Annotated in this window: 179 protein-coding genes, 5 tRNA genes and 6 pseudogenes (2 of these 190 only partly in view); 122 read left to right on the forward strand and 68 right to left on the reverse strand. The window is 71.7% G+C overall.

All coding sequences use genetic code 11. The features are described from left to right. From ACFY2B_RS08965 to ACFY2B_RS08975, 3 genes are all read right to left on the reverse strand, one after another. On the reverse strand, positions 1 to 1,096 hold the 5' portion of the coding sequence (locus tag ACFY2B_RS08965) for a phytoene desaturase family protein (protein WP_390762471.1). Its footprint begins 569 nt before the window's first position; only the first 1,096 of its 1,665 coding nucleotides appear in the window; the start codon lies at positions 1,094 to 1,096; its stop codon lies beyond the left edge, outside the window. Next, on the reverse strand, positions 1,086 to 11,111 hold the full coding sequence (locus ACFY2B_RS08970) for an amino acid adenylation domain-containing protein (RefSeq protein WP_390762472.1): 10,026 nt from the start codon (positions 11,109 to 11,111) through the stop codon (positions 1,086 to 1,088). The genes ACFY2B_RS08965 and ACFY2B_RS08970 overlap by 11 nt, the downstream gene beginning before the upstream one ends. Positions 11,112 to 11,228: 117 nt before the next feature. Beyond that, positions 11,229 to 12,062 (reverse strand): sterol desaturase family protein, encoded by an 834-nt coding sequence (locus ACFY2B_RS08975; RefSeq protein ID WP_390762473.1) that lies wholly within the window; start codon positions 12,060 to 12,062, stop codon positions 11,229 to 11,231. Between the two features lie 520 nt (positions 12,063 to 12,582). Here ACFY2B_RS08975 and ACFY2B_RS08980 point away from each other — a divergent pair. Further along, positions 12,583 to 13,461, forward strand: coding sequence for an aldo/keto reductase (locus ACFY2B_RS08980; RefSeq protein WP_390762474.1), 879 nt, complete (start codon positions 12,583 to 12,585; stop codon positions 13,459 to 13,461). A 189-nt stretch (positions 13,462 to 13,650) separates the two neighbouring features. Here the strand turns inward: ACFY2B_RS08980 and ACFY2B_RS08985 are convergent, their stop codons facing one another. The 5 genes from ACFY2B_RS08985 to ACFY2B_RS09005 form a co-directional block, all read right to left on the reverse strand. Then, complete coding sequence (locus tag ACFY2B_RS08985) at positions 13,651 to 14,316, reverse strand: hypothetical protein (protein ID WP_390762475.1); 666 nt, start codon at positions 14,314 to 14,316, stop codon at positions 13,651 to 13,653. Positions 14,317 to 14,618: 302 nt separating this feature from the next. Continuing rightward, positions 14,619 to 15,047 carry a VOC family protein gene (locus tag ACFY2B_RS08990; protein WP_390762476.1) on the reverse strand — a complete coding sequence of 143 codons (429 nt, stop codon included), beginning with the start codon at positions 15,045 to 15,047 and terminating at the stop codon, positions 14,619 to 14,621. Positions 15,048 to 15,204: 157 nt separating this feature from the next. Further along, positions 15,205 to 15,660 carry a type II toxin-antitoxin system VapC family toxin gene (locus tag ACFY2B_RS08995; protein WP_390762477.1) on the reverse strand — a complete coding sequence of 152 codons (456 nt, stop codon included), beginning with the start codon at positions 15,658 to 15,660 and terminating at the stop codon, positions 15,205 to 15,207. Beyond that, on the reverse strand, positions 15,650 to 15,862 hold the full coding sequence (locus ACFY2B_RS09000) for a prevent-host-death protein (RefSeq protein WP_390762478.1): 213 nt from the start codon (positions 15,860 to 15,862) through the stop codon (positions 15,650 to 15,652). The genes ACFY2B_RS08995 and ACFY2B_RS09000 overlap by 11 nt, the downstream gene beginning before the upstream one ends. A gap of 91 nt (positions 15,863 to 15,953) precedes the next feature. Next, positions 15,954 to 16,448 (reverse strand): hypothetical protein, encoded by a 495-nt coding sequence (locus ACFY2B_RS09005; protein ID WP_390762479.1) that lies wholly within the window; start codon positions 16,446 to 16,448, stop codon positions 15,954 to 15,956. A 208-nt stretch (positions 16,449 to 16,656) separates the two neighbouring features. Between ACFY2B_RS09005 and ACFY2B_RS09010 the strand changes: the two genes are divergently transcribed. Together ACFY2B_RS09010 and ACFY2B_RS09015 are read left to right on the forward strand one after the other, a co-directional pair. Then, positions 16,657 to 16,923, forward strand: coding sequence for a hypothetical protein (locus ACFY2B_RS09010; protein WP_390762480.1), 267 nt, complete (start codon positions 16,657 to 16,659; stop codon positions 16,921 to 16,923). 167 nt (positions 16,924 to 17,090) lie between these two features. Further along, a pseudogene (locus ACFY2B_RS09015) lies at positions 17,091 to 17,243 on the forward strand (IS701 family transposase); the annotation flags it as partial. Positions 17,244 to 17,415: 172 nt separating this feature from the next. Here the strand turns inward: ACFY2B_RS09015 and ACFY2B_RS09020 are convergent. The 4 genes from ACFY2B_RS09020 to ACFY2B_RS09035 form a co-directional block, all read right to left on the reverse strand. Further along, entirely contained in the window at positions 17,416 to 18,633 is a 1,218-nt protein-coding gene (locus ACFY2B_RS09020; RefSeq protein WP_390762481.1) for a hypothetical protein, read from the reverse strand. After that, positions 18,630 to 18,854, reverse strand: a complete 225-nt coding sequence (locus tag ACFY2B_RS09025) for a hypothetical protein (protein ID WP_390762482.1) — start codon at positions 18,852 to 18,854, stop codon at positions 18,630 to 18,632. The genes ACFY2B_RS09020 and ACFY2B_RS09025 overlap by 4 nt, the downstream gene beginning before the upstream one ends. 94 nt (positions 18,855 to 18,948) lie before the next feature. Further along, entirely contained in the window at positions 18,949 to 19,275 is a 327-nt protein-coding gene (locus ACFY2B_RS09030; RefSeq protein ID WP_390762483.1) for a hypothetical protein, read from the reverse strand. Positions 19,276 to 19,817: 542 nt separating this feature from the next. Beyond that, a complete protein-coding gene (locus tag ACFY2B_RS09035) occupies positions 19,818 to 19,967 on the reverse strand; it encodes a hypothetical protein (protein ID WP_390762484.1) in 150 nt (49 codons plus the stop codon). Positions 19,968 to 20,357: 390 nt separating this feature from the next. On the opposite strand from ACFY2B_RS09035, the gene ACFY2B_RS09040 reads away from it, so the two are divergent. Beyond that, on the forward strand, positions 20,358 to 20,741 hold the full coding sequence (locus ACFY2B_RS09040) for a hypothetical protein (RefSeq protein ID WP_390762485.1): 384 nt from the start codon (positions 20,358 to 20,360) through the stop codon (positions 20,739 to 20,741). A 163-nt stretch (positions 20,742 to 20,904) separates the two neighbouring features. Beyond that, complete coding sequence (locus ACFY2B_RS09045; RefSeq protein ID WP_390762486.1) at positions 20,905 to 21,093, forward strand: hypothetical protein; 189 nt, start codon at positions 20,905 to 20,907, stop codon at positions 21,091 to 21,093. A gap of 72 nt (positions 21,094 to 21,165) precedes the next feature. Here the strand turns inward: ACFY2B_RS09045 and ACFY2B_RS09050 are convergent, their stop codons facing one another. Together ACFY2B_RS09050 and ACFY2B_RS09055 are read right to left on the reverse strand one after the other, a co-directional pair. After that, a complete protein-coding gene (locus ACFY2B_RS09050) occupies positions 21,166 to 22,095 on the reverse strand; it encodes a tyrosine-type recombinase/integrase (RefSeq protein WP_390762487.1) in 930 nt (309 codons plus the stop codon). Between the two features lie 154 nt (positions 22,096 to 22,249). Further along, positions 22,250 to 22,322 (reverse strand) — tRNA-Arg (locus ACFY2B_RS09055). A 321-nt stretch (positions 22,323 to 22,643) separates the two neighbouring features. Here ACFY2B_RS09055 and ACFY2B_RS09060 point away from each other — a divergent pair. From ACFY2B_RS09060 to ACFY2B_RS09075, 4 genes are all read left to right on the forward strand, one after another. Then, positions 22,644 to 24,251: a dynamin family protein gene (locus ACFY2B_RS09060; protein ID WP_390762488.1), complete on the forward strand. Its 1,608-nt coding sequence runs from the start codon at positions 22,644 to 22,646 to the stop codon at positions 24,249 to 24,251. A 276-nt stretch (positions 24,252 to 24,527) separates the two neighbouring features. Then, the gene (locus ACFY2B_RS09065; protein WP_390762489.1) at positions 24,528 to 26,432 is read left to right on the forward strand and encodes a GTPase; all 1,905 of its coding nucleotides are present in this window, start codon (positions 24,528 to 24,530) and stop codon (positions 26,430 to 26,432) included. A 397-nt stretch (positions 26,433 to 26,829) separates the two neighbouring features. Next, on the forward strand, positions 26,830 to 27,297 hold the full coding sequence (locus tag ACFY2B_RS09070; protein ID WP_390762490.1) for a single-stranded DNA-binding protein: 468 nt from the start codon (positions 26,830 to 26,832) through the stop codon (positions 27,295 to 27,297). A gap of 436 nt (positions 27,298 to 27,733) precedes the next feature. Further along, positions 27,734 to 29,146, forward strand: a complete 1,413-nt coding sequence (locus ACFY2B_RS09075; RefSeq protein ID WP_390762491.1) for a Cys-Gln thioester bond-forming surface protein — start codon at positions 27,734 to 27,736, stop codon at positions 29,144 to 29,146. 593 nt (positions 29,147 to 29,739) lie between these two features. On the opposite strand, the gene ACFY2B_RS09080 is transcribed toward ACFY2B_RS09075, so the two are convergent. Beyond that, positions 29,740 to 29,991 carry a hypothetical protein gene (locus tag ACFY2B_RS09080; protein ID WP_390762492.1) on the reverse strand — a complete coding sequence of 84 codons (252 nt, stop codon included), beginning with the start codon at positions 29,989 to 29,991 and terminating at the stop codon, positions 29,740 to 29,742. A 458-nt stretch (positions 29,992 to 30,449) separates the two neighbouring features. On the opposite strand from ACFY2B_RS09080, the gene ettA reads away from it, so the two are divergent. The 3 genes from ettA to ACFY2B_RS09095 are packed head-to-tail and all read left to right on the forward strand — an operon-like array spanning position 30,450 to position 33,237. Beyond that, positions 30,450 to 32,114: an energy-dependent translational throttle protein EttA gene (gene ettA, locus ACFY2B_RS09085; RefSeq protein ID WP_390762493.1), complete on the forward strand. Its 1,665-nt coding sequence runs from the start codon at positions 30,450 to 30,452 to the stop codon at positions 32,112 to 32,114. Between the two features lie 2 nt (positions 32,115 to 32,116). Further along, entirely contained in the window at positions 32,117 to 32,566 is a 450-nt protein-coding gene (locus tag ACFY2B_RS09090) for an acyl-CoA thioesterase (RefSeq protein ID WP_390762494.1), read from the forward strand. Then, entirely contained in the window at positions 32,563 to 33,237 is a 675-nt protein-coding gene (locus ACFY2B_RS09095; RefSeq protein WP_390762495.1) for a hypothetical protein, read from the forward strand. The genes ACFY2B_RS09090 and ACFY2B_RS09095 overlap by 4 nt, the downstream gene beginning before the upstream one ends. Positions 33,238 to 33,334: 97 nt before the next feature. On the opposite strand, the gene ACFY2B_RS09100 is transcribed toward ACFY2B_RS09095, so the two are convergent. The 4 genes from ACFY2B_RS09100 to ACFY2B_RS09115 form a co-directional block, all read right to left on the reverse strand. Continuing rightward, positions 33,335 to 34,291 (reverse strand): ABC transporter ATP-binding protein, encoded by a 957-nt coding sequence (locus ACFY2B_RS09100; protein WP_390762496.1) that lies wholly within the window; start codon positions 34,289 to 34,291, stop codon positions 33,335 to 33,337. A 34-nt stretch (positions 34,292 to 34,325) separates the two neighbouring features. After that, positions 34,326 to 37,319 (reverse strand): FtsX-like permease family protein, encoded by a 2,994-nt coding sequence (locus ACFY2B_RS09105; protein ID WP_390762497.1) that lies wholly within the window; start codon positions 37,317 to 37,319, stop codon positions 34,326 to 34,328. 16 nt (positions 37,320 to 37,335) lie between these two features. Next, positions 37,336 to 40,626 (reverse strand): FtsX-like permease family protein, encoded by a 3,291-nt coding sequence (locus ACFY2B_RS09110; protein ID WP_390762498.1) that lies wholly within the window; start codon positions 40,624 to 40,626, stop codon positions 37,336 to 37,338. Between the two features lie 194 nt (positions 40,627 to 40,820). Continuing rightward, a complete protein-coding gene (locus ACFY2B_RS09115; RefSeq protein WP_376525792.1) occupies positions 40,821 to 41,234 on the reverse strand; it encodes a globin in 414 nt (137 codons plus the stop codon). Positions 41,235 to 41,366: 132 nt separating this feature from the next. On the opposite strand from ACFY2B_RS09115, the gene ACFY2B_RS09120 reads away from it, so the two are divergent. Further along, positions 41,367 to 42,362, forward strand: coding sequence for a methyltransferase domain-containing protein (locus ACFY2B_RS09120; RefSeq protein ID WP_390762499.1), 996 nt, complete (start codon positions 41,367 to 41,369; stop codon positions 42,360 to 42,362). A 3-nt stretch (positions 42,363 to 42,365) separates the two neighbouring features. Here ACFY2B_RS09120 and ACFY2B_RS09125 read toward each other — a convergent pair whose 3' ends face one another. The 13 genes from ACFY2B_RS09125 to ACFY2B_RS09185 all read right to left on the reverse strand — a co-directional run bounded on the left by ACFY2B_RS09125 (position 42,366) and on the right by ACFY2B_RS09185 (position 60,469). Further along, positions 42,366 to 43,772 (reverse strand): FHA domain-containing protein, encoded by a 1,407-nt coding sequence (locus ACFY2B_RS09125; protein WP_390762500.1) that lies wholly within the window; start codon positions 43,770 to 43,772, stop codon positions 42,366 to 42,368. A 47-nt stretch (positions 43,773 to 43,819) separates the two neighbouring features. Beyond that, the gene (locus tag ACFY2B_RS09130) at positions 43,820 to 45,166 is read right to left on the reverse strand and encodes a VWA domain-containing protein (protein WP_390762501.1); all 1,347 of its coding nucleotides are present in this window, start codon (positions 45,164 to 45,166) and stop codon (positions 43,820 to 43,822) included. A 115-nt stretch (positions 45,167 to 45,281) separates the two neighbouring features. Next, on the reverse strand, positions 45,282 to 46,652 hold the full coding sequence (locus ACFY2B_RS09135; protein ID WP_390762502.1) for a PP2C family serine/threonine-protein phosphatase: 1,371 nt from the start codon (positions 46,650 to 46,652) through the stop codon (positions 45,282 to 45,284). 3 nt (positions 46,653 to 46,655) lie between these two features. Continuing rightward, entirely contained in the window at positions 46,656 to 49,373 is a 2,718-nt protein-coding gene (locus ACFY2B_RS09140) for a tetratricopeptide repeat protein (protein ID WP_390762503.1), read from the reverse strand. Further along, complete coding sequence (locus tag ACFY2B_RS09145; RefSeq protein ID WP_390762504.1) at positions 49,370 to 50,701, reverse strand: hypothetical protein; 1,332 nt, start codon at positions 50,699 to 50,701, stop codon at positions 49,370 to 49,372. Before ACFY2B_RS09145 ends, ACFY2B_RS09140 begins: the two co-directional genes overlap by 4 nt. A gap of 94 nt (positions 50,702 to 50,795) precedes the next feature. Beyond that, complete coding sequence (locus tag ACFY2B_RS09150; protein ID WP_390762505.1) at positions 50,796 to 51,839, reverse strand: glutamate ABC transporter substrate-binding protein; 1,044 nt, start codon at positions 51,837 to 51,839, stop codon at positions 50,796 to 50,798. Positions 51,840 to 51,853: 14 nt separating this feature from the next. Then, positions 51,854 to 53,296, reverse strand: coding sequence for a hypothetical protein (locus ACFY2B_RS09155; RefSeq protein ID WP_390762506.1), 1,443 nt, complete (start codon positions 53,294 to 53,296; stop codon positions 51,854 to 51,856). 320 nt (positions 53,297 to 53,616) lie between these two features. Beyond that, positions 53,617 to 54,612, reverse strand: a complete 996-nt coding sequence (locus ACFY2B_RS09160) for an N-acetylglucosamine kinase (protein WP_390762507.1) — start codon at positions 54,610 to 54,612, stop codon at positions 53,617 to 53,619. Next, positions 54,603 to 55,922 carry a 6-phospho-beta-glucosidase gene (locus tag ACFY2B_RS09165; RefSeq protein WP_390762508.1) on the reverse strand — a complete coding sequence of 440 codons (1,320 nt, stop codon included), beginning with the start codon at positions 55,920 to 55,922 and terminating at the stop codon, positions 54,603 to 54,605. Before ACFY2B_RS09165 ends, ACFY2B_RS09160 begins: the two co-directional genes overlap by 10 nt. Before the next feature lie 4 nt (positions 55,923 to 55,926). Continuing rightward, positions 55,927 to 56,823, reverse strand: a complete 897-nt coding sequence (locus tag ACFY2B_RS09170; RefSeq protein ID WP_390762509.1) for a carbohydrate ABC transporter permease — start codon at positions 56,821 to 56,823, stop codon at positions 55,927 to 55,929. Between the two features lies 1 nt (position 56,824). Then, entirely contained in the window at positions 56,825 to 57,766 is a 942-nt protein-coding gene (locus ACFY2B_RS09175; protein ID WP_390762510.1) for a carbohydrate ABC transporter permease, read from the reverse strand. Positions 57,767 to 57,781: 15 nt separating this feature from the next. Next, a complete protein-coding gene (locus tag ACFY2B_RS09180; RefSeq protein WP_390762511.1) occupies positions 57,782 to 59,152 on the reverse strand; it encodes an ABC transporter substrate-binding protein in 1,371 nt (456 codons plus the stop codon). Between the two features lie 105 nt (positions 59,153 to 59,257). Then, entirely contained in the window at positions 59,258 to 60,469 is a 1,212-nt protein-coding gene (locus ACFY2B_RS09185; RefSeq protein ID WP_390762512.1) for an ROK family transcriptional regulator, read from the reverse strand. 201 nt (positions 60,470 to 60,670) lie between these two features. On the opposite strand from ACFY2B_RS09185, the gene ACFY2B_RS09190 reads away from it, so the two are divergent. Further along, positions 60,671 to 61,261, forward strand: a complete 591-nt coding sequence (locus ACFY2B_RS09190) for a hypothetical protein (RefSeq protein WP_390762513.1) — start codon at positions 60,671 to 60,673, stop codon at positions 61,259 to 61,261. Here ACFY2B_RS09190 and ACFY2B_RS09195 read toward each other — a convergent pair. Both ACFY2B_RS09195 and ACFY2B_RS09200 read right to left on the reverse strand, forming a co-directional pair. Continuing rightward, a complete protein-coding gene (locus ACFY2B_RS09195) occupies positions 61,251 to 61,871 on the reverse strand; it encodes a Uma2 family endonuclease (RefSeq protein WP_390762514.1) in 621 nt (206 codons plus the stop codon). The genes ACFY2B_RS09190 and ACFY2B_RS09195 overlap by 11 nt on opposite strands. A 157-nt stretch (positions 61,872 to 62,028) precedes the next feature. Beyond that, complete coding sequence (locus ACFY2B_RS09200; protein ID WP_390762515.1) at positions 62,029 to 63,135, reverse strand: mechanosensitive ion channel family protein; 1,107 nt, start codon at positions 63,133 to 63,135, stop codon at positions 62,029 to 62,031. A 365-nt stretch (positions 63,136 to 63,500) separates the two neighbouring features. On the opposite strand from ACFY2B_RS09200, the gene ACFY2B_RS09205 reads away from it, so the two are divergent. From ACFY2B_RS09205 to ACFY2B_RS09220, 4 genes are all read left to right on the forward strand, one after another. Further along, positions 63,501 to 64,037 (forward strand): HNH endonuclease, encoded by a 537-nt coding sequence (locus ACFY2B_RS09205; protein WP_390762516.1) that lies wholly within the window; start codon positions 63,501 to 63,503, stop codon positions 64,035 to 64,037. A gap of 578 nt (positions 64,038 to 64,615) precedes the next feature. After that, positions 64,616 to 64,936 (forward strand): hypothetical protein, encoded by a 321-nt coding sequence (locus tag ACFY2B_RS09210; RefSeq protein ID WP_390762517.1) that lies wholly within the window; start codon positions 64,616 to 64,618, stop codon positions 64,934 to 64,936. Continuing rightward, positions 64,937 to 67,111, forward strand: a complete 2,175-nt coding sequence (gene malQ / locus ACFY2B_RS09215) for a 4-alpha-glucanotransferase (RefSeq protein ID WP_390762518.1) — start codon at positions 64,937 to 64,939, stop codon at positions 67,109 to 67,111. It abuts the gene before it with no gap. A gap of 91 nt (positions 67,112 to 67,202) precedes the next feature. Further along, on the forward strand, positions 67,203 to 67,454 hold the full coding sequence (locus ACFY2B_RS09220; RefSeq protein WP_390762519.1) for a hypothetical protein: 252 nt from the start codon (positions 67,203 to 67,205) through the stop codon (positions 67,452 to 67,454). Positions 67,455 to 67,577: 123 nt separating this feature from the next. On the opposite strand, the gene pepN (ACFY2B_RS09225) is transcribed toward ACFY2B_RS09220, so the two are convergent. Next, the gene (pepN, locus tag ACFY2B_RS09225; RefSeq protein WP_390762520.1) at positions 67,578 to 70,157 is read right to left on the reverse strand and encodes an aminopeptidase N; all 2,580 of its coding nucleotides are present in this window, start codon (positions 70,155 to 70,157) and stop codon (positions 67,578 to 67,580) included. Between the two features lie 112 nt (positions 70,158 to 70,269). On the opposite strand from pepN (ACFY2B_RS09225), the gene ACFY2B_RS09230 reads away from it, so the two are divergent. Genes ACFY2B_RS09230 through ACFY2B_RS09240 form a run of 3 tightly spaced genes read left to right on the forward strand, consistent with a single transcriptional unit; the run spans position 70,270 to position 71,372 of the window. Beyond that, on the forward strand, positions 70,270 to 70,749 hold the full coding sequence (locus ACFY2B_RS09230; RefSeq protein WP_390762521.1) for a DUF1203 domain-containing protein: 480 nt from the start codon (positions 70,270 to 70,272) through the stop codon (positions 70,747 to 70,749). Positions 70,750 to 70,807: 58 nt separating this feature from the next. Next, positions 70,808 to 71,038, forward strand: coding sequence for a ribbon-helix-helix domain-containing protein (locus ACFY2B_RS09235; RefSeq protein ID WP_390762522.1), 231 nt, complete (start codon positions 70,808 to 70,810; stop codon positions 71,036 to 71,038). Next, positions 71,025 to 71,372, forward strand: a complete 348-nt coding sequence (locus ACFY2B_RS09240; protein WP_390762523.1) for a type II toxin-antitoxin system PemK/MazF family toxin — start codon at positions 71,025 to 71,027, stop codon at positions 71,370 to 71,372. The genes ACFY2B_RS09235 and ACFY2B_RS09240 overlap by 14 nt, the downstream gene beginning before the upstream one ends. Before the next feature lie 52 nt (positions 71,373 to 71,424). Here the strand turns inward: ACFY2B_RS09240 and ACFY2B_RS09245 are convergent, their stop codons facing one another. Next, positions 71,425 to 72,441, reverse strand: a complete 1,017-nt coding sequence (locus ACFY2B_RS09245; RefSeq protein WP_390762524.1) for an aspartate-semialdehyde dehydrogenase — start codon at positions 72,439 to 72,441, stop codon at positions 71,425 to 71,427. Positions 72,442 to 72,640: 199 nt separating this feature from the next. On the opposite strand from ACFY2B_RS09245, the gene ACFY2B_RS09250 reads away from it, so the two are divergent. Together ACFY2B_RS09250 and ACFY2B_RS09255 are read left to right on the forward strand one after the other, a co-directional pair. After that, on the forward strand, positions 72,641 to 73,174 hold the full coding sequence (locus tag ACFY2B_RS09250) for an RNA polymerase sigma factor (RefSeq protein ID WP_390762525.1): 534 nt from the start codon (positions 72,641 to 72,643) through the stop codon (positions 73,172 to 73,174). Between the two features lies 1 nt (position 73,175). Next, positions 73,176 to 74,192 carry a hypothetical protein gene (locus ACFY2B_RS09255; RefSeq protein ID WP_390762526.1) on the forward strand — a complete coding sequence of 339 codons (1,017 nt, stop codon included), beginning with the start codon at positions 73,176 to 73,178 and terminating at the stop codon, positions 74,190 to 74,192. 116 nt (positions 74,193 to 74,308) lie between these two features. Here the strand turns inward: ACFY2B_RS09255 and ACFY2B_RS09260 are convergent, their stop codons facing one another. Further along, positions 74,309 to 77,611, reverse strand: coding sequence for a S8 family serine peptidase (locus tag ACFY2B_RS09260; protein ID WP_390762527.1), 3,303 nt, complete (start codon positions 77,609 to 77,611; stop codon positions 74,309 to 74,311). Positions 77,612 to 77,899: 288 nt separating this feature from the next. Between ACFY2B_RS09260 and ACFY2B_RS09265 the strand changes: the two genes are divergently transcribed. From ACFY2B_RS09265 to ACFY2B_RS09280, 4 genes are all read left to right on the forward strand, one after another. Beyond that, positions 77,900 to 78,418, forward strand: coding sequence for an NUDIX hydrolase (locus tag ACFY2B_RS09265; protein WP_390762528.1), 519 nt, complete (start codon positions 77,900 to 77,902; stop codon positions 78,416 to 78,418). Between the two features lie 200 nt (positions 78,419 to 78,618). Next, positions 78,619 to 80,367 carry a TIGR03767 family metallophosphoesterase gene (locus ACFY2B_RS09270; RefSeq protein ID WP_390762529.1) on the forward strand — a complete coding sequence of 583 codons (1,749 nt, stop codon included), beginning with the start codon at positions 78,619 to 78,621 and terminating at the stop codon, positions 80,365 to 80,367. Positions 80,368 to 80,481: 114 nt separating this feature from the next. Beyond that, the gene (locus ACFY2B_RS09275; protein WP_390762530.1) at positions 80,482 to 81,624 is read left to right on the forward strand and encodes a serine hydrolase domain-containing protein; all 1,143 of its coding nucleotides are present in this window, start codon (positions 80,482 to 80,484) and stop codon (positions 81,622 to 81,624) included. A 141-nt stretch (positions 81,625 to 81,765) separates the two neighbouring features. Then, positions 81,766 to 82,962, forward strand: coding sequence for a glycosyltransferase (locus tag ACFY2B_RS09280; protein WP_390762653.1), 1,197 nt, complete (start codon positions 81,766 to 81,768; stop codon positions 82,960 to 82,962). Positions 82,963 to 83,093: 131 nt separating this feature from the next. On the opposite strand, the gene ACFY2B_RS09285 is transcribed toward ACFY2B_RS09280, so the two are convergent. Further along, a complete protein-coding gene (locus ACFY2B_RS09285) occupies positions 83,094 to 84,134 on the reverse strand; it encodes a hypothetical protein (RefSeq protein WP_390762531.1) in 1,041 nt (346 codons plus the stop codon). Positions 84,135 to 84,312: 178 nt separating this feature from the next. Continuing rightward, on the reverse strand, positions 84,313 to 86,907 hold the full coding sequence (gene pepN, locus ACFY2B_RS09290) for an aminopeptidase N (RefSeq protein WP_390762532.1): 2,595 nt from the start codon (positions 86,905 to 86,907) through the stop codon (positions 84,313 to 84,315). Between the two features lie 151 nt (positions 86,908 to 87,058). Here pepN (ACFY2B_RS09290) and ACFY2B_RS09295 point away from each other — a divergent pair, with 151 nt between their 5' ends. Continuing rightward, positions 87,059 to 87,703 (forward strand): DsbA family protein, encoded by a 645-nt coding sequence (locus tag ACFY2B_RS09295; RefSeq protein WP_390762533.1) that lies wholly within the window; start codon positions 87,059 to 87,061, stop codon positions 87,701 to 87,703. 183 nt (positions 87,704 to 87,886) lie between these two features. Here ACFY2B_RS09295 and ACFY2B_RS09300 read toward each other — a convergent pair whose 3' ends face one another. Then, on the reverse strand, positions 87,887 to 88,528 hold the full coding sequence (locus tag ACFY2B_RS09300) for a superoxide dismutase (RefSeq protein ID WP_390762534.1): 642 nt from the start codon (positions 88,526 to 88,528) through the stop codon (positions 87,887 to 87,889). Positions 88,529 to 88,820: 292 nt separating this feature from the next. Between ACFY2B_RS09300 and ACFY2B_RS09305 the strand changes: the two genes are divergently transcribed. Then, complete coding sequence (locus tag ACFY2B_RS09305; RefSeq protein ID WP_390762535.1) at positions 88,821 to 89,402, forward strand: biotin transporter BioY; 582 nt, start codon at positions 88,821 to 88,823, stop codon at positions 89,400 to 89,402. A gap of 281 nt (positions 89,403 to 89,683) precedes the next feature. Here the strand turns inward: ACFY2B_RS09305 and ACFY2B_RS09310 are convergent, their stop codons facing one another. Further along, on the reverse strand, positions 89,684 to 91,153 hold the full coding sequence (locus ACFY2B_RS09310; RefSeq protein ID WP_390762536.1) for an amino acid permease: 1,470 nt from the start codon (positions 91,151 to 91,153) through the stop codon (positions 89,684 to 89,686). Positions 91,154 to 91,356: 203 nt separating this feature from the next. On the opposite strand from ACFY2B_RS09310, the gene ACFY2B_RS09315 reads away from it, so the two are divergent. Both ACFY2B_RS09315 and ACFY2B_RS09320 read left to right on the forward strand, forming a co-directional pair. Beyond that, positions 91,357 to 91,845 (forward strand): ribose-5-phosphate isomerase, encoded by a 489-nt coding sequence (locus ACFY2B_RS09315; protein WP_390762537.1) that lies wholly within the window; start codon positions 91,357 to 91,359, stop codon positions 91,843 to 91,845. A 65-nt stretch (positions 91,846 to 91,910) separates the two neighbouring features. Continuing rightward, positions 91,911 to 92,885, forward strand: a complete 975-nt coding sequence (locus ACFY2B_RS09320) for an Fpg/Nei family DNA glycosylase (protein WP_390762538.1) — start codon at positions 91,911 to 91,913, stop codon at positions 92,883 to 92,885. Positions 92,886 to 93,016: 131 nt separating this feature from the next. Here the strand turns inward: ACFY2B_RS09320 and ACFY2B_RS09325 are convergent, their stop codons facing one another. Further along, the gene (locus ACFY2B_RS09325; protein ID WP_390762539.1) at positions 93,017 to 94,273 is read right to left on the reverse strand and encodes a GNAT family N-acetyltransferase; all 1,257 of its coding nucleotides are present in this window, start codon (positions 94,271 to 94,273) and stop codon (positions 93,017 to 93,019) included. Between the two features lie 163 nt (positions 94,274 to 94,436). Here ACFY2B_RS09325 and ACFY2B_RS09330 point away from each other — a divergent pair, with 163 nt between their 5' ends. After that, a complete protein-coding gene (locus ACFY2B_RS09330; protein ID WP_390762540.1) occupies positions 94,437 to 95,615 on the forward strand; it encodes a PP2C family protein-serine/threonine phosphatase in 1,179 nt (392 codons plus the stop codon). Between the two features lie 22 nt (positions 95,616 to 95,637). Next, on the forward strand, positions 95,638 to 96,102 hold the full coding sequence (locus tag ACFY2B_RS09335; RefSeq protein WP_390762541.1) for an HD domain-containing protein: 465 nt from the start codon (positions 95,638 to 95,640) through the stop codon (positions 96,100 to 96,102). Between the two features lie 421 nt (positions 96,103 to 96,523). Here the strand turns inward: ACFY2B_RS09335 and ACFY2B_RS09340 are convergent, their stop codons facing one another. Continuing rightward, positions 96,524 to 97,633 (reverse strand): acyltransferase family protein, encoded by a 1,110-nt coding sequence (locus tag ACFY2B_RS09340; protein WP_390762542.1) that lies wholly within the window; start codon positions 97,631 to 97,633, stop codon positions 96,524 to 96,526. 484 nt (positions 97,634 to 98,117) lie between these two features. Here ACFY2B_RS09340 and ACFY2B_RS09345 point away from each other — a divergent pair, with 484 nt between their 5' ends. Further along, a complete protein-coding gene (locus tag ACFY2B_RS09345) occupies positions 98,118 to 98,312 on the forward strand; it encodes a hypothetical protein (RefSeq protein ID WP_376525879.1) in 195 nt (64 codons plus the stop codon). A 262-nt stretch (positions 98,313 to 98,574) separates the two neighbouring features. On the opposite strand, the gene ACFY2B_RS09350 is transcribed toward ACFY2B_RS09345, so the two are convergent. Beyond that, positions 98,575 to 98,645: transfer RNA gene (locus ACFY2B_RS09350), tRNA-Gly, on the reverse strand. A gap of 164 nt (positions 98,646 to 98,809) precedes the next feature. Between ACFY2B_RS09350 and ACFY2B_RS09355 the strand changes: the two genes are divergently transcribed. From ACFY2B_RS09355 to clpX, 5 genes are all read left to right on the forward strand, one after another. Next, a tRNA-Pro gene (locus ACFY2B_RS09355) sits at positions 98,810 to 98,886 on the forward strand. Between the two features lie 179 nt (positions 98,887 to 99,065). Then, positions 99,066 to 100,457: a trigger factor gene (tig, locus tag ACFY2B_RS09360; RefSeq protein WP_390762543.1), complete on the forward strand. Its 1,392-nt coding sequence runs from the start codon at positions 99,066 to 99,068 to the stop codon at positions 100,455 to 100,457. A gap of 755 nt (positions 100,458 to 101,212) precedes the next feature. After that, positions 101,213 to 101,818, forward strand: coding sequence for an ATP-dependent Clp protease proteolytic subunit (locus ACFY2B_RS09365; RefSeq protein ID WP_390762654.1), 606 nt, complete (start codon positions 101,213 to 101,215; stop codon positions 101,816 to 101,818). 67 nt (positions 101,819 to 101,885) lie between these two features. Continuing rightward, the gene (locus ACFY2B_RS09370) at positions 101,886 to 102,551 is read left to right on the forward strand and encodes an ATP-dependent Clp protease proteolytic subunit (protein ID WP_390762544.1); all 666 of its coding nucleotides are present in this window, start codon (positions 101,886 to 101,888) and stop codon (positions 102,549 to 102,551) included. 200 nt (positions 102,552 to 102,751) lie between these two features. Next, positions 102,752 to 104,038 (forward strand): ATP-dependent Clp protease ATP-binding subunit ClpX, encoded by a 1,287-nt coding sequence (clpX, locus tag ACFY2B_RS09375; RefSeq protein ID WP_390762545.1) that lies wholly within the window; start codon positions 102,752 to 102,754, stop codon positions 104,036 to 104,038. A gap of 238 nt (positions 104,039 to 104,276) precedes the next feature. Here the strand turns inward: clpX and ACFY2B_RS09380 are convergent, their stop codons facing one another. Continuing rightward, complete coding sequence (locus ACFY2B_RS09380) at positions 104,277 to 104,474, reverse strand: hypothetical protein (protein ID WP_390762546.1); 198 nt, start codon at positions 104,472 to 104,474, stop codon at positions 104,277 to 104,279. 137 nt (positions 104,475 to 104,611) lie between these two features. Here ACFY2B_RS09380 and ACFY2B_RS09385 point away from each other — a divergent pair, with 137 nt between their 5' ends. The 11 genes from ACFY2B_RS09385 (at position 104,612) to ACFY2B_RS09435 (ending at position 120,579) form a co-directional block, all read left to right on the forward strand. Then, entirely contained in the window at positions 104,612 to 107,263 is a 2,652-nt protein-coding gene (locus ACFY2B_RS09385) for a valine--tRNA ligase (protein WP_390762547.1), read from the forward strand. Positions 107,264 to 107,452: 189 nt separating this feature from the next. After that, the gene (locus ACFY2B_RS09390; protein ID WP_390762548.1) at positions 107,453 to 108,937 is read left to right on the forward strand and encodes a bifunctional folylpolyglutamate synthase/dihydrofolate synthase; all 1,485 of its coding nucleotides are present in this window, start codon (positions 107,453 to 107,455) and stop codon (positions 108,935 to 108,937) included. Positions 108,938 to 108,944: 7 nt separating this feature from the next. Further along, positions 108,945 to 109,310: a DUF4233 domain-containing protein gene (locus ACFY2B_RS09395; protein ID WP_390762549.1), complete on the forward strand. Its 366-nt coding sequence runs from the start codon at positions 108,945 to 108,947 to the stop codon at positions 109,308 to 109,310. 82 nt (positions 109,311 to 109,392) lie between these two features. Continuing rightward, on the forward strand, positions 109,393 to 109,806 hold the full coding sequence (gene ndk, locus ACFY2B_RS09400) for a nucleoside-diphosphate kinase (protein WP_376525895.1): 414 nt from the start codon (positions 109,393 to 109,395) through the stop codon (positions 109,804 to 109,806). 493 nt (positions 109,807 to 110,299) lie between these two features. Next, entirely contained in the window at positions 110,300 to 111,319 is a 1,020-nt protein-coding gene (locus ACFY2B_RS09405) for a rod shape-determining protein (protein WP_004931372.1), read from the forward strand. A gap of 163 nt (positions 111,320 to 111,482) precedes the next feature. Further along, complete coding sequence (mreC, locus tag ACFY2B_RS09410; protein ID WP_390762550.1) at positions 111,483 to 112,550, forward strand: rod shape-determining protein MreC; 1,068 nt, start codon at positions 111,483 to 111,485, stop codon at positions 112,548 to 112,550. Positions 112,551 to 112,564: 14 nt separating this feature from the next. Next, positions 112,565 to 113,242, forward strand: a complete 678-nt coding sequence (gene mreD, locus ACFY2B_RS09415) for a rod shape-determining protein MreD (RefSeq protein WP_390762551.1) — start codon at positions 112,565 to 112,567, stop codon at positions 113,240 to 113,242. 185 nt (positions 113,243 to 113,427) lie between these two features. Then, positions 113,428 to 115,701 (forward strand): penicillin-binding protein 2, encoded by a 2,274-nt coding sequence (gene mrdA / locus ACFY2B_RS09420; RefSeq protein WP_390762552.1) that lies wholly within the window; start codon positions 113,428 to 113,430, stop codon positions 115,699 to 115,701. Next, positions 115,698 to 116,897: a rod shape-determining protein RodA gene (rodA, locus tag ACFY2B_RS09425; RefSeq protein ID WP_390762553.1), complete on the forward strand. Its 1,200-nt coding sequence runs from the start codon at positions 115,698 to 115,700 to the stop codon at positions 116,895 to 116,897. Before mrdA ends, rodA begins: the two co-directional genes overlap by 4 nt. 109 nt (positions 116,898 to 117,006) lie before the next feature. Further along, complete coding sequence (locus tag ACFY2B_RS09430; protein ID WP_390762554.1) at positions 117,007 to 118,521, forward strand: CHAD domain-containing protein; 1,515 nt, start codon at positions 117,007 to 117,009, stop codon at positions 118,519 to 118,521. 99 nt (positions 118,522 to 118,620) lie between these two features. Then, complete coding sequence (locus tag ACFY2B_RS09435; RefSeq protein WP_390762555.1) at positions 118,621 to 120,579, forward strand: TIGR03960 family B12-binding radical SAM protein; 1,959 nt, start codon at positions 118,621 to 118,623, stop codon at positions 120,577 to 120,579. A gap of 237 nt (positions 120,580 to 120,816) precedes the next feature. On the opposite strand, the gene ACFY2B_RS09440 is transcribed toward ACFY2B_RS09435, so the two are convergent. From ACFY2B_RS09440 to ACFY2B_RS09465, 6 genes are all read right to left on the reverse strand, one after another. Next, positions 120,817 to 121,437, reverse strand: a complete 621-nt coding sequence (locus ACFY2B_RS09440) for a cysteine hydrolase (protein WP_390762556.1) — start codon at positions 121,435 to 121,437, stop codon at positions 120,817 to 120,819. Positions 121,438 to 121,856: 419 nt separating this feature from the next. Further along, positions 121,857 to 122,435: a MarR family winged helix-turn-helix transcriptional regulator gene (locus ACFY2B_RS09445; RefSeq protein ID WP_390762557.1), complete on the reverse strand. Its 579-nt coding sequence runs from the start codon at positions 122,433 to 122,435 to the stop codon at positions 121,857 to 121,859. A 519-nt stretch (positions 122,436 to 122,954) separates the two neighbouring features. After that, positions 122,955 to 127,238, reverse strand: coding sequence for a discoidin domain-containing protein (locus tag ACFY2B_RS09450; protein ID WP_390762558.1), 4,284 nt, complete (start codon positions 127,236 to 127,238; stop codon positions 122,955 to 122,957). 298 nt (positions 127,239 to 127,536) lie between these two features. Beyond that, positions 127,537 to 128,787 carry a formamidase gene (gene fmdA / locus ACFY2B_RS09455; RefSeq protein WP_390762559.1) on the reverse strand — a complete coding sequence of 417 codons (1,251 nt, stop codon included), beginning with the start codon at positions 128,785 to 128,787 and terminating at the stop codon, positions 127,537 to 127,539. A gap of 39 nt (positions 128,788 to 128,826) precedes the next feature. Continuing rightward, positions 128,827 to 129,462, reverse strand: a complete 636-nt coding sequence (locus tag ACFY2B_RS09460; protein WP_390762560.1) for an AmiS/UreI family transporter — start codon at positions 129,460 to 129,462, stop codon at positions 128,827 to 128,829. Positions 129,463 to 129,594: 132 nt separating this feature from the next. After that, a complete protein-coding gene (locus ACFY2B_RS09465) occupies positions 129,595 to 129,876 on the reverse strand; it encodes an FmdB family zinc ribbon protein (protein WP_390762561.1) in 282 nt (93 codons plus the stop codon). Between the two features lie 167 nt (positions 129,877 to 130,043). Between ACFY2B_RS09465 and crcB (ACFY2B_RS09470) the strand changes: the two genes are divergently transcribed. The 17 genes and pseudogenes from crcB (ACFY2B_RS09470) to ACFY2B_RS09550 all read left to right on the forward strand — a co-directional run bounded on the left by crcB (ACFY2B_RS09470) (position 130,044) and on the right by ACFY2B_RS09550 (position 150,933). Next, entirely contained in the window at positions 130,044 to 130,472 is a 429-nt protein-coding gene (gene crcB / locus ACFY2B_RS09470; protein WP_390762562.1) for a fluoride efflux transporter CrcB, read from the forward strand. Positions 130,473 to 130,480: 8 nt separating this feature from the next. Beyond that, on the forward strand, positions 130,481 to 130,855 hold the full coding sequence (gene crcB, locus ACFY2B_RS09475; RefSeq protein ID WP_390762655.1) for a fluoride efflux transporter CrcB: 375 nt from the start codon (positions 130,481 to 130,483) through the stop codon (positions 130,853 to 130,855). A gap of 453 nt (positions 130,856 to 131,308) precedes the next feature. Continuing rightward, entirely contained in the window at positions 131,309 to 131,731 is a 423-nt protein-coding gene (locus tag ACFY2B_RS09480) for a hypothetical protein (protein ID WP_390762656.1), read from the forward strand. A gap of 253 nt (positions 131,732 to 131,984) precedes the next feature. Continuing rightward, positions 131,985 to 132,539: a hypothetical protein gene (locus tag ACFY2B_RS09485; protein WP_390762563.1), complete on the forward strand. Its 555-nt coding sequence runs from the start codon at positions 131,985 to 131,987 to the stop codon at positions 132,537 to 132,539. 24 nt (positions 132,540 to 132,563) lie between these two features. Next, a complete protein-coding gene (locus tag ACFY2B_RS09490; RefSeq protein WP_390762564.1) occupies positions 132,564 to 133,133 on the forward strand; it encodes a hypothetical protein in 570 nt (189 codons plus the stop codon). Positions 133,134 to 133,340: 207 nt separating this feature from the next. Then, positions 133,341 to 133,520, forward strand: coding sequence for a hypothetical protein (locus tag ACFY2B_RS09495; protein ID WP_390762565.1), 180 nt, complete (start codon positions 133,341 to 133,343; stop codon positions 133,518 to 133,520). Between the two features lie 24 nt (positions 133,521 to 133,544). Next, on the forward strand, positions 133,545 to 134,267 hold the full coding sequence (locus tag ACFY2B_RS09500) for a DUF2637 domain-containing protein (protein ID WP_390762566.1): 723 nt from the start codon (positions 133,545 to 133,547) through the stop codon (positions 134,265 to 134,267). A gap of 144 nt (positions 134,268 to 134,411) precedes the next feature. Next, positions 134,412 to 135,596: pseudogene (locus ACFY2B_RS09505) on the forward strand (hypothetical protein). A gap of 48 nt (positions 135,597 to 135,644) precedes the next feature. Further along, entirely contained in the window at positions 135,645 to 136,445 is an 801-nt protein-coding gene (locus ACFY2B_RS09510) for a TIGR03936 family radical SAM-associated protein (protein WP_376525957.1), read from the forward strand. 262 nt (positions 136,446 to 136,707) lie between these two features. After that, positions 136,708 to 141,069, forward strand: a complete 4,362-nt coding sequence (locus ACFY2B_RS09515) for a ribonuclease E/G (protein WP_390762567.1) — start codon at positions 136,708 to 136,710, stop codon at positions 141,067 to 141,069. A 290-nt stretch (positions 141,070 to 141,359) separates the two neighbouring features. Continuing rightward, a complete protein-coding gene (rplU, locus tag ACFY2B_RS09520) occupies positions 141,360 to 141,680 on the forward strand; it encodes a 50S ribosomal protein L21 (protein WP_376534340.1) in 321 nt (106 codons plus the stop codon). Positions 141,681 to 141,693: 13 nt separating this feature from the next. Next, the gene (rpmA, locus tag ACFY2B_RS09525) at positions 141,694 to 141,948 is read left to right on the forward strand and encodes a 50S ribosomal protein L27 (RefSeq protein ID WP_023550764.1); all 255 of its coding nucleotides are present in this window, start codon (positions 141,694 to 141,696) and stop codon (positions 141,946 to 141,948) included. Between the two features lie 172 nt (positions 141,949 to 142,120). Further along, the gene (obgE, locus tag ACFY2B_RS09530) at positions 142,121 to 143,560 is read left to right on the forward strand and encodes a GTPase ObgE (protein WP_390762568.1); all 1,440 of its coding nucleotides are present in this window, start codon (positions 142,121 to 142,123) and stop codon (positions 143,558 to 143,560) included. Between the two features lie 376 nt (positions 143,561 to 143,936). Continuing rightward, positions 143,937 to 145,487: an alkaline phosphatase D family protein gene (locus ACFY2B_RS09535; protein WP_390762569.1), complete on the forward strand. Its 1,551-nt coding sequence runs from the start codon at positions 143,937 to 143,939 to the stop codon at positions 145,485 to 145,487. A gap of 190 nt (positions 145,488 to 145,677) precedes the next feature. Further along, entirely contained in the window at positions 145,678 to 146,961 is a 1,284-nt protein-coding gene (locus ACFY2B_RS09540; RefSeq protein WP_390762570.1) for a hypothetical protein, read from the forward strand. Between the two features lie 224 nt (positions 146,962 to 147,185). Beyond that, a complete protein-coding gene (locus ACFY2B_RS09545) occupies positions 147,186 to 148,685 on the forward strand; it encodes an SDR family NAD(P)-dependent oxidoreductase (RefSeq protein ID WP_390762571.1) in 1,500 nt (499 codons plus the stop codon). 166 nt (positions 148,686 to 148,851) lie between these two features. Beyond that, positions 148,852 to 150,933: a hypothetical protein gene (locus ACFY2B_RS09550; RefSeq protein ID WP_390762657.1), complete on the forward strand. Its 2,082-nt coding sequence runs from the start codon at positions 148,852 to 148,854 to the stop codon at positions 150,931 to 150,933. A gap of 55 nt (positions 150,934 to 150,988) precedes the next feature. Here ACFY2B_RS09550 and ACFY2B_RS09555 read toward each other — a convergent pair whose 3' ends face one another. After that, positions 150,989 to 154,066 carry an FG-GAP repeat domain-containing protein gene (locus ACFY2B_RS09555; protein ID WP_390762572.1) on the reverse strand — a complete coding sequence of 1,026 codons (3,078 nt, stop codon included), beginning with the start codon at positions 154,064 to 154,066 and terminating at the stop codon, positions 150,989 to 150,991. 486 nt (positions 154,067 to 154,552) lie between these two features. On the opposite strand from ACFY2B_RS09555, the gene ACFY2B_RS09560 reads away from it, so the two are divergent. The 6 genes from ACFY2B_RS09560 (at position 154,553) to ACFY2B_RS09585 (ending at position 161,097) form a co-directional block, all read left to right on the forward strand. Further along, positions 154,553 to 155,710: a glycosyltransferase family 2 protein gene (locus ACFY2B_RS09560; protein ID WP_390762658.1), complete on the forward strand. Its 1,158-nt coding sequence runs from the start codon at positions 154,553 to 154,555 to the stop codon at positions 155,708 to 155,710. Positions 155,711 to 155,995: 285 nt separating this feature from the next. Then, the gene (gene proB / locus ACFY2B_RS09565) at positions 155,996 to 157,102 is read left to right on the forward strand and encodes a glutamate 5-kinase (protein ID WP_390762659.1); all 1,107 of its coding nucleotides are present in this window, start codon (positions 155,996 to 155,998) and stop codon (positions 157,100 to 157,102) included. Between the two features lie 146 nt (positions 157,103 to 157,248). Continuing rightward, on the forward strand, positions 157,249 to 157,677 hold the full coding sequence (locus tag ACFY2B_RS09570) for a hypothetical protein (RefSeq protein ID WP_376534351.1): 429 nt from the start codon (positions 157,249 to 157,251) through the stop codon (positions 157,675 to 157,677). Positions 157,678 to 157,738: 61 nt separating this feature from the next. Then, a complete protein-coding gene (locus tag ACFY2B_RS09575; RefSeq protein WP_390762573.1) occupies positions 157,739 to 159,025 on the forward strand; it encodes a glutamate-5-semialdehyde dehydrogenase in 1,287 nt (428 codons plus the stop codon). A 312-nt stretch (positions 159,026 to 159,337) separates the two neighbouring features. Further along, positions 159,338 to 159,937, forward strand: coding sequence for a hypothetical protein (locus ACFY2B_RS09580; protein ID WP_390762574.1), 600 nt, complete (start codon positions 159,338 to 159,340; stop codon positions 159,935 to 159,937). An 89-nt stretch (positions 159,938 to 160,026) separates the two neighbouring features. Further along, positions 160,027 to 161,097, forward strand: a complete 1,071-nt coding sequence (locus tag ACFY2B_RS09585; RefSeq protein WP_390762575.1) for a hypothetical protein — start codon at positions 160,027 to 160,029, stop codon at positions 161,095 to 161,097. 207 nt (positions 161,098 to 161,304) lie between these two features. Here the strand turns inward: ACFY2B_RS09585 and ACFY2B_RS09590 are convergent, their stop codons facing one another. Beyond that, on the reverse strand, positions 161,305 to 162,420 hold the full coding sequence (locus ACFY2B_RS09590; protein WP_390762660.1) for a M48 family metallopeptidase: 1,116 nt from the start codon (positions 162,418 to 162,420) through the stop codon (positions 161,305 to 161,307). Positions 162,421 to 162,521: 101 nt separating this feature from the next. Here ACFY2B_RS09590 and ACFY2B_RS09595 point away from each other — a divergent pair, with 101 nt between their 5' ends. The 7 genes from ACFY2B_RS09595 (at position 162,522) to ACFY2B_RS09625 (ending at position 166,956) form a co-directional block, all read left to right on the forward strand. After that, positions 162,522 to 162,683, forward strand: coding sequence for a hypothetical protein (locus tag ACFY2B_RS09595; RefSeq protein WP_390762576.1), 162 nt, complete (start codon positions 162,522 to 162,524; stop codon positions 162,681 to 162,683). A gap of 154 nt (positions 162,684 to 162,837) precedes the next feature. Beyond that, positions 162,838 to 163,002 (forward strand): hypothetical protein, encoded by a 165-nt coding sequence (locus tag ACFY2B_RS09600; protein ID WP_376534361.1) that lies wholly within the window; start codon positions 162,838 to 162,840, stop codon positions 163,000 to 163,002. A gap of 79 nt (positions 163,003 to 163,081) precedes the next feature. Beyond that, positions 163,082 to 163,768: a nicotinate-nucleotide adenylyltransferase gene (nadD, locus tag ACFY2B_RS09605; protein ID WP_390762577.1), complete on the forward strand. Its 687-nt coding sequence runs from the start codon at positions 163,082 to 163,084 to the stop codon at positions 163,766 to 163,768. A 16-nt stretch (positions 163,769 to 163,784) separates the two neighbouring features. Further along, on the forward strand, positions 163,785 to 165,491 hold the full coding sequence (locus tag ACFY2B_RS09610) for a LytR C-terminal domain-containing protein (protein WP_390762578.1): 1,707 nt from the start codon (positions 163,785 to 163,787) through the stop codon (positions 165,489 to 165,491). A gap of 167 nt (positions 165,492 to 165,658) precedes the next feature. Further along, on the forward strand, positions 165,659 to 166,105 hold the full coding sequence (gene rsfS / locus ACFY2B_RS09615; RefSeq protein WP_376534367.1) for a ribosome silencing factor: 447 nt from the start codon (positions 165,659 to 165,661) through the stop codon (positions 166,103 to 166,105). Then, positions 166,096 to 166,770, forward strand: a complete 675-nt coding sequence (locus ACFY2B_RS09620; RefSeq protein WP_390762579.1) for a histidine phosphatase family protein — start codon at positions 166,096 to 166,098, stop codon at positions 166,768 to 166,770. The genes rsfS and ACFY2B_RS09620 overlap by 10 nt, the downstream gene beginning before the upstream one ends. Before the next feature lie 113 nt (positions 166,771 to 166,883). After that, positions 166,884 to 166,956 (forward strand) — tRNA-Ala (locus tag ACFY2B_RS09625). 253 nt (positions 166,957 to 167,209) lie between these two features. Here ACFY2B_RS09625 and ACFY2B_RS09630 read toward each other — a convergent pair. Beyond that, positions 167,210 to 167,308 (reverse strand): annotated as a pseudogene (locus tag ACFY2B_RS09630) (transcriptional regulator); the annotation flags it as partial. Between the two features lie 517 nt (positions 167,309 to 167,825). Here ACFY2B_RS09630 and ACFY2B_RS09635 point away from each other — a divergent pair. Together ACFY2B_RS09635 and ACFY2B_RS09640 are read left to right on the forward strand one after the other, a co-directional pair. Further along, entirely contained in the window at positions 167,826 to 168,002 is a 177-nt protein-coding gene (locus tag ACFY2B_RS09635; protein WP_390762580.1) for a hypothetical protein, read from the forward strand. 3 nt (positions 168,003 to 168,005) lie between these two features. Continuing rightward, complete coding sequence (locus ACFY2B_RS09640; RefSeq protein WP_376534373.1) at positions 168,006 to 168,239, forward strand: hypothetical protein; 234 nt, start codon at positions 168,006 to 168,008, stop codon at positions 168,237 to 168,239. On the opposite strand, the gene ACFY2B_RS09645 is transcribed toward ACFY2B_RS09640, so the two are convergent. Then, positions 168,218 to 169,444 (reverse strand): glycosyltransferase 87 family protein, encoded by a 1,227-nt coding sequence (locus ACFY2B_RS09645; RefSeq protein WP_390762581.1) that lies wholly within the window; start codon positions 169,442 to 169,444, stop codon positions 168,218 to 168,220. The two genes, ACFY2B_RS09640 and ACFY2B_RS09645, sit on opposite strands and share 22 nt — an antisense overlap. 138 nt (positions 169,445 to 169,582) lie before the next feature. Here ACFY2B_RS09645 and ACFY2B_RS09650 point away from each other — a divergent pair. The 6 genes from ACFY2B_RS09650 (at position 169,583) to ACFY2B_RS09675 (ending at position 179,552) form a co-directional block, all read left to right on the forward strand. Then, positions 169,583 to 169,655 (forward strand) — tRNA-Ala (locus ACFY2B_RS09650). A gap of 594 nt (positions 169,656 to 170,249) precedes the next feature. Then, positions 170,250 to 173,180: a leucine--tRNA ligase gene (gene leuS / locus ACFY2B_RS09655; protein WP_390762582.1), complete on the forward strand. Its 2,931-nt coding sequence runs from the start codon at positions 170,250 to 170,252 to the stop codon at positions 173,178 to 173,180. 154 nt (positions 173,181 to 173,334) lie between these two features. Beyond that, the gene (locus tag ACFY2B_RS09660; RefSeq protein ID WP_390762583.1) at positions 173,335 to 174,117 is read left to right on the forward strand and encodes a hypothetical protein; all 783 of its coding nucleotides are present in this window, start codon (positions 173,335 to 173,337) and stop codon (positions 174,115 to 174,117) included. Positions 174,118 to 174,189: 72 nt separating this feature from the next. Beyond that, positions 174,190 to 175,035, forward strand: coding sequence for a DegV family protein (locus tag ACFY2B_RS09665; RefSeq protein ID WP_390762584.1), 846 nt, complete (start codon positions 174,190 to 174,192; stop codon positions 175,033 to 175,035). A 711-nt stretch (positions 175,036 to 175,746) separates the two neighbouring features. Beyond that, positions 175,747 to 176,652, forward strand: coding sequence for a helix-hairpin-helix domain-containing protein (locus tag ACFY2B_RS09670; protein WP_390762585.1), 906 nt, complete (start codon positions 175,747 to 175,749; stop codon positions 176,650 to 176,652). 281 nt (positions 176,653 to 176,933) lie between these two features. Further along, positions 176,934 to 179,552 (forward strand): ComEC/Rec2 family competence protein, encoded by a 2,619-nt coding sequence (locus ACFY2B_RS09675; protein ID WP_390762661.1) that lies wholly within the window; start codon positions 176,934 to 176,936, stop codon positions 179,550 to 179,552. A gap of 45 nt (positions 179,553 to 179,597) precedes the next feature. Here ACFY2B_RS09675 and ACFY2B_RS09680 read toward each other — a convergent pair whose 3' ends face one another. Beyond that, positions 179,598 to 179,948, reverse strand: a complete 351-nt coding sequence (locus tag ACFY2B_RS09680; RefSeq protein ID WP_390762586.1) for a DoxX family protein — start codon at positions 179,946 to 179,948, stop codon at positions 179,598 to 179,600. Positions 179,949 to 180,067: 119 nt separating this feature from the next. On the opposite strand from ACFY2B_RS09680, the pseudogene ACFY2B_RS09685 reads away from it, so the two are divergent. The 5 genes and pseudogenes from ACFY2B_RS09685 to holA all read left to right on the forward strand — a co-directional run. Then, positions 180,068 to 180,949, forward strand: a pseudogene (locus ACFY2B_RS09685) (LysR family transcriptional regulator); the annotation flags it as partial. A gap of 182 nt (positions 180,950 to 181,131) precedes the next feature. Then, a complete protein-coding gene (locus ACFY2B_RS09690) occupies positions 181,132 to 181,284 on the forward strand; it encodes a hypothetical protein (RefSeq protein WP_390762587.1) in 153 nt (50 codons plus the stop codon). Between the two features lie 239 nt (positions 181,285 to 181,523). Further along, a complete protein-coding gene (locus ACFY2B_RS09695; RefSeq protein WP_390762588.1) occupies positions 181,524 to 182,405 on the forward strand; it encodes a YceI family protein in 882 nt (293 codons plus the stop codon). 48 nt (positions 182,406 to 182,453) lie between these two features. Next, positions 182,454 to 182,699 carry a hypothetical protein gene (locus tag ACFY2B_RS09700; RefSeq protein WP_390762589.1) on the forward strand — a complete coding sequence of 82 codons (246 nt, stop codon included), beginning with the start codon at positions 182,454 to 182,456 and terminating at the stop codon, positions 182,697 to 182,699. A 57-nt stretch (positions 182,700 to 182,756) separates the two neighbouring features. After that, positions 182,757 to 183,746 carry a DNA polymerase III subunit delta gene (gene holA / locus ACFY2B_RS09705; protein WP_390762590.1) on the forward strand — a complete coding sequence of 330 codons (990 nt, stop codon included), beginning with the start codon at positions 182,757 to 182,759 and terminating at the stop codon, positions 183,744 to 183,746. 472 nt (positions 183,747 to 184,218) lie between these two features. On the opposite strand, the gene rpsT is transcribed toward holA, so the two are convergent. Beyond that, positions 184,219 to 184,485: a 30S ribosomal protein S20 gene (rpsT, locus tag ACFY2B_RS09710; RefSeq protein WP_015660447.1), complete on the reverse strand. Its 267-nt coding sequence runs from the start codon at positions 184,483 to 184,485 to the stop codon at positions 184,219 to 184,221. Between the two features lie 219 nt (positions 184,486 to 184,704). On the opposite strand from rpsT, the gene lepA reads away from it, so the two are divergent. The 5 genes from lepA to ACFY2B_RS09735 all read left to right on the forward strand — a co-directional run bounded on the left by lepA (position 184,705) and on the right by ACFY2B_RS09735 (position 193,040). Continuing rightward, positions 184,705 to 186,573, forward strand: coding sequence for a translation elongation factor 4 (gene lepA / locus ACFY2B_RS09715; protein WP_390762591.1), 1,869 nt, complete (start codon positions 184,705 to 184,707; stop codon positions 186,571 to 186,573). A gap of 294 nt (positions 186,574 to 186,867) precedes the next feature. Further along, positions 186,868 to 188,742, forward strand: a complete 1,875-nt coding sequence (locus ACFY2B_RS09720; RefSeq protein ID WP_390762592.1) for an AMP-dependent synthetase/ligase — start codon at positions 186,868 to 186,870, stop codon at positions 188,740 to 188,742. Positions 188,743 to 188,972: 230 nt separating this feature from the next. Further along, complete coding sequence (locus ACFY2B_RS09725) at positions 188,973 to 190,958, forward strand: SpoIIE family protein phosphatase (protein WP_390762593.1); 1,986 nt, start codon at positions 188,973 to 188,975, stop codon at positions 190,956 to 190,958. A 161-nt stretch (positions 190,959 to 191,119) separates the two neighbouring features. Then, entirely contained in the window at positions 191,120 to 192,352 is a 1,233-nt protein-coding gene (gene hemW, locus ACFY2B_RS09730) for a radical SAM family heme chaperone HemW (protein ID WP_390762594.1), read from the forward strand. A 100-nt stretch (positions 192,353 to 192,452) separates the two neighbouring features. Continuing rightward, a complete protein-coding gene (locus ACFY2B_RS09735; protein WP_390762595.1) occupies positions 192,453 to 193,040 on the forward strand; it encodes a Uma2 family endonuclease in 588 nt (195 codons plus the stop codon). On the opposite strand, the pseudogene ACFY2B_RS09740 reads toward ACFY2B_RS09735, so the two are convergent. Continuing rightward, positions 193,018 to 193,167 (reverse strand): annotated as a pseudogene (locus tag ACFY2B_RS09740) (DUF3097 family protein); the annotation flags it as partial. The gene ACFY2B_RS09735 and the pseudogene ACFY2B_RS09740 overlap by 23 nt on opposite strands. Positions 193,168 to 193,319: 152 nt before the next feature. Here ACFY2B_RS09740 and ACFY2B_RS09745 point away from each other — a divergent pair. Continuing rightward, a complete protein-coding gene (locus tag ACFY2B_RS09745; RefSeq protein WP_390762596.1) occupies positions 193,320 to 193,898 on the forward strand; it encodes a Uma2 family endonuclease in 579 nt (192 codons plus the stop codon). Here ACFY2B_RS09745 and ACFY2B_RS09750 read toward each other — a convergent pair. Both ACFY2B_RS09750 and ACFY2B_RS09755 read right to left on the reverse strand, forming a co-directional pair. After that, positions 193,876 to 194,685, reverse strand: a pseudogene (locus tag ACFY2B_RS09750) (DUF3097 domain-containing protein); the annotation flags it as partial. The gene ACFY2B_RS09745 and the pseudogene ACFY2B_RS09750 overlap by 23 nt on opposite strands. Before the next feature lie 225 nt (positions 194,686 to 194,910). Continuing rightward, positions 194,911 to 195,636, reverse strand: coding sequence for an MBL fold metallo-hydrolase (locus tag ACFY2B_RS09755; RefSeq protein WP_390762597.1), 726 nt, complete (start codon positions 195,634 to 195,636; stop codon positions 194,911 to 194,913). Between the two features lie 173 nt (positions 195,637 to 195,809). Here ACFY2B_RS09755 and hrcA point away from each other — a divergent pair, with 173 nt between their 5' ends. The 19 genes from hrcA to era all read left to right on the forward strand — a co-directional run bounded on the left by hrcA (position 195,810) and on the right by era (position 217,545). Further along, complete coding sequence (gene hrcA, locus ACFY2B_RS09760) at positions 195,810 to 196,826, forward strand: heat-inducible transcriptional repressor HrcA (protein ID WP_390762598.1); 1,017 nt, start codon at positions 195,810 to 195,812, stop codon at positions 196,824 to 196,826. After that, a complete protein-coding gene (gene dnaJ, locus ACFY2B_RS09765) occupies positions 196,826 to 197,962 on the forward strand; it encodes a molecular chaperone DnaJ (protein WP_390762599.1) in 1,137 nt (378 codons plus the stop codon). Before hrcA ends, dnaJ begins: the two co-directional genes overlap by 1 nt. A gap of 269 nt (positions 197,963 to 198,231) precedes the next feature. Next, complete coding sequence (locus tag ACFY2B_RS09770; protein WP_390762600.1) at positions 198,232 to 199,350, forward strand: nitronate monooxygenase; 1,119 nt, start codon at positions 198,232 to 198,234, stop codon at positions 199,348 to 199,350. Then, positions 199,347 to 200,084, forward strand: a complete 738-nt coding sequence (locus tag ACFY2B_RS09775; protein ID WP_390762601.1) for a 16S rRNA (uracil(1498)-N(3))-methyltransferase — start codon at positions 199,347 to 199,349, stop codon at positions 200,082 to 200,084. Before ACFY2B_RS09770 ends, ACFY2B_RS09775 begins: the two co-directional genes overlap by 4 nt. 150 nt (positions 200,085 to 200,234) lie before the next feature. Further along, positions 200,235 to 200,792, forward strand: a complete 558-nt coding sequence (locus ACFY2B_RS09780) for a hypothetical protein (RefSeq protein ID WP_390762602.1) — start codon at positions 200,235 to 200,237, stop codon at positions 200,790 to 200,792. Positions 200,793 to 200,936: 144 nt separating this feature from the next. Further along, complete coding sequence (locus ACFY2B_RS09785) at positions 200,937 to 204,092, forward strand: S41 family peptidase (RefSeq protein WP_390762662.1); 3,156 nt, start codon at positions 200,937 to 200,939, stop codon at positions 204,090 to 204,092. A 186-nt stretch (positions 204,093 to 204,278) separates the two neighbouring features. Then, entirely contained in the window at positions 204,279 to 204,647 is a 369-nt protein-coding gene (locus tag ACFY2B_RS09790; RefSeq protein ID WP_390762603.1) for a histidine triad nucleotide-binding protein, read from the forward strand. 6 nt (positions 204,648 to 204,653) lie between these two features. Then, positions 204,654 to 205,559, forward strand: a complete 906-nt coding sequence (locus tag ACFY2B_RS09795) for a ribonuclease Z (protein WP_390762604.1) — start codon at positions 204,654 to 204,656, stop codon at positions 205,557 to 205,559. A gap of 332 nt (positions 205,560 to 205,891) precedes the next feature. Then, complete coding sequence (locus tag ACFY2B_RS09800) at positions 205,892 to 207,352, forward strand: enolase C-terminal domain-like protein (protein WP_390762605.1); 1,461 nt, start codon at positions 205,892 to 205,894, stop codon at positions 207,350 to 207,352. Between the two features lie 487 nt (positions 207,353 to 207,839). After that, positions 207,840 to 208,964, forward strand: a complete 1,125-nt coding sequence (locus tag ACFY2B_RS09805) for a carbohydrate kinase family protein (RefSeq protein ID WP_390762663.1) — start codon at positions 207,840 to 207,842, stop codon at positions 208,962 to 208,964. Between the two features lie 262 nt (positions 208,965 to 209,226). Then, positions 209,227 to 210,297: a PhoH family protein gene (locus ACFY2B_RS09810; RefSeq protein WP_390762606.1), complete on the forward strand. Its 1,071-nt coding sequence runs from the start codon at positions 209,227 to 209,229 to the stop codon at positions 210,295 to 210,297. Positions 210,298 to 210,311: 14 nt separating this feature from the next. Next, positions 210,312 to 210,809, forward strand: a complete 498-nt coding sequence (ybeY, locus tag ACFY2B_RS09815) for an rRNA maturation RNase YbeY (RefSeq protein WP_376534434.1) — start codon at positions 210,312 to 210,314, stop codon at positions 210,807 to 210,809. Between the two features lie 12 nt (positions 210,810 to 210,821). Continuing rightward, positions 210,822 to 212,126, forward strand: coding sequence for a hemolysin family protein (locus ACFY2B_RS09820; protein ID WP_376534436.1), 1,305 nt, complete (start codon positions 210,822 to 210,824; stop codon positions 212,124 to 212,126). Beyond that, entirely contained in the window at positions 212,123 to 212,482 is a 360-nt protein-coding gene (locus ACFY2B_RS09825) for an MmcQ/YjbR family DNA-binding protein (protein ID WP_376534438.1), read from the forward strand. The genes ACFY2B_RS09820 and ACFY2B_RS09825 overlap by 4 nt, the downstream gene beginning before the upstream one ends. 144 nt (positions 212,483 to 212,626) lie before the next feature. Continuing rightward, positions 212,627 to 212,980 carry a cytidine deaminase gene (locus ACFY2B_RS09830; RefSeq protein WP_390762607.1) on the forward strand — a complete coding sequence of 118 codons (354 nt, stop codon included), beginning with the start codon at positions 212,627 to 212,629 and terminating at the stop codon, positions 212,978 to 212,980. Between the two features lie 331 nt (positions 212,981 to 213,311). After that, on the forward strand, positions 213,312 to 213,788 hold the full coding sequence (locus tag ACFY2B_RS09835; RefSeq protein ID WP_390762608.1) for a hypothetical protein: 477 nt from the start codon (positions 213,312 to 213,314) through the stop codon (positions 213,786 to 213,788). A gap of 158 nt (positions 213,789 to 213,946) precedes the next feature. Continuing rightward, positions 213,947 to 215,275, forward strand: a complete 1,329-nt coding sequence (locus ACFY2B_RS09840) for a beta-xylosidase (RefSeq protein WP_390762609.1) — start codon at positions 213,947 to 213,949, stop codon at positions 215,273 to 215,275. 105 nt (positions 215,276 to 215,380) lie between these two features. After that, the gene (locus tag ACFY2B_RS09845) at positions 215,381 to 216,391 is read left to right on the forward strand and encodes a WxL protein peptidoglycan domain-containing protein (protein ID WP_390762610.1); all 1,011 of its coding nucleotides are present in this window, start codon (positions 215,381 to 215,383) and stop codon (positions 216,389 to 216,391) included. A 200-nt stretch (positions 216,392 to 216,591) separates the two neighbouring features. Further along, on the forward strand, positions 216,592 to 217,545 hold the full coding sequence (gene era, locus ACFY2B_RS09850) for a GTPase Era (protein WP_390762611.1): 954 nt from the start codon (positions 216,592 to 216,594) through the stop codon (positions 217,543 to 217,545). Between the two features lie 66 nt (positions 217,546 to 217,611). Here era and ACFY2B_RS09855 read toward each other — a convergent pair whose 3' ends face one another. Further along, a complete protein-coding gene (locus tag ACFY2B_RS09855; protein ID WP_390762612.1) occupies positions 217,612 to 218,460 on the reverse strand; it encodes a helix-turn-helix transcriptional regulator in 849 nt (282 codons plus the stop codon). A gap of 122 nt (positions 218,461 to 218,582) precedes the next feature. Between ACFY2B_RS09855 and ACFY2B_RS09860 the strand changes: the two genes are divergently transcribed. Next, positions 218,583 to 219,446, forward strand: coding sequence for an NAD-dependent epimerase/dehydratase family protein (locus ACFY2B_RS09860; protein ID WP_390762613.1), 864 nt, complete (start codon positions 218,583 to 218,585; stop codon positions 219,444 to 219,446). A 125-nt stretch (positions 219,447 to 219,571) separates the two neighbouring features. On the opposite strand, the gene ACFY2B_RS09865 is transcribed toward ACFY2B_RS09860, so the two are convergent. The 4 genes from ACFY2B_RS09865 to ACFY2B_RS09880 form a co-directional block, all read right to left on the reverse strand. Then, positions 219,572 to 220,828 carry an MFS transporter gene (locus ACFY2B_RS09865; RefSeq protein ID WP_390762614.1) on the reverse strand — a complete coding sequence of 419 codons (1,257 nt, stop codon included), beginning with the start codon at positions 220,826 to 220,828 and terminating at the stop codon, positions 219,572 to 219,574. Then, positions 220,825 to 222,138, reverse strand: a complete 1,314-nt coding sequence (locus ACFY2B_RS09870) for a GH1 family beta-glucosidase (protein ID WP_390762615.1) — start codon at positions 222,136 to 222,138, stop codon at positions 220,825 to 220,827. The genes ACFY2B_RS09865 and ACFY2B_RS09870 overlap by 4 nt, the downstream gene beginning before the upstream one ends. A gap of 273 nt (positions 222,139 to 222,411) precedes the next feature. Then, positions 222,412 to 222,678, reverse strand: coding sequence for a protealysin inhibitor emfourin (locus ACFY2B_RS09875; protein ID WP_390762616.1), 267 nt, complete (start codon positions 222,676 to 222,678; stop codon positions 222,412 to 222,414). Positions 222,679 to 222,700: 22 nt separating this feature from the next. Continuing rightward, the gene (locus tag ACFY2B_RS09880) at positions 222,701 to 223,762 is read right to left on the reverse strand and encodes a M4 family metallopeptidase (protein WP_390762617.1); all 1,062 of its coding nucleotides are present in this window, start codon (positions 223,760 to 223,762) and stop codon (positions 222,701 to 222,703) included. Positions 223,763 to 224,099: 337 nt separating this feature from the next. Here ACFY2B_RS09880 and leuA point away from each other — a divergent pair, with 337 nt between their 5' ends. The 3 genes from leuA (at position 224,100) to ACFY2B_RS09895 (ending at position 228,075) form a co-directional block, all read left to right on the forward strand. After that, positions 224,100 to 225,821, forward strand: a complete 1,722-nt coding sequence (leuA, locus tag ACFY2B_RS09885; protein ID WP_390762618.1) for a 2-isopropylmalate synthase — start codon at positions 224,100 to 224,102, stop codon at positions 225,819 to 225,821. 218 nt (positions 225,822 to 226,039) lie between these two features. Next, positions 226,040 to 226,735 carry a TerB family tellurite resistance protein gene (locus ACFY2B_RS09890; protein WP_390762619.1) on the forward strand — a complete coding sequence of 232 codons (696 nt, stop codon included), beginning with the start codon at positions 226,040 to 226,042 and terminating at the stop codon, positions 226,733 to 226,735. 152 nt (positions 226,736 to 226,887) lie between these two features. Further along, entirely contained in the window at positions 226,888 to 228,075 is a 1,188-nt protein-coding gene (locus tag ACFY2B_RS09895) for an exo-alpha-sialidase (RefSeq protein WP_390762620.1), read from the forward strand. Positions 228,076 to 228,235: 160 nt separating this feature from the next. On the opposite strand, the gene ACFY2B_RS09900 is transcribed toward ACFY2B_RS09895, so the two are convergent. The 3 genes in view from ACFY2B_RS09900 to ACFY2B_RS09910 are tightly spaced (at most 11 nt apart) and all read right to left on the reverse strand, a layout consistent with a single transcriptional unit that may run on beyond the window. Further along, positions 228,236 to 229,171: a dihydrodipicolinate synthase family protein gene (locus tag ACFY2B_RS09900; protein WP_390762621.1), complete on the reverse strand. Its 936-nt coding sequence runs from the start codon at positions 229,169 to 229,171 to the stop codon at positions 228,236 to 228,238. Beyond that, positions 229,168 to 230,232, reverse strand: a complete 1,065-nt coding sequence (locus ACFY2B_RS09905; RefSeq protein WP_390762664.1) for an oligopeptide/dipeptide ABC transporter ATP-binding protein — start codon at positions 230,230 to 230,232, stop codon at positions 229,168 to 229,170. Before ACFY2B_RS09905 ends, ACFY2B_RS09900 begins: the two co-directional genes overlap by 4 nt. A gap of 11 nt (positions 230,233 to 230,243) precedes the next feature. Continuing rightward, positions 230,244 to 230,686, reverse strand: partial view of a dipeptide/oligopeptide/nickel ABC transporter permease/ATP-binding protein gene (locus ACFY2B_RS09910; RefSeq protein ID WP_390762622.1) — the end only. It continues 1,537 nt past the right edge of the window; 443 of the gene's 1,980 nt are visible here — the last part of the coding sequence; its start codon lies off the right edge, out of view; its stop codon occupies positions 230,244 to 230,246.

Raw genomic sequence — 230,686 nt, forward strand, 5'->3', positions numbered from 1 at the left:
GCAGCCGGGCGCTGTCGGCGGCGGAGAGCAGATAGGTCGCGCTGTGCGGGGCGTCCGGCGCCACGTCCCCGGCGAACCCGACGAACACCGACACCACCCCCGGGTAGACCAGCTTCGGGGTGCCGAGGACCGACTGGAACAGCCGGTCGGTCCGCGGGCTGGAGTAGCGTCCCTTCAGCAACCGGTCCAGGGTGGTGGCGCCGTCGCAGGCCGCCACCACGTGGTCCGCGTAGTGCCGCTCGCCGCCGCGCAGTTCCACGCCGATCGCCCGGCCGTCCTCGACCAGGATCTGCTCCACCCGGGCGCGGTAGTCGATCCGGCCGCCGAGCGAGGTGTAGCGCTCCTCGATCGACCGGGCCAGCCCCAGCGAACCGCCCTGCGGGAAGCCCGCGTTGGACTGGTGGGCCCCCGCCATGTTGAACAGGTACGGCAGCAGCGGGAAGACCTCGTGGTCCTGGAAGAAGACGAACGGCAGCGCCCGGCGCAGCAGCGGATCCTCGAAGCGCGCGGCGAAGGACTCCATGGAGGTCCCGGCGGTGCGCCGGAACAGGTTCAGCAGCGGCAGGATCTTCCGCAGCGCCCTGGCCTTCTCCCGCAGCGTCAGCAGCGGGGCCGGCTTCAGGAACGGGAAGATGTCGATGTCGGTGAACCGCCGCAGGTCACGGCAGAACGACCGGATCAGCGGCGCGTCCGCCGGCGAGAGCCGCAGCAGGTGCCGCTCCAGCCGGTCGGGGTCGTTGTAGAAGACCACCGACCGGCCGTCGTCGTCGACGACCGTGTTGAACACCTCGAAGTTGCGGATGGTCTTCCCGTCCAGGGCCCCCAGCTCGCGCCAGACCTGATGGGCCTCGTTGCCCGGGGCGGTGCCGGTCAGCCATTCGATGCAGTAGTCGAAGACGTAGCCGTCCCGGGACCAGGCCGTGCAGCAGCCGCCCGGCAGCACGTGCTTCTCGAAGACACGGGTCTCCATGCCGCTCATCTGCCCGTAGCAGCCGGCGGAGAGCCCGCCCAGGCCCGCTCCGACGATGATGACGCGCGGCTTGGCCCCGGGGGCACGCTCGCGTTCGCTCCACTGCACCCTGCTACTACGCCGCATGCGGGGCCGCCCCTTCGATCACGGCGGTGTGCGTGAGGACGCCGCGCACCAGCCGGGCGTTGTGCTCGATGCACCCCGGGTCGAGCATGTCCGCGTGGACGCCGGCGCCGCGCAGCACCTCGGTGCGCACGGTCGAGGTGCCGTGCCAGGTCCCGCGCTCGCCCGCGGCGTAGAAGGCCACCTTCTGCTCGTCGGAGACGACGGTGACGGCCGCGCCGACCGTGCCGAGGTTGGGAGTACGGCCGCAGAAGGCGATGTAGTCCCTGGCCTGGTCGAGGGTCTCCTGCGCGAGGGTCTCGGAGCCGGTGTGCTTGTGCAGGTGCTCGCGCAGCTCCCGCTCGAACGCCTCGATGTGCTCGGCGCCCGGGGTGAAGGCGGCGTCGATGCGGTACGAGTCGACGATGACGACGTCGGCGACCTCACGGCCGCGCCGTTCGAGTTCCTTGGCCACCTCGAAGGCGAGGTTCCCGCCGAGGGAGTAGCCGAGCAGCGCGCAGGGCCCCTCGGGCTGGTGCGCGGCGATCAGATCGGCGTACCGGGCGACCTTGTCGTCCTCGGCGACGTAGTTGAACGCCACGAGTTCGTACTCCGGCAGCTGCTCGGCGAACCGCCGGTAGACCAGGCCGTGCCCGCCCGCGGGCGGGAAGCAGAACACGGCGGGACCCGCTCCCCGGTTGAAGCGGAGGAACGGCTGGGCGCCCGGCAGCCGGCCGGTGATGATGTGCTCGACCGTCCGGGCCATCCCGTGCAGCGTCGTGACCTTGAACAGCTGGCTGACCGGGATGCTGATCTCGAACTCGTCCTGCAACCCGTGGATCAGCTCGATCAGCTTGATGGAGCTGCCGCCGACCTCGAAGAAGTCGTGCTGGAGACCGACCTCCCCGAGACCGAGCAGCGCCGCCCAGTGGTCGGCCATCCGCGTCTCGTAGAGCGTCACGGGCGGCTCGTGGGCGTCCTCGCCGGTCTCGAACCGGGGCTCGGGCAGCGCGTTGACGTCGACCTTGCCGTTCGGGGTGAGCGGCAGCGCGGGCAGCTCGGTGAAAGCCGCCGGGACCAGATACGTCGGCAGGTGCTCGCCGAGGTGCCGGCGCAGCTCCCGCCAGTCGAGCTTCGCGCCGGGTGCGGCGACGCCGTACGCGCACAGCGTGTTCTCGCCGTTGCGGTCCGGCCGGACGACGACGACCGCCTGGGCCAGCGCGGGCCATTCCGCGAGCTGGAACTCGATCTCGCCGATCTCCACCCGGTGGCCGCCGACCTTGACCTGTGAGTCGGCCCGGCCGAGCAGGTGGACTCCGCCGCCGGTGTCCCAGCGGGCCAGGTCGCCGGTCCGGTACAGCCGTACCGGTGCCGCGCCGCTGCCGTGGTCCAGGGTGCGGCTGACGAAACGCTCGGCGGTGTGCCCGGGATCGGCGAGATAACCGAGGGCGACCCCGGCGCCGCCGATCCACAGCTCGCCCGCGACGCCCGGCGGCACCGGTGCGCCGTGCCCGTCCAGGATGTACACCTCGGCACCGGGGAACGGCCGGCCGATCGGCACCATCTGGCTCGGTTCCAGGCCGTCGGTCGGGCCCTCGAAGTAGGTGCTGTCCACGGTGGCCTCGGTGAGGCCGTAGGAGTTGACCACGCGGGTGTCCGGTCCGGTCAGGCCGCGCAGCCGGTCGTACTCCTCCACCTTCCAGGTGTCCGAGCCGACGATCAGCAGGCGCATGAAGTCCAGCCGGGCGCCGTCGCGTTCGCAGTGGGCCATCAGGCCGCGCACGACGGAGGGCACGAACTCGGCGCAGTCGACCCGCTCGGCGCGCATGGTCGCGTACAGCCGGGCCGTGTTGAACAGCAGCTCACGGCCGACCAGCACCAGGGTCCCGCCGGAGCACAGGGCGCGGACCAGGTCACCGGTGAACACGTCGAACGCCGGGCCGGCCATCTGGAGATGGACCCGGGCGTCCGTGTCGAGGCGGTACTCCGCTCGCCAGGCGGCGTAGGCGGACGCCAGGTTGCGATGGCTGACCTGCACCGCCTTGGGACGGCCCGTGGAGCCGGAGGTGTAGATGACGTAGGCCGGGCCGTCCATGCCGACGAGTGGGTCGGTCGGGTCGGTCGGATCGGCTGCGTCGGCCGCGGCAGCCGCAGTACCGGCCGCGACCGGCCTGGCCTGCCCGGTGGGCTCGATCTGGTCCGTCGGCCCGGCCGGTTCCGCCTGCCCCGCCGGTTTTGGCGGGGCGGCCGCCGTGCCGGGCGCGCCCGCCGCGTCGGACAGCTCCGCCAGGGTGAGCACGCCGGAATGCCCGGCGAAGCGCGCACCGCCCGCCCCGTCCACGACGACGCGCGCGGCCCCGGCGTGCTCGGCCATGTAGGCCAGCCGGTCGGCCGGGTTGCCGGGGTCGAGCGGCAGATAGGCGCCGCCCGCCCGGAGGACCGCCAGCAGGGTGACCACCAGCTCGGCCGACTTCTCCATGCAGACGGCGACCACCGCGCCGTCGCGGACGCCCAGTTCGCGCAGCCGTCGCGCGCGGTCGCGGCTGCGGCGGTCGAGTGCGGCGTAGGTCATGCGCTCGGTCGTGCCGTCCTCGGCGGGCACGCAGACGGCGGTCGCCCCGGGGTGCTCGGCGGCGGCCCGGGCGATCAGCTCGTGCACCGGCACACCGGGCTCGGCGGCCCGGCGTCCGGCCCCGCTCCAGTCGCCGAGGATCTGCCGGCGCTCACGGGCGCCCAGCAGTTCCAGCCGGCCGGCCGGCTGCGCGGCGGGGGCGCGGGTCAGGGCGTCGAGGACGTTGACGTAGTGCCCGGACAGCCGCCGCATCGTCTCGGCCAGGAACAGGTCGGTGTTGTACTTGAAGACGCAGTGGAAACGCCGGTCCGCCTCGTCCTCGTACACCGACAGCGTCAGGTCGAACTGGCCCTCCTCCTCGGGCAGTTCGATGTACTCCAGGCGGTAGCCGTACTTCTCGGTGGCCACCTTGTGGGTGAGCAGGATGAACATGGCCTGGAAGACCGCGGACCGGCTCGGGTCGTGCTGGAGGCCCAGCTCCTCCACCAGCAGCACGAACGGGTACTCCTGGTTGTCCAGGCCGCCGAGCACGACATCCCGGACCCGGGCGAGCAACTGCTCCACCGACGGGCCGTCCCCCAGATCGACGTGCAGCGGCAGCGGATTGACGAAGTAGCCGTAGACCGAGGAGAACTCCTCCTGGGTACGGCCCGTCACCGGGCTGCCGACGATGATGTCGTCCTGCCCGGAGTAGTGGTGGAGCAGCAGGTAGTAGGCGCTGAGCAGCACCATGAACACGGTGACGTTGTGCTCGCGGGCCACGTCGTGGACGCGGGCGCTGAGGTCGGCGTCGAGCACGAAGAACTCGGACGCGCCGTTGTGGGTCTGCACCGCGGGACGGGGCTTGTCGGTGGGCAGGCCGAGCGCCGGGACGTCGGCCGGCAGCCGGCCCTTCCAGTGGTCGAGCATCCGGCGCGCCTCGGGTCCGGCGAGGAACTGGTTCTGCCAGTTCAGGAAGTCGAGGTAGCGCGCCGAGACCGGCGGCAGCTCGGGGGCGCGGCCCCGGCGCAGCGCCTCGTAGACCGCGAGCAGTTCCTCGATGAAGGTGAAGGTAGAGATCGCGTCGGAGATGATGTGGTGGACGGCCTTCATCAGCACCCAGCGGTCGGGACCGCGCCGGAACAGGCGCAACCGGATCAGCGGGTCGCGTTCGAGGTCGTACGGCTTGCGGTACTCGCGCACGATCATCGCGTGGACGTCGTCCCACGCCACGCCCTCCACGTCGAAGAGGGCGACGTCCCGGCGCAGCGCGGCCTCGGCGGCGGGGGCGACCTTCTGCACCGGCTGCCCCTGCTCGTGCGTGAAGTTGGCGCGCAGGCTGGGATGGCGCTCGATCAGCACCCGGAACGCGTCGAACATCAGCTCCGGTTCGAGTTCCACGCGCACCTCGACCGCGCCGCCGATGTTGTAGGCGAAACCGTCGGGGTTGAGCTGCTTGAGGAACCACAGCGCCTTCTGGTTCTGGGTCAGCGGGTGCCGTCCCTCGTCGCGGAACAGCTCGACCGCGGCACCGCCGGCGGCCTCGTCCGCACCGGCCGCCACCAGCTCGGCCAGGCCCTCGTGGAGCCGGTCGATCAGTTCGCCCACCGGGGCGCTGCTGAGCAGGGTGACGACCGGGAGCGCGAGGCCGAGTTCCGCGTGCACGCGGGAGCGCAGCTCCATCGCGAGCAGCGAGTCCAGGCCCAGTCCGCCCAGTGCGTGGTCGAGCTCGACCTGGTCGGTCGCCACCCGCAGCACACCCGCGACCACCGCCGTGAAGCGCTCGGCCACCAGGGTCCGACGGGCCGCGTCATCGGCGCCCCGGAACGCGTCGAGGAAGCTGCTCTGTTCCCCCTGTGCGGCGGACGGACCGCCCAGGGCCGCGGCCAGCTCGCTCACCAGCGGCGGCGGGGAGGCGTACCAGGCGAGGAAGACCGGCCAGTCGACGACGGTGGCGACGAGCAGCTGGGCCCGGTCCTGCCCGATGACGCGTTCCAGCACGGCCGTCCCCGCCTCGGGCGACAGGGAACTCATGCCGCGGTTCCTGCGGTAGTGCTCGATGAGCCCCAGCTCCTCGATCATGCCGGTCGCCCAGGGACCCCAGTCCAGGCTGAGACCGGGCAGGCCGCGGGCCCGGCGGTGGTGCGCCAGCGCGTCGAGGAACGCGTTGCCCGCCGCGTAGTTGGTCTGCCCGGCGGTCGTCAGCACGGAGGCGATCGAGGAGAAGAGCACGAAGTGGTCGAGCGGTTCCGCGCCGAGATGCCGGTGCAGGAGGTACGCGCCGAGGACCTTGGGATCGTGGACCGCGTCGAAGGTCTCCCGGTCCATGTCGGGCAGCAGGGTGTCGCGGACCTGGCCCGCGAGGTGGAAGACACCGCGGATCGGCGCGGACGCGAGCCGCCGGTACTCCGCCAGCCAGGCCGTCAGGCTCGCCTCGTCGCTGATGTCGAGGGGCGCGAGGACGGGCTGGGCGCCCAGCGCCTCCAGCTCCCGCACGAACCGGACGGCGCGGCCGGCCGCGGAGCCGGGGTCGGTCTCGCGCCAGTGCTCCCGGCCGGGCAGCCGGGTCCGGCCCACCAGGATCAGCCGCCGTGCGCCCCAGGCGACCAGGGCGCGGCAGAGCACCCGGCCCAGCGCGCCGAAGGCACCGGTCACCAGGTAGGCGCCGTCGGCGCGCAGCCGCAGCGGCAGCGGACGGGTCAGCCGGCCGGCGACCGGGGTGAGGCGGCTGGTGTAGCGGTGGCCGGCGCGCAGCGCGATCTCGTCGTCGGCGGTCCCACCGGCGGCCGTCACCTCCCGCAGCAGTGCCTCGGCGTCGGCCTCGCACGAGGCGGACGCGGGATCGAGATCGATCAGCTTCCCGCGGTGGGCGGTGAGTTCCTGCTGCCACAGCACGCGCCCGATGCCCCAGGCCGGAGCGGACAGCGGCTCGACCGGATCACCCGGTACGACGGCCTGGGCGCCGCGGGTGACGATGTGCAGCCTGCCGCCCGGCAGCGCGGACGGCAGCGTCTGGGCGAGCGCGATCAGCGAGTAGCCGCCGACACCGGAGAGTCCACGCAGCTCGTCGGCGGCGGCCGTCGCGTCGAACGTGGGCAGGTCGAGGTTCCACAGGTGCACGACGTGGTCGTACGGCCGGCCGCCCGCGGCGCGCAGGTCGGCGAGGAGACGGTCCAGGTCGGCGGCGGAGTCCGGCCGGACCGTCGACTCCCGCAGGTCGTCGGCGACGCGGTAGGCGGCTCCTGGGCGTACCAGGTGGCAGTGCCCGCCGCGCCCGGCGATCAGCGCCGCGAGCGCGTCGCCGACGCCCCGGCCGTCGGCGAGGACGAGCCAGCGGGGCGCGGCCGTCCCGCCCGCGGCTACGGCCTCTGCCGGGAACGGGGTGACGGTCTCTCCCGGGTACGGCGCGACGGCTTCCGCCCCGTACGGAGCGACCGGGTCCGCCGTACGCGATGTGCCGGCGTCCGCTGCGTGGAGGGCGTCGGTGCGTGCCGCGGACGCGGTGTCGCCGCCCGGTGTGTCCGGGGCGTCGACGTGTGCCGCGTACGGGGTGTCGACGTCCGCCGCGTACGGCGTGTGGACCCAGGTGACGTCGGCCAGCCAGGAGTCCACGGTGCTCAGGCTGACGGCGGCGGAGGCTTGCTCGATGTCGGCGGCGCGGAAGCCGCTGATCCGGCCGAGCGGCGCACCGTCGTCGTCGTGGACGGCGATGTCACCGACGAGTTCACCGTCCGCCCGGCGGGTGACGACGGCGTGCGCCCACAGCGCACGGTCGCCCACGGCGGCCATGCGCACCTCGTCGATCGACAACGGCAGCCGGATGCCGCCCGCGGTGTCCCCGGCGTCGTCACCGGTCTCGACGATCTGCGGGGTCAGCAGGGTCTGGAAGCAGGCGTCGAGGAGGACCGGGTGCATGTGGTGGCGGGTGGCGTCGTCACCGATCGGCTCCGTCGGACGGATCCGGGCCAGCGCCTCGTCCCGGCCGATCCACACCTCCTCGATGCCCTGGAACGCCGGGCCGTAGTGGTAGCCCAGCGTCCTGAGGGCGGCATAGCAGTCGGCGCCGTCGAGGCGGCGCAGGCTGCGCGCCTTAACCGGGCCGGCGTCGAGCCGGGCCGTACCGGCGGCGCGTTGCCCGGTACGGACGACTCCGCGTGCGTGCACGGTCCGCTCCCGGGAGTCGTCGGCGTGCACCGTGGCGACGGTGAACGCGGCGTTCTCCGCGGAGAAGGAGAGCTGCACGGTGGCGGTGTCGCCGCCCAAGGCGGCCGGGGCCGGGTCACCGCCGGACTCCTCCGGGGCGTTCCCGCCGTCCGAACCGGCCGACAGGAACAGCGCCTTGCGCAGCTCGATGTCGGCGATCACGGCCTCCCCGCCGCCGGTCATCGCGCGCACCGCCTGCGTCGCCATCTCCACGTAGCCCGCCGCCGGGAACAGCGCACTGCCCTGGATGCGGTGGTCGAGCAGATAGGGCAGGGCCTCGACGTCGAGTCGGGCCTCCCAGGCCGGTTCCGCCGTGGCCAGCCGACGGCCCAGCAGCGGGTGTTCGCGCCTGCCGAGCCGGATCTGCTCGACCGCCTTCGGCTCCGTCCAGTGCCGGTCCCGCTTCCAGGGGTAGCGGGGCAGCGTCACCGGCCTGCCCCGCGGGTGCAGCACCTCCCAGGCGATGTCGACGCCCGCGTTGTGGAGAGCCGCGAGGGAGAGGGTGAACCGCGCGCGCTCGTCCTCCTGGCGCCGGATCGAGGGCAGGCTGCGCCCCTCGGCGCCCTTGGCGGTCAGGCATTCGGCGATCGAGTGACCCAGCACGGGATGCGGGCCGATCTCCAGGAAGAGGCCGTGGCCGTCCTCGACGAGGCGGTCGACGGCGTCCCGGAAGCGCACGCTGTCGCGGACGTTGCGCCACCAGTAGTCCGCGTCCAGCTCGGGCCCTTCCGCCCGGCCGCGGGCCGCGGCCTGCGGCCCTCCCGTCAGATACAGCGGCACCCGCGCGGCGCGCGGCTCCAGCGCGGCGAGCGAGGACAGCAACTCGTCCTTGATCGGATCCATACGGGGGCTGTGGTAAGGCACTCGTACGGTGAGGAACTTGGCGAAGACGTCCTCCGCCTGGAGTTGCAGGGCCAGCTCCGCGAGCGCGTCCTTGTCCCCGGCGAGGGTGATCGCCGTCGGGCTGTTGACGGCGGCCACCGACACGCGGTCCGCGTACGGCGCCACCCGCCGCTCGGCCTCCTCCTCGGACAGACTCACGGCCAGCATCGCGCCGGTGTCCACGAGCTTCTGCTGGAGGCGGCTGCGGTGCACGACGACCGTGACCGCGTCCCGCAGGGTGTAGACGCCCGCTTCGTAGAACGCCGCGACCTCGCCGGTGCTGTGGCCGACGACGGCGTCCGGACGGACGCCGCGGCTGCGCCACAGGGCCGCGAGCCCGACCTGGACGGCGAAGTTGGCGGGCTGGGCCAGCCAGGTCTCGCTCATCTTCGAGTCCGCCTCGTCGGCGGACAACTCCTCCACCAGCGACCAGCCGGTGAGGTCACGGATCTCGCGGTCGCAGCGTTCGACCGCAGCGCGGTAGACCGGCTCGGTCTCGAACAGCTGCCGGCCCATGGCCCACCACTGCGGCCCCATCCCGGTGAAGACCCAGACCAGCCGCCGCTGCTCGCCCTCGCGCCGCTGGTCGACCAGCACATGGGGGTGCTGGTCGCCGCGCAGATAGGCGTCGAGGGCCGCTTCGAGCGACGTACGCGAGTCGTAGACGACCGACAGCCGCGATTCGAGGTGCTGCCGGCGGCGGGCCAGGGTGTAGCCGATGTCGGTCAGCGAGGCGGCCGGAGCGTGGCCGGACCCGGCCAGCTCCTTGCGGATGCCGGCCGCCGCCTCGGGGAGCAGCGCCGGGTCACGCGTGGTCAGCGGAAGGATGGAGTACGAAGGCGGAACCGCTGCCGCCGAGCCCCCGGCCCCCACGCCCACCTCGGCCCCCGCGCCCACAACGGCCGCCGCCGCACTGCCCGAAGTCCCTGCCGTGCTCGTCGCGCCCTCTGCCGAACTGCCCTTTGAAGCCGCTGCCGCGCCTTCAGCGCCCTCCGTGGCCGCCGCCGTACCCGCTGCCGCGCTCGCCGTACCCGCTGCCGCGCTCGTCGTGGCCGCTGCCGTGTTCCTCGCGGCCTCCGCACGGGCCGGTGCCGCTTCGAGCAGCACGTGGGCGTTGGTGCCGCCGAAACCGAAGGAGTTGACCCCGGCGCGGGCGGGTCCGTCGTGCTCCGGCCAGTCGACCGTGCTGGTCGGGATCCGGTAGGGCAGCGCGTCCAGGTCGATCGCGGGATTGAGCTGGTCGAGATTGATGTGGGGTGGGATCTTCCGGTGCTTCAGGCAGAGTGCTGTCTTGATCAACCCGGCGATGCCGGCGGCCGATTCGGTGTGCCCGATGTTGGTCTTGACCGAGCCCACGTAGCAGGCGGCGCCGGGTTCTCTCCCGATCGACAGCGCCCGGCCTAACGCGCCCGCCTCGATCGGGTCGCCGACCGGGGTCGACGTGCCGTGGGCCTCGACGTACTGCAGGCTGCCGGGCGCGATGCCCGCCTCGGTGCAGACCCGTTCGATCAGGGCGACCTGGGCGTCGGCGTTCGGCACGGTGATGCCGGTGGTACGGCCGTCCTGGTTGACGCCGCTGCCGATGACCACCGCGTGGATCGGATCGCCGTCGCGCAGGGCGTCGTCCAGGCGCTTGAGGGCGACCACGCCGACGCCTTCGGCACGCACGTAACCGTCGGCCGACGCGTCGAAGGTGCGGGAGCGGCCCTCGGGGGAGAGGAAGCCGCCCTTGGTCTCGGCGATGGTGTACTGCGGCGCCATGTGCAGCAGCGTGCCGCCGGCGAGCGCGAGGCTGCTCTCGCCACGGCTCAGGCTCTGGCAGGCCAGGTGGACCGCCACCAGCGAGGAACTGCACGCCGTGTCGAGGGAGACGCTGGGGCCGCGGAAGTCGAAGCAGTACGAGATGCGGTTCGACACCATCGTCATCATCGTGCCGGTCGCGGTGTGGGCGGCCAGCGTCTCGAACCCCAGGTCGGCGAATTGCAGGATCTTGTAGTCCAGCGTGAACGCGCCGACGAAGACGCCGACGTCCTGCCCGGCCAGCTCGGCCGGCTTCTGCCCGCCGTCCTCCAGCGCCTCCCAGGCCACCTCCAGCAACTTGCGCTGCTGCGGGTCCATGTGCGCGGCCTCGCGGGGGCTGATGCCGAAGAACGCCGGGTCGAATTCGTCAAAACCGTCGATGTAACCCCCGCGCCCGCCGACCAGTCGGCCGGGCTTGGTCTTGTCCCGGCTGGCGAGGGTCGCGATGTCATACCGGCTTCCGGGCGTCGCGGTGATGCAGTCCCTGCCGTCGATCAGGTTCTGCCAGAACGTCCGGTGGTCCGAGGCGCCGCCGGGCAGGCGGCAGCCGATTCCGATGATCGCGATCTTGTCGCGGGTGGCGACCTTGCATAGGTCCGACATGGCCGAATCCTTGAGTTGTCGTGGCACGGCGGCGCGTGTGGCAAAGGCAGGACGATGGCCCGACCGCGGCCGGCTCCGGCCGCGGTCAGGCAGAGGTTCGTACAGGGAGGTGCGTCGTCAGTTCACGGGACGTCGCCACGACCGGAGCTGGCTGGCGAAGACGGCCTCGGTCCTCGGGAAGGACGCGGGGTCCTTGAGACCCACGGCGAGTGGCTTCCGGTCGGGATACCAGGTGTAACTGCCGAATATTCGGTCCCAGACAGCCAGTTCCGAGCCGTAGTGACCGGCCTCGGAGAGATCCGTGCTGTGGTGCAGACGATGCTGTTCCGGGCTGGCGAACACGTAGTTGAGCCAGCCGATACGGACGTCGATGTTCGCATGGATGAAATAGCCCTGGGTGATGACGAAGAGGCCGGTCGCGAACACGGATTCCTGGGAGAACCCGAACAGGCTCAGCGACAACTGCACGCTGCTCTGCGCCAGTAGGACGTCCAGGACGTGGTTGACGCCGTTGTTGGCGACGTTGACCTTCTCCGGCACATGGTGGATGCCGTGCAGCCGCCACAGCCAGCGGTTGGTGTGACCCAACCGGTGCACCAGATAGCTGGCCAGCGACCCCACCAGCAGCGCCAGTGGGATCTCGGCTGCCAGGGGCAGCTTCGGCTTGGCCGGGGACAGGACGGCGACGAGTGCGGCGACCAGCATCTGCGCGATGACGCTGCCCGAGGTGGTCAGCACGAAGTAGACGCCGTACCAGCCCCATTCGCGGCGGTCCGGGTGCCAGGTGCGGTCGTAGGGGATCACTCGCTCCATGATCATCAGATAGGCGATGACTCCGAACTGGAAGGCGGAGGTCGCCAGTCCGGGATTCAGGTGGAAGCGCAGTACCACGACGGCCACGACGACCATCAGCACCAGCAGCACGGGATAGGCCGTGCGACGAATCCACATGGGTGCCCCTCCCCTCCCTGAGACCCCGTGTCCCTCGCTTCGTACCTGCCCCCCGTGGCAGTGTGTAATCATGCGACAACTAAGAGTGATTGTATGACATTTGCAGAGTCCAGGGTTACCCAGGGGTGAAAGGTTGAACGGAAGATCGAACTCCGGATGGGTGGCCGCTCTGAGTGACCGGCTCGGGCGACCGGCCTGGGCGACGGGTCCGGGCGACCGGCCCGGGCGGGCCCCACGGACCACCGTGACGCTCGCCTCGCCGCCACCGGCACGGAACGGCCGTCCGGGCCCAGCGGCCGACGGAGGCGCCGGTCCGGCCCGGCCGCCAGGACCGCCGCGGGGTGCGCCGCGGGTGCCGACGGATCAGGATGGTGGGAGAGAAGCCGTACGGCAGCAGTACCGTCGTGCCTCCGGCAGGGCCGCGGTGGGCGCCGGGCGGGCCGTGGGCCGCCCACGCGCACCGGGCCGCGTACCCGGTGGAACCTCGCCGCTGTCGCCGTCCCCGACCGAAGGACATTCCATGACCGCATCCGCCGCCTCCCGCCCCGCCGAGGCTTCCGGCACCTTCTCCCTCGGCGGTGACCTGCCCGTCCGTCGCATCGGATACGGAGCCATGCAGCTGACCGGCCCCGGCGTATGGGGACCGCCCGCGGATCCCGACGAAGCCGTGCGCGTGTTGCGGCGTGCCGTCGAGTTGGGTGTGAACCTCATCGACACCGCGGACTCCTACGGCCCCTTCGTCAGCGAGCAGTTGATCCACAAGGCGCTCCATCCGTATCCGGACGATCTCGTCATCGCCACCAAGGCCGGCCTGAGCCGCGCCGGTCCGGACGACTGGCGCCCGCTCGGCCGCCCCGAATACCTGCGCCAGCAGTGCGAGCTGAGCCTGCGCCATCTCGGTCTGGACCGCATTGACCTCTTCCAACTGCACCGCATCGACCCCAAGGTGCCGCCGGCCGACCAACTCGGCGAACTGGTCCTCCTCCAGCGGGAGGGCAAGATCCGGCACATCGGCGTGTCCGAGGTCACCGTCGAGCAGATCGGTCAGGCACGTCGGATCGCGGACATCGTGTCCGTGCAGAACCTGTACAACCTCGCCAACCGCGCTGCCGAGGACGTACTGGACCACTGCGAGCAGGAGAACCTGGCCTTCATCCCATGGTTCCCCATGGCCACGGGCGAACTCGCCCGCCTGGGCGGTCCGCTGGACGACGCGGCCAGAAAACACCACGCGAGTCCGTCGCAGCTCGCGCTCGCCTGGTTGCTGCGCCGTTCCCCGGTGATGCTCCCCATCCCCGGCACGTCGAGCGTCGCCCATCTCGAACAGAACGTCGCGGCCGCCGAAGTCACCCTCACCGACGAGGAGTTCTCCGCGCTGGCCGACAGCATCAACGCCTGACCGGTCCGCAGCTGCCCTCGCCCGACCCGTGCACCCGTGCCTCGCACCCAACGCGAACCCGGCCGCGCCCCGTTGAGGACCGGGTCACGGTCGCGAACGCCGCGCGTCCTCAGGTGGGACCACACCACAAGAAGGGGTGGTCGCACTGGTGACGCGCGGCGACGGTGAGACGGCCGACCCTCGGTCAGGTCAGTTGGCGGGCAGGACCTTCCAGGAGCCGGTGTCCGTCCCGCGGTCCGTGTAGTGGCTGGTGGACACGTCGTACTTGGCGCCCTGCCGGCTGGAGTGGCCGTTGGTGTCGAGGAAGCCGCCGTTGGCGGATCCGTAGTCGTTCAGCAGGTGCACGATGTCGTCCGTGCGGATGTTGCCGTCCGTGGGTGAGGACGTCCTGCCGAAGATGTGCCACTTCCCCGTGCCGGGGCCGCGGTCCTTGGTGACGGTCGTGGACACCTCGTACTTGGCACCCTGACGGGTGGAGTGTCCGTTGGTGTCCAGGTAGGTGCCGCTGCCGTACTGGTTGATGAGGTAGATGACGTCGCCGCTGGTGACGCGGGTGCCGTCGGCCTTGCCGGTGGCGGAGACGATCTTCCAGACCGAGGTCGCGGGGCCGCGGCTGTTGGGGGTCTGGTTGGTGCTCACATCGTAGGTGGCGCCCTGCTGGCTGGAGTGTCCGTTGGTGTCCAGGTAGCCGCCGTCGCCTCCGTACTGGTTCTGCAGCAGGATGTCGCTGCCGTAGGTCAGTTCGCCGACGGCGGCGGCACCGGCGGCCGTCGACGGAGCGGCCAACGAGGCCGCCGCGGCAAAGGCCGCTGCCGCGGCGCACGCCGCCAGACGCTGCTTCATGGTGTGGAACACGCACCCTCCATGTCGCTCTGTGTACGCGATCGGTTGCACAGCGGTGAGTGTGTCGCGGCGCTGGAGCGGCTGCGTCCGGCTTGCGCTTTCTGTCGCGCCAAACCCTCCTATGTGGGGAAGTTCCCCGGCTCTCGTGTGATCAGGTCGTCGCGGAGGACGTCGAACACGGGCAGGTCGGCTGCGCGGCGACCGTCGGCGCGGTGACCGGTGGCGCGGTGACTGGTGGTGCGGCGACCAGCGGGGTTCCGGCTCACGGGTAACGCCGGAGTGCGCACGTGGCGGAGGATGTCGAGAAGGGCCTCTCAGTCGATACAGAACTCGTTGCCCTCGATGTCCAGCATCGGGATACACGAATCATTGCCGTCATACAGCGTGCGCACGTGCACCGCACCGAGCGGGACCAGTCGTGCGCATTCGGCCTCAAGTGCGGCGAGGCGCTCTTCACCCACGAGTCCGGTGCCGACCCGCACATCAAGATGCACCCGGTTCTTGGCGGCCTTCCCCTCGGGGACCCGCTGGAAGTACAGCCGCGGGCCCACATCTGAGGGATCGACGCAGGCGAACCAGGAATCCCGCTGCTCAGGTGGCTGCGAGCGCTTGAAATCGTCCCAAGTGGCAAACCCCGCCGGTGGCGGCGGTGTCACGTACCCCAGCACCTCGCACCAGAAACGAGCGAGCCGCTCAGGTTCTGCGCAGTCGAAGGTGACTTGGAACTTCTTGATCGGCGTCATCGGGTAACTGTACGGGCGTGTGCCGGCACTGAGACTCCGGACGCCATTTTCGTGCGGATCGAGGTCTGGCGTGGCGTGAGTTGGTGACGGGCGGTGGGTGTCCGCGACCGGGAGCGGAACCACCCTGCCTCCGGCGCGGGGCAGGGCGGACGGGGCACTACCGGTCGTGCAGGATCTCGGGCCGGGCGACGGGCACGATGGTGATCAAGTCGTCGAGGCCCTTGAAGTCGTCGGGGCTGGTGGTGAAGAGGGGGAGTCCCTCGGCGGCCGCGACGGCGGCGATCATCAGGTCGGCCGCACGGTGACGGGGCCTGCGGCCTGCGGAGACGACGGCGGCGCAGATTCTGCCGTAGCTGCGGGCCGCCTCCACGTCGAAGGGGATGGGGTCGAATTCGTTTTCGGCGCGCTGGAGGACGTCCGTGCGGCGGGCCCGCTCGGCGTGTTCGTCGTAGTCGCGCAGCTCGCCGCCGCGCACCTGGTGGGGGCCCGCGGAGAGTTCCGCGAGGGTGATGGCGCTGATGGCCATCTCGGCAGGCAGCTCGCCGGCGTCGATCCACTTGCGCAGGATCATGATGTTGGTGTCGAGCAGTCCTTGCTCGTGCTCAACGGGCACACGGGTCGTCCAACTCCTGCTCGACGACGGCGTCCTGGTCGTCGCGGAAGGCGTCCAGCGAGATGTCGGGGGCCGTACGGGACATGGCTGCGAACTCGGCACGAGGAACGAAGCGGCGACGGCGGCGGAGCGGGATCAGCTCGCCGATGCGATGCCCGTCGCGGGTGACGGTGAACGCCTGTCCTCCCTGGACGGCGTCCATGATCTCTTTGGAGCGGGTGCGCAGATCGCGCTGAGTGATCTCCGGCTGCGCTGTCCTGCTGTCCGCGATAGCGAAGGTGTGCTACTCGGTGCTACACCGTTACCCGCGATGGTGGACAGGTGAAGGCGCCTGCTCGTAGAGCGATGTGCGTCTGGACATGAAAGAACCCCTCACCCGTTTCCGCAGGTAAGAGGCTATGTGCGCCCCCGGCAGGCTCCTCGCCCTCCGCCAAGCCGGCCAGTACGGTCAGCAGCGCCACGCGGTAGGTGACGCTTGCAGCGGTGCCGGCCACGGTGGACGTGACGCGGACGAGGCTCTTTGTGACAGCGGCTGCGGCCACCCGGTTGCCGACCGCGGTGAGCTGCGTGATCCCGCTGCCGGGGATCGCGGTCCAGGTGACGCCGTCCGCGGACTCCTCCAGCGAGGCATCCAGCGTCGGGCCCGTGCCGGATGCTGCGGTGCAGTGCACGGTGAGCAGTACGTCCGTGGCCTGGCCGGCGTTGGCGAGCTGGCCGGAGGTGTAGGTGCCCGCGCTGCGGGCGGCAGACGGCAGTACGCCGTCGCCGTGAACGGGCCGAAGTCCCATGCCGGGTCTCCTTCAGGGCGCCAAGGGTGTGGTCTAACCAGGCGCGACGGGCAACGAGGCATCTCGCCCGCTCGGTTCGTCCAGCAGCTTCGTGATTCGTACGGCCGTAGGAGTGATCAAAGTTTGAATGACGTTACGGTCTGATCCTTTTTGTGCATCGTTCTCCAGGTGTCTGCCCGATCTGGGGCGGAGCAGCGGAGGAGAACATATGAGGAACTTTCAGAAGATTGCGGCGGTGGCCGCAGCCACCTGCGGAATCCTCTTCGCCGGCATCGGCGAGGCCAGCGCTGACACCGGTAACGGGGGGGACAACATCCCCGTGCTCAGCAACATCAACACGCTCAACTGGGACGATTCGCCCTTCTGCGGAATTCAGGTCAAGACCGAGGACAGCGAGCAGGAGACGTCCTGTCCGGTAGTGCACAACGAGGGCAGCTCTAACAGCCCGGTCTACATCGTCACCTTCGGAGATTGATCTTTCATAGCGGTCCGGCGGTTCGCCCGCCGGACCGCTTTGCCTGTCGGGGCGTTGGCAGGCAGGTCAGTGATCCGGCTGTCGTGCCGGGTGGGCACCGAGGGCCTGTACGGAGTCGTGATCAGCGACTTGGCTGAAGGCTGCGTGACCAGGCTGCGAACCGGAAGAAGAACGAGTGCGGCCTGGACCACTACCAGGTCCGCCGCTATGACGCCTGGTACCGGCACATCACCCTGTCCATGGCCGCACTCGCCGCACTGACCACCATCCGCGCCCAGGAACGGTCAAAAGGAGCAGCAATCTTGGACAAACCCACCTGATACCCGTGTCCGTCGCGGAGATCCGCCGCCTGATCGGACTGCTCCTGCACCCACAACACCTCACCCCGACCCACCATCTGCGCTGGTCATGCTGGAGGCGGCCAAGTCAGACCCGAGCCCGCCACAGCCACTACAAACGCCGAGGTCATACCCCATAACTGTGATTGCAGTACTAAGCGAACGTCGGGGTGGCCAGGCCGGTCCCGGAGACCTTCTGCATGCCGCCGGCGTAGCGGCCGAAGGTGTAGGCGAAGTAGCTGTAGGCGACCAGCAGCACGCCCAGCGAGGCCACGGCGGGCTGCTCGGCGCGGATGAACAGCGGCGCGTCCGGGTCCTCCCACAGGTGGCACTCGGAGGCCGGGACGACGTACAGCTCGTCCTCGTTGGTTCCCGTGCCCAGGTTGGTGGCGATGGTGTTGTCGACGATGACTTCCAGGCCGCAAGGCAGCACACCACGCGGGCCGGAGTTGTAGCTGCTGCCCGCGTTCGCGACACCGGCGATGCCCCCCTCGGCCGGCAGGTTCGTCCAGTTGATCATCGGCCAGGTCGCGGACATCTGGCTGGACAGCCAGTACCAGCGCCGCGAGTGCATCACCGCGTGCGTCGGCCGTCCCATCGCGAGCAGGTTGGACTTCACGCCCGAAGCGCCGGCCAGGATCCGCGGGTACAGCTTGGCGCCGCTCGGCGCGGTGTCGGTGTTCGCCTGCGCCACGTTGGTCAGGCCGGTGGTCGCCTGGGTGAGCAGGGTGGAGTCCGGCACGGTGGCGACCCGCGCTCGCCCTGTACGCGCTCGGCTGCTGGGCCGTCGTCTGGGGGTGTGAGCGATGAGCGCCCGTCGCACCGGCACGATCCGCCGCGTGATCCCGTCCGCCGACGGGGCGGGCTCCTCGTCGGCCTCCGGCCGATCCGTCTCGCAGATCACGCAGACGTCCCGGGTGTTCTCCTTGCTGCACACCGGGCACTTCCACGGCGCCCCGATCCGCAGCTCGGCCTCCAACTCCGCGACCCGGGCCCGCAGCGCGTCGGCCTCGCGCCTCACAGAGCGCGTCTCGTTCTCCGCCAGGAGCCGCGCCTGATCCGACGCCTGCAGCTCCGCAAGCAGCCGTTCGTTCGTCTGGAACACCGCGTTGCGCTGGTCGCGGAAGGCGTCACGGGACTTGCGCAGCCGCTTGTGCTCGGCCGCAGTCCGCCGGAGCCACGACACCAGCGGCACGATCGAGCTGCTGTCCCAACCGGCCTGCCAGGCCACGATCCGCCGGTCATACGCGCCCAGTTCCACCCCGGCCGCGGTCAACGCGTCGGTGATCAGCTGCTGAGCGGTGTCCTTGTTGATGTACCGCGCGCGGGGTTCGGTCTCGAACGGGCCCTTGGGGATCACGATGTCGCTCATGCCGCACCACCGACCGGGCGCAGATCCGTGCCGAAGATGTCTTGCAGCTCCGCACGGGTCGACATCACCAGCCGCGGGCACGCCGCCACCTCAACGCCGTCGATCACGTACAGCGCGGCCCCGCCCCGGGTGTGCTCGGTGACGCGCCACACAGTGCCGTCCGGGGACACCAAGTCACCCGGGGTGCTGGGCTGTTTCTGTTCTGCGATGATCGGAGCCACGGGGCTCCTCCTTTCAACGGTTGGTAGGGGCGCCGAGTCGTGGGGTCGCCGGCCGGGAAGTCGGACGGCCCTTCGGCGCGTTCAGGGGGCTGGCTCAGGCGACGGCCGAGTTGGCGTCGGAGTCGCCCAGCAGCTGGGCGACGCGCGCGGCCTTGTCCTGCTTGGCCAGCTCGCTGCGGATGCGGCGGGCCTGCGCCGAGCGGCGGGCCATCTCCGTGTAGTGCGCCTTCTTCAGGGCCTCAGCGGCGGCGGCGATCTGCTTGTCCGTGCCGTTGGGGTGCAGCGTGCGGGCCTGCTCCACGAACCGGTCGTGGTGCGACCGTCGGCGGGCGGGCGCGGTCCGCGCTGACCGGTCCGCCGTGCTCGCCCAGCTCCTGTACGAGGCGATGCGGTTCTGCATCGAGCGCTCGTTGGTGTTCAACGGGTCCTCCTTTGTCATCCACATCTACATCCACATCCACGGACGTGGATGGAGCGGCCATGAAAAGAGCCTCGCGGTGGACGCCGACTGCCCGTGCGATCAGGGTCGCCGTTTGCTCGGCGGCGGATGGATATCGACCGTGCAGCAGGTTGTCCACGCGGCTCTTGGGAATGCCGGAGATCTCGGCCAGGTGTCGGACGCTGAGCGGCCCTCCGGGTGCGCGCTTCATGAGCTTGCGCGGTAGGTCGCTGTCGGTCAGGTGCAGGCGTTCGTCTCTCACGGGCTTCTCCGTTCATCCACGTCCGTGGATATGGATACATGAGCACACCGTTCGAACGTTGTCCATGGGTGGGTGTCCGGTCCCGCCGCAGGCGAGGCGGTCCCGCTCAACCCGAGGCATCTGCTCGAACCGCCTCAGCCTGAGCGAGACGCCACAGGTCGGCGGTGGTATACGGCCGACGATCCGCGGCCGGGCCCTCGTGGCTGGACAGCACTCCGTTCCAGCACGGGCAAAGATCAGCCCGCACCGAAGCGTGGGCGTATCACTCGCCGTCGGTGACTACCGGGACCTCATCCTCCCGAATGATGAGGTGCTCCTCGCCTTCGATCGTGATTTCCGTGCCTGCGTACCGGCCAGACGGAGTCTCCTCCCTTGCGGACTCCGTCTCGTCGCCGCCGTCGTCCTCAGCCATGCCTCCTCCTTCCGATCGACACGGTGTCGACCTGCGTCAATCCTGCCATGACTCACCGTCATCGAACCGTTGCTCTCGGTGGATCGGGGAGACGGGGCCAGATCGACCGAGACGGGACGCGTGCGCCTCACTTTGAACGGGACGGGCGCCCCCAGGACGCCCCGCGCAGAGTGAGGCACCGCAGGTCGGAGCGTCGCCGCGCCTCGGATATAGCGGGACCGGACAGCGGGGGTCGCCAAGATTCGGCCAAGGGGGACGAGCGGCGTACCATCCACATCCGTATTCGTGGACAATGTTGCGCGTCACTCGGAGGGATGTACGGGCTGACCTGCGACTTCGGTACTCCATGCGGCGGGTGTTCTGGGACGCCTGTGCGGAAAGAGGCGCCTGATGGCTCAGCGGCGGGATGCATTGACCGAGTTGGTGCAGCAGCATGTCGGCACTCATACGGGCCCGAACAAGATGAGCGTGGCGGCGTTCGTCAAAGTTGCCGTCGATCCTGACAGTGGTTATCGGCCAAGCAACGGCCTCGTCGGAAAGATCGTCCGCGGTCAGAGTTATGGCGTCGACCCCCGTCTGATCGGTGCCCTCGCGGCCGGCCTCCGTCTGCCGAGGGAGATCGTGGCCGCCGCCGCCCATCTTCAGCTCATTGGTTACGAGGATTCCGAGCTTCAAGCTGGCGCCCCAGCCAGGCTCCTGCGTCGTCTGGACGCCGAGCCGGGGGCCCCTGAGCGGGCAGTGGCTGAGAAGTGGCAGTCCGAAACCGGCCAGTAACCTTAGTTTAATCGTCACATTTCCTCCATGGTCCCCACACCCTTCACCTACTTGCTGCGTGAATATGACTACGCGGCGTAGCGTGGTCATCGCCTAGCGCAGATCGAACGCGTGTGCGAACGGGTGTGTTCCTGGGGCCCAGGCACGCGGGATAGGGGGTCATGTGACAGTGCATCTCGAACGCCGAACGCTGACCAGCGGCGTACCCGTCATGCACCTCGTTCAGGGGGACCAGGTCAGAGCTGCCTACGACCCCGACCGGATAGAAGAAGCCGCCGCGCTCGCCTGGTTGTGCATCAGCATCCCCAGACTCGTACGCGACAGCTTCGAGGTGGCGTACGCCACCGTGTGACGACTACGGGCGGTGAACAGGAGGTAGTGCCCGGACGGCCGCCGAGACTTTGCCCGGACCCTCCTCCACTCCCTACAGTCGGTCCCCCGGAGACAGGTTCCGGTGTGCCGGCCGGGCGCGCTCGATGCCGGCGGAGGCGGCGTAACGAGACAGCAGCTGCCGTGAGCGCCACCCAGTGATGCGCATCAGGTCGTCCTCATTGCCGCCGTTCGCCTTCCATAGGTGCGCGAACGTGTGACGGAACTGATGCGGGTGGATCGGGTCGATCCCGGCCTCGGAGCATCGCCGCTTGAGCATCGTCCCGACTCCCCTGATGGTGAGCCGGTGACCCTTCTGCCCGCGGTCGCCCCACCACAGCCGCATGTCCTCTTCCAGTGGCCGACCCTTGTGCTTTGCCGCGGCCCGCAGGTAGCGGTCCAGGGCGGTCGCACACGTCCGGCTGAACGGCACCGACCTCCACTTGTCGCCCTTGCCGAGGACGTGCAGCACCATCATGTCGAGGTCCAGATCCCCGATTTTGCGTTCGGTCACCTCTGACAGGCGTACGCCCGTATCCAGGAACAGCATCAGGATTGCCGTGTCGCGCCGGTCGGCGTACGTCTTCCCCTTGCACGTCTTGAACAGGCTCACAAGGCTGTCCTCGGGGATGACGGGTACCTCCTTCTCGGTGACCGTGGGCGGCTTCATGGTCCGCATGGGGGAGCGGTCGATCTCCTCCTCGTCGAGCAGCCAGTTGCAGAACGTCTTCAGTGCTCGGAAGTGCTGGTGCGCGTTCGCCGGGCTCGTCCGTCTGATGGTGTCCGCGATGTACGCCTGGACGTGCTCCCGGTGGATCTCGTCCAGGTCGGCCGGCGCGGGGCGGCCGGGGGTCCCGTCCTCGTCGGCGGTCGGCTGGTAGCCGCCCTCCTTGTCAAGTAGGAACCGTCCGGACGAGTTGACAGCGTGTCCGTAGATTCGGATGGTGTTGTCGGATTTGTTCTCAGACCTGAGGGCGGCGGCCATGAGGCAGCTATGGGCCCGGTGTTGTACCGCTCATCTGCCATGGACTCACGATGTTATACACGATCGTGGATGGTCGCGGCGCTTGGCCCGGGAGCGATGTGCATTGCGCCAGAAACGAAAATGACCAGCGTTTCCGCTGGTCATCGGGTGTGTGCGCCCCCGGCAGGACTCGAACCTGCGGCCAAGCGCTTAGAAGGCGCCTGCTCTATCCACTGAGCTACGGGGGCCGGGTGTGGTGGCCTCGTTCGTGGTGCCCGGGTGTGGGCTGATCCGTGACGTTGCCGGGGACAAGGATAGGGCTCCCGGATCCGTGTCCCTGTTGCTTCGCCTCCGTGGCTCGATGTGGAGGTTCGGTGAAGCGGTCCTGATAATCGCAGGCAGGTACGAATCGTGCATCGCTTTTGGTGCGTCACGGCCCGGGTGTTGTGTACTCGTTATGCCTGGACTGCGCCCGCGTCCCAGTCGTCCCTTCCGCCCGATGTGCTCCGTCGGCACGCAGACAACTCCATATGCTTCAGAATTACCCCAGAATTGGGCATTCTTCGCATGTGGTGACCTTGGACGTACGGCCTCAGCTGCTCGACACACTTTCCGCCCTGCGCGACCGTGTCGCCGCCGCACGCTTTCCGCTGCCCCTGGCGGGGGCCCCACGCGCGCGTGCCAACCGCGACGAACTGCTCGCCCAGCTGGACGACTACCTGGTGCCCCGCCTCAGAAGCCCCGAAGCGCCGCTGCTGGCCGTCGTGGGCGGCTCCACCGGGGCGGGCAAGTCGACGCTGGTCAACTCTCTCGTCGGTCGGCGGGTCAGCGAGGCGGGCGTGCTGCGGCCGACCACCAGGACTCCGGTGCTGGTGTGCCATCCGGAGGATCATCACTGGTTCAGTGGGATGAGGGTGCTGCCCGATCTCACGCGCGTATGGGTGCCCCAGCAGGACCCGGCGGACGATCTGCTGCTCCCCGGTGAGGACCCCGCGCGCGTGCTGCGGATCGAGACCGCGGACAGCCTCCCGCGCGGGCTCACCCTGCTCGACGCGCCCGACGTCGACTCCCTGGTCGCGGACAACCGTGTCCTCGCCGCCGCGCTGATCTGTGCGGCCGACGTCTGGATCATGGTCACCACGGCCGCCCGGTACGCCGATGCCGTGCCCTGGCACCTGCTGCGCACCGCCAAGGAGTACGACGCGACCCTGGTGACCGTCCTCGACCGGGTGCCCCACCAGGTCGTCTCCGAGGTCTCCCGGCAGTACGGCGCCCTGCTCACCAAGGCCGGCCTCGGTCAGGTGCCCCGCTTCACGGTCCCCGAGCTGCCCGAGTCCGCCTGGGGCGGCGGTCTGCTGCCCGCCACCGCGGTGGCCCCGCTGCGGAACTGGCTCGTGCACCAGGCACAGGACCCCGGAGCCCGGCAGCACATCATGGCGCGTACGGCGTACGGCATCCTCGACTCGCTCAAGACACGGATGCCCGAGCTGGCCGGCGCCGCCGCCGCCCAGCACGCGGCGGCGCTGCGGCTGATCGCCGCGGTCGACGGGGCGTACGACAGCGAGCACACGCGCGTGCGTGGCCGGCTGAACTCCGGGGCCGTACTGGCCGGGGACGCGCTGAAGCGCTGGCGCGCCTTCCCCCTCGACTGCACCGCCGGTGAACTGCTCGATGCGCTGGTGGGCAGCCTGGCCGCGCTGTTGCTGTGCGCCGTCACCGCCGCCGACGAGCGCGTCGATGCGGCCTGGCGGCGGGAGCCGGCCGCGGGCGCTCCGGGGCTCGCGGAACGCGATCCCTCGCTGGAGAGCGCCGAACACCGGATCGGCCTCGCCGCGCGGCGATGGCGGCGGGAGATCGAGGAATACGCCGAGGAGGCGGTGCGCGAGCTGGACCGGAGCATCGCGCCCGACGCGGAGACCGTCGCCGCCCTGACCGCCACCGTCGTACTCGGCGGCCGCCGGGCCCGGTCCGCGGGTGAGGGCCTGGGCGAACGCCTCGGCGCGCACCGCGCGGCACGGCTGCGCGAACGCGCCGGACTCCTGCTCGTCGAGCATCTGGACCGGGTCATGCACAGCGAACGCGAGCGCCGCCTCGCGCCGCTCGACGCCCTCGACGTCCAGCCCGAGCCCCAGGCCGAACTCATCGCCGCCCTGTCCGTACTGCAGAAGGAGAGGTGACCGGTGACCGCCGTCACTGACCAGGACCACACGGAGCACGCCGATCACACCGGGGACATGGTTTCCCGGGAGGCCGCTTCGCGTACCGAGCAGCGCGAGAGCGCCCTTCCCGCAGAGCCCGGGAACGCTCTCCGCGGAGGGGACGGTCGCGAGAACGGCCTCCCCGGAGAGGGGAAGGGGAACGAGACGCGGCGCGAACAGGTGCAGGAGCGTGAAGCGGTGCCGGAGCCGGAGCCGACTCAGAGGCAGGGGCAGGGACAGCCGGTGTCGGCGGACATGCGGCAATCGGGGGAAGAACCCGTACCCGTACCCGTACGCGGGCCAGGGCAGCAGCAGGAGCACATTCGGGGACGGGACGGCGGCGCCGATGCCCCGCACGCGCGCGTGCGGGGCGAGAACGCGGAGCAGGCGCGGCTGCGGGACGAGCAGGCGGGCCACGCGCGCGTGAAGGACGACAAGGCCGCCGCGGACTCCGCGGAGACCTGGGACGACGGGCTCATCGCCCGGCGCGTGGCCGTGACCGCCGACGGCGAGCAGCCCTCCCTGGTCGAACCCCGCGCATCGGCCGCACAGGTCCCGGTCCCGCTGGCGTACGACGGCCCGCTGCGGTCGCGCCTGGACGCCCTGCGGGAACTGGTCGGGCTCTCCCGTACCCGGCTCGACAGCTCCACGCTCGCCGAGGCGGGCCGGGTCCTCGACGAGGCGGCGGCGCGGCGCAAACTCTCCGGTCAGCACACCGTCGTCGCCATCGCGGGTGCCACCGGCAGCGGCAAGTCCCAGCTGTTCAACACCCTCGCCGGGGTGGCCATCTCGGAGACCGGGGTACGGCGGCCGACCACCGCCGCGCCCATCGCGTGCAGCTGGAGCGACGGCGCGGCGAGCCTCATCGACCGGCTGGGCATCCCCGGACGGCTGCGCCGACGGCCGCTGCAGAGCCCGGAGGCCGAGGCACAACTGCGCGGGCTCGTCCTGATCGACCTGCCCGACCACGACTCGGCGGCCGTGCAGCACCGCCGGCAGGTGGACCGGATCCTCAAGCTCGTCGATGCCGTGATCTGGGTCGTCGATCCGGAGAAGTACGCCGATGCCGTCCTGCACGAGCGGTACCTGCGGCCCATGGCGGGACACGCGGAGGTGATGTTCGTCGTCCTCAACCAGGTCGACCGGCTCCCCGGAGAGGCCGCCGACCAGGTCCTCGACGATCTGCGGCGGCTGCTGGACGAGGACGGGATCGCCCTGGGCGAGCACGGCGAGCCGGGTGCGGCCGTACTGAGCCTGTCCGCGCTCACCGGGGACGGCGTCGCCGAACTGCGCGAGGTGCTCGGCCAGTTCGTCACCGAACGCGGAGCGGCGGGCCGCCGCATCTCGGCCGACGTGGACGCCGCCGCGGCCCAACTGGGGTCCGTGTACGCCCCGGGGCGGCGCTCCGGGCTGACCGAGGAGGCGCGGGAGGAGTTCTCCGCCCGGCTCGCGGACGCCGTGGGCGCCACCGCGGCGGGGGAGGCCGCCGAACGCGCCTGGCTGCGCAATGCCAACCGGGCCTGCGGAACGCCCTGGCTGAGGCTGTGGCGCTGGTATCAGAAGCGGTGCGATCCGGCCACCGGACGGCTCCTCCTGCGCACGCAGGCGGACGAGGAGGCCACGGCTCGCCAGCGGGTCGAGCAGGCGGTGCGCACGGTCTCCGACCGGGCGGCGGCCGGGCTGCCCGTGCCCTGGGCGCAGGCGGTGCGGGAGGCGGCCGTACGGGGCTCCCAGGGCCTGCCCGAGGCGCTGGACGACCTGGCGGCCCGGGCCGGTCTTTCGCCGGGCAGGCCACCGCGGCCGGGCTGGTGGCCGCTGGCCGTACTCGTCCAGGCCGCCATGACGCTGCTTCAGGTCGTCGGCGGGCTGTGGCTGGTGGGGCAGATCGCCGGGGTCATGGCGCCGAACCTGGGCGTACCGGTGCTGTTGATGGTGGCCGGCATCGTGGGCGGCCCGATCATCGAGTGGAGCTGCCGGATGGCGGCGCGCGGACCCGCACGACGGTACGGGCAGGAGGCGGAACGCCGCTTGTGCGAGGCCGCCGCGGGGTGCGGCCGGGCGAGGGTGCTCGATCCGCTGGCTGCGGAGTTGCTGCGGTACCAGGAGGTTCGGGAGCAGTACGGGAGGGTCACACGGGCCGCGGCGGGGGTGGTGGGGTAGGGCCCGAGCGGCGGCCCCGAGCGGCGGCCCCGAGCGGCGGCCGGGCCGGGGAAGGGCGGGGAAGGGAGCCGGGCCGCGGCGGACGGAGGCTGTGGGGAGGCGGGACAGCAGCCTGTGGGTGGAGGGGGTGCGATCACCCGTCCGGGTGAGGGAGTTTTCCACAGGCGTCCGGCGGTCCACAGCGCTCAGCGGGATCGGCCCGGTGGAGGCAGTCTGGTTCCGCGGCGATCGCCACGCATGCCGAACGTCGGCGTCGATGCCGGCGCGACGGGTGGGGGCACCCCCTGCTCGGAGAGCTTGTTGGAGCGTGGCGGACGCGGCGACCGCAGCCGTACGGGACGGACCCGTACACATATCCGCCCGGCGTGAGCGACCGGGCCGGGGAGGGGTGTTCACGATGAACGAGACGATGGTGCACGTGGTGGGCAACGTGGCGACGCAGCCGGTGTACCGGGAGGCGGCCGCGGGCCCGTCGGCGCGTTTCCGGCTGGCGGTGACCTCACGCTACTGGGACCGGGAGAAGAACGCCTGGGCGGACGGGCACACCAACTTCTTCACTGTGTGGGCCAACCGCCAGCTCGCCACCAACACGGCGGCCTCGCTGAACGTGGGGGACCCGGTCCTCGTGCAGGGCAGGCTGAAGGTGCGCACGGACGCGCGCGACGGACAGCAGAGCAGGGTCTCCGCGGACGTCGACGCGGTGGCGATCGGCCACGACCTGGCTCGTGGTACCTCCGCCTTCCGGCGCGTGGGCAAACCGGAGGGGGCGGCGCCGCAACGGCCGGAACCCCACTGGGAGACCCCGGAGGGCGACTCCCCGGCCGCACCCGCCCAACGGCCACCGGAGCCCGCAACAGTGACATGACGTCAGCCGGACTCCGCGGCGCGGTCGAACGCCTCGTCAGCGCTGTGCAAGAGCTGTGCAAGCGCTGCGTGAGCGCCGCGCCCGTGGTGCATCAGCGATGCCTCACCGCCGCCTCAGTGGTGCGTCACCGCTGCCTCAGTGGTGCGTCAGCGAAGGAGAATCCCCGAACAACTCAGTGGATTTGTCGATAAGCCCTGCTCGCGCCGGGGCCTGGCGATAACGATTCCGAGTCGGATCCGCCATCCGACGATCTGACCGGCGAGCCGGGTTGCGACTGATCCCTAGGATGCCGGGCGTAGCCCCCGGGGGGGCTGCTGATTTTGTCGGTGGGACCACACACCCCCACGTCAACGGGTCCTGCTGGAAAGGGAATTCTGTGCTTGTTGCGTTCTCTCGGTTCTGTGGTACTTCCGCGCCGTCGGTGCGGCGGAGAGGCGTGTCCCGCCTCGCCGCCGCGACGTGGGTGACCGGACTCGTGGCCGTCGGCCTGCTCTCGGCCGCCGGGGTGGCCGCCGCCGACACGGAAGCGCAGGCCCAGGGCGGGGCGATCGCCACGCTGGGTGGTCTGAAGACGTACGGAGATGCCGTCATCCACGGGGACGGCGGTGACCTGAAGGTGGCCGCGGGCCTGTTCGAGATGTCCGTCGACGGCGGCGGCATGCTGCAGACCTACTGCATAGACATGCACAACCCCACCCAGAAGGACGCCAGGTACCAGGAGACGTCCTGGAGCGGCACCTCGCTCGGCGCCAACAGGGACGCCGGCAAGATCCGTTGGATCCTGCAGAACTCCTACCCGCAGGTCAACGACCTCGCCGCGCTCGCTGAGCGGGCGGGCGTCAGCGGCCTCACCGAGCAGGACGCGGCGGCCGGCACGCAGGTGGCCATCTGGCGCCACTCGGACGGCGCGGACGTCGACGCGGTCGGCTCGCGGGCCGAGAAGCTCGCCGACTACCTGGAGAAGAACGCCCGGGACGTGGCGGAGCCCCAGGCATCGCTGACGCTGGACCCGCCCGCGGTCTCCGGGCACACCGGTGACCGGCTCGGACCGGTGACGGTGCACACCAACGCGCGTGGTGTCACCGTGATTCCCCCGGCGGACGCCGCCACCAGCGGGGTCCGGATCGTCGACGAGAAGGGCAGGACCGTCACGTCGGCGAAGGACGGCAGCCGGCTGTATGTCGACGTCCCCGAGGACACCGGGGCGGGCACCGGAGACGGCGCGGCCACCCCCGCGCCGGGCGGCGCGGCCGGGACGGCCACCTTCACCGTCCAGGCGTCGACCAGTGTGCCGGTCGGCCGTGCCTTCGTCTCCGAGAGCCGCAGCCAGACCCAGATCCTGGCCGGCTCCAGCGAGTCGACGGTCTCCGCGACCGCGAGCGCGGCCTGGGCGGAGGAGGGCCCGATTCCGGCGCTGTCGGCCCACAAGAACTGCGCCGAGGGAAGCCTGGACATCAGCGCGGCGAACACCGGTGACAAGCCCTTCACCTTCGAACTGATGGGAGACGAGCACACCATCCCCGCGGGCACGTCGCGCACCGTGACCATCCCGCTCCAGGAGGACCAGGCATACGACTTCACGATCACCGGGCCGCACGGCTTCTCGCAGCGCTTCACCGGCGTACTCGACTGCCGGACCGAGGGCAGTGAGAGCGGTCCGTCGGCCCAGACCGTGGGCGAGCCCAGCCCGGCCACGGCGGGCGGCACCTCCGGCGGTACGACGAATCTGGCCGCGACCGGCGGCTCCAGCGCGACCCCGGTGATCACGAGCGTGGCCATCGGCCTGGTGGTGATCGGCGGCGCGGTCCTGGTGCTGCTCCGCAAGAAGGAAACGCCGGCGTCCGAATGAGCAACGCCCCCGGTCTTCGTCGTCGGTGAACGGCTCGGCGAGCGGATCGGTGCGCGGCTCGCTGCACGGCTCGGCGAGCTGATCGGCGGACGGCTCCTCGCCGTGGAGCATGGCTACGGTAATTGCAGCGGAGCACGGCTACGGGAAGTGCAGCGTGCCGGCAGGAAGCCGGGCTTGTCCCGGGTCTTGTACGTGCTGGGGCCCTGTACGTGCTGACGCAACGTGCTTCAGCACGCGCAGGCTCCAGCTCTTCGACGAAGTCCCGTGCCCAGCCCGTGTCTGTGTCCGTGTCCGTGATGACTCGGCCCGGTCTGGGTCCGTGACGGCTCGGCCCGGTCCTGACGGCTCGGCCGAGCCCGGCCGCCGGCACGCCCGGGTGCTCACCGGCCTCGGGACACGTCGGTGATCGAGCTTCGGCTCAGGCCCGGCAGTCCGTCAGCCGGCACCGCCGCCGTACCGGATGACGAAACGGTCAAGCCCCCACTGGCGGTCTCTCCGCCAGTAGGGGGCTTGAGCGGCTGGATCGCAGGCCGACTCACTGTCCGTTGAGAGCGGGTCGGCTCACTGTCGGGCCGCGTTGGGGCAGGACAGGATCACGCCCAGGGCTGCTGCCCCCCGTCCTCGTTCGGATCGACCCACCAGCCGTTCTGGCAGACGCGGCCCTCGGGGTCCCTGTCGCCCTCCGCGTACTCCCCGGAGCCGGTCGTCTCACCGTGCGGGCCTCGGCCCCAGCTCGTGTAGTAGTAGCGGCAGCCTGTCTGGGCGGCTTGTGCCGCCGGTACGACGGACAGGGCCACAGCGGTCGTACAGACCGCGAGCAGCGCCGCTCTCACCACTGTGCGCATGACGTCTCTCCTACGCCCGTGAGGCACGCTGGTCCGTGCCTCTGCGATCACCACGATGCCGGGCCGCGCAGGAGGAACCCCCGCGGTCACCGCCCAAACCGCTTGAAGGTGTCGGCCGTCGTACCCCTCCGCTGACGATTGCCGATCCCGGCGCACCCGCGAGGCCCCCCGAGGCCCCCCGAGGCCGATCCGAGGGCGCCCCGAGGCCAACCCGAGGCCGGGACCGTTCGAACGGCGGTCGACGGCGACCGGACGGCGATCGACAGTGACCGGACGGCGTTCGACAGCGACCGGCGGGGACCGGCGGTGGTCGGTGCTGACGGACAAGCCACCGCCGTCAGTCGTGAAAGCGCAGGTCAGAAGGGTTGGGCCAGACGGGTTTCCGCGCAGGGGTGGCGGTACGGCAAGATGGGATGTATCTGCCCACTGCCAGATTTCAAGCTGCCGGACGGTTTCTCTTGGCTGAGTTCATTTACACCATGCGCAAGGCGCGCAAGGCGCACGGCGACAAGGTGATCCTCGACGACGTCACCCAGAGCTTCCTGCCGGGTGCGAAGATCGGCGTCGTCGGCCCGAACGGTGCCGGTAAGTCGACCGTGCTGAAGATCATGGCGGGGTTGGAGCAGCCGTCCAACGGCGACGCGTTCCTCTCGCCCGGCTACACCGTGGGCATCCTGCTCCAGGAGCCCCCGCTGGACGAGACGAAGACGGTCCTGGAGAACGTGCAGGACGGCGTCGCCGAGATCAAGGGCAAGCTCGACCGGTTCAACGAGATCGCCGAGCAGATGGCGACCGACTACTCGGACGCGCTGCTGGAGGAGATGGGCAAGCTCCAGGAGGAGCTGGACCATGCCAACGCCTGGGACCTCGACGCCCAGCTGGAGCAGGCCATGGACGCGCTGGGCTGCCCGCCCGGGGACTGGCCGGTCACCACCCTCTCCGGTGGTGAGAAGCGCCGCGTCGCGCTCTGCAAGCTCCTCCTGGAGGCCCCCGACCTGCTCCTCCTCGACGAGCCCACCAACCACCTCGACGCCGAGTCGGTGAACTGGCTGGAGCAGCACCTGGCCAAGTACGCGGGCACCATCGTGGCCGTCACCCACGACCGGTACTTCCTTGACAACGTGGCCGGCTGGATCTGCGAGGTCGACCGCGGCCGGCTGCACGGCTACGAGGGCAACTACTCCAAGTACCTGGAGACCAAGGCCGCCCGCCTCAAGGTCGAGGGCCAGAAGGACGCCAAGCGGCAGAAGCGCCTCAAGGAGGAGTTGGAGTGGGTCCGCTCCAACGCCAAGGGCCGTCAGGCCAAGTCGAAGGCGCGCCTTGCCCGCTACGAGGAGATGGCCGCCGAGGCCGACAAGATGCGGAAGCTGGACTTCGAGGAGATCCAGATCCCGCCGGGCCCCCGCCTGGGCAACGTGGTCGTCGAGGTCAGCAACCTCGGCAAGGGCTTCGATGAGAAGATCCTCATCGACGACCTCTCCTTCACCCTCCCGCGCAACGGCATCGTCGGCGTCATCGGCCCCAACGGCGCCGGCAAGACCACCCTGTTCAAGATGATCCAGGGTCTGGAGACGCCGGACGCCGGTGACATCAAGGTCGGCGACACCGTCAAGATCTCGTACGTCGACCAGGGCCGCGCCAACATCGACCCGAAGAAGACGCTCTGGGAGGTCGTGTCCGACGGGCTCGACTACATCAACGTCGGGCAGGTCGAGATGCCGTCCCGCGCCTATGTCTCCGCGTTCGGCTTCAAGGGCCCGGACCAGCAGAAGCCGGCCGGGGTCCTCTCCGGCGGCGAGCGCAACCGGCTCAACCTGGCGCTGACCCTCAAGCAGGGCGGCAACCTGCTGCTCCTCGACGAGCCGACCAACGACCTCGACGTCGAGACGCTCTCCAGCCTGGAGAACGCCCTGCTGGAGTTCCCGGGCTGCGCCGTGGTCGTCTCCCACGACCGGTGGTTCCTGGACCGGGTCGCCACGCACATCCTCGCCTACGAGGGTGAGTCGAAGTGGTTCTGGTTCGAGGGCAACTTCGAGTCGTACGAGAAGAACAAGATCGAGCGGCTCGGTGCGGACGCCGCGCGTCCGCACCGTGCCACCTACAAGAAGCTGACCCGGGGCTGATCTTGCGCCACATCTACCGCTGCCCGTTGCGCTGGGCGGACATGGACGCGTACGGCCACGTCAACAACGTGGTCTTCCTCCGCTACCTGGAAGAAGCCCGTATCGACTTCCTGTTCCGCCCGGACAAGGATTTCCGGCAGGGGTCCGTGGTGGCGCGCCACGAGATCGACTACAAGCGGCAGCTCGTCCACCGGCACGAACCGGTGGACATCGAGCTGTGGATCACGGAGGTCAGGGCGGCGTCCTTCACCCTCGCCTACGAGGTGAAGGACGGCGACCGGATCTACGTCCGTGCCTCGACCGTGGTCGTGCCGTACGACTTCGAGACACAGCGCCCGCGCCGGATCACCGCCGAGGAGCGGGAGTTCCTGCGCGGGTACATGGACGACGGCGGCCCGGGGGACGAGGGCGGGACCCGGGACCGGGACGAGGAGGAGGCCGTCGCCGTATGACGGTGCTCCACTTGGCGGACGACGGGGAGGCGGCGGACCTCGCGGCCTTCCTGGCCCGGCTGCTCCACTACGACCGCGGCGCCGTGGTGCGGTTGCAGGCGGCGGGAACGGCCCTCGCGGTGTTCGGCCGGCCGCCGTCCTTCGAGGTGCTGGCGGTGCGTACGGTGCGGCTGGCCAAGCCGTACGAGGACGGGCTGGAGGCCGTCCTCGACGTGACCGTGTCCGCCGGTGAGCTGCTGGAGTCCGTGGACGAGTCGGCGGCTACCGCCGTCGTCCCGGACGCGGTGACCGGGCCGCCCTGGGCGGGTGTGCTGCCGCCGCGCGGCGGCTGGCGCCCGGAGCCGGGCCTGCCGGCGCCGGACGCACTGCGCGCGCTGGTCGCGGGGGCCGTCGCCGAATTCCGTTCCCGTACGCGGGAACTGGCGCCGGAGCGCCGTACCCGGACCGAACTCGACCGGATCGGGCGGGACATCTGGTCCCGGCTGGTCGGCGGGACCAGCCTCCCGGTACGGGCCGTGCACGCGGCGCAGTCCCTCGGCTTCCTGCGGCGCCGGGACGCCGTGGAGGCGGGGCTGTTCTCGTCCGGGGCCTGGCTGCGGCTGCGCACACCGTACGGGTCGGTGGCCGTGCGGCGGGCGGGACTCGGGGCGCTGGACGTCAGCGTGCGCTGACCCGGCCGGGACTTCAGCAGACCTGGCTGGGACCTCAGCCGACTTGGCCGGGACCTCAGCCGACCTCGCCGGGACCCCGGCGGGCCCGGCCCGGACCTCAGCGGTGCTGGCTGTCGTCCGGCCACACGCCGATGTGGTCCGGTTCCAGCTCCAGGGCGACCCGGTCGCGCATGCCCAGGGCCTCCGTGTACTCGGCGGGCAGTTGCAGGCGGCCGGCCCGGTCCAGCATGGCGTACTCGCGGGCCACCACCGTCTCGTGGCCGGTGGTCGCGTCGATCTCGCTGCGGCGCAGGACCTCCGTGGAGGTGCGGCCGTCCCGGATGGCGACCGTGCGGCGGACCTCGGCGGCCACCGCCTGGTCGTGGGTGACGATGACGATGGTGGTGCCGAGGCGTTCGTTCGCGGTGCGGAACGCCTCGAAGACCTGCGCCGCGGTGTGGGAGTCGAGTTCGCCGGTGGGTTCGTCGGCGAGCAGGACCGCGGGTGAGTTGGCGAGGGCCACCGCGATGGCGACGCGCTGCTGCTGGCCGCCGGACATCTGCTGCGGCCGGCGGTCGCGGCAGTCGGCGACCTCCAGCAACTCCAGGAGTTCCAGGGCGCGTTCGGCGCGGACCCGGCGGCGCGAGCGGGTGCCGGACAGGCCCAGCGGGAGAGCGACGTTCTGGGCGGCGGTCAGATAGGGCAGCAGATTGCGGGAGGTCTGCTGCCAGACAAAACCGACGACCTCACGGCGGTAGGCGAGACGGTCCTTGGCGGTCATCGTGAGCAGGTCACGGCCGGCGACCCTGGCCGCTCCCGCGGTGGGGGTGTCCAGACCGGCGAGGATGTTCATCAGCGTGGACTTGCCGCTGCCGGAGGCGCCGACCAGCGCCATCAGCTCTCCCTCGCGGACCAGGAGGTCCAGGCCCTGCAACGCCTGGACCTCGACGCCGTCCGCGGAGAAGATCCGGACCAGACGGTCGCAGGTGATCAGGGCGTCATGGCCGTAGGCCGGGCGGTTGCGGGCCTCGGTGACCCGGTTCGCCAGTTCGCCGAGGGTGGGGTTGGTGGTCATCGGTCCTCCCGCACGGTTGACAGGCCGGTCTGGCTCATCGCGCATCCCCTGCCCGGAGTTCTCGCACCGACCCCCGCCTGCCGGTCCACCACGCCTGCACACCGGCCACCCCGACCGCCGTCACCAGTACGGCGATCGCCGGGACCGCCAGCGACAGCGGGTCCGTGTGCAGCCCGGCCCCGCCGCCCGGTGCCGCGGCCGAGGGGAGGGCGACGGCGGTCAGATCGATGCCGGGGGACAGGAGCCGGATCGCCGCCCAGCCGGTCAGCGCGCCGCCGGCCGCGGCGAGAAGGGCCTGGGGGAGCGATTCGAGGACGAGGAGGCGGCGGGCCTGGGACCGGGTCAGCCCCATGGTGCGCAGGCGCGCGAGGAGCGCGGCGCGTTCGGGCGCGGCGCGCAACAGGGCGAGGAGCAGGGCCAGTACGGCGTACCCGCCGCCGGCCGCCACCGCCGCCGTGTAGACGTGCTCGGCACCCGACTGGAGGGGCGAGTCGGCGTACCGGGCGCGTTCCTGGGCGCGGACGCGCACGCCCGCCGAGGGACCGGCCACCCGGCTCAGCGCCGCCGCGTCCACGTGGTCGCCCGTCACCAGCAGGGCCGTCGGACGGGCCGCCTCGGCGGTGAGCCCCGCGCGGTCCACGACGAGGAAGGAGTCGCTGGTCAGGGCCGGAGTACGGTCCCGTACGACGGTGATCCGGACGCTGACCGTGCTGCCGTCCGCCAGTTGTACCGGGAAGGGCCGCCGAGTGCCGTACGCCTGCGCCACGGACGGCGAGGCCAGGGCGGGCAGCGGGCCGCCGGACGCGGGCCGCCGCACCTGCCCGGCCTCGAAGGCGCCGAGACCCGTACGGGCCGCCAACGCGCCGTACCCGGCGGGGTCCACGCCCACCAGCGGCACCGGGGTCTGCTCCTGCCGTGGTTTCGCGCCGTAGCCGATGCTCAGCGCGGTGACCGAACGCACCCCGGGCAGGTCCAGGACCCGGCCGGCGAGGCCGGAGGGCAGCGGGCCCTCGGCGTCCACGCGGGCGTCCGCGCCGATGGACCGCAGGGCGGCCTGGTCGCGGGCCTCGGCCACCCCGGCCAGCACGGAACCGCCGAACGCCGCCGTGGTGAGCGCGGTCAGCAGCGCCAGCAGCGGCAGCACGGCCGAGACCGAGGTACGGCCCGCGCGGGCCAGGGACAGGAAGCCCACCGCGCCGCGCAGCAGCCCGGCCGGACGGGCCAGCCGGCGCAGCAGGAACGGGAGGACCCGGACCAGCACCAGCGCCGCGATCACACCGATCAGCACCGGTGCGACCGACACCAGCTGATCGCCCGAGGGACCGTCCGCGGACGGGCTCGACGTCCCCCGTCTGCGCAGGGACTCCACCGCTGCCGCGGCCAGGACGAGCAGGGTCAGCTCGGCGACCGTACGCCGCCGGGAGGGACGTGCCGTCACCACGTCCGCGCGCGGGCCGGTGACGCGTACGGACCGGTGGGCGAGCGCGGCCCGCACCGGGAGCGCGGCGCAGGCGGTGACGGTGACCGCGAGAGCGGCGGCGACGGCGTACCGGGTGCGGCCCTCGGGGACCACGAGGAGCGCCACGGCGAGGCCGAGCGCGCCCGCCGGTACGGCGACCGTCGCCGTCTCGGCGCACAGCCGCCCGGCGAGACCGGCCAGGGAGGCGCCGCGCGCCCGCAGCAGGGCGGCCTCGGCCCGGCGCCGGTCCGCGGCGAGCGCCCCCGCCATGAGGAGGACGACGGCGACGACCGTCGCGGTGCCGAAGACGGCGACGGCGACCAGCGGCGCGATGCCCGCGCGCAACTGGGAGAAGGAGAGCAGGACGTCGTCGAGGCCGGTGCTGGTCTCCGTGCCGGGGTCGGTCAGGGCGCGGGCCTGCTGGAGGCCGGGGCCGGACTCCAGGGCGGCGACGGCGGACCGCAGCCGGTCGAGGTCGCTCGCGTGGAGGTCGCTCCGGTCGGGGGCCAGGTACCAGTAGCGCACCGGGTTCCCGTTGGTGGCCAGGAGGGCGGGGGCGGCTTCGGGGGCCAGCAGCAGGGCGCCGAGCCAGTACCTCTCGCGGTCGGGACCCGGGTTGGGCACGGTGACCAGGTCCGGGGTGCGCAGCAGGGTCCGGGTCGACCAGTAGGCGTCCGCGGGCGCGCGCGGGGTGAGAATGCCGGTGACCCGGACCGCGAGCGGACCCCGGGCCACCGCGGGGACGTGGATGACGGAACCCACCTCGATGTGCAGGCTCTCGGCCGTCTCGGCGGTGACGGCGGCCTCCACCTCGGGGGTCGTCTCGTCCACGGCGGCGGAGGTGCGCGGCAGCCGGCCCTCGCGCACCGCCGCGTGGTCGGCGACGCCGCCCTGCGCGACCAGGACCAGCTGGGCGGGCAGGCCGCTCGGGCGCGGTATCCAGGGGTCGGGCACTTCGAGGCTCTTGGCGAAGGCCACGCCGTACGACGACTGCGCGGGGTCGACGGCCAGCGGCCGGGGGACGGTGGCGAGCAGCTTGTCCCGCTGACCGCGCAGCGCCTCGGGCAGCAGGGCCGCGGCCTGGTCCTCCGGGGACCGTCCGAGGTCGGTCTGCGGCGCGGTGATCTGGACGGTGGTGCGGTCGGGGTGGGCCTGCCGTACGGCGTGCAGCAGGCCCGCGTCCTCGTACCGGTCGACCGCGCGGGGGAGCGCGGCGGCCAGGCACGCGGTCAGGGCGACCAGCAGCGCGAGCGCGAGCGCGGCGAACGGCGCGGTCCGCAACCGGGTACGCACCCAGGGGGCGACCACGGACGGGCCGCCCCGCCGGGACGCGACCTCCGGCCGGGATGCGGCGTCCGGCGCGTGCCCAGGGCCGGGTTTCCGCCCAGGGCCGGGGTGGGGCGCGTGCTCGGCGTGCTCGGTGTGCTCGGTGTGCGCGGCGTGCGCGGCGTGCGCAGCGTCGCCCTCCTGCCCGGAATCCTTCCCCGGTCCCGGCTCCGGCTGCCGTACCGGATCCGTCTGCCGTCCCGAATCCGACGCGTCCGAACCCGGCTCCCTTTCGGAGTTCATCTCTTCGGAGTCCATCTCACTCACCCCCCTGGTCCCGCAGCGAGGTCGCCGGGTCCGTGCGGCGCAGGGCCAGGGCCGCCGTCACGAGCAGCGGCAGCGCGGCGACCGCGGCCAGCAGCGCCGCCACCCGTTCCGGCGGCAGCTCGACCAGCAGGGCCGGCACCGGCCGGGTGGCCTCGGCGGTCAGCACGATCAGCGGCAGGACGGCCCGGGTCAGTACGGTGCCCAGGGCGACGCCCACCACCAGGGCCAGGGCCACCAGGACGGCCTGCTCGGCGGCGATCGTCCGGGCCAGTTGCCGGCGCGGCGCGCCCAGCGCGCGCAGCACCGCGAACTCGGCGCCCCGCTCCCGCAGGGAACCGGCGGCGCTCACCGCGAAGCCGACCGCGGCGAGCGCCGCCGCGACCACGGCGGCCGCCGCGAACGCGGCCTCCGGTCCGGCACCGAACGGATCGTCGCGCAGCTCGGCGGCGATCTCGTCGCGCACCACGACCTGCCCCGGATCGACGTCCGGCAGCGCACGCACCGCGGCGGCCACCGAGGCCGCGTCGCCCGGCGCGGTCCGCAGCCACCACTCGGTGGGCGTGACGCTCTCGCCGTACCGCTCCTGCAACGCCCGGTTCACGGACCGCAGATCGACCAGGAGCGCACCGCCGTCCTGCTCGCCGGAGCCGGCCGGGTCGGCGGTGGTGGGCAGCGCCCGCACGGACCGTACGATCCGCACCGGCAGGCTCTGGCCGCCGAACGTCACCTCCACGCGCTGTCCCGCCGCCGCCCCCGCCGACGTCAGGAACCGGTCGGTCGCGAGGGCGGTGACCTCGGGGGCCGCGGGCTGCCTCACCTGGATCCGGATGGTGGCGGTGGCGATCGTCCAGATGTCCTTGTCGGGGGTGTAGCCGGTGCCGTAGTCGACGGTCAGCGGTGTGGCGGAGGTCACCCGCGGGCGGGACGGGACGGCCGCACCGCTGGTGGCGGCGGTCCCTCCGGTGCTCACCGCGGCTCCCCAGCCGGCCGGCAGGGACACCTGCCGGGACCGCCCGTCGGTGCCGACGGCGGTCAGTCCGGAGACGGTGAGGTGGTGCTGTTCGGCGTGTTCGGCGGGCTGGACCAGGTCGAGCTGGAGCCCGGTGAGCGTGATCGGGCCGGGGACCGCGGCGAGGCCGACGGCCAGGGTGTGCGGGCGTCCGTCAGCGGGCAACTGGCCGAACGGGACGGGGTAGGGGACGCCGTACTGGTCGACGAGGGTGCCCGTCACGTCCATCGTGATGCCGGGCCCCGAGGAGCTGCGGACGGTGGCGCGCAGGCGCAGCCCAGTGGTGTCCGCGGGTATCCGGGCGCCGGCGGGGGAGCCCCCGGGGGCCAGCCCGGACAGCAGCGGGCGAACCGGCTCGGCGGCGAGGTCTCCGCGCATCAGCGCCGTGTCCGCCGCGCGCGCCGTGTCCAGGGCCAGCACGGTCGCCGTCCGGTTCCCGGACAGCGGCTGCTCGGCGCGTACGGCGGGGGCGGCCTCCTGGACGTGCGGGAGGCGCGCGTAGGTCTCGGTGCGGCCGAGCGCGCCGTCCCCGGCGCCGAGGACGCGCACCGGCGCTCCGGCCCGGAAGTCGGCCTGGTCGTCCTGCGAACGGTTCCAGGAGGCGCCCTGCCCGATCGCCAGCATGCCCAGCGCGATGGCGAGGACCAGCAGCAGCACCGGGCCGGCGCCGCGCATCGGCCGGCGGCTGAACTGCCAGCCCGCCAGCGCCGTCGGCAGTCCCCGCCCGGCCACCGCGCGGCGCTCCGCGAGCCGCGCCACCGGTGGCAGCAGCCGCAGCGTCAGCACCGTACCGGCCAGCAGCGCCAGCGCGGGCGCCGCGACCAGCAGCGGGTCGATGCCGAGGCCGCCGGAGGTGTCGGTGCCGACCGCACCGGAGGTGTGCCGGCTCAACTGCCAGTACGCCACTGCGGCGACCGCCAGCAGCCCGATGTCCGCACCGGCCCGTACGGGGCCGGGCAGCGTTCCGCGGCGGGTCGTGCCCGTGCCCCGCCCGGGGGACTGCGCGCCGGTCCGGGGGCCGTCGCCGCCGTCCGTCAGCGCGGGCACGGTCACCGCGAGCGCGCAGCCGAGGGCCACGCCCGCCGCCACCACCCACACGTCGGCGCTGCCGCCGGCCGGTACGTCCAGGTGCAGCCCGATCCTGGCCAGCGCGCCCTGCCCGGCGAGCAGCCGGGTGAGCGGGCCGGCCAGCAGCGGCGCACCGACCGCCGCGGGCAGCGCGAGCAGCAGGGCCTCCGCGGCGGCGAGGCCCGCGAGCCGGGCGCGGGAGCCGCCGCGCGCCCGCAGCAGCCGGGTCTCGCCCGCGCGTTCCGTGCTCAGCAGCCGGGCCACGAGCAGCAGTGCGTAACCGGCGAGCAGCACCAGCTGGAGGGCGACGATCAGCAGGGTGGACCGGGAGACGAGCAGTGAGCGGTCGATGCGGTCGAGGGTGGCGGGCAGCGAGGTGCTGGCGACCGTCACCCCGGTCAGCCCGTCCGGACCGCGCAGCGCCGCGCTGCCGCCGCGGGCCGCCGTGCGCAGCGCGTCGGTCCGGCCCGTCGTCAGCGTGGCGAAGTCGGCCGTGGCCAGCCAGGCGGACGGTCCGGCGCTCACCGTGGGGCCGGCGAGGACGGAGGGGTCGGCGAGCAGCGGTCCGTACGTCGTGAAGCCGGCCTTCTTGACGCCGCGGCCGAGCAGGTCGTCCAGCTGCCAGTAGGGCGCCGTGGCCGTGACGGGCTGGTAGAGCCCGGTGACGCGGACGTGCGCCGCGGGGCCGCCGAGCCGGTCGGTGAGGGCGAGCCGGTCGCCCGCGTGCAGATCGAGGAGCCGGGCCGCGGTGCGGGGCAGGGCCACCTCGGTCTCGGCGGAGGACCGCCGCGGGAGCCGCCCGGAGACCAGGCGGACCTGCGTGCGGTCCAGCGCCGCGACATAGGTGAGGTCCGGGTCGCCGGAGCGCTCGGCCGGGGGTTGCAGGGACCGGGGCAGGGCGTACGGGCCCGAGCGGACCAGAGTCCGTACCGTGACCGGCAGCCCGTCGAAGATCCTGCGGGCCGCCTGCCGTACGGTCGCGTCGGCGGCCGTCCGCTGCCGCGCCGGGACGTCGGCCTTGACGACCAGCGCGCTGTCGGCCGCGTTGCGGGGGTCGTTCAGGGAGTGGCGCAGGGCGGCGTCGCCGATCGCGCCGGAGTAGGCGGTGAGGGTCGCCAGCACCGCCGTGGTGAGCAGCACGGTGAGCAGCGCGGCGGCGAGCAGCAGACGGTGTGCCCGCGCGCGCAGAACGACGAACCCCGTCACCGGCCCCCGCCCCCCGTGTTGTCCGGACGTACAGAACTCCGGCGATGCTGTCAGAGGGTTCCGGCCGGGGTAAGCGTTTGTGAACGGGGCTTGACCGGATTGTGATCGGATTCTGGTGTCAGGTGACCGGAATCCGTGCGTCCCCCCGTCCGGCCGTCTCCCCGTCTCCCCGTCTCCCTGTCCTCCCGGGGTGATCAGCCCGGGGCGTTCACCATCGACGCCGCCGCGTACGTCAGGTACTTCCACAGCGTCCGCTCGTGCTCCTCGGAGAGCCCCAGCTCGTCGACGGCCGTCCGCATGTGCTTCAGCCAGGCGTCGTGCGCCGCCCGGTCCACGGTGAAGGGGACGTGCCGCATCCGCAGCCGGGGATGGCCGCGGTGCTGGCTGTAGGTGGTCGGGCCACCCCAGTACTGGATGAGGAACAGGGTCAGCCGCTCCTCGGCGGGGCCCAGGTCTTCCTCCGGGTACATCGGCCGCAGGAGCGGGTCCTCGGCGACTCCCTCGTAGAAACGGTGCACCAGCCGGCGGAAGGTCTCCTCCCCGCCGACCTGCTCGTAGAAGGTCTGCTCCTGAAGCGTGCCGCGCCGAATCTCTGTCACGCCCTCCATGCTCTCAGACCCCGCGACCCAGGACTTCGGACCTAGGACCCGCCGTCCGGAACCGCCGCCATGCCTCGCCTCCCGCCCCGGAACTTGCCGCCGGGCCTCGCCTCCCGCCGTCCGGCGCCGCACAGTGGACATATGGGCGTGCACGCACCGGGGCGGGGTGACCGGGACCTCGCCGAGCAGGCCGACTCGGCGCTGGCGGCCCTGGTGCGCGAGATCGACGCCTGCGGGGTCTGGGCCGGCGAGCCGGTGTGGCGGGAGGCGTTCACGGCGGTGCCCCGGCACCTGTTCGTGCCGTACTACTTCGTCGCTGTCCGGGGCGGCTACGAGCGCCGCTGGGGCGGGAGCCCGGACCCGCGGGCCCGCGAGCGCTGGCTGTACGGCGTCTACGAGGACGTACCCCTGGCCACCCGGGTGCGCGGCGGGCAGTTGATCTCCTCCAGCAGCCAGCCCTCGCTGATGGCGGCGATGCTGGTCGCCCTGCGGGTGGCGGACGGCCACCGGGTGCTGGAGATCGGGGCGGGCACCGGGTACAACGCGGGGCTGCTCGCCCACCGGCTCGGCGACGACGACCTGGTCACCACCATCGATCTGGAACCGGAGATCACCGAGTCGGCCCGGCGGCAACTGGCCGCCGCCGGACACCACCCGGTCGTGGTCACCGGCGACGGAGCGTGCGGCGTGCCCGGCCGCGCCCCCTTCGACCGGATCATCGCGACCTGCGCACTGCCCTCGGTGCCGCGTGCCTGGCTCGCCCAGTGCCGCCCCGGCGGGCGGATCCTCACGCCCTTCGCGGACGGCCTGATCGCGTTGACGGTGGGCGACGCCCTGCACGCCGAGGGCCGCTTCCTGGCCACGCCCGCCTACTTCGTACCGCTGCGCGGCGCGGGCCGGCCCGCGCCGGAACCGGTGCCGCTGAGCGGGGTCCCGCACCGGGACCGCGACAACGAACTCTTCCGGTTCCTGCTGACGCTCGGCCGCGGCAGTCTCGATCCGCAGGAGTCCTTCGCGATGTGGCGGCGCGAGGGCATGCCGGGCCGCGAGCGCTACGGGATCACGGTCAGCGGCGACAGTGCCTGGGCGTGGCTGGACGACCCGGAGGGGCCGTATGTGTGGCCCCTGCCGGGCTGACCGTCAGCCGCGCCGGATCGTGATGGTCGTCCACGCCCCCACGTGCACCCGGTCGCCTTCCTGGAGCGGCACCGGCACGAAGGGCTGGATCGGGTCCTCGGAGCCGTTGACCGTGGTCCCGTTCGTCGAGTTCTGGTCGACGACCGCCCAACTGCTGTCCGGCTGCTGGACCAGGACCGCGTGCTGGTGCGAGACGCCCGGGTCCTCCGGCGGTACCGCCAGGTCGATGTCGGGGGTGTCGCCGGTGGAGTGCCGGCGGCGGCCGATGGTGACCTGGTTGCCGGTGAGGGCGCGCTGCTGCGCGGGCGAGTACGCGGGCAGGTTCAGGCCCGCGGCCTCGGGGCCCGAACGCTGCATCATCGCCAGGAAGTAGTCGCGGTCCGGGCCGATGGTCGCCGTCCAGGTCGTCGGCTGCTGCGGTGCCTGCGGGAAGCCGGGTCCGGGTGGTGCCTGCGGGGAACCGGTCTGCGGATAGCCGTAGCCGGGGCCCGGGCCGGGGGCGCCCGCTCCGGGCGGGGCCTGGTGTCCGGGTGGGGCCTGGTGTCCGGGTGGGGCCTGGTGTCCGGGTGGGGCCGGGTGTCCGGGTGGGGCCGGGTGTCCGGGCGGGGCGGTGGACGACGGCGGTGAGATCACCCAGTCGTCGCCGCCGGCCGGCGGGCGTCCGGTCTCCTGCGGGAAGACGGGCGGCGCGGGCTGCGCGAAGCCCTGCGCAGGCCCGGCGGCGGGGCCGCCGGGACCGGTGGGCTGGACCGGGCCGGGCGGCGGCCCGGCCGGCCGGGAGGGGTCGCCCGGGAAGGCGGGGCCGGACGCGGGTGGTCCGGGCGGGCCGCCGAAGCCCGCGGGGCCACCGGGACCCGGGCCGGGACCACCGGGGCCCTGACCTGGGCCGAAGCCCGCCGGGCCGCCGGGACCGGGGCCGCCGGGACCCGGGGCGCCGCGCTCAGCACCGAACGGCGTCGGCCCCGACGGCTCCCCGCCGAACGGCGGGCCCGGCGGAATCGGTTCGGCGGGCCGGTTCATCTGGGACGGGCGGGAGCCCTGGTACTCGTAGGAGTCGCCGGCGCCGAAGGACTGGCCGGGCGGCTGGAAGCGGGGCGGCGGCGCGGGCGGGCGCGGGGCGGCCGGGGTGTACGAGGTGGCCGTGTTGGTGAGGAAGTTCCACCGGCACTCCTCGCAGAACGGCGCACCGCCCTCGCGGGGCGTGCGGCACTGCGGGCACAGCTCCGGCTCCGCGTCCGGTACGGCGGCGAGGTGCGGGCGCCCCGGAGCACCCGGCGCGGCCGGCGGGAACCCGTACCCGCCGACTGTCGGCGGCGGAGGGGGCGGAGGTACGGCACCGGCCATGCGGTGACCGCAGACCTCGCACCAGTCGTCGGAACCCGACTGGTGTCCGTTCGGGCAGGTCGGCATGTCGGTGCGTCCCCCTCTCTTCAGGGTTCTCGTGAACTCCTGCTACGTCACTTCTTTACACGAACAGTCTTTGTGGACCGGGTTTCGAGGGTCATCTCGTCGGCCTCCTCGACCCTCGCCTTCAGTCGCACAGTACCTGTCGCCGCGTCGACCACGTCCACCACCTTCGCAAGCAGTTTCGCAGTATCCGCGTTCCCGGAAGCGCCGGCGAGTTGAACGGCCCGGCCCAGTTTCGCCGTTGCACCATCCATATCGCCCGCTTTGCGGAGATCGAGACCCTGTTGGATGACTTGTGCAAGTTCTGCTTGACCGGTGTAGTGCGCGACCTGCGGGTTGATCGAGGTCGACGCGGCCATGTCGTCCGTCCACACCGCCCGCACCAGACCCTGGGCGCCCAAGCTCTGTGCGCTGCCCGTGGGTTGCGGGATGACCAGCGAGATCCGGGCGGCCAGCATCTCCTGGCCGACGGCCGCTGCCGGGACCTCGACGCAGAGGTGGTAGTCCCGGGACTCGTCGCCCCAGGAGCCGGTGGGGTAGTCCCCGGCGCGCGGGCCTGCCTCGGTGCGGCGGTCGGTCAACTCCTCGACCGTCGGGGCGACTTGCTTGACGAACCGGATGGTCGTGCCCACCGGTGTCCACACCCGGAGGGCGACGTCCGCGACCTCCTTGCCCATCGCCGTCTCCATCATCCGCGTGAAGTCGGCGGCCAGCCCCGCCGGATCGGCGACGATGTCCGCGCTGCCGAGCAGTGCCGAGGCGATCGCTGTGACTTCTTTCACTTCCCAGTCGGTGCCCACGCCCCGCGCGTCACAGGTGAAACGTCCGGCGCAGGAATCGAGGGCGGCCTCCAGCTCCTGCGGCGCCTCGTGCTCGTTGCGGCCGTCCGTGAGCAGGATGCCGTGCCGGATGGCGACGTCCGCCGAGGACAGCAGCCGGTCGGCGAGCCGCAGCCAGGTGCCGATGGCCGTGCCGCCGCCCGCGCTCAGCTTGCGCAGCGCCTGCTTGGCCCGGTCGCGGGTGGTGGCGTCGGCGACGGCGAGCCGGCCGTCGCCCGGGTAGACCTCCTTGGCGACATGGGTGCCGGCGATCACCGCGAAGTGCACTCCGTCGCGCAGGGCGTCGATCGCGGCCGCCGTGGCGTCGCGGGCGTTGCGCATCTTGGTCGGCGGGTAGTCCATCGAGCCCGAGCAGTCGACCATCAGGGCCACCGCGGCGGACGGCCCCTGCCCGGGCGAGTACAGGTGCGGCGCCGAGACCGCGCTGCCGACGGTGCCGCCGCCGGTCGCCGTCACGGTGACGATCGCGTTGACCTCGCGGCCGCCCTCCGGCAGGTACTCGTTCTGGTACACGTCCACAGAGAACTGCGGCACGTTGGACTTCGAGAAGTTGGCCATGCCTACTCTGCTCCCCCTATTTCCCCCTGTGATCCCACGGGCATCGTGGGCGGCGGCTCAAGTGCTGCGGACCGTCCCCGTGGCCCGCCGGGGCCTCCCCGCGCCGTGCGGCCCCTCAGGCCGATCCTGCCCCCTGGGGCGGGGCTGGGAACGGCAGGACGGCCACTGTTACGTTGTCGTGGCCCCCTCCGTCCAGGGCGTGGCCGACCAGGACGCGGGCGGTGTGCAGCGGGCGCACGGCGGCGTCCGGGGGCATGGCCTCGGACATCTCCTCCGCCGTCTCCGCGTAGTTCCACAGACCGTCCGTGCACACCACGACCACGCCGGGCCGGTCCGGTTTGAACGCGGCGGTGTGCGGCTCCAGCTCGTAGGCGTCCGCGCCGAGCCAGCCGGTGATGGCGTGGGCGCGCTCGTCGGCGTACGCCTCCGCCTCGCTCATCAGGCCCGCCGCGACCATCTGCGCGGCCCACGAGTCGTCCTCGGTGAGCCGGGCGGGCGGGGCGGTGCGGTCCACCGGCACCCAGTAGACGCGGCTGTCGCCGACCCAGCCGACGACCAGCAGCCCGGAGGTGACCACGGCGCCGACGATGGTGCAGGCCGGGGCGTTCTGGTGCGGGGTGTGCTCACGGGCGCTCACCGGCTCGTCCGCCAGCGCGTTGACGGCGTGCGAGGCGGCGACGATCGCGTCGTGCATGGCCTGCTGCGGATGCGTGCCGCGCGGCAGGGCGGTCAGCAGCGTCTCACCGGCCGCCTGCGAGGCGGCGAGCGAGGCTTCGTCGGGCCGGGTGGCCGAGGACACGCCGTCGCAGACGATCGCGACCACCGTGGGCGTGCCGTCGGGCAGCGCGGTGTGGCCGACGGAGAAGGCGTCCTCGTTGCGGTGGTGGCGCAGCCCGCGGTCGCTGACCGCGGCGACCGGGCCCGACTCCCGCTCCATGTGATCGCGTTCGCGCGGCTGGGCGTGCCCGCAGTTCTCGCAGTAGCCGTCGTCGTCGACCCGGCCCGCCCGGCAGGCCACGCAGACCTGTGCGCCCTCCGCGGGTGCGACGGATCCGGCGGGCGCGACGGGGCCCGCGGATTCGGCGGATTCGGCGGCCACCCGCGGATCGGGCGCCTGGAGCGGATAATCCTCGGGCTCCCGCGGCCGGTCGAGCCGCACGCCCGGCGTCGGGCGTTCGTCGGCCGGTGCCGGTGCCGGTTCCGGCAGCGGGGAGCCGCCAGAGTCGGTGCCGGGAAGGTCCGTCGGCAGGTGCGCTGCCGAGGGTGTGCCGGAGCCGTCCGTCCCGGGGGCGAGGGGCCAGGGCACGCCCTCGCCCGCGGCGGTCCGACCCGAGCCGCTCATGGTGAGCGTCGGGTGGTCCTGCGGCGGGGCGGGCACCGCCGAAAGGTCGTAGCCGCACGCACCGCAGAAACGGTCGGTCGGCTCATACGGCTCCGCACAGCTCGGGCACTTCGACGGTGCGGCCTGCTGGGGCATCTGCGACATCAACTACACCCACGTCCGGGGGCGGTAACGGTTGGCCCGTTCCACCAGGTCGATCCTCTCCTCGCCGCCGGGCGCGAGCCGGGCCAGCGTGCGGTACGAGCGCTCCAGACCGAAGCGGAGGCCCCGCTCGTCCAGGCCGCTGCCGAGCAGCACCCGCCCGCCGACGGCGGACCGGGCGGAACCCTGGCCCCCGGAGAGTATCCAGTCCAGCGCACAGCCGAGTACCTCCGCCGACAACTGCTCGCGGCGCGCCGGGTCGAGACCGTAGGCGTCCAGAGCCTCCACCTGGCCCGCCGCGGCGGTCAGGTCCACCTCCAAGGCTACGTCCCCGGCGCCCGCCGTGCGTTGCCGCAGCCGGGCCCGGACGGCCGCCACGCGCGCCGCCGTGTAGTGGATGGACGACTCCGGCACCGACTCCAGCGTGCGCACCGCGCCGCCGCGGTCCGCGGCCGCGAGCTGGACGCGGGCCAGACCGAACGCGGCGCTCACACAGCTCGGATCGGTCGACCACACCAGGCGGTAGTACTCGGCGGCGTTGTCCAGCTGGCCGAGCACCTCCGCGCACAGGCCGAGCGCCAGCTTCGGCGCGGTCTCGCCCGGGAAGGCGTCGTACACCGCGTCGAAGGCCAGCGCGGCGTCCTCGAAGTCGCCGGTGACCAGCGCGGCCATGCCGCGGTACCACACCACCCGCCAGTCGTCGGGCCGTTCGTCCGTCAGCTCGGCCAGCGTCGCCAGTGCCGCCGTGCGGTCGCCGTTCTCCAGCAGGGCGCGGATCTGCCGCAGCCGGGTCTCCACGCTCTGCTGCGGCGCCGCGGCCAGCGCGCTGATCAGCTCGCCCGGCGCGGAGGCCAGCAGACCGGCCAGGAACCCGGCGTTGGGGTCGCCCGGGTCGACGTGCGGCACGGGCAGGGCCAGGGCGGCGGCGGGGGTGGCGACGGGGCGGACGATGCCGGGGGTGCCGGTGCTGCCGGTGTTGCCGGTGTTGCCGGTGGGGACGATGCCGCCACCGGTGCCGGGGCCGTTGGTGGCACCGACGCCGCCGGCGATGCCGTTCGTGGTGCCCGTACCGGCCGCGCTCGACATCACACCTGTGGCGGACACGCCCGGAGCGACGCCGGTGCCGAGAGCCGCCGGAGACCCCGGGGCGGCCGGGAGGGGCGTCGCCGCCGTCCTGCCCGCGGTCCTGCGGCCCCGCCACCCGGCCGGCGTCGCCCGCGCGCCCAGCCGCGACACGTCCCCGGTCAGCTTCGGGAACAATTCCGTGTCCGTGACCTTCGGTTCGGGTCCGAACAACGTCGACAGCGCGGGCCGCGCCCGGCCCGTCTGCAAGGACACCACCTCGCGCAGCACACCCATCAGCTGCTCGGCCATCTCCTGCGCGGAGGCGAACCGGCGGGCCGGGTCCGGGTCGGTGGCGCGTACCAGCAGCCGGTAGAAGGACTCGTACCGCCGGAAGACGTCGATGTGGTCGGGATCGGGCAGGGAGTCCACGAAGACGTTCGTGTAGCCCTGGAAGTCGAAGGTCAGAACGGCCAGCGTGCGGCCGACCGTGTACAGGTCGGAGGCGACCGAGGGGCCCGCCTCGGCGACCTCCGGGGCCTGGTAGCCCACTGTGCCGTAGATGGCCGACTCGTCGTCGTCCATCCGGCGTACCGCGCCCATGTCGATCAGCTTGAGCTGGTCCTCGGCCTGTATCGCGTTGTCGACCTTGAAGTCGCAGTACAGCAGGTTGCGGCTGTGCAGATGGCCGAGCGCCTCCAGGGCCTCGATGCCGTAGGCGCACGCCTGCTCCACCGGCAGCGGATCCCGTCTGCCCTCCGGCGTGCGGCGCGCGTTGGCGATCTCCTTCAGCGACTTGCCGCCGACGTACTCCATGACGATGTAGCCGTCGAGGGAGCCGGTGCGCTGGTCGAGGTGTTCCACGAAGTTGTAGATCCGCACGATGTTGGCGTGCTCGATCTCCGCCAGGAAGCGCCGCTCGGAGATCGCCGCCTCCATCGCGTCCTGGTCGCCCGTGTCGAGCAGGCCCTTGAGGACTACCCAGCGGTCGGAGACCGCGCGGTCCACCGCCAGATAGACCCAGCCCAGACCGCCGTGCGCCAGACAGCCCACGACCTCGTACTGGCCGTGCACCACGTCGCCCGTGCCCAGCTTGGGCACGAACGAGTACGGGTGCCCGCACTTGGTGCAGAAGCCCTCCGTGCGGCCCGGCCGCTCGCCGCGCGCCCGGCCCACCGGCGCCGCGCAGTCCGCCCGCGAACAGAACCGCTTGCGCTCGGGCACCTCGGGGTTCTCCAGTACCATCGCGCGCGGATCGGGCCGCGGCACCTGCGGCACTGTGACCAGCCCGGCCCCCAGCCGGCCGCGCCCCGACGACCCGGCGCCGGAACCGGAGCTGCGCACCGACACCGAAGGGCCGGCCGTCCGGCCCGACAGGGCGCGCGAGAGCCGTCCCGACACCGAGCGCCGCGACTTCGACGACTGCGACGACGTACGCGTACTGCGCCCGGACGAGCCGGACGAGCCGGACGAACCGGCGTGGCCCACGGTGGCCGGGTCACGGTGCTCGCGGGTGATCCCGGTGGGCGGCGAGCCGACCGTCCCCGTCGCCGAGACGACCGGCGCCAGACCGCAGGTGTCGCAGTACAGCTCGCCGTCGCCCACGTCCTCGTACGTGCCCTCGCAGGACGGTCGCTGACATGTCTGCCCCGGCTGACTCATGGCCGGCCACTCCCCCCTCGGTCCTGCGGACCGCCCTGCTCCGGCACCCGCGGCACGGCGAGTTGTTCGGCGGCGGCCCGCTGGTAGCGCAGCACCGCGTCCTCGGCGACGCGCAGGTCGCAAGGCGCGCTCCACAGCATGCGGCGCGCCGCGTCGTACCGCTCGACCAGCAGCGGATCCTCGGCCAGCCCGTGCCGGGCGACCTTCGCCTTGTACGCGTCGAGCCGGCCGCGCAGCTCCGCGCGGACCGCCAGCGGCGCGGTCACCGCGGTGAGCGAGTCGCGGGCGCGCAGCAGTTCGTCCTCCGCCTTCTGCTCCAGCGATTCGAGCAGCGGGGACAGCCGGTGCCACTGGGCCTGCCTGCGGTACTCGGCGGCCGTCACCAGCTGTTCCTGGAGCGCGGTCGGCGGCCCGCTGACCACCGGCACCTCCGACGCGGCGATCTTCGCGAGGACCTCGCCGCGTGCGGTGCGGGCCTCGGCGAGCGTGCGGTCCGCGCGGGAGAGCACGTCCCGCAGCTTGATCAGCCGTGCCTCGGCGTCCTGGCGCACCGTCAGCACGGCGTCGATCTCGCGGCGCACGTCCTCCAGGGCGCGCGCCTCCCGGTCGTAGACCGTGGTGTCCGGCCGGCCGCCGCCCGGCGCCGAACTGCCCGGCGCCGGAACCCAGTGGGCCAGCGGGTCGGAGACGACCTCCTCGCGCAGCCGGGTCAGCGTCCGGGTGATGCGCTCCAGGTCGTCGCCCGCCGGGTGCTCGCCCGGACGCACGCCGACCGAGTGCGCCAGCTTGCGGGTGCGCTGGAGCTCCGCGGACAGCAGGTCGATGCGGGCGGGCAGCGCCGACCAGACGGCGTCCGCGGCGACGACCATGTCCAGCGAGGACGCGTACAGCTCGTTCATCCGGTCCACGAGACCGGCCAGGGTGAAGCTCTGACTGAGCCGGCCGGGGCCCGCCAGGGCCGGCGCGTGCGCCGCCGCCGCGGCGCTGCCCGCCATCGTGACGGCCTCGCCGCGCAGCAGTCCGGTCAGCTCCACCAGGTCGTCGCGGCTGGACCAGCGCCGCCGGGCGCGGATCTCCCGGGCGGTGCGCAGGGTGGCCGCGTACGCGTCGAAATAGGCCCACAGCAGCGTGATCGACGCCTCCGCGGCCGTCCAGCGGTCCCTGGTCGTGCCGGTCAGTTCGGCGCCTTCGAGGAGTCTGCGGCCCGCGTGGTCCTGGAGGGCGAGCAGCGAGGTCTCGATCGCCTCGTGCTCCGCGGCGAGCCGTGCCAGCGCACGGTCCACCTCGTCCCGGTCCAGTACCGGCCCGGCGGGGTCCGCGACGCCCATCGATCACCTCTCGCTGCTGTGTGGTCCTGATCTCTGTTCGGGAGTGTTCGGTCGAAGATCTGCCCAAAGATCGCCCGGCCGATGCTCGGCCCGGTCAGCTCGTGCGCAGGTATTCGGGTGCCGGTGGCTTCGACGGCGCCGAGTCCGTTCCCAGTGTCGCCGACAGCCATTCCTCGTACGCCTTCTGCCAGCCGTCCGCGCGGTAGTCCCGCAGGACCTGATTGACCCGGCGTACCAGATCGTCGGCGTCGTCCTTCATCGCCACGCCGTAGTACTCGGTGGTGAACGGGGCGCCCTTCAGCTCGACCGTGGGGTCCTGGGCGGCCTGGCTCGCGGCGAGCGCGCCGTCGGTGATCACGGCGTCCACGTCGCCGAGTTGGAGCCGCACCAGGCAGTCGAGCTGGTTGGGCACGGTGACGGAGGTGTCCACGGACGACGGCAGCCGGCCCCCCTCCGTGTCCGCCTTCAGTTTGATGTACGCCGTCGAACCGGTCGCCGTGCAGATCCGCCGGTGCGCCAGCGAGTCGTCGTACCCGGTGATCGACGACGACTTCTGCGCCAGGACCTGCTGGCCGGTCTTGAAGTACGGGGCGGAGAAGGCGACTTCGGACAGCCGGGCGCAGGTGATGGTCATGGTGCGGACGACCAGGTCGACGTCCCCGTCCCGGACCGCGTCGATGCGCTTGTTGGTCGGGATGGCCTTGAACTGCACCGCGTTCGGGTTGCCGAGGATGTCCTCGGCGATCCGGTGCGCCAGGTCGATGTCGAAGCCCTCCAGCTCGGCGTTCTCGGCGTTCGGGTTGCGGTAGCCCCAGCGGTAGCTGTTCTGGTCGACGCCGACGATCAGCTTCCGCTTGTCGCCCCGGCGGGCCTTGATGGCGTCGATGGTGGGGCCGTCCGCGCCGGACGGCGGCAGCGTCTGCTTCTCCGGGGCCGTACAGGAGTCGTCCTGCGCCTGGCGGCCGGCGGCGACCCGCCCGGCGCCGGTGCCCTGCCCGTCGTCCGGAGTACCGGTCGACCGGGCCGGCGGCAGCAGGAGCACGGCGGCCAGCGCCAGCGCGCAGCCGGCCGCCATCGCGCCGACTCCGCCCCAGCCCCGCAGAGCGGCCGGACGACCGCGGTCCTCGTGTGCGTTCATCGTCGTGCCCCCTCTCACCGGTACTCCGAAAGCCGGCGCCCGATGCCGAGCACCGCGCCCGCCGCGCCCAGGACGGCGAGGACCGCGGCACCCTCGGGCAGCCCGGTCAGCGCGTCCAGGCCGCCGGCCGCCGCCCGCTCGAACTCGATCTGCTCGTGCGCGAGCGCCGTTCGCAGGTTGTCGTCCACGGTGTCGAAGTACTCACCGGTCGAGTTCTCGGTGCCGATCACCTGGTCGAGGGCCTGCTGGTAGTTGCCGTTCTCGTCCTCGGCGCGGGCCGAGGCGTGACGCTGCTTCCAGGCCGTCACGCTGCCCTTGGCCGCGGCCACCGGCGCGGTGCCCGTGGCGTCGTCGGCCAGCTTCCCCGCCTCGGCCAGGCCCCGGTCGAGGGCGGCCATGTCCTGGTCGAAGGCGTAGTAGTACGTGTCGACGGTCTGCTTGCCGACCTTGACGGTGTCGGCGCCGCGCGCCACCAGGCTCAGGTTCTCGTTGCCGCGGGCCTTCAAGGAGGCTATGCGCGCGTCGTGCAGGACGGTCAGGGAACGCACGCCGTGGTCGTTGGAGTCGTTGAGCCCGGCGCGGGCGACGGAGTGCCCGACGACCAGCCAGAGCAGGACGACCGCGGCGGTGCCGGTGGCGGTCACCAGGCCGTGGTTGAGGACGCGGTTGGTGCGCAGGTAGCTACGGCGCTGGGCCCAGCAGAGCGCGCCCAGGGCGAGGACGCCGAGACCGATCGCGGGCCACGGGTAGGCCGTCGCGTCCCCGTAGTCGTCGTTCAGCCGGGTGTTCTCCGTCCGGTACAGCTTCTCGGCCGCGGGCAGCATGTGGTCCTGCATCCTGCTGTTGGCCAGCCGCAGATAGGCGCCGCCCACCGGGTAGCCCAGCCGGTTGTAGACGCGGGCCCGCTCCACCAGGCCCTTGTACTCCGTCAGCAGCTTGCTGAGTTCGTCGATGACCCCCGTGGCGGGGGAGCCCGGTTCCGAGTTGGCCGCCGCCGTGACGAGTTTCCCGGACGCCTTGCGGATGCCGCTCTCGTACCGGTCGCGGGCGGCGCTGGTCTCCTGGCCGCCCGCGAGGAAGGCGCTGGAGGCCGCCGTGTTGGCGTCCGCGAGCGAGCTGTAGATGTCGGCGGCGTCCGCACTGAGCGGCTGGCTGCGGTACAGCACGTCGTGGGCTGCGGCCTCGCGGTCGGCGGTCTGCCAGGTGGTGACCGCGCCGAACGCGACGACCAGCAGCGCGAGGACGGCTCCGATGACGCGCAGCCGGCCCGGTTCCGTTCGCGCGCCGGCGCGCAACTCGGCCACGCCCGAGGCGAGGACGGTGCGCCACGCCGGTGCGGACGGGTCCACGGGCGGTGCGGGGGGCGCGGGGCGCGGCGGGACGGCGGGCATGGTGGGCAGGCCCCGGCCCGGCACCGGGCCCGGTGGCGCCGCGCTGCTCTCCGGTGGGTGTGTCACTCCGCCCTCCCCCAGGGTCGTCCGTCGCCGCCAAGTATCGCCGCCGGCACCGACATCCGCACCGGCCTTCACTGGATCTTGATCGGATCCCATCGGTTGCCTCCGGCGAGGGTGCCGGGTTCTTCACCACCCCTTGCCCGAGAACACGCGCCGGGAATCTGTTCGGTTCCCCCCGGAACCCGCCCCCGGACCCGGCTCCACCACCCCGCTCCGGGACCCGGCCCCACCGCCCTCACCCCGCGCCTCTCACCCCTCTCTCCCCTCTCTCCCCTCTCACCCCTCTCTTCTCGCCCGGCACCCTTCGCCCCTCGACCCGCGGTTCACGCCGTCTCGTCGGGGCCGGGTCGGGACTCCCAGTGGGAGCGTGCGCGCTGTTGGGCGCGCGGGCCCGCGCCCATCCGGTCCAGGCCCAGCAGCGCCGCCCCCAGCACCGGACGGGCCGTCACCACCCGGGCCACCGCCTTCGGCGCGCGGACCGCGAGCAAGGCCCGTACGCCGTCGTCGAGCTGGGCGTGCCCCGCGGCGAGGACACCGCCGCCGAGCAGCACCGGCACCTCCTCGTCCAGCAGGCCGAGCCGGGACAGGGCCACCGTCGCCATGGTCACGACCTCCTCGGCCAGCCGGTCGACGACCGAGCGGGCCACGGTGTCCCCCGCCGCGGCGGTCGCGAACAGCACCGGCGTCAGCTCGTGCCGCCGGCCGTACTCGATGTGTTCCAGGTGCAGGGCCTCGATCAGCGCGTACATGGAGTCCAGGCCGAAGTGGGCGGGCAGGGTCCGGGCCAGCCGGGTCGCCGTGCCGCGCCCGTCCTCTGCGCGGGCCGCGTACCACAGGGCCTCCTCGGCGAGCCCCCAGCCGCCGCCCCAGTCGCCGGAGATCCGGCCGATCGCCGGGAAGCGGGCGGTGCGGCCGTCGGGGTGCATGCCGACGCAGTTGATGCCCGCGCCGCAGACCACCGCGACGCCGCGCGGCTCGGCCACGCCCGCCCGCAGGATCGCGAAGGTGTCGTTGCGCACCTCCACCGTGCCACCCCACGCGCGCGCGTGCAGCGCGGCGGCCAACTGCTCCTCCTCCACGGGCAGATCGGCGTTGGCCAGGCACGCGGAGACGTGCGCGACGGAGGTGACGCCCGCGGCGGCGTACGCCCGTACGACCGCGTCGGCCACCGCGTCGACCGCCGTGCTGATGCCCACCGCGGGCGGCCGGAAGCCGCCGCCGCGGGCGGTGGCGAGGACGGTGCCGTCCGCGGCCACCACCGCGACGTCGGTCTTGCTGTTGCCCGCGTCGATGGCGAGGACACGTGCGGTCAGGCCCACGCGAGGTGCTCCCGGTTGTGCGCGATCAGTCGGTCGGTGAGGCGTTCGGCGTACTCGTACTGGCCGATCAGGGGGTGCGCCAGGAGCGCTCGGAACACCCGGTCCCGGCCGCCGCGGAGCGCCGCCTCCAAGGCCAGGTCCTCGTACGCCGTCACGTTCGCCACCAGCCCCGCGTACAGCGGGTCGAGCGGCGGCACCGGCAGTGGCACCGCGCCCTGCGGGCCGACCGCCGCCTGCACCTCGATCACGGCGTCGTCCGGCAGGAAGGGCAGCGTGCCCTGGTTGCGGGTGTTCACCACCTGGTACGGGCTGCCGCCCGCCCGTCGCCCGCCGTCACCCCCGGACGAGGAGCCCGCGGGCCCGCCGGAACGACCGCCCAGCAGCGCCGCCGCCAGGTCCACCGCGGCCTCCGAGTAGTACGCGCCGCCCCGCTTGGCGAGCAGCTCCGGCTTCTCGTCCAGGGCCGGGTCGCCGTACATCCGGAGCAACTGCCGTTCCATCTCGGCGACCTGCGCCGCCCGGGACGGCTTGCCGCCCAGTTCGCGCACCACCTCGTCGTGCGCGTAGAAGTACCGCAGGTAGTACGACGGGACCACGCCGAGCCGGTCCAGGAGCGGCCGGGGCAGGTGCAGATCGCCGGCGATGGCGTCCCCGTGCAGGGCGAGCAGCTTCGGCAGCACGTTCTCGCCCTCGGGACCGCCGAGGCGTACGCCCGTCTCCCAGGTGAGGTGGTTGAGGCCCACGTGGTCGAGGTGGACGTCCTGCGGGGCCACGTCGAGCAGGGCGGCGAACTTCCGCTGGAAGCCGATCGCCACGTTGCACAGCCCGACCGCCCGGTGCCCGGCCTGGAGCAGGGCGCGGGTGACGATGCCGACCGGGTTGGTGAAGTCGATGATCCAGGCGTCCGGGTTGGCCCGGCGGACCCGTTCGGCGATGTCGAGGACCACCGGCACCGTGCGCAGCGCCTTGGCGAGGCCGCCCGCGCCGGTGGTCTCCTGGCCGATGCAGCCGCACTCCAGGGGCCAGGTCTCGTCCTGCTGCCGGGTGGCCTGGCCGCCCACGCGCAACTGGAGCAGGACCGCGTCGGCGCCCTCGACGCCCGCGTCCAGGTCGGCGGTGGTGACGATCCGGCCGGGGTGCCCCTGCTTGGCGAAGATGCGCCGGGCGAGGCCGCCGACCAGCTCCAGGCGTTCGGCGGCGGGGTCCACCAGGACGAGTTCCCCGACGGGCAGGGAGTCCCTGAGCCGCGCGAATCCGTCGATGAGTTCGGGCGTGTAGGTCGAGCCTCCGCCGACCACGGTGAGTTTCATGGCATCAACCCTTTACTCCGGTGAGCGTGACACCCTCGACGAACGCCTTCTGGGCGAAGAAGAACACGAGGATCACGGGGGCCATGACCAGGACGGTCGCGGCCATGGTGAGATTCCAGTCGGTGTGGTGGGCGCCCTTGAAGGACTCCAGGCCGTAGCTCAGGGTCCAGGCGGCCGGGTTCTCGGACGCGTAGATCTGCGGGCCGAAGTAGTCGTTCCAGGCGTAGAAGAACTGGAACAGGGCGACGGCCGCGAGGCCCGGCCTCGCCATCGGCAGCACGACCTTCAGCAGCGTCCGCAGGTCGCCGCAGCCGTCCACCTTCGCCGCGTCCAGGTACTCGTTCGGGATGGTCATCAGGAACTGGCGCAGCAGGAAGATGGAGAACGCGTCGCCGAACGCCATCGGGATGATCAGCGGCCACAGGGTGCCGGACAGATCGAGCTGCTTCGCCCAGAACAGATACATCGGGATGATGACGACCTGCGGCGGCAGCATCATCATCGAGATCACCAGCATGAGTGACAGATTGCGCCCGCGGAAGCGGAACTTGGCGAGGGCGTACGCCACCGGGAGCGAGGAGACGACGGTCAGGACCGTGCCCAGACCGGCGTAGAGCAGGGTGTTCTTCCACCAGGTCAGGAAGCCGGGCGTGTCGAACACCCGGCGGTAGTTGCCCCATTCCCAGGTGTGCGGGATCAGGTCCCGGCCGAGCGCCTGGCTGTCGCTCATCAGGGACGTCAGCAGGACGAAGACGAAGGGCAGGGTGAAGAACAGCGCGGCGGCCACCCCGAGGGCGTGGACGGCGATCCACTCCAGGAGCGCCCGGCGCCGCGCGGTCCGCTGTGCGGGGGAGCGGGCGGGCGCGGGCAGCCGCACCGGTTCGTCCAGTACCTGGGCCATCTCAGTCACCTGCCTGGATGAGACCGCCCCGGCGCCGCATCAGGAACGCGGTGAACGCCATCGACAGGGCGAAGAGGACGAGGGCGACGACGCACGCCGAGCCGTAGTCGAAGCGCTGGAAACCGAGGTTGTAGACCAGCTGGGGGAGGGTGAGCGTGGACTTCTCCGGATACCCGGGCTCGAACTGCGTGCCCGCGCCCTGGATCACCCCCGAGGCGACCTTCCCGGCGATCAGCGGCTGCGTGTAGTACTGCATGGTCTGGATCACTCCGGTGACCACGGCGAACATGACGATCGGGGAGATGTTCGGCAGCGTGACGTACCGGAAGCGCTGCCACGCCGAGGCACCGTCCAGCTCCGCCGCCTCGTACTGCTCCGCCGGTACGTCGAGCAGCGCGGCCATGAAGATGACCATCAGGTCGCCGACCCCCCACAGCGCCAGCAGGGTCAGCGCCGGCTTCGACCAGGAGGGGTCGTTGAACCAGCCGGGAGCCGGCAGCCCGACCTGCTCCAGAGCTGAGTTCACCGGCCCCGTACCCGGGTTGAGGAGAAAGGCGAAGGCCATTGTCGCGGCCACCGGCGGGGCGAGGTAGGGCAGGTAGAACAGCGTGCGGAAGACGCCGGTGCCCGTTCTGATCCTGGTGATGAGCATCCCCACGCCGAGTCCGAAGACGACCCGGAGGGTGACCGCCACGAGCACCAGCCACAGGGTGTTGCGCAGCGCGGGCCAGAAGAGGGGGTAGTGCCCGAAGACGTAGGTCCAGTTCTTCGTGCCGCTCCACGTCGGCGGCCGGAAGCCGTCGTAGTGCATGAACGAGAAGTAGACCGTCGAGATCAGCGGGTACGCGAAGAAGACCGCGAAGCCGATCAGCCAGGGCGACATGAACGCGACCGTGCGCAGCGCCGCCCGGCGGCGCTTCGACGCGAGGGTGACGGTGCTCATCTCCGTGGCCCCGGGCTACTTCGCCTGCGCGATGTCCGTGTCGATCTGCGCGGCCGTCTTCTTGAGACCCGCCTTCAGATCGGTGACCTTGCCGCTCTCGTAGTCGTAACCGAACTGCTGGATGGTCACCAGGTAGGTGCCGCCGTCGACCGACGCGGGGGCCGTGGTGGAGTTCGGGTTCGCCGCGATCTCCAGGAACGTCTTGAACCGCGGGTCGTACTTCAGCTTCGGCGACTTGAGGGCGGCCAGCGTGGAGGGCACGTTGTGGATGGCGTTGGCGAAGCCCACCACCGCGTTCGTGTCGGTGCTCATGTACTTCACCAGTTCCCAGGCCGCGTTCTGCTTCTTGCTGGTGGCGGCGATGCCCGCGATGGTGCCGGTGATGTAGCCCTTGCCGTACTGGTCCGCCTGTTCGTCGGGCACCGGCATCGGCGCCACGCCGATCTCGAAGCCCGGCTGCGCCATCTCGGCCATGCCGAGCCGCCACTCGCCGTCCAGCTGCATGGCCACCTGACCGGTGTGGAAGGGGTGGTTGATGCCCCACTCGTCGCCGAGCGTGGCGCGGAACTTCTCCAGCTTCTGATATCCGCCGAGTTCGTCCACGAGCTGCTTCTGGCGGGTGAACCCGGCCTCGAAAGCGGGGTCCTTGGCCACGTCCGACGTGCCGTCGGGGGCGAAATACGTCGGTGAGTACTGCGCGAAGTAGTGCTCGGTGGTGGATTCCCAGCCGTGGTAGTTCGGCATGAATCCGAGCTGTTGGTAGCTGTCGCCCTTCTTGATCGTCAGTTTCTTCGCGTCCGCCACGAACTCGCTCCAGGTCTTCGGCGGTCCGGCGATGCCCGCCTTCTCGAACTCCTTCTTGTTGTAGTAGAGCCCGTAGGCGTCGCCCAGCAGCGGCACCGAGCAGCGGTCGCCGCCGAACTGGGTGTACTCGTTCATCGCCTTCGGGAACGTCGCCGCGGGATCGATGCCCGACTTCTTGAAGAACGGGTTCAGATCGACCAGCGCGCCGGAGGAGCAGAACTTGCCCACGCTGTTGGTGGTGAAGGAGGAGATCACGTCGGGCGCGTTGGTGCCGCCGGTGCGCAGCGCCTGGTTCATCTTGTCGTCGGTCATGTTGCCGACGACCTTGACGTGGAGGGTGGGGTGGGCCTTCTCGAAGCCCGCGATCAGCGACTTGACCGCCTGCACCTCGCTCGGCGCGCTCCAGGCGTGCCAGAAGGTGATGGTCGTCTCCTTGGACGGGTCGTCGTCGGCACCCGGGCCGCCCGACTGGCCGGTGCAGGCCGTGGTGAGCAGAGCCAGCGAGGCGGTGAGGGCGAAAGCCGTCTTTCGGACCACTCCGGGTGCCGGCGTTCGGACCACTCCGGGTATGGCGTGGGGCATGGCGGTGTCTCCCTAGGGCGGCGGTGCGGTGCGGGACGGGGGCCGTGCGGTGCGGGGGCGGTGCGGTGCGGGAATGGGGGCGTGGGAAGGAAGTGCGGGGCCGGCTCAGCGTGAGGTGTCGAAGACCTCGTCGCGGGTGGTGGCGAGCGCGCTCTCCAACGCGCCGCGCAGCACGGGGTGTTCTAGCACCTCGCCGACGACGAGGCGCGGGCGGGGCGCGGCCAGTTCCTCCAGTTCGGCCTGGACGAGGGCGCGCAGCACCTCGCCGCCCGCGGTGAGGGCGGTGCCGCTGAGGACGACGAGTTCGGGGTCGAGGACGGCGACGAGCGAGGCGAGACCGGTGGCCAGCCGGGTGGCGTACGTCCGCAGCAGCTCCTGTTGGGGGCCGCCGCCGTGGTCGGCGGCGCGGCCCACGAGCGTGGCCGCCGCCTCGGCGTACGGTCCGCCCGGCACGTCCTGGATGCCCAGCTCCCGGGCCAGCCGGGGCAGCGCCTGGGAGCCGGCGAGTTCCTGGTAGCCGCCGCTGTTGGCCTTGGCCACCTGGCGCACCAGCGGCGTGCCCGGCACCGGCAGGAAGCCGACCTCGCCGGCGCCGCCGGTCCAGCCGCGGTGCAGTCTGCCGCCCAGGACCAGGGCGGCGCCCAGGCCCTCCTGGTTCCACAGCAGTACGAAGTCGCCGTGTCCGCGGGCCGCGCCGAGCCGCTGCTCGGCGATGGCGACGAGGTTGACGTCGTTCTCGTACTCGACCGGCATCGGCAGCGCCGCGGCGAGTTCGTCGAGCAGCGCCGGGGCGTGCCAGCCGGGCAGGTGGGAGGCGTAGCGCAGCCGGCCGGTGCCCGGGTCGAAGGCGCCGGGGGTGCCGATGACGAGGCGGTGCAGGTCGCCCCGGGCCAGCCCGGCGGCCTTCACCGCGCCGTCCAGGGCGTCGGTCACCTGCCGTACGACGGGCTGTGCGGGACGCCGGCCGGGGGTGGGCAGTTCGTACTCGCCGACGGTGCGGCCGGTGATGTCGGCGACGGCGGCGCGGATGCGGCCGGGGGTGACGTCGAGCCCGGCGGCGTGCGCTGCGGTCGGGTTGACCGCGTAGAGCTGGGCGTTGGGGCCCGGACGGCCCTCGCTGGTGCCGGTGGCCAGCACCAGCCCGGCCGCCTCCAGACGGGCGAGCAGCTGGGAGGCGGTCGGCTTGGACAGGCCGGTGAGCTTGCCGATCCGGGTGCGGGACAGCGGCCCGTGCGCCAGCAGCAGGTCCAGCGCCGCACGGTCGTTCATGGCGCGCAGGACGCGGGGGGTGCCCGGCGTGCCGGCGGATCCTGCCATCAGTGATCGACACCTGCCCTTCCAGCTGACCAGCCTCTCAGTGGCCCTGGTGGCACGTCCACCCATGATCACTGTTAGGAAAGTTTCCTGTTGGCTGGAAAACGTAAGCTGCCGCGCGGGGGGCGTCAAGAGCGAGTTCAGGCGGCAATCCAGTCGTTACCTGCGGGATCCGGCTGGAGCGGGGTGATCGGTGGGGGACGGGTGACACTGCGGGGCGGGCTGCTGGTGCGGCTCTGGGGGACGGCGCTTGCGGAGGTCGTGCCGTTGATGGTGCTCACGGGTCTGTCCGACGCCGTCCACGACGGTCTCTCCTGGGCGGCGCTCGCGGATGTCGCCCTGGCCCCGCCCCTCTGGGGCGCCCTCGCCCTCGTCCGGGCCGGGTGCGCGGTGCTCTCCCTGGTGTGCAGGGCGCGTGGCACGGGGATCGCGGTGACCACGGACGCGTTGGCGGCGACCCAGGTGCGCAGGCTCGCCGCGTCGCCGGACGACTGGGCGCGGGTCCGGGCCCGGCTGGGCACCGCGGACCGGGCGTCCCACCACGTCGGCGGGGGCGATCAGCTCCATTTCCGCTGGCGGCCGTTTCGCGCCCGGCGGACCGTACAGGCTCAGTTGTCCTACGACGAGGCCGCGCGGCACCTGCGGATCGAGGTCCGGGCGATGGACACCCTGCGGGCCGCGGCCGGTCTGGACAAGGGCGGCGCCTTCATCGCCCTGTGCCAGGTGGCGCGGTGCGCGCGGCCGACCGGTTGTGGCGCGCTCGGTGAGAAGGGTGCGGAAGGGGTCAGTCCGTGAGGAAGGCGGTGGTGTCCAGGGCGGGGTAGGGGGCGGGGAGGGGAAGGGGGAGGCCCAGGTCGACCTTGTCCTCATTGCGGTAATGGGCCTTGGCCGGATCCCCGCCGGGGCGGACAGGGCCGGTGTAGCAGTGAGCCGTGGTCGTGTCGCGATTGATCAGGACGTAGACCGGAACACCCACGGCGGCGTAGGCACGCAGCTTGGGACTGGTGTCCGCCCAGTGGTTGCTCGACGTCACCTCGCCGACGAGCGCGAGCATGTCCATGGGGTACCAGCCCTTGTGGGCCCTACGGTACGACTCGTCGAGTTCGGAGGCTTTGCGTCGCCGCACATAGAAATCCGGGATGAGCAGCGCCATCGTGTTGCCATCGTGGTGTGCGGCGCGATAGCCGTTGCCCATGCCCACGAGTTCGAATCCGGCCGTACGGAGCTGATAGCACAGCTCGAAAGCGCCGTGGTTGTGGTTGTCGTTCGGCTGCGGCGGCACGATGACCGTCCCCTCGACGTACTCCGGTCGAATCGGCGCCCGCGACGCCTCTTCGATCGTGCTCAACAGGTCGATGGGGTCCACCTGCGTCATCACCGGCTCCATGATTGGTTCGGCGCTCATCGCTGGTTCTCCTTGCCGCGCTGCTGTCAGGCTAAGCCCGCGCCGGGTGCCCCGGCACAACAATGGACGGCCCGGTCGGCGTGCGGTACCAGATACAGCGGGCGCCGTCACTCGAACGAGTGTGCCGAATCGATCCGTCGCCGACCGCCCCGCTCCGTCACTTCGTCGGCGGCCGCTGGGGTGCGATCGGGGCCGCCGCCTCCGCCTGCGGGGACGCCGAGTTGCTGAACGCCGACGGGGCCGCGACCGACGCCGTTGGGTCGGCCGCCTCGGCGTCCACCGCCGGAGCCTCCCCGCCGACGATGCGGATGTCCGCCGCGTCGAAGGCCCGCTTGATGCGCCAGCGCAGCTCGCGCTCCACGGACAGGGACTTGCCCGGCATCGTCCTGGCGGACACGCGGACCACCATCGAGTCGATCAGGACGCTGTCCAGGCCGAGCACCTCGACCGGGCCCCAGAGCAGTTCGTTCCAGGGCTCCTCCTTGCTCATCCGCTCGGCCACCGCGTCGAGGGTGGCCCGCACCCGGTCCAGGTCCTCGCTGGGGCGCACCGTCACGTCCACACCGGCTGTCGCCCAGCCCTGGGAGAGGTTGCCGATGCGCTTGACCTCGCCGTTGCGGATGTACCAGATCTCGCCGTCGCCGCCGCGCAGCTTGGTCACCCGCAGGCCGACCTCGACCACCTCGCCGGTGGCGACGCCCGCGTCGATCTGGTCGCCGACGCCGTACTGGTCCTCCAGGATCATGAAGACACCGGAGAGGAAGTCCGTGACCAGGTTCCGGGCGCCGAAACCGATCGCCACGCCCGCCACACCGGCCGACGCGAGGAGCGGGGCCAGATTGATCTGGAAGGTGGACAGCACCATCAGCGCCGCCGTGCCGAGGATCAGGAACGAGGCGACCGACCTGAGCACCGAGCCGATCGCCTGCGAGCGCTGCCGACGGCGCTCGGCGTTGACCAGCAGCCCGCCCAGCGCCGTGCCGTCGACCGCCTGGACGGTCCGGGTCATCCGGTCTATCAGCTTGGTGATCGCCCGCCGCACCAGCACTCTCAGCACCGCCGCGATCACCAGGATCAGCAGGACCCGGAGCCCGATGGCGAGCCACGTCGACCAGTTCTGCTCGACCCAGCTGGCGGCGCCCACCGCACTCTCGTGGGCGTCCTGGAGCGTGGGCAGCGTCGGGACCGTCGACTGCGACGGGGACGGGGACGGGGACGGGGGCAGTGACGAGGTGGCGGTCGTCACGGCGGCGGACAGGGACACGGCGGGTACCTCCAGGCGCAGCGGTCTGCCTCCGGCACAGCGGTCATGGTCGGCAGGGCGTCATGGTCGTCGGCGACGCCGGGGTGCGTGTGGCGTCGGGGTGGGCGAGATCACTGAACTGTCACCGGACGGGCAGAACCAACACACTAACGGGGCATTGTGTGTGCGCTGTGCGGCGAGCGCGGGAGAGGCCCGGGTCACGCGGGCTTGAACAGGCCGTGATCCGGGGGATGAATCCAGGTGTGGTCGAAAACACTCCCAGCCCGTTACCGGGACATGGTGGCGCTTCCACCAGGCATGAGGGGAGACTGACTGCAGATCGTCCCGGCGCGAGCCACGCGTCGCCGGCGTACAAGGAGGCATCCGTGCCGCATGTCCTGGTCCTCAACGCGTCGTACGAGCCGCTCGGCGTCGTACCGCTCCGCCGCGCGCTCGTCCTCGTCCTGGAGAACAAGGCAGTCGCCTTGGAGGAATCGGGCGCCTTCATGCACAGCGCAACCGTCACACTCCCCGCACCTAGCGTGGTCCGGCTCAAGCGATTCGTTCGGGTTCCCTACCGGGGGCCCGTTCCTCTGACCCGACGGGCACTCTTCGCCCGGGACGGGGGCCGGTGCATGTACTGCGGTGGCGTCGCAACCAGCGTCGACCACGTCATCCCGCGCAGCCGCGGGGGCAAGCACGTCTGGGACAATGTGGTGGCCTCCTGCCGCCGCTGCAACCACGTGAAGGCCGACCGACACCTCTTCGAGATCGGCTGGCGGCTGCGCCACAAACCGGCCCCGCCCACCGGCCTTGCCTGGCGCATCATCGGCACCGGCCATAGGGACCCGCGCTGGCTGCCCTACTTGCAGCCGTACGGCGCGGAGGACGCCATGGCCCGGATCGACGGCATTTCCGCCTGACGATCCGGGCCTTCGCACACCCCGTGGCCACCCCCGGCCACGGGGCACTGCACGCTGCCCCGCCGGGTGGGGCCAAGCCCCCTTGAGGGGCGCGGGGAACTGTGCGCTCAGCCGTACCCCACCCGCACGCACGGACGCTCCGGATCCCGCACGGCGAGTGGGCCCCACCCCGGGCGCCTTTGTCCCCCGGGTGGGGCCAAGCCCCCTCAGGGGGCGCGGGGAACTGCGCGCTCAGCCGCACCTCACCCGCACGCACGGACGCTCCGGATCCCGCACGGCGAGTGGGCCCCACCCCGGGCGCCTTTGTCCCCCGGGTGGGGCCAAGCCCCCTCAGGGGGCGCGGGGAACTGCGCGCTCAGCCACACCCCACCCGCACGCACGGACGCTCCCGAGCCCCCACGGCGCGGCGTGCCCAAGCCCACCCCACCCGCACGCACGGACGATCCCGAGCCCCCACGGCGAGTGGGCCGCCCCCACCCCTCGGAGAGGCGAGTGCGACCGTCCCGACTGGGTAGGGCTGCCGTTATCCGCAGAACGCTATCGTCGGAATCCGTCGTTACCCGACAAAGGAGACCACCGTGCCCGCACCGGCTCATCTCTCGTTTCCGGCCCAGCACAAACCGGGTCACAAACCCGGTCACAAGGCCGGTCACGAACCCGTCCGCACACCCGGGTACGAACCCGGACCGGTGCCGCCCACCGACCCCGAGAACACCCACCACTGCGTGTTCAGCGCGGAGGGCGCACACGTCGAGATTCCGCTGACCAGCGAACCACCGCTGCCCGACGCCGAGCCCCTGACCAGCGAGCCGCCGCTGACCGACCTGGCCCCGCTGACCAGCGGGTCCGACGCGGCCGAGGACCCCATCGGTGCGGACATGCTCACTCCGGGACGGTAGGTGACCGCGCCCGGGCCGGCCGCCGCCCCCGACGAGGAGCTGCGCCGGCTCGCCGAGCTGCACGGCGTCGCCACCTCCTACCGCCCCGCCCCGGACCGTACGGTGGCCGCCTCCACCGCCGCCGTGGTGGCCGCCCTGGCCGCGCTGGACGTCGCCGCCGACACCCCGCAGGAGGTCCGCGCCGCGCTCGCCGCCCGCGAGCGTGAACTGCGCGAACGGCTCCTGCCGCCCACGATGGTGCACTGGACCACCACCACGAGCCCGCCCGGCACCGCGCCGCCCGGCACCAGGCCGTCCGGCACCGCGAGCCCGCTCGGCACCCTGCCGCCCGGCACCCGGCTGCGCGTCGACACCGAACAGGGCGAGCGCCGCGCCACCGCCGACCGGCTCCCGGCCGGGGTCCACCGGGTGACGGCCACCGCCCCGGACGGCCGTACCGCCGAGAGCCATCTGATCGTCGCCCCCGACCGGCTGCCCATTCCCGCCGGACGCTCGTACGGACTCCTCGTCCAGCTCTATTCGCTGCTGTCCGGGCGGTCCTGGGGCATGGGCGACCTCGGGGACCTCAGCGAGCTGGCCGGCTGGGCGGCCCGTACTGCCGGTGCCGGATTCGTGCAGGTCAACCCGTTACACGCGGCCGTACCCGGCACGCCGACCGACCCCTCCCCGTACCGGCCGTCCTCCCGCCGCTTCCCCGATCCGGTGCATCTGCGGGTGGCGGACGTGCCCGAGTTCGCCCAGGTCGAGGACCGCGCACAGGCCGTCGGCCTCCTGGACCGGGCCGCCCGGCTGCGCGCCGACGTGCTCGACGAGGGCGCGCTCATCGACCGGGACGCGGTGTGGGAACTCAAGCGGGAGGCGCTGGAACTGGTCCGGCAGGTGCCCCTCGCACCGGACCGGCGGGCCGGCCTCGCCCGCTTCCGCACCCAGGAGGGCCAGGCGCTGGAGGACCACGCCACCTGGTGCGCGCTCGCCGAGCTGCACGGCTCCGACTGGCACACCTGGCCGCCGGAGCTGCGCGATCCGCGCTCGCCCGGCACCGCCAGGGCCCGCACCGAGCTGACGGACCGGGTGGACTTCCACTCCTGGCTGGCCTGGCTCACCGACACCCAGCTCGGCGCCGCCCAGCGCACCGCGCGCGAGGCGGGCATGCCGGTCGGGATCGTGCACGACCTCGCCGTCGGCGTGCACCCCCGGGGCGCCGACGCCTGGGCCCAGCAGGAGTTCTTCGCCGCCGGGATGTCGGTGGGCGCCCCGCCGGACGCCTTCAACGCCCTCGGCCAGGACTGGGGCCTGCCGCCCTGGCGCCCCGACCGCCTCGCGGCCCGCGGCCACGCCCCCTACCGGCAGCTCCTGCGCGCCCTCTTCCGCTACGCGGGCGCGGTCCGCATCGACCACGTCATGGGTCTGTTCCGGCTGTGGTGGGTGCCCCAGGGGCAGCCGCCGACGGCGGGTACGTACGTCCGTCACGACGCCGAGGCCATGCTCGCGCTCCTCGCCCTGGAGGCGTCCCGGGCCGGTGCCGTGGTGATCGGCGAGGACCTCGGCACCGTGGAGCCGGGCGTCCGCGAGACCCTGCGGCGCCACGGGGTGCTCGGGACGTCGGTGCTGTGGTTCGAACGGGACTGGACGGGTGACGGCCTTCCTCTTCCGCCCGACCGCTGGCGTGCCGACTGCCTGGCCACCGCCACCACCCACGACCTGCCGCCCACGGCCGCCCGGCTCACCGGCGAGCACGTCGACCTGCGCGACCGCCTCGGCCTGCTCACCCACCCGGTGGCCGAGGAGCGCGCGGCAGCCGCCGCGGACGCGGAGGAATGGCTGGACCTGCTCACCCGCCTCGGACTGCTCCGGCCGCCGGCCGGTGACGGCTCGCGGACCGGTGACGGTTCGCAGACCGGTGACGGTTCGCAGACCGGCTCGCAGGCCGCCGAAGAGGCCCGGATCCAGGCGGTCCACCGCTTCCTGCTGCGCACCCCGGCCCGCCTGGTGGGCGTGTGGCTGCCGGACGGCATCGGCGACCGCCGCCCGCAGAACGTGCCGGGCACCTGGGACCAGTACCCGAACTGGCGCCTGCCCATCGCCGACGCCCAGGGCCGCCCGGTGACCCTGGAGGAGCTGACCGCCGCGCCCCGGGTGCACGCGCTGCTGGAAACCCTGCGCACGGCGGGATGAGCCGGGACCGGGGCCCTTCCGCCGCCTGCCGACGGCGCGCCAAGGGCACCCCGGACGCGCACCGGGTTCCGGCGTTCGCTACTTTTGCACCGTGGACAAGAAGAACGCCCTGCGCGCCGGCGCCCTGGCTGCCGGTACGACGCTGATGATGCTGCTCATGTCGTCCCCCGCGCTCGCGCTCACCCGCGACGACGGCGACGATCCCGGCAAGGGCCTGAGCGTCATCCAGACGCTGGGCCTCTTCGTTCTCACCCCGCTCGCGCTGTTCGCGGTCATCGCGGGTCTGGTGATGGTGCTGGACAAGTCGAAGATCCGCGTGACGAAGGGCAAGGCGAGGGTCTGACCCGCCGTCGGCCCGCGCCGAGGGCGCCGGCCGTCATCCCGTACGACAAGCCGAGAAGACGACGAAAAGGGGCGCCACGCCGGGCGCCCCTTCGTCGTGCGCGTGCCGACGCGCCGCGGACGACTACGCGGTCGCCGCCGCGGCGTCCGCGGCCTGGGCCCTCAGGGCCCGCTCGACGCCCGCGCGGGACTCCGAGACGAGGCGGCGCAGGGCCGCGCCCGGCTCGGCCGCGGCGAGCCACGTGTCCGTCCTCACCAGGGTCTCCTCGGACACCTGGATCGACGGGTAGAAGCCGACCGCGATCTGCTGGGCGATCTCGTGCGAGCGGGAGTCCCAGATGTCCTTGACGACCTCGAAGTACCGCTCGGCGTAGGGCGCCAGCAGCTCCCGCTGGTCGGTCTGCACGAAGCCGCCGATCACGGCCTCCTGGACGGCGTTCGGGAGCTTGTCGGACTCGATGACCGACGCCCACGCCTCCGCCTTGGCCTCCGGCGTCGGACGGGCCGCCCGCGCGGTGGCCGCGTGCCGCTCGCCCGCGGCGGTCCGGTCCCGCTCGTACTCGCCCGCGATCTCCGTCTCGTCGAACCGGCCGACCGCCGCCAGCCGCTCCACGAACGCCCAGCGCAGGTCCGTGTCCACGGCCAGGCCCTCGACGGTCTGCGTGCCCTCCAGCAGGCCCTCCAGCAGGTCCAGTTGCTCCGGCGTGCGGGCGGTCGCGGCGAACGCCCGGGCCCAGGCCAGCTGGTGGTCGCCGGCCGGCTCGGCGGAGCGCAGGTGCGCCAGGGTGGCGTCCGTCCAGCGGGTGAGCAGCGCCTCGCGGGCGGCGGGCGCGGCGTACATCTCGATCGCCAGCTTCACCTGGCGCTGGAGCGACTGCACGACGCCGATGTCGGACTCTTTGCCGATGCCGGACAGCACCAGGGACAGGTAGTCACGGGTGGCCAGCTCCGCGTCCCGGGTCATGTCCCAGGCGGAGGCCCAGCACAGCGCGCGGGGCAGCGAGGACGCGAAGTCGCCGAGGTGCTCGGTGACGAAGGCCAGCGACGCCTCGTCCAGGCGGACCTTCGCGTACGACAGGTCGTCGTCGTTGAGCAGGATCACGGCCGGGCGGCGCCGCCCGGCCAGCTGCGGTACGGCCGTCAGCTCGCCGTCCACGTCCAGTTCCAGCCGGTCGCCCCGCACCAGCTTGCCGCTCGCCGCGTCCAGGTCGTACAGGCCGACCGCGATCCGGTGCGGGCGCAGCACCGGATCGCCCTTGGCGCCGGCGGGCAGGGCCGGGGCCTCCTGGCGGATCGCGAAGGACGTGATGACACCGTCGGCGTCCGTCTCCACCGCCGGGCGCAGGATGTTGATCCCGGCCGTCTCCAGCCACTTCTTCGACCACGTCCGCAGATCGCGGCCGGAGGTCTCCTCCAGGGCGCCCAGCAGGTCGGACAGGCGCGTGTTGCCGTAGGCGTGGCGCTTGAAGTAGGTCTGCACGCCCTTGAAGAACTCGTCCATGCCGACGTAGGCGACGAGCTGCTTGAGCACGCTGGCGCCCTTGGCGTACGTGATGCCGTCGAAGTTGACCAGCACGTCGTCCAGGTCGCGGATCTCGGCCATGATCGGGTGCGTGGAGGGCAACTGGTCCTGCCGGTAGGCCCACGTCTTCATGGAGTTGGCGAAGGTGGTCCACGAGTGCGGCCACCGGGATCCGGGCGCGTACGCCTGGCAGGCGATGGAGGTGTACGTGGCGAACGACTCGTTCAGCCACAGGTCGTTCCACCACTCCATGGTGACCAGGTCGCCGAACCACATGTGGGCCAGCTCGTGCAGGATGGTCTCGGCCCGCGTCTCGTAGGCCGCGTCGGTCACCTTCGACCGGAAGACGTACTGGTCCCGGATGGTCACCGCGCCCGCGTTCTCCATCGCGCCCGCGTTGAACTCCGGCACGAACAGCTGGTCGTACTTCTCGAACGGGTACGGGTGGTCGAACTTCTCCTGGAACCACTCGAAGCCCTGCCGGGTGACCTCGAAGATCGCGTCCGAGTCGAGGAACTCGGCGAGCGAGGGACGGCAGTAGATGCCGAGCGGCACGCTCTGCCCGTCCTTCTCGTACACGCTGTGCACCGAGGTGTACGGCCCGGCGATCAGCGCCGTGATGTAGGTCGAGATGCGCGGCGTCGGCGCGAAGACCCAGACGTCGTCCTTGGGCTCGGGGGTCGGCGAGTTGGAGATGACGGTCCAGCCCGTGGGCGCCTTCACGGTGAACTGGAAGGTCGCCTTCAGGTCCGGCTGCTCGAAGGAGGCGAAGACCCGGCGGGCGTCCGGCACCTCGAACTGGGTGTACAGGTACGCCTGCTCGTCGACCGGGTCGATGAAGCGGTGCAGCCCCTCACCGGTGTTCGTGTACGCGCACTCGGCCACGACCCGCAGCTCGTTGCGGCCCGCCTGGAGGCCCGGCAGCGCGATCCGCGAGTCCGCGAAGACCGCGGCCGGATCGAGCGGGTCGCCGTTGAGCGTCACCTCGTGGACCGCGGGGGCCACCAGGTCGATGAAGGACGCGGCGCCCGCTTCCGCGACATCGAAGCGCACCGTGGTCACGGACCGGTAGGTGCCCCCCTCCTGCGCTCCGGAGAGGTCGAGATCGACCTCGTACGAGTCAACGGTGAGCAGCTTCGCCCGCTGCTGCGCCTCTTCGCGAGTCAGGTTTGTGCCAGGCACGCGGTCATCTCCTCGTTATGTGTGGGTTGTGCCATCCTTCCACGGGTCATCCACAGAACGCGATGTCCGCATCCCGCCGGTGACAGGGGCGGACGCGCGCCAGCCTGGTGGGATGACGACATACACCGCACGTCCGGTCGACCCGGCGGCCCTGAAGGAACTGCGCGCCGTGGACGACGCGGGGCGGGAGACGGTTCCCGTGACCGACGACGAGGGCGGCGCGCCGCTGCGCTGCTGTCTGCGCCGCAGCGCGCCCGGCGAGTCGATCGCGCTCGTGTCGTACGCGCCGCTGCGCCGCTGGGCGGCCGGAACGGGCGCCGAGCCCGGCGCCTACGACGAGCAGGGGCCGGTCTTCATCCATGCGGGGGAGTGCCCGGGGCCGGTGGCCGAGGGCGGCCACCCGTTCACGAACGCGCACCGGACGGTCCGCCGCTACTCGGCCGGCGGCCGGATCCTCGGCGGGCGGCTCGTGACGGAGCCCGACGGCTTCGAGGCGGCCTTCGCGGAGGCGTTCGCGGATCCGGAGGTGGCGCTGGTCCATGTGCGGGCGGTGGAGTACGGGTGCTTCCTCTACGAGGTGCGCAAGGGTTAGCACCCGCACGGTAGTACGAATGGTAGCTAGCTTGGTCATACCTTGCTAGCGTGCTGGTATGAAGATCAGTGTGAGTCTGCCGCAGGAGGATGTCGCCTTCGTCGACGAGTACGCGGCCCGTACCCATGCGGAGTCCCGTTCGGCGGTGATACACGACGCCATCGAGTTGCTGAGGCAGGCGCGGCTCGTGGAGGAATACGCGGCGGCGTTCGCTGAATGGGACGGCAGCGAGGACGCCGAGTTCTGGGACCGGTTCTCCGGGGACGGGCTGAGCGATGAAGCGCGGTGACATCTACCTCGTCGACTACGAGCCGTCGCGGGGCAGCGAGGCGAACAAGGCCCGTCCCGCGGTGATCGTCTCGAACGACAGCGCCAACGCGGCGGTCGAGCGAACGGGAATCGGCGTGGTCACGCTGGTCCCCCTGACGACCAACACGGCTCGTGTCTACCCGTTCCAGGTGCTGCTTCCCGCAGGTGAATGCGGTCTTCCCAAGGAATCCAAGGTGCAGTGCGAGCAGGTGCGTGCGCTCGCCCCCGACCGGTTGCTGCGGCCGCTCGGCACGGTGCCCCGGCAGCAGATGGCGAAGATCGACGCCGCCCTGCGCAGACACCTCTCCCTCTGAAACCCGAAGGGCGTCCACCGGCCGGTGGACGCCCTTCCCCGGTGTCGCGGTGTCACCCCGCCAGTTCGGCCGCGACCAGCTCCGCGATCTGGACGGCGTTCAGGGCCGCGCCCTTGCGCAGGTTGTCGTTGGCGACGAACAGGGCCAGCCCGTTGTCGCTCGTCTCGTCCCGGCGGATCCGGCCGACGTACGACGGGTCCTGGCCGGCCGCCTGGAGCGGGGTCGGGATGTCGGTGACCACGACGCCCGGCGCCGCGGCGAGCAGCCCGGCGGCCCGCTCCGGGGACAGCGGACGCGCGAAGCGGGCGTTGATCTGGACGGAGTGGCCGGTGAAGACCGGGACCCGGACGCAGGTGCCGGAGACCTTGAGGCCGGGGATCTCCAGGATCTTGCGTGACTCGTGGCGGAGCTTCTGCTCCTCGTCGGTCTCGTTCAGACCGTCGTCGACGAGGTTGCCCGCGAAGGGGAGCACGTTGAAGGCGATGGGCCGCTTGTAGACCTGCGGCTCGGGGAAGTCGACGGCCGCCCCGTCGTGGGTGAGCCGGTCGGCGTCGGCGACCACCTTCTGGGCCTGGCCGTGCAGCTCCGCCACGCCCGCGAGGCCCGAACCGGAGACCGCCTGGTAGGTGGCGACGACCAGGGCTTCGAGGCCCGCTTCCCGGTGCAGCGGCTTGAGCACCGGCATCGCGGCCATCGTGGTGCAGTTCGGGTTGGCGATGATGCCCTTGGGGCGGTGCGCGATCGCGTGCGGGTTCACCTCGGAGACCACCAGGGGTACGTCCGCGTCCCGCCGCCAGGCGGAGGAGTTGTCGATCACGACGGCGCCCTGTCCGGCGACCTTCTCGGCCAGCGCGCGGGAGGTGGCGCCGCCCGCGGAGAACAGGACGATGTCCAGGCCGGTGAAGTCGGCGGTCGCCGCGTCCTCCACCGGTACGCCGTCCAGGACCGTCCCCGCGGAGCGGGCCGAGGCGAACAGCCGCAGCTCGTCCGCCGGGAAATCCCGCTCGGCGAGGATCCTGCGCATGACCGTGCCGACCTGACCGGTGGCTCCGACGATTCCGACCTTCACGGGTTCCTCCGTACTACGTGTGTGTGCGGCCTCTGTGCGTGCGGCACGGCGGCCGCTCCAGGATGCGTCTGTCCAGGCCCGTCCTGTCCAATCCATTGTCCGGGTGGTGGGACGGGGCGGCGAAATCCCCGGGGTTCGCGGCGAACGTTTCGCCCCGCTTCCGCGTCGTAGGGGAAACCCGGGGAGGGGAGAGGTGGCTGTGCTGCGTAGAAGGGCCCGCCGCGGTCAGGAGGCGGTCCGCGGAGGGGACGATCCGCTGGACGCGGCCCAGGAGCGGCGGGTGCGGGCGGTGCTCGCGCTCGGCGGCGTGCCGCAGTCGGACCTGCCGGACGGGGTGCAGCAGGTCCGGCTGCGGCTGCTGGAGCGGGCCGCGAGCGGGCGCGAGGCGCCGCGGGACGTGTCGGCGTGGGTGGCGGTGGTCGCCTCCAACCTGGCCATGGACTGGCACCGGGCCAAGCGGCGCCAGGAACGGCTGGGGGAGCGGCTGGCCGCGCTGCGCGAGCCCGCGCACCCCTCGGGCGAGGAGACCAGCCTGCTGTCCCTCGCGGTCGCCCGGGGTCTGGACGGGCTGCCGGACGCCCAGCGGCAGGTGGTCGTGCTCCGGTTCTTCGCCGACCTGTCGGTGCGGGGGATCGCCGAGGAACTGGGCATCCCGGAGGGCACGGTCAAGAGCAGGCTGCACACGGCGGTCCGCGCGCTGCGCGACCGGCTGCACGAGGACGAGGTGGTGTGACATGACCGCCGGACACGAGGGTGCGCGGGACACCGGTGGCGCCGGTGGCACCGGAGGCGCCGGGGAGCAGCACGGGGAGTACCGGGAGTGGGAGCACGGGGGGCACGGGGAGATCGGGGAGTACGACGGCACGGACGCCCTGATGGCCGCGATCACCGGCGACCCGCTGCCGCAGGAGGCCCGCCGGGACCCCGCCCGGCTCGCCGCACACCGGGCGGCCGAGGCCGACGTGGCGGTGCTGCGGGACCAACTGGCCTGGCTGGCGGAGGCGTTGACGGGGGAGGGGACGACCAGGGGGGTGGTGAGCGGGGAAGCGGCGATCGGCGGGACCGGTGCACCGCAGGGCAGCGGCGGACCGGAAGGCACCGGAACAGCGGAAGGCATCGGAACTGCGGACGGCCCCGGTCCGGTCGTGCCGCCCGCCCGGCGTGCCCGGAGCCGTACCCGTTCCGCCGGTCCCGGCCGGCCGCCGGAGCCCGGCCGTCCGGGCGGCCGTCGGCGCGCCCTGCGGATCGCGCTCGGCTCGCTCGCCGGTGCCGCGGCCTTCGCCCTGGTCCTGGGCTTCGGCTGGGTGGTGACGCGGGCCGGCGGCGGCGCGGACGACAGTGCCGGGGCGGCGGCCAAGAGCGACGCCGGGGTCGCGGGCCGGGACGCCGGGCCCGGCGGCCGGCCGGCGGACCCGGAACGCGAGCTGGCCTGTTCCCGCCTGGTCGTGGAGGGCACGGTGGCCCGGGTGGAGCCGCAGCCGGGCGGCTCCGGGGGCAGCAGGGTCACCCTGACCGTGCTCCGCTCCTACAAGCCCGCGCACGGCCCGGCCGAGGTCCGTGTCCTGCTCGACGCGGCCGCGTCGCCCGCACCGCGCCCGGGACAGCACGTGCTCGTCCTGGTCGGCCGGGGCGAGCGGGACGCGAGCCGGTGGGTCGTGGGCGACACCCGCGTGGCCGCCGGACGCGCCTGGATCACCGACGCCCTGCCCGGCTCCCCCGCCGCGGCCTGCCCTTCCGGCGATGCGTCCTGAGCCGGGGAGCCCGCGGGCCCGGCCGGGTGCGCCCCGGGCGGCGGTCCGGGGCCGTGACGCACGGAGCGGGGCGGGCGTCCGTCAGGACACCCGCCCCGCCCGTCGGCGTCACCGCGTCACGGCGTGACCTTTTCGATCTGCACGCTGCCGACGCCCGCGACCGTGCCGCGCGCGTTCACCAGCTGCACCCGGCCGAAGAACTCACGGCCCGCCGGAGCCTCGGCGGCGGCCGTGACCTGCCCGGTCACCGTCGCCGAGGCGCCCGTGCCGAGCTTGACCGGAGCCGAGCCGTCGACCGTGACGGAACCGAGCGCGGAGGAGAAGAACACGTCCCGGTAGTCGAAGTCGGTCGAGCCCGACGGCACCGAGTAGCCCACGACCTCCACGGTGTAGGTGCCCGCGGCCGGCTTCGGGAGGGAGACCGCCTCCTCCGAGTCGCCGTCCGCGGACAGCGCGACCTGGTTGCCGTCCGCGTCGTACACGGTCAGGTCCAGGTCGGCGGCGGTGTCGGAGACGTTGCCGATGGCGACGTCCAGCGTCTCGGCGCCCGCCGGGACGGTCACCTCGGTGGTCCGGGTCTCGCCCTGCGCGATGGCGGGCCGGTCGGACTTCGCGGAGCCGAGCGGGCCGCCGACCAGCTTGCCGTCCAGGGCGGCGAAGTGGTTGGTCACCTTCCAGGACACGGTGGCCGGGACGCCGACCTTCGCCTCGGGCACGGTCACGGTCGCCGGGTCGAAGGCCGCGCCGAGCACGGTGACGTCCAGCTTGTACGGGTTGTCGAGCAGCGGCGAGGTGCGGCGCGACTCGACCTCGATCTCCCAGACGCCGGCCTGCGGGTCGGTGTACGAGCGCAGGTCGGGCCGGCAGCCGTTGCCGTCCAGGTAGTTGTTGTAGCAGTACGGCGTGGAGGTCTCGTCGACCGGGACGCCGTACGGGTGGATGGAGATGAACCGGGTCTGGCTCTTGTCCTTCAGCCCGCCGATCGCGACCTCGAAGGACTTGGCGCCCTCGGGGACGTCGAGGAAGTACGACTGCGTGCTGTTGCGCTGCACCGAACCCGACGCGGAGAAGGTGTGGCCGACCGGCGTCGCCACCACGACCGTGGTGAGGATCTGCTGGTCGATGCCCTCGGTCCGCGGGTCGTCGACCTCAAGGATCGCGCTCTTGAGACCCGCCGACTTCGGGGCCGCCTGGACCTTGACGGTCACCGGCTGGTTCAGTGGCAGCTTCACCACGTCGTCGCCGACGATCCGGAAGGTGCCGCCCGCGTTGTTCTCGAAGTGCAGCTCGTGCCGGACCGCCGTGGCCGGTCCGGAGGTACGGGTGATCGTGACGTCGTACGTCTTCTTCTGCCCGGCCTTCAGCCCGCCCTCGCGGTCGTACAGGCCGGTGCCGAAGCCCGGCGTCCTGAGCGCGTAGTCGATCGCGGTGTCGACCGGTGCCTTGACCGTGTAGTCATGGGCGCCCGCGCCGTTCCTGACGGCCTTCCAGGCGTCCACGATGTTGATCAGGCCCGCGCCCTCCTCGTACGCCTGCGCGCCCTTGATGTGGTCGGCGGTCGAGGTCAGCGCCGTGCGCAGACGGGCGGGGGTGAGGTCGAGGTGCCGCTGCTTCGCCGCGCTCAGCAGCAGCGCGGTCGCGCCGGTCGCCTGCGGGGAGGCCATCGAGGTGCCCTGGAGCATCGAGTAGCCGGCCGGCAGGGAGTAGCCCGCCTCGGGCACCGGGCCGCCCGGCAGCCAGGTCTGGGTGGTGTTGATCGCGGCGCCGGGCGCGACCAGGGTCGGCGCGAAGCCGCCGTCCTCGCGCGGGCCGCGCGAGGAGAAGGGCATCAGCGCGTACTTCTTCTCCACCTGGGAGCCGTAGTTCGCGGCCCAGGTCTCCTTGGAGATGCCCGCGCCGACCGCGATCACCTTGTCGGCCAGGCCGGGGTCGCCGATCGTGTTGGCGCCGGGGCCGTCGTTGCCCGCGGAGATGACGAGCTGCACGCCGTAGGTGTCGATGAGCCGCGTGTACAGCTCGGCGCGCGCGTTGTTGCCGTCGTTGAGCGCCGGGAGGCCGCCGATGGACATGTTGACGACGTCGACGCCGCGGTTCGCCACCAGGTCGATCATGCCCTCGGTGAGCGCGACGTTGGTGCAGCCGCCGGTCCAGGTGCAGGCGCGGGAGGAGACGATCTGTGCGCCGGGCGCGGCGCCGTTCATCTTCCCGCCGAACAGGCCGCCTGCGGCGGTGATGCCGGCGACGTGCGTGCCGTGCTCCGACTCGATGACGCCGATGTTGACGAAGTCGGCCTTCTTGCCGACCCAGGACCCGCCGTAGGGGTCCATCGGCACGTCCTTGCGGATCTGCACGACGAACGGCTGGCGCTCGACCACGTCGGTTTTCGGGTCGTCGGTGCCGAAGTAGCCGATCTGGTAGCCGTCCTTGTACGGCTTCAGCGGCGTGTCGTCGGAGAAGTCGTTGTTGTTGTTCAGGTCGACCCGGACCGTGCCCGCCGCGGGGTCGTACAGCACGCCCCAGGAGTCCGTGGTGTCGCCGTCGCGGTTGGCGTCGCCCGCCGCGTCGCCGCCCGCGGTGTAGGACTCCTTGAACACACTGATCTGGTAGGAGCCCGCCGGGGCCCGCCAGCTCTGGCCGCTGTAGGTGAACGACGGCCCGGAGACGGCGTTGACCATCGGGCGCCAGGTCTGGTCGCCGTCGACGATCGGGTCGGTCGCCGTCACCCAGTCGACGATCTTCCGCTCGCCGGTGGTGGTCTTCTGCAAGGCCGGGTGGCCGAGGTCGACGCCGGAGTCGAGGATGCCGATGGTGACGCCGCGGCCGTCCGCCTTCGGGTTCTGCCGCACGAAATCGACGGCGCCCGTCTCGAAGGACGGGTTGTACGGGTTCTCGGCGGGGGTGTTCCTGCCGGGTGCCGGATACGTCTTCGACGGCGCGGCGCTCTGGGTGGCGCCCGCGGAGGGTGCCGGGTCGTCGAGAGGGATCTCCTGGCGCAGGTCGATGGCGTGCACCGAGGACAGCGTGGCGGCGGCGGCGATGGCCGCGTCCGCCGTGCCGGTCGGGACGGTGGCACGGACGTAGCCCAGCTTGTCGTAGGTGCGGCCGACCGAGCCGCCCTTGACCGCGTCCAGCTGCTCGGCGACCTGCTCGGTCCGGCCCGGCGCGGTGGCGATCATCATCGTGACGTTCTTGTCGCCCGCCGCCTTGGCCGCGGCGAGCAGGTCGGCGTCGTCGGAACCCAGCTTGGGGCTCTCGGCCGACTTGACGCTGGGGTCGGCCGTCGTCGCGGGGGCGGTCGCGGCGACGGCCAGGGGTATCGGGCCGGCCGCGGAGAGCGCGGCCACCAGACCGGCGGCCACGGCGATGCGGGCCACGCGTCTCGCGCCCGGCGTCGGGTCGCTCTTGGAGGAGTGGATCATCGGCATCCCTTGTAGGTAAAGGAACGTTGAACACGGCAGTCCGGATGTCGGTGCCGGACGATCGCTCAGCTTTACCCAAGGGTGAGAACTTTGGGGAGAGTTGACCGGGGCGTGAGGGATGGATGGCGTACACCCGCCATACGCCACGGGGGATTTAAGCCGCCAAAAGATGATCTTTCGCTGATTGTTTCGGGAACATGAACGCGAACTGTGGCGGAATACCGTCGCACCGTGGCCGGAACCGTCGTCCGGCCCCCGGACCCGGCACACTCGGACTAACGTCCCCCCGTGCGCAGGAAACTGAGGGTGGCGGCCTACGCCGTGTGCGTTCGCGACGTGGGGGCCGCTCCGGCCGAAGGCCCGGGGCGGATCCTGCTGGCCCGCTCGCCGGCCCCCGAGGGCCCGCCCGAGTGGGTGCTGCCCGGCGGCGGCATGGAGCACGGCGAGGATCCCCACGACACCGTGCGCCGGGAGGTCTTCGAGGAGACCGGCTACCGCATCGAGGTGACCGGCCTGCTCGGCGTGGACTCGCTGCACCTGACCAGGCCGCGGCGCTTCGGGCGCGGCGTCGACCACCACGGCGTACGGCTCGTCTACGAGGGCCGGATCACCGGCGGTGAACTGCGCAACGAGGAGAACGGCTCCACCGACCTGGCCGCCTGGCAGGACCTGGCCGCGGTGGACGGTCTGAACCGGGTCGCGCTCGTCGACACCGCGCTCAGGCTGTGGCGCGAGCGCCCGGCGTCCGGACGGCTGCCGGACGGGCCCGGCGGCCTCCTGCTACCCCCGCAGATGAACACGGAGTGACCGTCCACCGGCCGCCCGAAATCCACCGTATGACCGTGTCCGGTACGCCGTGATCCACGTACGGTGATCGGCGCCGCACGTTGCTGCCTCGTTCACGCGCAGGTCACCCCTGGTGCCAACGATCCCAAGCAGCGGGATGTTCGCGATGGCGATCACCCGCGAACCACTGCTGACGCGTTCGCACCCGGGGAGACCGCGCCATGTCGCGCATACGCTCTGTCGCCACCTCCGCGCTGGGGGTCAACCGCCGTACCGTCCTCGCCGCCGTCGGAGCGGTGTCGGCCTCCGCGGGCATCGGCTACGCCCTGCGCCCCACCGACAGCCAGGCCGCCACCACCCAGGGGGCACCCCTCGCCTCCTCGCGGACGGCGCCCGCACCGCCGCTCACCCCCTACGCCAAGGGCACCACCCTCGAATCCGTCGCCGCCGCACCGGGCGGCTCCGGCTACCGGCGCCTCGGCGACGGACCCGGCTGGCCGCGGGTGGTGCGCGAGGAACTGGCCGCCGCCAAGTCCGGCCGCGCCGACCGCCGTACCCCGCTCGCCGCCTTCGTCCAGCTCACCGACCTGCACCTGATGGACGTCCAGCACCCGCTGCGGCTGGAGTTCCTGCGCTCCGCCGACCGGCACGCCTGGCGCCCGCACGAGGCGCTGACCGTGCCCGGGGCCGTCTCGCTGGTCGAGCGGGTCAACTCGCTGCGGGGCGGCCCGGCCACCGGCTCGCCGCTGCACTGCGTGATGACCACCGGCGACAACACCGACAACAACGCCCACTCCGAACTGGAGTGGTTCATGACGATCATGAGCGGCGGGAACATCACCCCCAACACCGGGGACCCGCGCCACTACGAAGGCGTGCAGAGCAGCGGCCTCAGCCTCTACTGGCAGCCCGACTCGGCCCTGCGCGACCAGGACAAGACGGCCGGATTCCCGCAACTCGACGGCTACTTGGCGGCGGCGCTCCGGGAGGTCCGCAGCCCCGGCCTGCACCTGCCCTGGTACTCCACGGTCGGCAACCACGACGCCCTGCCGCTCGGCTGCTACGGCTCGCACGGCGACCCCTACCTCACCGAGTTCGCGGTCGGCGGCAGGAAGCTGATGAGCCTGTCCGCGGCCGAGGCGAAGAAACTCCAGGACAGCATCAGGAACGCCGCCGACCCCCAGGGCACCGGCTTCCGGGACCTGCTCCAGGCACACGCGCGCGATCTGCGGCCGGTCACCCCCGACGACAGGCGTGCCCCGTACACCCCCGCCGACTACCTCAAGGCCCACCTCGACCCGGCCCACACCGGATCCGGTCCGGCCGGCCACGGCTACTCGTCGGACAACGTGGCCGCGGGCACCCAGTACTACTCGTTCCGCATCACCGACGACGTGATCGGCATCAGCCTGGACACCACCGACCCGGGCGGCCACTACGACGGCTCCATCGGCACCGCCCAGCTCACCTGGCTGGACAAGACCCTGCGGGACAACAAGGACGCGTACGCCGTCGTCTTCAGCCACCACACCAGCGCGACGATGGACAACACCCGCCCCGATCCGGCCGACCCCGGCGAGCAGCGGCACGACGGCGCCGCGGTCCTCGCCGTGCTCGCCCGCCACCCGGGCGTCCTGGCCTGGGTGAACGGCCACATCCACCGCAACGTGATCACCCCGCACAGCACCGCCGGCGGCCACTCCTTCTGGGAGATCTCCACCGCCTCCCACGTCGACCACCCCCAACTCGCCCGGGTCATCGAGCTGGTGGACAACAAGGACGGCACGCTGTCGCTGTTCACCACGCTCGTCGAGTCCGCCGCGCCGCACCGCACCGATCCCGCCGACCTGTCCCAGACCGGCCTGGCCGCCCTATATCGTGAGCTGTCCTTCAACGCCCCCGGCGCCGGCACGACCCTCGGGGGTTCCACGACCGACCGCAACACGGAGCTGGTGCTGAAGAAGGGCTGAGGTCGAAAGGGCCGATACACGCTCAACCGGCGTACGGCTGGGCAACCTTCACCGCCACCCCGGTGTCCCTCCCCGCGACCGAGCTCGACGAGCCCAGCGAACAGGGGAAACGACATGTCCGTACGTATGGCAGTGGCGGCGGCGACGGCCGCGGTGCTCTCGATGGCACTGGCGGCGACACCGGTGCTCGCGGCCGGGCCCGCCGAGGGCGCCGACGGCCACGCGGCCACCCGCCGGGCCATGGCGGCCGCGGTCGCCGACGGGGTGCCCGGCGTCACCGCGGGCGCCCGGGACGTGCAGGGCGCCTGGTCGGCGACCGCGGGCGTCGGCGACACCCGCACCGGTGCCCCGCGTTCCGCCGCCGACCGCTACCGCGTCGGCAGCATCACCAAGACCTTCGTCTCCACCGTCCTGCTCCAGTTGGAGGCCGAGGGCAGGCTGTCGCTGGCCGACCCGGTGGAGAAATGGCTGCCCGGCGTGGTGCGCGGTCATGGCCACGACGGCCGCGCGATCACGCTCCGCATGCTCCTCAACCACACCAGCGGCATCTACAACTACACGGCCGACGAGGACTTCGGCCGCGCCTACTTCGTGAAGGACGGCTTCTTCCAGCACCGTGACGACACCCTGGCCCCGAGCGAGCTGGTGGCGATCGCGATGCGCCACGCACCGGACTTCGCGCCGGGCACGTCCTGGAACTACTCGAACACCAACTACGTTCTCGCGGGCATGATCGTCGAGCGCGTGACGGGCCGTCCGTACGCGGAGGAGATCGAGCGGCGGATCATCCGCCCGCTGAAGCTCACGGGCACCACGGTGCCGGGCACCCGGGTCACGGTCCCGCAGCCGAGCAGCCGCGCCTACTCGAAGCTGGCCCAGCCGGTGGCGGGCCCGTCGTACGACGTCACCCGGCTGAACCCGTCCATCGCGTCGTCCGCGGGCGAGATGATCTCCGACTCGGCCGACCTGATCCGCTTCTACCGGGCCCTGCTCGGCGGCCGGCTGCTGCCCGCGCGGCAGCTGAAGGAGATGAAGACCACGGTCACGGCCGAGGGCATCCCGAACACGGGCTACGGCCTCGGGCTCATGGACCGCACCCTGTCCTGCGGCGTCCACGTCTGGGGACACGACGGCGGCATCCACGGCTCCAGTTCCTCGGCGGTGACCACGGCCGACGGCCGGCACGCGCTGGCGGTCAACTTCAACGGCGACTGGGCCGGGGACATGGACGCCGTGCTGGAGGGGGAATTCTGTTAGACACCGTTTCGCCGGTGTCTTTCCGTCTTAACGCGTATGCAATGTCCGTACCGCCATATATCGGCTAACCCGCTGTTCACGGGGATGGCTTGAATCAGGTGCAAGGCGGGTGGTCGCGTGCGCGCGATGCGTGATCTGCGGGTGCTCTCGGTCTACGAGGGCTTCTTCTCCGGCGGTGCCCGGATCGTCCACAGCGATGTCCTGCTGGGACTCGTGGAGGGCGGCAGGCAGCACCACCAGGTGCTGAGCATCCATGGCGAGGTCTACCGGGAGGCGACCCGGCAGCGCATGGAGGACGACGCCTGCTATCGCGCGCTCACGGCCGGCGCGGTGCCGGTCACCTCGCTCGGCCGGAGCGCGGGCCTGGTCGACGGCACCGTCGCGGCGCAGGCGTTCAGCGGGCCCGAGCTGGCCGCGACAGCCCGGGCGATGGCGGGCGCGGACGTCATCCTCTCCCTGAAGGAGCAGCCGCTGGCCCTGCTCAACCAGGCGGGGCTGCCGCGCCGCCCGGTGGTGGTGTGCCTGCACCGCTCGGACCCGGAGAACCAGGGACCGGCGCTGGACGAGCTGAAGACGGCCATCGCGGACGGCACGGTCGTGGCGTGCGTGTGCTGCGCCGAGTCGACCCGCGACGCGTATCTGGCCGCCGGGATCCCGGCGGCACTGCTGCACGTCATCCCGAACGGGGTGGACCTGCTGCGGTTCCGGCCGGACGCGGAGGCACGGCAGCGGGTGCGCAGCGCGCTCGGGATCCCGGCCGCGGCGCCGGTGGTCGTCTTCGCCGCGCGCTACGCCGCGATGAAGAACGTCCCGCTGCTGCTGCGCGCGGCCCGGCTCTGGCTGGGCCGCGAGGGCGGCGGGCACGTGCTGATGTGCGGGGCGGGCATGACCGCGCAAAACCCGGCCCTGTGGGCGGACATCGAGGTCGCCTTCGGCGCCGAGCGGGCGCTCGCGGAGCGGGTGCACCTGCTCGGCGTGCGGGGGGACATGGCGGCGGTCCACGCCGCCGCCGACGTCGTGGCGCTCACCTCGTCGGCGGGGGAGGCCGCGCCGCTCAGTCTGATCGAGGGCATGATGTGCGGGGCCGTGCCGGTGACCACCGACGTCGGCGACAGCGCGGCCATCGCGGCCGGGCACGGCTTCGTCACCCCGCCGGACCCGGGAGCCGTGGCCCTGGCCTGGGCCGGCGCGGTCGCCGGCCGTGCCGACCTCGTCCCTGCCCTGGTCCACAGCCGGGAGCGGTTCAGCCGCACCCGGATGATCGCGGCGTACGCGACCCTGCTCGACCGGGTGACCCGCCCCGCCTCCCGCCACGAGGAACCACAGCAGTCGCCCTGACCCGCGCCGCCGGTACCCGTACGACCCGTACCCGTGCGGCCGGGCTCGGCCCGCGGCCCGGCCCTCGGTCCCGGCCCGGCCCCGATCGCCGGCCCGGTCCCGGGCCCCGTTCCGGTCGTCCCTGAGCGGCACTACCGCGGCAGGACCACGACGCACGCGGCCGGGTCGCGGTCGCCGGAGGCCATCAGGGCCGTGCGGACCACCGTCGCCTGCTGCTCCAGCGACTCCCGGAGCTTCCTGGGGGAGATGTGCACGACGGTGATGCCCAGGCGCTCCAGGTGCTCGCGCTTGCGCGCGTACTCCGACCAGAGGGCGTCCTCGTCCTGGCGCGGGGCCCGGGTGTCCAGCTCCACCGCCACCGCCTGGTCCGGCCAGTACGCGTCCAGGCCGCCGAGGTGCGGGCCGCCCGGCAGCCGCAGGTCCACGTTCCACACCGGGTCCGGCAGGCCGTACTCCCGCACCATCCGGTACAGGCGGTCCTCCGCGAGCGCCCGGCCCTCGGCCACCAGGGAGTCCACCGCGTCCACCACGTGCGGCCGGGAGAGCAGCCTGGCCTGGTTCAGTTCCCGTACCACCGCGGTCGGTTCGCAGTGGCCGGCCCGGACCGCCTCGGACAGCAGCACGCGCACCGTGGCCGCGTCCGAGAGGTCCGCCACGGCGTCCGCCACGGCCCGCGGCACCGGCGCCACCGGCACGCCGGACACCTGCCGCGCAGCGGGCAGGACCGGTGTGCGGACGATGCGGACCAGGCCCGTCGAGCGCAGCCGGCGTGCCCGCGGGACCAGCACGTCGATGCGGTCCAGGGAGGACAGCGGCGGCGCCGCGGCGAAGCCGTGCAGGCTCAGCGCGGCCGGGCCGGTGACCATCACCTCCGGGTACCGGGACGCGGGCGACTCGGGGGGCCTGGGCTGTGGCGGCACGGCGGCGCCCGCCGGGACGCGCGCCGCGTACAGCAGCACGGCGTGCAACCGCTCCTCGCCGGTCGGCGGCCCGGCGTGGAGCAGGACCACGCCCGGCAGGAGTTGCTGCCAGGGGCCGCCGGGGCGGCACCGCTCGTTCAGGTCGGCCGTCGAGACACCGTGCTTGCGCAGCCGGGCCACGGTCAGCACCCGGTGGTGGACGTCGCTGAGGTGGTGGAGGGGACGCGGGGAGAGCGGGGTGTTGTGGTTCATGACCTCCGGATTCCCGCGGCCGGCCGGCCCTTTAACCGCTGTTACACACCCGTCGACAAATACGGACAAGGCAGCACTAAAGGACGAATGTTCGGATGCCGAGTAGCGATCGAAAACCCCTGGTCCGTTCGGGTGCGGACCAGGGGTTACGGCTCCTATTGACCGAATTCCGTAACGGTCACGGACGGGCCGAGCCTTGGCCAGAGGCGGCGGCGTCGCAGGACTGCCCGCGCAGCGAGCGTGCCAGGTCGTCCCGCGCCTCCAGCACCAGCCTGCGCAGCGCGGGAGCCGACTCCCGGTGCGCCTCCAGCCACGCGTCCGTCGCCGCCAGCGTCTCCGGCGAGTCCTGGTAGGCCGGGAACAGCCCCCTGACCACGTCCATGCCGATCTGGATCGACCGCTCCCGCCACACCCGCTCGATCGCCGCGAAGTACTTCTCGGTGTACGGAGCCGCAAGCTCCCGCTGCGCGGGCTGCGCGAACCCGGCGATCGTCGCCCCGACCAGCGCGTTGGACAGCGCGTCGGACTCCACCACCTGCGCCCACGCCTGCGCCTTGACCGCGGCCGAGGGGCGGGCGGCCAGACAGCGGACGTGGTGCCGCTTGCCGGACGCGGTGTCGTCGCGGGCCAGCTCCGCCGCGAGCACGGCTTCGTCGGCCGCCCCGTGGACCGCGAGCGGCTCCAGGAACGCCCAGCGCAGTTCCTGGTCCACCGCCAGCCCGTCGACCACGGCCGTGCCGTCCAGCAGCTCCCGCAGCAGCGTGAGGTGCGGCTCGCCGGACGCCACCGTCGCGAAGAACCGGGCCCAGGCCAGCTGGTGCTCGCTGCCCGGCGCGGCCCGCCGCAGCTCGTCGAGGGCCCGGTCGGCGACCAGCCGCTCACCGGTCGCCCGCCACTTGGGCGCCGCGTAGTGCACCAGCGCCGAGTTCGTCCACGCGTGCAGCATCTGCACGACGCCAATCTCGCTCTCGCGGCCCGCGAAGCGCAGCACCAGCTCGACGAAGTCCCGGGTCGGCAGCAGCCCGTCCCGGGTCAGGTTCCACAGCGCCGACCAGCACTGGGCGCGGGCCAGGGGGTCGGTCAGCGCGCCCAGGTGGTCCCGGAGGGTGGCCAGGGACGTGGCGTCCAGCCGCATCTTGCAGTACGTCAGGTCGTCGTCGTTGACCAGGACCAGCTCCGGGGCCGCGGCACCGGCCAGCTCCGGCACGACCGTGCGCGGGCCGTCGACGTCGGTCTCCACGCGCGCGTACCGCTCCAGGTCCCCGGCCGGACCGCGCCGGTACAGGCCCACCGCCACCCGGTGCGGACGCAGCTGCGGATGCGTCTCGGGCGCCTCCTGGAGCACGGCCAGCTCGCTCACCCGGCCCTCGGCGTCCAGCAGGACCTGCGGGGTCAGCGAGTTCACCCCGGCCGTCTGCAACCAGGACCGCGCCCAGACCGCCATGTCCCGGCCGCTGGTCTCCTCCAGTACCGACAGCAGGTCACCGAGCCGGGTGTTGCCGTACGCGTTCCGCTTGAAGTAGCGCCGGGCCCCCTCCAGGAAGGCGTCCTGCCCGACGTACGCGACGAGCTGCTTCAGCACCGACGCGCCCTTGGCGTAGGTGATGCCGTCGAAGTTGAGCTTGGCGTCCTGGAGGTCGCGGATGTCCGCCGTGACCGGGTGCGTGGAGGGCAACTGGTCCGCGCGGTACGCCCAGGCCTTGCGGCGGTTGGCGAAGGTGATCCAGGCGTTCTCGAACCGGGTCGCGCCCGCGTTCGCGAACGCGCCCATGAAGTCCGCGAAGGACTCCTTGAGCCACAGGTCGTCCCACCACTCCATGGTGACCAGGTCGCCGAACCACATGTGCGCCATCTCGTGCAGCAGGGTGTTGGCGCGGCCCTCGTAGGACGCCTGCGTCACCTTGCCGCGGAAGACGTACTCCTCGCGGAAGGTCACCAGGCCCGGGTTCTCCATCGCGCCCAGGTTGTACTCCGGGACGAACGCCTGGTCGTACTTCCCGAACGGGTACGGGTAGTCGAAGTGGTCGTGGAAGAAGTCCAGCCCCTGCTTGGTGATCAGGAAGACGTCGTCCGCGTCGAAGTGCGGGGCGAGGCCCTTGCGGCACATCGCGCCCAGCGGGATCCGCAGCCGCGTGCCGTCCTCGAAGGTCCGCTCGTAGGAGTCGGTCACATAGTGGTACGGGCCCGCCACCACGCAGGTGATGTACGTCGAGATCGGCTTGGTCTCGGCGAACCGCCACACTCCTTCGACGAGTTCGCCGGCGCCGTTGCTCCACGCCGTCCAGCCCTCCGGCGCCCGCACCTCGAAGCGGTAGGGGGCCTTGAGGTCCGGCTGTTCGAAGTTGGCGAAGACCCGGCGGGCGTCGGCCGGCTCGTACTGGGTGTACAGGTACACCTCGCTGTCCTCCGGGTCGACGAAGCGGTGCAGGCCCTCGCCGGTGCGGGAGTAGGCGCAGAGCGCGTCCACCACCAGCTCGTTCTCGGCGGCCAGGTCCTCCAGCGCGATCCTGGAGCCGTCGAAGACCTCGCCGGGGTCGAGGTCCCGGCCGTTGAGCGAGAGCGCGGTCACGGCCGGCGCGATCAGGTCCGCGAAGCTGGACGCGCCGGGCTCGTTGCAGCGGAAGCGGATCGTGGTGACCGAGCGGAAGGTGCGGGGCGCGCCGTCCCCGTCGCCGACGGCCGACCGCAGGTCCAGGGACACCTCGTACCCGTCGACGGACAGCAGGGCGGCCCGCTCGCGGGCCTCGTCGCGGGACAGATTCTCACCGGGCACGGACGGCACTCCCTCGTTGTGGTGGTATGGCATGGTTCGGCTGGGGTTCAACAGCACCGATCCTCCCATGTGCCCCTGACGGGGGTCAGCAGGGGAATGACGGAACGACCGGACGCGTTCCCCGGGGAAAGGCGTATCCCCGAGGAGTGACATGTCTGAGAAGACCCCCGTCGACTTCTGGTTCGACCCCCTGTGCCCCTGGGCCTGGATGACCTCCCGATGGGTGCTGGAGGTGGCGAAGCTGCGGGACATCGAGGTCCGCTGGCATGTGATGAGCCTCGCCGTGCTGAACGAGAACAAGCTCGACACCCTGCCCGAGGAGTACGCCGAGAACATGCGCCCCGGCGGCAAGTCCTGGGGCCCGGTCCGGGTGGCCGTCGCCGCTCAGCAGCTGCACGGCGACGAGGCGGTCGGCAAGCTGTACACCGCGCTCGGCACCCGCTTCCACAACGAGGGCCTCGGGGTGAATCCCGAGAGCATCGCCGCCGCGCTCGCGGACGCGGGCCTGCCCGCCGAGCTGATCGGGTACGCGGACAAGGACACCTACGACACCGAGCTGCGCGCCTCCCACAAGGAGGGCATCGACAAGGTCGGCCAGGAGGTCGGCACCCCGGTGATCGCCGTGCCCGGTCCCGACGGCGAGGAGATCGCCTTCTTCGGTCCCGTGGTGACGCCCGCCCCCAAGGGCGAGGAGGCCCTGCGGCTGTGGGACGGCACCCTCGCCGTGGCCTCCGTGCCCGGCTTCTACGAGATCAAGCGGACCCGTACCAAGGGCCCCGACTTCAGCAACCTCTGAGTTCCGTCGGCATCCTCTGAGTTCCGTCGGCACCCCGTGAGTTCTCGGCGCGTCCCGTGCCCGGCGCGCCCGCTGAACAGCACCGGCCCCGCGAGTCACGTCCTCGCGGGGCCGGTCCCTTTCTCCGCCCGCCGCGTGAAGGGTGAGAAGACGATCACGAGGCAGGACGATCGGGGCACGCCGTCAGGGCGCCAGCAGCAGCACCCCGGCGCGGGACTTGGCGGCCTCGTAGCGCCGGGCCACGTCCTGCCAGTTGACGACCGCCCACATGGCGTCGATGAAGTCCACCTTCTGGTTCTTGTACTGAAGGTAGAAGGCGTGCTCCCAGGCGTCGAAGACCAGGATCGGGGTCGCGCCCTGGCCCACGTTGCCCTGGTGGTCGTAGACCTGCTCGACGACCAGGCGGCCGCTGAGCGGCTCGTACGCCAGCACGCCCCAGCCCGATCCCTGGGTGGTGGCCGCGGCCTTGGTCAGCTGGGCCTTGAAACCGGCGAACGAGCCGAACGACTCGGTGAGCGCGTCCGCCAGCCCGCCCACACCGTCCGCGGCCAGCGGTTCGCCGCCGCCGTCACCGGTCATGTTGTGCCAGTAGATCGAGTGCAGGATGTGTCCGGAGAGGTGGAAGGCCAGGTTCTTCTCCAGGCCGTTCAGCGAACCCCACTGCTCCTTGTCGCGCGCCTCGGCCAGCTGCTCCAGCGTGTCGTTGGCGCCCTTCACATAGGCCGCGTGGTGCTTGTCGTGGTGCAGCTCGATGATCTCGGGGCTGATCACCGGGGCGAGCGCGGAGTAGTCGTAGGGCAGTTCAGGAAGCGTGTAGACGGGCATGGGTGGTCCCCTCCGAACCTCTTATTGCAAAGGGCTTGCAACTACACGCTAGCAACAAAAAGCTCTCCGCGGGTGCAGGGGAAGAGGCGGTGCCCGTGGCACCGGGCGGTGGCGTGAGCCAGGTATCGCGCCCTCCGTGACCGTTGTCACCTCGCACGGGGTGTAATCGGCGCCCTTTGTATGGAGCCGACCAGCCCGCCGTTTCAGCCTTTGTCGAGCACTGACGGTGAACGTCCCGACCAGGCGGTATAGCGTCACGGTGTCCCAGCCTGCCCACACCCGCGGAGTCCTCATGAGCACCGCCACCGCCGGCGCCCGTTCCGGTGCCGTCCTCGCCGACCTCCTGCCCGCCTCCCGTGTGCGCGATGTCGCCCTCGTGCTCGGTGGAGCCGCGCTCACCGGCCTGGCGGCCCAGCTCTCGGTGCCCGTGCCGGGCTCCCCGGTCCCGGTGACCGGGCAGACCTTCGCCGCCCTGCTCGTCGGCACCACGCTCGGGGCCGGCCGCGGCTTCCTCTCCCTCGCGCTCTACGCGATCGCGGGCATGGCGGGCGTGCCGTGGTTCGCGGGCGGCGGCGCGGGCACGGCGGCCCCGTCCCTCGGCTACGTCTTCGGCATGCTGCTGGCCGCCTCCGTGGTGGGCGCGCTGGCCCGCCGCGGTGCCGACCGCTCGATGCTGCGCACCGCGGGCACGATGATCCTGGGCGAGGCGATCATCTACGCCATCGGCGTCCCCTACCTGGCCGTGGCCACCGGCATGTCCGCCTCCGCCGCGATCGCCGCCGGCCTCACGCCGTTCCTGATCGGCGACGCCCTGAAGGCCGCGCTGGCCATGGGCCTGCTGCCCACCGCCTGGAAGCTCGTCGACAAGCGCTGACCGCGGCGCCGCGCCGGGACCCCGCCCGCACGGAGGCGGCGAGCGGCGCCGGCCGCACACCGGCCGACGGCAGAGGCTCGCCGGGCGATCGATACCGCGCCCGGCGAGCCTCTGCCGTGTCCCGGCGTCTCCGCCGCCTGTCGCCGTTCGGCCTTGTGCCTCCCGGCCTTTTGCTTCCTGGCCTCCGGGCCGCTCGGCCCAGCGGCGTGCCGCGCCGCGAAACCGCGCCACGACATCCGGGCCGGTCGACCGACACCCGGGCCGGTCGGCCGACACCGGGCTCAGCCGACCGGCACCCGGTCCTGCTCGCTCTGCTCGGTCGCGTCCTGGCCGCTGCCCGCGAGCCGCTGCCGCACCACCGCGATGACCACCACGACCGCCGCGACCAGCAGCGACAGCAGGACGGTCGTCCGGCCACTGCTCTCGCCCTCGGTGTCGGTGAGCATGTAGCCGAGCACGAACACGATCAGCGCGGCGGTGGCCCAGGTCAGATACGGGTACAGCCACATCTTCACGACCAGCTTCTCCGGCGCCTCACGCTGGATGATCTTCCGCATCCGCAGCTGCGAGAAGCAGATCACCAGCCAGACGAACAGGGCCACCGCGCCACTGGAGTTGACCAGGAAGAGGAAGACCGAGTCCGGGAACCGGTAGTTGAAGAAGACGGCGACGAAGCCGAACACCACCGACGCGACGATCGCCGCCATCGGCACGCCCCGGGACGTGGTCCGCGCGAACGCCTTCGGCGCGTCACCGCGCTGGCCCAGCGAGAAGGCCATCCGGGAGGCCGTGTACAGGCCCGAGTTGAGACACGACAGCACCGAGGTCAGCACGATGAAGTTCATGATCTGACCGGCGTGCGGGATGCCGAGCGAGCCGAGGGCGGCGACGTACGAGCCGTCCTTCTGGATCGCGGGGTCGTCCCACGGCACCAGGGAGACGACGATGAGGATCGAGCCCAGGTAGAAGACGCCGATCCGCCAGATGATGCTGTTGGTCGACTTGGTGACGGCCCGCCGCGGGTCCTCCGACTCGCCCGCGGCCAGCGTCGCGATTTCGCTGCCCATGAAGGAGAACACCACGAGCAGTACCCCGGTGAGGATGGTGCCGGGACCGTTGGGCAGGAAACCGCCGTGGCCGGTGAGGTTGCTGAAGCTCGCCTGGTCGCTGTCCACACCGGGCAGCACGCCGAGGACGGCCAGCAGCCCGATCACGATGAACGCGCCGATCGCCACGACCTTGATCCCGGCGAACCAGAACTCGAACTCACCGTAGGAGCCGACCGAGACCAGGTTGGTCGCGGTGAGCACGACCATCACGATCAGCGCCCAGCCCCACTGCGGGACCGCGGGGATCCAGCTTTCCAGGATCTTGGCCCCGGCGGTGGCCTCCACGGCCAGTACGACGACCCAGAAGAACCAGTACAGCCAGCCGATGGAGAAACCGGCCCAGCGGCCGAGCGCCCGGTCGGCGTGCGCGGAGAAGGAACCGGAGGCGGGGTTGGCGGCGGACATCTCACCGAGCATCCGCATCACGAGGACGACGAGTGTGCCGACGAGGGCGTACGACAGGAGGATGCCGGGTCCGGCGGTGGCGATTCCGGAACTGGATCCGACGAACAGGCCGGCTCCGATGACGCCGCCGATGGCGATCATCGAAAGATGGCGGTTTTTGAGTCCTGCCTGGAGCCCGGCGCCGGAATTTCCGGTGTCAGGATCTCCAGGAGCGGGGTGGGGCGGCTGCGAAGTCATGGGGGATTCCTTTGCGCCGGGTGAGGGTTCTCCCGTACCGGGGTGTACGAGCCGGTCCAGTGAATCGGAGGTGAACGGAATCAGCAGCCGTCGAATCCAAATTGTTACTTGAGGTTTCCTTGAGGTTCTATGGATTTACCTGCCTTTTTCTTTCTCGGAGCCCGAAGCTGCCGCCTGGTCGTGCCCGTGTCACACTGCTTGCCATGCGCGTGTATCTCGGCTCGGACCATGCGGGCTTCGAACTCAAGAATCACCTCGTCGAATGGCTGAAGGAGGCCGGTCACGAGCCCGTCGACTGCGGCCCCCACATCTACGACGCCCAGGACGACTACCCGCCGTTCTGCCTCCGCGCCGCGCAGCGGACGGCGGCGGACCCCGACGCCCTCGGCATCGTGATCGGCGGCTCCGGAAACGGCGAGCAGATCGCGGCGAACAAGGTCAAGGGTGTCCGCGCGGCCCTCGCCTGGAGCGAGGAGACCGCCACCCTGGGCCGGCAGCACAACAACGCCAACGTCGTGGCCGTGGGTGCGCGCATGCACTCGACGGAGGAGGCGACGAGGTTCGTCGAGACCTTCCTCGGCACCCCGTTCTCCGGCGACGAGCGGCACATCCGTCGTATCGACATGCTGTCGGACTACGAGACGACGGGCGCCCTGCCCCCGATCCCGGCCCACCACCCGCAGCAGGACTGAGGTACCGGTACCGACCGAGGCACTCCCCGGGCACCGGTCCGGGCGAGGGGAGAGGACGCCGCACCGTGCCGGAAGGGCACACGATCCACCGGCTGGCACAGGACATCGCTGGCCGCTTCGGTGGCCGGCCCGCGCGGGTGAGCAGCCCCCAGGGCAAGTTCTCCGACGCCGCCGCCCTGCTCAGCGGGGCGGAGCTGCACCGTACGGAAGCCCACGGAAAGCACCTTTTCCTGGGCTTCCGCGCGCTTGGCGGCACCGCGGATCCCGGGACCGCCGAGCCCCCGTGGGACACCCCGCCCCGGCAGCAGCCCGCGGACACCACCGGGCACATCGACGACACTCATGACGCCGCTGACGCCGCTGACGCCCATGACGCCGATGGAGCCGAGGACACCGAGGACGCCGAAGCCACCGCCTGGGTCCACATCCACCTGGGTCTCTTCGGCAAGGTGACCTTCGGCGGCGCCCCGGCCCCGCCGCCCACCGACACGGTCCGCCTCCGCCTCGTGGGCCCCACCGCCTACGTCGACCTGCGCGGCCCCACCACCTGCGCCCTGATCGCCGACGCCGAGAAACGGGCGATACACGCGCGCCTCGGCCCGGACCCGCTGCGCGACGACCCCGACCCGGCCACCGCCTACGCCCGCATCCGGCGCAGCCGTACCCCGATCGCCGCGCTCCTCATGGACCAGAAGGTCATCGCCGGCGTCGGCAACGTCTACCGCGCCGAAGTCCTCTTCCGGCACGGCATCGACCCCTACCGCGCGGGCCGCGACCTCACCCCCGCCGAGTGGGACGCGATCTGGGCCGACCTCGCCGCGCTGATGCGGGAGGGCGTCCGGCACAACCGCATCGACACCGTCCGCCCCGAGCACACCCCCGAGGCCATGGGCCGGCCGCCGCGCGTCGACGACCACGGCGGCGAGGTGTACGTCTACCGCCGCGCCGACCTGCCCTGCCACATCTGCGGCACTCCGGTCCGCACGGCCGGTCTCGCCGCCCGCAACCTCTTCTGGTGCCCCACCTGCCAGCGGACCTGACCCCGCCGCCGCGCACCCGGCGAACCCCCGTCACCGCGCACCCGGGCGACCCCCTCGCCGCCGCGCACCCCGGCCCGCCCGGCGGCGCTCGCGCTCCCCGGGGACCACTGGGCGGCGAACCCCCGGGACCCCTAGAACCCGTGCGGCAGCCACGGCGCGACCGGCGAGCCGAACGCCACCGACGCCTCCGTCAGCGCCCCCACCCGCAGCTCGCGCACCCGCCCCGCCGCCGCCAGCGACGACAGCGACACACCGCCCAGATACGCGGCCCCCAACTCCCGCACCGACAGCACCAGGTCGGCCGCGTCCTCGGTACGCGCGCACGAGGCGCCCTTCGCGTACCCGGTCAGCCGCCAACGCCCCGCGTTCCACGGGCAGAAGGCGTCCTCCACCTCGAACACGGTGTCCACCGGCGCCTGGTACGTCCGCGCCTCCAGCGCCGCGCCGACCTCCACGAGCCGTACGTACAACGAGTCCCGCAGCGTGATCCGGCAGCGGCGGACGTCCGACACCAACTGCTGCCAGCCTTCGTCCAGCGGACGCCCCCGCGCGACGAGCGTCGAGGTCAGATCGATGTCGAACAGGAACCGCCACACCGCCGCGTGCGCGGCCGGGTCCAGCGTCTCCAGGTCCTCCAGCACCACCGTGCCCTTCGGCCCGGCCTGGTCCCAGTCCGGCTTGACCCGGAACCGCGTGTAGCCGACCGTTTCCCCGTCCCGCTCGGCCACCACGCACTGCAACGGCGAGGCGCCGTCCCGGTCGCCCTCCGGGTCGAGCAGCGCGACCCGCTCCCACCCCGGCAGCCGCGCGATCATCCCGGGGCGCAGCGGCACCTGCCGGGCGTACAGCGCCTCGCACGCGTCGAGCACATCGGCCGGCGCGGCGTACCTGAGCCGTACGTCGTCGGTGCCGGGCGGCAGCGCGAGCCGCACCCGGCTGGTGTCGATCTCGGCGCCCGCGTGGAACGTCCCCGCGCCGTACCCGAACCGTCCGTAGATGTCCGGTTCCGACGCGGTCAGCACGGCCAGCGGCCAGCCCCAGGACCGTACGTCGTCCAGTTGCCGCCGCATCATCGACGTGAGCACCCCGCGCCGCCGATGGGTGGCGGCCACACTGACCATGGTGATGCCGGCGGCCCGCACCGGCGCCCCGCCGGGCACGGTCAGCCGGAAGGCGAACGCCCCGGCCGTCCCCACGCACGCGTCCCCGTCCCAGGCGCCGACGGCACGGTCCGGTTCGATCAGCTCCAGGGACAGCTGCCGTTCCTCGGCCGATTCCGGCACACCACCGAAGGCGCGGATCAGATTGTCGTACCACTCGTCCAGCTCATCGGGCCGCACCGTCCGCAGCTCGATCCCGTGGTCGTTCCGTGCAAGGTCAGTCGCCATGGGACCATGCGTATCAGCGCATTGCGGGGCAAGCGAACGAATTTCCGCCAGGTGGCAGCGCGATGGCGTTCCGTGAAGTTCACTGTGAAGTTGAGCCTCGGACGGGGGACAAGTGGGACCTCCCGTGCCAAGCGACTGCTCCGATGGATAGGGTCCCGAACTAATGGCAGCAGGACGAGAGCGGCGCGGGAAGGCGGAGACCTTCACGGCCCGGTTGCGGATGCAGTGGCACCGGGCTCGCGTCGGCGTGCGCCGAAGCGCCGTGGACTACTTCCGCGGTGACGGGTCGGACTGGATCGCGCTGGTCGGACTGCTGCTGACCGTACCCGTGCTGGCGGCCATGACGCTCGCGAACTCGGTGTGGTTCGCGCCGGGCGCCCTGGTGCTCCCGATCATCGCGGGCGGGCTGCTGCTGCGTCCGGCGAGCCTGCTCGGCCTGTACGCGGCGGCGGCCACGGCGCTGATCGTGGAGTCGGTGCAGCTCGGGCCGTACACCGAGGGCCCGTCCCGGGTCACCCCCGGCGTGGTCCTGGTGGTCGCGGCCTGCGGTTTCTTCGGGCTGCTCACCGCCCAGTTCCGCAGCCGGGTGGGCGTGCCCTGGCGGCGCGGCGGCACCATGCTGTTCGACCTGCGCGAGCGGATCCGGGTCCAGAGCAAACTGCCGAAGCTGCCGCAGGGCTGGCACCGGGAGATGGCGCTGCGGCCCGCGGGCGGCCAGTCCTTCTCCGGTGACTTCGTGGTCGCGGCCCGTACGAACGGCGGGCGCACCCTGGAGGTCGTGCTCACCGACGTGTCCGGCAAGGGCATGGACGCGGGGTCCCGCGCGCTGCTGCTGTCCGGGGCCTTCGGCGGCCTGCTGGGCTCGCTGCCCCCGCACGCCTTCCTCCCGGCCGCCAACGGCTATCTGCTCCGCCAGGACTGGGACGAGGGCTTTGCCACCTCGATCCATCTGGTCCTGGACCTCGATTCCGGGGACTACGAGCTGTACTCCGCCGGTCATCCGCCGGGCCTCCAGCTCAGCGCGGGCACCGGACGCTGGGAGGAGAAGGCCGCGGAGGGACCGCTGCTCGGCGTGTACGACGGTGCCCAGTTCGACCCCACGAAGGGCTCGCTGCGCCCCGGGGACGTGCTGATGCTGTTCACGGACGGTCTGGTCGAGACGTCCGACCGGGACATCGTCGAGGGCATGGACCGCCTCACCGGCGAGGCCGACCGCTATGTCGCGGGCGGCTTCCACGGGGCCGCCTGGCACCTGATCGAGGCGGTGGCCAAGGACGTCAACGACGACCGCGCCCTGCTGCTGATCTGCCGGGAGGGCCCATCGGCCCCCCTGCCCCGCTGACCCGCCGGGAAAGGCAGGAGCCATGACCGAACCGCAGCCCACGCTCACCCCGGCCGAGGTGGAGGCCATCGCCCGGGCCGCCCACGCGGGCCAGACGGACAAGGCGGGACGGCCCTACGCCGAGCACCTGGAGGCTGTCGCGGAGGGCGTACGGGCCCGCGGCGGCGACCCCGACCAGATCGCGGCGGCCTGGCTGCACGACGCCGTCGAGGACGCCGCGCTGACCCGCGAGTGGCTGGCGGGCGCCGCGCTCAGCGCACGCACCAAGGCCATCGTGCTGGCCGTCACCAAGCGCCCCGGCGAGGAACCGGAGGCGTACGCACGCCGCATCCTCGACACCCCGGGCGCCCTACTGGTGAAGGAGGCGGACCTGTCCCACAACACGACCCGGGCCCGCCTGGCCGCCCTGGACACCCCCACCAGAACCCGCCTGACCCAAAAGTACAAAAAAATGCACGAACTCCTGGGCCTACCGCCCCTCTTTTAGGGGCGTGGGGAACTGCGCGCTCAGCCACGACGCTCCCGAAGGCCGAACGACGGCGCGTGGCGGCCCACCGGGGACACGGCGTCGTCCGGCTGGCGCACGCGACGGGTCCAGCGCCCCTCTTTTGGGGGCGTGGGGAACTGCGCGCTCAGCCACGAGGCTCTGGCGGCCGAACGGCGGAGCGCGGTGGCCCGCGGGGGACAGGGCGCGGTGTGGCTGGCGTCTTTCAGGGGCGCGGGGAACTGCGCGCTCAGCCACGACGCTCCCGAAGGCCGAACGACGGCGCGGGGCGGCCCACCGGGGACACGGCGTCGTCCGGCTGGCGCACGCGACGGGTCCAGCGCCCCTCTTTTGGGGGCGCGGGGAACGGCGCGCCCAGCCACGACGCTCCCGCAGCCGAACAACGCCCCCCCCAGCGGAGCGCTTACGTGGTGCCCCGCCGAAACGCCCAAGCCATCCCCGGCTCCATCACACACCGGAACACCCGCCGCACGGGCCGCGTGCACAGCAACGTCACCACGGTGCCCGCGAGCACGGTCACCAGGATCTCGCCCAGCGGCCGGTGCAGCCACGCCGCGTCCAACCAGCCCTCGTAGTCGGCGAGTTTGACCACGAAGCCATGCAGCAGATAGCCGTACAGCGTGCCCCCGCCGAGCGCGGTGAACCACCTGGTGCGGCGCGGCACCAGGGCGAAGAAGCAGGCGGTCAGCACCAGCGAGCAGCCGAACAGGGCGAGCACCATGAGCGGACCGCACCACCACGGCACGCCCAGTTCCTGCGCCGAGTCCCGGTGGTAGAACCACGCGGCCTTCATGCGCGGCACGACCCACCAGCCGAAGACCAGGGCGGCGGCGAACACCGGCACCGCGGCGATCCGCAGCCAGCGACGGCGCACCAGCTCGAAGTGTTCCGGCTTCAGGCACAGGCCCAGCACGAAGTACGGCAGGAACTGGAGCACCCGCTGGAGATCGAGGTCGTCACCGATGCTCGGGGAGACGGTCGCCAGCATCGCGATGCCGAACGCCACCGGGAGCGGCCAGCGGATCATCCTCCAGATCGGCGTCGTCAGGCGCCAGATGAACAGCGCGCACAGGAACCAGGTGAGGTACCAGGGGTCGAGGAGGCTGATCTCCTGGTCGGGGGCGTGGTCGACGTACCGCTTGAACAGCGGGTAGGCGGTCTCGAAGACGACGTACGGCACGGCGACGCCGGTGACGAGGCGCTGGAGCCGGTCCGGGCGCAGGTCGAAACTGCGCGAGAAGAAGCCGGAGATGATGATGAACGCCGGCATGTGGAAGGCGTACACGATCATGTACGCGCCCTGCAGCACACGGCTGTCGCCCTTCAGCGGCTCCCAGGCGTGGCCGATGGCCACGAGGACGATCGCCAGGTACTTGGCGTTGTCGAAGAACGCGTCGCGCTGCTTGCCGGGTCTGCCCGCCGGGGGAGGCGTGCCGGGCGTCCCGTCGCGCGGCGTCTGTGCCGGGAGGAGCAGTTTTCGGTTCTGGCCGGGGGACGGAGCGGCGTCAAACATCTGAGGAACCCTAGCGTTGTCCCCGGGTTTACGTAAAACTCCCCTTGAATTCCCCTGGTCAGAGCTTCGGTTGCCCATGGAATTACCGAACCCGGCCATTCCGGTGGCGTGATGATGAGCACATCTATGACCGTTCAGGCGCCCTCGATGTACCGATTCATCCAGACTAATTGCCGCATATGACCCTTCCTTTGGCGATGAACACCGGAAATTCGAATTACCTGTGAACGTGATGTGTGATCGATGAAACGGTGCCCCGTGATTGCCCGTTACGGTGCCCGTGGCAATCTGTCGATGCCCGTGCGGGTGCGCCCTCGAATTGCTGTACGGGGTGCGCCGCGGGCCCAACTCCCCGGTGGCCGTGCGGTCGATGATGCGTCAGGTGCCGCATACAGTGGCCGGGTTGGTGGCACGATGGTTCTGGCGGGGGCGCGAGGCAGCATCCCCGGGCCGGGAGAGCGGACCGACCGAAGGTGTGATCAGTGTGGCCATTTCACTGTCCGTGGTGCTGCTGTTGGCGATCGTCCTCGTGGTGTTGATCCGAGGGGGGAACATCAAGGCCGGACCCGCCATCGTCGCCATACTCTTCGGCTTCTTCCTGGCTTCGAGCGGCATGGCTCCGTCCATCCAGCGCTTCCTCGACTCGATAGCCCAGACGATCAACTCGATCAGTTTCTGAGCGGCCGAGGCTTCCCGCCCGGACCGCCCAGGCGCTTTCCGGCCGGGTGTACCCCGGCCGGTCCCCAGCCATCCGCCCGGCCGGGATCCGCGGGCCCGGCCCGCGGCCTGCCGGGCCGGAGACCCGTACGTCCCGGGCGTGGCCGTGCGCCGGCCGCCGGCACGGAACGGCGTCGGCCCACGCACCGCGACCCGGCGGCCGGCCCACGCACTGAGGCCCAGGGAGAGAAAAACAACCTCTCACCTGGGCCTCAGCCACACAGAGCGGGCGACGGGAATCGAACCCGCGTAGCTAGTTTGGAAGACTAGGGCTCTACCATTGAGCTACGCCCGCACACCGAGTGCCGCTGGTCGGGGGACCGCGGCACAAGGAGCATCGTAGCGGGTCGCACGCCGCGTAGGCCAACGTGTTGGTCTGTGGGTATGCCGCGGCAAGGTCGACCGGGAAACCGGCCGACGCAACCGGTTCGGGCATGTACCCTACGTGTCGCACCAGCACGGGGTGTGGCGCAGCTTGGTAGCGCGTCCGCTTTGGGAGCGGAAGGCCGTGGGTTCAAATCCCGCCACCCCGACCACCGACCGAGGGCACCCTCGTGATCGCCTTTTGGGGCGCTGACCGGCTGCGGCTACTATGCAAGCTGCGCGCCCGTGTGTCCCGGCCCCTTCGGCCTACGAACTCCTCCGGGCGGCGAAATCCGCCGGACCTGTGTGGCTCCGGCAGAACCCGAGAAGTCAGCCACAAGGAGACCGAACCGTGAAGAGCGCCGTGGAGACCCTGAACCCGACCCGGGTTCGGCTCACTGTCGAGGTGCCCTTCGAGGAGCTCAAGGACAGCCTCGACGCGGCGTACAAGAAGATCAACCAGCAGGTCACGGTGAAGGGCTTCCGCAAGGGCAAGATCCCGGCCCGCGTCATCGACCAGCGGTTCGGCCGCGGCGCCGTGCTGGAGGAGGCCGTCAACGACGCGCTCCCGAAGTTCTACACGGAGGCGGTCAACGAGGCCGAGCTGAACCCGCTGGGCCAGCCCGAGGTCGACATCACCGAGCTGAAGGACGGCGAGACGCTGAACTTCACCGCCGAGGTCGACATCCGCCCGGCGCTGGAGCTGCCGGACTACAGCGGTATCGAGGTCGAGGTCGACGCCGTCGAGGTCACCGACGAGGACATCGAGAAGTCGGTCGAGCAGCTCCGTGAGCGCTTCGCCTCCACCACCCCGGTCGAGCGTGCCGCCGAGGACGGGGACGTCGTCACCGTCGACCTGGAGGCCAAGGTCGACGGCGAGGTCCTGGAGGACGGCGTCGCCAGCGGTGTTTCCTACACCATCGGCTCCGGTGAGCTGCTGGACGGCATCGACGACGCGGTCAAGGGTCTTGAGGCCGGCGGCGAGGCCACCTTCACCTCCGAGCTGAAGGGCGGCTCCGCGGCGGGCAAGGAGGCCGAGGTCACCGTCAAGGTCAGCGAGGTCGCCGCCCGCGAACTGCCGGAGCTGGACGACGAGTTCGCGCAGCTCGCCTCCGAGTTCGACACCCTGGAGGAGCTGCGGGCGGACAGCCGCAAGCGCCTCGCGAACATGAAGCAGTACGACCAGGCCACGCAGGCGCAGGAGCGCGTCCTGGACAAGCTGCTGGAGCTGATCGAGGTCCCGGTCCCCGAGAAGCTGCTCGAGGACGAGATCAACACCCGCAAGCACAACCTGGAGCATCACCAGCTCGCCCAGATGGGCCTCACCCTCGACAAGTACCTGGAACTCCAGGGCAAGACCGCCGAGGAGTTCGAGACCGAGACCCACGAAGCCGCGGTCAAGGGCATCAAGACCCAGTTCGTCCTCGACGAGCTGGTCAAGCTGGAGAAGCTCAACGTCAACCAGGAGGAGCTGACCGAGCACCTCATGCGGCGCGCCGCCTCCTCCGGCATGTCCCCCGACCAGTTCGCCCAGGCCGTCGTCGAGGGCGGCCAGGTGCCGCTCCTGGTCGGCGAGGTCGCCCGTGGCAAGGCCCTGGCCATCGTGGTCGAGGCGGCCACGGTGAAGGACACCAACGGCGAGGTCGTCGACCTGGACGACGAGGACGAGAACGAGGGCGAGGACGGCGCGGAGGGCTCCGCGGCGCAGGCCGAGGCGTCGGCCGACGACAAGCCCGAGGTCTGACCCTCACCGCACAGCACCGGCACCACCCCGAGCGGGCCCCTGGGAACCTTTTCCCCGGGGCCCCCTCCGTCCCGCCCCCTGGGCCACCCCGGGCCCCTCCTCACCCACGCCCGTACACCCCTCCTGGCCCCTCCTCACCCACACGCGTGCACCCTCCTGGGCCCACCCCGCCCCACCTGCTCGAAGGTCCCACCCGGCCGACCGTCCCGGGCCCCCTCCGGACCCGCACGCGCAAGCCACCCAGGCCCCCTCCGCAAAGCCACTCAGGCCCCCTCCCCGGGCCCTTCCGCGCCCACCCAGGGAGCGGAGCAGCCGACCCGGGCAGCAGCCCACCCAGGGGCGCGGGGAACGGCGCGCCGCACCCCCACCCACCCGCACTCCGGCGCCACCCGTTCCACCCCGGAACCAACCGCCCCACCCCCGAACCCCCACCCACCCGCACTCCGGCGCCACCCGTTCCATCCCGGAACCACCCGCCCCACCCCGGAACCGTCCGCCCCACCCCCGCGTCCCCTGAACCGACCCCACCCCCCAACCGGCGGAGCCACCCCGCTACGCCCCCGGCGAACACCCCCGTCCACGGGATTCCCCGACGGGACCCGCGCGTTAGGGTCCATGAATACGAGGGCAGGGGAGTCTCCCGAAGCCTCCCGAAGCCCCCGGCAGGATTACGCAGGATTACGCAGGATTACGCAGGACACGTGAGACGGCCCGGCGCCGTCGTAAGACGAGCAGGTGGATACGTGACGAATCTGATGCCCTCCGCCGCCGGCGAGCCTTCCATCGGTGGCGGCCTCGGCGACCAGGTCTACAACCGGCTGCTCGGCGAGCGGATCATCTTCCTCGGCCAGCAGGTCGACGACGACATCGCCAACAAGATCACCGCGCAGCTGCTGCTCCTGGCCGCCGATCCGACCAAGGACGTCTTCCTCTACATCAACAGCCCCGGCGGCTCGGTGACGGCCGGCATGGCGATCTACGACACCATGCAGTACATCCCGAACGACGTGGTCACGATCGGCATGGGCATGGCGGCCTCGATGGGTCAGTTCCTGCTCACCGGCGGCACCGCCGGCAAGCGCTTCGCCCTGCCGCACACGGACATCATGATGCACCAGGGCTCCGCGGGCCTGGGCGGTACGGTCTCGGACATCAAGATCCAGGCCCAGTACCTGCTGCGCACCAAGAAGACCATGTCCGAGCTGACCGCACAGCACTCCGGCCAGACCGTGGAAACGATCATCCGGGACGGTGACCGCGACCGCTGGTTCACGCCCGAGGAGGCCAAGGAGTACGGTCTCATCGACGAGATCATCACGCATGCCTCCGGTGTTCCGGGAGGCGGCGGCACCGGTGCCTGACCGGCCCGGCCACGCCACGCACCGCCGAGACTCCAGCCCCCAGAACGCCACCAGGACGGTGAACCTCATGAACAACTTCCCCGGCGCTGCCAGCGGCCAGTACGACGGGCCCCGGCCCGACAGCCGCTACGTCATCCCGCGCTTCGTGGAGCGCACCTCCCAGGGCATCCGCGAGTACGACCCGTACGCGAAGCTCTTCGAGGAGCGCGTGATCTTCCTCGGCGTCCAGATCGACGACGCCTCCGCCAACGACGTCATGGCGCAGCTGCTGTGCCTGGAGTCGATGGACCCCGACCGGGACATCTCGATCTACATCAACAGCCCCGGCGGCGACATGACCGCCCTCACGGCGATCTACGACACGATGCAGTTCGTGAAGCCCGACATCCAGACGGTGTGCATGGGCCAGGCCGCCTCCGCGGCCGCCATCCTGCTCGCCGCCGGTACGCCGGGCAAGCGCATGGCGCTGCCGAACTCGCGCGTGCTGATCCACCAGCCCGCCGGCAGCACCGGCCGCGGCCAGCTCTCCGACCTGGAGATCATCGCCAACGAGTTCACGCGCATGCGCACGCAGCTGGAGGAGATGCTGGCCAAGCACTCCAACCGGCCGATCGAAAAGGTGCGTGAGGACATCGAGCGCGACAAGATCCTCACGGCGGAGGAGGCCCTTCAGTACGGCCTCGTCGACCAGATCATCTCCACCCGCAAGATGAACAACGCCAGCGTTCGCTGAGGCGGAGCGCGGATCTCCCCTGCGTGCGGCACACGGAGGGGACGTCCTTTGCCGCCCCTGGCACGGTGCACGTCAAAGTGAACCGTGCCAAGGGGGGCCCGAACGGGGGGCTCGGCAAGGTACCGTCGGACATAAGGCAGCACCAGGAGCCGCTGGACCCATAGTGTCCAGGCGTCTCCCAGGCGAAGGGGAAGCACACCGTGGCACGCATCGGTGACGGCGGCGATCTGCTCAAGTGCTCGTTCTGCGGCAAGAGCCAGAAGCAGGTCAAGAAGCTCATCGCAGGGCCCGGTGTCTACATCTGCGACGAGTGCATCGACCTCTGCAACGAGATCATCGAGGAGGAGCTGGCGGAGACCAGCGAGGTGCGCTGGGAGGAACTGCCGAAGCCGCGCGAGATCTACGAGTTCCTAGAGGGCTACGTGGTCGGCCAGGAGGCAGCCAAGAAGGCCCTGTCCGTAGCGGTGTACAACCACTACAAACGGGTCCAGGCGGGCGAGAACGGCGGCGCCCAAGGCCGCGACGACGCCATCGAGTTGGCGAAGTCCAACATCCTCCTGCTGGGGCCCACGGGCTCCGGCAAGACCCTCCTCGCACAGACCCTCGCGCGCATGCTGAACGTCCCCTTCGCCATCGCCGACGCCACGGCGCTGACGGAGGCGGGCTACGTCGGCGAGGACGTGGAGAACATCCTCCTCAAGCTGATCCAGGCGGCTGACTACGACGTCAAGAAGGCCGAGACCGGGATCATCTACATCGACGAGATCGACAAGGTCGCGCGGAAGAGTGAAAACCCCTCGATCACCCGGGACGTCTCGGGCGAGGGCGTCCAGCAGGCCCTGCTGAAGATCCTTGAGGGCACCACGGCCTCGGTCCCGCCGCAGGGCGGCCGCAAGCACCCGCACCAGGAGTTCATCCAGATCGACACGACGAACGTGCTGTTCATCGTGGGCGGCGCCTTCGCGGGTCTGGAGAAGATCATCGAGGGCCGGGCCGGCGCCAAGGGCATCGGTTTCGGCGCGACGATCCTCTCCAAGCGCGAGCTGGAGTCCAAGGACGTCTTCGAGGACGTCATGCCGGAGGACCTGGTCAAGTTCGGCATGATCCCCGAGTTCATCGGCAGGCTCCCGGTCATCACCTCGGTCCACAACCTGGATCGCAAGGCCCTGCTCCAGATCCTCGTCGAGCCGCGTAACGCCCTGGTGAAGCAGTACCAGCGGCTGTTCGAACTCGACGGTGTGGAACTGGACTTCGAGCGCGAGGCGCTGGAGGCCATCGCCGACCAGGCGATCCTGCGGCAGACCGGCGCCCGCGGTCTGCGCGCCATCATGGAGGAGGTCCTGCAAGCGGTGATGTACGAGGTGCCGTCCCGCAAGGACGTGGCCCGCGTCGTCATCACGGCGGACGTCGTCCTGTCGAACGTCAACCCGACCCTGATCCCGCGCGACGCCCGCGGCCGGGGCCCGGGCGAGCAGAAGACGGCATAGCCCGCGCACCGCGCACGATCCCGCACACGCACGAAAGCCCCGGTCGACGGACCGGGGCTTTCGCGTACCGGGGTTCCGGGGCTCGCGTACGAGGCCGTGCGCGCTCGCCGCGTGGCCCTGGGGGAGCGGCGGCGTCAGCCCTTGACGCGTACTTCCTTGCGGAGCTTGGCCGTCGTCTCGGCCGCGGCCGCCGGGTCGGCGGCCTTGCCCGAGGCGATGTCCGCCAGCTCCATGGGCATCACGAAACCGATGGTGCGGGAGGAGTCTGCTGCGGCGTGCCGTAGCCGGGCTGCTGCGGCGGTGCCGGCGGCTGCTGGGGGTAGCCGTAGCCGGGCGGGGGTGCCTGCGGCGGCTGGCCGTAGGGGCCCGGCCGGCCGTACGGTCCAGGCTGCTGCGGCCCGCCGTCACCGTACGGGCCCGGCTGGTTGTGGCTCATCTCTGGGGTCCCCCTCGCATACTTATGTGTTCCTGACATCCTTGCTCAGCCACCGGAAGCTCACGGCAGCAGGGGCCGTACCGTTACAGAACAACGGCGTTTCGGGACTGGGCCGCGGCACCTCTAAACTGGCCCCCGTGACCGAGAACGCTCAGCAGCAGCCACCAGCGCCCAGCACCGAACTGCCGACCCAGTACGCGCCGGCCGACGTAGAGGGCCCGCTGTACGAGCGCTGGGTAGAGCGGGGTTACTTCGAGGCGGACGCGAAGAGCGACAAGCCGCCGTACACCATCGTCATCCCGCCGCCGAACGTCACCGGCTCGCTCCACCTGGGCCACGCCTTCCAGCACACGCTCATGGACGCCCTCACCCGCCGCAGGCGCATGCAGGGGTACGAGGCGCTGTGGCTGCCCGGCATGGACCACGCCGGCATCGCCACCCAGAACAAGGTCGAGCAGCAGCTCGCCGAGGAGGGCAAGTCCCGCTACGACCTGGGCCGCGAGGAGTTCGTCGAGCGGGTCTGGCAGTGGAAGGACGAGTACGGGGGCAAGATCCTCGGCCAGATGCGCCGCCTCGGCGACGGCGTCGCCTGGTCCCGCGAGCGCTTCACGATGGACGAGGGCCTGTCCAAGGCCGTCCTCACCATCTTCAAGCGCCTCTACGAGGACGAGTTGATCTACCGCGCCGAGCGGATCATCAACTGGTGCCCGCGCTGCCTGACCGCCATCTCGGACATCGAGGTGGAGTACCAGGAGGACGCCGGCGAGCTGGTCTCCATCCGCTACGGCGAGGGCGAGGACAGCCTCGTCGTCGCCACCACGCGCGCGGAGACGATGCTCGGCGACACCGCCGTCGCGGTCCACCCCGACGACGAGCGCTACCGGCACCTGGTCGGCAAGGAGATCAAGCTGCCGTTGACGGACCGTAGGATCCCCGTCGTCGCGGACACCCATGTCGACCCGGAGTTCGGCACCGGCGCCGTCAAGGTGACCCCGGCGCACGACCCGAACGACTTCGCGATCGGCCAGCGCCACGGCCTGCCGTCGCTGACGATCATGGACGAGCACGGTGTCATCACCGTCCACGGCCCGTTCCTCGGCCTGGACCGCTTCGAGGCCCGTTCGTCCGTCGTCGGCGCCCTGCGGGAACAGGGGCGCATCGTCGCCGAGAAGCGTCCCTACATGCACTCCGTCGGCCACTGCTCGCGTTGCAAGACCACGGTCGAGCCCCGTCTGTCGATGCAGTGGTGGGTCAAGGTCGGCCCGCTCGCGAAGGCCGCCGGCGACGCGGTCCGCGACGGCCGGGTGCGGATCCACCCCGAGGACATGTCGAAGCGCTACTTCGACTGGGTCGACAACATGCACGACTGGTGCATCTCGCGCCAGCTGTGGTGGGGCCACCGCATCCCGATCTGGTACGGGCCGGACGGCGAGGTCGTCTGCGTCGGCCCCGACGAGGAGCCGCCCACCGGCGAGGGCTGGACCCAGGACCCCGACGTCCTGGACACCTGGTTCTCCTCCGGCCTGTGGCCGTTCTCCACGCTCGGCTGGCCGGAGAAGACCCCGGACCTCGCGAAGTTCTACCCGACCGACGTCCTGCTCACCGGTCACGACATCATCTTCTTCTGGGTCGCCCGGATGATGATGTTCGGGCTGTACGCCATGGACGGCGAGGTCCCCTTCCACACCATCGCCCTCACCGGCCTGGTCCGCGACGAGTTCGGCAAGAAGATGTCGAAGTCGAACCCGAACGCGGTCGACCCGCTGGACTGGATGGACAAGTACGGCTCCGACGCCGTCCGCTTCACCCTCGCCAAGGGCGCCAACCCCGGCGCCGACGTGCCGATCGGCGAGGACTGGGTCCAGGGCTCCCGCAACTTCGCCAACAAGATCTGGAACGCGACCCGGTTCGCGCTGATGAACGGCGCCACGGTCGAGGGCCCGCTGCCCGACGTGTCGCGGATGTCGGCGACGGACCGCTGGATCCTCTCCCGGCTGAACTCGGTCGTCGCCGAAGTCGACGCGTACTACGACGACTTCCAGTTCGCCAAGCTGTCCGACGCGCTGTTCCACTTCGCCTGGGACGAGGTCTTCGACTGGTACGTCGAGCTGTCCAAGACCACCTTCCAGGCGGGCGGCGAGGCGGCCGAGGCCAGCAGGCGCGTCCTCGGCGAGGTCCTGGACGTCACCCTGAAGCTGCTGCACCCGGTGGTCCCGTTCGTCACCGAGACCCTGTGGACCACGCTCACCGGCGGCGAGTCGGTGGTCGTCGCCGACTGGCCGGGGGCCGTGTCCGTTCCTGGGGCCGACGCCCCGGGCGGCTTCCGGGACGCCGCCGCCGAGCGGGAGATCGAGACGCTCCAGTCCGTCATCACCGAGGTCCGCCGGTTCCGCGCCGACCAGGGCCTCCAGCCGGGCCAGCGGGTCCCGGCCCGGCTCACGCTGGACGGGACGGCGCTGGCCCCGCACGAGGCCGCCATCCGGCAGCTGCTGCGCCTCCAGCCGGAGGGCGACTCCTTCACCGCCACGGCGACCCTGCCGGTCGAGGGCGCGGAGGTCGCGCTCGACCTCTCCGGCACGATCGACGTGGCCGCCGAGCGCAAGCGCCTCGCCAAGGACCTCGCCGCCGCGGAGAAGGAGCGGCAGCAGGCGCAGGCCAAGCTGGGCAACGAGGCGTTCCTCGGCAAGGCGCCGGACCACGTGGTGGAGGGCATCCGGGGACGGCTGGCCAAGGCCGACGAGGACATCGCCCGGATCACCACGCAGCTGGAGCGCCTGCCGCAGGCGTGAGAGCCGATGCCTCCGTACGCGATACGGGGGCAGGTACGGACGCCCGGAGCCCTTCGGTTCCGGGCGTCCGTGACCCGGGGCGCGGCACGCCGCGCGGGCGGCCCGACGCGCGTGGGGGTCCCGCACCCGCCCGACGGGACCGGCCCCTCCCGTCTCCGGGCCCGACGGGCACCGCTCTAGACTGGCGCTGTGAGTGAAAGCGATCCGTTCGACGACATCGTCGCCGCCGAGACCGACCGCGACCCCGACCTCGCGGCGATCGAGGCCGGCAGCCGCACCCTGCGCACCCAGGGCGGCCGGGCACAGGCCGACGTGCCCGCCCGGCCCGCGGACCCCGAGGCCGACAAGGCCCTGCGCGAGGTAGAGGCGGAGCTGGCCGGCCGCTGGGGCGAGACCAAGCTGGAGCCCTCCGTCACCCGGATCGCCGCGCTCGTGGACGTCCTCGGGGAGCCCCAGCGGGCCTACCCGTCGATCCACATCACGGGGACGAACGGCAAGACGTCCACGGCCCGCATGATCGAGGCGCTGTTCGGCGCCTTCGAGCTGCGCACCGGCCGCTACACCTCGCCGCACGTCCAGTCGATCACCGAGCGGATCAGCCTGGACGGCGCCCCGATCTCCGCCGAGCGTTTCGTCGAGACCTACCGCGACATCGAGCCGTACATCGAGATGGTCGACGCCCAGCAGGAGTACCGGCTCTCCTTCTTCGAGGTGCTGACCGGCATGGCGTACGCCGCCTTCGCGGACGCGCCGGTCGACGTGGCCGTCGTCGAGGTCGGCATGGGCGGCAGCTGGGACGCGACGAACGTGATCGACGGGGACGTCGCCGTGGTCACGCCCATCGACCTGGACCACACCGACCGGCTCGGCGGCACGCACACGGAGATCGCCACCGAGAAGGCCGGGATCATCAAGCGCGGCGCGACCGTGATCATGGCGCAGCAGCCGGTGGACGCCGCGCAGGTGCTGCTGAAGAAGGCCGTGGAGGCCGACGCCACGGTGGCCCGGGAGGGCCTGGAGTTCGGCGTGGTGGCCCGGCAGGTCGCGCTCGGCGGCCAGCTGCTGACGCTGCGCGGTCTCGGGGGTGAGTACCCGGAGATCTACCTCCCGCTGCACGGCGCCCACCAGGCGCACAACGCGGCCGTCGCGCTGGCGGCGGTGGAGGCGTTCTTCGGCGTCGGCGCGGAGCGGGCCCGGACACTGGACCTCGACACGGTCCGCAAGGCGTTCGCGGCCGTCTCCTCGCCGGGCCGGCTGGAAGTCGTACGGCGCTCCCCGACCGTCGTCCTGGACGCGGCGCACAACCCGGCGGGCGCGCGGGCCGCGGCCGAGGCGGTGGCGGAGGCGTTCGACTTCAGCCGGCTGATCGGCGTGGTGGGCGTGAGCGGTGACAAGGACGTCCGCGGGCTGCTGGAAGCCTTCGAGCCGATCTTCGCCGAGGTCGTCGTCACCCAGAACTCCAGCCACCGCGCGATGGACGCGGACGAGCTGGCCGCGCTCGCCGTGGAGGTGTTCGGGGAGGAGCGGGTCCAGGTGGAGCCGCGGCTGCCGGACGCGCTGGAGGCCGCGATCACCCTGGCCGAGGAGGAGGGCGAGTTCGCGGGCGGCGGCGTACTGGTCACGGGCTCGGTCATCACCGTCGGCGAGGCCCGACTGCTGCTCGGAAAGGGCTGAGAACCCGATGCGTACGCTCTGCTCCTCCACCCTGATCGGCGAGTTCTTCGTCATCGGCTTCGCCGGACTCGTCGCGATGAAGGACCCGGACCTGTCCACGTCGACGGTGTGGACGGTCAGCGGGATCGCGATGGTCCTGTGCCTGCTGCTGTGCGGCGTGGTGACCCGGCCGGGCGGCGTGGTGTTCGGCTGGGCGTTGCAGATCGCGCTGGTCGCCTCCGGTTTCGTCGTCCCGACGATGTTCGTCCTGGGCGTGATGTTCGGGGCGCTGTGGTGGGCGTCCGTGCACTTCGGGCGGAAGATCGACGAGGCGAAGGCGAGGTTCGCCGCGCAGGCCGGGGCCTCGGGCGCCTCCGGAGCTGACGCTGTGTGAGCGGCGCTCAGACACGCCCTGTAACCTCATCCCACCCATCCCACCCATCCCACCGCACCCGTCCGTACCAAGGAGCCCTCCCGTGACCCAGCGCACTCTCGTCCTTCTCAAGCCCGACGCCGTCCGCCGTGGCCTGACCGGCGAGATCATCAGCCGTATCGAGCGCAAGGCGGGCTGGCGGATCACCGCGCTGGAACTGCGCACGCTGGATCACGAGACGCTGGAGCAGCACTACGGCGAGCACAAGGGCAAGCCCTTCTACGAGCCGCTGGTCGAGTTCATGGCCTCCGGCCCGGTCGTGGCGCTGATCGTCGAGGGCGAGCGGGTGATCGAGGGGCTGCGCGCCCTGGCCGGCCCCACCGACCCGATCGCGGCGGCTCCCGGCTCCATCCGCGGTGACTACGGCGTCATCGTCCGCGAGAACCTGATCCACGCGTCCGACTCGGAGGAGTCCGCCGAGCGCGAGATCAAGATCTTCTTCTCGGACCGCGCCTGACCCCGTTCCGGCTCCCGCGGGTCCGTGCGCCCCGGCCGCCCGCCCCGGGCCCGGCCGGCCCCGGGGCGGCGTACCGCCATCCGGCCCACCGTCCGGCGCGGCGTGCCGCCGGACGGTGCACCACCGGGTGGCGTACCGGAGACGGCACCACCCGCCGCTCCCCGGCCGGGTGGGGCCCGGGTGTCCGGCGAGGATGTTTCGTGGCTTTTTCTGAGGAACCGTCAGCACGACTGCCGGGCTGAGCTGTGGCGGACGTACATTTTCGGCCTGCCGCCCGGCATAGGCGTGTCGATCGGGGGAACGAGTGCCCCCGTTGGGCCGTCTCCACACGCGAGGCGGCTACGCACATGCTGACAATGGCGAAGACCCTCGCGCAGTGTTCGTGCAGGCGCGTCTACCATGGAAGCCTTCACGTCACAGCAACCCGCTTCGCCGACCTGAAATGCCCTCAAAAGCTCCCGGGAAGGCCAGTCGAATCCTGATGGGGAACTCAATGTCGTTCATCGGCCGTGACATGGCTGTCGACCTCGGGACCGCCAACACGCTGGTGTACGTCAGGGGTCGCGGGATCGTACTCAACGAGCCGTCCGTGGTCGCGATCAACACCAACACCGGTGGCATCCTCGCGGTCGGTGCCGAAGCGAAGAAGATGATCGGGCGGACGCCGGGCAACATCGTCGCCGTGCGCCCGCTGAAGGACGGCGTCATCGCCGACTTCGAGATCACCGAGCGGATGCTCCGCTACTTCATCCTGAAGATCCACAAGCGGCGGTATCTCGCCCGGCCGCGGGTCGTCGTCTGCGTGCCCTCGGGCATCACCGGCGTCGAACGCCGCGCCGTCATCGAGGCGTCGTCCCAGGCCGGCGCCCGCCAAGTGCACATCATCGAGGAGCCCATGGCCGCCGCCATCGGTTCCGGCCTGCCGGTCCACGAGGCCACGGGCAACATGGTGGTGGACATCGGCGGCGGCACCACGGAGGTCGCGGTCATCTCGCTCGGCGGCATCGTCACCGCCCAGTCCATCCGCGTCGCGGGCGACGAACTGGACAACGCGATCATCCAGCACATCAAGAAGGAGTACTCGCTCCTCCTCGGTGAGCGGACGGCCGAACAGATCAAGATCACGATCGGTTCGGCGTACGACCTCGACGCTGACGAGCACACCGAAATCCGTGGCCGGGACCTCGTCTCCGGACTGCCCAAGACGGTCGTCATCTCCGCCGCCGAAGTGCGCAAGGCGATCGAGGAACCCGTCAACGCGATCGTCGACGCCGTCAAGACGACCCTCGACAAGTGCCCGCCGGAGCTGTCCGGCGACATCATGGACCGCGGAATCGTCCTGACCGGCGGCGGCGCCCTCCTGCGCGGTCTCGACGAGCGGCTGCGCCGGGAGACCGGCATGCCGATCCACATCGCCGAGGACCCCCTGGACAGCGTGGCGCTGGGCTCCGGCAAGTGCGTGGAGGAGTTCGAGGCGCTCCAGCAGGTGCTGGACGCACAGCCGCGCAGATGACACAACTCTTCGATTCCGCCGTACGAGACGATCCCCTCTCGTACGGCGGATCGTTGACATAGAGGTATGACCTCCCGCAATCGGGCCCCCAGGGACTGCGCTCAGGGTTCGCGCTCCGAGGGGGCCACCCGAATTCCTACGAAGAAGGGCACGGCCGCCGCACGTGAGGGACACGAAAGAGAGCCGGCTGCTCCTGGTGCTGCTGATCGCCGTCGCGTTCGCGCTGATCACGGTGGACATCCGCGGCGGCCAGGACTCCCCGGTCGACGGCGCCCGGCAGGCCGCCGCCGCGGTCTTCGGACCGATCGAGGACGGGGTGTCCTCCGCGGTCGATCCCGTCGGCAACGCCGTCTCCGCCGTCCGGGACTCCGGTGAGCGGCACGACCGGCTCGCCCGGCTGGAGAAGGAGAACGCGGCTCTCAAGGCGAAGCTCGGCAGCGACGACCGCAACCGCAGCAGGCTCGCCCAACTCGACAAGATGCTGAAGATCGCGGGCGAGGGGCAGTACGGCATCAAGGGCGCCGAGGTCATCGGGATAGGAGCGGCCCAGGGCTTCTCCTGGACCATCACCATCGACATCGGTGCAGGCGACGGCATCAAGCGCGACATGACCGTGCTCAACGGCGACGGACTCGTCGGGCGCGTCACCACCGTCGGACCCGACACCTCCACCGTGCTGCTCGCCAGCGACCCCGACTTCACCGTCGGCACCCGGATGGAGGGCAGCGACGAACTCGGCTTCGCCTCCGGGCAGGGCGACCGGCCGCTGCGCGTCGAACTCCTCAACGGCAAGGCCGAGGTGAAGAAGGGGGACCGGCTCGTCACCTTCGGTTCGGAGGCCGACCGGCCGTTCGTGCCGGGCGTGCCCGTCGGCGTCGTCTCCCGCGTCGACCCCTCCGGCGGCGGCCTGACCCGCACCCTGTACGTCACGCCCTACGTCAGCTTCTCCAAGCTCGACATCATCGGTGTCGTCGTCCAGGCCCCGAAGAAGGACCCGCGCGACGAGGTGCTCCCGGCCAAGCCCAAGCCGACCCCGACCCCGACGGTCACCGTGACGGTCACCCCGTCCGCGAACGCCGCCGACAGCTTCGGCCAGCAGCAGTCCGACGCGACGGGCCAGTCCGACACCAGCGGCCAGTCCGACGCGACCGGCCAGTCCGACGCGAGCCGACCGCCGCGGCCGGACTCGACCGACCAGACACAGACCGACACGACCGATCAGCAGCAGTAGGAGCTGAATCCCCCATGCGCGTCAACCGGATCCTGCTCTCCACCGCCCTGATCGTCGTCGCCCTGGTGCTCCAGGTGAGCGTCCTCGCCCGGCTCCACCTGCCGGGCGCCGTCCCCGACCTGCTGCTGCTCACCGTCGTCGCCCTGGCCCTGGTGTACGGCCATGTCGGGGGCGCCCTCATGGGCTTCGGCGCCGGGCTGCTCGCCGACCTCGCCCCGCCCGCCGACCACGCCGCCGGCCGCTACGCCCTGGTGCTGTGCGTCGTCGGCTACCTCGTCGGACTCGCCAGGCCCGGCAACGGCCGGCTCAAGTCGGTCACCGGCCCCATGCTCGTGGTGATCGTCGCAGCGGTCGGCTCGACCCTGCTGTACGCGGGCGTCGGCGCCCTCGTCGGCGACACCGCGGCCCGCCATGTCGGCCTCGGCGGCCTGCTGTTCACCGCCGCCCTCTACGACCTGCTGCTGGCGCCGTTCGTCGTGCCCGGAATCATGGCCCTGGCCCGCCGCGCGGAGAACGATCCGCTCGCCGAGCCCAGCTCCGCGGTCAAGGGCACGGACATCTCCTCCGGCTGGCTCTCCTCCGGGACGGGGCTGCGTATCGGCGGCCGGCGGGGCGGTGTCACCCGCCTGAAGGCCAAGGCCCGTACCCGCACCACCCGTGTCACCCGCATCAAGGGGGTCAAGCGGCTGTGACCACGCGGGAGTTCAGGACGGCCACACACAGCTTCGTCGGATATGACACAGACACACGCGCAGGGAGCGGCAACCGCAGTGCCCCACACCCGCCCGCCCCGCACCACCGACCTGAGAAGAATGGGCTTCGCCCATGACCAATACCCGCCCGTCGCCCACCACCCTCAGCGGAATGGGCTTCGCCCATGACTAATATTCCGGAGACCGGACGTACCCCGAGGGTCCAGATCCGGCTCGTCGTCATCCAGATCCTCGTCCTCTCCCTGCTCGGCACGCTCGGCGGCCGGCTGTGGTACCTCCAGATCCGCGAGGGCGCCGCCTACGCCAAGGAAGCCTCCGGCAACCACGTCCAGCAGGTCGTCGAACCCGCCGTGCGCGGCGCGATCCTGGACGCGCGCGGAGTGCCGATCGCCGACAACGAGACCCGGCTGGTCGTCTCCGCCTCCCGCACCGACCTGCTCAAGCAGAAGGACGACGGCAAGGCGGTCCTCACCAAGCTGGCCGGCGTGCTCGGCATGAAGCCCGAGGACGTCACGGCCAAGGTCCGGCTGTGCGACGCCGAGACCCCGCAGCCGTGCTGGAACGGCTCGCCGTACCAGCCGATCCCGATCACCGACGAGGCCACCGCCAAACAGGCACTCCAGATCCGTGAGCGGTCCGAGGACTTCCCCGGCATCACCGCCGAGCCGGAGGCCGTGCGCCGCTACCCGGGCCCCGGCAAGGCCAACACCGCCCAGGTGCTCGGCTACCTCTCCCCGGTCACGGACGACGAGATCCAGCAGGCGCAGGACACCGACTCGCCGTATCTGCGCTCCGACATGGTGGGCCGCAGCGGTCTGGAACGCGAGTACGACAAGGAACTGCGCGGCAAGGCCGGCGTCACCCGCTACGAGGTCGACAACCTCGGCCGGGTCATCGGCCAGGGCAAGTCCGACCCGGCCGAGCCCGGTTCGAACCTGGTGACCAGCATCGACTCCCGGGTGCAGCGGGTCGCCGAGTACGAGCTGGACAAGGCGATGAAGACCGCCCGCAAGCAGTTCGACAAGATCACCGGCGAGAACTACAAGGCGGACTCCGGCGCCGTCGTCGTGATGGAGGCCAACACCGGCCGGGTCGTCGCCATGGCGTCCGCGCCGACGTACGACCCGAACGTGTGGGTCGGCGGTATCTCCGCCAAGGACTACGAGGCGCTCACCGGGAAGAACTCCGACTACCCGCTGCTGAACCGGGCCATACAGGGTCAGTCCGCGCCGGGTTCGACGTTCAAGGTGGTCTCCACGGCCGCCGCGGTCGAGGCCGGCTACAAGTGGGACGGCGGCTACCCCTGCACCAGCTCGTACACCGTCGGCAACCAGGTCTTCAAGAACTTCGAGGGCGAGAACTTCGGTCCCATCTCGCTCGGCCGGGCCCTTGAGGTCTCCTGCGACACCGTCTTCTACGGCCTCGCCGACAACGAGTGGAAGAAGGACGGCGGCATCAACCCCAAGAAGGGCCAGCCGAAGGACTACTTCTTCAAGGCCGCCCACCAGTTCGGCCTCGGCAAGGAGACCGGCGTCGACCTCCCCAACGAGGTCACCGGCCGCGTCCCCGACCGCCAGTGGAAGCAGAACTACTGGGACGCCAACAAGGACGCCTGGTGCAAGTCCGGCAAGAAGGACGGCAGCTACGTCGAGAAGATCGCGTACGAGAACTGCCTCGAAGGCAACAGGATGCGCGAGGGTGACGAGATCAACTACTCGATCGGCCAGGGCGACACCCTCGTCACCCCGATCCAGGAGGCCGCGATCTACGGTGCCCTCGCCAACGGCGGCACCATGTACCAGCCGACCATCGGCAAGGCCGTCATCAGCCCCGACGGCAAGACCGTCCAGGAGATCAAGCCCAAGGCGAACGGCAAGCTGCCGGTCGACCAGGCGACCCTCAAGGGCATGGACGACGCCCTCGCGGGCGTGGTCACCCGCGGTACCGCCGCCTGGAAGTTCGGCGGCTGGCCGCAGAACAAGATCCCGCTGCACGCCAAGACCGGTACCGCCGAGGTCTACGGCAAGCAGACCACGTCCTGGCTCGCCACGTACTCCAAGGACTACACGGTCATCATGACCATCTCCCAGGCCGGTACGGGTTCCGGCGCCTCCGGTGAGGCCGTGCGCGGCATCTACAACGCGCTGTACGGCGTCCAGCCGGACGGCTCGATCAACAACAAGAAGGCGCTGCTGCCCACCCCGGAGAAGGGCCTGCCGAAGGTCCGCACGGACGGCACCATCAAGGCCCCGAAGATCTCCTCCGACCCGGCCAAGGAATTCCAGGTCACCCCGTCGCCGTCGGTGTCGGGCGCCGGCGGCACCCTGCCCCCGGCGACCACCTCGCCCGGCACGGGCAACAGCAACACCCGCAGAAGGCCACGCCGCCGAAGCGGCCGGAAGCCGTGCGGCCGGGGAAGCCGGAGGATGCTCACATGACCGGCGCGAGGGGATTCTCCGTCTCCGGGTACGGTCCCGAACGGGCCGGCTGGACCCGTGTCTTCGCCCGTGACTCGCTGGCCCGCCGCCTCGACTGGCCGATACTGCTCGCCGCCCTCGCCCTGTCCCTGCTGGGCTCGGTGCTGGTCTACTCGGCGACCCGCAACCGCACCGAGATCAACCAGGGCGACCAGTACTACTTCCTCCTCCGCCACCTCATGAACACCGGCATCGGGCTCGCCCTGATGATGGCCACGGTCTGGATCGGCCACCGCACCCTGCGCAACGCCGTGCCGATCCTCTACGGCCTCTCGCTCCTCGGCGTCCTGCTGGTGCTCACCCCGCTCGGCTCCACCGTCAACGGCGCCCACTCGTGGATCGTGCTCGGCGGTGGCTTCTCGCTCCAGCCGTCCGAGTTCGTGAAGATCACGATCATCCTGGGCATGGCGATGCTGCTCGCCACCCGGGTCGACGCGGGCGACCGGACGTACCCGGACCACCGGACGGTCCTGCAGTCCCTGGGGCTGGCCGCCGTACCGATCCTGATCGTGCTGCTCATGCCCGACCTCGGTTCGGTCATGGTGATGGTGATCATCGTGCTGGGGGTGCTGCTCGCCTCCGGCGCCTCCAACCGCTGGGTGTTCGGCCTGCTCGGCGCGGGCGCCCTCGGCGCGGTCGCCGTGTGGCAGCTGCACATCCTGGACGAGTACCAGATCAACCGGTTCGCCGCCTTCGCCAACCCGAGCCTCGACCCGGCCGGCGTCGGCTACAACACCAACCAGGCCCGCATCGCCATCGGCTCGGGCGGACTCACCGGCTCCGGGCTGTTCCACGGCTCGCAGACCACCGGCCAGTTCGTGCCGGAGCAGCAGACGGACTTCGTCTTCACGGTCGCCGGCGAGGAGCTGGGCTTCGTCGGCGCGGGCCTGATAATCCTGTTGCTCGGCGTGGTGCTGTGGCGTGCCTGCCGGATCGCCCGCGAGACGACCGAGCTGTACGGCACGATCGTCGCCGCCGGGATCGTCGCCTGGTTCGCCTTCCAGGCGTTCGAGAACGTCGGGATGACCCTCGGCATCATGCCGGTCACCGGTCTGCCCCTGCCGTTCGTGTCGTACGGCGGTACGTCGATGTTCGCGGTGTGGGTGGCGGTGGGGCTGTTGCAGTCGATCCGGGTGCAGCGCCCGATGTCCGCCTGACCACGGCCGTCCACTCCAGGACGTTCGCACGAGTGATGGCGGGAGTTTTCCCGCCATTCACCTCACGTCGGCCCTGCCATCATGTCCCGGCTGCTACTAGATTCAATGCATGGCGGATACGAAGCGCGAGATCGAGCGCAAGTACGAATCCGACGAGAGCGGCCTGCCCGACCTGACCAGCGTCGCCGGGGTGGCGGACGTCCTGGACGTGGGCGTCGTACAGCTGGACGCCACCTACTACGACACCGCCGACGAGCGCCTGGCCGCCCACGCCGTCACCCTGCGCCGCCGCACCGGCGGCACCGACGCCGGCTGGCACCTCAAACTCCCGGTCGGCCCCGACGTCCGCGACGAGATCCACGCCCCGCTCTCCGACCACGTGCCGCGCGCCCTCGTCGCACTGACCCGCTCCCGGATCCGCGACGCCGACCTGGTCCCCGTGGTCCGGCTGCGCTCCGCCCGCGACCTGCGCCACCTCGTCGACGCCGACGGCAAGCTGCTCGCCGAGGTCAGCGTGGACACCGTGACGGCCGAACGGCTCACCGGCGACGGCGGCACCGCCCAGTGGACCGAGATCGAGGCGGAACTCGCCGAAGGAGTGGACCCCCGCTTCCTCGACAAGGTCGACAAGCGCCTGCGCAAAGCGGGTGTCCGCCCCTCCGACGCGCCCTCCAAACTGGCCCGCGCCCTCGCCGCCACCGCCCCGCCGGACACGGACCGTCACCGCGAGCCGCCGACCGCACCCGCCGAGCCCGTCACCGCCGGTGACCACGTCCTCGCCTACGTCCGCGCCCAGCGCGACGCGATCGTCGAGCTGGACCCGGCCGTACGGCGCGACGAGTACGACTCCGTCCACCGCATGCGCGTCGCCACCCGCCGCATGCGCAGCGCCTTCCGCTCCTACGGCAAGGTCCTCGACCGCACCGTCACCGACCCCGTCGGCGACGAGCTGAAGTGGCTCGCCGCCGAACTGGGCGTCGACCGCGACCGTGAGGTCCTCACCGAACGCATCACCGCCGCCCTCGGCGAACTGCCCCGCACCCTGGTCTCCGGCCCCGTCCGCACCCGGCTGCGCAGCTGGGCGAAGGCCCGCCGCGGCGGCTCGCGCCGCCGGCTCGCCGGCGTCCTCGACTCCGAGCGCTATCTGACCCTGCTCGACACCCTCGACGCCCTCGTCACCGACCCGCCGCTGCTCCCGGCCGCGGCGGGGAAACCGAAGAAGGTGATCGCCAAGGCCGTAGGGAAGGACTTCGCCAAGGTCTCGGCGCTGGTCGAGCAGGCGATCGGCCTGCCGCCCGGCCACGACCGCGACGTGGCGCTGCACGAGGCCCGCAAGAAGTCCAAGCGCACCCGGTACGCGGCGGAGGCGGCCACCCCGGCTCTCGGCGACCCGGCCGCCGGCCTCACCAAGGCCATGAAGTCCCTGCAGACCCTGCTCGGCGACCACCAGGACAGCGTCATGGCCCGCGAGGCCCTGCGCGAGCTGTCCGCCGAGGCACACGCCGCGGGGGAGAACGCCTTCACCTACGGCGTGCTGTACGGGCGCGAGGAGCAGCGGGCCGCGGCGGCCGAGGCCGAGCTGCCCGGGGTCTGGCAGGAGGTCGGGACCCCGGCACTCGGCTGAGCGTACGGGACAGGCCCCCGAGCGGGTTAGGCTGGATGGTCACCCTCCCCCTGCCTCCGGCCGGGGGTGCCCCCAGCCAGCTCACAAAGGTCCCGCGAGATGCCTGCTGAAGCCGCCTCTCACGTCGCCGAGTCTGTGTTCCCGCAGCTCGAAGCTCTGCTCCCGCATGTGCAGAAGCCGATCCAGTACGTCGGCGGAGAACTCAATTCCACGGTCAAACCGTGGGAGTCCTGCGACGTCCGCTGGGCGCTCATGTACCCGGACGCGTACGAGGTCGGCCTGCCCAACCAGGGCGTCATGATCCTCTACGAGGTCCTCAACGAACAGCAGGGCGTCCTCGCCGAGCGCACCTACAGCGTGTGGCCGGACCTGGAGGCGCTGATGCGCGAGCACGGCGTGCCGCAGTTCACCGTGGACAGCCACCGGCCCGTCCGCGCCTTCGACGTGTTCGGCCTGTCCTTCTCCACCGAGCTGGGCTACACGAACATGCTGACGGCCCTGGACCTGGCCGGCATCCCGCTCCGGTCCCGTGACCGCACCGTCGACGACCCGATCGTCCTGGCCGGCGGCCATGCGGCCTTCAACCCGGAGCCGATCGCCGACTTCATCGACGCCGCCGTCATCGGCGACGGCGAGCAGGCCGTGCTCGACATGACCCGGATCATCCGCGAGTGGAAGGCTCAGGGCCGCCCCGGCGGTCGCGAGGAGGTCCTCTTCCGCCTCGCGAAGACGGGCGGGGTGTACATCCCGGCGTTCTACGACGTCGAATACCTCGCCGACGGCCGTATCGCCCGCGTGGTCCCCAACAAGTCGGGCGTCCCCTGGCGCGTGGCCAAGCACACGGTCATGGACCTCGACGAGTGGCCCTACCCCAAGCAGCCCCTGGTGCCGCTCGCCGAGACGGTCCACGAGCGCATGTCGGTCGAGATCTTCCGCGGCTGCACCCGCGGCTGCCGCTTCTGCCAGGCCGGCATGATCACCCGCCCGGTCCGCGAGCGCTCCATCACCGGCATCGGCGACATGGTCGACAAGGGCCTGAAGGCGACGGGCTTCGAGGAGGTCGGCCTGCTGTCGCTGTCGTCGGCCGACCACACGGAGATCGGCGACATCGCGAAGGGCCTCGCCGACCGCTACGAGGAGGACAAGATCGGCCTGTCCCTCCCCTCCACCCGCGTGGATGCCTTCAACATCGACCTGGCCAACGAACTGACCCGCAACGGCCGCCGCTCGGGATTGACCTTCGCCCCGGAGGGCGGCTCGGAACGCATCCGCAAGGTCATCAACAAGATGGTCTCGGAGGACGACCTCATCCGCACGGTCGCCACCGCGTACGGCAACGGCTGGCGCCAGGTCAAGCTGTACTTCATGTGCGGCCTGCCGACCGAGACCGACGACGACGTCCTCCAGATCGCCGACATGGCGACCCGCGTCATCCAGAAGGGCCGCGAGGTCTCCGGCTCCAACGACATCCGCTGCACGGTCTCCATCGGCGGTTTCGTCCCCAAGCCGCACACCCCCTTCCAGTGGGCGCCCCAGCTCTCCGCCGAGGAGACCGACGCCCGCCTGGAGAAACTGCGGGACAAGATCCGCGGCGACAAGAAGTACGGCCGTTCCATCGGCTTCCGCTACCACGACGGCAAGCCCGGCATCGTCGAGGGCCTGCTCTCCCGCGGCGACCGCCGCATCGGCGCGGTGATCCGCGCGGTCTACGAGGACGGCGGCCGCTTCGACGGCTGGCGCGAACACTTCTCCTACGACCGCTGGATGGCCTGCGCCGACAAGGCCCTCGCCCCCTTCGGCGTCGACGTCGACTGGTACACGACGCGTGAGCGCACGTACGAGGAGGTCCTCCCCTGGGACCACCTGGACTCGGGCCTGGACAAGGACTGGCTCTGGGAGGACTGGCAGGACGCCCTCGACGAAACAGAGGTCGACGACTGCCGGTGGACGCCTTGCTTTGACTGCGGGGTTTGCCCGCAGCTCGACTCGCACATTCAAATCGGCCCCACGGGGAAGAAGTTGCTGCCGTTGTCGGTCAAGAAGTCTCCGGCCGGCTGAAACGGACGGTAGACGGGAGAGGAGCCGCTCCGGCCGTCTCCGAGGCTGTGGCGGATGCCATGGAGGGAGGGGTGGCTGCGAACCGGTACTTGGCAACACTGAATACCTACGGCGTGCGGGGTCCGGAACCCGGAACGGCCCCGAACGATCGTCGGGGCCGTGACGTGGGTCGCCGGTGCTGTGGACCGCGCAGGGGGGCGCGGAGCCTGCGCGGGCGCGTGGTCGTGTGCGGTGGTTCTACGCGGAGACGGACTCGACGAGCTGGTCCGTGGTGAGGATGGCGTGGGCGAAGGTGGGGCCGTTCAGCTCGTGGGCGGCGTGCAGCATCTCCGGGAGGAAGGCGGCGGTGGCGTCGCTGACCAGGGTCACGTGGTAGCCGAGTTCCATGGCGAAACGGCCGGTGGACTCGATGCAGGTGTTCGCCAGCAGGCCGATCAGTACGACGTGTGTGATGCCGTGTTGTTTGAGCTGCATGTCCAGATCGGTGTTGGCGAACCCGCTCTGCGCCCAGTGCTCCTGCGCGACGACGTCGCCCGGCTGCGGCTGGAAGTCCGGATGGAACTGCCCGCCCCAGGTGCCGCGGGCGAAGTTGTGCTGGTCCATGATTCTGCGCTGGGTGGGGTTCGGGTGGTCCCAGGTCTCGTAGTCGCCCGGTACCCAGCGGCGGTGCGGGACGAAGACCACCTGGATACCGGCCGTGCGGGCGGCGGTGATGACGGAGCGCAGATGGTCCAGCAGCCCGACTTTCGTCGCCATGGGCTCGATCCTGGGCCAGATCTTTCCCCCCTCGGAGAGGAAGTCGTTGTAGGGGTCGACGAGCAGAATCGCCGTACGGCGGGGGTCGTAGCTCTCGGTCATGGTGCCTCCTCGGACCTGGCCGGCGCGGCGGCGGCCCGGTTCCGCCGCTACGCACGCGTCGTACCGGCCCGAGTGGGCGATCAGCCGCCGATCAGCCGCACACTGTCGGCCGCGGTCCACCTGATCGCGGTCGACCAGGTTCATTTTCCGTCAGGAGGCACCCGGCTGCCTCTGCGCGCCGCTCAGCCGTGCGAGCGAGGGGGCCGTGCGAGCGCGGGGTTCGCTTCCTTGGGCCGCACACACGTCGGCTCAGCCGCAAGCCGCACACACGTCGGCTCAGCCGCACACGTCAGCTCAGGCCGCGGTCTTGGCGGCGACCCCGGCGCGCAGTGCCTCGCGCACGGCGGGCCATTCGTCCGCCGGCAGGCGGTTGCTCACTAAAGCAGAACAGGACCGCCGGTGGCCCCGCCCGATGGCCGTCACCGGTCGCAGATCTGGTCCATCAGCCGCCCGGCCAGGCGCAGCACCTCGCGTTCGGTTTCGCTCAGGTCCGTGAGCGCGGACGCCAGCCAGGCATCGCGCTCGGCGAAGTCCGCCAGGAGGACCTGCCGGCCGGCGGGCGTCAGGGCCAGGAGGGACTGGCGGCGGTCGCGCTCGTCCGGTGTGCGCGAGATGAGCCCGTCCTGTTCCAGCTCGGCGAAGGTGCGTGTCAGGGACTGCGGCTGCTGCCGCTCGCCCTGCTCTACGGCTACTACGGGCAGACCGGCACCGGTCTGCTGTTCACCCGAGTGGGGGCGATCGTCGTCGGCGCCACGGTCGGCATCGCCGCCACGTGGTTCGTCCTGCCCGTCCGGTCGACCGACGTGCTGCGCCGGCGCACCGCGTCGGCCCTGGCCGCCCTGAACGACGTATTGGACGCCGTCCGCCGGCCGGAGCCCGCGCGGTTCCCGTCGGTACGCGCCCGGTTCCTGGACAGCCTCGCCCGGCTCGACGAGATCAAGGCGCCGTTCGAGGCACAGCGCAGGCTCCGCGGCCGGCTGCGGCGTCCTGCACCGCACCCCGCCGATGCCGTCGCCGCACTGCACACGTGTGCCGGGCTGATCGAGGAACTGGAGGAACTGGGGGAACCAGGGAGACTGGGCGGACTTGGGGAGCCGGGGGAACCGGAGGAAGCGGGGGAGCCGGGGGTGCCTGCGGTATCCGGGGCGCCCGGGGGGGTCCGCGGCACCTGCGGCACTCGGGAGACCCGCGGCACTCGGGGCGTCCGGGGCCCGGGCGTCCCGGGCGTCCGCGGCTCCCGGGGAAAGCAGCCCGGTGACCGCCGGGGGCGGTGGCCGCGCGGAGCGTGTGGAGGCGATCGTGGCGGACCTCGACGCTGTCCGCCGGGCCGTCGGGCAGTGTGTGAGTACGGCACCCACGCCTCGCCGGGGCCGGTTCACCGTCCGTGGAAGCGGGCGCCGGCGTCGAGTGCGCGCATGAACTCTTCGCCCGCCCGTCCCCGCCGAAGGCACGGCGCCGCGCCCGGAATCCGGGCGCGGCGCCTTGTGCGGGGTCGAACCTTCACAACCGTGGGACGTCTACTGCACGTTGATCGTGAACGTCGACGTGGTGTTGCGGATGTCCACGGCGTTGTTCTCCAGCCGTAGGCCGGTGAACGTCGCCGTGCCGACCGCCGGGCCCTGGCCGGGTTCGGGCAGTTCGTTGGCCCAGATCCCGAAGCCGGACTTGGCGTCGTAGGCGTCACCGCTCTTTTGCGCACCCGTGATCGACACGTCGGTGAGGACCGTGTCCTGGACCGGGTTCTGCGGCTGGCCGCCCACGTAGTTCGTCTGGAACATGATCCCGCTGTACGTGGGATCGACGATGTCCACGTCGGTCACCCGGATCGCCGTGTACGTCTTCGAGGCCGAGAACATCCAGATGGCCCCGAAGGTCTGGTTGCCCCAGAAATGACCGCCCGTCCGGACCAAGGAGGCGTTCTCGACCTTGGTCTGCCCCGGGCCGAAGCCGTTCATCGGGTAGCCGAAGTCGAGGGAGCTGATCGTGACGGCGGAGTAGACCAGCGTGTCCGCGATGTACAGGTTGCGGAACACGTTGTTCTCGCCGCCGTAGACGGCGACACCGGCCGCGCGCCAGGTCAGCGTCGACGTCAGGTTCTCGTAGACGTTGCCCGTGTTGTTGCCGCCGCCGTTGTCGGTGGCGGCGAACAGCGCGAAGCTGTCGTCCCCGGTGGACCGCGCCTCGTTGTTCTGGACGAGGTTGTTCTGCGACCCGTTCGTCATGTTGACGCCGTCGGCGAACACGTCGCGGATCCGGCTGTTCTTGATCGTGACGTTGTCGGTGTTGGCGCCCCAGTACAGGCACATCTGGTGCTCGACCCAGATGTTGTCGATCGTCAGGTTGGTGATCCCGTTGGCGTCGAACACCTTGCCGGGACCGTCGTTGCGGGAGTTGTAGTTGCCGAAGTAGGAGAAGTTGGCGAACGTCGAGCCGTTCGCCGTGTCCGTCACGCGGAAGCCCACGTCCGTGTTGCTCTGCGTGGCGGGGGAGTAGAACCGGGTGTACCAGGGCCCGGCGCCGACCACCTTGACGGGCTTGTTGTAGACGGTGAACTTGCTGGTCGTCTGGTAGTCGCCCGGCGGCAGGTAGACGCCGACCAGCTTGCCGGTGGTGTCCATCCGCACCTTGTCCAGGGCGGTCTGCACGTCCTGCTGGGTGAGGCCGGCCGGTGTGACGTAGGTGGCCGGGTCGGGGTTGGGGACCTGGGCGACCTGCTCGGTGTTGATGAAGTCGATCGCGTACTGCGAGGTGTTCGCCGCGTCCTTCTGCAACCTGATCTTCGCGCCGGCCGGGACCGTCGAGCCGAGCATCACGTTGGCCTCGTCGTAGATGTGCCGCGCGGCACCCGAGCCGGGCGAGTTGCCCGGGCTCGCCTCGGCGCCGTACAGCCACGAGTACTTCGAGGTCAGGTTGATCGCCTTGGCGAAGGTGCCGTTGACGTAGACGTTGAGGGTGGCGTCGATGCCGCCGCCGCCCGCGGAGTCGGGGATGGAGAACCGGGTGACCAGCGTGTTGGTGGGCTCCTTGGTGGTCCACTCGACGTAGTTGCCGGTGCTGTTGAGGGTGACGGCCTTGCGGCCGGACGCCTCGCCCGCGAGGTCGCCGATGGTCCGGTTGGGCCCGACGACCTGGGCACCGCCGCCGACCGTGCCGTCCTCCGCCTCGTACGAGGCGAACGGCAGGTTGGCGCCGCGGCCCACGAACAGCGGCTTGTTGCTGGTGTTGTTGGTGCGTTTGACCGGCAGCTCGTTGGTGTCGTCGGCGATCACCGTGCGGACCGTGTACTTGCCGTTCACGGCCGTCCAGGAGCCGAGCGCGACCGGGCTGGTGGTGGCCCCGGCGGCGATGGCGCCGTTGTAGGTGCCGGTCAGCGTGCGGACCGTGCCGCCGCTCTCGTTGAGCAGCGTCAGCGTGATGGTGTGCGCGCCGCCCGCCGAGGCGATGGTGCCCTGGTTCTTGATGGCGACACTGAAGTTGACGTTGTTGCCCGCCGCCGGGTTGTCCGGGGACCAGCCGACCGGCGAGGCGACCAGGTCGGCGCTGTCGACCGGGCGGACCACCAGCGGGGAGGCGGCGGTGAAGGAGTTGTTGGTGTCGTTGAGCTCGACGACCGAGTTCGCTTCGTCGACCTTCGCGGTCAGCTGGTACGAGCCCGCGTCCCGGGTGCCGATGGAAGCGGTCACGTCGGTGGCCGCGCCCGCGGCGAGCGCGCCGACGTTCGCGGTGCCCACCTTGGTGGTGCCCAGGTAGAAGTTGACGTTGGTCGCCGGGGAGGCGGCGCTGCCGCTGTTGGCGACCCGCGCGGTGAGGCTGACGGCGTCGGTCTCCACCGGGGCGGCGGGGGAGGCGGTGAGGCTGGTGACCGTGAGGTCGGGGTTGGGCGCCGGATCGCCGATGACCTGGAGTTCGCCGATCTGGCCGCCGGGCGCGCCGGTGTTGCTGTTGATGCGCACCTGGACGTCGGCGGTCCGCGCGGTCACCGGGATGGTGACGGTGTTGCCGGTGCTCGGGTTGAAGGCGTAGTTCGCGGCCGACACCAGGTTGGTGTACGCGGTCGCGCTCTGCTCCCGCCCGAGGATCTGGATGTTCTGCGTCCGCGCGCCCCAGACCGGGTCCGGGTTGAGCTTGAGGACGACCTGGCTGATGTCGGCGTTGGCGCCGAGCTTGACGGTGAGCGTGCTGGGCCAGACGCCGCTGGCGCCCTCCCAATAGGTGCCCACGTTGTTGTCGACGGCATTGGTGCCGACGAAGGTGTAGACGTGCCCGGACTCCGCCACCGGCTTGCCCACCGCGAGGTTGCTCGCCTGGATGCCGTCGCCGGTGCTGACCGACTTGGCGCTCAGCGGTGAGGTGTTGCCCGCCGCGTCCTTGGCGCGCACCTGGTAGGTGACCGTGGCGCCGGCCGGCTGCCGGTCGGTGACGGAGGTGACGTCGCCGGCCACGCTCCTGCGCAGCTTGTTGTTCGCGTAGACGTCGTAGCCGGTGACCTTCTTGTTGTCGGCCGACTTCTGCCAGCTCAGCTCGACGGCCCCGGACTTCGCGGTGACGGAGGTGAGCCCGGCCGGCTGGGTGGGGGCCTGGGTGTCGCCCTTGGCCGCCTTGCGGGTCACGGTGTTGCTCGCCGCCGACTGGTTCCCGGCCGCGTCCCGGGCCGTGACGTGGTACGCGAGGGTGGTGTCCCGCGGCTGGAGGTCGGTGTACGAGGTCACGTTCCCGGCGACCGTGGTGCGCAGGGTGTTGCCGAGGTAGACGTCGTAGCCGGTGACCTTCTTGTTGTCACGCGCGGGCTTCCAGGCGAGGGAGACCTTGCCGGTCTCGGGCTGGGACAGCTTCAGGGAACGGGGGGCCGACGGCGCGGTGACGTCGCCGGTCGCCGGTCCGTACACCTCGAACTCGGCCAGCCGGCCGCCGGTCCTCTTCGACTCCCCGGTCAGGGTGAGGCGCAGGTACCGGGTGGTCGTGGTGTCGAAGCTGATCGTCGCCTCGTTGCCCTTGTCCGGGCTGAACCGGTACTCGGCCGAGTCGACCAGGTCGGTGCGGTGCTTGCCGTCGGTGCTGCCCTGCACCTTCAGGGTCTGCCGCTGGGCGTCGAAGCCGGCCGGCAGTTTCAGCACCAGCCGGTTGACGGGTACGGCGGCGCCGAGGTCGGTCTGGAGCCACGGCGCGGAGTCCGCCTTGCCGCTCTGCCAGTAGCTGTTCCGGTCGGCGTCGGCGGCACCGGAGGCGGCGTGTCCGGTGGCGGAGCTGCTGGCCGTCAGCCGCTTGCCGCGGGCCAGGTCGTCGCTGCTTCCGGCGGCCCGGTGCGCCTCCAGCTCGGCCAGCTGGCCGGCGCCCGCGACGCTGTTGCCGGTGATCTCCACCCGCAGATAACGGGTGTTGAGCGCCGGGAAGCCGATCGTGACGGTGTTGTCCTGATCCTCGGCGAAGGTGTACGTGGCCGAGGCGACGAGGGTGCGGAACGCCTTGCCGTCGTCGCTCCCCTGGACCGTCAGGGTCTGGGTGCGGCTCTTCCAGCCCGCGGGGAGTTTCAGTACCGCCTGGTCGATCCGGGTCCTGGCGCCGAGGTCGAGCTGCGCCCAGGCGGGGAAGGCGCCGTGGCCGCTCTGCCAGTAGGTGTCCCGGTCGCCGTCGTCGAGCGCGGCCGCCGTGTGGCCGCGGGTGCTGCTCGCCGCGACCGCGGTGCCGGTCGCGAGGTCGGGGCCGCCCGCCGCCAGGGCGGGCAGGGTCGGTCCGCCGACCGCCAGGAGGCTGCCCGCCAGTGTCACAGCGATCGGGCGCCATCTGAAGCGCTTGCTGCCCATCGTGCTCCTCGTCTGCAGGGATGTGTGGGGTCCATGGCCATGTCAGGAAGTTGCGCGAGGATGATCGTGAGAAGCGTCTCTCTGCACATTATTTGCGTGAGCTTGTTGAAGCTTTGCAGAGGGGAGGATGTTCGTCCATGCCCATGACAGAGATAGGTGCGCAAGCACCTCGGCTGAGCGGGCCGCGGACGGTCCCTGCGGCGGCCGGAGCCGTCCGCGGCGACGGCGTGACCGGGAAGCAGACGGCGACGGCCCCGCGGGCGCTGCCGCGGGGCCGTCGGGACGGGAGTGGGGACGGTCAGGTGCTGGTCACCGCGCACATGCCGCGGTCCGCCTTCGTCGGACCCGCGGCGACCGGACGGATGTCGAAGTCGAACATGGCCGTCGGCAGGTACAGCGAGCAGCAGGCGTTCGGAATATCCACGATGCCGCTGATGCGTCCCTCGACGGGGGCGGCGCCGATCAGCAGGTACGCCTGCTCGCCGCTGTAGCCGAACCTCTTCAGGTACTCGACCGCGTTGAGGCAGGCCCTGCGGTAGGCCAGCGTCGCGTCCAGGTAGTAATTGGTGTCCGTGTCGTGGTCGACGGAGATCCCCACGAAGGTGAGGAACTCCGAGTACCGCGGCTCGACGTTGCCCGGCAGGAACACCGGGTTGGTGGAGATGCCGTACTTCTCCATGCCGCCCTTGATCAGGTCGACGTGGAAGTCGACGAAGCCGCCCATCTCGATGGCGCCGCAGAACGTGATCTCTCCATCGCCCTGGCTGAAGTGCAGGTCGCCGCCGGAGAGCTTGGCGTTCTTCACGTGCACCGGGAAGAAGACCCGCGAACCGCGAGTCCAGTTCTTGATGTCGTGGTTGCCGCCGTTCTCGCGGGCCGGCACCGTGCGCGCGCCTTCCTCGGCGATGCGCCGCGCGAGGTCTCCGGTGGCGGTGCCGGCGAGCGCGTTGCTGGCGTCCGGCGGAATGGCGAGCGGCGGGACCCGGTTCGGATCCGTCTCGATCAGCGCCTTCTCACGGGTGTTCCAGCTGGCGAGCATCTCCGCGGACGGAGCGGTACCGAACAGCCCGGGGTGGGTGATGCCGGTGAAGCGGATCCCGGGCAGGTGGCGGGAGACGGCCTGCTGGCCGTGGAAGTCCCAGACGGCCTTGTAGGCGTCCGGGAAGTAGTCGGTCAGGAAGCCGCCGCCGTTGGCCTTGGCGAAGATGCCGGTGTAGCCCCAGCCCTGGCCCGCCGCGCTGCCGGTCTGCTGCGGCACGGGGCCGAGGTCGAGGATGTCGACGATCAGCAGGTCGCCGGGTTCGGCGCCCTCCACGCCTATCGGGCCGCTGAGCATGTGGGGGATGGTCAGGTCGATGTCGCGTACGTCGTTGGCGGAGTCGTTGTTGCCGACCTGGCAGTCGGTCCAGTCACGGCACTCGACGCGGAACTCCGAGCCTGGCTTCACCATGACGGCTACGGGGACATCCGGATGCCACCTGTTGTGGCCCGGCACATCCTGGTCGCGCATGGATTTGCTCTGGTCCACTCTGAAAACAACTTCGGGCATGACAGCTTCCTCATCAGTTGTTGTCCACTTTTGGTCCGGTCACGTGGGTGCACTCAGGCCGGCCGCGGGAGCGGCGGGGGCCGGATGGTGCGGTTTCCGGGTGAGCGGCCACAGCGCCACGAACACCACCACCGCGAAGGCTCCCAGTGCGATGGCTGTTTCGTCGGGGTGCTTCCAGTAGCCGGAGAGCAGCAGACCGGCGGGAATCACACCTGTGACCCAGCCCTCGATCGCCGTGACCCAGCCCGTATAGGTGGTGAGCCTGTCCATCTTGAGGCCGAGCACCAAGAAGAACAGGAACCAGAGAAATGCCCAGTAGAGCCAGATGGCCCCGAACGGGTAATCCTTGAGGATGTGGAAATTGGCGAAGGAATACCCCAGAGCGGCGATCGCCACAAAGAGCGAGTAATAACCGACCCCGGTGGTGTCGAGGTTGGCCAGGAGGCCAATTCCCACATACAGGTAAGTGAAGCCGAACAGATAGATGCCGGACGCTGCCAGTATCTTTTTCGGGTCGTTGTCGGCAACGAAAATGAGGTACGTCGGCGTCAGCACCTGGAGTGCACCCACGAAAAGGTTGAAGACCGCTGCTGCCTTGGCCTCGACCTTTCCAAGGAGCATCATCCCGTTCATGAACAGCACCGCACCGACAAAGAGCAGCCCCACGTTCGACATGGGGACGCACCTCCTAAGTCCGCAGGGCGGGCCAAGTCCGCATGATGACCGGAATCGCGTCGCACCGTCACCGGAACGAAGCCCGTGCGCGGATACGGACGCCGTGGACGCGCTGTTCGCGGATCACCGCCCTCAGGGGCGCGGCAATCGGGAGAGTGCGGGATGCGGTCGCTTGCGCACCGGCCTGACACCTGGCGGCAACTCGGAAATCACCGCCGGGGCCTCACGGGACTGCTCCTCACGGGCGTGGAGGGCAGTGACCTTGGGCGAGGTCCCTGAGAGGCCGGAGGAAGAGAACACACGTCTCGCAGCACCTGTGCAAACAGGGCATCCGTAATCTTTGGGCGCCGTTCCGATGGGCAGTTTCACATCGAATGAACCGCACCGGCCGCATAGATACTCGTAGGTTGCCATCAGCAGCCTCCGGACGATTTTCCCTCTTCCAGGAGACGACCGGTAAATCCGTGTGTCAAGTCCAGGACGGTCGGCCCCGGACGGCCCGTGCCGTACGATTCATAAGCGGAGCGGCCGGAAGTCGGGACTTCCGAGCCGCGCCCCTTCGGTCGCCGGAAAGGTCCCCTGTGGCAGAGGCTCGTCAGCGCCGGGACGCTCCCCGCGGACAGGCACAGGTACTGGCCGTCATCGCGGTGGGCGGCTCGGCGGGCGCCTGCGCCCGGTACGCGGCGTCGCTGCTGTGGCCGACGGGCGCCGCCGATTTCCCCTGGACGACGCTGGGCGTCAACGCGGTCGGATGTTTCGTCATCGGCGTCTTCCTGGCGGCGATCACCGAGGGCTGGTCGGCGCACCCGCTGCTGCGCCCGTTCTTCGGCACCGGGGTGCTCGGCGGATTCACGACCTTCTCCACGTACTGCGTCGACATCGAGCGCCTGGTGCGCGAGGACCGGGTGGGCCTGGCCCTGGCCTACCTGGTGGCGACCGTGGTCATCGCGATGGTCGCGGTGCGGCTCGGCGCGACCGTCATCCGCCGCGCCGTGTCGGCGAGGAGGTGACCGAGGGGATGGGGTTCCTGCTCGTCGTGCTCGGCGGTGCCGTCGGCGCCCCCCTGCGGTATCTCGTCGACCGGGCGGTACAGGCCCGCCACGGCACCTCTTATCCGTGGGGCACCTTCACCGTCAACATGATCGGCTCGGCGATCCTGGGCGCGCTGACCGGGGCGGTCCTGGTCTCCGCCGCCTCGGAGAACGTGCAACTCCTCGTGGGCACCGGCTTCTGCGGAGCCCTCACCACGTACTCCACGTTCTCGTGGGAGACGCTGCAACTGGCCGAGGCCGGATCGCGATTTCACGCGGCGGCCAACGTGGTCGTCTCGATCCTCGCCGGGCTCGGTTCCGTCTACGTGGGCATGGCGGTCGCACAAGCCGTTTTCGGATGACCGCGGCCACGGCCGGTCTTCCGTCTGCTCTCGGATCCTTGGTCCGGTCTTCCTGGCGTGCACGACCGCTCGCGACGAAGACCGAACGGGAGATCCATGGGGAGATCCCTGAAGAAGATTCGGAAGGGGAGACCCGGAAGGGGAGATCCGGAAGGGGAGATCTGGAAGAGAAGATCTTGGAAGAGAAGATCCGAAAAGGAAGATCCGAAAAGGAAGATCCGGATCTCCTGCCGCCCCGCAGGCAATGGCGCCTGTGAGCCGATTCACCTACAATCCGCTGGACGGGCGGGGGGAACGCCCTTAGCTTCCTTAAGTAAGTTGATTTTCGTGTACGCGGACAGGTGTACCGCGGACAGGCGCACAGCGGAGACCGGCATACGGCACCGCGCGCACTGTCCCGCACCAACTCGCGCTATTCAGGGTGTACATCGGGAAGGTGGATCAGTGAGCAGTATGGACGCCGTATGGGTACGAGGCGTGAACGGCATTCAGCTGCATCACGTGACCGACCTTCAGGACGCGGGAAGATTCTTGGGCAACGCGGCGATGGCGCTGCGGGCGGCTCACGTGAGAACCGGCGCCGACCGTTTCTCCACCGTCGCCGCCGAGCTGAAGGGCCTGGTGGAGCGGGTCCGGGAGCTGGAGGAAGAGGCGCGGTCGAGCATGAGCGACCTGCACGCCACCGACCCCGAGCGGTTCGCCCGCTGCCGGGACGGCCACGAGCCGTGGCCCGGTGAGATCGAGGCCGGCTTCATTCCGCGCCACACCTGCAAGGACGAGTGCCTTTACCACGACCGCGGGGTCGTCGAGGCCCTCATGCAGTGCACCTGCGGCCGTCCGCCGTGCCGGGCGTGCGAAATCGGCGGCAAGCTCTGAATCTGCGGCAGGTCCTGACGAACGTACATTCCTGACCACGCGCCGTTTTCCCCGGGCCCGGTGAAAACCGGGCCCTTGGCGACCGACGGCTCATTTCCCGCTCATTTCCCGCCGGCCGCCGCGGAAGAAGCGCGGGGGCGGGATCTCGCGCGCTCCGGCCGGGACGATGGAAGCCGGGACGATTGAACCGGACGAAACGGGGGAACCGGGGGTTGTCCGATTCCGGAAGCACGTTCTGAAGGAGGTGCGTCCGATGTCGACAGGCATCCTTGCGGCGATCGTCGTCCTGGCGGTGTTGGTCGTCGTGCTGGCCGCGCTGACGGCTTCCCTCTTGGCGAGGAGCCGCCGTCTCCGTGACCGTTTCGGCCCCGAGTACGAGCGGACCGTCGAGGACGAGGGCGGCCGGATGGCCGGTGAGCGTGAACTCAGGGCGCGGGAGAAGCGTCACGACGCCCTGGAGATCAAACCGCTGCCCGCCGCGGCCCGCGACCGCTACGTGGGCGAATGGCAGGGAGTCCAGGAGGAGTTCGTGGACCGGCCGCGGGACGCGGTGCACGACGCGGACCGCCTGGTGACGTCCCTGATGCAGGAGCGCGGTTATCCGACCGAGGGTTTCGAACAGCAGACGAGGGACCTCTCGGTCGAGCACGGCGGCACACTGGAGCACTACCGCTCCGCCCATGAGATAGAACGGCTCAGCACCAGTCGGCAGGCGACGACCGAACAACTGCGCAACGCCATGGTGCACTACCGAGCGATTTTCGATGAGTTGCTCTCCGACGGCGGCAGGGCCCAGCCCGCCCGCTGACGAAAAATGACCGGGAGGACGGTCATGAACAGGACTCAGAACACGAACCGCACCACGGGCGGTCTGTCCACCGAGGATCTCGCCCACCCCACCGCGGGTACGGAACGGGCGACCGCGCCCGATGAACCGGCGCCCGCCTCCGCCGCGACGAAGGTCGAATCAGCGCCGACGATGCCCGAGTCCACGGACGTGAAGTCCGAGCCGGCGGCCCGGGAATCCGAAACCGTGAGCCGGGAATCCGAGCCGGCGGCCCCGGAACCCGAGTCCGCGGCCCCGAGGCCGGGGACGCCCGACACGGGTGAGGCTGCGGGTGACGAAGGCGCGACCGAGCGGCTCCTGCTGCCGGACGACGAACGCCGGTTCCGCGAGCACTGGCAGGCGGTCCAGGGCACCTTCGTGGACGCCCCGCGCGACGCCGTGCACGCCGCGGACGCGCTGGTCGCCGACGTCATGCGGACGCTGGCCGACACATTCGCCCAGCACAAGCACGAGTTGGAGAGCCAGTGGAGCCAGGGCCGGCAGGTGGACACCGAGACCCTGCGCCAGACCCTGCGCCGCTACCGCTCGTTCTTCAACCGGCTCCTGACCACCTGAGACGGAACAACAGGCTCCGCATCGCGTGACGGAGCAGGACGGACGCGGCCGGGTACCCGGCAGCGGAGCGGACAGGGGCGGCCGGACACCCGGCCGCTCCGGTCATACATTCGCGCATTAAATGTTGTCATCAGGCGCCCGGATACCCCGGGAGAGCGATTCAATCCCCCGAATGTCGGACACCTGGCCCCCGGTTGTGCTCGTTAAGTGACCGTGATCTGGAAAGAGGGATGCGGAGCCATGAGCCACCCGTCGGGCATCGACGAATGCGGGTCGGTCGGCGGGGGGTCTGGGCCCCACTACTGCGCGGACCTGCTCGATGATTTTCTGGACAAGATCAGAAAAATGGAAAGTGACTATCTGCGCGCCCTAGACGGCACGTGCTGAACAGGAGCGCGGAGGATTTATCGGATGGACGGGAATTACGACGAGGCCGGTCTCTACAATCTCCAGTACGCCCTGAGAACCGACCCGGACACGCTCACGCAGCCTGCCTACGACACGCTCTCCCTGTCGACGCAGCAGAACTGGCACCCGACGGCTCCGCCGGAGGCCGCCGCCGGCGGCTGGGACCTGGACGACGAGCTGGCCCAGATGCTGTCCACCGCGTCCGCCGCGACGCCCGTGCCGGGGGCGGTGCGCCGGCGCACGCCCCGCAGGAGCGGACGGCGGCGGCTGCGCGCCGAGTCCCATTTCCTGGACGGCGGCCAGCGGGTCACCCACGTGACGGTCCTGATCGCGGCGATCTCGCTGTGCGCCGCGTCCATGCTGGGCTGGTCCGTCTCCTATTCCTACGGGCAACTGCGCACCATCGCCCTCTCCGTCCTGCCCACCAACCTGGCGCAGTGGTGGCCGCTCACGGTGTACGGACCGTGGTTCGTGGCGGCGCTGTCCATCCTGCGGGCGACCGTGCAGCGCCGCAGCGCGCGCCGGTCCTGGGGGGTCATCCTGGCCGCGTCGGCCATGGCGGTGGCGCTGTGCGTCAGCCACTCCTCACGTTCGCTGCTGTCGTACGTGATGCTCGGCATTCCGCCGATCACCGCCCTGGTGTGCTTCTGGGAACTGGTCGGCCAGGTCTCGTCCCGGGCCCGCCCCCGGCACGGCGCGCACGCACAGCGCAACTCCAAGACCTGAACCCCTGACCGGCCGCGGACGGGACCCGAACTCCCGTTCCGCGGCGGTGGCCAGACCCCCTGACCGGGCGGTCGCACGCGCCGGGCCCGCCGGATACGGCGGGCCCGGCGCATCCGTGTCCCCGCCCGGCGCGTCCACCCCGTCATGGATCTCGAAAAAGAGCCGCCCCCGCCGTCCGGGCCCGGGCCGCGGGATCCGCAGGGGTGCCTCGTCGTCGCCATCCGGATACCCGTGCGGATCGTGGTGCTCGTGCTGGTGGTGCCGGTGCGGATCACGTGGGACGCGTCGGCCGCGGCCGGCCGGCGGCTCACCGCCACCGTGCTGCGCCCGCTCGGCCGGGCACTGCGGTGGTTCGGCGGGGCCGCCCTCGTCCGCCCCGCGACGGCCCTGTGGCGCTACGTCCTCAAGCCCGCCGCCACGGCACTCGCACGACTCGGGCACGCCCTGGCCGTCGTCCTGCTCGGCGGGCTGTACCGGTACGTGCTCACCCCGGCCGGACACGCCCTCGGCCGACTGGCGCGGGCGGCCAGGGCCGGATGCGCGTGGCTGTACGCGCGCGTGCTCACCCCGGCCGGACACGCCCTCCGCCGGCTCGCCGGGGCGGTTGGCGCCGGATGCGCGTGGCTGTACGCGCGCGTGCTCGCGCCCGCCGCCCGGGGCGTCGCCCGGCTGTTCTCGGCCGCCCGGATCCGCTGTGCCGCCCTCAGGAGCAGGACGTTCGCCGCGATCGCCCGGCTGGTGCGGCGCCTGCTCGCCGTCCCCGCGCGATGGCTGTACGCCCAGGTCCTCGCGCCCGCCGGACGGGCCCTGAGCCGGCTCGCCGTCGCCGCCGCCGGCCTGCTGGGCGCGGTCCTGTACTGGACGGTCCGGATCCTGCTCGTGCTGCCCGCCGTCGCCCTGTGGCGCTGGGTGCTCCGGCCCGCCGGACGGTTCCTCGCCGTCGTCGCGCGGGAGACCGGTGCGGCGTTCGGGCACGCCTGGCGCATCGCCGGGTACGTGTCCCGCGCCGTCGGCCGGTTCCTCGCGCCCCTCTTCCGGTGGATCCTCGTGGCACCGGCGCGCTGGGCGTACCGGACGGTCCTCACCCCGGCCGGGCACGTCCTCCGCGCCGCGGTCCTGCGGCCGGCCGTCGAGGCCGCGCGCGCCGCGGGGCGGGCCGCCCGGCAGGCGACGGCCGCCGCGCGCGAGACCGTACGGCAGGTGCGCGCCGATCTCCGCCGGGCGCTGTTCGGCAAGCCCCGGTGACCGGCGGCGACCGATCGCCGGGAACCCGTGGGCCCTCGGACACGTACTCTTGGTAGCAGTACGACCGCACTCACTAAGGACTGAACGACACTGGGCAAGCGACAGCCCGAAGGCCCGCCGCCCGCACCGGCGGTGCAGCGCATCCGACTGCGCTACACCAAGCGCGGCCGCCTCCGGTTCACCAGCCACCGTGACTTCCAGCGCGCCTTCGAGCGTGCGCTGCGCCGTGCCGAGGTACCGATGGCGTACTCGGCGGGGTTCACGCCGCATCCGAAGGTGTCGTACGCCAATGCCGCACCCACCGGCACGGGCAGTGAGGCGGAATACCTGGAGATCGCGCTCGCCGCCGCCCGCGACCCGGACACCTTGCGTGCCCTGCTCGACGCGTCGCTGCCCACCGGGCTCGACATCGTCGACGCGGTCGAGGCGCGGACGTCGGGGCTCGCCGACCGGCTGACCGCCTCCGTGTGGGAGCTGCGGCTGGACGGCGTGGACCCGGCCGACGCTGCACGCGCGGTCAAGACCTTCACGGAGGCCGAGACCGTCGAAGTGCAGCGCAGGACCAAGAACGGTGTGCGCACGTTCGACGCCCGCGCCGCCGTCGTCGGTCTGGAAAGCCTGGCGAACGTGGAAACGCACAGTTCGCAGCCTGATAGGCCGACCGACCAGCCCTGTGCGATACTGCGGCTGGTTGTTCGGCACGTGACGCCTGCCGTACGACCCGACGACGTCCTGTCCGGTCTCCGCGCCGTGGCCGACCTGGCGCCGCCGGTCCCCGCAGCGGTGACCAGGCTGGCGCAGGGGCTGCTCGATGAAGAGACCGGCACGGTGACCGACCCGCTCGCGCCCGACCGCGAGGCAGCAGCGACCGAGCCGCAACCGGCCGCCGCCACTGCCGCCGCGACGGCGCCGGTGCCGGAAGGTCCCGCGTAGGGATGGGCGTCGAAGCGCCGCCCTCGTACTCGGGAGCCACCTGGGTCGGGCAGCGCACCGACCAGAAGACTTTCGCCAGGCCGTGCACGACAAGGCGTACGGAACCGGCGAGACAGGACACGGAGAGCTCCCGTGCGGCGCCCGCGCCCCGGACGGCGGCCATCGCGCATCGAGCGGGCCGCGGACGTCAGCGGCGTTCGTTCGAGCGGATCGACGCCGGACCAGGCGCGGCGCCCGGGAGCCTGACGGGAGAAACGCCCGCATGCTCGAACCGATCGAACCCGCAGAGGGTTCCGAACTGAACACCCCCAGCGACACGCTGCCGCCGCGCAGGCGCCGCCGTAGCGCCTCCCGGCCGGCGGGCCCGCCCGCCGCCAAGGACTCCGGCGAACTCCGTTCGGAGGCGGCCCTGATCACCGGGACGGACGCCGAGACCGAGGCCGTCGACGCGACGGCACGGACGGCACAGAACGACGTGACCCTGGCCACGCGGGAGAGCGCCGAAGCGCCCGCGGCCGTCGGCACGGACGAGACCCAGAAAGCCGAAGACACCGACATCATCGAAGAGACCGAAGAGACCGTGGACACCGGGCTGACCAGCGGGGCCGAAGTGACGGAAGAGGCCGCCGAGGCGATCGCCGTCGTCGAGGAGGCCGCGCCCGCCCCGCGTACGCGCCGTCGCGCGACCCGCCGGGCGTCCGCGCCCGCCGGCGCCCCGGCCGCCGCGCAGGCCACCGAAACCGTCGTACCGGCCGCTGCCGAGCAGCCCGAGGCCGTTGCCGAGGCACCCGCCGCCGGCGAGGAGCCCGCGCCTGCTGCCGCTCCGCGCCGTCGTGCCACACGTCGTGCGTCGGCGCCCGCCGGTGCTCCGGCCGCCGCCGAGACCGTCGTCCCGGTGCCCGCCGAGACCCCCGTGGCGCCCGTGGCCGCCGCCGGGAGCGCCGCGGCGCCGGGCACCGACGAGGAGCCCGCCCCCGCGCCCCGTACCCGCCGTCGTGCCACCCGCCGGGCGTCCGCGCCCGCCGGTGTTGCCCCGGCCGCCGCCGAGGTCGTCGAGAGCGCCGAGCCCACGGCCGCCGATGCCGACGTCGCTGCCGCATCCGCCGTGGTCGAGGAGTCCGCACCCGCCCCGCGCACCCGTCGTCGTGCCACCCGCCGGGTGTCCGCGCCCGACGAGGCCGCAGCGCCCGCCGCGGAAGCCGTCGAGCCGCCGGAGACCGCCGAGGTCGCCGCCGTGGCCGAGGTTCCCGCCGTCGCCGAGGCGCCTGCCGACGACGTGGAGAGCGGGGTGCGGCGCGTCCGCCGTCGCGCCACCCGCCGGGTGTCGCCGCCCGCCACCGCACCCGACGACGCCGAGACCGGCCCCGGCATCGAGTCCGCCGTCGCGTCGCTGACCGGCCCCGCCGCCGAGAACGGTGCCGTCGCCGAGAGCGGCACCGCGGCCGGACGCTCCGTCGCGGTCGAGACCAGGACCGTCGAGGAGAGTGCCACCCGCCGTTCCCGTCGTCGCGTCGTGCGGCAGGCCGCCTCCGGGTTCTCCGAGCCCGCGCGGCAGCAGGCCCCGTCGGCGGCGGAGGAACCCGCAGAGCCCGCCGAGCCCGCCGAAGCCGGGACGTCGCGCCGGCCCGCCCGGCCGGCCGTCGCCGTCTTCCAGGCGCCGGTGTTCACCGAGCCGAAGTTCCAGACCCCGGAGCGGGCCGCCGCCGAAGCCGCCGCGGAGGCCGCCGAGGCGGAGGAGACCGACGCCTACGCGGACGAGCAGGCCGAGACGGAGACCGAGACCGGTCCGCGGCGCCGGCGCCGTCGCCGGAGCACCTCTCACGACGAGGAGCCCCGGACCACCGCGCCCCACGCCGAGGACACCGTGGAGGAACCGGAGGAGCCGGAGGAGTCGGCCGACGACGCCGTCGACGGCGACGACACCGAGGAGACCGGTTCGCGCCGTCGTCGCCGGCGGGGCGGCCGTCGCCGCCGTCGCGGTGACGCCGCCGACGGCGAGGCGGGCGACGGCACGGACGCCGACTCCGACGACCTCGCCGCCGAGCAGGCCGCGCAGGACGCCGAGGACACCGCCGAGCAGGAGGAAGAGGACGCCGACTTCCGTTCCGACGACGGCTCCGGGTCCAGCTCCAGCCGCCGCCGGCGCCGCCGCAGGCGCCGCGCCGGTGACACCTCGGCCGACACCGAGCCCGGCGAGGGCGACCCGGAGCGCACCGTCGTCAAGGTCCGCGAGCCCCGCAAGGCCGCCGAACCGTCCGACGAGGTGCAGTCCATCAAGGGCTCGACCCGGCTGGAGGCGAAGAAGCAGCGCCGCCGCGAGGGCCGCGAACAGGGCCGCCGCCGAGTTCCCATCATCACCGAGGCCGAGTTCCTGGCCCGCCGCGAGGCCGTCGAGCGCGTGATGGTCGTACGGCAGAACGGCGACCGCACGCAGATCGGCGTCCTGGAGGACGACGTGCTCGTCGAGCACTACGTCAACAAGGAGCAGTCGACCTCGTACGTCGGCAACGTCTACCTCGGCAAGGTGCAGAACGTGCTGCCGTCGATGGAGGCCGCCTTCATCGACATCGGCAAGGGCCGCAACGCCGTGCTCTACGCCGGCGAGGTCAACTTCGAGGCGCTGGGCATGGGCAATGGGCCGCGCCGTATCGAATCCGCCCTGAAGTCCGGGCAGTCCGTGCTCGTCCAGGTGACGAAGGACCCGATCGGACACAAGGGCGCGCGCCTGACCAGCCAGGTGTCCCTGCCGGGCCGCTACCTCGTGTACGTGCCCGAGGGCTCGATGACCGGCATCAGCCGCAAGCTGCCCGACACCGAGCGGGCGCGGCTGAAGACCATCCTCAAGAAGGTCGTCCCCGAGGACGCGGGCGTCATCGTGCGCACCGCCGCCGAGGGCGCGAGCGAGGACGAGCTGCGCCGGGACGTCGAGCGGTTGCAGGCGCAGTGGGAGGACATCCGGAAGAAGTCGAAGAACGGCGGCAGCTCGAACGCGCCGTCGCTGCTGTACGGCGAGCCGGACATGACCGTCCGGGTCGTGCGCGACATCTTCAACGAGGACTTCTCCAAGGTCATCGTCAGCGGCGGTGACGCCTGGGAGACCGTCCACGGGTACGTCGCGCACGTCGCGCCCGACCTGGCCGAGCGGCTCCAGAAGTGGACCAGCGAGGTCGACGTCTTCGCCACGTACCGGATCGACGAGCAGCTCGCCAAGGCGCTGGACCGCAAGGTCTGGCTGCCCAGTGGCGGTTCGCTGGTCATCGACCGGACCGAGGCGATGGTCGTCATCGACGTCAACACCGGCAAGTTCACCGGTCAGGGTGGCAACCTCGAAGAGACCGTCACCAGGAACAACCTGGAGGCGGCGGAGGAGATCGTGCGCCAGCTCAGGCTGCGCGACCTCGGCGGCATCATCGTCATCGACTTCATCGACATGGTGCTGGAGTCCAACCGGGACCTGGTGCTGCGGCGCCTCCTGGAGTGCCTGGGCCGGGACCGTACGAAGCACCAGGTGGCCGAGGTGACCTCGCTCGGCCTGGTGCAGATGACCCGCAAGCGGGTCGGCCAGGGGCTGCTGGAGTCCTTCTCGGAGACCTGCGTCCACTGCAACGGCCGTGGCGTCATCGTGCACATGGAGCAGCCGACGTCCGTGGGCGGCGGCAAGCGGAAGAAGCGCGGGCGCGGCGGCGACGGCCATGTGCACGAGACGGAGGCCGCCGGGGCCGCGGTCGCCGAGGTGATCGCGACCGCCGAACAGGAGGCGGAGAGCGAGGCCGAGGTCGCCGCGGAGGCCGCCGTGCCCGTCGCGCTGCCCGCGCCCGACTTCGCCCCCGACGAGGAGCTGTACAGCAGCGTCGCCGAGGCGGAGGCCGCGGCGACCGGCCGCGGGCGCAACCGGCGCCGGGCGAGCCGCCGGGCCTCGGCTCCGGCGGGCGCGCCCAGGAGCGAGTCCGGGCAGACGGAGGCCGCGGAGGCCCCGCACACCCACGCCGCCGCCCCGGCGGAGGCAGCCGTGACCGAGGCCACCGTGACCGAGGCAGCCGTGACCGTGGGCGCCGCGGACAGTGCGGCGCAGGACGGACGTCCGGCCCAGCCGGAACCGGCCGTCGAGGAGGCGGCGCCCGCCGGGCGCACGCGCCGTCGCGCGACCCGGAAGGTGTCGGCGCCCGCGGGTGCCGAGGCCGCCGTGGTGACGGTCGCCGAGACCGCGCCCGTGGTCGCGGAAACGGTGGTGGAGCCGGCTGCCGAGGCCCCGGCCGCGGAGGTGCCCGCCGAGGACGTCGCCCCGGCCCGTCCGCGGCGCCGTGCAGTGCGCAGGGAAACCGCGCCGACCGCGTCCGAGGCCGCCGCCGTGGTGGTCGTCGCGTCCGCCGCGCCGGAGGAGGCCGGACCCGAGCCGGTCGCGGTCACCGAGGAGGCGGCCGAGGAACCGGCACCGGCCAAGAAGGCGGCCCGTAAGACCGCCAAGAAGGCCACGGCGAAGAAGGCCGCCACCAAGAAGACCGCAGCCAAGAAGACGGCCGCCAAGAAGACGACGGCCAAGAAGGCGGCCAAGACCGCCAAGACGGCCGCCGCCAAGACGACGGCGAAGAAGACCGCGGTGGCGGCCACCGCCGACGAGGTCTGACCCGGTCCGACGGGAGCCGCGGCCGGTCCCTGCGACCGGCCGCGGCTCACTCGTACCAGGGGGCGAACCGGGGGTGTGCCGGGGCCGGGTCGGGTCCGGTCCGGGCCCGGTTTGACCCCCTCGGTCAGCTCCCCGTAACCTTGACCGTCGGCGTGTCCGTTCACAGAGGCACGCCACATCCTCGTAAACCTCTTCCTCCCGGGCGCAGGGTTGGCCGGGAGAGGTCGTCCATGGTGTTCCTGGACGGCTGGCCTGCGAGGGTGCCGTCTCCGAGCGAAAGAGAGATCCGCGTGTACGCCATCGTGCGCAGCGGCGGTCGCCAGCACAAGGTTGCTGTCGGCGACGTCGTCGAGGTTGACAAGATTTCCACCGCCAAGGTTGGCGACACGGTCGAGCTCTCGACCCTGCTCGTTGTCGACGGCGACGCTGTGACCAGCGACCCGTGGGTGCTGGCCGGCATCAAGGTCCAGGCCGAGGTCGTGGACCACCACAAGGGCCAGAAGATCGACATTCTGCGCTACAAGAACAAGACCGGCTACCGTCGTCGCCAGGGCCACCGCCAGCAGTACACGGCGATCAAGGTCACCGCGATCCCCGCGGCTGCGAAGTAAGGACTGAGGAGACATGGCACACAAGAAGGGCGCATCGTCCACCCGGAACGGTCGCGACTCCAATGCCCAGCGGCTCGGCGTGAAGCGCTTCGGCGGTCAGGTCGTCAACGCGGGTGAGATCCTGGTCCGCCAGCGCGGCACCCACTTCCACCCGGGCGCCGGTGTCGGCCGCGGCGGCGACGACACGCTGTTCGCGCTGCAGGCCGGTGCGGTGGAGTTCGGTACCCACCGTGGCCGCAAGGTCGTGAACATCGTCCCGGTCGCCTGACCCAGGCTCCTCAGAGTCGCCTGACCCAGGCTCCAGACCGTACGTTTCGCGAGGCGGACCTCACTTCCCGGGCGGGAAGGCGGGTCCGCCTTTCGCGTGTTTCACGTGTCACCCAGCAATTCATCCGTACGTCCCCTGCCCGCGGCCGGGGTATTCCCAGGAGGCACCCACCATGACCACCTTCGTGGACCGCGTCGAGCTGCATGTCGCCGCGGGTAACGGAGGTCACGGCTGTGCCTCCGTCCACCGCGAGAAGTTCAAGCCGCTGGGCGGCCCGGACGGCGGCAACGGGGGGCGCGGCGGAGACGTGATCCTGACCGTCGACCAGTCCGTCACCACGCTGCTCGACTACCACCACTCCCCGCACCGCAAGGCCACCAACGGCAAGCCCGGCGAGGGCGGCAACCGCTCCGGCAAGGACGGCCTGGACCTGGTGCTGCCGGTGCCGGACGGCACCGTCGTGCTGGACAAGGCGGGCAACGTGCTCGCCGACCTGGTCGGGCACGGCACGTCGTACATCGCCGCGCAGGGCGGCCGGGGCGGGCTCGGCAACGCGGCGCTGGCCTCGGCCCGGCGCAAGGCGCCCGGCTTCGCGCTGCTCGGCGAGCCGGGCGACCTCCAGGACATCGTGCTGGAGCTGAAGACGGTCGCCGACGTGGCCCTCGTCGGCTATCCGAGTGCGGGCAAGTCGTCGCTGATCTCGGTGCTGAGCGCGGCCAAGCCGAAGATCGCCGACTACCCCTTCACCACCCTCGTACCGAACCTGGGCGTGGTGACCGCGGGCTCGACCGTGTACACCGTCGCGGACGTGCCGGGGCTGATCCCCGGCGCCAGCCAGGGCAAGGGGCTCGGCCTGGAGTTCCTGCGGCACGTGGAGCGGTGCAGCGTGCTGGTGCACGTGCTGGACACCGCCACCCTGGAGTCCGACCGCGACCCGGTCTCCGACCTCGACGTCATCGAGGAGGAGTTGCAGCAGTACGGCGGACTCGGCGACCGTCCCCGGATCGTCGTCCTCAACAAGGTCGACGTGCCGGACGGCAAGGAGCTGGCCGAGCTGGTGCGACCCGATCTGGAGGCGCGCGGCTACCGGGTCTACGAGGTGTCGGCGGTGGCGCACATCGGTCTGAAGGAACTGTCGTACGCACTGGGCGAGTTGGTCGGCGCGGCGCGGGCCGCGAAGCCGAAGGAGGAGGCGACGCGGATCGTCATCCGGCCGCAGGCCGTCGACGACGCGGGCTTCTCGGTGACGCTTGAGGACGACGGTCTGTTCCGGGTGCGCGGCGAGAAGCCGGAACGCTGGGTCCGGCAGACCGACTTCACCAACGACGAGGCCGTCGGCTATCTCGCCGACCGGCTCAACCGGCTCGGTGTGGAAGACGAGTTGATGAAGGCGGGCGCCCGCGCCGGGGACGGCGTCGCCATCGGCCCCGAGGAGAACGCGGTCGTCTTCGACTGGGAGCCGTCGGTGTCGGCGGGCGCGGAGATGCTCGGGCGGCGCGGTGAGGACCACCGGTTCGAGGAGCAGCGGGCCGCCGTCCACCGGCGGCGTGAGCGGCAGGTCGAACGCGACGAGGCCACCCGGGAGTTCGACGAGTTCGATCCGTTCGAGTGAGGCGGCGGCCCGGGTTGTTCGCGTGAGGCGGCGGCCCGGGCCCGTTCGTGTGCGGTGGGGGAGTCCGGACCTGCCGGTCAGGGCGTTCCTGGCGGCTGACCGGCTGACCGGCTGACCGGCTGACCGGCTGACCGCCGGCCGGTGTCGCTCGCCGGGAACGGCCGGCGTAGGACGTCGTCTCGGCCGTCGGACCCGTTGCGGCTCGTCGGGACGGGCCCGTGTGCCTCCCCCGAGCCGTGGCGGGTCCCCTTGTTGTCTTCGTTGTCTTCCTGTTCGTCATCTGTGTGCACACCTCTGTTCAGGGCGCGGTCCGTCCGGCCGTGGGAGCTTCCGAAGGTCCGTGCCCAAGAGGTCACTGTGGCAAGGGAGTCAGCACATGACCGGAGCAGTTTCGCCCGACCGTCGCCGCTTCCTGACCGCCGGTGCCGCCGTGCTCGGCGCCGCGGCCTCCGCCCAGTTGTGGCTGCCCACCCGGGCCAGGGCGGCCGGCACCCGGCTGCCCGACGGGGTGTTCGGCCTCGGCGTCTCCTCCGGCGACCCCCTGCCGGACGGCATCGTGCTGTGGACCCGGCTCGCCCCGGACCCGCTGAACGGCGGTGGCATGCCCGACACCACCGTCCCGGTCGAGTGGGAGATCGCCGAGGACGAGCGGTTCCGGCGGACCGTGCGCCGGGGCGCCGCCCCGGCCCGGCCCGCGTACGGGCACAGCGTCCACGTGGACGTGCGGGGGCTGCGCCCGGACCGCGCGTACTGGTACCGCTTCCGCACCGGCGGCCGGCTCTCGCCCACCGGGCGCACCCGTACCGCGCCCGACCCGCACCGCGCGGGAGGTTCGCTCCGCGTGGCGCTGGCCTCCTGCCAGAACTGGCAGAACGGCTACTTCACCCCGTACGCCGACATGCTCGCCCAGGATCCCGACGTCGTGCTGTTCGTCGGCGACTACATCTACGAGTCGGCGCCGTCCGCGACGGCGGTGCGCCGTCACGAGGGCCAGGGTGAGCCGTACACCCTGGAGCAGTACCGCAACCGCTACGCCCAGTACCGCTCGGACCCGGATCTGGCCGTGATGCACGCGCACGCTCCCTGGGTGGTCACCTTCGACGACCACGAGGTCGACAACGACTTCGCGGGGGAGGTGCCGCAGGACCCGGACAAGCAGGCGCACGACGCCTTCACGGCCCGGCTGACCGCGGCCTACCAGGCGTACTACGAGCACATGCCGGTCCGCGCGACCGCGATCCCGAACGGCCCGCACATCCGGATGTACCGCCGGCTGGACTTCGGCCGGCTGGCCCGGTTCAACGTCCTGGACACCCGGCAGTTCCGCAGCGACCAGGCCACCACCCAGGCCGGCGCCCAGGACCCGTCGGCGACGATGCTCGGCGCCGCCCAGAAGCGGTGGCTGCTCGACGGGCTGCACGGCTCCCCGGCCGACTGGAACCTGATCGCCTCGCAGATCATGATGGCCGAGACCGATCTGCTGCCCGGCGCGGGCAAGCTCTGGTACTACGACGCCTGGGACGGCTACCAGGCCGAACGCAACGCCCTGCTCAAGGAGTTCAGGTCCGTCCGCAACCCGGTGGTGCTCAGCGGCGACCGGCACCTGACGATGATCAGTGATCTGAAGGAGGACTTCGCCGATCCGGACTCGGCCGTCGTCGGCGCCGAGTTCGTCGGCACCTCCGTCTCCAGCAACGGCGACCAGGACCAGGCCGCCTTCCACGCCCAGTGGGACCCGCTGAAGGCGGACAACCCGCACTGGAAGGTGATCGACGCGCACCGCGGCTACCACCTCTTCGACATCGGCCGCGACGGCATCGACGCGCGGGTACGGGTTGTGGACACCGTGCTCGCCCCGCGGGCGAACACGAGCACGCTGGCCACGCTGCGGGTGGAGGCGGACGAACCGGGCGTGCGCACGGTCTGACGGTCCGGGGCGGTGTGCGCACGGTTCGACGGGCCCGGTGTGCGTACGGTTCGACGGGTCCGGTGTGCGTGGGGCCCGACAGGCCAGGTGTGCGTACGGTCCGGCGGTGCACGGGAACGCCCTGGGACTCACCGCAGTCCCAGGGCGTTCTCAGGTAAGTCTCAGGTAAGGCTCTTACTCTCCCGTGACCATGGAGACGGACTGTACGAGAGACGACATCCCGGTGAACGGGACCACCGACCGCGCCGACCGCGCCGACCGCGCCGACCGGGCCGACCGCGCTGACCGGGCCGACCGGGCCGCACCGCGCGCCGACCGCGCCGCCGCCCCCGCCCCGCTGCCGGCCGGCACCCGCCTGCTGCACATAGGCCCGCACAAAACCGGGACCACCGCCATCCAGGGCGCGCTGTTCGCCGCGAAGGAGACACTGCCGGACCACGGCGTCGTGTTCCCGGCGCACACCCGGCACCCCATGGAAGCCGCCCTGGCCGCCTGCGCCCGGCCCGGGATGATGGGCGACACCGTGCCCACCGAGCGGCACTGGACCCGGCTGGTCGGTCAGGTGCGGGCGGCCGGCCCGCGCACCTCGGTGGTGAGCAGCGAGTTCTTCGCCGACGCCGTGGACGAGGCGGCCATCGGACGGATCGTGGAGCAACTCGGCGGCGACCGGGTGCACGTCCTGGTCACCTTGCGCCCGCTGGTCAGGATCATGCCCTCGCAGTGGCAGCAGTACGTGCAGAACGGCCTGCGCATGGGCTACCCGGACTGGCTGGAGCACATGCTCCGCAAACCGCCGTACGAGAAGCCCAATCCGAGTTTCTGGCGTCGGCACCGGCACGACCGGCTGGTCGAGCGCTGGGCCCGGGTGGTCGGCCCGGAGCGGATCACCGTCGTCGTGGTCGACGACGGGGACCGGGACGGGCTGATGCGCACCTTCGAGGCGCTGCTCGGGCTGCCGCAGAATCTCCTCCGGCCAGTTTCGGACACGGCGAATCGTTCCCTCACCTACGCCGAGACCGAAATGCTGCGGAGCCTCAATGTGGAATTCCGTGGCAATGGTCTGCCCGATGAAATTTATTCGCGACTTGTCCGTAACGGCGCGGTCATGCATATGAAGAACTCGTGCAGCCCCGGCCCGGATGACGTGAAGATCGTCACTCCCCGGTGGGCGGTCGAGGCGGCCGCCGGGGTCGGCGCCGGGATGGTGGAGCGGATCGTCGCGTCCGGCGTGCGTGTCCTGGGTGATCCGGCGCTGCTGTCCGCCGTGCCGGCGCCGTCCGGCGATGTCCAGTGGGAGGCGCGGATAGCGTCCGAGGTCGCGGCGCGGGCGCTGTACGGGGCGCTCGCCGCGGCCGCCGCGGCGCCGGTGCGGCACGGCGCGCAGGCCAAGGCGCGTACTGTGCATCAGACCACGTCGAAGGATCTCGTCCGGGTGCTCGGGCACCGCTGTCTGCGGCGGCTGCGCCGGCGCTGAGCCGACGGTGTGTCACGTTTACTAAAACCATAACTCTGTGGAGTTACTCACATCAATTCCACGGGTTTCTTACTCGTTCTTACTCGGTGGGTCGCCCGCCGCCGGGATCAGAAGGTGAATGACAGGTAGCGCCCACATATGCAACGAAGGGCGTTCACCTTGCACTTCGGTTACTCGAAGTGGGACCATTTCCGGGTTCCGATACGCCACAAGGTAGGTCACCTGTGTCCCAGCGCATAGCCAAGCCCCGTACGACCGCAGTGATCCTGGCCGGCGGCACCGGCCAGCGCGTGGGTCTGTCGATCCCGAAGCAGTTGCTGAAGATCGCCGGCAAGGCGGTCATCGAGCACACCCTGGTCACCTTCGAGCAGGCGGACTCGGTCGACGACGTCATCGTGCTGATGGCGCCGGGCTATGTGGCGGACGTGGAGAAGATCGTCGCCAAGGCGGGGCTCCGGAAGGTCAAGGCCGTCATCGAGGGCGGCTCCTCCCGCAACGAGACCACCGAGCGGGCCATCGCCGCCCTCGGGGCCGGCCTGGCCGAGGGCGAGGACCTCAACGTCCTCTTCCACGACGCCGTACGCCCCCTGCTGTCGCAGCGCGTCATCGACGACTGCGTGACCGCGCTGGGGCGCTACCAGGCCGTGGACGTGGCCATCCCGTCCGCGGACACCATCATCGTCACGCGCACCCACGGCGAGGACGGCGAGTTCATCACCGAGATCCCGGACCGCTCCCGGCTGCGCCGCGGCCAGACCCCGCAAGCCTTCAAGCTGTCCACGATCCGCCGGGCCTACGAGGTCGCCGCAGGGGACCCCAACTTCCAGGCCACCGACGACTGCTCGGTGGTGCTCAAGTACCTGCCCGACGTGCCGATCCACGTCGTGGCCGGTGACGAGTACAACATGAAGGTGACCCAGCCGGTCGACGTGTTCATCGCCGACAAGCTCTTCCAGCTCGGCTCCACCGCCGCCCCCGAGCAGAAGGGCGAGGACGCCTACCGCGAACTGCTCACCGGCCGGACCGCCGTGATCTTCGGCGGTTCGTACGGCATCGGCAAGGACATCGCCGAACTCGCCCGGTCCTACGGCGCGCACGTCTACGCCCTGGGCCGGTCCACCACCGGTACGCACGTGGAGAACCCGGAGGACGTCGACGACGCGCTGTCCAAGGCGTACGCGGAGACCGGCCGGATCGACTACGTCGTCAACACCGCGGGCGTGCTGCGCATCGGCAAGCTCGCCGAGACCGACAACGCCACCATCGAGGAGGCACTGCGGGTCAACTACCTGGCCCCGGTGCAGATCGCCCGCTCCGCCTACAAGTACCTGGCCGAGACCAAGGGCCAGCTGCTGCTGTACACCTCCAGCAGCTACACCCGCGGCCGGGCGGAGTACAGCCTCTACTCCTCGACCAAGGCCGCCATGGTCAACCTCACCCAGGCGCTGTCCGACGAGTGGGCCGGCGACGGGATCCGGGTCAACTGCATCAACCCGGAGCGCACCGCCACCCCGATGCGCACCAGGGCCTTCGGCCAGGAGCCCGCGGGCTCCCTGCTCTCCTCCGAGGCCGTGGCCGGCACCTCCCTCGACGTGCTGCTGTCCGAACTGACCGGCCATGTCATCGACGTCCGCCAGCAGGATCCGACGGCGGGCGCGAGCCGGGCCTCCGGCTTCGAGCAGGCACTGGCCGGCGTCCTGGACCGCCAGGACGGGGTGGCATAATCGACAGCAAATAGCCAACTGTAATTCAGGTCTCTGTGGCCCCGAATTCGTGGGCACATGCAGGGACCTGAATGTATAAGACCGCAGATCGCCCGTAAGGTCTCATTCCGGCCGTTTTGTCAGTAAAAGGTACTCTGTGATATCCACCGCCATACGCGTCGCCCGGGTGGGCAGCGCGGCCGAGCTGGCCGCGGCGGTCCTCATGCTGCTGGGCTTCCCCTGTCTCATGGTGGCCGCGCTCGTCCCGAACGTGTACGCCTTCGCGGCCGCGGCCGCGGTGACCTACCTCGCGGACCACTACCTGCACCGCAGGGGCAGCTATCTGATCAGCCGTCTCAGCAAGGTCCGCGCCGGACTGTCGATCCGCTTCCTGATCCGGCAGCTCCTCCTGGTCCTGCTGCTGGCCCGGCTGTCCCTCGCGGACAACCTGATCTACTACGGCGCCATCGCCTGCTTCATCGCCTTCTTCGCCCTCCAGGCCCCGCACGGCGCGCTGGTCACCCTGATCCGCAACCGCCGCCGGCTGCCGGTCGCCACCCGCAACGTCGACCTGACATCGCGCATCCGCATCCCGGACGCCCCGCCGCAGGGCCTGCTCGACCGCTCCGCCGAGAAGATGCTCCACCTCGACCTCTTCGCGGTCGCCGGCATCCTGGTCGCCGCCGCGCTGGACACGTCCTGGTACGGCTACGCGGGCATCGGCATCACAGTCCTCCTCGCCCTGCTCTACGTCCTCGCGCTCATGCCCTACGTGCGCGGCGGCAGGATCCCGCCGAACGCCGACAAGGTGCTGGCCGCCGTCGACGACTGGATGGCCGGCTACAAGCCGCAGACCGTCCTCTACTTCTCCGGCTCCAAGGACTCCGCGTACCAGGTGAACATGTGGCTGGAGACCATGGAGCAACTGGACTCCCGGCCGCTGGTCCTGCTGCGCGAGCGGGTCATCCTGCAGAACCTGGCCCCGACCACGGTCCCCGTCGTCTGCGTGCCCGGCGGCGTCCACCTGATGAACCTCGACCTGTCCACGGTGCGCGTCGCGCTGTACGCCGCGAACGTCGGCAAGAACATCCACCTGCTGCGCGTACCGACCATGAAGCACGTCTTCATCGGCCACGGCGACAGCGACAAGATCGCCAGCGTCAACCCGTTCAGCAAGGTGTACGACGAGGTGTGGACCGCGGGCCGCGCGGGCCGCGACCGGTACGCCATCGCCGACGTCGGGGTCCGCGACGACGACATCGCCGAGGTCGGCCGCCCGCAGCTGGCGCCCATCCGGACCCGGCAGGACGCGCCCGAGGACCGGATGCCGACCGTGCTGTACGCGCCCACCTGGGAGGGCTGGGACGACAATCCGGGCAACACCTCGATCCTGCTCGCCGGCGAGAACATCGTGCGCCGGCTGGTGCAGGCCGACCCGCCCGTCCGCGTCCTCTACAAGCCGCACCCCTTTACCGGCACCCGCAGCGCGAAGGCCAAGGCCGCCCACGAGCGGATCACCGCCCTGGTCGAGCAGGCCGCCGCGGAGCGCGCCGCGGACTCCGGGTTCTTCGCCGACCCGGCCGCGCAGGAGGAGGCCGGGGCCGAACTGACCCGTATCGAGGCCCGGCTCGCCGAACTGTCCGGCACCGGCGGCGACAAGGGCGACGAGGCCGAGCAGTCCCGGGACGGCGTGGTCGACGTGACGGTGCACCAGGAGATCGCGGGGCTGCGCGCCGAGTGGAACACCGCCTACTGGCGTTCGTTCCCCGCGCACGAGCACCGCGTCATCACGGGCGCCGAGCCGCACCTGTACGACTGCTTCAACGTCTCCGACGCGATGGTCTCCGACATCTCCAGCGTGGTCTCCGACTTCATCGCGAGCGGCAAGCCGTACGCGGTCACGGACTCCGCCGGTCTCGGCGTCGAGGAGTTCAAGCGGCAGAACACGGCCGTGCGCGCCGCGGTGATCCTGTCCAACAGCGCCCAGGAGCTGGGCGGTCTGCTGGCCGCCGTGCGCGATCCCGCGGCCGACCCGCTGACCGCGGACCGCGCCGAGCTGAAGCGGTACCTGCTCGGCCCGGACGAGCCGAAGTCCATCGACCAGTTCAACACCGCGGTGGCCGAGCTGGCCCGGAAGGCGGAGCGACGCAACCTCGGCCAGGAGACCCGGTCCGCGGCCGGCGGCACGGACGCGGGCGAGCTGGCCGAGCTGGTGCCCGGTCAGCGACTGTCGTCGGCCGGCGAGGCGGACGGTGTGACGGCCGGCTGACCTGGAAAGCCCCCAGGGGGCGCACCGCGGCGGTGCGCCCCCGTCCCGAACCGGTTCAGAACAGGGCCTTGTAGCCCTTCCAGCCCGTCGCGATCTTCGTGGGCGCCCCGAACGAGCCCCGGCCGTCGCCGCTCTGGCGCCACAGGTTCCCCGCGGTGTCCCGCGCCACCAGGTCGGCCTTGCCGTCCGACGTGATGTCCCCGACGCCGACGACCGCGTTGTACGAGGCACCCCACTTCGAGAACAGCTTGGTCCGGGTCTTCGGCAACCCGCCCTTGGTCCCGTAGAACCGGTACAGCGTCCCGTCCTTGTACCGCGCCAGAACGTCCCCGAGGCCGTCGCCGTTGAGGTCGCCGGCTCCGACGATCTTCGTGTACGGGGCCCAGCCCGAGGCGATCTTCTTCCCGGCCGCCAGTGTGCCGTCGGTCTTCGCCGCGAAGAGGTACATCTCTCCGGTGGACGCCTTCCGCGCCAGCAGGTCGGTCAGCCCGTCGCCGGTGAGGTCCCCGGGCGCGGTCAGCACGTCGTAGGACTTCCAGCCGGTGCCGCCGCTCAGCGTCCGGTACGGCGTCGAGGGCGTGAGCGGCCGGCCGCACTCGGGCCGGTACGCCCGCAGCGACCCGTCCGCCATCCGTACGAGGACGTCGTTGCACCTGTCCTTGTCCAGGTCCCCGAACGGTACGGCGACCACCGAGGTGGACCAGCCCTTCCCCGACGTCGTGCCGGAGAACTTCCCGGCCCCGTTCCCGTGCTGGAACGTCAGGGTGCCGCGCGAGTCCAGCGTCAGCAGGTCCGCGACCGCGTCGGGCCACATCCCGTATCCCGCGTGGTCGCGCCGGACGGGCAGGCCGTAGATGACCTCGACCGTTCCCGTGCGGCGCAGCGCGGCCCCCTGGCCGTCCGCCGGGTTCGCGGTGAGTTCCCAGGTGTACCGGCCGTTCGGCAGCGGGCTCCGGTACTGCTTCGCCGGGTCCATGCCCGCCCACTGCACGTCCAGCCGCCCGCGGGTGTCGCCGCCCTGGCGCCGGTCGGCCACCTTGCCGGTGTTCCTGTCCCGGACCACGAACGTCCAGGACGCGACCGGCTTGGAGAACACGGCGTCGAAGACGGCCGTCCCGTACATCCCGGCGGGAGGCTCGGGCGCATCGGCGCGGGCGTACGGGGCGTCGGCCTCCCACAGCGTGGTCAGGGGCTGGGTGGTGGCGACCCCGGACGGCACGAGGTGGATCCGTTCCTGCGCGTCCACGTACGCGGCGTTGCCGCTGTACCGGTCGACGGTCCAGCGGACGTGCCGCTGCGAGGTCCCGGTGTCGGGCAGTCCGCCGATCACCCGGGTGCCGGGCGAACCGGAGTCCACCGTGGTGAGCAGCAGTTCTCCGGCCCGCCGGTCGTGCGTGACGACATAGCCGTCGCCGAGCAGCGCCTCCCCGGAGGGGACGGCCACCGACGTCCGGCGCGTACGGTCGTACACCCCGGCGGGCCCGTCGGGGCCGCAGCTCCAGTACAGCCACCGGCCCACGGCCTGTAGTTCCTGCGGAACGCAGTCCGAGCCGGTGTCGACGGTCTCGACGGTCTTCTTCGAGACGAGGTCGAACGCCGAGACGCTGCCGGGGGCGCGCGTCAGCGGGGCGCCGTAGTCGTTCAGACGGTAGACGGCCTGCTGGCCGGCGGAGGTGTAGATCAGGTACTTGTCCGAGACGGCGGTGATCCGGCCGCCGGCCGGCACGGAGCGGTCGTAGTGGTCGTAGTCGCCCGGGCCGTTGACCCGGAGCAGGTCCTGTCCCCCGCTCCGCCGCTCCAGCCAGGCGATACGTCCGTCGCCGACGTCGAAGACCGGCGCGCAGCCGGTGTCCGTGACCGGGCAGTCGTCCATGACCACGTAGGGCGTCGGTTCCAGGGGGGCGCGCTCGCCGTACTCCGGGGTGCCGGTCGCGGCCACATTCCGGACGTAGGGGATGCGGCTGCCCTTCGCCGGTTCGGCGTCGACGAGCCTGCCCTGGCTCAGCACGAGCCCCTCGACCGGGACGGCCGGGCGGGGCAGCGGCTCGACCATGGAGACGGCGGGCGCGCTGCCGTCGCCGGGGAGGATCCGCTGGACGCCGCGATCGTCGAGCGCGGCCGACGTGCGGCCGATGACGAGGGCGGTGCCGTCGGGAGCGCTCACCAGGCCGGTCTCCGATCCCGTGACCACGGTGACCGGGTCCCCGCCCGTGACCGGTGTCGCCTTGAGGACGGGGCCGGTGCCGGGACGGTGGACCAGCCAGTCGCCGACGAGCGCCAGTTCCTGGCCCGGCCGGGCGAAGCCGCTGTCCAGCGCGACCGCGACCGGTGTCGCCGAGACGTCGGAGCGGGGCAGCACCAGCACGGTCGAGTCGACGGCGCTGTACACCACGATCCGGTCGCGGGAGATCTTCGCCTGGACGTAGCCGCTGGGCAGCGGCTGCGTCCAGCCCCGCACCAGGCCCGTCTCCCGGTCGACGAGGACCAGCCGGGCCGTGCCGTCGTTCTGCCGGGCCGTGAACAGCACGCTCGTCGCGTCGGCCGCGCGCGGCTGGCCGAGCACCAGGTCGTCCGGGACGCCGGTCACCGGCACGTCGCGGGTGGTTCCGTCGGGCCCGCCGGTCAGCAGACGCATGACCCGGGCGGACGGCTCCTCCTCGGTCGTGGGTTCGTGCACGGTGACGACGGTGGTGCCGTAGACGGCGAGGACGCTCTGTCCCTCGGGTGTGCGCACCGTACGGGTCGTCCCGTCGGAGGCGTCCCACAGCTCCACCCGGTCGGAATAGCGGTAGGCGAGGACGTCGCTGCCGGTCCCGTCCGTGACGTACGTACCGGCCGGGTTCGGCGCGGTGACCGGCGCGCCGCCGCCGTAACGCGACCAGACGAGACCGGAGTAGCCCTCCTGCCGGTGGAAGAAGCCCTGGCTGCCGGCGCCGCCCGCACCGGCACGGGTGTTGCCGGCGTAGAGCGACGCCGAGGTGTAGGTGCCGCGCAGGGTCGCCGGGACGACGGTCTCCGCGGGCGCGGCGGGCGCCGCCGCGGCATCGACGGGCATCAGCGGGCCGGATCCGGCCAGGAGTGCCGTGCAGGCGGTGAGGGCGAGACCGGCGGATCTCGCGCCACGGTGCGGCACAGCGGATCTCGCACCAGGCCGGTGCGCAGAGGTGTTGCGGAACAAGGGAGCCCCTCCCGGGAAATCCGAGGGTCAGGCGATGTCGTCCATGTCCGCCATGCCGACCCGGCCCCCGCCGTCGCATCCCCTCGGCAAGTCGGCTGATGCTACCGCTGTTCGAGGCGAATTCGATCTGCCCATTCCCGCCCCGTTCAAGCCGCTTTCAGGTTCCCCGCCGATATTTCTCGACCCCCCATTCCCGGCATCGCCGAACAATTCCTCCTGGCCCCGCATACTGTCCGATGTCGCCCGTCACCGCCCTTACCTGTCCCTTCGCTGTGTGACGTCCGCCACGGAATGTGGGTCACCAGGCAACCGACAAGGCCGGATACCCGTCTAGCAAGTTGCGATTAAGGAGATACGGGGGGAATTTTCCATTGATGAGGGGGAAACGTGACCGTCGTGACGCAGCCTGATGTGAGCGTGGTCATCGGGGCGTACGAAGCGATGCCGTACCTCGTCGAGTGTCTGGCGTCCGTCGAGGCGCAGACCATCGACCCGGAACGTATCGAGGTCATCGCGGTCGATGACGGCTCCACCGACGGCACGGGGGAGTATCTGGAGGAGTTCGCCGCCCGTGTCGCCATCCCGGTCACGGTCATCCGGCAGGAGAACTCCGGCGGCCCCAGCGGCCCGCGCAACGTCGGCCTCGGCAAGGCGGCCGGCCGTTACGTGTTCTTCCTCGACGCCGACGACCGGCTCGGCCCGGAGGCCCTGGAGCGCATGGTCGCCATGGCCGACGAGAACGGCACCGACGTGGTCCTCGGCCGCGTCGAGGGCATCAACCGCACCCCGCCCAAGTCGATGTGGGGCAAGACGCTCGGCCGTACCGACGTCTACTCCTCCAACATCAAGTTCACGCTCAGCGCGCAGAAGCTGTTCCGCCGCGCGCTCCTCGACCGGCACGGGATGCGCTTCGACGAGTCCCTGTGGACCGGTGAGGACGCGCTGTTCACGATGGAGGCGTACCTGCGGGCCGACGGCGTCTCCGTGCTCGCCGACTACACCTGCTACTACCTGGTGGGCCGCGAGGACGGCAAGCACGTCACCAAGACCGGCGGCTACACGCTCCGCTTCGACTCGGCGCGTGCCCTGATGAACCTGATCGCCGAGATGGTCCCGGCGGGTACCCGGCGCGACACCCTGATGATCCGGCCCTTCCTGGTGACCCTGCTGCCGCAGTTCGGCCCCCAGTACCTGAAGGACAGCGAGGAGGTCAGGCGGCACAAGCTCGAACTGGCCAAGCCGCTGACGGACGCCTACTGGACCCCCGAGGTGGCCCGTCGGCTCAAGGTCCACGAGCGGCTGCGGCTGCACCTGGTGGCCATGGGGCGCGGGGACCTCCTGGCGGACGTCGTGGAGTTCGTCCGGGCGAAGCGGCAGGCCGCCGCCATCCTGGAGAGACGGGGCACCCGCGTCTACCTCGTCTACCCGCACTTCCGCTCCCGCGCGGCCCGCCTCCCCGACGCCCTCTACCTCGCCGAACCCCGCGAGGCCCGCGCCTTCCTGGGCTATCGCGAGGCCGCCGCGAACTCCCCCTTCCGCCGCGCCGTCCGCAAGATCCGCCGCACCTTGCCACCGAGCGGCTTCGGCACGACGGCCTGAGACCGGCCGGGCTCGCGGGAAGCGCCGGCCGGCCGGGCGTAGTGGCGGGCGGACCTCGGAAAGCAGGGGTCGGTGGGTCGGTCGGACTTCGGTTGACGGGGGCCGCCCGGCCTGCCCGGTGTGCCCCTTTTCGCCCCGTGCGAAGCGTGTTCGCGTGATCACCCTCCGTCTGTCCGGGGAGTGGACCGATGCGCGGCCCGGGATCCGCCTCGCGTAGATTGCCGGTCAGGGCAGCCGGACCTGAGCGAGGGGACAGAGGGCAAGGTGGCAAGGGCAAGGCAGGCCGTGGGTGAGGCCCGCAGGATCGTCGTCAAGGTGGGCTCCTCCTCGCTGACCACCGCCGCGGGCGGCCTGGACGCCGACCGCGTCGACGCGCTCGTCGACGTCCTCGCCCGCAGCCGCAGCGGCGGAGAGCGCGAGATCGTCCTGGTCTCCTCCGGAGCCATCGCCGCGGGCCTCGCGCCGCTGGGCCTGCGCCGCCGCCCCACGGACCTCGCCCGGCAGCAGGCGGCGGCCAGCGTCGGCCAGGGCCTGCTCGTCGCCCGCTACACCGCCTCCTTCGCCCGCTACGGCCTCCGGGTCGGCCAGGTCCTGCTCACCTCCGACGACATGAGCCGCCGCGTCCACCACCGGAACGCCTCCCGCACCCTCGACAAGCTCCTCGCGATGGGCGCCCTCCCCGTCGTGAACGAGAACGACACCGTCGCCACCGCCGAGATCCGGTTCGGCGACAACGACCGCCTCGCCGCCCTCGTGGCCCACCTCGTCCACGCCGACCTCCTGGTCCTGCTCTCCGACGTGGACGGCGTGTACGACGGCGACCCCGCACGGCCCGGGACCTCCCGGCTGGCGGAGGTGCGCGGGCCCGCCGACCTCGAAGGAGTCGAGATCGGCAGCGCCGGCCGGGCCGGCGTCGGCACCGGCGGCATGGTCACCAAGGTCGAGGCCGCCCGGATCGCCGCCGCCGCCGGCATCCCCGTGGTGCTCACCAGCGCGATCCACGCGGCCGTCGCGCTGGCCGGCGGCGACACCGGCACCTACTTCCACCCCACCGGCAAGCGCTCCGCCGACCGGCTGCTGTGGCTCCAGCACGCCTCCACCCCGCAGGGCTCCCTGACCCTGGACGACGGTGCGGTGCAGGCGGTCGTACAGCGCCGCACCTCGCTGCTGCCCGCCGGGATCGCCGCCGTCGAGGGCGAGTTCAGCGCGGGCGATCCCGTGGAGCTGCGCGACGGGCAGGGTCACGCGGTGGCCCGCGGACTCGTCAATTTCGACGCCAAGGAGATCCCCCAGCTGCTCGGACGTTCGACCCGGGAGCTGGCGCGCGAGCTGGGCCGGGCGTACGAACGCGAGGTCGTACACAGGGACGATCTGGTGATCCTGCGACCGTAAACGGCGGCGATCCGACCGCCCCCGGTGGGGGACGTTCCGTAAAACCGCCACGCAAAGCCGATCGGCCTGCTCAACTTTGTCTCAGGGACACGCCTGCAAGGCGCGGTCCGCGCGATCCGTACGAGCGCTGGGTGAAGGAGGCCGTCGTGAGTCGAGTGCGCCCTGGGGCCGCGGCGTCCCGTGGTGCTCTGACGAGTGTCGCGGCCGGGGAGTCCTACGAGGAGCCGAAGGACCTGCCGCGCCTGTGGCACGTCACCCTCAGCGTCTGCGGCGACGAGGTGCCCCTGAAGGAGCTGCGCCGCGGCCTCGAACAGCTCGCCCACGACCATCCCTTCCTGCTGACCAGCAGATACGCGCCCGATCACGCCGAGATCCGCTACTGGGAGGAAGCCCGCGACCTGCACGACGCGGCGGCCGTGGCGCTGCGCCTGTGGGGCGAACACCGCCAGACCGCGGGGCTGCCCCCGTGGGAGATCGTCGGCCTGGAGGTCATCGACCGCGAGACCTATCACCAGCGCATCTCGGAGGGCTACGGCCCGGCGCCCGCCACCCCCGTAGGGGTTCATCCCTTTTGACCCCGTCTCGCGGTGTGGAACGAGCAGGGTCCGGGCCCGGACCGCGCACTACCCTTCCTTCATGACCACGCTCTCGCCGTACGACGCCATGTCCCCGGTCGTCCGGGCCGCCTACCGGGCCCAGGCCGCCGCCGCCGACCTCGCGCCGCTGCCGCGCGCCGTGAAGGACGACGCGCTGCTCGCCATCGCCGACGCCCTGGAGGTACGGACCAGCGAGATCGTCGAGGCCAACGCCAAGGACGTGGCCAAGGCCCGCGAGGCCGGCACCAGCGAGGCGATCATCGACCGGCTGACCCTCACCCCCGAGCGGGTGCGCGCCATCGCCGCCGACGTCCGGGACGTCGTCGCACTGCCCGACCCGGTCGGCGAGGTCGTGCGCGGCTCCACCCTCCCCAACGGGATCGATCTGCGCCAGGTCCGCGTCCCGCTCGGCGTGGTCGGCATCATCTACGAGGCCCGCCCGAACGTCACCGTCGACGCCGCCGCCCTCTGCCTGAAGTCCGGCAACGCGGTCCTGCTGCGCGGCTCGGCCTCCGCCTACGAGTCGAACACCGCCCTCGTCCGGGTGCTCAGGGACGCCGTCGGCGGGGCCGGACTGCCCGCCGACGCCGTGCAGCTGGTGCCCGGGGAGAGCCGCGAGAGCGTCCGCGAGCTGATGCGCGCCCGCGGCCTGGTCGACGTCCTCATCCCGCGCGGCGGCGCCTCCCTCATCCGGACGGTCGTCTCCGAGTCCACGGTGCCGGTCATCGAGACCGGCACCGGAAACTGCCACGTCTACGTCGATGCCGAGGCCGACCTCGACATGGCCGTCGAGATCCTGATCAACTCCAAGGCCCAGCGGGTCAGCGTCTGCAACGCCGCCGAGACCCTGCTCGTCCACCAGGACATCGCCGCCGCGTTCCTGCCGCGCGCCCTGGACGCCCTCGCCGAGGCCGGGGTCACCGTCCACGCCGACGAGCGTACCCTGGCATATGCCAAGGACTCCAAGGCGACCGTCGTCGAGGCCACACCGGAGGACTGGGAGACCGAGTACCTGTCCCACGACATCGCCGTCGGGATCGTGGACTCGCTGGACCAGGCCGTCGGGCACATCCGGCTGTGGAGCTCCGGCCACACCGAGGCGATCGTCACCACCTCGCAGCAGGCCGCCCGCCGCTTCACCCAACTGGTCGACTCCACCACCGTCACCGTGAACGCCTCCACCCGCTTCACCGACGGCGGCCAGTTCGGCTTCGGCGCGGAGATCGGCATCTCCACGCAGAAGCTGCACGCCCGTGGCCCGATGGGGCTGCCGGAGCTGACCAGCACCAAGTACATCGTGACCGGCGACGGCCATGTACGCCGCTGACCGCGGGAACCGGCCTTGACCCGGTCCCGGCGGGGCCGCACCGGCGGCCCCGCGAGGCCCGGGGCATCGGCGGGCGGGGCCCGAGGCGTCGGGTGCGGCAGCCCGGGACATCAGGTGCGGCGGTTCGGGGCATCCGGGGTGCGGTGGCCACGGGACAGCGGGTCCGAGGCGCGTACTCGCGGGGGACGTGCTCGCGGGGGACGTGCTCGCGGGGCGTGAGCGGTCGCGTACCGGCGCCGCACGGGCCGCGCGGGCCGGGGAGCCCGAGGGGTGTCTCAGCACGTGGATGAATTTCCATACCGTCTGCCCAAATTGACCCCTCAGGTCTACTCTGGATTCGTGCCGGAGGACGTGGGGGGCACGCCGTTCCCTGACGGCTGGGAGCCCGACGACGACCACGACCACGGGGTGTCGGACGAAGAGTTCGCCTCCGTGGTGTTCGACGAGGGCTTCGTACGGGCGGCAGTGGTGCACGAGCCGACCGCCGTCGAGCGCCTCCTTGCCGCCGCCCAGGCCAGAGCCGAGGCATCCGAGGCGGAGGCACGCCGCGCACACGCCAGAGGCGAGCGGTACGACGAGGCGTACGGCCCCGACGGGCACGGTTTCGGCCATGACGGCGACCTCGACGACCCGGACGACCTCGATGCCCTGGAGGACCGCTACGGCCCCCTGGGGTTCGGCAAGCACATCCGCTGGCACCGACCCGTCGCCTGGGTGCTCGCCGTGGTGATGGGCGTCGGCATGGTCGCCCTGGCCTTCGCGGCGGTCTACCGCGGAGCCTCCTCGGGCAACCGGGAGCACCAGGTGCCGGCACCCGCTTCCACCGGCCTCGAACAGGGCACGTCGGCTGCTCCCTCCGGGTCCGCCGAGTACTCCCCGCCGGCGGTCTCCGCGGTGCCCCGCACGCCCTGAGCGCCCGTGCACACCCCTGGTGAGAACCTGTCAGAACTTGTCGTGTACCAGGGCGTTTACCTGAGCCCCCTGAGACCTACTCTGAAAGTATGGGCGGGCCAGGAGACCCACCTGAGGGGACACCCACGGGCGCTCCCGGTGGTGGAGAAGACGAATACCGATCCGTCGTGTTCGACGAGTCGTTCGTCCGCGCTGCACGCCTCCAGGAGTACTCCGCACGGGAGCGCATGGCCGACCACGCACCCGCCGTGCGCCGTCGCCCGCCCCTGCACCGCGGGCTGTCCCGGCAGGCCCTGATCCTCGTCATGCTGATCGCCGTCGCCTTCGGCACTGCGATCTACATGGGCGTACGCCACCCCTACGGCACAGCCGACGCCCAGAAACCCGCGACACCTCTGCGCATGACCGTCATCCCGCTCTCCCCGCAGGGCAAGGTACCCGGCGCGACCGACGCCGAATATGTGTACGATCACAGCCCCGCGGCGCAGTTCAGCGTCGGCGCCGAGGGGATACCACTGCCGGCCACCCGGCGCACCGAGCACTTCTCCGACAGTCAGGTGCTGACCGCCCTGACCACGGCCAAGGACTACCTGGTCCACTCCTCGCTCTACCCCGAGGTGCTGGACGCCGGCCAGGTCCAGCCGGCCCGGATGCTGGTCGACCCCGGCCAACTCGACCAGTTCGACCAGGGCTTCGAGCACCCCGTCGCGGACGGCAGGCACGCGCCCACCGGATGGCTGGTCCGCTTCGACCCCACCCGCGCCGAACTGGCCGACCAGAAGATCCGGGTCCAGGGGTCACTCCAGGTCATCGAGACGGATGCGGCCACCCTGGAGGTCAACGCGGACCACACCTTCGTCTACGCGCTGAGGCCCACCGGCTCCGGCGACAAGGCGCGGGTCTCCCTGTTCACGGTCCGCCGGGAGCTGACCTTCCGCTTCGACCAGGGTGACCTGCGCACCCGCCAGGTGCAGCTGATCGCCTCCTACGTCCAGGCGGGCCCGCTCTCCTGCGCCGAGGACTCCGCCGACCGGTTCCGCCCGCTCCTGGCCGGCCAGACCGCCAAGGCGGGTGGCCCGGCGGGCACGGACCCCTATGCGACCGACGGCACGACGGCCCTGTGCGGAACACTGGCCCCCGGGGCACAGCCGACGCCGTGACTCTGACGGGGAAGGGGAACCCGGGCCGCGACGGTGACGGGGGCCGTCAGCGCGTGGTTACGCGGGCCGTCAGAGTGGTGGTCACGGGCGCTGTCGGTATGACGGTGGCGGGAGCCGTTGCCGGGGTGGTGACGAGTGCCGTTGCCGTGGTGGTGACGAGTGCTGTCGCCGTGATGGCGGCGAGAGCTGTCGCTGGTGGCGGCGGGGTCAGTCGTCGGTCTCGCCGCCCCCGGGCTGCGTGTCCCCGGGGGGCGTGTCCTTGGGCCGCTGGTCCTTCGGGGAGCTGGTGAAGCCGTCGAAGCCCCGCCGGACCCGGCCGCCCAGGTTCCCGGCCCCGCCCGCGATGTCCGAGACCAGCTTCATCAGCGGATCCTTGGAACTCTTCACATCGCCGGCGTAGCTCGCGGCCGACTCCTTGAACGAGTCGCTGACCGAGGCGTCCTTGTCCTCACTGCGCCGCGGATAGTGACCGTCCATGATCCGCTGGTAGTCGCGGGTCTCGGCCCACTTCTTCAGCTCGGCCGCGCGGACCGTGGTGAAGGGGTGGGAGCGCGGCAGCACGTTCAGGATCTTCAGCACCGAGTCGCGCAGGTCGCCGCCCGCCTCGTACTCCTCGGCCTGCTTCAGGAACGCGTCCACGTTCATCTCGTGCAGATGGTTGCCACCGGCTATCTTCATCAGGCCCCGCATCGAGGCCCGCAGATCCTGCCCCACCAGGAGACCGGCCCGGTCCGCCGACAGCTCCGACTTGCGGAACCACTCCCGCAGCGCGGTCACGATCGCCATGATCGCGAGATTGCCCAGCGGAATCCAGGCCACCTTGAGCGCGAGGGTGGTCAGGAACAGCAGGATCGTGCGGTACACCGAGTGCCCCGACAGGGCGTGTCCCACCTCGTGGCCGACGACCGCCCGCATCTCCTCCTCGTCGAGCAGCTCGACCAGGCCGGTGGTGACGACGATGATCGGCTCGTCCAGACCGATGCACATCGCGTTCGGCTGCGGGTCCTGGTTCACGTACATCGCCGGGACCTTCTCCAGGTCCAGGATGTAGCAGGCGTCCCGCAGCATGTCGTTCAGATGCGCGAACTGCTGCTCCGAGACGCGCACCGAGTCGGACAGGAACAGCAGTCTCAGACTGCGCTCCGGAAGCAGCCCGCTGAGGGCCTTGAAGACCGTGTCGAAGCCGCTCAGCCGCCGCAGCGCCACCAGGGCGCTGCGGTCGGCGGGGTGCTCGTACGCACGCGAGGAGATCCCAGGGAAGCGCCTGCGCTGCCTGCTCGGCACGTGCTCGTGCCCGTTGTGCTCATGGCCGCTGTCGGTCATGTCGTCCCCCATGTGCGTTGTGTGCCGGTGAGCCCCCGAGGCAGGGCCCAGCCTAGGCGGAGATACCGTGGACGGGCAGTACAGCCGAAGGAGTCCACGTCATGGAGCACAACCCCGCAACCGCCCGGCTGGCCGAGGCCGCCGTCGCCGCACAACAGCACGGGACGGGGAATCTGCTCCGGATCGTCCTGGTGGTGATGGTCCTGGGCTGTGTGCTGACCGCGTGGTTCCTGCTGCGTGGGTACAAACAGAAGGACGACTGAGTCCCCGGGAAGGTTCCCTCTGCGTTCCCCGGTGAGCGTCCGGGGGCGCCCTCCGCCGTGCCCAACGGTGGAGTCGGCGTGAGCGCCACGGCAGCGTCCCTTTACCATGAGCCGACATCTTTATCCCGCCCACACCGGATAGGTCCTGCCGAAGATGAGCTTCCACACCACTGCCGTCCAGTTGGTCACCGTCGCCGCCGAGGGCGAGGAGCGCGGCGGCAACCACCCCAGCCTCGACCCGCTCGTGACCGGTGGCAGCGCCTTCCTCGTCCTGCTGCTTCTGCTGTGGATCACCACCCGCTTCAACCGCGACCGCTGAGCCCGCCGGCCGGCCCCACGGCCGTATCCGGGGGTCTGGCGGGCGGGGCCCGGGGACCGGGCCGGTAGGGTCTGCACGCATGGGAGAGCAGGACATGCCTACCGGTCCGGCGTACGACGCGGAGAACAGCACGGTGAGGACCCCGCAGCACAGGCCGGGCGGCGGCCCCGCGCGCACCGGCAAGCGCCGTCTCGGTGTGATGGGCGGGACCTTCGACCCGATCCACCACGGGCACCTCGTGGCGGCCAGCGAGGTCGTCGCGCAGTTCCACCTCGACGAGGTGGTGTTCGTGCCCACCGGCCAGCCCTGGCAGAAGTCGCACCGGAAGGTCTCCCCGGCCGAGGACCGCTACCTGATGACGGTCATCGCGACCGCCGAGAACCCGCAGTTCTCGGTGAGCCGCATCGACATCGACCGCGGCGGTCCCACCTACACGGTGGACACCCTGCGCGACCTGCGCGCGCTCAACCCGGACACCGACCTCTTCTTCATCACCGGCGCCGACGCCCTCGCCCAGCTGCTGACCTGGCGCGACACCGAGGAACTGTTCTCCCTCGCGCACTTCATCGGGGTGACCCGCCCCGGCCACCACCTGACCGACGCCGGGCTCCCTGAGGGCGGTGTCTCGCTCGTCGAAGTTCCCGCGCTGGCCATCTCCTCCACAGACTGCCGTGGCAGAGTCGCCAAGGGGGATCCCATCTGGTACATGGTGCCGGACGGAGTCGTGCGCTACATCGCCAAGCGCGAGCTGTACCGCGGCGAGTGAGCCGAGAGGGGCACCGGTGAACGACCGAAACGACCCGGGGTACGGGAGCGACCAGTACGAACTCGTCGGCTACGACGAGTACGGACGGCCCGTGTACCGCCAGATCCCGGCCCAGCAGCCCCAGCAGCCGGCGTACGACCCGTACGCGCAGCAGGGCTACGGCTACGACCCGTACGCGACCGGACAGCAGCAGCCGCCCACGCCGGCGTACGACCCGTACGACACCGGCCCGCAGCCCCAGGCCCCCTCCTACGGCTCCCAGGCCCCCGGCTACGACCCGTACAGCACTGGCACGCACGCCACCGGCGGCACGGCGACCCACGACGCCTACGGGCAGGCGGCGAGCACCCAGCAGCCCCTGGTCGCCGAGCACACCGCCCACATCCCGCAGCAGCCCGGCCCGGCCCAAGTGCCGGACGACGACGGCCCGGCCGCCCGTGAACGGGACTACCACACCGAGCAGTTCGCCTTCGTGGAGGAGCCGGACGGCGACTCCGAGGACGTCATCGACTGGCTGAAGTTCACGGAGAACCGCACCGAGCGCCGTGAGGAGGCCCGCCGTCGCGCACGCCGCCGTGTCCTCGCCCTGGTCGTCGTCCTCGCCCTGGTCGTGGTCGGCGGTGTCGGTTACCTCTGGTACGCCGGAAAGCTGCCCGGCCTGCCCTCGTCGGACGCCAAGGGCGGTACCTCGACGGCGGTCGGCGACCAGAAGCGCGAGGTGATCGTCGTCCACCTGCACAACACCGCGAAGGGCGGCACCTCCACGGCGCTGCTCGTCGACAACAGCACCACCAAACAGGGCACCACCGTCCTGCTGCCCAACTCGCTCTCCCTGTCCGACGACTCCGGTGGCGTCACGACCCTCGCCAAGTCGGTCGACGACGACGGCTCCGCCGGCACCCGCGACCAGCTCGACACCGTCCTCGGCACGAGCATCGAGGGCACCTGGCGGCTCGACACCCCCTACCTGCAGAACCTCGTCGAACTCGTCGGCAACATCGACGTCGACACCAACGCCGACGTCCCCGACCCGGACAGCAAGAAGAAGGGCACCGCCCCGCTCGTCCACAAGGGCAAGGACCAGCCCCTCAGTGGCAAGGCGGCCGTCGCCTACGCCACTTACCGCGCCACGGGCGAGTCCGACAACGCCCAGCTGGAGCGGTTCGGCCAGGTGCTCCAGGGCGTGCTGCGCAAGATTTCGTCCGACGCCGACGGCGCGACCGTCACCGTGCAGACGCTGGGGCAGATCATCGAGCCGCCGCTGTCCGACAAGAACCTCGGCGCCTTCCTCGCCAGGCTCGCCGACCTCGCCAAGGGCGGCGACTACAAGACGGCGCTGCTGCCCGTGCAGTCGGACGGCACGCTGAGCGCCCAGACCAGCTCCGACGTCATCAAGAACATCCTCGGCGGCACCGCGAAAAGCCCCGACCAGGGTTCCGCCGTCCGGGTCTCCGTGCAGAACGCGACCGGCGCCAAGGGTGACTCGGACAAGGCCCGCGTGGTCCTCCTCAACGGCGGCTTCACCTTCCAGGACGGCGGCACCGACAGCACCACCCAGGCCACGTCGAAGGTGCTCTACTCGGACACTTCCCACAAGGACGACGCCTCCGAGGTCGCCAAGACCCTGGGGCTGCCCGACAGTGCCGTGGCTAAGGGCACGGTCGGCTCGAACGCCGACGTCTCGGTGGTCCTCGGCCAGGACTACAAGCCGTCGTCCTCCTGACGGACGGCACCGGAAGGCGGTGCGGGCACCCCAGGTGATCCGATAATCACGTGGGGTGCCCCGGGCGGTCCGTGAGACCCTTGATGGCGAGTGACCGCCGACGAGCTGTGCCGTGCGGGGGGTCGCTCCACGCCCCCCGATCTCCGTCCCCGACCGAAAGCTACGTAGTGACCGCCACCGACCGTTCCCTCGAACTCGTCAACACCGCCGCCCAGGCAGCCGCCGACAAGCTCGCCCACGACGTCATCGCCTACGACGTGAGCGATGTCCTGTCGATCACGGACGCCTTCCTGCTGGCCTCCGCGCCCAACGACCGCCAGGTCAAGTCGATCGTCGACGAGATCGAGGAGCGGCTCCAGAAGGAGCTCGGCGTCAAACCGGTGCGCCGCGAAGGAGACCGCGAGGCCCGCTGGATCCTGCTGGACTACGTCGACATCGTCGTCCACGTCCAGCACAGCGAGGAGCGCATCTTCTACGCCCTGGAGCGGCTGTGGAAGGACTGCCCCGAGATCGAGCTGCCGGCCGACGCCAAGGCCACCCGGGGCAAGGCCGAGGAGTACGCCCGGCAGCAGGCCGCCGAGGACACGGCCGAAACACAGGGTGAATGGCGATGAGCGCCACCGGCGAGGTGACCGACCATGCCGGCCGGGGGCGGCGCGTCATCCTGTGGCGGCACGGTCAGACCGCCTGGAACGTGGAGCGCCGCTTCCAGGGCACCACGGATGTCGAGCTGACCGCGGCCGGCGTCGGCCAGGCCCGCCGCGCCGCCCGGCTGCTCGCCTCCCTGCGGCCCGACGCGATCGTCGCCTCGGACCTTCAACGGGCCACGGACACCGCCGCCGAACTGTCCGCGCTCACCGGCCTCCACGTCACCCGGGACGAGGCGCTGCGCGAGACCTACGCGGGCGTCTGGCAGGGGCTGACGCACGAGGAGATCATCGCCCGCCACGGCGAGGAGTACGCCGCCTGGAAGCGCGGCGAGCCGGTCCGCCGCGGCGGTGGCGAACTGGAGACCGAGGTCGCCGACCGGGCGGCCCCGGTCGTGCTGCGGCATGCCGAGAAGCTGCCCGAGGACGGCACCCTCGTGGTGGTCAGCCACGGTGGCACCATCCGCACCACCATCGGGCGCCTCCTCGGCCTGGAGGCCCGGCACTGGGAGAGTCTCGGCGGTCTCTCCAACTGCTGCTGGTCCGTTCTCGGCGAAGGCGCCCGCGGCTGGCGCCTCCTGGAGCACAACGCGGGCACCCTCCCGGAGGCCGTCCTCGGCGACGACGACTGAGCCTGTCGGAGCGGGGACATGGATTTCACTTTCCGGCAGGTCACAGGCTAAAGTTCTTCTTGTTCGCCCCGCTGGGCGGGGCAGGACACCATGCGGCTCGCCGCGTGGAACAAGGGGCTATAGCTCAGTTGGTAGAGCGCCTGCATGGCATGCAGGAGGTCAGGAGTTCAATTCTCCTTAGCTCCACTGATCGGCACTCTGTTGAGTTGTCAAAGATCGGTGATGAGGATCCCGTCCCCTTCAGTGGGCGGGATTTTCTTCGTTCCACGGACGGATGATTTCGGCAGCCCCCTTGTCCGTCGGCGGCCACAGCCGCTGTCCGCACTCCCTCAGCGACGCCATCCTCCCGCGCGCCTCGTCGCTCTCCGGTATGGAGGCCACGATCCGGCATCCCGTCGAGCGACAGCGACGGCGACGTCATCCGCAGCTCACCGACCGCCCTGTGACGGAACGTCTTCACCTCTGGCCCCGGCGGTGCCACGGCGGCGCTCGCCCACAACTCGGCGAAGTACGGACCGGCCGCCGCGAGCGCGCGCATGAGAACGCGGCAGGCTCGGACCGGCGGCGCGCTCCCGCCCGCCCCGCCATCACCTCACGCGTCGTCATGCGCCGCGTCGTTCCTTCCCCCGCCATTGCCCCCCGTCCTTCCGCCGTCGTACCCCACATCGCATCGCCGGCGCCCGACTTGTCCGCTGCCGGCTGCCGGCACTGCCGGTATCAGCGGCCTCTCGGCATCCGTACCGGCGTGTCACCAGACTCGACGGCATGACGACGACGTCCCGGCAGCCTGAACCAGGTCCCGCATCCGTTTCGAGCCCTGAGGACAGTGAACTACCCACCACTGACAATGGGCCCCGGCTGCTGCTCGCGCTCGTGCTCACAGCCCTTTGCATGGCGGCCCTCGACGTCGTCATCGTGAACGTCGTCCGCCGGCCAGGACGGCCGCGCTCGCTGCCGTGTCCGGACTGGTACTGAGGCGTCGCTGACCGTATTGGCCCGGCCGTGGCAGAATCAAACCGCCGGTAGGGGGCGCGGCCCGACGGGAGGGAGTAGCGATGCCTGCGAGCATCCTCGACGAGGAGGTCGGCCACCTCCTCGACGCGGCGTTGATACGGGACACGGCCACCCGGCTCGACTGCCCCTCCTGCAGTTCCGCGCATGTGGCCCAAGTCCTGGGCGACAACGGCGGAATCTCGTACGTGTGCACGGCCTGCGGCCACAGCTGGAGCTGATCGATGGGTGCACACCGGCGAAAGTGCGATTGGTGCGGGCACGGCACGCCGATCGTCCGAGACATGGAGCCGATCAACCCGGATTACCAGTACTGGTGCGAGGAATGCGCGCGGGCGCTGATCATAAAGGGCGATCCCATCGAGACGTACCGCGAACTGGAGGGTGAACCGATCTACGGCCGCCTCCTGGAGGAGCACTGCACCCTCAAGCGGTTCTACTCGTTCGTCACCGCCTGACCGGCGCCGGTCCTCGGCAGCGGTGTCCGCCGAAGGCGGTGTCCGGTGAGGACGAGGAAAAGCAGACCGCACGCTCCGTAGAGGGCCGACAGCGTCAACTCGATGCCCCCTTGGTGCAGTTCGGGCCGTCCGCTGCCGTGCGGCACCCACCACAGGCCGTACGAACAGAACACGGCCGCGCAGGCCACGGCCGTCACACGGTGGCCGTCGCGCCACAGCACCACCACCAGCGGCACGCACCACACCCAGTGGTGCGACCACGACACGGGGCTGATCAGCAGCGCCGTCACCGCGCAGGCGACCACCGCCCAGGAGCGCCGGCCCCGCAGCTCCGCGGTGATCGCGAGCCACAACCCGGCGACGGCCGTCAGGGCCGCCAGCAGGGCCCAGAGGCCGCCCGGCGCCCCGGTGTGCAGCAGCCGGGCCAGAACGCCGCGCAGGGCCTGGTTGGCGGTGTCCTCGGCGTGACCCACCCGGCCCGTGCGGAACACCATGTCGGTCCAGAAACGCCACGAGTCGTACGGCAGGACGGCCGCCGCCAGCAGGGTCGCGCCGGTGAAAGCGACGACCGCCCCGCGCGCGTGCCTCAGCCATGGCCCCCCGTCGCCGCCCCTGAGGTGCGCCACGACGCCGGTGGCGACCAGGAAGACCACGAACAGGGCGGGTGTCAGCTTGACGGCGGCGGCCAGCCCGAGAGCGGCGCCCGCCCAGCGGTTCGGGCCGTCGGCGGAGCGGCGGGAGAGGTCCCACAGCACCAGGACGGCGAGCAGCAGATTGATCTGTCCGTAGCGCAGCGTCGTCCAGACCGGTTCGCACCACACGGCCGCCGCGGCGATCCACCAGACGCTCTCCACGCGCGCGTGCCCGACGAGTCTCAGCGACAGCCGCACCAACACCACCAGGAGGACCAGGTTTCCCAGCGTGGCCAGCACGCGCAGCTGGGCGGACTCCAGCAGGGTCAGCGGCGTGAACACCAGGGCCGCGAACGGCGGGTACGTGGTGGGCAGCCCGGCCGTGGTCGCCCGCAGGGCGTACAGATCGCCTCCCGCGCGTACGGTCGCGCCCTCGGCCCGGTACACCAGCAGGTCGATCATCGACACGTGTGCGGCGCATTGCGCGATCCAGAACACGGCCAAGGAGACCAGGCACGCCCCCAGGGCGACCGGCACGCGACGGCGGGTTCCGGAGGGCGCGATCACGATCATGAAGGGCGACAATAGCTGCCGTACCGCCGCAGAAAGGAAACGATTTGGTGGTGCACCCCGTCGACCGTGTAATGTTGGCGTCGCCGCCAGGGAGATCGGGCGGCACGGTCGGCAAGCGGCTTGGCCGCGTGACCGCGAGGGGCTATAGCTCAGTTGGTAGAGCGCCTGCATGGCATGCAGGAGGTCAGGAGTTCAATTCTCCTTAGCTCCACAGATCGAGAAAGCGGATCATCCGGGTGGATGATCCGCTTTCTGCGTGTGCGGGGCCCGTTTGTGCACGGCGGCCCTTCCCGTGCGGCGGCGGGTCCCCCGGGCCCGGACGACCATGCCGTTCACGTGCTCGGTGGCCCAGGGCGCGCCGACCACGGCCCTGGGGGGCCGGAAGGTTGCGCGGGACGGCCCGCGGCCCCGGCGCGGCGTCCAGCCCACGTAGATCTTCTGGGGCGGATCCCACTGCCGCACTCTGAGCGGCGTCGTACCGATCAGTACGAGGTTTGAGTCATTGCGTGGCATCAAAGGACGACGCGAGCGTTGTGACGCCTCTTGGCGGGTGTTACGCGAAGTAACAACTTCATGTGGTTCAGTGCTCGTCGTGTCGACCAGGCGTACGGAAGCCCGTCGCGGCTCGCTCAAGGGCTGCGGTAGTCTGTCGCCATGCGTGCCGTACGCCTTCTGCTTAGCGGGCCGCGCTGATCAGTCCCGACCGCCGGTGAATCCCGTGGTCGGCATCGGCGCGGCGTCCCCTCCTGTGTGAGGGGATTTTTCGTTTCCGCAGGCAGAGACGACCTATGGAGCTTTGAGGATCATGAGCGAGACGAACCCCGCCGCTTCCGCCACGTCGGCGGAGGTGGCGCCGAACCGCTACACGGCTGCCATGGCCGCTGACATCGAGGCACGCTGGCAGGACTTCTGGGACGCCGAGGGCACGTACGCCGCGCCGAACCCCAAGGGTGACCTGGCCGGCGATCCCGCGACGGTTGCCGAGCCCAAGAAGTTCATCATGGACATGTTCCCGTACCCCTCCGGTGCGGGCCTGCACGTCGGTCACCCCCTGGGCTACATCGCCACCGACGTCTTCGCCCGGTTCCAGCGGATGACCGGCCACAACGTCCTGCACACCCTGGGCTTCGACGCCTTCGGCCTGCCCGCGGAGCAGTACGCCGTGCAGACCGGCACGCACCCGCGCGTGTCCACCGAGGCCAACATCGAGAACATGAAGTCCCAGCTGCGCCGGCTGGGCCTGGGCCACGACAAGCGCCGGTCCTTCGCCACGATCGACCCGGACTACTACAAGTGGACCCAGTGGATCTTCCTGCAGATCTTCAATTCCTGGTACGACGACGAAGCCGCCAAGGCCCGCCCGATCTCCCAGCTGATCGCCCAGTTCGAGTCCGGTGAGCGGGCCGTACCGGGCCACACGCGCGCGTGGCACGAGCTGACCGCCGTCGAGCGCGCCGACGTCCTGGGCGACTTCCGCCTGGCCTACGCCTCCGACGCGCCCGTCAACTGGTGCCCCGGCCTGGGCACCGTGCTGGCCAATGAGGAGGTCACCGCCGACGGCCGCTCCGAGCGCGGCAACTTCCCGGTCTTCAAGGCCAAGCTGCGGCAGTGGAACATGCGCATCACCGCGTACGCCGACCGCCTGCTGACGGACCTGGAGGAGCTGGACTGGCCCGAGGCCATCAAGCTGCAGCAGCGCAACTGGATCGGCCGCTCCGAGGGCGCCCGCGTCGACTTCCCGATCGACGGCGAGCACATCACGATCTTCACCACCCGCCAGGACACCCTGTTCGGCGCGACCTACATGGTGCTGGCCCCCGAGCACCCGCTGGTCGAGAAGTTCACCCCGGCGGTCTGGCCCGAGGGGACCCACGCCGTGTGGACCGGCGGCCACGCCACGCCCGCCGACGCCGTCGCCGCCTACCGCGCGCAGGCCGCCGCCAAGTCGGACGTGGAGCGCCAGGCCGAGGCCAAGGACAAGACGGGTGTCTTCACCGGCGCCTTCGCCACCAACCCGGTCAACGGCGAGAAGATCCCCGTCTTCATCGCCGACTACGTACTGATGGGCTACGGCACCGGCGCGATCATGGCCGTCCCGGCTCACGACACCCGTGACTTCGCCTTCGCGCGGGCCTTCGAACTGCCGATCCGGTGCGTCGTCGAGCCGTCCGACGGCCGCGACACCGACCCGTCCACCTGGGACGACGCCTTCGCCTCGTACGACGCGAAGATCATCAACTCCTCCGGTGAGGACGTGAAGCTGGACGGCCTGGGCGTAGCCGACGCCAAGGCGCGCATCACCGAGTGGCTGGAGCGCAAGGGCATCGGTGAGGGCACCGTCAACTTCCGGCTGCGTGACTGGCTGTTCAGCCGCCAGCGCTACTGGGGCGAGCCCTTTCCGATCGTCTACGACGAGGACGGCACCGCCCACGCGCTGCCCGAGTCGATGCTGCCCCTGGCGCTGCCCGAGGTCGAGGACTACTCGCCGCGCACCTTCGACCCGGACGACGCCGACACCCGGCCCGAGACGCCGCTGTCGCGCAACGCGGACTGGGTCAACGTCACCCTGGACCTGGGCGACGGGCCGAAGAAGTACCGCCGCGAGACCAACACCATGCCCAACTGGGCCGGTTCCTGCTGGTACGAGCTGCGCTACCTGGACCCGCACAACGACCGGCAACTGGTCGACCCCGAGATCGAGCGGTACTGGATGGGCCCGCGCGAGGGCATGCCGCACGGCGGCGTCGACCTGTACGTCGGCGGCGCCGAGCACGCCGTACTGCACCTGCTGTACGCCCGCTTCTGGTCCAAGGTCCTGTACGACCTGGGACACGTCTCCTCCGCGGAGCCGTTCCACAAGCTGTTCAACCAGGGCATGATCCAGGCGTACGTCTACCGCGACAGCCGCGGCATCGCGGTGCCCGCCGCCGAGGTGGAGGAGCGCGACGGCGCCTACTACCACCAGGGCGAGAAGGTCACCCGTCTGCTGGGCAAGATGGGCAAGTCCCTGAAGAACGCGGTGACGCCCGACGAGATCTGCGCCGAGTACGGGGCCGACACGCTGCGCCTGTACGAGATGGCGATGGGTCCCCTGGACGTGTCCCGGCCGTGGGACACGCGCGCGGTGGTCGGCCAGTTCCGGCTGCTGCAGCGGCTGTGGCGCAACATCGTCGACGAGACGACCGGCGAGGTCACCGTCTCCGACGCGGAACCCGACGAGGAGACGCTGCGCGCCCTGCACAAGGCGATCGACGGCGTCCGCCAGGACCTGGAGGGCCTGCGCTTCAACACCGCCATCGCCAAGGTCACGGAGCTGAACAACCACCTGACCAAGGTGTACGGAGGAGGGGCCGCGGGAACGTCGGCGGAGGCCGGCGGCGGGCGGCGGACCGGCACGGTGCCGCGGCCGGTCGCTGAGGCGCTGGTGCTGATGGTCGCGCCGCTGGCCCCGCACATCGCCGAGGAACTGTGGCACCGGCTGGGGCACACCGACACCGTCGTCCACCGGGACTTCCCGGTCGCCGACCCGGCGTACGCCGTCGACGAGACCGTGACCTGCGTCGTCCAGGTCAAGGGCAAGGTCAAGGCCCGCCTGGAGGTCCCGCCGGGCATCTCCGAGCAGGAACTGGAGAAGGCGGCACTGGCCGACGAGAAGGTCGTCGCCGCACTGGACGGCGCCGCCATCCGCAAGGTGATCGTGCGGGCGCCGAAGCTGGTGAACATCGTCCCGGCGTAAGCGCGGGGACGGCTGGGACGTATGCGCGGGGACGCCGCCTCCGGGGCGTCCCCTACGGGCAGGTCCGGGGTTTTTCTGGAACCCCGGGCCTGCCTGTTGCGTTTACCGTGGAGGAGCGGGGCGGGTCGCGTCGCGAGGTCGGAGGAGGAGCGCCGTGGAAGCAGTGATCGCAGTGTTCGCCGTGCTCTTTCTGCTCTGCGTCCTTCTGGGCGGGTATGTCACGATCAAGGCGGTCGGCGCGGCCAAACGAGGCATCGACCGTACGGTCACACAGGCCCGCCGCACGGTCGAGGACCACACGCTGCGCGCGAAGTCCTTCGCCCAGCCGGGCCCGGTCGGCGAGGTCGCCAAGCTCCGGCTCGACCTGCGCACCTCGATGCGGGCCACGCAGGACACGCTGCACGCGGGCGTGGCGGAAGACACGGCGCTGCGGGAATCGCTCGGTCTCTTCGAGCGGCTGAGCGCGCACGGGCAGGAACTGGACCACGAACTCAAGCGCCTGGAGTCGGAGCCGGACCGGGCCACGCTCGCCGCGCGGATGCCCGAACTGCGCAGGCGCACCGAGCGGATCACCCAGTCCGCGGACGCGCTGCGGTGGGCCGCCCTCGACCGCGCGCAGCGCTTCGGCGAAGACGACCTGGACGCGCTGAGCGCGCAGATCGACGTCGAGGCGGGCGCGCTGCGGCACTGGCAGCGCGACGAGCCGACACCTCCCGCGGCTTCCCCGACCGCGCCCGGACAGCCGGGACCCGCGCCGTCCGCGTCGCCCCCGTGGCCCGAAGCCCCCGCCGGCGACGGCTCGAACGGCCCGCAGACCTGGTCCCGGTCCGAGCGATCCGGACCCGCGGGGGAACAACCCCGCCCGGCCATCAAGCCGCCCGGCGGGCGTCCGGCCCACCCGTGGCAGAAGAAGCCACGGCCCGAGAGCACCACCTGATGTCACCGGCCCCGACGCAGGTGTGAGGGGGCGGGCTGCAATGCGGGCTATACGCCAGGTAACCTCCAGCTCATGTCCCGCCATGTCGCGATCGTCACCGATTCAACGGCCTACCTGCCGCCCCGGACGATGGAGCGGCATGGCATCACCGCGGTACCCCTGACCGTGGTCCTCGGCGACCAGGCGCTCGAAGAGGGCACCGAGATCTCGACCCGTTCCCTGGCCCAGGCACTGCAGAAACGGCGCCCCGTCACCACCTCCCGCCCCAGCCCGTCGATGTTCGCGGAGACCTACCGCGCGGTGGCCGAGTCCGGCGCCACGGGCATCGTCTCGCTGCACCTCTCCGCCGAGTTGTCGGGTACGTACGACGCCGCGGTCGTCGCGGCCCGTGAGGCTCCGGTGCCGGTGCGCGTGGTGGACACCGGGATGGTCGCGATGGCCCTCGGCTTCTGCGCGCTCGCCGCCGCCGAGACCGCGGAGTCGGGCGGCACGATGGACGAGGCCGTCACGGCGGCCGAGAAACGGGCCGCGGGCACCTCCGCCTACTTCTACGTCGACACGCTCGACTATCTGCGCCGCGGCGGCCGCATCGGCGCCGCGGCGGCCCTGTTGGGCTCCGCCCTCGCCGTGAAACCGCTGCTGCAACTGGAAGGCGGCCGCATCGAGCTGCTGGAGAAGGTGCGTACGGCGTCGAAAGCGATCGCCCGCCTGGAGGAGATCGTCGTCGAGCGGGTGGGCGGTGCCGAGGCCGACATCGCCGTCCACCATCTCGCCGCACCCGACCGGGCCTCGGCCGTCGCCGAACGGCTGCGAGCGCGGGTACCGGGGCTGGCCGACCTGCATGTCAGCGAGGTCGGAGCGGTGATCGGTGCGCACACCGGGCCCGGGTTGCTCGGCGCCGTCGTCTCGCCGAGGTGACGGGCGTGCGCGGGGATGGCCACCCCGTGACAGCCGTAGCCGTAGCCGTAGCCGGCCGTGCCGTGCACTCGTGTGGGTGACGGGGTTTTCCACAACCGGTGGGTAATCCCCGGGAATTGAGCAAGATCATCGCGAACTGGTGGAATGCCCGATCCTCGTCGCATGCCACTTCGATCACGCTCACGCATCACGACCCCGACCAGCGGCCCGGGCCGCGGTCCCGCCTCCGACGGCCGCACCCGGCATCGGCGTCCACCTGGTCACGGCTACGCCCGCCGGCGGCACGCACGGGCGGAGGAACTGCGCCGCCGCGCGGAAATCCTCTTCGGCGAACGCGCTGAGGAAGGCCGGACATGGAAGGAACGCGGGGAGCCGGGCGAAGGCCGACAGCCGGGCGAACCCCGCGGATCTGGTGAACCCCGTGGATCGGATGAACGGCGGGGCTCGGGTGAACGCCAGCAGCCGGTTGTCAGCCAGAAGGCGTTTGCACGCACGGAGCCGGGCGTGCGCGGCGGATCAGACGCGCGCAGCGAGTCCGGCGGGTGCCGGGAGCCCATTGCACCTCGGGAGGCGGGCCACGGACCGCCGGTTGCACGGTCTCGTGTTCCTCCCCCGACGCTGACCGGCAGGGTGTTCGGAACGGCACCCGGAATGAATCCTGCGCGGCCGGCGGCCATGCCCGCGCCGCCGAAGCTCGATGCCGTGAATGGGGTGAACACCCTACGAGCGGACGACCCGGGTGACCCAGATGACCCGGACCACTCAGGCCACTCGCACGGCCCGCATGGCCCGCATGGCCCGGACGACCCGGACGACCCGGATGACCCGGACGAGTCAGCCACACCGGGCTGGCGGGAGCGCATCGGGACCACCCTGCGGGAGCGGATGCCGGTGTGGTTGCAGGCCAGGTGCGGACTGGAGCAACGGGGTGTGATCGCGCTCTCGGTGCTGCTCGCCGCGGCCGCAGTGTTCGCCGTGCAGCACTTCTGGACCGGTCGCACCCAGTCCGTAAGCGCGCCGGAAGTGGTAAGGGTGCAGACGCCGTTCGCTGTGGAGGCCAAGGGCGCGGAGGGCGGGCAGGGTGAGGAGAGCGAGGCGGGCGGGAGGGCCGGTGCGGGCGGAAGTCCGGGACCGGGGGCTTTGGCCGGAGCTGTGCAGGGGGCCGCGGGCGCGGAGATCGTGGTCGACGTCAGTGGGAAGGTCCGCAAGCCCGGAATCCATCGGCTGCCCGCGGGTTCACGGGTCGTCGACGCCCTGAGCGCGGCGGGCGGAGTGCGCCCGGGCACGGACACCGACGGCCTCAACCGGGCCCGCTTCCTGGCGGACGGCGAGCAGATTGTCGTCGGTGCTCCCGGGGCGGCGCCCGGACCCGGATTCGGCGGGGCGACCGGATCCGGTCCGGCGGGCACCGCGCCCGGAGCGGCGGCCCCGGTTCCGCTCAACACGGCCACCGTGGACCAACTCGACGCCCTGCCCGGGGTGGGCCCCGTGCTGGCCCGGCACATCATCGAGTACCGCACCCAGCACGGCGGATTCCGCTCCGTCGACGAACTCCGCGAGGTCAACGGCATCGGCGACCAGCGCTTCGCCGACCTGAGGAATCTGGTACGGCCATGAACCGCGAGCCCAGCGCCCTGAATCCCGCCGCTCCTGAGCCCACCGCTCCCGAGGCCGCTGCTCTTGAACCCACCGCTCCACAGCCCACTACTCCACAGCCCACTACTCCACAGCCCACCGCCCCTCAGGCGACCACCTCTGAACTCACTACCTCTGAGCCCACTGCCTCTCGGCCCACCGCCCTGGAGCCCACGCTGTCCGATGCCACGGTGTCCGGAGGCGCCGATGGTCGACCCGCCACCGCTGCGGCCTCCCTGCACACACCGTCCACCCGCCCCGCCGTGCACGCGGCCTCCGGGCGCCGACTCGGCGACGCGCACCCCCGCCAGGAGGGGCCGACGGACCTGCGTCTCGTACCGCCCGCGCTGGCGGCCTGGGCGACGGCTGCGGTCACGTTGGACACCCCACCGTCATGGACTGCCGGAGTCGCGGCCGGGGCGCTGATCGTGGCGCTTGTGCTGCTCCTGACCCGTAGGGGCCGGGCCGGCCGACGCCGTGCTACAGGGCAGGCGAACGGCCCGCCCGCGGATTCCCCGCCGCCGGCGAGCCCGCCCGCCTGGTTCACCTGGCCCCGGACCTCGGTAGCCGCCGTACTGCTGTGCGTGGCCGCGGCCGCCGTGTCCGGCGGGCTGCACGGGGCGGACACCGACCGGGGACCGGTGCCGGAGCTGGCCCGCCGCCATGCCACGGTGACCGCGGAGGTCCGGCTCGGCTCCGACCCCTGGCTCAGCAGACCACGGGTGCGAGGCGACCACACCGCCCCGGCCGCCGTGCTGGCCCGCGCCGAGGTACGGCGCGTGGAGCGGACCGATGGGTCGGCGATGACGACCCGGGCACCCGTGCTGATGATCGTGGACACGGACGTCCCGGCACCAGCGCGTCCCGATGCCCCGGCACCGGCGCACCCGGACGTTCCGGGGCCCGGACCTGCCTCCGAAAGCGGCCCGCGCAGTGCGCGTTCGGCCTGGCTCGGTCTGTTGCCCTCCACCCGGTTGCGAGTGAGCGCGCGACTGGCCCCCGTGCTGGCGGCCGGCGACGGGCTGGCCGCGGTGCTACGGGTCACGGAGGCGGACGCGCCGGAGATCGTGGGTGAACCGAACGGGCCGCAGCGACTGGCGGGCCGGCTGCGGGCCGGGCTGCGTACGGCGACCGAGGGACTGTCCGCCGACGCGCGGGCGCTGCTGCCCGGACTGGTCGTCGGGGACACCTCCCGCATCACCCCCGAGTTGGACGAGGCATTCAAGGAGACGGATCTGGCGCACACACTGGCCGTCTCCGGAAGCAACCTCACCATCCTGCTCATCCTGCTCGTCGGACCGCCCGGCCTGGCGGCGCACGTCGAACGCCGCGGACTCGCGCCGCGCCTCGGGCTCTCGCTGCGGAGCACGGCACTGCTCGCTGGGACGCTCACCCTCGGTTTCGTCGTCGTGTGCCGCCCCGATCCGAGCGTGCTGCGGGCGGCGGCCTGCGGAGCCGTGGCGCTGGTGGCCCTGGCCACCGGACGCCGCCGGTCCCTGATCCCCGCGCTGGCAACGGCCGTACTGCTGCTGGTCCTCTACGACCCGTGGCTGGCCCGCAGCTACGGTTTCCTGCTGTCGGTGCTGGCGACCGGTGCGTTGCTGGTGCTCGCGCCGGGGTGGAGCGCGGCGCTGCGCAGACGCGGGGTGCCGCGGCGGGCGGCGGAGGCATTGGCCGCGGCCGCCGCGGCGCAGGCAGTCTGTGCGCCGGTCGTCGCCGTGCTGTCGGCGCGGGTGAGCCTGGTGGCGGTGCCGTGCAACCTGCTCGCCGAGATCGCCGTCGCGCCTGCCACGGTGCTGGGATTCGCGGCGCTGGCCACCGCGCCGCTGGCGATGCCCGTGGCCAAGGCGCTCGCCTGGTGTGCGAGTTGGCCGGCCGACTGGATCGCGCGGGTCGCCCGGACCGGGGCCGCGCTGCCCGGTGGGGGAGTGGACTGGCCGGGCAGTTGGACGGGGGCGCTGCTGCTCGCCGCGGTCACGGTGACCGTTGTGCTGGTCGGACGGCGGCTGCTGCGGCACCCGTGGTGGTGCGGAGTCTGCGTGCTGCTGCTCCTGCTGTTGGTGATACGGCCGGCGCCGCTCACCCGGGTGATCACGGGCTGGCCGCCGCCCGGCTGGCGGTACGCGATGTGTGACGTCGGGCAGGGGGACGCGGCGGTGCTCGCGGTGGGCGAGGGCAGCGGGGTGGTCGTGGACGCGGGCCCCGATCCGAAACTGGTCGACCGCTGCCTGCGGGACCTCGGCATCACCCGTGTCCCGCTCCTGCTGATCACTCATTTCCACGCCGACCATGTCGCGGGACTGCCCGGTGTGCTGCGCGGGCGCTCGGTGGCCGCGATCGAGACGACCGGCTTCGAAGAACCCGCGGAGCAGGCGGAGTTCGTGAGGAGGGAAGCGGCTCGGCATCGTGTCCCGGTGACCCGCGCCGTCGCGGGAGAACGGCGGCGCACCGGTCCGCTCACCTGGCAGGTGCTGTGGCCGCCGCCGCGCCCGGGACCGGAACCGGACGGTCCGAACGATGCGAGCGTGACGTTGCTCGTCCGGTCGGCCGGGCTGCGGCTGCTGCTGCTCGGCGACTTGGAACCGCCGGCCCAGCAGGCGCTGTCGAGGTCTCCGGCAGCGGCCGGGCTGGCCCGGGTGGACGTGCTCAAGGTCGCGCACCATGGCTCGGCCTACCAGGACCCGGAGCTGATACGGCTGGTGGCACCGCGGGTGGCGCTGGTCTCGTGCGGCGCGGACAACCCGTACGGCCATCCGGCGCCCAGCACCGTGGCGGCGCTGCGGGCGTCGGGGGCGGTGGTGCTGCGCACGGACCGGGACGGTTCGCTCGCCGTCGCCGGATCGGGCAAGCCGGGTGGGGAACTGCGGGTGACGCGCGAGTGAGGGCCGGAGACCCCGTGAGCTGTGCCCGGCGCAAGCGGTCGACGGTCATCGCGCGGTGGCGAGGACGAGGGAGGCGGTGGCGAGCCCGAGGTAGCCGACCGGGAAGGCGATGTTGTGGTACACGCGCCTGCGGACGTGTGCGGCGACGGCGCCCAGGAAGAACAGGACGAGTCCCACCGCGGCCGCGATGCCGAGGGGCCGGGCGCCCAGGAGCCCGAGCAGGAGTCCGGCGGCCCCGGCTGCCTTGGCCGTGGCGAGCCACGGGAGCCAGGACCGCGGCAGCCTCACCTCGGCCGAGTTGGCGAGGACGAATCCGGCCCGCAGCAGGTCCGCGACGGCGATCCCGGCGTTGGCCACGATGGTGACGACGGTGACGATCACATAGGCGGTGATCATGAGCCTCCCCTTTCGGCCGGGTGCATCGCGGGCGGGTGCGGGTAACTGCCCACTCATCTGTGAAAAGCCTTGCCGATCCTCCGTTTGGCGTCCAATACCTGCATCTATAACCTGAAAGCATGGATGTGGACACCCGGCTGCTGCGTTCCTTCGTCGCCGTGGCGGAGACGGGGAGTCTGACCCGTGCGGCAGAGCGGCTGTTCCTCTCCCAACCGGCGCTGACCAAGCAGATCAAGCAGTTGGAGGGCAGGCTCGGGCTACGGCTGTTCACCCGGTCCCGGTCCGGGATGGCCCTCACCGAACCAGGTCGGGCCCTGGCGGAGCGGGCGCCCGCTCTGCTGGCCGACTGGGACCGGTTGCTGCGGGAGACGAAGGGGACGGCCGCACGGGCGGCCCGTGTGCTGCGGGTCGGCTTCCTGGCCAGCGCCGCCAACGAGGCGACCCAGCGCATCGTCGCGGAGTTCGGCCGGCGCCGGCCGGGCTGGCGGGCCGACATGCGACAGGCCGCCTGGTCGAACCCGACGGCCGGGCTCGCCGACGGCGACAGCGATGTCGCCCTGCTGCGGCTGCCCTTCCCCGGCCAGGAGGCCCTGCGGGTGGCGGTGCTGTTCAGCGAGCCACGCTGGATCGCGCTCCCGGCGGGACACCGTTTCGCCGCACGTGACCGGATTGCGTTCCGGGACCTGTGGGACGAACCGTTCGTGGCGGCCCCACCCGAATCGGGGGCCTGGCGGGACTACTGGCTGGCCGCCGGTGAACGCGAGGGCCACCCGGTCCGCGTCGGGGCCGTCACCGACCTGCCCGACGACTGGCTGAGCGCGATCGCCAACGGTTACGGCATCGCCCTCGCCCCCGAATCCGCCGCCCGCTACTACGGCCGGCCCGGCATCGTCTACCGACCTGTCAGCGGCGTCAGCCCCAGCCGGGTGGGTGTCGCGTGGGCGCCCGCCGACGACACCAACCCTGTGGTTCAGGACTTCGTCAGGTCCTGTCTGACCGCTGGATCCCCGCAGGCCGGGACCGGGACGCAGGCTGGAACGGAGACCGGGACCGGGACGCAGGCTGAGCCAGAGCCAGAGCCAGAGCCAGAGCCAGAGCCAGAGCCAGAGGTCGAGCCCGGCGCCAAGCCCGAGCCCGGCGCCAAGGCCAAGCCCGGCGCCAAGGCCAAGCCCGAGCCCGGCGCGTGACTGCGCATCCGGTGGATCCGCGCGGCGGCAAGGTGGGCGGGCGGACGCAGGCGGAGATGCGGATCTGGACCCGGATGCGGTTGCGGATCTGGATGCGGTTGCGGATCTGGATGCGGATGCGGACGCAGGGGCTTCGGCAGCGCGGATGATGTCTGTGGTCCGGGTCCCGATTCCCCGCAACGCCGCGGGCATTCCTGTGTGTTGACTGTGTGAAATTGGAATCCGTCCGACCAATTCCATCCACAGACGGTAAGTTGCTGCTACTCGTACGCAGTCCCATCACATGTGCTGGATTCCTCTGATGTAGGCCCGTGTTGCCTCGAATACCGCATCGGTGATCGAATGCATCTTCGGTAGCAGGAGATGTCGAGGAGCACGGGGGTCGTAGATGTTCGGCCGATTGCTGGGAAATCGCACGAACCGGGCGCGTCGGGCAAGTCCGCTCGCGGCGATCCAGACCCCACCCGACGCCGGGGTGCTCAGCTGCCGGGTGCTCGACCCGGTCAACGAGCCGGTCGCGCACGCGGAGTTCGCGGTCAGCGACGCCATGGGGCGCACGCTGGTCACCGGCGGCACCGACCCCTACGGGTCGTTCATGACGACGGTCCCGGCCGGCGAGTACCGGCTCGCGGTCTCCGCCGACGGCTACACGCCCTACCGGGCGACCGCGCTGGTCGGTGAGAACTCGCTGGCCTCGCTGGGTGATGTGACCCTCCAGGTCGCCGCGCCGCCGGACCTGCCGGCGGCAGGTGACTGGGAGATCGAGCCGACGCATTCCTCGATCGCCTTCACCGCGCGGCACATCGGGCTGGCCCGGATTCACGGACGGTTCAACACCTTCGCCGGGGCGGTGCGGATCGCCGATTCGGTGGAGCAGTCCGCGATGCACGTGGTGATCGACGCGGCGTCCATCGACACGAACGTACAGATGCGCGACGACCACCTGCGCTCGGCGGACTTCCTGGACGTGCAGCGCTTTCCGACGCTGGAGTTCTACAGCGAGCGGTGTGTGCACCGGGGCGGCAGCCGGTGGGCCGTCACCGGCGCGCTCTCGCTGCACGGAGTGACGCGTACGGTCACGCTCGACATGGAGTACCTCGGACTCGGCAACGGCATGGAGGGCGAGACGCGCGCGGCCTGCCGGGCCACCACGGAACTGCACCGGGACGACTTCACCGTGAGCTGGCAGACGATGCTGGCCCGGGGCATCGCCGTGGTCGGACCGAGCATCCAGATCGACCTCGACGTGCAGTTGGTGCCCAAGAGCTGACATCCGGGCCGGTCGTCCGGCACCGCCGCGTCACCGGACAATGGCTCCGTGAGCGATGTGAGACATGTGCTGGTGCTGCCCGACCGCGATGCCGCGCACGAGGTGGCGGAAGCGCTCGGGGAGCGGTTCGGCGTCGTCGAGGAGCCGCGGCTGGTGCGCGACGCGCTGGCCGGTGAGGACGATGCCGAGGACGCCCAGTGGCTCGTCGTCCTGCGGGACGAGGAGGAACGGCTGGACCCGGCGGAACTGGACGCGCTGGCGGGGGAGTGGGAGGGCTGGCGGGAGGAGCCCTAGTACTCCCGCGTCGGCTCGCCGCCCCCGTTGTCAGTGGCCCGTGCGATGCTTGTCGAGATGGCCAGGAAGACCGCTCATGACGACCCTCTCGCCCCGGTGACGCTTGCCGTGGGCCAGGAGGACCTCCTGCTCGACCGTGCCGTGCAGGAGGTGGTGGCCGCCGCCAGGGCCGCCGACGCCGACACGGACGTACGTGACCTGACACCGGACCAGCTCCAGCCCGGCACGCTCGCCGAGTTGACCAGCCCGTCGCTCTTCGCGGAGCGCAAGGTGGTGGTCGTACGCAACGCGCAGGATCTTTCGGCCGACACCGTCAAGGACGTGAAGACCTATCTCGGGGCGCCGGCCGAGGAGATCACGCTCGTGCTGCTGCACGCGGGGGGCGCCAAGGGCAAGGGGCTGCTCGACGCCGCACGCAAGGCGGGGGCGCGGGAGGTGGCCTGCCCGAAGATGACCAAGCCGGCGGACCGGCTCGCCTTCCTGCGGAGCGAGTTCCGCACGCTCGGCCGGTCGGCGACGCCCGAAGCGTGCCAGGCGTTGGTCGACGCGATAGGGAGCGATCTGCGGGAGCTGGCGTCCGCGGTGGCGCAACTGGTCGCGGACATCGAGGGGACGATCGACGAGGCGGTCGTCGGGCGGTACTACACGGGTCGTGCCGAGGCGTCGAGCTTCACGGTGGCGGACCGGGCCGTCGAGGGGCGGACGGCGGAGGCGTTGGAGGCGCTGCGGTGGTCGCTGGCGACCGGGGTCGCGCCGGTGCTGATCACCAGTGCGCTGGCGCAGGGCGTGCGGGCGATCGGGAAGCTGTCGTCGGCGCGCGGCGGGCGTCCCGCCGACCTCGCCCGGGAGCTGGGGATGCCGCCGTGGAAGATCGACCGGGTGCGGCAGCAGATGCGGGGGTGGACGCCCGACGGAGTGGCGGTGGCCCTGCGGGCGGTGGCCGAGGCGGACGCCGGAGTGAAGGGGGGCGGGGACGATCCCGAGTACGCACTGGAGAAGGCCGTCGTGACCATCGCGCGTGCGGCGCGGTCGCGGGGCCGGGGATGATCGGCGGGTCTGAAGCGCGGGCCGGCGATGATCGGCGGGCCTGACGCGCGGGACCGGTCCCGGACGGATCGAAAGCCGACCCGGAACGGACCTCACAGACCTCAGACCTCACAGACCTCAGGGACCTCAAACGGTTCCTCAAGCGGTTCCTCAAGCGGGCCTGAAGACGACCTTGAAGCGGACCCGAAACGTGGCTTGAACGGAGTCGAAAGTGTGCGGAGCCGCAAACGGGCGCTGAGCAGACCCGTAAACACGGCCTGAGCAGACCCGCAAACGTGGCCTGAGCGGAGTCGAAAACGTCGAAAGTCCCGGCGTCCGCCCTGGGGAAGGGCGAGCACCGGGACCTCCGGTCAAAGCTGTCGAGCCCGTTCCCGCGTGGCGAACGCAGGCCGCGAACGGGCTCCGGGTGCCGGCCGGGAGCGGATGAGAGAGGGCCCGCTCTGGTCCGTCCGGCGGTCAAGTCGGAACTGACTCAGCCCTTGAGGGACGCGACCTTGGAGGCCAGGGCCGACTTCTTGTTGGCGGCCTGGTTCTTGTGGATGACGCCCTTGGAGACGGCCTTGTCGAGCTGGCGCGCAGCGGCGCGCTGGTACTCGGTCGCCTTCTCGACGTCACCCGCGGCAGCGGCCTCGCGGGCCTTGCGGATCGCGGTCTTCAGGGAGGACTTGACGGCCTTGTTGCGCAGCCGGGCCTTCTCGTTGGTCTTGATCCGCTTGATCTGGGACTTGATGTTCGCCACGAATGAGCCTTTTCAGGTTCTGGCACGGGCCCCTGGGGTCCCGTGCCGGTGATCTTCTGAGACGTACCCCGCGCCGAGCAGGCACGAGGCACAGCCACTCACGGTACCAGTGGCCCCGCGGCCAGCCCAAACCCCTCCCCGGTGCCCGCCCGTGGGACCATGGAGACTACGTATCGATCCGACCCGAGGCAGAAGGCGCCTCAAGAGACAGGACCCTGCGTGCCCGCGACCCCTAAAAATGTGCCCGAGCCGAGCCGTACCGACCCGGCTCTGATCCGGAATTTCTGCATCATCGCGCACATCGACCACGGCAAGTCCACGCTTGCCGACCGGATGCTCCAGCTGACCGGCGTGGTCGAGCAGCGCCAGATGCGCGCTCAGTACCTCGACCGCATGGACATCGAGCGTGAGCGCGGCATCACGATCAAGTCCCAGGCGGTGCGTCTGCCGTGGGCTCCCACCCACGACCCGGGCAACACGCACATCCTCAACATGATCGACACCCCCGGGCACGTCGACTTCACCTACGAGGTCTCGCGGTCGCTCGCCGCCTGCGAGGGGACCGTCCTCCTCGTGGACGCCGCCCAGGGCATCGAGGCGCAGACCCTCGCCAACCTCTATCTGGCGATGGAGAACGACCTCACCATCATCCCGGTGCTGAACAAGATCGACCTGCCGGCCGCGCAGCCGGAGAAGTTCGCCGAGGAACTGGCCAACCTGGTCGGCTGCGAGCCCGGCGACGTGCTCAAGGTCTCCGCCAAGACGGGGCTCGGTGTCGACGCGCTGCTCGACCGCGTCGTCGAGGAGATCCCGGGCCCGGTCGGCGTCAAGGACGCCCCGGCGCGCGCGATGATCTTCGACTCCGTCTACGACTCCTACCGCGGAGTCGTGACGTACGTCCGGGTCGTGGACGGCCAGCTCAACAAGCGCGAGCGGATCCGGATGATGTCCACCGGCGCCACGCACGAGCTGCTGGAGATCGGCGTCAGCTCGCCCGAGATGCTGCCGGCCGACGGCCTCGGCGTGGGCGAGGTGGGGTACCTGATCACCGGCGTGAAGGACGTCCGCCAGTCCAAGGTCGGTGACACGATCACCAGCCAGGCCAAGGGCGCCACCGAGGCGCTGGGCGGCTACAAGGACCCGAAGCCGATGGTCTTCTCGGGCCTGTATCCGCTGGACGGCTCCGACTACCCGGACCTGCGCGAAGCGCTCGACAAGCTCCAGCTCAACGACGCCGCGCTGGTCTACGAGCCGGAGACCTCCGCCGCGCTGGGCTTCGGCTTCCGCGTCGGCTTCCTCGGCCTGCTGCACCTGGACGTGATCCGGGAGCGGCTGGAGCGCGAGTTCGGCCTCGACCTGATCGCCACCGCCCCCAACGTGGTCTACCGCGTGATCATGGAGGACGGCACCGAGCACGTCGTGACCAACCCGAGCGAGTTCCCCGAGGGCAAGATCGAGGAGGTGTACGAGCCGGTCGTACGGGCCACGATCCTCGCGCCCACCGAGTTCATCGGCGCGATCATGGAGCTGTGCCAGACCCGGCGCGGCACCCTGCTCGGCATGGACTACCTGTCCGAGGACCGCGTCGAGATCCGCTACACCCTGCCGCTCGCGGAGATCGTCTTCGACTTCTTCGACCAGCTGAAGTCCAAGACCCGCGGGTACGCCTCGCTCGACTACGAGCCCACGGGCGAGCAGAACAGCTCCCTGGTCAAGGTCGACATCCTGCTGCACGGCGACAAGGTCGACGCCTTCTCCGCGATCACCCACAAGGACCAGGCGTACGCGTACGGCGTACGGCTCGTCGCCAAGCTCCGGGAGCTGATCCCGCGGCAGAACTTCGAGGTGCCGGTGCAGGCGGCCATCGGCTCCCGGGTGATCGCCCGCGAGACCATCCGCGCCATCCGCAAGGACGTCCTCGCCAAGTGCTACGGCGGTGACATCTCCCGGAAGCGCAAGCTGCTGGAGAAGCAGAAGGAAGGCAAGAAGCGGATGAAGATGGTGGGTTCCGTGGAGGTTCCGCAGGAGGCGTTCATCGCCGTGCTGTCCAGCGATGACAGCGCGGGGTCGAGCAAAGCCAAGAAGTAACGCCGGTCACTCCGGGTTACCCCCCGGTACCCCGGCAAACCGGGCGCAACAGGGGCTCGTCGCGAGAAAGTGCGGCGGGCCTCTACGCGTGCGTAGGGTCGCTGACGGTAGGAAGTGACAGGCCGCCGCCCCTTACGTGTCGGCTGGGCGGGCTCTACTCTGATCCCTGCTCGATAGTTACTCGTGGGTTAACTCGTGGGTTGAACAACGCCGGGCGGCGGCCCGGAGAGCCGCCCCGCGGGTGCACCCCAGCCGCACTGAGCCAGCCGCATCGTCGCGGGCCCGGAGGATGTCGTGAGCGACACACAGACACTGATCGAGAACCGTCCGCCGTCCGTGGCGAACCTGTTCCTGGACCGCGTCGCGGCCACACCGGACGCCGAGGCGTACCGCTACCCGGTGCCCCCCTCGTCCGGTCAGGGCCCGGACGACTGGAAGTCACTCAGCTGGGCGCAGGCGGCCGAGCGGGTCTACGCGATCGCCGCCGGGCTCATCGAACTGGGCGTGCGGCCCGAGGAACGGGTCGCGCTCGCCTCCTCGACCCGGGTCGAGTGGATCCTGGCCGACCTCGGCATCCTGTGCGCGGGCGCCGCCACCACGACCGTCTACCCGCAGACCAACGCCGACGAGTCGGCGTTCATCCTCTCCGACTCCGGGAGCCGGGTGCTGATCGCCGAGGACGCGGCCCAGCTCGCCAAGGCGCAGGAGAAGCGCGCCGAGCTGCCCGACCTCACCCAGGTGGTGGTGCTCGACCCGGCGGGCGTCGAGACCGGCGACGGCGTGCTCACCCTGGCCGAGCTGGAGGAGCGCGGCGCTGCCCACTTGGAGAAGCACCCGGAGCTGATCAAGGACCGGGTGGCGGCGATCACCAAGGACCAGCTGGCCACGCTCATCTACACCTCCGGCACCACCGGCCGTCCCAAGGGGGTGCGGCTGCCGCACGACAACTGGTCGTACATGGCGAAGGCGATCGCCGCGACCGATCTGCTCGGCCCCGAGGACGTGCAGTACCTGTGGCTGCCGCTGGCGCACGTCTTCGGCAAGGTGCTCACGTCCGGCCACATCGAGATCGGCCACGTCACCGCCGTGGACGGCCGCGTCGACAAGATCATCGAGAATCTTCCGGTCGTCCGGCCGACCTACATGGCCGCCGTGCCGCGCATCTTCGAGAAGGTCTACAACGGCGTCGCGGCCAAGGCCCGCGAGGGCGGCGCGGCCAAATTCCGGATCTTCCAGTGGGCGGCCGATGTCGCCCGCGAGTACGCCAAGGCCAGCCAGGACAGCTTCCGGCGCACCGGCACCGCCTCCGCGCCGTTCGGCCTGACCGCCAAGCACAAGGTCGCCGATGCGCTCGTCTACGCCAAGCTCCGCGACGCATTCGGCGGCAGGCTGCGTGCCTGCATCTCCGGCTCGGCCGCGCTCGCGCCGGAAATCGGCTACTTCTTCGCCGGCGCCGGCATCCACATCCTGGAGGGCTACGGCCTCACCGAGTCCTCCGCGGCCTCCTTCGTCAACCCCGGCGAGGCGTACCGCACCGGCACGGTCGGCAAGCCGCTGGCCGGCTGCGAGGTGCGCATCGCGGACGACGGCGAGGTCCTGCTGCGCGGCCCCGGCATCATGCAGGGCTACCACAAGCTGCCGGAGAAGACCGCCGAGGTGCTGGAGTCCGACGGCTGGTTCCACACCGGTGACATCGGCGAGCTGTCGGCCGACGGCTATCTGCGCATCACCGACCGCAAGAAGGACCTCATCAAGACGTCCGGCGGCAAGTACATCGCGCCGGCCGAGGTCGAGGGCAGGTTCAAGGCGGTCTGCCCGTACGTCTCCAACATCCTCGTGCACGGCGCGGACCGGAACTTCTGCACCGCGCTCATCGCCCTCGACGAGGCCGCCATCGTGGAGTGGGCGAAGGAGAACGGCCTGGCGGGCAAGACGTACGCCGACATCGTGGCCGCGCCCGCGACAGTCGCCCTCATCGACGGGTACGTCAAGGAGCTCAACCAGGGACTGCAACGGTGGGAGACCATCAAGAAGTTCCGGCTGCTCCCGCGCGACCTGGACGTGGAACACGGTGAGGTCACGCCGAGCCTGAAGCTGAAGCGGCCCGTCGTCGAACGGCAGTACAAGCACCTGCTCGACGAGATGTACGCGGGCACCCGCGAGGCGTAGGGCCCACGCCCCGACCAGGGGAAAGGAGAGGGTGGGGCGCCCGGCGTCCCGCCCCCTCCTCAGTTGTTCCTGATCCGGTCCGTCTTCGAACACACCCGTAGCACCCCATAGCACTGTTCTCACCCATGGCAGCCCACTTCGGTAACTCCGCGCTTATGGATACGGCCGGTCTGTCACCCTGTCGGCAACGACCGAGGGCCTAATCGTCCGAAACGCTCGGGGAGCTGGCAATGGGGGCCATACCGACGCAACGGGAGACCGTGTTCCGTGGCTTCGAGCCGTCCGCGCGTCCGTCCGCGCATCCGGCCGAGCATCCGGCCGAGCAGCCGTCCGCGCATCCGGCCGACCATCCCTGCGAGCCGCCGTCCGAGCAGCCGTCCGAGCGCGGCGGAGCGGACCGGCGCGGCCGGGCGCACGCGACGCTGCCCGGCAGCCCGCTCGCGGCCGGCTCCGCCCGCGGACTGGTGAGCAGGGCGTTCACCGAGTGGGCCGAACTCGGCCTGGTGAGACACGAGCGGCTGGCCGACGACGTCATGATCGTGGTGAGTGAACTCGTCACCAACGCCGTCGTGCACGCGGGCACCGACGTCGAACTGGTCTGCCGGCTGGAGGAGGACGGCGCCGTCGTCGTCGAGGTCGGCGACCACCACCCCTCGCGCGCCCCACGCGACAACGGCGCCGAAACGCCGTACGAGATCCCGGAGTACGGCCGCGGCCTGCGCCTCGTCGCCACGCTCGCCGAGTCCTGGGGCGTCACCTACCGCACCGGCGCCAAGACGGTGTGGGCGCGACTGACGCCCGAGGACGGGCCGCTCGCCGACGGACGTGAGACGTACGCCGGGGAGCGTGCGCTGGCTGTCGCCGAGGTCCTGGCGCCCGAGCCGCACCGGGCCGAGCGGGACCGGGACTGGCTCGGCCGCGGCGCGCTGTCCTTTCTGGCCGAGGCGTCCGACCTGCTCGCCGGGCAGCTCGACGAGAACCTGGTCGCCGCGCTCACCGGCCAGCTGATCGTGCCGCGGCTCGCCGACTGGTGCGCGGTGTGGCTGGAGGACGAGTCGACCGTGCGGGGCGGCTGGGCGGACGGCACGGGCCTCGCCGGACCGCGGCTCGCCCGGGTCTGGCACGAGAGCGAGAACCGGATCGAGGAACTGCGCCGGACCCTGGAGAAGGACCCGCCGTGCCCCCGGGACGGCCTGCGCTCCGGACCCGAGCCCTACCCCTGGCCGGGCGCCGCGCTCGGCCCGCGCGCCGCGCACGGCGCGGCGCTCGCCTACCGGCTGATCGCGGGCGGCCGCCCGCTGGGCACGCTGGTCATCGGCCGGTGCGGCCTCACCCGCTTCCCGGACGAGATCACCGGTCTCGTCGAGGACCTCGCCCGCCGGGTGGCCCTCGCCATCGGCGCGGCCCGCCAGTACGCCCGGCAGGCCACGATCAGCGCCGTCCTGCAACGCGGGCTGCTGCCCGGCGCGGTCGCCGAGATCCCGGGGCTGCGCAGCGCGCTCGTCTACGAGCCGTGCGACCAGGGCGGACCGAGCGGCGACTTCTACGACCTGTTCCCGGCCGGCGACGGCCGCTGGTGCTTCGCGATCGGCGACGTCCAGGGCAAGGGTCCCGAGGCAGCAGTGGTGATCGGCCTGGCCCGGCCCTGGCTGCGGCTGCTGGCCCGCGAGGGCTACCGGGTCGCCGACGTCCTCGACCGCCTCAACCAGCTCCTCCTCGACGACGCGACGGAGGCCGCGGACGCGGCGGCCCGTGCGCTGGTGGCGGCCGGCGGCCGTCCTGTGGCCCCCGGCGACGGCCCCCAGACCCGGTTCCTGTCCCTCCTCTACGGCGAACTCGTCCCCTTCGACGGCGGTGTCCGCTGCACCCTCGCCTCCGCCGGCCATCCGCTGCCGCTGGTGCTCGGGCCCGACGGCGAGGTCCGTACGGCGGCGCATCCGCAGACCCTGCTCGGTGTCGTCGAGGACGCCACGTACACCAGCGAGACCATCGCGCTGGGGGTGGGCGACAGCCTGCTGTGCGTCACCGACGGGGTCACCGAGCGCCGGTGCGGATCCCGCCAGTTCGACGACGGCGACGGGCTCGCCCTGGCGCTGGCCGGCTGCGCCGGGCTCAGCGCCGAGCTGATCGCGGACCGGATCAGGCGCCTGGTGCACGACTTCGGCGTCCGTCCTCCGGAGGACGACCTGGCCCTGCTGGTGCTCCAGGCGGAGTGACCGGGCCCCGGCCCATGAGCCGCCCCAGGCCATGAGCCCGGCCCCGGCCCATGAGCCGCCCCGGCCCATGAGCCCGGCCCCGGCCCGCGAGCCGACCCGGTCCACCGCCGTCCTGGCACGGGACGACCCGGCCCGGACACCGGTACGGGACAATGGACCACATGCCTTCCGCACTCCCCGACGGCGAGCCCGTCCCCGCCGACGGCGCGCTGCCCGCCTCCGCGCTCGACGGTGCCGCCGACCGACCCCTCGGGTTCTATCTGCACGTCCCGTACTGCGCGACCCGCTGCGGATACTGCGACTTCAACACCTACACCGCCGGCGAACTGCGCGGCACCGGCGGAGTGCTCGCCTCCCGGGAGAACTACGCGGACACCCTGACCGACGAGATCCGCCTGGCCCGCAAGGTGCTCGGCGACGACCCGCGCGAGGTCCGCACGGTCTTCGTCGGCGGCGGCACGCCGACCCTGCTGCCCGCGGCCGACCTGGTACGGATGCTGGGCGCGATCCGCGCCGAGTTCGGCCTCGCGCCGGACGCGGAGATCACGACCGAGGCGAACCCCGAGACGGTCGACCCGGCCTACCTCACGGCCCTGCGGGAGGGCGGCTTCACCCGGATCTCCTTCGGCATGCAGAGCGCGCGGCGGCACGTGCTGGACGTCCTCGACCGCACCCACACCCCGGGCCGCCCCGAGGCGTGCGTGGCCGAGGCACGCGCCGCCGGCTTCGAGCACGTCAACCTGGACCTGATCTACGGCACGCCCGGCGAGTCCGACGACGACTGGCGGGCCTCCCTGGAGGCGGCGCTCGGCGCGGGCCCCGACCACATCAGCGCGTACGCCCTCATCGTCGAGGAGGGCACCCAGCTCGCCCGCCGCATCCGCCGCGGCGAGGTCCCGATGACCGACGACGACGTCCACGCGGACCGCTACCTGATCGCGGAGGAGATCCTGACCGCGGCCGGTCTCGACTGGTACGAGGTCTCCAACTGGGCCGCCTCCGCCGCGGGCCGCTGCCTGCACAACGAGCTGTACTGGCGCGGCGCCGACTGGTGGGGCGCGGGACCCGGCGCGCACTCCCACGTGGGCGGCGTGCGCTGGTGGAACGTCAAGCATCCCGGGGCGTACGCGGCGGCCCTGGCGACGGGCCGCACCCCGGGCGCCGGACGGGAGATCCTGTCCGACGAGGACCGTCGGGTGGAGCGGATCCTGCTGGAGCTGCGGCTGCGCGAGGGCGTCCCGCTGGACCTGCTGCGCCCCGACGGCCTCGCGGCGGCCCGCCGGGCACGGGCGGACGGGCTGCTGGAGACCGGCCCTTACGACGAGGGGCGGGCCGCGCTGACCCTGCGGGGGCGGTTGCTGGCGGACGCGGTGGTGCGGGACCTGGTGGACTGATCACCCTCGCGGATGAATCGGTGCGGAACGCGGGTTCGGTCCCTAACCTGGTTCGTAGGCTGCCGCGAAAAGTACGCGGCGGATGTGGAGGGCCACGGAGATGACCGCTGTGGATGACCGACCGATCACTGATGCTGTCGAGATCTTCGAGAACCTTGAGGTTCCCGAGGGATACAAGGCGGAGCTCCTCCGGGGGGACATCGTGATGATGGCGGGGCCGGGTGTGGTCCACAACATAATCGTGGAATCGGTCCAGGACCAGATCCCGCGTGATCGGTGGCGACGGCTACAGGTGCAGGACATCGACATCCCTGACGAGTTCAGCGAGCCGGTGCCCGATCTGGTGGTGATCGAACGCGACGCAGTACCTGGTTCCGGACGCCTGGTGCCATCTGGGGCGGTCACCCTGGTGATGGAAGTCGTCTCGAAGAACAGCGTCGACCGCGACTACGGAGACAAGCGCTCCATCTATGCGGCGGGCAAGGTTCCCGCTTACTTGATCATCGATCCCATGGCTGCGCAGTGCCTGCTGCTCACGGAACCGACCGGGCAGGGCGAAGAGGCGGATTACCAGGTGGAACGGACAAGTAAATTCGGCATGCCACTGGCGTTGGACATGCTTGGCATCAAGCTGGAGACCGGTGAGTTCGGGACGTTGCCTCCCGTCAAACGTCACCGCCGACCGTAACGAAATCGATCAACTCCTCCACCCTCCCCAACAACTCCGGTTCAAGATCCCTGTACGACCGCACCCGCGACAAGATCCCCTGCCAGGCCGCCCCGGTGTTCTCCGGCCACCCCAGCGCCCGGCACACGCTGCGGGGGCGGTTGCTGGCGGACGCGGTGGTGCGGGACCTGGTGGACTGATCACCCTCGCGGGTGAATCGGTGCGGAACGCGGGTTCGGTCCCTAACCTGGTTCGTAGGCTGCCGCGAAAAGTACGCGGCGGATGTGGAGGGCCACGGAGATGACCGCTGTGGACGAGCGCGGGATGACCCAGTACTTCGAGGAGCTTGAGCCTCCCGAGGGCGTCAAGGTCGAGCTTCTCCGGGGGGTAATCGTGATGATGGCCAGCCCTGATCTGGTGCACAACCTGATCGTGCTGCATACGGAGAGGCAGATCCCGCTCGACCGCTGGTACCCCCTCCAGACCCAGGATGTCGGCATCGTCGACGAGGCGAGCGAGCCCGTACCGGATCTCGCGATCGTGGCGCGTGACGTCCTGCCCGGTTCGGGCCGTCTGCTGCCCTCGGATCTGGTCACGATGGTCGTGGAGGTCGTCTCCAAGAGCAGCATTCACCAGGATTACGTGATCAAGCGCTCGATCTACGCGGCCGGAAGGATCTCCGCCTACCTCATCGTGGACCCGATCATGGCGCACTGCGTGCTGCTGACGAAACCCGCGGGCGGGGGCGAGGACGCCGATTATCGGAGCCAGGAGATCGTGAAGTTCGGAGACCCGCTGCCCCTGAAGGTTCTGGGTCTCGAACTGGACACGCACGACTTCGGCACATTTCCCGGCGTCAGGCCCCATCGCTATCCGTGACGAAGTCGATCAGTTCCTCGACCCTGCCCAGGAGCTCCGGCTCAAGATCCCTGTACGACCGCACCCGCGACAAGATCCCCTGCCAGGCCGCCCCGGTGTTCTCCGGCCACCCCAGCGCCCGGCACACCCCCGTCTTCCAGTCCTGCCCGTGCGGTACTTTCGGCCACCCGGCGATGCCCAGGGCGGACGGCTTCACCGCCTCCCAGATGTCGATGTAGGGGTGGCCGACCACGAGCGCGTGCTCGCTCGTCACCGCCTGTGCGATCCGCCACTCCTTGGTGCCGGGGACCAGGTGGTCCACGAGGACGCCGAGCCGCGCGTCCGGTCCTGGTGCGAACGAGGCCACGAGGGACGGCAGGTCGTCCACGCCCTCCAGGTACTCCACGACCACGCCCTCGATGCGCAGGTCGTCGCCCCACACCTTCTCGACCAGTTCCGCGTCGTGCCGGCCCTCGACGTAGATCCGCCCGGCGCGGGCCACTCGCGCGCGGGCGCCGGGGACGGCGACCGAACCGGACGCCGTACGGGCGGGCCGTGCCGGAGCCGCCGCCGACGGACGCACCAGCGTCACCACCCGCCCCTCCAGCAGGAAGCCGCTCGGCTGGAGCGGGAAGACGCGGTGTTTGCCGAAGCGGTCCTCCAGGGTCACCGTGCCCGCCTCGCAGCGGATCACCGCGCCGCAGAAGCCGGTGCCGGGCTCCTCCACCACGAGCCCGGGCTCGGCCGGGACCTCGGGGACGGGCCTGGGCTTCTTCCAGGGTGGGGTGAGGTCAGGTGAGTACGCACGGGGGCGTGGGCTCGAAGGGCCCTCGTTGGAAGGGTGGTGGTGGGAGACGGGATGAGGGGGCGGGGCCGAAGGGCCCTCGTTGGAAGGGTGGTGGTGGGAGACGGGATGAGGGGGCGGGGCCGAAGGGCCCTCGTTGGAAGGGTGGTGGTGGGAGACGGGTGGGCGCATTCGGATGACGATAGGAGAACCCGCCAGGTGACGGTCACGACACGCCGGACGATCACGTCACGCCGAGCCGCCGAACCGTGTGGCCAGCGCGTCCCGCTGCGCGCGTACGAACTCGGCGTCCACCACCGCTCCGTGACCGGGCACGTACAGCGCGTCCGCGCCGCCCAGGGCGAGCAGCCGGTCCAGGGCCGCGGGCCAGCGGGACGGTACGGCGTCCGGGCCCGCCTGCGGCTCGCCGGACTCCTCCACCAGATCGCCGCAGAAGACCACCGCCGGCTCGCCCGGGACCAGTACCGCCAGGTCATGGGCCGTGTGGCCGGGGCCCACGAACGCCAGTACCGCCCGCCGGCCGCCGCCCAGGTCCAGCGGCCACTCGTCCCGGACCAGGTGGCGGGGGCGCACCAGGGCGGCCGCTGCCTCGGCGGCGAGCCCCGCGTCCAGGCCGTTGTCGACCGCGTCCCGGCGCAGTCCGTCCCGCTCGTGGGAGAACACCGCGTCCACACCGGCGGCCGCGTACACCTCCGCGTCCGGGAACGCCGCGGCGCCGAAGACATGATCGAAGTGGGGGTGGGTGAGCGCGAGATGCGTCACACGGTGACCGGCGAGTTCCCCGGCCCGTGCCCGCAGCCGCGCGCCCTCCGCCAGGCCGGACCCGGCGTCCACCATGAGCGCCGTGCCCTCTCCGAGGACCAGTCCGGCGGTGCAGTCCCACCCCGGCAGCCGGCACCGGCCCACCCCCGCGGCCACCCGTTCCCAGCCCGCCTCTTCCCAAGTCGCCCTCATACGGCGACGCTAGCGTCCGGGAGGCTCCGGGTACGAACGGACGTGACCAGCCTTGCCCGGGGCGTACCCCACGGCCGTACACTGGCCCCGGGGACGCTGGCACTCCCCTGCACAGAGTGCCAGGCGAAAGACCCGAAAGGCCGCGGGGACGACTTTCTGGAGGTGGGCGCGAGATGCTGAGTGAACGCAGACTCCAGGTGCTGCGCGCCATCGTCCAGGACTACGTCGGCACCGAGGAGCCGGTGGGTTCGAAGGCCCTCACGGAGCGGCACAACCTCGGTGTCTCCCCGGCCACGGTCCGCAACGACATGGCGGTGCTGGAGGACGAGGGGTTCATCGCCCAGCCGCACACCAGCGCCGGGCGGATCCCCACGGACAAGGGTTACCGGCTGTTCGTGGACAAGCTCGCGGGCGTCAAGCCGATGACCGGGCCCGAGCGGCGCGCCATCCAGAACTTCCTGGACGGCGCCGTCGACCTCGACGACGTGGTGGCCCGGACCGTGCGGCTGCTCGCGCAGCTGACCCGGCAGGTCGCGGTCGTGCAGTACCCGTCCCTGACCCGTTCGACCGTGCGGCACGTGGAACTGCTCGCGCTCGCCCCCGCGCGCGTGATGCTCGTGCTGATCACGGACACCGGCCGGGTCGAGCAGCGGATGATCGACTGCCCGGCGCCGTTCGGCGAGACGTCCCTGGCGGACCTGCGCGCGCGGCTCAACAGCCGGGTCGCGGGCCGTCGTTTCTCGGATGTGCCGAACCTGGTCGAGGACCTGCCGGACGCCTTCGAGGCCGAGGACCGCGGTACGGTCTCGACGGTGCTCTCCACCCTCCTGGAGACGCTCGTCGAGGAGAACGAGGAGCGGCTGATGATCGGCGGCACCGCCAATCTGACCCGCTTCGGACATGACTTCCCCCTCACCATCCGGCCCGTCCTGGAGGCGCTGGAGGAGCAGGTCGTGCTCCTCAAGCTGCTGGGCGAGGCGAAGGATCCGGGCATGACCGTGCGCATCGGCCACGAGATCGCCCACGAGGGACTCAACTCCACGTCCGTGGTGTCGGTCGGCTACGGTTCGGGCGGCGAGGCAGTAGCCAAGCTCGGCGTGGTCGGACCGACCCGCATGGACTACCCGGGAACGATGGGAGCGGTACGCGCAGTGGCACGGTACGTCGGACAGATCCTGGCGGAGTCGTAGTGGCCACGGACTACTACGCCGTTCTCGGCGTGCGCCGCGACGCGTCGCAGGAAGAGATCAAGAAAGCCTTCCGACGGCTCGCACGCGAGCTGCACCCGGATGTCAACCCCGATCCGAAGACGCAGGAGCGGTTCAAGGAGATCAACGCCGCTTACGAGGTGCTGTCGGACCCGCAGAAGAAGCAGGTCTACGACCTCGGCGGGGATCCCCTCTCGCAGTCCGGCGGGGCCGGCGCGGGCGGCTTCGGGGCCGGCGGCTTCGGCAACTTCTCCGACATCATGGACGCGTTCTTCGGCACGGCGTCGCAGCGCGGGCCGCGCTCGCGCACCCGCCGCGGCCAGGACGCGATGATCCGGATCGAGGTCGAGCTGGACGAGGCGGCCTTCGGCACGACGAAGGACATCCAGGTCGACACGGCCGTCGTCTGCAAGACCTGCAACGGCGAGGGCGCGGCGCCGGGCACCACCGCCCAGACGTGTGACATGTGCCGCGGGCGCGGCGAGGTGTCGCAGGTGACCCGGTCCTTCCTGGGCCAGGTCATGACCTCGCGCCCGTGCCCGCAGTGCCAGGGCTTCGGCACGGTCGTGCCGACCCCGTGCCCGGAGTGCGCGGGCGACGGCCGGGTGCGCTCGCGCCGGACCCTGACCGTGAAGATCCCGGCCGGCGTCGACAACGGCACCCGCATCCAGCTCGCGGGCGAGGGCGAGGTCGGCCCCGGCGGCGGCCCCGCCGGCGATCTGTACGTCGAGATCCACGAGCTGCCGCACTCCACCTTCCAGCGGCGCGGCGACGACCTGCACTGCACGGTGACCATCCCCATGACGGCCGGGGCCCTCGGCACCAAGGTGCCGCTGGAGACCCTGGACGGCCTGGAGGACGTCGACATCCGTCCCGGCACCCAGTCCGGTCAGTCGATCCCCCTGCACAACCGCGGTGTGACGCATCTGCGGGGCGGCGGCCGGGGCGATCTCATCGTGCACGTCGAGGTGCAGACCCCGACCAAGCTCGACCCCGAGCAGGAGCGGGTGCTGCGCGAGCTGGCCAAGCTGCGCGGCGAGGAGCGTCCGACGGGCCAGTTCCAGCCCGGTCAGCAGGGCCTGTTCTCGCGGCTGAAGGACGCGTTCAACGGCCGCTGACACGGGCCGGGCGACGGTGCGAGCCGCGCGGGCCGGGTGAGCTGAACGACCGTTCCCGGGCTGCCCGGCTCCCCTGCCGGGGGCCTGGGCGGCGGCCCCTGGGCGGGAGCCGCCACCCCGGGCGGCCAGGGGGTGTTCTCCCGGTCGGAGGACGCGTTCGCCGGCCGCCGGCACGAGCCGCCGGGGGCCGGTGACCGTCCGTTGCCGATGGCCTATGCCAAGCCAAGGCCGGATTCGGACTTGTTCGGAGGACGTGACAACATGCCGTCATGTCCTCCGCACTGACCGATCTCTGCCCACATCCGATCGTGCAGGCCCCCATGGCGGGCGGTGTCTCCGTCCCGCAGCTCGCCGCCGCCGTGTCCGAGGCCGGTGGGCTGGGGTTCCTCGCCGCCGGGTACAAGACCGCCGACGGCATGTACCAGGAGATCAAGCAGATGCGGGGGCTGACGGGCCGCCCCTTCGGGGTGAACCTCTTCATGCCCCAGCCCGAATTCCCCGGCGCGAACGCCGGCGGCACCACGGCGACGGGCGCCGGGCATGCGTCCGCCGCGGTGGAGATCTACGCACAGCAACTGGCCGGCGAGGCCGCCTGGTACGAGATCGAACTCGGCGACCCGGACAGCGGCCGGGACGACGGCTACGAGGCCAAGCTCGCCGTGCTGCTCGACGACCCGGTACCGGTGGTGTCGTTCCACTTCGGCGTCCCGGCCCGGGACGTCATCGACTCGCTGCACCGGGTCGGCACCTTCGCCCTGGTCACCGCGACCACCGCGGAGGAGGCCCAGGCCGTGCGGCAGGCCGGCGCCGACGCGGTGATCGCCCAGGGCGTGGAGGCCGGCGGCCACCAGGGCACCCACCGCGACATCCCGGAGAACGACCGCTCAGGGCTCGGACTGCTCTCCCTGGTCGCCCAGGTCCGCGACGCCGTGGACATCCCGGTCGTCGCGGCCGGCGGGATCATGCGCGGCACGCAGATCGCCGCGGTCCTCGCCGCGGGTGCGGACGCCGCCCAACTCGGCACCGCGTTCCTCGCCACCCCCGAGTCCGGCGCGCCGGCCCTGCACAAGCAGGCCCTGACCAGCCCCCTGTTCACCCGTACGGAGCTGACCCGGGCCTTCTCCGGGCGGCCCGCCCGCGGCCTGGTCAACCGGTTCCTGCGCGAGCACGGCCCGTACGCCCCCGCCGCCTACCCCGAGGTCCACCACCTGACCTCGCCGCTGCGCAAGGCCGCCGCCAAGGCCGGTGATCCGCAGGGCATGGCGCTGTGGGCCGGGCAGGGGCACCGGATGGCCCGCGACCTGCCCGCCGGGGAACTGGTCGAGGTCCTGGCGGCCGAACTCGCCGCCGCCCGGACAGCGTTGTCAACCGGAGGCGACCTGCGATGACGGCCCCGGTCTTCGTCGTCGAGCACTTCCGCTCGGACGGCCACCGGTACGTCCTGGACGGGCCCGAAGGCCGCCACGCGGTCTCCGTGAAGCGGCTGCGCCCCGGCGAGGAGGTCGTCCTCACCGACGGCGCCGGGCGGTACGCCGTGTGCGAGGTGATCGACACCGAGGGCAAGGACCGGCTGATCGTCCGCATGACCTCGGTCTCCGAGGAAGCGGAGGCCGCCCCCCGGATCACTGTCGTCCAGGCGCTGCCCAAGGGGGACCGGGGCGAGGTGGCCGTGGAGACCATGACCGAGGTCGGCGTCGACGCCGTCGTCCCCTGGCAGGCCGCCCGCTGCATCACCCAGTGGAAGGGCGACCGGGGCCTGAAGGCGCTCGCCAAGTGGCGGGCCACCGCCCGGGAGGCGGGCAAGCAGTCCCGCCGGGTGCGCTTCTGCGAGGTCGCGGAACCGGCGACGACCAAGCAGGTGGCCGCGCTGCTCGCCGCGGCCGACTTCGCCGCTGTGCTGCACGAGAGCGGCCGGGAACGGCTGGCCACCGCCGAACTCCCCGCCGAGGGCGACATCGTGCTGGTCGTCGGACCCGAGGGCGGCGTCTCCCCGGAGGAACTGGCGGTCTTCGCGCAGGCGGGCGCCGAACCGTACGTCCTCGGGAACACGGTGCTGCGCACCTCGACCGCCGGGACCGCCGCCGCGGCCCTGCTGCTGGGCCGCACCGGCCGCTGGTCCTGACCCCGGCCCCGGCCGTTCCGGAGCGGTCTCACACGTACAGGTGACTGGCCGTCAACGGCCTACCGCGGCGCCGCAGTCGATGGCACTCTGCCCTGCATGGGGGCATTCAGGCTGATTCGGTGTGGGTTGCGCGGTCCGCGGGTGGGGGCCGTGGCGGGGCTCGCGGCGCTGGCCGTGGGCGGCGCGGTGGCCTGTCGGCCCGGCGGCCTGAACAGCGCGACGGCCGCCTACACCACCGACTGGACCGCGACGGCCCGGCTCGAACGGGAACATGTCGACGTGAGCTGGCTGACCTGCACCGGCGGCGACGCCACACCGGGCCGCGGCACGGCGGCCGGCGCATCTGCCACCGCGCGGACGCCCTCCGCCACCGAGACCACCGTCGTCTCCGTCGACTGCCAGGGGCGGACGAAGGACGGCCGGATGATCACCGTCATCGGCCGGGTCACCAGGGCCGTCGGCGGCGCGTGCGTGCGCGGCGACCTCGTCGCCGCGGTGGACGGCAAGGAGCGGTTCCACGTCAGCGGCCTGGGCGACTGCGACGCCACCCCCGGCCCCGCGTACACCCCGCCCGTCACGTACCGTCCCCCGTCCGTCACCTATCGCCCCCCGGGCGGGCCGCAGCCCGCGCCCACGGTCACCGTGACCGTCACCCGTACCGTGTGGTGCGAGACCGACCCGAGATGCCGGCCTGTCGCGGGCAAGTGATCCGAACCACGTCCATCGGCGGCGCTTGCTGCATAGGGTGACCGGGTGACTGAGTCCATATCGGCGGACGTGGCGAGCGCGGCGGGTTCGGCCGACGTCCCCCCAGGGTCTTCGTATCTGCGCTTTCCCCATCTGCGGGGCGAGTTGGTCGCCTTCACCGCCGAGGACGACGTCTGGCTCGCCCCGCTCGACGGCGGCCGGGCCTGGCGGGTCAGTGCCGACAACGTGCCGGTGACCCACCCGCGCATCTCGCCCGGCGGCACCGCCGTCGCCTGGACCTCCACCCGCGACGGCGCCCCCGAGGTGCATGTCGCCCCCACCACCGGCGGACCGGCGCGGCGGCTGACGCACTGGGGAAGCGCGCGCACCCAGGTGCGGGGCTGGACGCCCGACGGGCGGGTCCTGGCGCTCAGCACCCAGGGCCAGCCGAGCCTGCGCCGCAGCTGGGCCCGCGCCGTGCCGCTGGACGGCGGCCCCGCCGACACCCTGCCGTACGGGCCCGTCGGCGACGTCGCGTTCGGACCGGCCACCGTCCTGCTGTCCGCGCCGATGGGCCGCGAGGCCGCCTGGTGGAAGCGCTACCGGGGCGGTACGGCGGGCAAGCTGTGGATCGACCGGGACGGCGACCGGGCGGGCGGCGGGGAGTTCGTCCGGCTGCACGAGGAACTGGACGGGAACATCGAGTACCCGCTGTGGGTGGGGGACCGGATCGCCTTCCTCTCCGACCACGAGGGCACCGGCGCGCTGTACTCCTCCCTCGCCGACGGCTCCGAGCTGCGCCGGCACACCCCCCTCGACGGTTTCTACGCCCGCCACGCCGCCTCCGACGGCACCCGGGTCGTCTACTCCAGCGCCGGCGAACTGTGGCTCCTCGACGACCTCGCGGGCGCCGAACCGCGGCGGCTCGACATCCGGCCGGGCGGGCCCGGCCTGGACCTCCAGCCGTACCCGGTGAACGCCGCCCGCTGGCTCGGAGCCGCGTCCCCCGACCACACCGGGCGCGGCAGCACGGTCTGCGTGCGCGGCGGCGTGCACTGGGTCACCCACCGCTCCGGCCCCGCCCGCGCCCTCGCCGCGGAGTCCGGCGTGCGCGCCCGGCTGCCGCGCAGCTTTCGCGCGGACGGCGAGGAGTGGGCGGTGTGGGTGACCGACGCCGAGGGCGAGGACGCCCTGGAGTTCGCGCCCGCGACCGGCATCACGCCCGGGGCCGTCCCCCGCAGGCTCGCCGCGGGACAACTGGGCCGGGTCCTGGAACTGGCCATGGCACCCGACGGCAGCCGGGCCGCCGTCGCCGTGCACGACGGGCGGCTGCTGCTCGTCGAGCGGGAGACCGGCGAGATCCGCGAGGTCGACCGCAGCGCCGACGGCGACGTGTCCGGGCTGGTCTTCTCGCCCGACTCGGCCTGGCTCGCCTGGTCCCACCCCGGCCCGCACCCCCTGTCCCAGCTGCGGCTCGCCCACACCACCGATCTGTCGGTGACCGAGGCGACCCCGCTGCGCTTCCGGGACTACGCGCCCGCCTTCACCCTCGACGGCAAACACCTCGCCTTCCTGTCCAACCGGTCCTTCGACCCGGTCTACGACGAGCACGTCTTCGACCTGGCCTTCGTGGTCGGCGACCGCCCGCACCTGATCACCCTGGCCGCGACCACGCCCTCCCCGTTCGGGCCGCAGCGGCACGGCCGGCCGTTCGAGACCCCGGACCGGGACGAGACCCCCGACAGCGAGGGCGCCCCGGCCACCCGTATCGACCTGGAGGGACTGGCCGACCGGATCGTCCCCTTCCCGGTCGAGGCCGCCCGCTACTCCAACCTGCGCGCCGCCAAGGACGGCGTGCTGTGGCTGCGCCACCCGGTGCGCGGTGTCCTCGGCGCCACCCGGGCCACACCCGACGACCCGGACCCGAAGACCGAACTGGAGCGCTACGACCTCGTCCAGCAGCGCATCGAGCACCTGGCCGCCGACGCCGACCACTTCGAGGTCAGCGGCGACGGCAAACGGGTCCTGCTGTGGACCGACGACCGGCTCAGGGTCGTACCCAGCGACCGGCGGGCCGGCCACGACGACGACGGCGACACCAGCGTCACCGTCGATCTCGGCCGGGTGCGGCAGACGGTGCGCCCGGCGGCCGAGTGGCGGCAGATGTACGACGAGGCAGGCCGCATCATGCGCGACCAGTTCTGGCGGCCCGACCTGGGCGGCGTCGACTGGGCCGGCGTCCTCGACCGCTACCGCCCGGTCCTCGCCCGGGTCGCCACCCACGACGACCTGGTCGACCTGCTGTGGGAGGTGCAGGGCGAACTCGGCACCTCGCACGCCTACGTCACGCCGCGCGGCGGCTACGGCTCCGGCGCCCGCCAGGGCCTGCTCGGCGCGGACGTCTCCCGGCACCCGGACGGCAGTTGGCGCGTCGACCGGATCCTGCCCGCGGAGACCTCGGACCCGCGGGCCCGCTCCCCGCTGGCCGCGCCCGGCGCCGCGGTGCGCGCCGGGGACGCGATCGTCGCGGTCGGCGGTCTGTCCGTCGACCCGGTGACCGGTCCCGGCCCGCTGCTCGTCGGCACGGCCGGGCAGCCGGTCGAGCTGACCGTCTCCCCGGCCGGCGGCGGCGACCTGCGGCACACGGTCGTCGTACCGCTCGGCGACGAGGAACCGCTGCGCTACCACGCCTGGGTCGCCGACCGGCGGGCCTACGTCCACGAGCGCTCCGGCGGCCGGCTCGGCTACCTGCACGTGCCGGACATGCAGGCGCCCGGCTGGGCGCAGATCCACCGCGACCTGCGGATCGAGGTGGCCCGCGAGGGCCTGGTGGTGGACGTCCGGGAGAACCGCGGCGGGCACACCTCGCAGCTCGTCGTGGAGAAGCTGGCCCGGCGGATCGTCGGCTGGGACATGCCGCGCGGTCTGCGGCCCATCAGCTACCCGATGGACGCGCCCCGCGGGCCCGTCGTGGCCGTCGCCAACGAGTTCTCCGGCTCCGACGGGGACATCGTCAACGCGGCGATCAAGGCGCTCGGCATAGGCCCGGTGGTCGGCACCCGCACCTGGGGCGGTGTCGTCGGCATCGACAGCCGCTACCGCCTGGTCGACGGCACCCTGATCACCCAGCCCAAGTACGCGTTCTGGCTGGAGGGTTACGCGTGGGGCGTGGAGAACCACGGGGTGGACCCGGACGTGGAGGTGGTACAGCGCCCGCAGGACTGGGCGGCCGGCCGGGACCCCCAGCTGGACGAGGCGGTGGCGCTGGCCCTGGCCGCCCTGGAGACCACCCCCGCCAAGACACCGCCACAGCTGCCGTGAGGCCCGGCCCCCGCCCGGTCGGCGGGGGCGGCTGCGGCGCCCGGCGGAGCGCGGGAGGCCGCGCGGCCGGCCCGACGGCGCCGCGGCCGGCCGGCGCGGCTCGGGCGCCGTTCCCGGCGGCCGGGCGTCGACCGCCCTCGCTACCATGCACCCGTACCAGATCATCCGGCGTGAGGAGGCACACGCATGGCAGGGGAACAAGCGGACGGAACACCGCGGGACGACTGCCTGTTCTGCAAGATCGTCGCGGGCCAGATCCCGGCGACGATCATCCGTGAGACCGAGACCACGCTCGCCTTCCGGGACATCAACCCCCAGGCGCCCACGCACGTCCTGGTGATCCCCAAGGCGCACTACCGCGACGCGGCCGAACTGGCCTCCGCCGCTCCGTCGCTCGCCGCGGACGTGCTGCGCGAGAGCAAGGCCGTCGCCGACGAGGACAAGCTGGAGAGCTACCGCACCGTCTTCAACACCGGCAGCGGCGCCGGCCAGACGGTCTGGCACGCCCACGCGCACGTCCTCGGTGGCCGCGGCATGCAGTGGCCCCCCGGATAGACCGCCGTGTCCGTCCGTGAACTGGTGGTGCTCGGCACCGCCAGTCAGGTCCCCACCCGGCACCGCAACCACAACGGCTACCTGCTGCGGTGGGACGGGGAGGGGATCCTCTTCGACCCCGGCGAGGGCACCCAGCGCCAGATGCTGCGGGCCGGGGTCGCCGCCCACGACCTGAACCGGATCTGCGTCACCCACTTCCACGGGGATCACGCGCTGGGCCTGGCCGGGGTGATCCAGCGGATCAACCTGGACCGGGTGCCGCACGAGGTCACCGCCCACTACCCGCGCTCCGGGCAGCGCTTCTTCGACCGGCTGCGGTACGCCACCGCCTACCGGGAGACCGTCGAGCTGACCGAGGCACCGGTGGACCGCGACGGCACCCTCGCGGCGAGCCCCGCGTACACCCTCCAGGCCCGCAGACTGTCGCACCCCGTCGAGTCGTACGGCTACCGCCTCGTCGAGCCCGACGGGCGCCGGATGCTGCCCGAACGGCTCGCCGCGCACGGGATCGCGGGACCGGACGTCGGACGGCTGCAACGCGCGGGCGTCCTGCGCGGTGTGACGCTCGACGACGTCAGCGAGGTGCGGCGCGGGCAGCGGTTCGCGTTCGTCATGGACACCCGGCTGTGCGACGGGGTGCACGCGCTGGCCGAGGGCTGCGACCTGCTCGTCATCGAGTCCACCTTCCTGGACGAGGACGCCGGACTGGCCGCGGAGCACGGGCACCTGACCGCCGGACAGGCCGCCCGCGCGGCCCGGGACGCCGGGGTGCGACAGCTGGTGCTCACCCACTTCAGCCAGCGCTACCCGGACCCGGATCTCTTCGAGCGGCAGGCCCGGGCCGCGGGCTTCGAAGGGGAGCTGACCGTGGCGTACGACTTGCTGCGCGTGCCGCTTCCCAAGCGCAGGTGAGACAGCCGGGACCGGTTGTGCGGTGAGCCGGTGACCGGTCGCGGTCGCGGTCGCGGTTGCGGTGAGGCGGTGAGGCGGTGACCGGTCGCGGTGAGGTGGTGACCGGTAGTGGTGGCGCGGAGACCAATTGTGGCGACCGGATCGGCCGGCTCGGGTGGCGCCCTGGTGGCCATTGACGCCCGCTGTTCGCGTACCTAACCTCTGTTTTCATATGTGGATGACGGCCGCGTGGGGAGATGAGCACGGGTGACCACCCAGACGGGCACGGCGGGGCACCTGGGCGACCTGGGAACCCGGCCGGCCACCGGACTCGACCTCGTGGGAGCCGCCCTGTGACCCGGGACCTGACCATCGCCGAGACCCGGCTGACCCCGATCCTCGTAGCCGACCCGCCGCTGCTGAACACGCAGGGCGTGCACCAGCCGTACACGCCCCGGCTGATCATCGAGGTGATCACCGCGGACGGCGTCACGGGGATCGGCGAGACCTACGGGGACACCAAGTACCTGGAGTTGGCAAGGCCGTTCGCGCGTCGGCTGACCGGACGCCGGGTGTCCGACCTCAACAGCCTGTTCACCATCGTGGACGAGGTCGCCGTGGACTCCTCCCGGGTGAGCGAGGCCGTCGACGTCGGCGGCCTGCGCGGCGTCCAGACCGCCGACAAGCTCCGGCTGTCCGTCGTCTCCGGCTTCGAGGTCGCCTGTCTCGACGCCCTCGGCAAGACGCTCGGCCTGCCCGTGCACGCGCTGCTCGGCGGCAAGGTGCGTGACGCCGTCGAGTACAGCGCCTACCTCTTCTACAAATGGGCCGGCCACCCCGAGGGCGTCGCCCACGAGCGGGACGACTGGGGCGCGGCCCTCGACCCGGCCGGGATCGTCGAGCAGGCGCGGAAGTTCACGGACCGGTACGGCTTCACCTCCTTCAAGCTGAAGGGCGGCGTCTTCCCGCCCGCCGAGGAGATCGCCGCCGTGCGCGCCCTGGCCCGGGCCTTCCCCGGCCGCCCGCTGCGGCTCGACCCCAACGGCGCCTGGTCCGTCCCGACCGCGCTCACCGTGGCGAAGGAACTCGCCGACGTCCTCGAATACCTGGAGGATCCGGCGCTCGGCACCCCCGCCATGGCCGAGGTCGCCGCCGGGCTGAAAGGGCTGAAAGGGCCGGAACGACTGAGGCGGCCGGAAGGACCGAAGGGGCCGGAAGGACCGAAGGGGCCGGAAGGGCGGAAGGAGCGGAAGGAAGTGGATCCGGAGGGGCTGAAGGAGGCGGCGGGAAGCGCCTCGGACCAAGGCGGACCGCGACCGGACGGCTGGCTTCCACTGGCCACCAACATGTGCGTGACGACCTTCGCCGAGATCCAGGAGGCGTTCACCACGGGCGCCGTCCAGGTGGTGCTCTCCGACCACCACTACTGGGGCGGACTGCGCAACACCCAGCAACTCGCCGCCGTCTGCCGGACCTTCGGCGTCGGCGTCTCCATGCACTCCAACACCCACCTGGGGATCAGCCTGGCCGCGATGACCCACGTGGCGGCCACCCTCCCCGACCTGCACCACGCCTGCGACACCCACTACCCCTGGCAGTCGGAGGACGTCCTCACCGAACGCCTCACCTTCACCGGCGGCAGCCTCACCGTGCCGGACGCGCCCGGCCTGGGTATCGAACTCGACCGCGACCGGCTGGAGTTCCTGCACCGCCGGTGGGTCGCCGACGACGGCGGGCTCAGGGAACGCGACGACGCGGCGGCGATGCGAGTCGTCGATCCCGAGTGGGTCACCCCGGCCGTCCCCCGATGGTGAGGTCCCTGTCGGTGAGGCCCCCGTCGTGAAATCCCCGTCGTGAAGTCTCCGTCGGAGAGGCCCCCGTCGCGAAGTCCCCGTCGCGAAGTCCCGTCGGTGGGGCCGGCGCGGGGGAGCGGTGTCGTCTCCGGCCGCCTCCGGGAGATGACCGGATCCGGACGGCACCCCGCCGGTGCCGTCCGGACCGTACCGAGAGCCGTGCCGAGATCCGTGCCGAGGGCCATGCCGAGAGTCGTGCCGAGGACCGAGTCGAGGCCGTACAGAAGGCCCCATTGGGCGGCGGCACCGGGTGACGGCACCGGCCGGCGGCGCGCGCCGCGCCGCCCGGTTCGCCCAGGATGACCGTTCCTCCGGGCGGCACCCGACCGTTCCCCCGGGCACCAAGGGGCGCTTCTGTGGCCCAAAGTGACCCCCGTTACGGAAAAAGGGTGCACACTGGCTTGATCCGTACCACGTCAGGGAGCACACCGTGACCGCGTCCAACGCGATGGCCCGAGAGGAACCGGAGCACCTCACCCAGCCGCAGCACGGGCAGGTCCACGTCGACCCGCTGGCCGCCCTGCGCGCGCCCGGCGACCCGCCCTGGGACGTCTACCTGACCGGCACCGTCTTCCTGGACATCATCTTCACCGGGCTCGACTCCGCCCCCGTGCGCGGCACGGAATCCTGGGCCCGCGGCATGGGATCCAGCCCTGGCGGCGTCGCCAACATGGCCGCGGCGCTGGCCCGGCTCGGCCTGCGGACCTCCCTCGCCGCGGCCTTCGGCGACGACCACTACGGCGAGTACTGCTGGGACGCGCTGGCCCAGGGCGAGGGCATCGACCTGTCCGCCTCGCGCACGGTCCCCGACTGGCACTCCCCGGTGACCGTCTCCATGGCCTACGAGAACGAACGCACCATGGTCTCCCACGGCCACGAGCCGCCCCCCGAGGGAACGGCCCCCGACTGCCCGCCACGCGCGCGTGCCGCGGTCGCGGCCCTGACCCCGGGCATCAGCGCCCCCTGGATCGCCCAGGCCGCACGCGAGGGCACCCGCATCTTCGCGGACGTCGGCTGGGACGACACGGGCGCCTGGGACCTGGCCGGGCTCACCGACCTGCACCACTGCGAGGCGTTCCTGCCCAACGCCGAGGAGGCGATGCGCTACACCGGTGCCGCCTGCCCGCGGGCTGCGGCGCACGCGCTGACCGACCACGTACCGCTGGCCGTGGTCACGCTCGGTGCCGAAGGCGCCTACGCGGTCGACCGGCGCACTGCGGAGACCGCCGAGGTCCCCGCCATCGCCGTGGAAGCCCTCGACCCGACGGGCGCCGGCGACGTCTTCGTGGCGGGTTTCGTCACCGGCACCCTGGCCGGCTGGCCGCTGGCGGACCGGCTGGCCTTCGCCGGACTCACCGCGGCGCTGTCCGTCCAGGAGTTCGGCGGCTCCCTGTCGGCCCCCGGCTGGGCGGAGATCGGGGCCTGGTGGCGGCGGGTGCAGTCGGTCGACGGCCAGGACCCGGCCGCACTGCGGCGGTACGCGTTCCTGGAGCGGCTGGTGCCGGAGGAACGGATCCGGCCGTGGCCCCGCCGCCGCGCGGTCCCCACGATCGGCTTCGGCCGCTCCGCGTGACGCCGGCCGGCCCCCCGCCGGCCGCTCGGCGTGCCGTCGGTCGGCATCCGCGCACCGCTCGGCGCGCCGCCGGCCGCCCCCCTCGGGCCCCGGCCGCCCGCCTCGGGCCCCACCTTGAGCCGTCCTCACCCTCCCCGTCCCATATCACCCGATGAAAAGCCCTACGGCGTTGTCGGTGCTCCGACGTAGTCTTGGAAGCGCGAGGCCGCCCTCAGCTACGCGGCCGTGACGAGGAGGAACCGCAGGCCTTAAGCGCCGGCCCATGACTCAGACACCCACAGCTCACAGCCCCGCGCAGGAGCAGGCGAGAGCACAGATCACGGTCCCCGCCCAGCACCCGATGGTCACCGTGCTGGGTTCCGGCGACTCCCTCCTGCGCGTGATCGAGACGGCCTTCCCGGCGGCCGACATCCACGTCCGGGGCAACGAGATCAGCGCGGTCGGCGACCCAGGTGAAGTCGCCCTCGTCCAGCGCGTGTTCGACGAGATGATGCTGGTGCTCCGCACCGGACAGCCGATGACGGAGGACGCAGTGGAACGCTCGATCGCCATGCTCAAGGCGAGCGAGAACGGGGAGAGCGACGGCCAGGAGACCCCGGCCCAGGTGCTGACGCAGAACATCCTGTCCTCGCGTGGCCGCACGATCCGCCCCAAGACCCTCAACCAGAAGCGCTACGTCGACGCGATCGACAAGCACACGATCGTCTTCGGCATCGGCCCCGCAGGTACCGGCAAGACGTACCTGGCCATGGCCAAGGCCGTCCAGGCGCTCCAGTCCAAGCAGGTCAACCGCATCATCCTGACCCGCCCGGCGGTCGAGGCGGGCGAGCGCCTCGGCTTCCTGCCCGGCACCCTCTACGAGAAGATCGACCCGTACCTGCGCCCGCTGTACGACGCCCTGCACGACATGATCGACCCGGACTCGATCCCGCGGCTGATGGCGGCGGGGACCATCGAGGTGGCGCCACTGGCGTACATGCGGGGCAGGACCCTCAATGACGCGTTCATCATCCTGGACGAGGCCCAGAACACCAGCCCCGAGCAGATGAAGATGTTCCTCACCCGGCTCGGCTTCGACTCCAAGATCGTGATCACGGGTGACGTGACCCAGGTGGACCTGCCGAACGGCACCAAGTCCGGTCTGCGGCAGGTCCAGGACATCCTGGACGAGGTGGACGACGTCCACTTCTCCCGGCTGTCGTCCCACGATGTCGTACGGCACAAGCTGGTGGGCCGTATCGTCGACGCGTACGAGAAGTACGACAGCAAGCACGGCACCGAGAACGGCACGCACAAGGGCGGCCGGAGCAAGGCCGGGCACAAGGGGAAGTAGACAAGCACCGCACCATGTCGATCGACGTCAACAACGAGTCCGGCACCGAGGTCGACGAGCAGGCGATCCTCGACATCGCCCGCTACGCACTCGCACGGATGCGCATCCACCCGCTCTCCGAACTCTCGGTGATCGTCGTGGACGCCGATGCCATGGAACAGCTGCACATCCAGTGGATGGACCTGCCGGGCCCGACCGATGTCCTGTCCTTCCCGATGGACGAGCTGCGGCCGCCCGGCAAGGACGAGGACGAGCCGCCGCAGGGACTCCTCGGCGACATCGTGCTGTGCCCGGAGGTCGCGGCGAAGCAGGGGGCGGAGGCCCCGACGCAGCACTCCATGGACGAGGAACTCCAGCTGCTCACCGTCCACGGAGTGCTGCACCTGCTCGGCTACGACCACGAGGAGGCCGACGAGAAGGCCGAGATGTTCGGCCTCCAGGCGGCCATCGTCGACGGCTGGCGCGCGGAGAAGGGCCTGACCGGCCCGTCCCCGGCGCCCACGGTCTCCTAGGCGGGGCCCGCCATGAGCGCACAGATCGTCCTCGGCGCGGTCGCGCTGGTCGTCGTCGCCTGGCTCGCCGCCTGTGCGGAGGCGGGCCTCGCGCGCGTGTCCAGCTTCCGGGCCGACGGGGCCGTGAAGTCCGGCCGCCGCGGCAGCGCCAAGCTCGCCCAGGTGGCCGCCGACCCCACCCGTTACCTCAACGTCGCGCTGCTGGTCCGGGTGGCCTGCGAGATGGCCGCGGCGACCCTGGTGACCTACGCCTGCCTGGAGGAGTTCCCCGGCTCCACCGCCGAGGCCCTGCTCGTCGCGGTGGCCGTCATGGTCCTCGTGTCGTACGTCGCCGTCGGTGTCTCCCCGCGCACCATCGGCCGCCAGCATCCGCTCAACACGGCCACCGCGGCGGCCTATGTACTGGTGCCGCTGGCCCGGGTGATGGGCCCGATCCCGTCGCTGCTCATCCTCATCGGCAACGCGCTCACCCCCGGCAAGGGCTTCCGCCGTGGCCCGTTCGCCTCCGAGGCGGAGCTGCGCGCGCTGGTCGACCTGGCCGAGCAGGAGTCGCTGATCGAGGACGACGAGCGCCGGATGGTGCACTCGGTGTTCGAACTCGGCGACACCCTGGTGCGGGAGGTCATGGTCCCGCGGACCGACCTGATCGTCATCGAGCGGTACAAGACCATCCGCCAGGCCCTCACCCTGGCCCTCAGATCCGGTTTCTCGCGCATACCGGTCACCGGTGAGAGCGAGGACGACATCGTCGGGATCGTGTATCTGAAGGACCTGGTCCGCAAGACGCACATCAGCCGTGAAGCGGAGAGCGACCTGGTGTCCACGGCCATGCGGCCCGCCGTCTTCGTGCCCGACACCAAGAACGCCGGCGATCTGCTGCGGGAGATGCAGAAGGAGCGCAACCACGTCGCGGTCGTCATCGACGAGTACGGCGGCACGGCCGGCATCGTCACCATCGAGGACATCCTGGAGGAGATCGTCGGCGAGATCACCGACGAGTACGACCGCGAACTGCCGCCCGTGAAGGAACTGGGCGACGACCGCTACCGGGTCACGGCCCGTCTGGACATCACCGACCTCGGCGAGTTGTACGGGATCGAGGAGTACGACGACGAGGACGTCGAGACGGTCGGCGGGCTGCTCGCGAAGGCACTGGGCCGGGTGCCGATCGCCGGTGCCTCGGCAGCCGTGGAGCTGCCGGACGGCCGGGAGGTGCGGCTGACGGCGGAGGCCGCGGCCGGACGCCGGAACAAGATCGTGACCGTGCTGGTGGAGCCGGTGAGCCCGGCGGAGGAGCCGGTCAAGGAGGACGAGTGACGCCCGGGGAGCTGCGTTCGTTCTGCCTCTCCTTCAACGCGTCGGTGGAGGACTTCCCGTTCAACCCGGAGACCTCGGTCTTCAAGGTGCTGGGCAAGGTCTTCGCGCTGACCGGCCTGGACGGCCGCCCCCTGAAGGTCAGCCTGAAGTGCGACCCGGAGGACGCGGTCCGGCTGCGTGCCGACCACCCGGGCCTGATCGTGCCGGGCTGGCATCTGAACAAGCGGCACTGGAACACCGTCACGGTGGACGGCGAACTCCCGGACCGGCTCGTCCGGGAACTCGTCGAGGATTCGTACGACCTCGTCGTGGCCGGTCTGCCGCGAGCCGACCGACTCCGCCTCGACCGCCCCTGAGACGATCGGCCGCTGAGACGACCGCCCCTGAAGGCGACTCCCTGAGGCGACTGTTCCTGAGAGTCCGTGTCCGAGGAGTCGTCCGCGCTCGGGGCCGACACCCCGTCGCGGGCCGTCCGGTCGGGGCCTTCGTATGCTCGGGGCATGACCGACAGCACCGGGCTCGACCCCGAGGACCGCAAGATCGTCACCCTGGCCCGTTCCACGCGCGCCCGCAACGGCGTGCCCGAGGGCGCGGCGGTACGGGACGAGACCGGCCGTACGTATGTCGCCGGGACCGTCGACCTCGCCTCGCTGCGGCTCAGCGCCCTGCGGACGGCGGTGGCGATGGCGGTGGCGTCCGGGGCGACGTCGCTGGAGGCGGCGGCCGTGGTGACCGGGGCGGAGGGCGTGTCCGCGGAGGACCTGGCGGCCGTACGGGATCTCGGCGGACCGGGCACACCCGTGCTGGTGGCCGGGGCCGACGGGGTCGTGCGGCTGACCCTGTCGGCGGACTGACCGGAGCGGTTCCGGAAACCCTCCGGAGGGGTCCCTGAGCGGTTCCGGAGGAGTTCCGGAGGGTCGAACGGTCCGGCCGCCCGGTCCCGCCGATTCCCCTACCGTCCCCGGCCGAGCGGTCGTCCGGGCCGCCCGGCCGAATAGGCCGGATTTCCACCTTGCCGCCGCCGTTGCCGCGCGCATCAATGGAACCGCAAGTACCCGACGGACCGTCAGATCCTGGCCCCCTCAGAGTGCCCGCACCCACCTGGTCCGGGGCCGTCCGTCGGCGCGTACCTCCCGTCCATCCCCACATGGCATTCCCAGGCAACGGGAAGGGAGCCGGATCCCCATGAGAGGCAAGCGAACAGCAACTGGTGCGGCACTGGCGGTCGGGGCCCTCGCGGTCACCGGGCTGGCCTTCGCGCCCACCGCCCTGGCGGTCAGCCCGCAGTCGGCGACGCTCACCGCGGACTGCGGGACCTTCGGCGGCGGCGCGGCCACGCTCACCGCCACGCAGAGCGGCACCGCGGCGACCATGACCCTCAAGTCCACCGCGGTCACCGCACCGCTCGCGCTGTCGGCGGACTCGATCACGTCCAAGCTCACGCTGGTCAGGGCGAGCGGCGGCACGGTGGTGTTCAGCGGCAAGAAGAACCCCGCCATGGCCGCCGGTGACCCCGTCTCCGTCGGCCCGCTCAGCGGCACCGTGGCGTCCGGCGACAGCCTGGAGGCATACGGCGGCTCGCTGCAGATGACGGTCTTCGGCATCACCATCACCTGTAAGGCGACCGGCAAGCAGTCGCCGGGACCGTTCGTGTTCGACTGAGCCCGCTGAACGACCCGACGGGCAGGCCGCGGCAGGAAAGCTGACACATTGTCAGTTTTCCTGCCGCATCTCCATTGACTTCTCACGCTACCTCCACATCAATGGCCCCCTGGCGGCGCAGCCCAGCCGCTGCGCCCGCAACCCTCAGGAGGGGGCCCATGGGTTCGACACTCCGAAGATCCGCACGGTGGCGCTGGGCATCGCTGCTCGGCGCGACCGCGCTCGCGGTCACCGCGGGCGGCGCCCTGGCCTGCCCGGCCGGCGCCGAGGGCAGCAATGTGGACTTCGCCACGCACTGCATCCCGCCCGCCATCGCGGGCCTGCCGCCCATTGACGGCACCACCACCGCGAACATCTCGGTGGACGACACGAGTCCCGCGGTCGGCGACACCGTCACCGTGACCTACACGGTGGTCACGGCCGCCGCAGGCAACCCCACCGACCTCGCCCTGCCGGCCGACATCATGACCCCGACCGGGAAGGTCACCCTCGGCGGCGCACAGAGCGGAAGCATCACGGTCACGGGGCCGAAGAAGAACGTACCCGTGCCGGGGAAGGGCGCTTTCCCGTCGTTCTCCATGACCGGGACGTTCACCGTCACCTCGCCCGGCGCGATCACCCTGTCGCCCGGTGACTACAACATCCACACCAGCTACATCCTCGAACTGGACACGCCCTGCACGGTCACCGACCCGCCCGCCCCGGTGTCCGAGACCGTCACGGCGACCTCTGGCACCCCCGCCAACACCCGTGCCATCTCGCTGAGTTCGGCCTCGGGCGACCCGGGGGCCGCGGTCACCGTGAGCGGCAGCGACTTCACGCCCGGCGTGAGCGTCACACTGGCCGGGCGGTCCGGGGCCGCGCAGACCGCGGACACGGCGACCGTGACCGCGAACGCCCAGGGTTCCTTCAGCGGTTCCCTCGTCGTCGACGACCCGGCCACGACCGGGATCGTGGCCTACGAGGGCAGCGCCTGGAACGCCGACCTGGGTGCCGGACCGGCGGCCTACGTCGTAGGCGGCACCACGCCCGTCCCCGACGGCAGCCAGAAGCTGACCACCACCGTCAGGGCGGGCACGCTGTCCATGTCCCAGGCCGGGGACTCCGTCGCGCTGTCGGCGGTCGACTTCGGCCAGGGCGGCGCCTCGACGGGCGACCTGCGGACGGTGACCGTCAAAGACTTCCGCGGCGGGCCCGCGGGCTGGTCCCTGACCGGCAAGGTCACCGACTTCACCGGTCCGGGCGGCCGGATCGCCGCCGGGAAGCTGAGCTGGTCTCCCGCCTGCGCGGCCAAGGAGGGCAGCCCGAGCACCTGCGCGGCCGGTTCGCCGGGCACCGTGGGCGCCTCGGGGGCCACGCTGGCGCAGACCCCCGACGGGACGCTCACCGGCGGTGAGTTCACCGTGGACGCCGGGCTGTCCCTGGACGTACCGGCGTTCACGCCCCCGGGCGCGTACTCCGGCGTCCTCACGCTCACCCTCACCTGACCGCACCCGACACCGGTGGCCGGGCGCCCCTCCACCCGGGGCCGCACCCGGAGGGGTCCGCACCCGCCCGACCGCCACGACCTACGCCCGTGGGGGTCCGCACCCATGCGCAAGCCGTACGCCCTTCTGCTGAGCCTGTGCTGTCTGCTCCTCGGTCTCACGGCCACGCCCGCGCGGGCCGCCGACAACGGCAGCTGGTCCGTCCACCCGGTCTCCTCCGAGGCCGCCGCGCGCCCGTACTTCTACCTCTCCGCCGACCCCGGCCAGACCATCGACGACGAGGTGGCCGTCGCCAACAAGACCGCCGAACCCCTCACCTTCCGGCTGTACGCGGCCGACGCCTACAACACCGCCCGGGACGGCGGCTTCGCCGTGCGGACGGCCGACGAGCGGATGCGGGGGGTCGGCGCCTGGGCGAAGCCCGCGACGTCCCGGGTCACCGTCCCAGGACACCGCACCGTCAAGGTGCCCTTCACCCTGCGCGTCCCCGACGACGCCGAACCGGGCGACCACCCGGGCGCGATCGTGGCGATCGACGAGCGGATCGACCCGGGCGCCGGATCGGTGGCGCTCGGCGTGCGGCGGGCGGTCGGCGCCCGCGTCTATCTGCGGGTGAGCGGCCCCGCGGTGCCCGCGCTCGCCGTCGAGGACGTCCACGTCGCCCACCGGCAGCCGCTCGTCCCCGGTCTCGGCGACAGCACCGCGACCGTCTCCTACACCCTGCACAACACCGGCAACGTGACCCTCGACCCGAAGGTGGAGCTGACGGCGCGGGGCCTGTTCGGCCGTACGCTGCTGGCGCGCGACCTGACCGGGATGCCCGCCGAACTGCTGCCCGGTCAGCGGGTCCGGCTCACCGAGCGCTGGCGGAACGCGCCCCAGTTCGACTGGGGGAAGGTCACGTTGACGGCGCACGCGACCGGCACCCGGCAGTCGGCGAGCGCCGCGTTCCTCGCCCTGCCGTGGCTGGCGGCGGCGGTGTGTGCCGCGGCCGTGGTGGGCGCCGCCCTCCTGGTCCGGGCCCGCAGGGCACGCCGGTCCCGCGCCCGCCGCCCGTCCGCACCCGTACGCCCGGCACAGCCGACGGAGACCACGACGGGCCGCGCACGGCCGTGACGCCCGCCGGTGCGCGCGGCGGGCCGGGCGGGACTGCGATGCCGGCTGCTTCCTGCGTCGGGACTGCGATGCCGGCCGCTTCCCGCCACGGTCCGGGCGTGACCGTGACGTCCGCCGCTTCCCACGGGGACCCGGTGGGGACTTCGGCACCGGCCGTCCGCCGTACCGAGCCGGGTTCGGGATCAGGGACAATGGGCGGCATGAGCGTTCGTACCCAGTCATCCGAGCAGCCGGCCGAGGCCCTACACCGCGCCGGCTTCGCCTGCTTCGTGGGCCGGCCCAACGCGGGCAAGTCCACCCTCACGAACGCGCTGGTCGGGCAGAAGGTGGCGATCACCTCGAACCGGCCGCAGACCACCCGGCACACCGTACGGGGCATCGTGCACCGTCCCGACGCCCAGCTGATCCTGGTCGACACCCCCGGCCTGCACAAGCCGCGCACGCTGCTGGGCGAGCGGCTGAACGACGTGGTCCGCACCACCTGGGCCGAGGTGGACGTGATCGGCTTCTGTCTGCCCGCCGACCAGAAGATCGGCCCCGGCGACCGCTTCATCGCGAAGGAACTGGCCGGGATCAGGAAGACCCCGAAGGTCGCCGTCGTCACCAAGACCGACCTGGTGGACTCCAAGGCCCTCGCCGAACAGCTGATCGCCATCGACGCGCTGGGCAAGGAGCTGGGCTTCGAGTGGGCGGAGATCGTCCCGGTGTCGGCGGTCGGCGACAAGCAGGTGGAACTCCTCGCCGACCTGCTGGTCCCGCTGCTGCCCGAGGGCCCGGCGCTGTACCCCGAGGGTGACCTCACGGACGAGCCCGAGCAGGTCATGGTGGCCGAGCTGATCCGCGAGGCCGCGCTGGAGGGCGTCCGGGACGAGCTGCCGCACTCCATCGCCGTGGTCGTCGAGGAGATGCTCCCGCGCGAGGACCGCCCCGCGGACCGGCCGCTGCTGGACATCCACGCCAACCTCTACATCGAACGCTCCAGCCAGAAGGGCATCGTCATCGGCCCCAAGGGCAAGCGCCTGAAGGACGTGGGCATCAAGTCCCGCAAACAGATCGAGGCACTGCTGGGCACGCCGGTCTTCCTCGACCTGCACGTGAAGGTGGCCAAGGACTGGCAGCGCGACCCCAGGCAGCTGCGCAAGCTCGGTTTCTAGTGCCTGCCGAGGCACTAGCGCCGGGGCACGGGACACCGCGGGTGCCGCCCGCACCCGGCCGGGCGGTCAGGGCCGGGTCGCTGTCATGTCCTGTAGGCCCAGCACGCACAGCAGCCGGAGCCGTTCGTGGGACTCGGTGCCCGGCCGGGCCGTGTGGATGACGAGGTGATGGTGCTGCTCGTCGTCGAGCAGCACCTCGCAGTCCATCTCCAGCAGACCCACCAGCGGATGCCGGAACCGCTTCGTCGTCGCGCGGCGCACGGCGACCTCGTGCTGCTCCCACAGCCGGGCGAACTCCTCGCTGGCCGCCCGTAGTTCGGCGACCAGCGCGGCCGGTTCGGGGTCCGTGGGGCGGGCCGCCGCCACCGCCCGCAGCCCGGCCACGTGCTGGCGCGCATGCTCCGCCCGGTCCTCCGCCGGGATCACCTGGCGGGCGGCCGGCTCCAGGAAGAACCGGCGGATCAGGTTGCGCTCGCCGGGCGGCCGGCCGGCCAGGTCGCCCGAGAGCGCCCGCGACGCCGCGTTCTGGGCGAGGACCTCACCGCAGTCCGTGATCACCAGCGCGGGGGTGTCGTCCAGCCGGTCCAGGACCAGCAGCAGGCCGGGGCGCACGTGCCCGGACGCGGCCTCGCGGCGCGGCGGTTCCTCGCCCGCCAGATGGAAGAGGTGGTCGCGTTCGTCGTCCCGCAGGCGCAGCGCGCGGGCCAGCGCGGTCAGGATCGGGCGGGACGGGCGCGGGCCGCGGGACTGCTCCAGACGCGCGTAGTAGTCGACGGACATGCCCGCCAGGGAGGCCACCTCCTCGCGGCGCAGGCCGGGCGTACGCCGCCGCGGGCCCGCGGTCAGACCCACGTCGCGCGGGTCCAGCCGGGCACGGCTGCGGCGCAGGAAGTCGGCGAGTTCGGCTCGGTTCACCCCTTCACCCTGGCCCAGTCCGCCCGGCTTATCCAGGGCCTCCCGATCCTCTGATCGGGCGGTCTCTCCCGGTGGTCGCCCGTCCGCCCCAGGGTGGAGGCACCAACCGAGAGGAACAGATCATGCTGACACTCGTCACCGGCGCCACCGGACAGGTCGGCCGCGGCCTGGTGCCCCGGCTGCTCGCGCAGGCCGGGCCCGACGAGCGCGTCCGGGTCCTGGTGCGGGACGAGAACCGCGCCGCCGCCTACGCCGACCTGGGCGCCGAGGTCACCGTGGGTGACCTCCGTGACACCGACGCGCTGGGCAGGGCCGTCGCCGGGGCCGACGCCGTCGTCAATGTCGCCGCCGCCTTCCGGGGCGTACCCGAGGAGGAGGCGCTGGCCGTCAACCGGGACGCGGCCCTGGAGCTGGGCCGGGCCGCCGTCGCCGCGGGCGTACGGCGTTTCGTGCAGGTGAGCACCGGCCTGGTGTACGGCGCCGGACGCGCCCGCCCGCACGTCGAGGACGACGACAGCGTGCCCGGCGGGGACCTGTGGGGCGCCTACCCGCAGTCCAAGGCGGCGGCCGAGCGCGCGCTGCTGTCCGACGCGGCCTTCGCCCCGCTCGACGTCCGGGTGGGCCGCCTCGCCTTCGTGTACGGCGACGGCGACCCGCATCTCGCCCGGTCGGTGAGCCGGCTCGCCGACTGGCCTGCGGCCAAGCGCTTCCACCTGGTCCACGTGGCCGACGTCGCCCTGGGGCTGACGCGGCTGCTGTACGCCCCCGGCGTCACCGGCCGCGTCTACAACATCGCCGACGACACCGCGGTCACCGCACTGGACATCCACGGCATCCTCGGCGTCGGCCTGCACGAGGAGGCCCACACCCGGACCGACCCCGATCCCTGGTACGGCGTCCTGTCCACCGACCGCATCCGGCGCGAACTGGGCTTCCGCCCGCTGTACCCGACGGTGTGGACGGCCCGGGACGCGGGCGCCCTGTGACGGCCCCGGCGGCCGGGTAGGGCCCGCCCGGCGCGGCGGCTGCCTGCCGGAGCACCGAGCGGGCCGGGTGACTCCGCTGCGCCGCGGACGAACGACGGCACCACGCGACGCTTCCGGCGGAGCGCTCAGTCGACTCCCCTGATCCGGCCCACCAGGACCGCCCCGGCCAGTCCGATCGCTGCCGACACCAGGTACAGCACCCGGTAGCCGCCGAGGTAGGTGACGATCGGCGCGGCCAGGGCAGGGGCCGCGACCTGGGGCAGGGCGTTGGCGATGTTGATGACGCCCAGGTCCTTGCCCCGGTCGAGGGCCGTCGGCAGGACGTCGGTCATCAGCGCGAAGTCCACCGAGGTGAAGACCCCGAAGCCGACGCCGAGGACCGCCGCCGCCACGATCGCCCCCGGCCAGGTCTGCCACGCCGACAGCGCGGCCGTCGCCACCGCCATCAGCACGCCCGACCAGAGAACGAACGGCTTGCGGCGGCCCACCCGGTCCGACCACAGCCCGCCGGCCACGACCGTGCCCAGCAGCGTCAGACCGTTGACCGCCGTCAGGATCAGCACGCCCTGCTCCGGGTCGTGGTAACCGACCCGGTCCCGCAGGTAGTACAGGAGGTAGAGCAGGACGAGGGAATTGCTCAGGTTGATCAGGAACCGGGTCAGCCACGCCCAGCCGAGGTCGGGGTGGCGGCGCGGGCTCACCAGGAAACCGGCGAGGAAGCCCCGCCAGGACCAGGGCGGCCGGTCCGCGACGGCCAGCCGCAGGTCCGGGTGGCCGAGCACGTACGGCGCCACCCCGAGCAGCGTGAACGCGGCGCACGCCGCATAGCCCGCGCCGGTGCCGCCCGCCGCCGTCGCAAGACCGGTCCCGCCGACCACGCCGAGGATCTGCGCCGCCCCCAGCCAACCGCCCACCACGCCCCGCTGGAGCCGGGGCACCCGGTCCGGCACCGCCGCCGTGACCGCAGCGAAGGCCGCGTTCAGGGTCAGCTGGACCAGGCACCAGCCCAGCAGCATCGTCCCCATCCCGCGCGCGCCCGCGAGCAGCAGCAGCGACACCGCGCCGCCCGCCGCGCCGGCCACGATCCAGGGCGTACGGCGGCCCCGGGCGGACGTCGTACGGTCCGACAGCGCGCCGAAGAACGGATTCGCCGCCAGCGACACTACCGCGCCCGCGGCGGTCACCCAGGCCAGCATCGTCTCCTTGGACATCCCGGAACCGGGCGCGAAGTCCTCGGCCTGGGCGGCGAGCAGGATCTGCAACGGCCCGAACCAGCCCACCCAGATGGCCCCGTTGGCGAGCGAGAGCGCCGCCGTCCAGCCCCGGCCGACCCGCTCGACGGGCTCGGCCAGGGCGTCGTCGGGCGGGTCGGCCGTGGTCACCTCTGCGCCCGCAGCAGCTCCTGGAACCAGCCGTAGGACGTCTTCGGGGTGCGCTCCTGGGTGTCGTAGTCGACGTGCACCAGGCCGAAGCGGCGGGCGTAGCCCTCGGCCCATTCGAAGTTGTCGAGCAGCGACCAGACGAAGTAGCCGCGCACGTCCACGCCCGCCTCGACCGCCCGGTGCAGCGCCCTGATGTGGCCGTCGAGGTAGGTGATCCGCTCCTGGTCGTCGATGCCCTCGTACGAGCAGCCGTTCTCGGTGATCACCACCGGCGGCAGCCGGTCGCCGTAGCGGTCCCGGAAGGCGGTCAGCAGCTCCGTCAGGCCCTCCGGGACCACCGGCCAGCCGAAGTCCGTCACCGGGCGGCCCTCGATCTCCCGTACCGAGAAGGGGAGTTCGGCCGGGATGGTCAGCCCGCCGACCTCGCTCTCCGTGTCCTGCGGGGCGCCCACCCGGGTCGGCGCGTAGTAGTTGACGCCGTACCAGTCGACCGGCTCGGCGATGACCTTGAGGTCCGCGTCGACGTCGCCCGGCAGCAGTTCGCCGATCCCCTCCGGGTACTGCCCGAGGAGCAGCGGATCGGCGAACAGGCGGTTCAGCAGGACGTCGTAGAAATCGGCCGCCGCCAGGTCCTCGGGCGCGGTGGACGCGGGCCAGGTCGGGCCGTGGGAGTTGGCGATGCCGATGTCGGCGGCGCCGGCCGCGCGCAGCGCCCGTACCGCGAGGCCGTGGGCGAGGAGCTGGTGGTGGGCGACCGGAAGCGCGTCGAACAGGAGCCGCCTGCCGGGGGCGTGGGCGCCCAGCGCGTGCCCCAGCAGGGTGTGTTCGGCCGGTTCGTTGAGGGTGATCCACTTGGTGACGCGGTCGCCGAGCCGGGCGGCGACCAGTGCCGCGTACTCGGCGAAGCGCTGCGCGGTGTCCCGGTCGAGCCAGTCCAGCCGGACGGGCAGGTCCCAGTGGAAGAGGGTCGGGACGGGGCGTATCCCGGCCGCGCACAGCTCGTCCACCAGACGGTCGTAGAAGTCCAGTCCGCCGGGGGAGTTCACCCTGGGCCAGGAGACCGAGAAGCGGTACGCGTCCACGCCGAGGCGGGCCAGCAGCGCCACGTCCTCGCGGTAGCGGTGGTAGTGGTCGCAGGCCACCGCCGCCGTGGAGCCGTCCTTCACGCGCCCCGGCTCGGCGGTGAACACGTCCCACACGGAGGGCTCACGCGCGTCCACCGCCCCCTCGATCTGGTGGGCCGAGGTCGACACCCCCCACAGGAAGCCGTCCGGGAACCGGGGAATCGGATCACCTGCATCAGTCACCATGAGCGGGATCATCCGTACCCGCGGTAACGGAAGTCAACGCCCTTGATGGGAAAAGGTGGTTGACCACTCCACCGCCCAGGGCCACGCCCCCGAAGGGGCGCGGGGAACTGGGGGTCCCCCCTGTTCGAGCGAAGCCGAGAACTTGGGGGAGCGCCCAGCCACGACGCACCCGCAGACGCCCGCCGGCACGTCACCCCCCTGCCGTCGGCACCCGCCGGCATCAGAGTGCCCCCCACACCGGCGCGACGCCCACCTGCCCACCCAGCGGAGCGCTCACGCTCCTTCGTTGAGCACCCGCGAGATCAACGCCCGCTGGTCCGCCGTCAGATGGGGATCCGTCGCATACACCGTCCTTCCGTCCACCGTGATCTCGTAGTGGAAACCGTCCGGCACTCCGGCGGGCGGGGAGCCCCGGCCGGCGGACAGTGCCCGCTCGGCCAGGGACGTCCAGTCGGCGGCGTCGGGCCGCCCCGAGGTGTCCACCTCGGCGTGCCGCTCGATGCCCGCGAACCCGCCCGTGCGCCTCACCTGAATCCGCATGGGTCCTTGTGTAGTACGGAACCTAGGCGGTCCGCACCCCGACCTGCTCCCACGCCTTCAGTACGGCCTGGTGCTCCTCGCTCTCGCCGTAGCGGGCGCGGGCCGCCGCGACCGTCAGCTCGGCGAAGTCGGTGAACTGGGCGTCCGCCGCCAGCTCGCCGCCGGTCAGCACGTCGTACCAGATCTGCCCGGCCCGCTCCCAGGCGTTGCCGCCCAGCGCGGTGGCGACGCGGTAGAAGGCGTGGTTGGGGATGCCGGAGTTGATGTGGACGCCGCCGTTGTCCCGGCTGGTCCTGACGTAGTCGTCCATCGTCGCGGGCTGCGGGTCCTTGCCCAGGTCCGGGTCGTCGTAGGCCGTGCCCGGTGCCTTCATCGAGCGCAGCGCCTCGCCGTGGACGTTCGGTCCGAGCAGGCCGGCGCCGATCAGCCAGTCGGCGTCCGTGGCGCTCTGGCCGAGCGCGTACTGCTTGATCAGTGCCCCGAAGACATCCGAGACGGACTCGTTGAGCGCTCCGGACTGGCCGTAGTACTCCAGGTTCGCCGTGTACTGGGTGACGCCGTGGGTCAGCTCGTGGCCGATCACGTCCACGGGGATGGTGAAGTCGAGGAACAGCTCGCCGTCGCCGTCGCCGAACACCATCTGCTCGCCGTTCCAGAAAGCGTTGTCGTACTTCTCGCCGTAGTGGACGGTGGCGATCAGCGGCAGTCCCGCGTCGTCGATCGAGTGCCGGTCGTAGACCTTGAGGTACAGGTCGAACGTGGCGCCGAGACCCGCGTGCGCGCGGTTGACGGCTGCGTCCTTGGCGGCCCCGTCGTTCTCGGCGTGCACCTTCCTGCCCGGCAGGGTCTCGGCGCCGTGGGCGTCGTAGACGGTGCGGTCCGGTTTGCCGGACGGTGCGCCGGTCGGTGCGACGGCGCTGCGGACCGCGGTGATCCTGCGCCGGGTGCGTTGCAGGGCGTCCTGTTCGAGGGTGCGCCGCGCGGGCCCGGCGACGGCGGAGTCCTCGTGCTGGGCGAGCTTGTCGAGAACGTGCGGCGGGACGATGGTGCAGAAGACGGGCTCGAAGCCCCCGTTCGTCGTCATGCCCGCACCTTTGCACTGTGTTATCGCAATGTCACTACCAGCAACCATGATTGGTGAAATACCGTGCCAAGGGGCCCGGCCCGGTCATACGCAATGGTATGGCGCGGATTTTGTCCGCCCTGTACGTCGGGTCCCGCATGCTGATACGGACCCGCGCATACCGCGGGCCTCGGCTAGGCTGCTCGGCATCATGCGTTTCGGGCTGCTTCTCCTTAGCTGCCGCGGCGAGGGCCTGTAGTCGAGGCCGACCCCCTCCCCGCGGAGCTTGGCGTTGTCTCGTCGGCCGTCCTGCCGGACACCGGATCCCACCGGATTTCTTCGAGGAGCCCACGCCATCATGGTCAACCGCCAGCAGCCCAGTTCCCTGCCGATCCACAAGTACGGCCGGTACGAGCAGGTGGACATCCCCGACCGCACCTGGCCGAACCAGCGGGTCACCGTCGCCCCCCGCTGGCTCTCCACCGACCTGCGTGACGGCAACCAGGCCCTGATCGACCCCATGTCGCCCGAGCGCAAGCGCCGGATGTTCGACCAGCTGGTCAAGATGGGCTACAAGGAGATCGAGGTCGGTTTCCCGGCCTCGGGCCAGACCGACTTCGACTTCGTGCGCTCGATCATCGAGGAAGAGGGCGCGATCCCGGACGACGTCACCATCTCCGTGCTGACCCAGGCCCGCGAGGACCTGATCGAGCGCACGGTGGAGTCCCTGAAGGGCGCCAGGCGTGCCACCGTCCACCTGTACAACGCCACCGCGCCGGTCTTCCGCCGGGTCGTCTTCCGCGGCTCCAGGGACGACATCAAGCAGATCGCCGTCGACGGCACCCGGCTGGTGATGGAGTACGCCGAGAAGCTGCTGGGCCCCGAGACGGAATTCGGCTACCAGTACAGCCCCGAGATCTTCACCGACACCGAGCTGGACTTCGCGCTGGAGGTCTGCGAGGCGGTGATGGACGTCTACCAGCCCGGACCGGGCCGCGAGATCATCCTCAACCTGCCCGCCACGGTGGAGCGCTCGACCCCGTCCACGCACGCGGACCGCTTCGAGTGGATGCACCGCAACCTGTCCCGCCGCGAGCACGTCGTGCTGTCGGTCCACCCGCACAACGACCGCGGCACGGCGGTCGCCGCCGCCGAACTGGCCCTGATGGCCGGCGCCGACCGCATCGAGGGCTGCCTGTTCGGGCAGGGCGAGCGCACCGGCAACGTCGACCTGGTCACCCTCGGCATGAACCTGTTCTCGCAGGGCGTCGACCCGCAGATCGACTTCTCCGACATCGACGAGATCCGTCGTACGTGGGAGTACTGCAACCAGATGGAGGTCCACCCGCGCCACCCGTACGTGGGCGACCTGGTCTACACGTCCTTCTCCGGCTCCCACCAGGACGCCATCAAGAAGGGCTTCGACGCCATGGAGGCCGACGCGAAGGCCGCCGGCGTCACCGTCGACGACATCGAGTGGGCGGTGCCGTACCTGCCCATCGACCCCAAGGACGTCGGCCGCTCCTACGAGGCGGTCATCCGCGTCAATTCGCAGTCCGGCAAGGGCGGCATCGCCTACGTCCTGAAGAACGACCACAAGCTGGACCTGCCGCGCCGGATGCAGATCGAGTTCTCGAAGATCATCCAGGCGAAGACGGACGCCGAGGGCGGCGAGATCACCCCGGGTGACATCTGGGCCGCCTTCCGTGACGAGTACCTGCCGAACCCGGACAACCCCTGGGGTCGCATCCAGGTCAGGACCGGCCAGTCGACCACCGACACCGACGGCGTGGACGCGCTCACCGTCGAGGCCACGGTCGACGGCGAGGACACCGTGCTGACCGGCTCCGGCAACGGACCGATCTCGGCCTTCTTCGACGCCCTGCACGCCATCGGTGTCGACGTGCGACTGCTCGACTACCAGGAGCACACGATGAGCGAGGGCGCCTCCGCGCAGGCCGCCTCGTACATCGAGTGCGCGATCGGCGACAAAGTCCTGTGGGGCATCGGCATCGACGCGAACACGACGCGTGCGTCACTGAAGGCCGTCGTCTCCGCCGTCAACCGCGCGACCCGCTGAACCCCTCTGACCAGCGGTTTCATGGGCCCGGCCGGGGTGTACGACGGTCGGGCCCACGTCGTTTACCAGCCACTTCGGCGAGGAGGTAACGGAAAGGTCTCGTACGGGGTACTGACTCCGCATCGCCGATGTGGCTAACATCACGCACACGCGGCGACGTTGCCGCGTGGGCGCCGCCCACGCCGTTTGCGGCAGTGGGGGAGTTACGGAGGTGCGACGTGCTGCCAGTACGGGGACGAGACGGCCGTGCCACCAGGCTTGCCCGCATTCTGGGCACCCGCACCGCATGGACACCCGTCGCGGACGGCGAGTTCTTCTGCCCCGGCTGCGGGGGTGACCGCAACTACCAGCGGCTCACCGGCCGCCGCCGCTTCATCCTGCTCGGCGTGCCCGTGCTGCCGCGCGGCACCGCGGGACCCGTCGTCGAGTGCGCGGCCTGCCGCCACCACTACGGCACCGACGTCCTCGACCACCCGACCACCTCCCGCTTCTCCGCGATGCTCCGCGACGCCGTGCACACCGTCGCCCTCGCGGTGCTGGCCGCGGGCGGCTCCTGTGCCCGTACCTCGCTGGCCGCCGCCGCCAGCACGGTCCGCGCCGCCGGGTTCGCCGACTGCACCGAGGACCAGCTCGGCGCGCTGGTCGAGGCGCTGGCCGCGGACACCGGCCGGGTCTTCGAGCAGCCGGGCGGCGCCGGCCTGGCGATAGAGCTGCACGAGGCCCTGGACCCGCTCGCCCCGCACCTCGCTCCCGGCGGGCGCGAGTCCATCCTGTTGCAGGCCGCCCGGATCGCCCTCGCCGACGGCGCCTACACCCCCGCCGAACGCGATGTCCTCGCCACCGTCGGAGCCGCCCTGACCATCTGCTCCGACGACGTGACCCGGCTGCTGGCGGCGGCCCGCACGCCGTCCTGACCGCCCCGGTCACCCCCATGGGCGTATCCCGGCACGCGACCGCCGCCCGCGGTACCAACGCGCCAACCGGCCGCCGTGGGGCGCGCGTCAGTGGTGTTCGCGGTGGTGAACGTGGAGCGGCCGACGGTGCGTGCGCCCTCATAATGAGATCGATGAGCGTCCTGAGCCGCGCCCTTCTCGCCGCCGCGGTGATCGCCGTGGCGGCCGCGCCCCCCGTCCTCGCCGGGCCCGCCTCCGCCGGGCCCGGCTGCACCTCCTCGGTGCCGTACGTCGCGGGCCAGGGCGGCTACGACACCTACCGCATCCCGGCCGTCGTCGAGACCCGCGCGGGCACGGTGCTCGCCTTCGCCGAGGGCCGGCACGACGGCGCGGGCGACAGCGGCGCCATAGACGTCGTCCTGCGCCGCTCCACCGACGGCGGCTGCTCCTGGGGACCGCTCGCGGTGGTCGCCGCCGGGCACGGGGACACCCGGGGCAACCCGGCCCCGGTCGTCGACCCGCGCACCGGCGCGATCGTGCTGCTCACCTCGTACAACAGCGGCGCGGTCACCGAGGCGCAGATCGTCCGCGGCGAGGTGACCCCCGAGCAGAGCCGCCGGGTGTTCGTGCAGCGCAGCCTCGACGACGGCCGGAGCTTCTCGGCACCGAAGGAGATCACGGCCGACGTGAAGCGGGCCGACTGGCGCTGGTACGCCACCGGGCCCGGCCATGCGGTGGCCCTGACCCGCGGCCCGCACGCGGGCCGGCTGGTCGTCGCCGCCGACCACTCGGCGGCCCCGCCGGCCGGCTCCGCCGACACCGGCCAGGAGCCCAAGTACTACGGCGGGCACGCCCTCTACAGCGACGACGGCGGATGCACCTGGCGGCTGGGCTTCGTCGACGACTCCTACGACGGCCTGGTCAACGCCAACGAGTCGACCGCCGCCCAACTCCCCGACGGCCGCCTCTACTTCAGCTCCCGGGACCAGAACGGCAGCCGCCCCGGCAACCGCCTCGACAGCTATTCCAGCGACGGCGGCCGGACCCTCGACCGGCCCTACGCCGTCCAGCCCACCCTGAACGACGTCCCCGTCGTCGAAGGATCGGTCCTGCAACTGAGCGGCCCGCACGCCCCGCTGCTGTTCTCGGCGCCGTCCGTGCCCAGCTCCCGCGAGGCGATGGCCGTGTGGCGCAGTACGGACGGCGGGGCGACGTTCACCAAGTCGGTGACGCTGTCGCTGGACAAGGCGGGGTACTCCGATCTCGTCCAGATCGATCAGGGGACGGTCGGTGTGCTCTACGAGACGGGGGTCTCGGGGGCGTACGAGACGATCGGGTTTCGGCTGTTGCCGGTGACGTGACCTGGCGGTCCGCTGGGGCGGTGGGGGTGGTGTTCGGCTACGGGTGCGTTGTGCTCTGCGGGCGGGCAGGGGCTGGTCGCGCACGCACGGCGCAGCCGTATGCCGATACAGCCCCGCGCCCCTTTGGAGGCGTTGCGGTCCCGCGTTTTTTCGTGGCGCCCTACAGCAGGCCCGCTGCCGCCAGGTATGTGCCGACCTGTTCTGTTTCCTCCGGGGACAGGGGGACCTGGGGGTCGGCCGTGGTGGCCGAGGGGATGATTCCGCGGAGGTGCAGGGCCGTCTTGAAGGCGCCGAGCGCCGATGAGCTGCCGCCCATGCGGGCCGGGTCACCGACGCCCACCATGCCGAACAGGGCGCACAGCCGTTCCTGCTCGGTCCGGGCGCCCGCCCAGTCGCCCGCTCGGCACAGCCGGTAGAGGCGGACGTAGCCGTGCGGGTCGACGTTGGCCAGGCCGGGGACCGCGCCGTCGGCGCCGAGCGCCAGGGCCGCGTCGGCGACCAGTTCGGAGCCGGTGAGCGCGGCGAAGCCGGTGCCGGCGCTCAGGCCCCGGGCGCCCGTCACGACCTCGCGGAAGCCGGCCAGGTCGCCGCTGGAGTCCTTCAGACCGGCGAGCACGCCGTCCGCGGCCAGCTCCAGCACCAGACCCGCGGGGAGCTTGGTGTGCACGGCCGCCGGGATGTCGTAGGCGATGACCGGGACGGGGCTGCGCTCGGCGACCAGCCGGAAGTGGCGGGCGGTCTCCGCCGGGTGGACGCGGGTGTAGAAGGGCGCGGTGACCACGACCGCGTCGGCGCCCGCCGACGTCACCGCCGCGACGTGGTCCAGCACCCGCGGTGTCGTCATGTCGATCGCGCCGGCCAGCACCGGCAGCCGGCCCGCCACGTGCGCCGTCACCGCCTGCACCACCTGCCGCCGCTGCCGGTCGGTGAGGTAGGCGGCCTCCGAGGTCGAGCCGAGTACGAACAGGCCGTGCACCCCGGCCTCCACCAGATGGTCGACGAGCCTGAGGAGCGCGGGGACGTCCACCTCGCGCTCCGGTGTCAGGGGAGTGCACACGGGCGGTACGACACCGGTGAGCGGGGCGGCAACGGTCATGACGGCTCCCTGGGAAGACTCTGGCGCACGAGGTCGCGGGTCGACTGGTCCTCCTCCACAGGATGATGACAGCGGTAGCGATGTCCGGGGTGCGACGCGGTCGAAAAGTCCGGAATATCCGATGAGCAGAGTGCGTCGGCCTTCCAGCAGCGGGTGCGGAACGGGCAGCCGCTCGGCGGGCGGGTCGCCGACGGCACCGGACCGGCCAGCGGAATCGGGTCGATCGGGTCGAGCAGACCGGGCGTCGCGGAGAACAGGGCGCGCGTGTACGGGTGCCGGGCCCGGTCCGTGACCCGGTCGGCGGGGGTCTCCTCGACGATCCGGCCGAGGTACATGGTGATCACCCGGTCACTCATCCGCCGTACCGTCTGGATGTCGTGCGACACGAAGACCAGCGCGAGACCCAGCCGCTCCCGCAGGTCCAGCAGCAGATTGAGGATCTGCGCCCGCACCGACACGTCCAGCGCGCTGGTCGGCTCGTCGGCGACCACCAGGTCCGGGTCGAGGGCCAGCGCGCGGGCGATGGCGACCCGCTGCCGCTGGCCGCCGGAGAGCTGGCCGGGCAGGGCGTCGGCGAGCGCGCCCGGCAGACCCACCAGGGACATCAGCTCGCGCACCCGCTCCGCACGGCCGGCCCGGGAGCCCCGGCCGTGCACGTCCAGCGGGTCCCGCAGGATCCGCCGGACGGGCAGCCGGCGGTTCAGGGCGGTCGACGGGTCCTGGAAGACCAGCCCGGTGCTCGCGCCGACCGTGGCCCGGCGCTCGGCGGCCGGCATGGACCACAGGTCGCGGCCCTTGAACGACACCGTGCCCGCCGTCGGCCGCTCCACCCCCACCAGCAGCTTCGCCAGCGTCGACTTGCCGCACCCGGACTCGCCGACCACACCCACCGTCTCACCGGGCGCGACGGTGAGGTCGGCCCCGGTCAGGGCGTACACCCGGTCCCGTGCGAACAGTCCGCCGCTGCGCGCCCGGTGGACCACGTGGGCGTCGCGCAGCTCCACCAGCGCGCTCGCTCGGCCGCCGGTTGCGCGGTTGCCGGTCGTTGGACCGCCGGTCACTCGGTCGCCGGTCACGTGACCGCCTCGCTCTCCGTCGTCGTCAGGCCGACCGCCGGGTGGTGGCAGGCCGCCGTGTGCGTGGCGGTGCCCGCCAGGACGGGCGCGGCCGTCCGGCACACCTCGCCCGCCAGGGGACAGCGGTCCGCGAACCGGCAGCCCGCGGGGAAGTCGGCCGGGGCCGGGACGACCCCGCGGATCTGCGTCATCCGTTCGGCCGCCGACTCCAGCGACAGCACGCTGCCGAGCAGCCCGCGGGTGTAGTGGTGGGCCGGCGCCGCCACCAGGTCCGCGGTCACCCCGCTCTCCACGATCTGCCCGCCGTACATCACCACCACCCGGTCGGTGACGTCCGCGACCAGCGCCAGGTCGTGCGAGACCAGGACCAGCGCGAAGCCCAGCTCGGCCCGCAGCCGCAGCAGCAGCTCCATGATCTGCGCCTGCACGGTCACGTCCA

The organism is Streptomyces sp. NPDC001270, from assembly GCF_042896695.1.
Lineage (GTDB): Bacteria > Actinomycetota > Actinomycetes > Streptomycetales > Streptomycetaceae > Streptomyces.

Bases quoted from the DNA above. Each gene is read 5' to 3' on its own strand.
- ACFY2B_RS08970 (WP_390762472.1), bottom strand. From the start codon at position 11,111: ATGTCGGACCTATGCAAGGTCGCCACCCGCGACAAGATCGCGATCATC.
- ACFY2B_RS08975 (WP_390762473.1), bottom strand. From the start codon at position 12,062: ATGTGGATTCGTCGCACGGCCTATCCCGTGCTGCTGGTGCTGATGGTC.
- ACFY2B_RS08980 (WP_390762474.1), top strand. From the start codon at position 12,583: ATGACCGCATCCGCCGCCTCCCGCCCCGCCGAGGCTTCCGGCACCTTC.
- ACFY2B_RS08990 (WP_390762476.1), bottom strand. From the start codon at position 15,047: ATGACGCCGATCAAGAAGTTCCAAGTCACCTTCGACTGCGCAGAACCT.
- ACFY2B_RS09000 (WP_390762478.1), bottom strand. From the start codon at position 15,862: ATGGACGCCGTCCAGGGAGGACAGGCGTTCACCGTCACCCGCGACGGG.
- ACFY2B_RS09005 (WP_390762479.1), bottom strand. From the start codon at position 16,448: ATGGGACTTCGGCCCGTTCACGGCGACGGCGTACTGCCGTCTGCCGCC.
- ACFY2B_RS09010 (WP_390762480.1), top strand. From the start codon at position 16,657: ATGAGGAACTTTCAGAAGATTGCGGCGGTGGCCGCAGCCACCTGCGGA.
- ACFY2B_RS09020 (WP_390762481.1), bottom strand. From the start codon at position 18,633: ATGAGCGACATCGTGATCCCCAAGGGCCCGTTCGAGACCGAACCCCGC.
- ACFY2B_RS09035 (WP_390762484.1), bottom strand. From the start codon at position 19,967: ATGGCTGAGGACGACGGCGGCGACGAGACGGAGTCCGCAAGGGAGGAG.
- ACFY2B_RS09040 (WP_390762485.1), top strand. From the start codon at position 20,358: ATGGCTCAGCGGCGGGATGCATTGACCGAGTTGGTGCAGCAGCATGTC.
- ACFY2B_RS09050 (WP_390762487.1), bottom strand. From the start codon at position 22,095: ATGGCCGCCGCCCTCAGGTCTGAGAACAAATCCGACAACACCATCCGA.
- ACFY2B_RS09065 (WP_390762489.1), top strand. From the start codon at position 24,528: ATGCGGCAATCGGGGGAAGAACCCGTACCCGTACCCGTACGCGGGCCA.
- ACFY2B_RS09070 (WP_390762490.1), top strand. From the start codon at position 26,830: ATGAACGAGACGATGGTGCACGTGGTGGGCAACGTGGCGACGCAGCCG.
- ACFY2B_RS09080 (WP_390762492.1), bottom strand. From the start codon at position 29,991: ATGCGCACAGTGGTGAGAGCGGCGCTGCTCGCGGTCTGTACGACCGCT.
- ACFY2B_RS09095 (WP_390762495.1), top strand. From the start codon at position 32,563: ATGACGGTGCTCCACTTGGCGGACGACGGGGAGGCGGCGGACCTCGCG.
- ACFY2B_RS09100 (WP_390762496.1), bottom strand. From the start codon at position 34,291: ATGACCACCAACCCCACCCTCGGCGAACTGGCGAACCGGGTCACCGAG.
- ACFY2B_RS09105 (WP_390762497.1), bottom strand. From the start codon at position 37,319: ATGAACTCCGAAAGGGAGCCGGGTTCGGACGCGTCGGATTCGGGACGG.
- ACFY2B_RS09115 (WP_376525792.1), bottom strand. From the start codon at position 41,234: ATGGAGGGCGTGACAGAGATTCGGCGCGGCACGCTTCAGGAGCAGACC.
- ACFY2B_RS09120 (WP_390762499.1), top strand. From the start codon at position 41,367: ATGGGCGTGCACGCACCGGGGCGGGGTGACCGGGACCTCGCCGAGCAG.
- ACFY2B_RS09125 (WP_390762500.1), bottom strand. From the start codon at position 43,772: ATGCCGACCTGCCCGAACGGACACCAGTCGGGTTCCGACGACTGGTGC.
- ACFY2B_RS09130 (WP_390762501.1), bottom strand. From the start codon at position 45,166: ATGGCCAACTTCTCGAAGTCCAACGTGCCGCAGTTCTCTGTGGACGTG.
- ACFY2B_RS09135 (WP_390762502.1), bottom strand. From the start codon at position 46,652: ATGTCGCAGATGCCCCAGCAGGCCGCACCGTCGAAGTGCCCGAGCTGT.
- ACFY2B_RS09140 (WP_390762503.1), bottom strand. From the start codon at position 49,373: ATGAGTCAGCCGGGGCAGACATGTCAGCGACCGTCCTGCGAGGGCACG.
- ACFY2B_RS09145 (WP_390762504.1), bottom strand. From the start codon at position 50,701: ATGGGCGTCGCGGACCCCGCCGGGCCGGTACTGGACCGGGACGAGGTG.
- ACFY2B_RS09150 (WP_390762505.1), bottom strand. From the start codon at position 51,839: ATGAACGCACACGAGGACCGCGGTCGTCCGGCCGCTCTGCGGGGCTGG.
- ACFY2B_RS09165 (WP_390762508.1), bottom strand. From the start codon at position 55,922: ATGAAACTCACCGTGGTCGGCGGAGGCTCGACCTACACGCCCGAACTC.
- ACFY2B_RS09170 (WP_390762509.1), bottom strand. From the start codon at position 56,823: ATGGCCCAGGTACTGGACGAACCGGTGCGGCTGCCCGCGCCCGCCCGC.
- ACFY2B_RS09175 (WP_390762510.1), bottom strand. From the start codon at position 57,766: ATGAGCACCGTCACCCTCGCGTCGAAGCGCCGCCGGGCGGCGCTGCGC.
- ACFY2B_RS09180 (WP_390762511.1), bottom strand. From the start codon at position 59,152: ATGCCCCACGCCATACCCGGAGTGGTCCGAACGCCGGCACCCGGAGTG.
- ACFY2B_RS09185 (WP_390762512.1), bottom strand. From the start codon at position 60,469: ATGGCAGGATCCGCCGGCACGCCGGGCACCCCCCGCGTCCTGCGCGCC.
- ACFY2B_RS09195 (WP_390762514.1), bottom strand. From the start codon at position 61,871: ATGAGCGCCGAACCAATCATGGAGCCGGTGATGACGCAGGTGGACCCC.
- ACFY2B_RS09230 (WP_390762521.1), top strand. From the start codon at position 70,270: ATGACGACATACACCGCACGTCCGGTCGACCCGGCGGCCCTGAAGGAA.
- ACFY2B_RS09235 (WP_390762522.1), top strand. From the start codon at position 70,808: ATGAAGATCAGTGTGAGTCTGCCGCAGGAGGATGTCGCCTTCGTCGAC.
- ACFY2B_RS09240 (WP_390762523.1), top strand. From the start codon at position 71,025: ATGAAGCGCGGTGACATCTACCTCGTCGACTACGAGCCGTCGCGGGGC.
- ACFY2B_RS09255 (WP_390762526.1), top strand. From the start codon at position 73,176: ATGACCGCCGGACACGAGGGTGCGCGGGACACCGGTGGCGCCGGTGGC.
- ACFY2B_RS09260 (WP_390762527.1), bottom strand. From the start codon at position 77,611: ATGATCCACTCCTCCAAGAGCGACCCGACGCCGGGCGCGAGACGCGTG.
- ACFY2B_RS09270 (WP_390762529.1), top strand. From the start codon at position 78,619: ATGTCGCGCATACGCTCTGTCGCCACCTCCGCGCTGGGGGTCAACCGC.
- ACFY2B_RS09275 (WP_390762530.1), top strand. From the start codon at position 80,482: ATGTCCGTACGTATGGCAGTGGCGGCGGCGACGGCCGCGGTGCTCTCG.
- ACFY2B_RS09285 (WP_390762531.1), bottom strand. From the start codon at position 84,134: ATGAACCACAACACCCCGCTCTCCCCGCGTCCCCTCCACCACCTCAGC.
- ACFY2B_RS09295 (WP_390762533.1), top strand. From the start codon at position 87,059: ATGTCTGAGAAGACCCCCGTCGACTTCTGGTTCGACCCCCTGTGCCCC.
- ACFY2B_RS09300 (WP_390762534.1), bottom strand. From the start codon at position 88,528: ATGCCCGTCTACACGCTTCCTGAACTGCCCTACGACTACTCCGCGCTC.
- ACFY2B_RS09305 (WP_390762535.1), top strand. From the start codon at position 88,821: ATGAGCACCGCCACCGCCGGCGCCCGTTCCGGTGCCGTCCTCGCCGAC.
- ACFY2B_RS09310 (WP_390762536.1), bottom strand. From the start codon at position 91,153: ATGACTTCGCAGCCGCCCCACCCCGCTCCTGGAGATCCTGACACCGGA.
- ACFY2B_RS09315 (WP_390762537.1), top strand. From the start codon at position 91,357: ATGCGCGTGTATCTCGGCTCGGACCATGCGGGCTTCGAACTCAAGAAT.
- ACFY2B_RS09325 (WP_390762539.1), bottom strand. From the start codon at position 94,273: ATGGCGACTGACCTTGCACGGAACGACCACGGGATCGAGCTGCGGACG.
- ACFY2B_RS09330 (WP_390762540.1), top strand. From the start codon at position 94,437: ATGGCAGCAGGACGAGAGCGGCGCGGGAAGGCGGAGACCTTCACGGCC.
- ACFY2B_RS09335 (WP_390762541.1), top strand. From the start codon at position 95,638: ATGACCGAACCGCAGCCCACGCTCACCCCGGCCGAGGTGGAGGCCATC.
- ACFY2B_RS09340 (WP_390762542.1), bottom strand. From the start codon at position 97,633: ATGTTTGACGCCGCTCCGTCCCCCGGCCAGAACCGAAAACTGCTCCTC.
- ACFY2B_RS09365 (WP_390762654.1), top strand. From the start codon at position 101,213: ATGCCCTCCGCCGCCGGCGAGCCTTCCATCGGTGGCGGCCTCGGCGAC.
- ACFY2B_RS09370 (WP_390762544.1), top strand. From the start codon at position 101,886: ATGAACAACTTCCCCGGCGCTGCCAGCGGCCAGTACGACGGGCCCCGG.
- ACFY2B_RS09380 (WP_390762546.1), bottom strand. From the start codon at position 104,474: ATGAGCCACAACCAGCCGGGCCCGTACGGTGACGGCGGGCCGCAGCAG.
- ACFY2B_RS09395 (WP_390762549.1), top strand. From the start codon at position 108,945: ATGCGTACGCTCTGCTCCTCCACCCTGATCGGCGAGTTCTTCGTCATC.
- ACFY2B_RS09405 (WP_004931372.1), top strand. From the start codon at position 110,300: ATGTCGTTCATCGGCCGTGACATGGCTGTCGACCTCGGGACCGCCAAC.
- mreD (WP_390762551.1), top strand. From the start codon at position 112,565: ATGCGCGTCAACCGGATCCTGCTCTCCACCGCCCTGATCGTCGTCGCC.
- mrdA (WP_390762552.1), top strand. From the start codon at position 113,428: ATGACTAATATTCCGGAGACCGGACGTACCCCGAGGGTCCAGATCCGG.
- rodA (WP_390762553.1), top strand. From the start codon at position 115,698: ATGACCGGCGCGAGGGGATTCTCCGTCTCCGGGTACGGTCCCGAACGG.
- ACFY2B_RS09430 (WP_390762554.1), top strand. From the start codon at position 117,007: ATGGCGGATACGAAGCGCGAGATCGAGCGCAAGTACGAATCCGACGAG.
- ACFY2B_RS09435 (WP_390762555.1), top strand. From the start codon at position 118,621: ATGCCTGCTGAAGCCGCCTCTCACGTCGCCGAGTCTGTGTTCCCGCAG.
- ACFY2B_RS09440 (WP_390762556.1), bottom strand. From the start codon at position 121,437: ATGACCGAGAGCTACGACCCCCGCCGTACGGCGATTCTGCTCGTCGAC.
- ACFY2B_RS09450 (WP_390762558.1), bottom strand. From the start codon at position 127,238: ATGGGCAGCAAGCGCTTCAGATGGCGCCCGATCGCTGTGACACTGGCG.
- fmdA (WP_390762559.1), bottom strand. From the start codon at position 128,787: ATGCCCGAAGTTGTTTTCAGAGTGGACCAGAGCAAATCCATGCGCGAC.
- ACFY2B_RS09460 (WP_390762560.1), bottom strand. From the start codon at position 129,462: ATGTCGAACGTGGGGCTGCTCTTTGTCGGTGCGGTGCTGTTCATGAAC.
- ACFY2B_RS09465 (WP_390762561.1), bottom strand. From the start codon at position 129,876: ATGGCAACCTACGAGTATCTATGCGGCCGGTGCGGTTCATTCGATGTG.
- crcB (WP_390762655.1), top strand. From the start codon at position 130,481: ATGGGGTTCCTGCTCGTCGTGCTCGGCGGTGCCGTCGGCGCCCCCCTG.
- ACFY2B_RS09480 (WP_390762656.1), top strand. From the start codon at position 131,309: ATGGACGCCGTATGGGTACGAGGCGTGAACGGCATTCAGCTGCATCAC.
- ACFY2B_RS09485 (WP_390762563.1), top strand. From the start codon at position 131,985: ATGTCGACAGGCATCCTTGCGGCGATCGTCGTCCTGGCGGTGTTGGTC.
- ACFY2B_RS09490 (WP_390762564.1), top strand. From the start codon at position 132,564: ATGAACAGGACTCAGAACACGAACCGCACCACGGGCGGTCTGTCCACC.
- ACFY2B_RS09500 (WP_390762566.1), top strand. From the start codon at position 133,545: ATGGACGGGAATTACGACGAGGCCGGTCTCTACAATCTCCAGTACGCC.
- ACFY2B_RS09515 (WP_390762567.1), top strand. From the start codon at position 136,708: ATGCTCGAACCGATCGAACCCGCAGAGGGTTCCGAACTGAACACCCCC.
- rpmA (WP_023550764.1), top strand. From the start codon at position 141,694: ATGGCACACAAGAAGGGCGCATCGTCCACCCGGAACGGTCGCGACTCC.
- obgE (WP_390762568.1), top strand. From the start codon at position 142,121: ATGACCACCTTCGTGGACCGCGTCGAGCTGCATGTCGCCGCGGGTAAC.
- ACFY2B_RS09535 (WP_390762569.1), top strand. From the start codon at position 143,937: ATGACCGGAGCAGTTTCGCCCGACCGTCGCCGCTTCCTGACCGCCGGT.
- ACFY2B_RS09540 (WP_390762570.1), top strand. From the start codon at position 145,678: ATGGAGACGGACTGTACGAGAGACGACATCCCGGTGAACGGGACCACC.
- ACFY2B_RS09560 (WP_390762658.1), top strand. From the start codon at position 154,553: ATGCCGTACCTCGTCGAGTGTCTGGCGTCCGTCGAGGCGCAGACCATC.
- ACFY2B_RS09575 (WP_390762573.1), top strand. From the start codon at position 157,739: ATGACCACGCTCTCGCCGTACGACGCCATGTCCCCGGTCGTCCGGGCC.
- ACFY2B_RS09585 (WP_390762575.1), top strand. From the start codon at position 160,027: ATGGGCGGGCCAGGAGACCCACCTGAGGGGACACCCACGGGCGCTCCC.
- ACFY2B_RS09590 (WP_390762660.1), bottom strand. From the start codon at position 162,420: ATGACCGACAGCGGCCATGAGCACAACGGGCACGAGCACGTGCCGAGC.
- ACFY2B_RS09595 (WP_390762576.1), top strand. From the start codon at position 162,522: ATGGAGCACAACCCCGCAACCGCCCGGCTGGCCGAGGCCGCCGTCGCC.
- ACFY2B_RS09600 (WP_376534361.1), top strand. From the start codon at position 162,838: ATGAGCTTCCACACCACTGCCGTCCAGTTGGTCACCGTCGCCGCCGAG.
- nadD (WP_390762577.1), top strand. From the start codon at position 163,082: ATGGGAGAGCAGGACATGCCTACCGGTCCGGCGTACGACGCGGAGAAC.
- ACFY2B_RS09620 (WP_390762579.1), top strand. From the start codon at position 166,096: ATGGCGATGAGCGCCACCGGCGAGGTGACCGACCATGCCGGCCGGGGG.
- ACFY2B_RS09635 (WP_390762580.1), top strand. From the start codon at position 167,826: ATGCCTGCGAGCATCCTCGACGAGGAGGTCGGCCACCTCCTCGACGCG.
- ACFY2B_RS09640 (WP_376534373.1), top strand. From the start codon at position 168,006: ATGGGTGCACACCGGCGAAAGTGCGATTGGTGCGGGCACGGCACGCCG.
- ACFY2B_RS09645 (WP_390762581.1), bottom strand. From the start codon at position 169,444: ATGATCGTGATCGCGCCCTCCGGAACCCGCCGTCGCGTGCCGGTCGCC.
- leuS (WP_390762582.1), top strand. From the start codon at position 170,250: ATGAGCGAGACGAACCCCGCCGCTTCCGCCACGTCGGCGGAGGTGGCG.
- ACFY2B_RS09665 (WP_390762584.1), top strand. From the start codon at position 174,190: ATGTCCCGCCATGTCGCGATCGTCACCGATTCAACGGCCTACCTGCCG.
- ACFY2B_RS09680 (WP_390762586.1), bottom strand. From the start codon at position 179,948: ATGATCACCGCCTATGTGATCGTCACCGTCGTCACCATCGTGGCCAAC.
- ACFY2B_RS09695 (WP_390762588.1), top strand. From the start codon at position 181,524: ATGTTCGGCCGATTGCTGGGAAATCGCACGAACCGGGCGCGTCGGGCA.
- holA (WP_390762590.1), top strand. From the start codon at position 182,757: ATGGCCAGGAAGACCGCTCATGACGACCCTCTCGCCCCGGTGACGCTT.
- ACFY2B_RS09725 (WP_390762593.1), top strand. From the start codon at position 188,973: ATGGGGGCCATACCGACGCAACGGGAGACCGTGTTCCGTGGCTTCGAG.
- hemW (WP_390762594.1), top strand. From the start codon at position 191,120: ATGCCTTCCGCACTCCCCGACGGCGAGCCCGTCCCCGCCGACGGCGCG.
- ACFY2B_RS09735 (WP_390762595.1), top strand. From the start codon at position 192,453: ATGACCGCTGTGGATGACCGACCGATCACTGATGCTGTCGAGATCTTC.
- ACFY2B_RS09745 (WP_390762596.1), top strand. From the start codon at position 193,320: ATGACCGCTGTGGACGAGCGCGGGATGACCCAGTACTTCGAGGAGCTT.
- ACFY2B_RS09755 (WP_390762597.1), bottom strand. From the start codon at position 195,636: ATGAGGGCGACTTGGGAAGAGGCGGGCTGGGAACGGGTGGCCGCGGGG.
- hrcA (WP_390762598.1), top strand. From the start codon at position 195,810: ATGCTGAGTGAACGCAGACTCCAGGTGCTGCGCGCCATCGTCCAGGAC.
- ACFY2B_RS09770 (WP_390762600.1), top strand. From the start codon at position 198,232: ATGTCCTCCGCACTGACCGATCTCTGCCCACATCCGATCGTGCAGGCC.
- ACFY2B_RS09775 (WP_390762601.1), top strand. From the start codon at position 199,347: ATGACGGCCCCGGTCTTCGTCGTCGAGCACTTCCGCTCGGACGGCCAC.
- ACFY2B_RS09790 (WP_390762603.1), top strand. From the start codon at position 204,279: ATGGCAGGGGAACAAGCGGACGGAACACCGCGGGACGACTGCCTGTTC.
- ACFY2B_RS09805 (WP_390762663.1), top strand. From the start codon at position 207,840: ATGGCCCGAGAGGAACCGGAGCACCTCACCCAGCCGCAGCACGGGCAG.
- ACFY2B_RS09810 (WP_390762606.1), top strand. From the start codon at position 209,227: ATGACTCAGACACCCACAGCTCACAGCCCCGCGCAGGAGCAGGCGAGA.
- ybeY (WP_376534434.1), top strand. From the start codon at position 210,312: ATGTCGATCGACGTCAACAACGAGTCCGGCACCGAGGTCGACGAGCAG.
- ACFY2B_RS09820 (WP_376534436.1), top strand. From the start codon at position 210,822: ATGAGCGCACAGATCGTCCTCGGCGCGGTCGCGCTGGTCGTCGTCGCC.
- ACFY2B_RS09830 (WP_390762607.1), top strand. From the start codon at position 212,627: ATGACCGACAGCACCGGGCTCGACCCCGAGGACCGCAAGATCGTCACC.
- ACFY2B_RS09835 (WP_390762608.1), top strand. From the start codon at position 213,312: ATGAGAGGCAAGCGAACAGCAACTGGTGCGGCACTGGCGGTCGGGGCC.
- ACFY2B_RS09840 (WP_390762609.1), top strand. From the start codon at position 213,947: ATGGGTTCGACACTCCGAAGATCCGCACGGTGGCGCTGGGCATCGCTG.
- ACFY2B_RS09845 (WP_390762610.1), top strand. From the start codon at position 215,381: ATGCGCAAGCCGTACGCCCTTCTGCTGAGCCTGTGCTGTCTGCTCCTC.
- era (WP_390762611.1), top strand. From the start codon at position 216,592: ATGAGCGTTCGTACCCAGTCATCCGAGCAGCCGGCCGAGGCCCTACAC.
- ACFY2B_RS09860 (WP_390762613.1), top strand. From the start codon at position 218,583: ATGCTGACACTCGTCACCGGCGCCACCGGACAGGTCGGCCGCGGCCTG.
- ACFY2B_RS09870 (WP_390762615.1), bottom strand. From the start codon at position 222,138: ATGGTGACTGATGCAGGTGATCCGATTCCCCGGTTCCCGGACGGCTTC.
- ACFY2B_RS09875 (WP_390762616.1), bottom strand. From the start codon at position 222,678: ATGCGGATTCAGGTGAGGCGCACGGGCGGGTTCGCGGGCATCGAGCGG.
- ACFY2B_RS09880 (WP_390762617.1), bottom strand. From the start codon at position 223,762: ATGACGACGAACGGGGGCTTCGAGCCCGTCTTCTGCACCATCGTCCCG.
- leuA (WP_390762618.1), top strand. From the start codon at position 224,100: ATGGTCAACCGCCAGCAGCCCAGTTCCCTGCCGATCCACAAGTACGGC.
- ACFY2B_RS09895 (WP_390762620.1), top strand. From the start codon at position 226,888: ATGAGCGTCCTGAGCCGCGCCCTTCTCGCCGCCGCGGTGATCGCCGTG.
- ACFY2B_RS09900 (WP_390762621.1), bottom strand. From the start codon at position 229,171: ATGACCGTTGCCGCCCCGCTCACCGGTGTCGTACCGCCCGTGTGCACT.